Genomic DNA, 230,686 nt, shown 5'->3' with positions numbered 1-230,686 from the left:
GATGTAGCGCGTTCCGTTCTCTTCGGGTTCCGGCAGACGCCCGCCGCGCATATTGATCTGGACCGATGGCATGATGAGATTGGGCAGCGACAATGTCGCATCACGTTTCGTGCGCATCTCGACGAATTCGTCTTCACTCACCCCGTCATGCACATGCAGATTGCTCTCGCGCTGGGCACCGATCGTGGTTTCCCACGCATAGAAATCGCGCCCCGGTGCCTTGTAGTCGTGACAGAGAAAAAGTCGTGTTTCGGCAGGAAGCGACAACAGGCGCCGGATCGACCGATAAAGCTGCCTTGCGTCACCACCGGGAAAGTCGGCGCGCGCCGTGCCAAAATCGGGCATGAACAGCGTATCCCCAATGAACGCGGCATCACCGATAACGAAGGCCATATCGGCGGGCGTGTGCCCCGGCACATGCAGGGCCATGGCCTCGATTTCACCAATCATGAAACGATCACCATCCCTGAAAAGATGGTCGAACTGTGAGCCATCCCGCGCGAAACGCGTACCTGCGTTGAAGATCTTGCCAAAGACCTCCTGCACACGGGTAATCTCGGCACCAATGGCCAGCTTGCCGCCCAGCTGCTCCTGCAACCAGGGCGCCGCTGAGAGGTGATCGGCGTGGGCATGGGTCTCCAGCTGCCAGACGATCGTCAGATTTTCATTTTTAATGAAATCGAGAACAGCCTGTGCGCTCTCGCAGGACGTGCGACCAGAAGCAGGATCGTAATTGAGCACGCTGTCGATAATGGCAGCTTCTCTGGTTTTGGGATCATACACCACGTGTGACGCTGTATAGGTCGGCTCATCAAAGAAGCTTTTGATGACCGGCCGGGGCAGCGCGCCCTCATGCGTCTCTTTTACAAGCTGCGTCGCATGGGCGATGTGCACGTCATTCATGGTGCCACTCCTGGTTATTTCATATTTCATGAATATGATATTTCGTAGTTTGTGTAACTATGATAGGTGATGGCGTCAAGAAACGCTTTCTTAAAGATAGGTGAGGATATTTCGTGCAGGACGCGTCGCCCAGCTTGCCCCCTCAACTCGGATCGAAAGCCCCCAATTTTCGTGCTCGCACCACGCAGGGCATGATGACTCTGGGCGATTATCGCGGACGCTGGATCGTGCTTTTTTCTCATCCGGCCGATTTCACTCCCGTCTGCACGAGTGAGTTCGTGGCTTTCGCTCAGGCACAGGGCGATTTCGACGCGCTCGGCTGCCAGTTGCTTGGGCTTTCGGTCGATAGCCTGCCCTCGCATCTGGCATGGCTCGATGCGATCAGAAGAGAACTGAAGGTCACGATCGGGTTCCCCGTCATTGAAGACCCTTCAATGACCATTGCCCGTGCCTATGGCATGCTCGACCAGACCGCAGAAAACAGCAGCACGGTCCGCTCGACCTTCATTATCGACCCGGAGGGTATCGTTCAGACCATTCTGACATACCCGCTTTCGGTAGGACGCTCGGTGAGTGAGATACTGCGCACGCTCAAGGCCCTGCAGCGCACCGCGAAGGGCGGCGTTCTGACCCCTGAAGGCTGGCAGCCGGGCCAGGCCGTTTTTGACCCGGCATCCCTGACCACCGAAAGCGTGTCCGAGCAGAATTCACCCTTGTGGTTCTATCGCCTGAGGGAGGATGAGGCATGACCCCCGAAGCCAGAGAAAGCCTTGCCCCTCTGCTCGAGCGCCTGCGCCTCTATAATCAGGTTCAGCGCCTGCTGATCCTCTCCTGTCTCTGCGAGGGGCCCCGTTCGGTTTCCGAGATCGAACGGGGAACAGCGATCGGCCAACCGGCCCTGTCACAGCAACTTGGCGAATTGAGACGCGCAGGCATGATCGCTGCCAGACGCGAATCCCGCGAAGTCACCTATGATTTTGCGACACCCACTGAAAAACTGAGGGCGGAGACGATCCTCTCCCTGCTCCTCACTCACCCGGAACCACGACAGCACCCAGCTCCGTCCGCCGGACATGTTGGCGCCCAGTTCGCATCCATTCTGGACGACTGAGCCCACCGAAGGGTGCCTCGTTGATCGCCCTGAAGACTGTTGTGAGAAAGCAGGGCCATTCAGGGATCGGCCAGATACGGTCCTGCCCCTTTGGCGGTTCATATGCCGAAGGGAAATAATACGCCCTCAACAGGCCCTGAAGAAAAATTCGGACAGGTTCCGATACGACGAATTATCGCACCGCAACCCGACAGAAATTAGCGTGTCACCACGCCCTGAACGAAGTTACGGAAAACGAGTACCGTGCCATTGAGTTCGTCTTCGGTCGCCAGGCGAAGTGCTGGCGCATCAGGCGCTTCGTAAGGCGCAGAAACACCCGTGAATTCCGGGATTTTTCCTGCCCGTGCCGCCGCATAAAGCCCCTTGGGGTCACGCTGCTCGCATAGTTCGAGAGCCGCATCCACATGAACTTCATGGAAGCCCTGCCCGATGATCTGCGCTGCCTGAGCGCGATCTTCAGCCAGAGGCGACACCAGCGCCACGATCACCACCTGACCGCTTTCGGCCAGAATGCGCGCGACATGCGCGGCGCGACGGATGTTCTCGCGACGATCTTCCGGCGAGAAGCCGAGATCGCTGCACAGACCCGCCCGTAGCGTATCGCCATCGAGAACCGTTGTGCGCAGCCCCTGAGCCACAAGTTCGGCCTCGGCAGCCCGCGCGATGGTGCTCTTGCCCGAACCGGGCAAGCCGGTTAGCCAGAACACAGCCCCTTCATGACCATGCAACGCACGACGCTCGCCTGCACTCACCTTGCTTGCCGTAGGATGGATGGCGTGCGTGCCATCCGGCAGTTCAGCCGCGCCAAGCAGCGGCGCACCACCGACAATACGCTGGAAGCGATCGACCAGAACACCACGACCATCGCTGTAACCCGGTGAGAACGGGTCGAACAGAATGGCATGGGACGTTGCCAGCGTGATTTCGGCAAAGCCGTCCGGCGGCACCTCGTCTGCCGCTGACAGCGTCAGATCATCAAGGTTCACCACGGCGTCGATCGAGGCCACAGTGACGTCATGCTCAGCGGTTGCCAGTCGCAGGGTAAAGCTCTCACCCACGCGCAAAGGCTCGCCGCGCAGCCAGAACAGACGCGTGCGGATGCGGGCCGCACGGATCAAAGCGTTTCCGGTCTCATGGGCCGGGAAAAGCAGATCGCCGCGATCCGGCACCAGATCGGGCTCCAGACGCAGGGCAATCGATTCACCTGCCCCGGCTACCGGATTTGCCGGGGCATGCCAGCGGCAGATTTCGGCGACAGTTGCCTGCTGCCCCTGCGAGCCGATCATGATGCGATCGCCAGCGCGGATCACACCGCGCTCGATACGCCCGGCAACATAGCGCACATCGTCGAAGCGATAGACGTCCTGCACCGGCATACGGAAATCCAGCGCAAGGCGTGACGCGGGCGCCGGGACGGCTGCCAGAGCCTCAACCAGGGTCGGGCCCGTGTACCAAGGCGCACGCTCGGAGCGGCTGGCAATATTATCGCCATCGCGTGCCGAAGCGGGAACAAAAGCCTCGACCGTGATTTCGAGACGACCGAGCAGATCGCGCACATCGATCTCGGCCTGGGCGATCTTCGCCTGATCGAAATCGAGCAGATCCGACTTGTTCAGCAACACGATGACGTGGCGAATACCGATCAGGCGCAGCAGCATGGCGTGACGACGCGTCTGCTCCTGCGCGCCCTCGAGCGCATCGACCACCAGCACGGCGGCCTCGGCATCGGCAGCACCCGTAATCATGTTACGCAGGAACTGACGGTGGCCCGGCGCATCGACAATCACGAATTCACGCCCGCCCAGATGGAACGGAATACGCGTGGAATCGACAGTCACACCCTGATCGCGTTCGATCTGAAGGGAGTCGAGCAGGAAGCTCCATTCAACAGCGAGACCGCGCTTGCGGCTGCTCTCGACAATCTGCGCGAGCTTGCCATCCTGCAGGCTGTCTGTGTCGTAAAGCAGACGCCCGATCAGCGTGGACTTGCCGTGATCGACATGGCCGACAATGACGATCGGCGTGGCGGCGGCCCGCAGCGAGGCGGGAAGGTCGTTGGTGGTCATGGTATCGCCCATAGCTCAGAGATAGCCCGCAACGCGCAGACGCTCGAAAGCGTCTTCGGATTCATGGTCCATGGCGCGACCGGCGCGCTCGGAGGTCTTGCTGTTTTCCAGCTCGGCAATGACTTCGGCCAGGGTCGAGGCATTGCTGTCGATCGGGCTCGTGATGTCCTGATCGCCAAGCGACCGGTAGCGCTTGCCGTTCTTGGCAAAATACAGATCGACCAGCGGAATGTTCTCGCGCTCGATATAACGCCAGATATCGATCTCACGCCAGGAAAGCAGCGGATGCACACGAATATGCATGCCGTCTTCATAAGGCGTCGCATACTGGTCCCAGAATTCGGGAGGCTGGTTGCGTACGTCCCAGCGATGACCCGCACCGCGAGGACTGAACACACGCTCCTTGGCGCGCGTTGCCTGCTCGTCGCGGCGGATGCCGGCAATCACGCCGCGCAGCTTGTGCTTTTCGATCAGACTCGCCAGACCGGCCGTCTTGCGGGCGGCAGAACGCGCTGCGGGCGGCAGGGAGGGATCAATTTCCTCAACCGGCGGGCAATCGCCCAGCATCAGGTCGAGATTCCATTTCTTCGTGTATTCCTCACGAAAGGCGTACATCTCGGGAAATTTCTTGCCGGTATCGACATGCATGACCGGAAAGGGAACGCGGCCCATAAAGGCCTTGCGTGCCAGCCAGACCATGACATTGCTGTCCTTGCCCAGAGACCAGAGCAGCGAAAGCGGACGAAGCTTGCGATAGGCTTCACGCAGCACGAAAATGCTCTGCGCCTCGAGCTGATCGAGATCGTCCATGACGCGGGGGGACGCCAAACTCATGTTATGCTCCGTTATCGCGCAGGCAGGTGAATGCCGCATTCGGTTTTGGTCTGACCGGCCCAGCGACCGGCTCTCGGGTCTTCGCCTTCCGCCACGGCACGCGTGCATGGAGCACAGCCGATGGAACGAAAGCCGAGGGCGGTCAAAGGATGGCGAGGCAGCGCACGACGGGTCATTTCCGCCTCGATCCGCTCGCCAGTCCAGGCAGCCAGAGGGTTGATCTTGGCACGCCCGTCATCAAGCGGCTCGAATACCGGCATGGCGGCGCGGGTCGCAGCCTGTCCGCGTTTGCGTCCGGTAATCCACGCATCGAAGTCGTTTAAAGCCGCGTCCATCGGCTCGACCTTGCGCAGGGCGCAGCAGGCGTCGGGGTCGAAATCGGCCAGCATGTCCTGAGGGTCACGGTCATGCAGCGCCTTGTCGCTCGGCCCGACCGAACGCAAATTGGTCAGGCCCAGAAACCCCGCAAGCTTATCACGATAGGCCAGCGTTTCGGGAAAATGACGGCGCGTTTCCAAAAAAAAGACCGGAAAATCGGCGTCAATCTCGGCAATCATGGCCAGCAGCAGGGCGGATTCGGCACCGAAAGACGAGACGAGCGCAACGCGCCCGTGAAGCAGTTCCATGGCATGTGCCAGCAGCCTGTCTTCAGGGGTCTTTTCGAGGATCTGCCGTTCTGTCTGGGTCAGGGCCATGACTGAATAAATCCACATCAATTGATCGCTTATTGCGACAATATGCCCGACATAATGGCTCAGACTGCGTCGTGCAATGGGTAATCTACGAACTTCACGTTTCTTGATGGTGAATTATGCGGCGGTGATTGACCACCTCACCCACCAGGGTCAAGGCAGGACTGACAACCTGTCGTTCGATCACCAACGCAGGCAGGGTGGCCAATGTTGCGACATGCACGCGCTGGTCATGCCTTGTGCCATGCTCGATGACCGCCGCAGGCCAGTCGGGCGGCAGGCCATGAGCCATCAACTGAGCGCAGAGATCGGCCATGGGCGCAAGTCCCATATAGATGGCAAGCGTCTGACCTTTTTTCGCAAGGCTCGCCCAGTCGAGATTGAGCGTGCCGTCCGCGCGCGCATGACCTGTCACGAAAACGCAGCTCTGGGCGCAGTCGCGATGAGTCAGAGGAATACCCGCTGCGGCTCCGCAGCCACTGGCCGCCGTGATGCCAGGTATGACGCGAACGGTTACGCCCGCATCGACCAGCGCCTCCATTTCCTCACCACCACGACCGAAAATGAAGGGATCGCCCCCCTTCAGGCGCAGCACACGCTCGCCTGCTTTGGCGCGCCGGATCAGCTCTTCATTGATGCCATCCTGTGGCAGACTGTGCTTGCTGCGTTTCTTGCCGACGAAAACACGCTCGGCATCGCGGCGTACGCGATCCATGATCGCAGGCGGAATAAGCTGATCGTACAGGACGGAATCGGCGTTTGACATCAGACGCAATGCCGCCAGCGTCAGCAGATCCGGGTCGCCGGGACCCGCCCCCACAAGCCACACCTCGCCCTGCCGGGGCACGCCGTTGAGTGCGTCCTCGAGGCTGCGCCGTGCGGCCTCGTCCTCACCACGCAACGCCTGCTCGGCACCGGGACCATCGACAAAGTTCTCCCAGGCGCGACGACGGATGAGCGTGTCGGGCTGGGCCTGTTTGATCCAGTTACGCTGGGCCTGCATGAAACGGGAAAGACGAGACAGCCCCTCGGGCAGAAGCGCCTCGATCTGCATCCGCAGCCGACGCGCCAGAACCGGCGCCGCGCCATTGGTCGATATCGCAATCTGGACCGGCGTCCGGTCGATGATGGCAGGGGTTATGAAGGTCGAGGGATCAGGATCATCAACCACGCAGATCGCCACGCGCCATTCTCTTGCCGCAGCGGCAATGGCCCGATTGAGCGCAAAATCATCGGTCGCGGCAAAAACCAGCCGCATCTCCGGCAGGAGCGCTGGCAAGGCCTCCAGAGTGATGGAATCACCAAGATGGGTCACCCGTCCAGATGCGACAGCCTGTGCGATCTCGGGGTCATCCACCCTTCCCAGAACCGCGATGTCAGAGCATCGGCCCAGCAGAAGGCGCAGCTTGTTGGCGGCCACCTGCCCGCCCCCGATCACGAGTGCGCGTGCATCGTCCAGACGCATGGCAATGGGGAGATAGGTCGCTTCCTTGGTCATCATCCCTGTATGGCGTGCGCTCGGACAATCGCCAAGATGCCGGGGCGGCAACAAAACGACGTGGTGCCCTGTCTTGTAAGAAACCACACGAAAATGTCGGCTGGGCAGGTTCGGCAAGCCTGTTAGCATACCCACAAGATGAGCCCCGACCTGAAGGAATTCGCGATGTCCGACCCTGTTCTGTTTTCCCTCAAGGGTCGACGCGCCCTGATTACCGGCGCCTCACGCGGGATCGGCTTTACCCTGGCGCAGGGGCTGGGCAGTTTTGGCGCCGAGATCATTCTCAACGGGCGCAAGGCTGACGCGCTGGACACCGCCCGCGCCAAGCTCGAGCAGGAAGGAATCGCAACACGGGGCGCCGTGTTCGACGTGACCGATCAGGATCAGGTCATTGCCGGTATCGAAGCGGTCGAAAAGGAAGGGCCAATCGATATCCTGATCAATAACGCAGGTATCCAGTTCCGCGCGCCGCTCGACCAGTTTCCGCGCAATGAATGGGACCGCCTGATCTCGACCAATCTCAGCTCGGTCTTTTTCGTTGCCCAGGCTGTCTCGCGTCACATGATTGCCCGCAATCGTGGCAAAATCATCAATATCTGCTCGGTCCAGAGCGAACTCGCCCGTCCCGGCATCGCCCCCTATACGGCCACAAAAGGCGCGGTGAAGATGCTGACCAAAGGGATGGCAACAGACTGGGCCCGCCACGGCCTTCAGATCAACGGTCTTGCACCGGGGTATTTCGAAACCGAGATGAATGCAGCGCTGGTTGCCGATGAGAAATTCTCGTCCTGGCTCTGTCAGCGCACTCCTGCCGCGCGCTGGGGCAAGGCAGAAGAGCTGGTTGGCGCGGCGGTTTTCCTGTCATCGGATGCTTCCAGCTTCGTCAACGGCCATATACTGACAGTTGACGGTGGATTGACGGCGTCAGTCTGAGCCGTCCTTAATTCCGTGTTTACGTATTGATGCTTCTGACGCTATGACTCGTCTTGGTTGAGCGGGCCCGTCGGCATTCCTTCCGAAGACGCCCTCCCTCCCCCTGAATGCCGGGGTGCCTGAAAGCGGGGGGCGATCATCATGATGCTTATGGAGCACGCAGGGGCAGACCCGTCGAGCAGTGACGGCGGGCTCCACCATCATGCCCTCCAGCCTCTGCGCGAGGCCTTTCCCGATATCTGTTTCTCGCTTCTCCGGATTGGTGAGGGGCAACCTGTCCATGTCGATCCGAACCGGCATGGCTATCCCGATCTTGCGTTCTGGCAGGAGCATGACTGGGCGCGCAATACCCCCTCAGAGGGCGTGCAGTCCTTTTCCGGCTGGTCCTTTTATCCTTTTGGCGTCCCGGTTTCGGGAGCGATCGCCATCAATACCCGACGCTCACAGATGGAGCGCCGTCATGATCGCACGATCCACGCCCATGCGCTGCTGCTCGGCGCCCTTTATGGGGGGGACCATGCCCCCCCTGCCCGGACAGACACCACCGTGCAGACACACCCCGCCTCGCATGTTGAAAAGAGCCCCTTGGCACAGCTGGGCTTCTTTCTGTGGAGTGCCGAGACCGGCAAGCTTACCGGCGATCCGCGCATGGCCTCTCTTTGCGGTCTGTCCCGCGAGGCATTGCGGCTGGGTGTGACCTGGCCTGATTTCATTGCCTGCATTCATGAGGATGATCGCCCACCCCCTCATCTGTCACCGGTCGAATGGCTTTTCAGCGCCCCGCAGGCGGGCGTGCGCCTGCGGGGCGCTGATAATGAGACGATCCGTGTCCATATCAGTGCACAACCCCATGGTCAGGATTGCACCGGCACGCTGATCGATATCGGCCATGATGACAGACTCGCCCTGAGAACAAGCCAGGCTTTCATCAATGCGATGCTGGTCAGTGCGAATGACTGCGTAAAAATTCTCGACCTCGATGGCGTCATTACCTTCGTCAATCATGGCGCCGTTCTCGTGCTCAATCTGTGTGCACCATCAGATATGATCGGCGTTTACTGGCCCGATGTCTGGCAGGAACGCGGTCGTGCTCTGGCGCTTGAGGTCATTGAGGCCGCGCGCGCCGGCCGAACCAGCCATTTTCAGGATTACGTCGAAACCGCCGACGGGCGAAAGCGGCTATGGGACGTCGTCGTAGCGCCCATTCTGGGGCCCGATGGCAAGCCCGAACGCATTCTGGGCATCTCGCGCGACATGACTCTCGCCAATCAGGAGCATGAACGCCTCGAACTCGCTCTCGCTGCAGGCACGATTGTCGGTATGTGGCTGTGGGACGCCAAGAGAAAGCTGGTGAGCGGCGATTTGCGTATGGCCGAAACACTCGGCCTGCCGCCTGACGAGCTGGCCGAAGGCGTCAGTTTCGAGCGCCTGCTTCAGCATGCCGCCCCGGAAAACAGACCTGATATCGAGGCAGCGCTCGACGTCGCCCTTCGCGAAAACAAGCAGTTTCGTTGTGAGTTCAGATTGCTCGATGACGGCACACGCCCTGCACGCTGGCTCGAGGCGAACGGCTCGTGCACCTATGATCCGCAGGGGGAGATCAGCAATTTCCCTGGTATCCTGCTTGATATCGACGGCCCCAAGCGGCAGACGCTCAAGCGCGAAGCCCTTGTCGTTTTTGGCGATGAACTACGCGCGCTTACCAGCGAGGCAGAGATTGTCGAACTGACGTCGCGCACGCTGGGCCTCACAATAGAGGCCGATCGCGCCGGGTTCGCCGATGTCGATCGGGAGCGCGAACTGGCGCATGTGACCGATAGCTGGCGACGGGATACCAGTTTCCCTGATGTTTCAGGGCTCTATGCGTTCCGGGCCTACGGCTCCTACATCGAATTGCTGAAACGCGGCGAATGCGTCGCCATCGACGATGTGCGCACCGACCCGCTGACCGCCGAACAGGCCGAGGCTTTCGCGCCCCTCAGGATCAGTGCGCTTCTCAATGTTCCGATCATGGAAAACGGGACGCTGCGTGCCGTAATCATCGTGCATTTCGCCCACCCCCATTGCTGGGACGAGATCACACTCTCATTCGTCAGAACCGTCGCTGACCGAAGCTGGGCAGCCATCAGACAGGTACGCGCTCAGGAAGCCCTGCGCCGCATGAACGAGACGCTTGAAGAGCAGGTTCTGCGTCGCACCCGTGAACGCGATCGTCTCTGGGCCATCAGCGCCGATCTGCTCGCCCTGACCGATCGTGACGGCAAGCTGCGCTATCTCAATCCCAGCTGGGAGCGTTGCTTCGGCCCCAAGGCGCTGAGCTGGATGGGAAGCAAGATCGAGCAGCTCGTGCATCCGGCCGATATGGCACGCGCTGCCGAAGCTCTCACCATGTTGCGCGCCGGGCAGCTCGAACACGGGATTGATCTGCGCTTTCTGCATCAGGATGGAGAATGGCACACATTCAACTGGTCCGGTTCCACCGAGGGTGACGACATCTATCTGATCGGGCGTGACGTCAATGACCGTATCGCGCTCGAAGACCAGCTGCGCCAGTCGCAGAAAATGGAAGCCGTTGGTCAGCTGACCGGCGGTCTCGCCCATGATTTCAATAATATTCTGGCTGGCATCGGCGGCGCCCTCGACCTGCTCGGCCGAAGACTGGAACAAGGGCGCACCGACGGTCTGGATCGCTATATCGTGGCCGCCAGAGGCGCGACCGATCGGGCCGCTGCCCTGACCCATCGTCTGCTTGCCTTCTCGCGCCGTCAGACGCTTGATCCACAGCCCGCCGATATCAATGCGCTCATTCTGGGCATGCAGGATCTGATCAGCGGCACGATCGGCCCCGGTGCCGTACTCGAACTGAAACTGGATCAGGCCATCGGCCCGGCTCTGGTCGATACGAACCAGCTTGAGAATGCCCTGCTCAATCTGGCGATCAATGCCAGAGACGCCATGCCAGACGGCGGCACACTGCGCATCGCGACCTCCTATGCAAAGCTCGGCATTCTCCAGGCAGAAGAATGGGGACTGCGCCCCGGCCGCTACCTCGTGCTCTCGGTCACGGATACCGGCGTGGGCATGAGCGCCGATGTCATGGCCCGAGCCTTCGACCCGTTTTTCACCACCAAGCCGATCGGCAAGGGAACGGGGCTTGGGCTAAGCATGATCTATGGTTTTGCCCGGCAATCAGGCGGTCGCGTCAGCATTGCCTCGACACCCAATTTCGGCACATCCGTGCATATCTGGCTTCCGAGCCATGCGACCACGCTTCCCGCAGTGGCCAAACAGCTGGAACACGCGCGTGGCGATGAGACTCTCCGTCACTTGCGGGTGCTGCTTGTCGATGATGAGGAAACGCTGCGATTCACCATGCGCGAGACGCTCGAAGACTGGGGGGCCATCGTTCAGGAAGCTGGCGATGGCACGGCGGCCCTTGCCCTGCTCAACGATCAGGAGCGCCTGTTCGATGTGCTGATTACCGATGTCGGGCTTCCAGGGGGACTCAATGGCCGCCAGCTTGCCGATGCCGCGCGTGTCCTGCGCCCCGGTCTGACGGTGCTGTTCATTACCGGCTATGCCGAGCAGGCACTCTTCAACCGACAGGAAACCGACGAAAAAATTAACATCCTGCCCAAGCCCTTTACCTCGGCGGTGCTTGAGGAAAAACTCCGAAGCGCCCTGCGCGACGCCTGAGCCTTCCCTTTCGCTGACGACAATCCAGATGCTTTTCAGCCTTGCTCGCCGTTTAAGGCACCAGCACAAGTCTCAATCTGTCTGGGGCCCCAGGGCTTTTCTCGTCTGACCAGAGGCGGCGCTATCAGGCGCCTGCCTCCTGCGTGTTCTGGCCCGGTGATCGCTCGGCCGTCTCTTCTTTCTGCGGCACGGGACCGAGCCCCTTCACCTCAACAAAGCGGGTCGGATAAGGCAGATGGATGCCATGCGCCTCGAAGGTCTTTTTCATGCGGCGATAGAACTCGCGCTGGACGGGCCACCGCCCCGCCGTCGTGGTCGGCAAGGTACCGCGCACGGTCACAGAGGTCTGGTTGAGCGCATCCACCCCCCACATCTGGAAATCATCAATGATGAGCGTACCGAAGCGCTCATCTGCACGCATCTCTGCTGTGATTTCATTGATGGCCGCCACAACGTCATCCGTGTCGGTCTCATAGCCCGTCTCGGCAATGATGATCGCTCTGGCAAAATCGCGATTGTAGTTGATGATCTGGCCGAGTGAACTGAAGGGAAAGATATTCATCGAGCCATCATTGGCGCGCACATGCACGGTACGCAGCGACAGATGCTCGACCACGCCATAGGTGCCATTGAGAGTAACGGCATCGCCAACCGTCAGGGCGTTTTCCATCAGAAGGAAAATGCCGTTGATGAAATCCTGCACCAGTTTCTGCGATCCGAAACCGAGCGCCACGCCGAAAATCGAGGCCCCTGCCAGAAGCGGTGCCACGTTCACACCGATTTCGCTCAGGATCGTCAGGCCGATGACAGCCACCAGCAGGACCAGCAACACAATACGGATCATCGGTTGCAGTGTCCGCACGCGGGCAAGACGGGCGGCCCCTCCCTCGAGCGCCCCGACCTTGCGGGCATAGCGCTCAAGCGTGAGGTTTGTCGCCTCCCATACGAGCACGCCAAGAAACAGCGCAATCAAAACAGTCATGGAAGACGAGATCAGCCTGTAGCCGAGCCCTCCGACGCCGAACAATGCCTTGACCGGAGCCCCCCAGGCGCTGGCGAGAGCCAGGACCGTCAGCACAACGATCACGACAGAGGTCACGCGCTGAGCCGGTGCATAATAGCGGCTGAAACGGGTCTGGGTATCCTCGCTGAGCGCCACCCAGCCCGGTGCGGTACGGAACACGCGCTCGAGCACGCCATAAAGGATGATGCTGACAAAGCGCATGAGAACCAGCGCTGCAGCACTGCGCAGAAAGAGCTTCCAGATCGCAGCATAGCCATGATGGATCTCGGCTGCCCAGACCAGCCAGAGCCCCATATCGAAGAACAACGCGACAACCCACCAGACGCGACCGAACAAATGGAGCGCATTAGCACCGATGCCGCGTCTGTCGCCCCGGTCACACAGACGCATGACGCGTGGGCGGCTGCGCATGATCATGACGGCAACCATCAGATGCAGCACTAACGTTACGATCTTGAGCAGGGCCTCGACAACACGATCCGGCAGGCCGCAATCATCGAGCGTCTCGAGGGCTGCTGCCGAGATGCCCGTGGTGATCACGAGCAGCCGCGTCCAGTCGAACAGAAAGACGGCAGCTGAGTCAGATAGCAGGGCAAGGCGCAGCCAGGGGCGCCTGGGCGCCAGAACAGTCCTGACGGCCACGATCAGCCCACCGGCGATCAGGGCCGTTATGCTGAGCGCACGCAGCAGCCCCGTGGTTGATTCATCGGCATCGGGGTCGATCACGATGATCAGCAGCGCAATGAACGGCACAACGAGCACAGGCAGGCTGTCGAGAATCAGGCAGAGCAGACTGTAGGGAAGACGTTTGAGCACCAGCATGAGGCGGGCCAGTGCCCCCTGATGACGCAAGCGCGACAGACGCTCCTTGTCCTGCCCTTCTTCCGACTCTCCGGTGGCTTCGGAAGGTGTCGAGGCGGCCTCACGCTCAACCGCTTCCTCAGCCGCCTGACGATCGTCCTCCCCCTTGATCAGGGCCGCGCGCCCCTTGATGCGGGCCATGGCCTCGATCCGTCCGCGAGGACCACGCAGGAGGAAACGCAGCGCATAGAACAGGCCCGTACTGACAAAAGCGAGCCCCAGCGCCCGAAGAAGAAGCTTCAGGGATTCCTTGCGATCGGCTTCGCTGTTGCGCATATGGCGCCACCAGGGGCCAATCGCACGGACATCGACAACCGTCCGCAACAGCGAATGTGCCTGCGCACTGGCAAGGCGGCTCCAGTCGGTCGCGCTGCCAAGTATCTCCGCGCCCAACCCGTCCGGCTTCAGTTTCGAGGGGCCATTCGCTCCCTGGGTTCCGCCCTGCTGCGCCTGGGTCAGATTCTGCAAGGTGGTGAGAAATTCCTTGCGTCTGGTCTCGTCATTGAGAACCGAGGCGAGTTGTCTGGCCTGTTCGGCGGTAATATGAGGCGCCGCCGTGGTCGCGGGCGCCGTCTGCGCCTGGGCAGAAGGCACCATACCGGCGAAGAGACCGGACATCAGAATCATGAGCGCCGCGAACAGGGCGCGGCACGATGGTGCTCGTGAAATGGGCAGCATCGGAGACTTCCTTGCGGGAGACAGATCGAAATGAAGGCCTTTGCCTATAACAGAGCAGGCAGGCCGGGCAATGCGCAGCGGCGCAAGGCCGCCCCCATCGACATGGCACCAGGCGGAACGCGGGCACCGCCGCGACCGTTGCAGCGCCAGCACTGTCGGGGTCTCAGGCGAGAGCAGGAGCGGGGGTGCAGGACACCCCCGATGCCACTCAGGCCGCTGCGGTCAGACGATGTTCACGCCATAGAACCGAAAGCGCCGATACGAGAGAGTCGATATCCTCGCGACTGTGCAGCGGGCCTGGCGTGATGCGCAGGCGCTCTGTTCCACGGGGGACGGTCGGATAATTGATCGGCTGAATGTAATGACCAAAGCGCTGCAGCAACGCGTCGGAAAGCGCCCGGCAGCGCGTGGCATCCCCCACCATGACCGGCACGATATGAGACGGATTAGCCAGATGGGGGATATTCGCGCGATCAAGGCTCTCGCGTAGCCAGGCGACGGCCTGACGGTGCGCCGAACGCTCGGCCTGACTCTGGCGCAGATGGCGGATGCTGGCGAGCGCGCCTGCGGCCACCATCGGCGGCAACGCCGTGGAGAAGATAAACCCTGAGGCAAAAGAGCGCACGAAATCGCAAAGTGCCGCTGTGCCGGTGATATACCCACCGACAACGCCGAAGCCCTTGCCGAGCGTCCCCTCGATGACCGAGAGCCGATGCGCTATGCCGCGCTCTTCGGCTACGCCACCACCCTGATGGCCATACAGGCCTACAGCATGGACCTCGTCGAGATAGGTCAGGGCGTTGTACCGGTCGGCCAGATCGCAGATCTCTTCGATAGGCGCGATATCGCCATCCATCGAATAGACCGACTCAAACGCCACGATCTTGGGTGTCTCCAGAGGAATCGCCTTCAGCTTTTCCTCGAGATCGGCCACGTCGTTATGGCGGAAGATCATTTTTTCCGCACGGGAATGGCGTATGCCTTCGATCATCGACGCATGGTTGGCAGCATCGGAAAGTACGACGCAGCCCTTGAGGCGGGCAGCAATTGTCCCGAGCGTCGCCCAGTTCGACAGATAGCCCGAGTTGAACAACAGCGCGGCTTCCTTGCCATGCAGCGAGGCAAGTTCGGCTTCGAGCGCCACGTGCTCATGATTGGTGCCGGAGATGTTGCGTGTGCCACCAGCCCCGGCGCCGCTGCGCTCGAGGCTCTCATGCATGGCCTTGAGCACGTCAGGATGCTGACCCATGCCGAGATAGTCGTTGGAGCACCAGACCGTGATGTCGCGTTTCAACCCATGATGATAGGCATGAGGAAACTGGCCTGCATGACGCTCGAGCTCGGCGAAATGCCGATAGCTGCCATCTGCCTTGAGCCCATCAAGGGCTGTCTGGAAATACCGGTCATAGACCGCATCTGCCTGCGCCATCTCTTCTCCTTCTCTTCAGCACCTAGCGCAGAACAGGTTAAGTCGTTGCAGGGCAAGTTAAACTCACGTTATGGGCGCTCCCCTAGAGAGAGGACTGCACCCGACGCCAGACATGCCCTGCAATCAAGCCAGTGAGCCCTGCGTCAGGGACAGGGCAGTGCCTCACGAGACGCAATACGGTCAAGCTCGCGGCAATGTCCCCCCATTTCGTCAAACCCGGCGGAAAGCGCAAAGGCGAACTGCGCCGAAGAGGTGATCCGGCCCAGATGGGTCTTGAGACCCAGAGCATGCATTGCCTCGCAGCTTGCAGCGAAAAACCGCGTCGCCACCGGGTCGAGCCTGTCGGGAGGGGGATTGGAATCGAGGGGGCGCCACAACCCGGTGGGTGTCATGACGAGGGCGGCATCCATGCTGATGCCTGAAACAAGACCAGATGCGGCACGCTCTCGAAGCAGACTCAGACTGGAAGGATCCTGCCCGAAGCGGGTCACCCAGATTTCGACCCCCCAGTCAATGAGAATGGCAAGAGCCAGAGCCAGATCACGACTATCGGCAGCGAGACGCTGCTCATGAAGCGTGAGTCGCAACGCTTCGGGAGGGAACGCCGTCTCTGCGAAGATTTTCTGCAATGCCGAGACGAAATCATTGTCAGGTGCCATCGGGTCGGCGAGTGTCATGGTGATTGAGTGTGCCGTTTTTGCGGAGGTCACGAGTGGGGCCGTTTGTCGACAGATCTCATGCAGTCGCGTCAGATCCGTTTCGGCAACGCCTGAACCCTGAGGGCGCGGTCGCATCTCGCCCTGGCGTCTATGCCTGACAATGGCAGAAATATCAGGCTCTGCTTCCCATCCGATCTGATGAACGGCGTCGTCGCGCAGGCCGAAACGACTTATCCAGCGCGTTTCAGGCACCTGCAGGCGTGCCCTGGTTTTTGCCCCGGTGCGGATTCGACGAGAGCCGGAGGCATTTGGGCCTCGTGCGCCTTTTCCTGCCGCTCCCTTTGCAGGGGCAGGAAGGCCGCTGGGCAACGGAGCATGGTTTTCATGCGAGAAAGACACAGGCCCCACCCGATCGGCGTCCCGTTCGCCTGAACCCGGGACAAATCCGGACTGCCCCGTGTCATGCATCTGCTTTTCCCCATTATGGCACAGGGAAAGACGTTAACAGCAGACCTCTAACAAGCTGTTAACCATCACCAAACATGCTGTCCTGATCACCCGCAGCACACGCGCTCGTGAGATCAGGACTCGATTTTTCAGAAACGGCAATGCAGAATAGGGAGTGAAACGGTCCGCTATCTGACGCGCTTACGTCGCTCTCCCTTCGTTTTCCTTTCTGTTCAAGGACGAGACCATGTCGGCCTCCGCCCGCCCTTCGCCCCTGTCACATCTCCTTGCCTACCCGCCACTCGTCGCCCTCAAGCCCTATTGGCGCGTCACGATTGCGGCTTTCCTCGGCTGGTTTCTCGACGCTTTTGACCAGACGGCCCTGCTTCTGACACTGCCTGACATCTCTCATGATTTCGGAGTGACGATCAGCGCCATGGGGTCGGTCCTGCTGGCCCAGAGTCTTGGCCGGGCCATAGGCAATACGGGATGGGGCTGGCTGGCTGATCGCTACGGACGTCGGCTCGCCTTCCTTCTGGGGGTGCTCTGGTTTGGCGTGTTCTCGGCTGCGACCGGCTTTTCCAACGGCCTGATCAGCATGATTGTCATCCAGTTTCTGTTCGGTATCGGCTTTGGCGGCGAATGGACTGCTTCAGCTGCCCTGCTGATGGAGAGCGTGCCGGGCCGAAGCCGCGCCATGGCATCGGCCATCATGATGTCGGGCTATGAATTGGGCTTTCTCGCAGCAACCGCGGCACAGGCGATCATCCTGCCGCATTACTCGTGGCGCCTGCTTTTCTTCATCGGCCTCGCCCCTGCCTTGCTCGCTCTCTTTATCCGTATCGGCGTGCAGGAGAGCCCGGTCTGGAAACTGAAGCAGGAACAGCGTCTCAACGCCACCGAGGCTGCGCCTGCGGCAAAGGTGAAATTCGTCCTGACCATGGCGGCGGTACAGGCCATCGCCCTCATGTCGTTTCTGGAGTTCCAGAAAGCGGCGATCTACAGCCTGTACCCCACCATCCTGCGCAGTGTTCATCATCTGAGCCCGGCCATGGTCTTCTGGCCCATCGGTTGCTTCTGCATCGGTTCGCTTGTCGGCAAGCTCGGCTGCGGGGCGCTTGCCAGCCGTTTTGGCGATCTGCGCGTCATTATCGGCACATTGATCGTGGTCGTGCTGACGATCTATCCATTCCTGAGCGCCAGTGCCTATCCGGTGCTGCTGATATCCGCCGTTATCATGGGGCTTGCGGCTTCAGGCGTTTTCGCTCTTGTGCCGCATTATCTGGCAAAGCGTTTTCCTTCAGATACGCGCAGCTTCGGCATGGGGCTGAGCTATGCCATCGGGTCGCTCGGGCAGGGCCTGGCGGGCAAGCTCGTGCCTGTCTGCGGGCGTTCGCTTGGCCTGCCTCTCTCGGCCCAGCTTTTCGTCATCGGATCGAGCGTCGTGGTTGGCGCAATCGCGTGGATCGAACCCAAGGAATTGCCCGGCGAGACGATGGAAATCGAGCACGACTGACATCAGAAGCCGTCGCCGAAAACAAAAAAAGCCGGGAGGAGTTCCTCCCGGCTTTTTGCGTGCATAACCTGATGAGTTCAGGCAGAGGCCAGAGCGTTCAGACTGATCTGACGCAATACGTTTTTAGCGATTTCCCGGATAGGTTCATTGCGTGAAAGCACCAGCAGGGAGATCTCGACATTGAACTCGGTCTTGATGGCCGTCTGAATCTCGACGCCAGCAAGGGAATCCACCCCCAGCTCATTGGGACGAGCCCCTGGATCGATGCTGTCGGGCGCCATTTTCAGCACGCTGCCCAGAATGGTCTTCACATTCTCCAGAACGAAATCATACCGCTCTTCCGGTGAAAGTGCCTGAAGATGGGCGAGTTTCTGTGCTGAGGAATTGCGATCATTCTTTTCACGGCGGATGAGCGCGAATTTCGGGTTGCGCTCAATGCCCCCGTGCTGGGTAAAGCAGGTTTCCCAATCGATCGCGAGCGCCGCCACAGTATCGCGGTCGCGATTCAGCAGGTCCGGCAGAAGCGACAAGGCCTCTTCGCCCTGAAGGAGCCGGAAGCCCGCAGTTTCGAAAAACTGCACAACGCTGCCTTCCTGCGCCAGCATGCCGATTTCGGCAATCGGTCCCCATTGCACCGAGAGCGCAGGATACCCCGCCTTGCGCCGCGCGCTGGCCAGCGCATCGAGCCAGGTATTGGCGGCAAGATAGCTGCTCTGACCGATATTGCCCGTCACGGTGACGATGGACGAATAAAGCACAAAATAATCGAGCGGGCAGTCGCGCGTCAGTTCGTCGAGATGACGGCCGCCGAGAATTTTGGGGGCGAGCACCCGACGCAGGCTCTCTTCGGTATATTTCGACACCAGCCTGTCATCGAGCACACCGGCTGTATGGAAAACGCCCTTCAGCGGATGACCTGCCTCCAGAATGGCGGCCTTGATGCGCGCCAGATCCTCCAGAGTGGCGACATCGCCATAATGCAGCGTGACGCGGGCACCAGCCTTTTTCAACGCCTTGATCTTTGCCAATGTCTCGGCGTCATCACGCTTGCTGCGCCCCATCAGATGGAGATGGCGCGCACCATGGGCGGCCAGCCAGGCGGCAGTCGTAAGACCCAGCCCGCCCTGTCCACCCGTTATTAGATAAGCCCCTTCAGGATCGATCGGCCTGACAGGCTGACGCTGGGCACGGACATCAGCAAGATCCTCGTAGGAAACGAGGATCTTGCCGATATGCTTTGCCGACGACATGAACTTGAAGGCCTCACGCACCTCGGACGCCGGATAGACCTTGTGAGGCAATATGACCGTGTCGAATTTGCGTGAGAGATAGGGGATACGATCGAAAATCGACACGGCCTTGCGATGGTCATTGGCCATCATCAGATCGAGATCGAAGCTGTGGAACGAGACATTGCCGTTGAAGCTGAACTGGGAGAGATCGCGCTTTTCCCAGATATCCTTCTTTCCAATTTCAACGAAACGCCCGGTATTGCACAGCAGCGCAAGGCTATGAGCCTGCATCTCACCAGGCAGGCTGTTGAGCACGACATCGACACCCTTGCCGCCGGTCACATCCAGAATGCCCTCATAGAAAGCGAGACTGCGTGAATCCCACACAGCCTCGCAGCCACGATCGAGCAGGATCTGACGTTTTTCGTCATTGCTCGCCGTGGCGAAGATGCGGGCACCGATAATCTTGGCGATTTCGATCGCGGCAAGCCCGACCCCGCCTGCTGCGGAATGCACGAGCAGGATCTCACCCTTCTTGAGATGGGCAAGATCGTGCAGGCAGTAGAGTGCGGTTGCGATCGCAATGGGCAGACCCGTCGCTTCGGCAACGGTAAGGGGGCGCCCTGCCGTTTCGAACAAATCGAGTGGCATGACACGAAAGCCCTTGACCGGCAGTGTCATGTGCGAGGCAAAGCAACCCGGATGGCAGGTCAGATAGCGCTTGCCGACTTCAAAGCGCTTGACCCCCTTGCCGACTGCCACAACCTCGAAGCAGCATTCCATGCCCATTTCGACCGTATGATAGGTGTCGAGCAGGAATTTTTCGGGCAGAACCGAAATGCCCTTGAGCATGTCCTTGAAATTGAGAGAGGTCGCCAGGATGCGGATCGTGATCTCGCCACGCCCCGGAGGACGCACGTCGAAAGCCTTGTAATAAAGACCATCCAGCGTGCCCGTCCGGCTCTTTTGCAGCTTGATGCCGGGGGTACCGGGCAACTGGGCCAGATTTCTGTCAGGCTGCCCCTCAACCGGCATGAAACGCGGCACGAAACGCCGCCCTTCGCGCAGGGCCACCTCGGCTTCTGAATCCTCATTCAGGATTTCAGCGGCCAGAGCGGCCAATGCATCGGGCGTGGACAGCGTGTCGACATCGATCACCTTGCCCCGGAAATCGGGACGCTCATCGACCAGCCCCTTGAAGAAACCCACAAGCGCCGCGCCATCGGCATTCACACGGGCCGTTCTGGCAAGCACGTCCTCAGGGTCGAAAAACAGGGAGTTTTCCGACACAAAAATCAGTTTTGGCTGCTTTTCGACATTCTCGAGCGAGAGACGGTTGCTGAATTTCACCAGTGCGTTGATCTGATCGATGATTGCGTCAAACGCGTTATCCTGCGCAGTGTCCGCACTATACAGAACGGCATCGAGCGTCAGACCGGGTTCAAGTCCGATCGTCTCTGCTGTGATGGCGCCTGACCGTGGCACCGACAGAACAGTGACACCATTCTCCTCGAGCAGCGCAGCAAGTTTTTTGACTGCGGCCGTTTTATGCCCGGCAATGAGAAGGGTCTTGGGTTCCGCGAAGAGGATCGAGGCCTCTGTCTCGGTCCATTTGGTGAAATACTGCTGGGTCTCAACCGCTTTGGCGGCTTCCTTGCGTACACGGGGCACCTCGGCCAGGCGTAGCCCCCTGATTTCGGCAGCGGGCATCCCTTCGGTCGTGTAAAGCCGCAGTGTCGCCTCGATCAGGCTCTGGCTGATGGTCGTGATCTCGACCCGGGCCACGATCTCACTCAGCCCCTTGGCAAAACAACTCAGACGCTCGAAACCGACCGGCACATACATGTGGTCAGAGAAGCTTTCAGGCACCAGACCGATCAGGGCATGCATGGCGCCATCGAGCAGGGCCGGATGCAGATGATAAGCCTCAGCATCCCCCAGCTCTGCCTCGTTCAACCCTATTCTTGCATAGGCAACACGCCCCTGCACGGTAAACCGCTGCAGCGTCTGAAAGCTGGGTCCGTAATGGAAACCATGCGCGCGGATCTTCTCATACAGGGCTGCCCCGTCATGACCCTGGGCAAGGCATTCACGCGCCTCCTCCCTGTCGATGACCGGCATGGGCCAGGGCGCAGCAGAGAGGATATCGACCTGTCCATGGTCGAGCCACATCTCGCTGTATTCTTCCTTGGCACTAAAGAAGCGCAGAGTCTTTTTCAGCTCGTCATAGACAAGATGCATGACCGGGTTATCGCCAGTCTGCACAACCAGAGGCGCGAGGATTTCGAAATTCTCGAGCACGATGCCGGTCTGACCCTCGACCTCATGACCAACCGCGAGGGCGGATTCGATGAACCCGGCCGCAGGCAGCAGGATCACATTGTCTATGCAGTGGTCCTTGAGCCAGGGCACGCCAAGCTCTGTCAGATCGACCACCCAGGATTTTCCCGGTGTCATGGCGCCAAATCCGATCAGCGGATGACCGTTGCCGCCCTGTCGAAAACGCTTCTCGCGCTCGTTTTCGATCCAACATTCCTCACGCGACCAGCGATAGGATGGCAGATCGATTAGCGCACCCGCCGTGATGGCCTGCCAGTCGAGACGCGCCGTCTGAAGGATAATGTTGGCGACGGCATTTTCGAGGCATTTGGCTTCGTCTTCCTGACGATTGAGCGTGCTGATGACGCTAAGCTTGGCCTGCTGCTTGTCTGCCACCGACTTGAGAGACCGCCCGATGACCGGATGCGGACCTATTTCGACAAATTGCGTGAAGCCGTCAGCGAGACAGGCCTCGACCGCAGACGCGAAAAGAACCGGCTGTCTGGCATTTTTGAACCAGTAATCGGAATCGACGCGATGCTCGTCTGCCGTAAGTGCACCCTGAACGGTGGAATAGAATGGCGTGGTCGCCGCTCTGGGCGAAAGATCGCTCAGTGCCGTTTTCAGATCGGTTTCGATACGATCCATGACGGCACTATGAAATGGCACGTCGACATTCAGAATGCGGTTGAACAGCCCCTTCTGCGACAGATGGGCAGAAAGCGTCCTGATTGCTTCCTCCGGTCCGGCAAGGGTGCAGGTGTTGGGCGCATTGATTGCCGCCACACAGAGTTCGGGCGCCTGTTCGGCAATAACTTCCTGCGCGGCTTCGGCAGACAGCCCCACAGCAAGCATGCGTCCCGTGCCATCAAGCGTGCCTTGCAACGTGCTGCGATAATAGATGACGGTGACGGCGTCATCTAGGCTCAGCGCACCGGCCACATAAGCAGCGGCTACCTCGCCCATGCTGTGACCCAGAACAGCATCGGGCAGAATACCCTGTTGGGCAAGATATTCGGTCACCAGAACCTGAATCACGAAGATGGCAGGCTGCAGGATGGCCGTATTATCGATACGCGAGAATTCTGCTTCTTTCAGGATTTCATCGACAATCGAAAAGCCTGAAATTGCCTTGAAAATCGTATCGCAGCGTCGTGCTTTGGCAAGAACCGCCTCTGGCGCGTGGTGCAGCAGATAGCGCCCCATACCCCACCATTGCGGCCCCACGCCAGAATAGACAAACACAATGCCACGCCCGGATTGTGCTTCGACACTGGCTTGGAACACATCGTCCTGACGCTGATCCTGCAAATAGGAATCGAGCTTTGCACCCAGATCCTTTTCATCGCGCGCCATGATGAGAAGACGGTTGCGGAACAGCGTACGCGATGTCGCCAGGCTGAAAGCCAGATCGCCCAGGGCAGGTGCCGGGCTGGCGTCCAGACGCTCACGATAGGCTGCCGCCATGAGAGGCAACGACGTTTTGGAAAAGGCCGTCAGCAGAAAAGGGATTTTGCCATTGATCCGCTGCGCTGTGCCTTTACGGCCCGTGGCCTTCTTTTTCGTCTCGGGACGACGCAGCAGGGCAATCGCATTCGTTCCGCCATAGCCGAAAGAATTGACGCCAGCATAGCGCGCGGACTTCGTGGTGGCGAGCGACCGCATGCCTCCACGTGCCACATCGAGATTCCATTCATCGAGGTGGATGGACGGGTTGATATTCTGTAGCCGCGGCTGCGGGGGCGCTTCCTGATGGCGCAGGCACAAGGCCGCCTTGAGCGTGCCCAGCGCGCCTGCTGCTGCTTCGGTATGACCCAGATTGGCCTTGATCGCCCCGATAACCAGCTTCTCATCCTTGAAACGGGCTATGGATTGCGCCAGCGCATAGGTTTCGATCGGATCGCCGGCGGGCGTGCCGGTGCCGTGGGTTTCGACATAGGCAACGTCGGCGGGGTCAACCTGCGCCGCCTCCAGAACCTCGGTCATGAGTCGCGACTGAGCCCCGGCATCGGGTGAGGTCAGAAACTGCGTACGGCCATCCGAATTCACGCCTGTCGAACTGACAATGGCGTGGATAGTATCTCCATCGCGCTCTGCATCCTCAAGGCGCTTGAGAATGAAGACCACACTGCCTTCGCCTCGGCCATAGCCGTCTGCAGCAGCATCGAAGCTCTTCGAGCGTCCATCACGGGCGATGAAGTGTCCCTTGGACATGAAAATCGAGGTCTGGGGGCAGATCATGAGGCTGACGCCACCCGTGATAGCCACATCCGTCTCGCCCTCATTCAGGCTGCGGCAGGCCTGATGCAGTGCCACAAGCGATGAAGAACAGGCCGTGTCGATCGACATGCAAGGGCCTTGCAAATCATAGACATGCGCCAGCCGGGCAGAGAGCATGGTTGACGGTGTTGCCGTCGCCGCAAAATGGTCGCGCACCGTCGGAAGATTATAGGGGCTCGACGTATGGGCATGCGCATCGACAGCGAAGATGCCGATGAAGACACCGGTTTTGTGTCCTGCCAGCCTCGCAGGCACAACGCGGGCATTCTCCATCGCCTCCCACGTGACTTCGAGCAGCAGTTTCTGCTGCGGATCCATGATCTGCGCTTCCCTCGGAGAAATTCCGAAAAAGAGCGGCTCGAATTCGTGGATGTTCCTCTTAAGAAAACTGCCCCTGCGCATATAGGTTTTCGAAGGGGCTTCGATTTCCTCGGCGTAGAAGCGTTTGACGCTCCAGCGCTCCTCGGGGATATCCGAGACCGCTTCACCCTCCGCACAGAGAAACGACCAGAGTTCATCGACATTTCTGATATTGGGTGCCAGGCGGCAACCGATCCCAATGATGGCGATATCAGCAGTTTTCTTGCGCGACATAACGACAACCGAACCTTATTATAATCAGCATCTGGGAAGACTATAGAAATAATACGCGTGACAATTTCTTGCCTACCCTTTTTTGACTTCAGTGAGCGCTGGTTTCCGAGCGTTGGAATGCTCTGGAGAGCCTTTCGCGGTCAACGCGACCATCCAGCGACCAGGGGATATGATCAACCGTCATCACACAGACCGGGGGCAAGGTTGGATAAAAAGCCCGAAGCGCCTGAGCCAGGTGATCGGCATTGAAGCCCTTGTCTGATGCGAGCGCGATATTCAGCCTCTCTCGGCCTGCTTCATCAAGCGAGAGGAAACTGCCGAGCTCGCGTTGTCCGAGCATATTGCGCGCGATATCATCCACGACACCGAGATCGAATTTATCTCCCCCCAGTGAGACGAGATCATCAACGCGCCCCGTGATATGCAGGCGCTGCCCGGCATCGAGCAGGCCGCGATCGCCCGGATAGAACCATCCCTCCGCAAAATGACGGGACTGCTTCTCTTGGATATCGGCGTAGCCGTCGAGCAGACCGGTGCTTCTGATACGCACCACCCCTTCTTCGCCTGTGGCCAGCTTTTTCCCCTGAGCATCTACAATCTGCAGCGTGACCCAAGGCAGAGCCGTTCCAACAGTCTGGTCGTCTTCGAAAGTCGCGGCATCGCCAAGGGCAATGGCGCCCGCCTCGTCCGTACCATAGGCGGCTGTGACGCGGCGGGTCAGCTTCGCGAGTGTCTTGTCTCGAAGTGTGCGGCTCAGCTTGCCACCTGTCACGATCAGCTTCAGCGTCTCGAGCGGCTGCATGCCCGGCGGAAGCACCTCGATGATATGGGCCAGATGACCGGGCGTAACGACAGCCACTGTCGGGATCCTGCGGGCAATTAGAATGCCGATATCGGTGTGACTGACGAAATTCAGCGGTGAGCCGCCGCACAGGGCGCTACACCCGACGATAAATCCGGTGAGCGAAATAACGCCGATCGTCGAGAGAACATGGGGCGTCGCGGTGATAACGCCGCCCATGATCTGCTCCTGAAAAATCATATGCATGATCGCCATTTCAGCCTGACGATAAGTCATTGCCAGAGGGCGACGCTCGGCATCCGTACCTGCCGCGATGGCATAACGGCAGATCGCGTCGCAATCGATGACGACATCAATCGGCTGCGGATCCGTTTCACGCACACGGCTCAACCAGGCCTCGTTGACCTCCAGCACCTGAAGATCCTGAAGCGACAATCCACCCAGGGACAGAACGACATCAGGGCCGAGCAGTTGAGCATCACGCAGGAACGAAGGATTCGAGCTTTCGGGAAGGGATGCGCTCGCCAGACCCAACGATGCAAGCGACAGAATGAAGACCCAGTGCCAGTACAGATTACCGCAGTGGATACCCACAAGTTTCGGCCTTGCCTCACGCAGCTTGCTCAGTGCAGCCGCCACCGCTGCAACGTCGCGGTCGAGTTGAACGAAGGTCCAATCCTGCGAAAGACTGTCAAAGGCGAGGGATTGCGGGTTCTGTCGTGCGTGACGCAACGCCATAACGTGAAACATTCAGATCAATCCCCAAACGAAAATGGGGCGGCCATGACAGCCGCCCTGTTTACCCACAAAATACGGGTCAAGAATGAAGCCTCAACCCTACCCCGCCTGGGCACCCAGCAGCGTCGTCGAAGACTCTGCCAGATACGGCCCGCCAGCGAGAATTTCGATGGCGAGAATGCAAACCGCGTCCGACTGGCGGTCACTCAGGTCGAGAACCGCAGCACCCGTTGTCCAGCGCTGACGCCCATCCTCGATATTGGCCCAACCCTCGAGTGTGTCATCGGTCAGATGAGCCCCGATATGGCGGGTCTTGTCGGACTCCCAGATCTGGATGTCACCCACAAGAACACCAAGATGACGGCGATCGTCATGGAACGGCCCGATAACGTCAGCAGGACGCGAAACACGTGAAACAATACGGACGCGCCTTGCATCTGGCGGCAGCATGAACACGCTGGAGCGATTAACCGTACGCATCTTGCGCATGATACGACCCCGGTCGTCAACGAGATGCAGGTCAGGATCTTCTGTAATCGCAGGTTCGTGTTTCACTTCACCAAGTCCAAGCGCAGCGGCACGGTGCGCAAGAGACGCATGCAGCGGCTCGACGAAACGACGCTCGACGCAGAGAGGCGCTGCACCATCGCTTTCCCAAGTCCGCTCAGCCGCATTCAGAATATGCACAACGGAATTGGCCTGAGCAAAACGCTTGCGATCACCTGTATCGAGGTAGCTTTCGCTCAGCGCGCCATCGGACCAGAGAACCGAATGCTCGTTTGTTTCGACATGGTAGTAATCGAAATGCGTGATTGTCCGGTCATAGAAAATGCTGCGTCCATTCACGAGCATGCGGGCCGGTACGAATGCACCGTTAAGGAACATGGCGTGCTCTGGCGTAACCAAGAGATCCTTGTGCGGAATATTCTCGCCCAGTGCGTTGCGCAGAATGCGAACAGGATAACCGGCCTCATCATCGTCAAGCCAGGTGCGCACGATGGTGGTGCGATGACCGAGCCAGACGATCTCGCGGAAAACCTCATCGCCATTGACATAGGCCGCAACCCGGTCACCAACCTTGAGTGCCTCGACTGCGATCTCGCCTTGATCGGTGCGGATCATGGTGCCTTTCAGAAAGCACTTGTCATAGACGATGACCGTGCTGCCATCGACCGGGTCTCGTTCAAGATGGTAATCGGCAGTTGAGATGGCTTCCGTCCCTCTGACAGGCGCCGTCCAGAGAACCCGATTATACGCATCGACAATGCTGATCTGGGTGCTGCTGTAGACGATACGCTGGCCTTCGGTCCATCCGAGGGTATCGACGTCGATACGCCCTTTCCAGCCAATACGAACGCCATCCAGCACGGCACCGGACTGCACAACAAGCAGGCCTCCGGCGCCCTCGCAGCCCTGCTCGATGCCTGAGATCATGACATCTGTCAGGGTTGCCCCAGAGTTAACCGTCAGAGTGCCACCGCGCTCAACCGTAATGCCGCTGGCATAGGCCATGGCATCGAGCGAGATCTGTCCATTGACTGAGATACTTGCTGCGTTGATCCCGCCCCCCGCCTGCGCATGCGCGCTACCACCAGCACCGACGGTCAAACTGCTAGTGACGGCTCCCTGCGCAATCTCGACAAGCCCACCCGATGAGACAACACAGCTTATCGCCTGTGCACCCGCACCGAGCAGCTGCGTTCCGGCACTGAAAATCGATCGCAGCGCCGTACCACCCGAGCTGACGATCTGCAGGCCGCCGATAAGGCTACCATGGTCCGTTCCGGCACTTGCAAGAATTTCAGTAGAACCGATATCGAACTTGCTGCCGGAGATCACGCCAGCACCAGAAAAACTCTGCCCCTTGAGCGTAAAGCCGCCGCCTGCGACCCCGTAGCCGCCAGCCTGAACATGAGCGTCCATCACAACGCCCGGCCCACCACCATAGCTGGACATCTTGCTCGCCAGGACGCCCCCCTGGGCACCGACCGTCACACCACTGACAACACCATCATTAATGGCCGCGAACCCGCCACTATCAAAGGCAGTGCCGCCAACGGCCGAGCCGTTGCCACCAGCCAAAACAACACCGCCCGAGACCGCTGTTGCCCCAGACGCAAGAGCGGCGCCGGAAGCGATCAGCATGGCTGGGTTATTTGTTCCACCAGCACCCAGACCAGCGACGTAGCTACCGATCGTCGTTGAATCCGCGCCTGTAGTAATCAGCGTGGCGCCACTCAGGATGCTATAGCTTTTCGGGCCCGTCTTCTCGATCGACGCCGCACCGCTCATACCGTCAGAAGTAATACCCATATGCCAGCTCCTGCAAGATATACGAGCACGCACCGAGGCACCGCGGAGCTAGCGACAAAGCAAAGGATGCCCCATCACGCCTTAACACAGCGCTCGAACCTCAGAATGCAGACTACACTCGCTCACAATTTATTAACGTGATTTTTACTGACACATAGAATTTCAACGATCAATCTCCATTTGTATAGATAATTTCTATAGGTGATAGCGTAATATTGTTTTTCTTACAAAAACATATCTCTTCAATTTCATTAACTCGTTATTAATTAAGAACTTTCGCCTTGAAGACCCAATCCCTGCGGGCAGACTCAATCGAGCGCTGCTCCCACAAATTTTTTGTGAATTTCTCGATTTTACGAATCTATATTTGTTTGTTGAAAATAATAACGGGCCTAATACATCTTCTATTGATGACAGTGCGCCCCACCCTATCCTGACGCCAGGATAGGGTGGGGCCCCTGCCCGGATCACCTCAGCCGACTTCGTCGACGTACCCGTTACCCGGAATTTCCACCCTGTAGGGCCCACCAGCCAACACTTCGATCGAAATCATGGCAATGGTGTCGGGCAGCACGTCATGCAGCGGAATTTCCGCACGCCCGGTAGTCCAGCGATAGCGGCCCTCCTCTTGATTGGACCATCCAGCCATCGTGGCAGACGTCAGATGCTTGTCGATCTGTCGCGTATGACCTGCTTCCCAAACCTGAATTTCGCCTACCAGCACGCCAAGGTGACGGCGGTCATCATGAAACGGACCTACGGTGTCAGTGGGGCGCGAGGACCGGGAGACAAGGAAGAGAGCTTTGACTCCGGCAGGAAGCATGAAGATATGCGATTGCCCGACTTTGCGTAGCGGGCGAATTTCCCTGCCGCTGTCATCAACCAGATGAAGATCGGCATCCTCTGTTACCGCATGACGAGGCGCTTCTGCATTGAGCCCCAACGCCGCCGCCCTTTCGGTAAGCGCCTTGAATAAAGGCTCGACAAAACCGCGCTCGACGCGAAGCGGCGCCGCCGCGTGCTCTTCCCACGTCTTGGCAGGAGCATTCAGCAAACGAACAACTGGACCACCTTGGGAAAATGAAGTCCGATCTCCGGTGTCCAGGTAACTCTCGCTCAAAGCACCATCCGACCAGAGAACAGAATGCTCATCTGTTTCGATATGATAGTAATCAAACTGGGTAAGGGCACGGTCATAGAAAATGCTGACGCCGTTGACCAGCATACGTGCAGGCACAAACGCCCCATCGAGAAACAACGCGTGTTCGGGAGTGACGAGGAGGTCCTTGTATGGAACATTATCACCAAGCGCGCCCTGCACGATGCGCACAGGGAAGCCGGCCTCGTCATCGTGATGGGCAGGTCGCACCGTTGCCGTGCGACGACCGACCCAGATAACCTCACGCAGCACTTCCCTGCCACCCACGCAGGCAAGAACATTATCACCGACCTGAATAGCCTCAACCGCGCGCTCACCATGCTCCGTACGGATCATCGTGCCGCGCAGGAAGCATTTGTCGTAAATGATGATCATGCTTCCATCGGTCGGATCACGCTCGACATGGAAGTCACTACTCGTCGCACCACTGGGAATACCAGCGACAGACCCCGACCAAATAACATTACCCGACGCGTCGCTGATCGTCAGCGTTGTGCCATTATAGGTTGTCTTCGTACCGGAGACATACTGGATACTATCGACATCAAGTCGGCTCTTGAAACCCATGGATGTGACACCGCTGAGCACGGCGCCGGAATGAAGGACGAGCAGACCACCAGCCCCACCGCTGGACGTGATCCCGGAAACGACGGCGTTGATGAGCGTCGCCCCTGAGTTGAGTGTCAGCGTGCCACCTCCGGAGATAACCACACTGCTCAATATCGCTGCCGAATCCGCAGAAGCGGCGGCGGCGGCCTGTATCTGCAACCCATTCACGCGCGCTCCGGACAATGCCTGCAGACTGCCGCCAGAAGCAAGCACGACCGCAGAAGCCACCCCACCTCCGCTGACCGTAATCAGCCCTCCGGCCGAAGCCGTGGCGCCGCTCGCGAGCCCCGCAGAGAGAATAATCTGGGTGCCTGCACTGAAAATAGACCCAAGAGACACACCGGCCGAACTTATCACCTGCGTGCCGCCGATGAGACTGCCAATATCCGTGCCCGCCGATGTCACGATTTCGGTTGAGCCAACATCGAACTGACTGGCGGAGATAATACCAGATCCGGCAAATCTCTGGCCCTTGATGGTGAAACCACCCCCTGCGAGCCCGTAGCCGCCTTCCTTGACATGCGCATTGGTAACAGTACCGGCGGCGCCGCCATAACCTGCCATCATCGACGCAAGGACACCACCATTGGCCCCTACGGTGACGCCATCGACATAACCGCTATTCGCGGCAACGAAGGAGCCGCTATCGAAGGCTGTGCCACCGGAGACATGTCCGCCGCCAGCCCCCATGACAACACCACCGAAGCCCACAGTCGCCCCAGAGGCAAGACCACCATTCGAGGCAACAAGAAGCGCAGGATAGTTTGTGCCGCCCGACTGGCCCGGAATGGCGTCCGAATTTCTTGGTCCATTTCCGAAACCTGAAACCAGCGCGCCCGACACTACATAAGGCGAATCCTGCACGACGAGCGTCGCACCACTAAGGATGGTGTATTTCCCACCGCTACTGGTGATTGTCCCGCCGCTTGCGGTGCCGGCTGAATATACTGTCATTTTTACCCCCTCAAGACGCCCGGTTAGACACGATTACTAATCCGACCCGACATCTAGCAGGATCGTTACATGGTTTATCGCGCTGTTGTCCGAATCATTATATGGAATCGCCTGCCCGGCGAATCCTGTTATCTAATAGCTAACATCTCTTCGCACATCAGGCCATGCAATACAATGACCACCCATTAACGGATAGCGATCACGTTTTCGGTATAAAACGTCATACACTCATCATCATAAAGAAATTTCTACGCCCATATTGTAACATATTGAATATATCTTACATTTTTTTGATAAAATTCAATCTCCCCGCTTCGCAATCCTTCTCACAATGGCTGATATGAAGGCCGATTTAATGAACGAGTCTGCGGAGTTCATCTTTTTGACGTTTTCTTTAGGAAAACGTTAACCATTCAAGAGACTACAAATCCCACAATGCGAGATGGTTTAAGCACTAGACTGAGGAGCGTCCACAAATATCCCCACAATAAATTACTATGACATTATCCCTAATTAGCGAGTTTTTTGCGAAAAATCCTTAGTTCGTAAATATGCGAATACAATAAGCAATATGGATGCATTATTGATCTATTGGGCCATCAAGCCCATGATCATATCTCAGGACATTACCCTTCGTGGACCACGCGCATCATGAGCAGAATTATATTTCTCAACCCCTATGACCCCAAAGCCATCTCCGGCGGCATCAAGGTCACGTACCAACATGCAGGCATGCTGGCGAAGTTGGGGCATGACGTGTCGGTCTTCCAGCCAGCCGGCAAACCGGACTGGTTGGATATCTCAAATCTGGTCAAGGTCTGCGATCAGTTTGAGCCGGAGGACGGAAGTCTCATCGTCTTTCCCGAAACGCTCAAGGACTTTCTACTCGACCTTGCGCGCGAACCTCTCCCGGGTACCAAGGTTCTGTTCTGCCAGAACCAGTTCTACCTCTACACCTTCAGGCTGAACGGGAGTGCTCTGAAGGAAATGGGCTTCGAACATTTCATCGTTCCCGGCCGCGAAACTGAACGCGCGCTCTCATCAGTTCTGGGTCTCGACAGCATCCATGTCATTCCCAACTCAGTCGATACAGACTTGTTTTATCCTCGCCCCAAGCAACTTTGTATCGCAACCAATCCTGGCAAGTGGCCCGCCGAAAAAGGAAATGCTGCCCTTGCTGATCTGATCGTGACGATGCTCCATCTAAAATATCCTCACACGAAAGAAGTGCCATGGATCGCGCTTGAAAACAGGCCGCAGCGCGAAGTGGCAGAAGCTATGGGCATCGCGCCTATCTTTCTGGCCCTTTCACGTCAGGAGGCCGCTCCCCTTACACCGCTGGAAGCCATGGCGTCGCGCTGTGCGGTTGTCGGCCTGCATGGAACAGGCGGCAAGGATTACGCTACACCGTTCAATGGCCACTGGTTTTCGCCGGAACAATGCGAGGAAATCGTCGACTGTATTGCGACACTACTTTTCGACATCGTTCACGGTGCACCGCACATTGACAGAATGCTCGACGCGGCAGAGAAGACAGCAAAGCAATATTCTGTTAATGGCACCTATCAGGCCGTTGCCCAGGTCTATGGCGATATACTGGCGCAATCCGCTGCCTAGCCTCGAAGTTTGATCACGAAGAGCACGAACCCATGGACAGCATGCCGAGCCAGATCGGCCCCGAAGGGATCAGGTTTGATTTTCAGGATGGCTGCCGCGTCAGTCTTCCCGAAGGCGCGTGGCACCTGGAAATCAAGGATCTGCTCACCCAGAACGTTCTGTTTTCGGCTGAAAGCAAGGGCGGCTTCATTGCCAGCACCAAGAAATATTTTGTTCCCTTTTCGCTTCGCGTCAAAAGTGGCGACCGGGTCATTCTCGACCATGTCATGACCCTTCGTGACCAGGAGGTGCTCATCGACACGCATCTAGGCGGTGTCGGCGACCATATTGCCTGGATGGGTCATGTTGAGGCCTTTGCCGCACTGCATGGCTGCCGGATCACCTGTATTGTGCGGCCGGGTCTGGCCGAGCTTTTCCAGACCGGGAATGACAAGGTGACGGTCAGCGATGACCAAGCTCTTCTGGAGCGCGCCTATTACGCACGGTACAAGGTGCTGATCTTTTTCAACGACATCAATCGCGACTTCCAGCCGACCGATTACAGGCAGGTCGGCCTTGGGGTGTCGGGTGCCTATATCCTTGGGCTTTCGCCACAGGACCGACGCCCCGCGATCAGAATTGCCGAAGGCGGAAGACCAATCCCGGATAAATATGTCTGCATCGCCACCCAGGCGACGGGGCATAACAAATACTGGAACAACCCGTCAGGCTGGCAAACGATCATCCCTTTTCTCAAGGAACAGGGGTATCGCGTGATCTGCATCGACCGTGATCGCGTTTCGGGCAGCGGCACAATCTGGCATCATATACCTCATGGCGTAGAGGATATGACCGGCCAGATACCGCTTAGCGAGCGCGCCCGATGGCTGCGCCATGCCTCGTTCTTCATTGGCTTGTCGAGCGGCCTGTCATGGCTTGCCTGGGCCGCAGAATGCCCGGTTGTGCTGATAAGCGGATTTACGGAGCCCTATAATGAATTTGCGACCCCCTATCGGGTGATCAATCGCAATGTCTGCAATGGCTGCTCAAACGATGTAACGCTCGAATTCGAGCGAACGAACTACATGTGGTGCCCCCGTCACGCAGAGACAGAGCGAGACTTTGAATGCACCAAGCTGATCTCCCCGAGCCATGTCGAGCAAATCATCCGACAGTTGATCAGCGACGGGCCGGGCGGCGTCTAGAATGAGCGATATCAACTCCATCATCGACTCAATCCTGAATTTTTCGGGTACGGGCAATACCGACACTCGCTCCCCTCCTGCCGGGGCGAGTGCCGCATCGGGCGACGACACCACTCCTCAAACAGCCGTTTCGTCCCCTTCCGCTTCATCCGTTGCCACGACGGCTGATACAGGAGCCTTTCCGGCTCCCTCGCTTTTTGCAACGCAGAGCGGGGATTTCGGCATAGGCTATGATTTCAATTACGGGGCCCGCATTACCCTGCCGGAAGGACGCTGGCACGTCAGCCTGACCGATCTCGACCGCAATGTTTGCCTATATGCTTCGGAGACGGGCGCCTGCACGGTTCTGGGTGCCAAGAAATACTATATCCGCACGCGCCTTGAGGTACGCTCTCTCGATACGGATACCGTGCATTTCATACACGATTATGATTGCCGGGACCGCAATGTCGCCATTCTCCTCCCTGGGGGAACGCTAGGCGATGCGATCGGCTGGTTTTCCTACGCCGTCAAATTCCAGCAGAAGCATCAATGCCACCTGACGGTCGCCATGAATCCTGATGCCTGCAAGCTCTTTGCAGGCCAGTATCCCGGCGTCAGATGCTGCACTTTCGCCGAGTACGAAGAGATCAAGCATCTTTCTTATGCGACCTATCATATCGGCCTGTTTTTCCAAGACGAATCCCATGACTGGCAGCCATCCGATTTCCGCCTTGTCGGGCTGCATCGCACAGCGGCCTGCATTCTCGACGTCGACGCCACAGAAGTCCCGCCACGCATGGTCTCATGGCCGGAAGAGAAGCGTCCGATCGAAGGCCCCTATGTCGTCATCGCCACGCAGGCATCGAGCCAGTGCAAGTACTGGAACAATCCTTACGGCTGGTCGAACGTCATCAGACATTTGAATACGCTCGGTTACGAAGTGGTATGCATCGACAAGAGCCCCGTCGCAGGCCATCGCAACCACTGGAATTTCATTCCGCACGGGACACGCGACGAAACGGGCGATCGGCCGCTTTCAGAACGCGCACACTGGCTACGCCATGCGGCTTTCTTCATTGGTCTGTCGAGCGGTCTTTCCTGGCTTGCCTGGGCTGCGCGCACCCCTGTGGTTCTGATCAGCGGGTTCACTCATCCTTCGAATGAGTTCGAGACACCCTATCGCGTCTTCAATCCCCATGTCTGCAATAGCTGCTGGCACGATGTACGCACGCCATTCGAGCACGGGAACATGCTTTTCTGTCCGCGCCATGCCAACACGTCGCGCCATTTCGAATGCACGCGTCTGATTACGGCCGAGCATGTCATCTCTTATTGCAATGCCCTGCATCAGGAGTTGCAACCCGGCTCTTCTCCTGAAGGCTGAAGTTCCTTCCCAAGCCATCACATCACAGGTCTTGCCAAATGTATGAAGAAGAACAGGCGCTGGTCGGCGTGCAGGCCTGGAAAGAGCGCAGTCTTATCGACCTGCTGCATTTCAGACGCCTGACCAAAGGCGACAATCCGATCTTCCTTTTTCTCGGTGATGGAGAAAGCGTCACAAGCAGCCTGAGTGCCGAAGCCTTGCATCGCCAGGCGTCACGCGCCGCCGCCCATCTCGCACGCACCCTGCCCGCCGGATCGCGCGTCATTCTGCTGTTCGAAAACGGGCTGGAATATATCATCGGCTTTTTTGCCTGCCTCTATGCAGGTCATGTGCCCGTCTCGGGGGTCTATCCGAGCGCAATCGGCGCACGCGAGCGCTTCATCTACATTCTGGAAGACAGCCAGGCGCAAGCGGTGCTCGGCAAAAAGGAAACGCTCCATCTCTTCCATGCAGATGGCGATACGACCCGCCCCGTCAAATGGATTCCGCTGGAGAGTGCGCTCAAATCGTCACGCGAGATCGAACCCGTCGCCTCTACCTCGGAACAGCTTGCCCTGGTGCAATATACATCTGGTTCGACAGAAGAGCCCAAAGGGGTCTGCCTGTCGCATCGGAATATCTGCCACAACATTCATGCGCAGCTGATTTCGTTTCAATATCAGGATGATGATACCGGCCTCAGCTGGTTGCCTTTCACTCATGACATGGGCCTTGTCGGTGCCGTTCTTCCGGCCCTCGCTGCCGGTAATCCCTTCTATTTCATGGCCCCTGACAAATTCATCGAAAAGCCCTCGCGCTGGCTCGAGGCGATCCATCGCTACGGCGCAACCATCTCCGGTGGCCCCGATTTTGCCTATCGCTATGCTTCGCGTCTTTCACCGGGGGATATCGCACCAGGCTGGGATTTTTCCCGCTGGAAAATAGCGTTCAACGGGTCGGAGAGCATCAACCCCGAGACGCTGGACGCTTTTTTCAACACTTTCAAAAGTCATGGCTTCAAAAAAGAGGCTTTCTATTCCTGCTACGGCCTTGCCGAAAATGCCCTTCTTGTGACGTCAGGGGTGAAAGGAGCTGGGGTGAAGCTCTGGACATTCGACCGCCTTGCCCTCACCCAGGGCAAAGCCCTGCCCGCGACAGCGGGCTCATCTCAGGACACGACGACCCTCGCAAGCTGCGGAACCACCCATGAAGACCAGCACGTTCATATCGTCGACCCCGACACACACGCCTTCCTGCCGGAAGGCTGCATCGGCGAAATCTGGATAGACAGCCCCAGTGTCAGCATCGGCTATCTGAACAACCCGCTCCACAACGCGCGCAGCTTTATAACGATTGAGAACAGGCGCTATCTGCGAACACAGGATTTCGGCTTTCTCTACAAGCAGGAACTGTTTCATGTCGGTCGTCTGAGCGAGAAATTCAGCTATGACGGCAATGTCTATTATACAAACGACATCGCCCTTTCGCTCAGTCAGTCTCTGGCAGGCGCTCTTTGCATGGTGGTTCCCCCCTCCTTGCCCGAACGCGCCCTTCCGGTCCTGATCATCGAATGCGAGAATACGCCAGACGCGTCGGCGTTACGCGCGGCCATAGTCGAGACAATGAAGCGCTACAGAATCCAGCTCTTCGAATACTTTGCTATTCGCAAGGGCTTCGTAATTCGCACTCCGAGTGGCAAGCAGCGCGCCGATCTGACACTCGCGAATATTCTGACAGAAAAGACGGCCATTCTTCTGTCCGGAGATACCCATTCTCCCGTCGCGACAAGCGCAAGCCTGATAATCTAGGCAACACGAGGCACTCAGCCTAGCGGACCATAATGGTCCGACATGCTCACATTATGGATACTCCTCCAACTTGGTCTTGTCGAACACCGGACCGGTCACGTATGCACGACTAGCAAGGCTGCGGGAGGAGGTTCCGGGAATCCGTGAACCAATCGCAAAACTTGTGAGCCTCGCCTCGTTGTGACATCTTCGGCTCGATCAGGCTGCACCTTTCAAATATCCAGAGGCATTCTGCAAATGGCAGACAATAATTCAGACAAGATCCTGCACCAGATTGCACAGGGCATAGCATCACTCAACGCCGAATCAGCGCCGATCATTTTCGCCGATAACGTCCCCGTCTATGGTCATGTCGGCGGCATTATCACGGTGACGCTCGCAGCCGAACGACCTCATGGCAATGAGATCGTCATTGCGCCAACGGCGCATCTGCGCCTGACACCCAAGGCCGCTAAACTGCTCGCGGAATCCATTCTGAAGGCTTTCGCCATGGGTGAACGCAAGGAAGCTTCCGTCAACTAGACGAAACCGGTTGCGGCTTTGATCTCGTCAATCAATCGCCCATCAGCGGATGGTTTGCTGCATTCTGGCAAGATTGGCCGTGGCGTCGGCGTCATCGCAAGCGCTTCCGGCTTCAAAGTAATGGCGGGCGTAATCGAGGTTGGCAGCAACCCCGCCATAGCCTTCTTCATGCAGCAGGCCCAGCATGTTGAAGGCCTTGCTGACCCCACGCCTTGCCGCCTCGACATAGAGGGCGTGGGCATAGGCCTTGTCGCATGGCACGCCGTCGCCCGTCAGATAGAAATCGGCGAGATTATAGAAAGCCCATCCTTCGCCGCCGTCTGCGGCCGCCTCGAACAGGGTGCGTGCCAGTTCGACGTCGCGCGCCACGCCCCAGCCCCGCTCATAAACGCGACCCAGCATGTTGAGAGCAGTCGGGTGCCGTGACTGAGCCGCCTGGGTGAACAGGCGACAGGCTTCCTGAACAGCGCCACGGTCGAGATGCCACTGCGCCAGATAGAGCTCTGCCTTAAGACGTTCATCAAGTGCAGGCATTGCGGGGGGCATCGGCATCGGGAGAGAACTCCGCAGATCTCATAAGGCTCGGATGCCCGACTTCAGACATGAGAACAGCCGGGACAACAGAAAAGGCACGGAAGGGGAGCCTTTTTCCCCTTCCGTGCCATGCCCGGGCACGTTTCGAACCGCGCCCGGTGTCTCAGAAGCGCAGTCCGACCGACCCGAGGAAGGTGCGGCCCGAAAGCGGCACTGCGCGGGATGCCGAGAAGGCAGAGGCGTAGTTAAGATGATTGGTCAGATTGTTCGCATTGAACTGCACATGATAACGCTCGTAGTCATAAGACAGCATGGCGTTGAGCGACACATTGTCAGGCATACGACCCGTATTCGCCTCGTTGGACCAGTAGCCCGAGGAATACTGGACGCCACCACCTGCAGAAAGCTTGCCCTGGCTGGGCTTCAGCAGGAAACGCGACAGGTTGTAGGTGCTCCACACTGACAGGCTGTTATTGGGCAGCTGCGGTGCCTTGTTGCCACGATAGGCGGTGCTGTGCGTCACCTTGCCGCCCATATAGGAGTATGAGGCAAAGATTTCCCACTCATTGGTGATCTTGCCCGTCGCACTTACTTCAAGACCACGAATGCGTCGGCCCGAACCGGCATCGGAGAAACCGGTGATGATCTGACCAAAATCGTCATAGGTGAACGAATTGTTCTGCTCGATCTGGAAGATCGCAGCCGTGACACCCAGTTTCTTGTTCAGGAAATCGGCCTTGCCACCTAGCTCGTAAAGATCACTGCGCTGAGGCTTGAGATCGCGGCCGTTGGTCGCAACGTCGCTGATGCTTGTCGAGCTGGCCGTCAGAGACGAGACGTCGGTTCCGACCGGCTTATAGGACTGGGCGAAGGTGAAGTAGAACGTCATGTTGTCCAGCGGATCATACATGAGGCTGGCAGACGGGCTGAACTTGTTCGAGCTCTGCTTCTGCAGACCCTGCGCGGCAGCAGCGGCGCTCCAATAGGTCGAGCGATAGCTGTCCCAACGCACCGTACCATTGACAGAGAGCTGCTTGGTCAGGTTGATCTTGTCAGCCAAAAAGAGGCCGAGATCGCGGAAATCGGACGTCCGTCCACCCGTTGCCGGGAAGGTCACCTGCGTGCCTGGATATTCGAATTGCGGCGTACGGATCAGCTGATTGTTTACACGGTTTATGTAAGTGCCATAGATACGGTCGTCCTTGGTATAGTTGATATCCACACCAGCGCGCACATCATGACGCAGGAAAGCCGTCTTGAACTTTGAGTGGCCCATCAAAACGTTCTGCACGCCCCAACCCGCCTGATCATAGGCCATGCCACCACCGGCGCCATAAGTGAGGGATGGATTTCTACCAGCCAGAAACGCGGTTGCGCACGCGCCAGAGCAGGCAGCCGGTGTCGTCGCTGCGAAATTACGCGTGTAATGCGAATAGCGCGTGTCGTTTGACAAGGTCAGCCATTTTGCAATTTGCGACGAGAATTTGGACGTCACCATATGCACATTGCCACGGTCGCGATCGAAATTGCGCGAATAATTCGTGTCGCGTGCCAGACCGCGCTCGGTGATCGGGCGGAATGTCGTGCCGGTCTGGATCATGGGCACGCCATAGTCAGGGCGACCGCGGCTGCCGAGCCACTGATAATTCAGATGCCAGGTGTTCTTGGTACCCAGCCCCACGCCAAGATCGGCGGCGGCGCCATAACGGTCGGTGCGTACGTTGTTGCGATCGGCGACCATCTGCTGGTTGTACATGCCGTTCACGCGCAGCGCGGTACGGGAATTGATCTCGTAATTCGCATCGGCCGAGCCGCGATATTGCATGCCACTACCGAAAGACTGATCGGCACCGAAAGACTTGCCCAGATGCGCCTTCTTGAGCGTCTGGTTGATCACACCGCCCACATTGCCTGCACCGAAATACTGACCTGACGGGCCTTTGACGACCTCGACGCTCTCGGTGTTGTAGACATCGCGCACATAATTGCCGAAATCGCGCAGACCGTCTTCGTAGATATCGCCACGCGCCTGCTGGCCACGAATACGGAACTGGTCGCCGCTCATCCCGCCATTGCCCTCACCGGCCGACATCGTGATGCCGGGCACGTTGGACAGGGCCTGATCAAGGGTAAAGACGCGCTGCTCTTCAATGAGCTGCTTGGGCACGACGCTGATCGTCTGCGGTGTTTCACGCACGGTCGCGGGCATACGACCGATATCGAGCGTGGTCGTATTGGTGTTCATGGTGTTTACCGGCGTCGCGGCGCGCACCTTGACCGCAGGAAGCTGCATCGCCGAGCTTTCGGTCGTCTTCGCGTCTCCCGAAGACTTTTCCTGGGCATCGGCCTCTTCGACACCACCCAGACCAACCCCAGCTGTCAGCGCCAGAAGAAGAAGACGTTTCTGTTTCTTCGCCACGTCACGAGACGAAAACACCGTTTCTTCATGAGATGGCTGATGTTCAGAATGGCATCCGTAATCTTCTGGCATAGATCTCACCACTTTTCCGGTTTCAAATCGAAAGATCGACATCCGATAACTTTGAAATGTTTTGTCATCATCCTGACTCTTTTTTTCAAGAGAGGAAAATGACGAATCATTACCTGAAAGAGATCGGGCGTGTCTTCGCCGGCGGTGTTACCGTCATGTTACGATAAGATGCAAACGATTCTTAAAATCTTTCTTAACTCGGACCAGAACTGTGCCTTTTGTGTCACGCAGCACGACGCCCCGAGGAGAAGTCGGGGCGACGCTCAGATGAATTCGATCTGGGTCTTGACCCCGAGCATCCACTGATTGCGCAAATCATGCTGCGCGTTGGGGTGAATGTAATATTGCAGGTCAGGCGCCACCGTGATGCCGCGTATGAGATGGATCTGGTAAAGCGCCTCGATAATCAGTGCCTCTCGCTGGACCGGAAACGGCGAGCCATCACCGGGTTTCTGCAGCGCCGCCCGGAGGCGCTGCGCATGGGTGACATGATGGGCGATGCGGGTGTACGCCAGATTGATCGCAATCATGTCCTGAGGGCGCTGCCGTATCAGCCCCCGAACCATGAAACCGACAGAATATTGAGCCGCCCTGAGAGCTGTGCGCGGGTTATTCCAATAGGCGCTCGCAAGAATCGTGAGACCCGCATCAGGGCCACGGCCCGCAAAGTGAAGCAGTTGCTGGTCAGCCAGTACCCAGGCCGACCAGGAGCCATTGACGACACGCGCCGGGGCACCTGTCAGCCCGAGAACTTCACCATCATGATCTTCGAACAGGCTGCTATGCGGCGCCGTGTCGTAAACAGCGCCCAGCTTGTAATGCCCCGGCAGAGTGCCCCCTCTGCCCATGTGCGGTTCCCAAGCGAGTTCGAGAGGAATGGCTTCACCGTCAATTGTCGCACCATTGAACTTGAAGCCGCTACGCATCTGCGACAGCGCATATTGCGATGCGGCCTGCGTGAAATAGACGCCTGACTGAAGTTGCAATGCCTCACTGATCTGCACACGAAACCGCGCGCCCCAGGTCGCAGTAGGAAATGCCGCATGAGCCGTATTATCGCTTGCCGCCCTTGGGTTGCCGCAGAACGCTGCGTTCATAAAATTGCAGTAGAGCGGATTGGCAGAGAAATCAGATAGAAAGGTCATCCGCCCGACGGCCGCATTGAGATGGTCATAAAACATCGACCGCTCGATATAGGCGGAAACGAGATGGATCACGACATTGCCCACTCCGCCATAGGTTGCCTGGCTTGGGGTCAGATGATCGCCGAATTTACGGCTTGTGGGCGTACCATAGCCGCTCGCAAGGACGATATGGGTCGAGACGCCGGAAAGCCCGGCCAGGCGCTCCCAATCGATATCGCTGCCATAAGTCACAATCCCGACATTCCCGACGCCTTTTTCATGCGACGGCGCGGGATCGTTCAGCATGGCCTGCATCTCGTTGGTATTCTGCACGTGAAAGGCCACACCTTTTTCGCGCAGGGCCGGAAGGCCCGTCAGCATCTTGCCCGCAACCGCGGATGGCGTCGTGAGAGCAACAGCCAGCAGGATCAACCAGAACATTTTCAGCTCGATACGGGCATGACATGTCATTGCGTCTGATTTCCTCCCGTTTTCCGGTGTTGCAGGGGCTATCGCGACGGTTTGTGGCATTTTTCAGCACTGGAAAGTCCTGAAACGTTTTGTCTGTTTCGATCCCGGAACTTTCAAGCGACTGGCGGCAGATCGGCGCTGCGACAAGGCACTCTGCTTCCATGCCATTATGGCCACGTAAGGCGTCCTGCGCTCGTGCCTCAGCTATACCCACCAATGCCGATCACATGAGCCACGGCGTCGTGATGCAAAGCGCCTATGGCATAAATCTGGGAAAAGCGACCCTTCCTGCTGCCCGCGATGACGCCGAGCGCCTCCTGTCGCTGCGTCTCTTTTGCCCGCCAGGTGATTCCCTGTTTGTGCGGCGCGTAAGGCATGCAAAGCGCAGTGCTGGCGCCCATGCCGCGATCTGAATTGCTGACATCGTTCCTGTGCCATCGCGAACACGACCCCGCTCTGAACGAAAAAAGGCGGCTCCTTCCGGAGCCGCCTTTCCGAGCAGAAGACTGACAGATCTTACGGAATAAGAACCGTCTTGATGGATTTGTCGCCCTTCTTCATCAGGTCGAAACCTTCCTTCCACTGGTCCAGCGGCAGGGTGTGGGTCACCACGCCTTCGACCGGCAGACGACCATCGGCGATAGCTGCAATGGTGAAGGGATAGCAATACGGTCCGAGATGCGAACCCAGAACGTCCAGTTCCTTGCGGTCGGAAATGATCGACCAGTCGCAAGTCACTTCATCGCCGAACACGCTGAACTCAACAAAGCGGCCGAGCTTGCGGATCATGTGCAGGCCCTGACGGACGCTGGAAGGATGGCCGGTTGCTTCGATGTAAACATCACAGCCATAGCCGCCGGTCAGTTCCTTGATCTTGGCGACAACATCCTCTTCGAGCGGGTTCATGACGATATCCGCGCCGAACTTCTTGGCCAGGTCCAGACGGTCCTGCTTGGTGTCGAGCACGATGAGCTTGCTCGGGTTCTTCAGGCGGGCAGCGCCCACCATGCCCAGACCCAGCGTACCGGCACCGGCCAGAACCACCACGTCATCCAGCTGGATATTGGCGCGGTTGACGGCGTGAACCGAGCAGGCATAGGGCTCGATCAGAGCGGCTGCATCAAGCGGCATGTTCTCAGGAACACGATGGGTGCGCGACGTCTTGGGGAAGCGCATATACTTCGCCATGGCGCCATTGGTGTTGTTCTGGAAGCCGTACAGATCGTGACGTTCGCACATCCAGTACTGACCGCCCTTGCAGTAGCGGCAATCATCACAAGGGACGATCTGCTCGCTGATCAGGCGATCGCCGATCTTGTACTGGCTGCGCAGGTTTTCACCCACCTCAACGGCACGGCCAACGAATTCATGGCCCGGGATCATCGGCGGCTTGACGTAGCGCGGCTGCTCCTTGTCGCCCCAGAAGGACGGTGCGCCCAGGAAGCACTTGATATCACCGGCACAGATGCCGACTGCCTCGACTTCGATGATGATGTCATCGGGGCCAGCGCGGGGCACGTCCACCTCTTCCCAGCGATAATCGCCGGGTTCGTAGGCAACAACGGCATTCATCTTTGCCGGGAGGGCAACGCTGGCTGCTTCTTTCTGCAGGGCGCCCAGATCAGGGGTGACGATCTTGTTCATGGTCTTGATCTTTCAGGATTGAGGCAGTTCAGGCGTTGTGCTTGCGCGCCGGGGCCTCAAGTTCTTTCGCGATGGTCTGCAGGATCAGGCAGCAGGAGGTTGCACCGGCATCGAGCACGCCGCGTGAACGCTCCCCCAGTCGGCTGGCACGGCCGATACGGGCCACCAGATCGATCGTGGAGTCACGACCGCGCTCTGCCGCTTCGGACATCGCAATCAGGGCCTGCTCGAACGACTTGCCGTCATCCAGAGCCTTGTGGAAGGCCTCAACCGAAGGCTGCAGCGTATCGACCAGGGTCTTGTCGCCAACACGGGCATTGCCAAGGCTGTTGATACCAGCCAGCGCACCGTCAAGCATCTGGGCGAAAAGCTTGCCGTCGAGGAATTCGACATTGCGCAGCGGGATCGCCATGCCTTCGAAGAAACGGCCATAAAGCGGGCCCATCGAGCCACCGATACCGGCCATCAGGGAGTCTGACAGCGCATCAAGGCCCTTCTCCATGACCGGCGGGTTGGCGCCCAGAGCCTCACCGCAGCGGGCAAAGCCCTTGGCCATGTTGATACCATGATCGCCATCGCCGATCTTGCCGTCGATTTCGCTCAGCCAGTCGCGTGCCTTGACGATGGCATCGACCAGAGCCGGGATGACCTTCGTGGTTTCGGCAACGGGGATGCCGCTCTTGGGTACGTATTTCTCGCCCGTCGCGGTCTTGACCAGTGCTTCGACCGGGTCGGCCTTGGCCGTCGGCGCTTCAGCGGCCTGAACCTGTGCCGCACCGGCACCGACGCGCACCAGACCGATTGATTCGGCGGGCGCAGCCATCAGGCGATCCAGCTCTTCATCGGTCTTCATGATCGTCAGGGTGGCACCCTTCATCTCGAGCGAGGTGAAGAGATTGCCAACGAAGCGATGCGCCACCTCAATGCCCTTCTCCTTCAGGAGATCGGCAACATCAGCGTACAGCACATAGAGTTCGATGATCGGGGTGGCACCCAGACCCGAGAGCAGCACCGTCACGCGGTCGCCCTTGGTGAAGGGCAGGTCGGGCAGGATATGCTCAAGCATCAGCTTGGCGATATCGCGCGAGCGGCCGAGTTCCTGAACCGACACGCCGGGCTCGCCATGATGGCCGATACCGACTTCCATGTTGCCGAGTTCGATCGAGAAATTCGGATGGCCGTTGGCAACGATGGTGCAGGGCGTGAGGCCGACACCGATGGAGCGGGTATTGGCAATGGCCTTGCGGGCCACGGCAATCACCTCATCCAGCGAGCCGCCTTCTTCGGCGCGCGCACCGGCGGCTTTCCACATCAGGATTTCGCCAGCGACACCACGGCGGCGCTCGGCTTCACTTGCCGGAGCCGAAGCAACGTCATCGGTGGCGACCACGGTCTCGACCTTGATGCCAGCCTGCTGCGCATCACGCGCCGCCATGCGGACATTCATCGTGTCACCGGCGTAGTTGCCGAAGAGGCAGGCAACGCCTGCGCCCATATCGGCTTCCTTCATGGCGTCGAGGAAGCTCACGGCTGTCGGCGAAGAGAAGATCTCACCGATCGCAACAGAATCCAGCAGACCCGTACCGACATAACCGAGGAAAGCAGGCTCGTGACCCGAACCGCCACCCGTGATCACACCGACCTTGCGACGGCCCGTGGTCTTGGCGCGCTTGACGACACGCGGATTGGCGGTCTCGACGATGATATCGGGATGAGCAAGAAGCGCGCCGCGCACGCCGTCTTCAACCACGCCATCGGGGTCGTTGAAGATACGGTCCAGCTTGGGACGTGATGCGGGAGACTGGGACGAAGCGCCATCGCCGTGGCCGGTATGCGCTGCGTAAACGAGAGAACGATCCATAATGGGCCCCATACTGAATGCCGGGAAAACACCCTGTGTGCCCAATCGTCTTAACCGTAACAGGCATTATGCGTAAAATCACACTAACGAGAGTGATATTCGTGACCTAATATGTAGGATTTGAGCGCTCCCGTTTCACGGGACACCCCTACCACGAGGAGACACCCTTGATAAAATCCATTGCAAACAACGATCTAAATCAATACCCCCTCTTGCGTATCGTAAAAAAAGCATTTGAAGCCCTTCTGAGCCCAAACTGAACAAATGTTATATTTTGTGTCTCTCTTTCGCGGGGCTGTGTGGCCAGACATGACGGCCCAGACAGAAGAAAAAGAACAAAAAGAGAAAAAATAATATTTAGAAACAATAATTTTGAACTGTTTACTGAATTAGTAGGTGAATTTATGTTATTAGAAATCGTTTCTTAAGAGAAAAAAGAAGCAAAACAACAAGAAACAATCCGGTATGCCGCACCACGCAACAGGAGCCGCCTCCGGATACAATCTGCAGGAATACCGCGCTGTGATGCTGCCATTGACCACCGCCCAGCGCGGCCTCTGGATGACCCAATTTCTTGCACCCAAGGGCTCGAGCCTGAATATTGCCGAGGCTATCCATCTGCACGGGATTGTAGATGAGTCTCTCTTCAGGAAAGCTCTGACCTCTGTACAGACCGAGGCAGAAACACTGCGCACAGCCATTATCAGAACAGATGACGGACCGGTCTACGCAATCCGACCACCATCATTGCCTGAATGTCCTGTCATCGATTGTCGCGACGAGGCCGACCCATCTCTCTTCGCCCGCAGATGGATGCAGGAACGCATTCAGGCTCCTCTCGATCTGGAGCGGGACCCACTCTGGCAGAATGCCCTTCTCCGTGTCGCCTCAACGCACTGGATCTGGTTTCACTGCTGCCATCACGCCATTCTTGATGGTTTTTCCGGCGGCATGATCGTGAGCCGTGTTGCTGCGCTCTATACGGCCCTGACCGAGGGGCGCGACGCGCCAGCCCCTGGCTTTCTCCCCCTGGCAACCCTTCACGAGCAGGAGGAAGCCTATCGGGCCTCGCCCCGTTTCGAGATCGACAAGGCGTACTGGCGTGAGACCCTTCAGGATGCGCCCGAGCCGGTATCGCTCTCGCTCAGGCCCCACCGGGTAACCACCGGTGATTTTGGCGGCGCGATAACACGTGCGGCCACACTTTGCGACGCGCGCGCTGAGGCACTCAGGGCGCTTGGCCGCACATATGAGTCGAGCCTTCCCCAGACCCTGACCGCCCTTCTTGTCAGCTACCTGCATCGTCTCACCGGACAGTCGGATCTCGTTGTGGGCATGCCGGTCAGTGCAAGAGCCAACCGCCTTCTGCGCCAGACGCCGGGCATGGTCGCCAATGCCGTTGCGCTGCGTTTCATGATGTCGCCCGAAACGAGCTTTGCCGAGCTGATTATCAAATCCCGTCGCGCCATGCGCAGCGCCCTGCGTCACCAGCAATATCGTTATGAAGATATGCGCCGCGATCTGGGTATGTTCAACAATACCACTCAGATCAGCCGGATCGGGATCAATATCGAGCCTTTCGACTATAATCTCTCTTTTGGGCCGGCCCATTCACGCAACGAAAATCTCAGCAACGGCGCCATGGAGGATCTGACCCTCTTCGTGTTCGACCGATGCGACGGAGGCGGTCTCTGTATCCAATGCGATGCCAATCCGGCGCTCTACACCGCCGATGAACTTGACGCCCATCTGGCGCGCATCCTGACTCTGACCGATCAGCTTCTTGCCTCACCGGAAACGCCGCTCCGCTCTATTCCACTCCTTACTCAAGAAGCCCGGCACGCTCAGGGCGTACGCAACGCTGCAACAAGGCGGGTCTGGCCCGATATCACCCTGTCGGCACTCATCGCCTCAGGCATAGGGACCGGCCCGGATAAGGTGGTGCAGGACCATAAAGGCGCTCTGACACGAGACGATTTCCAGAGGCATCAGCATCAACTGACAATGCAACTCCGTGCGGCAGGCGCGCGACCCGGCACGCTTGTCGCCCTTGCCCTGCCCAGAGACAGACGCATGCTTCTCTGCGTAGCTGCGGTGGCCGCAACCGGCGCGGCCTGGCTGCCGATCGATGTCGACGCCCCTCAGCCTCGCGCCCGGCTGATCCTGGAAGATGCCTGTCCGACCCTGGTGATTCTGCCAGACGCGGATCATATCGGCTGGGCCTGCGGCCACGAGGCCTGGCAGATGGACGCGGCGACACTGGTGCTTCGATCGCTCGCTCCTGCCGCGCCGCAGGCCGGATTTGCCCCCCTATCTGCGTCGCGTCTCCCTGAGGATACAGCCTATGTCACCTATACATCGGGCACGACGGGGCGCCCCAAGGGCGTCATCATCCCCCGAAAGGCCCTTCTGAATTTTCTGCACAGCATTCGCGACATTCTGGATTTTTCAGAGCGGGAAACGCTTCTGGCTGTCACCGCCTGGACTTTCGATATCGCTATACTCGAAATGCTCCTGCCGCTCGTCTCAGGCAGTCGCTGCGTTATTGCGACACCAGAAGACGTGCGAGATCCCGGACGCCTTTGCACACTGATCCGCCAGCATGACGTGACGGCCCTGCAGGCCACACCCACCTTATGGCAGACCTTGCTCGGCACGGCAGAAAGCAGCAGCCTGCGTGGTCTGCTTTTTCTGAGCGGTGGCGAGGCCATGCCCGCCCATATGGCGCGACAAATGGGCCATCTCGGACGGGCGGTCTATAATCTCTATGGCCCCACCGAAACCACGATCTGGTCAACGGCCTGCCGCCTGACGGCAGACGAGCCTGACTCTCCGCCAGCCGGATTGCCTCTGGCCAATACCCGCCTCTATGTGGTCGACCCGTTCGGCCAAACATTGCCGGATGGCGTTGTCGGTGAACTGGTCATTGCCGGTGACGGCGTGGCGAGCGGCTATCTCAATCGCCCCGAGCTGACAGAGAGCCGCTTCATACCCGATCCGGAGGGCAACGCCGGAGCTCTGGCTTATCGCACGGGCGATCGTGCTGCCATCGATTCAGAGGGCGTGCTCAGCATTTTTGGTCGTGCCGATTGTCAGATCAAGATACGCGGCATGAGGATCGAACCCGGCGAGATAGAGAGCACTTTGCTCAGCCTGCCGGAGATCCTGCAGGCTGCCGTCATGATCGAGGAAACAGCGTCACGGGATCAGCCTCTTCTGGCGGCCTATCTCGTACCCGCAACAGAAGGTGCCAAGCTCGACGCAGCCCAGATAAGACGCACCCTGCTAGGGCTGCTCCCCCCTCAGATGATCCCGGTCCGTATCGTGTGTGTAGACGCCCTTCTGCGCCTGACAAGTGGCAAGCTCGACCGCGCCGCCCTGCGCGCCATGAAAGAAGACACGATCGCAACCAATGCTGTTTATGCCAGCACACCGGCAGAGAAAATGCTTGCAGCGCTCTGGAGTGACCTGCTCGGACTCGAAAAAATCGACATCCATGCCAGCTTCTTCGATCTGGGCGGCGACAGCATCATGGTCGTGCAAATGATCTCCCTGCTTTCCGAGCAGGGATACACCTTGCCGGTCGGGCAGATCTTCGCGGCCCCGACCATCGCCCTTCTTGCACCGCTTTTCGAAGGCGGTCCGATCACCTGCGATCCGCTCGCCACACGTCTTGCCATCAGGCCCCACGGAAACGGAGCGCCTCTCTTCTGCGTGCATCCGGTCATTGGCATGAGCTGGAGTTTCAACACGCTTGCACCGCTCCTGCCTGACACACGCCCGGTCTATGGCCTTCAGGATGCCGGGCTGCTGCTCGGCGCCAATCCGCCGCGCACGCTCAACGAGCTGACAGCCCACTATGTGCAGGAAATCCGGGCCATCCAGCCGCACGGGCCGTATCATCTGCTTGGATGGTCAATGGGCGGGGTCATTGCTCATGAAATTGCCGCCGCTTTCCGCCGCGAGGGTCAAGACGTCGCCTTGCTGGCGATGCTGGACTCCTATCCAACCCTGACGGAACCCGGCTGCTCCCATCGAGGCGCCTCAGGCGGGCCGCTTGATGACCCTGACAGTCCGCAGGCCATACGGGCGGCTCTGGGTTTTCTGAAAATGCCGCTGGATAATGAGACGCCTCTCCCCCCGACACTGGAGGCGCTGGCCGATCTTTTTCTGGCAACACTTGATACGACGCTGCTCCCTGACCTGCCGACACAGGATCTCGGCGATCTGATGGGGCTCGCCGAAAAGCTGCGCCTCGTCACCAGACGCAATATCGAGATGCTCATGACCCACCGCCCAACCCATGGAGAGACGGATATCCTGTTCCTGCGCGCTGCAGACAAGGGCGACATGACGGACCAGATCAGCGTGACTGACGACCCTCTGTCCTGGGCCAATTATAGTTCTGGCCGCATCACGGTTCATGATCTGCCCTGTCGTCATGGAGATATGCTGCTACCCGGTCATGTTGAAATGGTAGCGCGCCTGATCAGGAGCCACCCGGCCTTTGGCCAGCCTGTTTGTGCCGACCTGTCTGCCGCCTGATATCGTGCCGAGCCAGCCCATGAAAATCGTGATCTTCACCATCGGTACCCAGGGCGATGGCCGCCCTTTCGTCGCTCTGGGTCAGGGGCTCGTCGCCCATGGCCATGACGTGTGCATCGTCACATCGGAACGGCACAAGTCGCTCATTCTGGGCGGCGGGCTCTCCTTCGCCCCGATCGCGTCCGATTTTGCAGATCTCATGGCGCAGGAACACGCTGCCATGGACAAGGGAAACCAGCTACGCATCGGTCGCCAGATGAGCAGAGCGCTCTGCGACTGGACGCCTCTATGGGTGAATCAGGCGCTCGAAGCCACGAAGGACGCCGATCTGATTATCGGCTCCGGTTCGGGAACAGCGCTTGGCGCCTCTATCGCCGAGAAACGCGGACTCCCTTTCGTTCAGGCGCAGTTCATGCCCATGACGCCCTCACGAAACGTACCGCCGCTCTGGCCTAATCCACGTTTTCGTCTGCCAGGGGTGCTCAATCTCGCCCTGACCCATTGCGCAAGGGTGCTGATCTGGCGGTTCATGTCCCGGCCCATCGCAATCATGCGGCGTGAACTGGCTTTGCCCCCGATAGCATGGGCTGGCCCTTGGTCGGAAAAGGACGCCAACGGGTCGAGGCGCTATCTGCTCTACGCTTTCAGCCGCCACCTGCAACCGCAACCCCCGGACTGGCCGAAAGACCGGATCACTGTTACGGGAAACTGGTTCTACGACCAGAAAAACGACTGGGTTCCCCCGCCCGCGCTGGAAGCCTTTCTCGCTGCGGGGCCAAAGCCCCTTTATGTAGGTTTCGGGAGCATGATGTGCGGCAATCCCAAGGCGTTCACCCAGCTCATCCTCAAGGCCCTGCGCCTGACGGGCAGGCGCGCCGTCATAGCAACTGGGTGGGGCGCTCTGAAAAATCAGGCCGGTCACGAGGAAGACGGCCTCTTCTTCATTGACCATGCACCCCATGACTGGCTCTTTCCGCGCATGTCCATGGCCGTTCATCACGGCGGCGCGGGCACGGTGGCCGCAGCGGCACGCGCCGGTCTGCCGCAGATCGTGATTCCGTTTCTGGCAGATCAGTTTTACTGGAGCTGGCGCCTGCATGAGATTGGCGTCAGTCCGACGATTCTTTCCCGCAAACACCTCACACCAGAGACGCTCGCGCTGGCTATCGGGCGAGCAAGTGCGCTCAGGATTACCACAGCCGCCCATACGCTTGGCCCGCTGATCAACGCCGAACATGGCATTGATCGTGCGATAGAGACGCTCTCGGACTGGGGCCTACTCGGTGAGAAAAACCCTTCGGGCAGGTCTGCGGAGGCAGAAGGAGCAGCGTGAACCAGACATCGCCACAAGCGCCCTGCCCCGTCATTGCCGTACAGGATCTGGCCAAGAAATATGCTGGCAAGCGAGTGGTCGATGGTCTCTCGTTCTCGGTCAGCGCAGGCGAGATCTTCGCCTTTCTTGGTCCCAATGGCGCTGGCAAAACCACCACCATCAAGATGCTGACGACCCTGCTCCCGCCCGATGAGGGGCGCATCCTCATGAATGGCATCGATCTGGCCACTGACCCGATGGAGGCCCGTCGCCATTTTGGCGTGGTGTTTCAGGATTGCACGCTCGACCCGGCCATGACGGTTCAGGAAAATCTCTGGATGCACTGTGCGTTCTATCGTATTCCGCGCGCCCGAAGGCCGGAACGCATCGCCCATGTGCTGGCCCTGTTCGCTCTCACGGATCGACGCGACAGCATCGTCAGCACACTGAGCGGCGGGCTGAAAAGACGGGTCGAGATTGCACGCGCCCTGCTTCACCAACCGGCCCTGATCTTTCTGGACGAGCCGACACTGGGGCTCGATCCGCAAAGCCGACGCGTTCTGTGGGACCATCTTCAGCTTCTGCAAGCGCACCATGGCACGACCATTTTTCTGACGAGCCATTATCTGGATGAGGTCGAGCGTTACGCCCAGAGCGTTGCCGTCATCAAGAAAGGACGGATCGTGACGCAAGGCGCTGTCGCTGCGATTATCAGCCACACCGCACATGCCTCTCTGGAAGACAGTTTTCTGTCGCTCACAGCCGAAGACGGGGCAGCCGACGACGAGACAGCCGGATGATCGATGTCCTTTTCTCTCTCTGGCTGAGACAGGTCAGGGGTTTCCTGCGCGCGCGCGGTCGGGTGTTTTCCGCCCTGTCACAGCCTTTCCTGTTCCTGATTGCGCTGGGGCTGGGCTTTGCCCCCGTCTTCCGCAAGGCAGGAGAAGGCGATTATTTCGCCTTTCTCGCGCCTGGTGTCATTGGCGCAGGGATCTTGTTTAATGCGGTCTATTCAGGCGCCGACCTGCTCTGGGACCGACAATTCGGCTTCATCAAGGAGACGCTCGTCGCCCCTGTTTCGAGACACTGGATCCTGCTTGGGCGGGCGCTGGGCGTTGCAAGCGTGGCGATGATTCAGGCGATAATCGTCGGGGCGATCTGCCTTATTTTCAGCGCCTCTCTGCCCGCCCCCGGAGCCCTTGCCCTTTTTCTCCTCTTCGCCTTGCTGATAGCGGTGCTCTGCGCTTTTTTCGGCTCGATACTGGGGTCGGTAATGAGCGATGCCCAGAGCTTCTCGCAGATCGTGAATTTCATTATCACGCCTGTTTTCTACCTCTCAGGCGCTGTCTTTCCTCTCGAAGGGCAATCAGGCGCGATCAGGGTGATGGCCTTCTGCAATCCGCTTACCTACGGCATTGATGGCATGAGAGGCGCGCTCAGCGGGCATTACGTCATTCCCCCGGCATTCTCGTTTCTTGTGCTGTCTCTCTCAACGCTCTTCGCTGCTGGCGTGGCACAAATCGCCTTCTCGCGTATTCGCCCCTGAGACGCTGTCTCTGACAGGTCTTCTACCCTGAAGCAGAACCAGAAGATTGACGGCAAGTCCTGGCAGAGCGGGGCTGACGCCACCCATAGGGACACCTGACAGAAACAATCCCGCCCCGGCCACCAGACCGGCAGCAAGCCCCGCCAGCAGACGGGACGGGGTAACACGATAGCCGCAAACACAAAGCAGCACCGCCGGCAGGAGCTGCACCAGCCCAACATAGAACAGACGGTTCAGTGTGACGATCAGCGTCGTCTGGGCGGCAGCAGTCACCACCGACAGGGCCAGATAGGCGATGATGATCCCAAGCCCCATTCGTTTCTGGGCAGCGGCCGGCACATGCGGCACGATCGAGCGTGTCACGATGGCGGCGAGGCTCAGACAGACAGCCCCAAGCCAGACAAGGGCCGTGAGAGCTACGGCCCCGGCAACCAGACCGGCCATCCAGGGGGGAAGCAGGGCCGTGGCTACAGAGAGAAACACCCTGTCAGGGTGCGTCATGACAGAAGGATGGGTCAGCCCGTAAAAGGCCACGACCGCGAGCAGGGGAAACAGCACCATGTAGAGCGGCATCCAGATCTGGGCACGTCTGATCGTCGCAGGACTGCGTGCCGAAAAGACCGCTGCCGCTGTCTGCGGTGCAATACAGAAACCGACCGCCTGTGTCAGAATGGTCGTGATGATCATGGTGCAGGAGGATACGGGGCGGCCGCCTGCGCCATGAAGCACTGCAGTGAGCGGCATCTTTGCCCCATCCGACCAGTGGAACACAGCCCCCAGCGCAACGCAGAATATGGCAATCAGGATCAGTAAGTCCTTGAGCGCTGCCGTCAGCGCCGCACCGCGCAACCCGGCACTTGCGACAAACAGAAAAGCCAGCAGGGCCGCCAGAGAAGACAGAATGACTGTCGAGACAGGCAGGGCAAGCGCGGAAAAAACGGCACCGAGCCCGATGAACTGCATGGTACCAAGCGGAAGCATCAGAACCACCAGAACGCATCCGCTCACACAGGAGACCAGACGACTATCGAAATATCCCCCCAGGAGATCGGGCAGGGTGATCGCGCCAAAACGCTGCCCGAGCTGCCAGAGCCTTGGATAAAGTATTGTGCCGACAGGAAAGGCAAGCAGGATATAGCCGACAAACCAAAGCGCGACGTCGATCGAACCACTGGCAGCGATCCCCCCCGGAAACCCGAGAACCGAGCCGATGGAATAGGTCTCGCCAACCGATAGCAGAAAGAACAGGACCGCCCCGAACTGTCCGCGTGCCGCAAAAAAATGCTTCGGGTCCTGACCTGCCTCCCCCCGCCCTGAAAGGAGAGAGAGGGCGAGTGCAAGCACCAGAACGGCCAGAAAGGCACTCAGCATCATCGATCGGTCTCTCGCTCACCCGGCCTGACGGCCAGTGCGAGACAGAGTGTCGTCAGGGGCAGGCAGGCGAAAAGCCAGACCAGCGCAAGCGGCACCCCCATGACACGCAGGGACGCGCCGTAGAGAAACGGCAGTGGCAGAAGCACCAGGCAGAATGGCAGGGCCAGAAAACCGTGCCGAAGCCGGATGCCAGAACAGGAAACAGACATGGCAGGCACTCTGAAATCGGAAAGTCAGAGCCCCGGCATAGAGCCAAGCCCTGCCGCGATGCCAGCCTGGAATGGATGAATCTTTGGCCTTACAGCTCGGCCCATTGACGCAGCAGGTTATGATAGGTCGAGGTCAGCCCCAGAACGCCGGGATGATCGTCAGGCAGAGTCTTGCGTGTTTCGATGATCGAGCGATCGAAATCATAAAGCAGCGCGCGCTTCGTGTCGTCACGCACCATGGACTGGCTCCAGAAGAACGACGCCCAGCGGCTGCCTCGTGTCACCTCGCTTACACTGTGCAGGCTGGTCGAGGGATAGACGACCATGTCGCCTGCAGGCAGCTTGACGCGCTGCTCGCCATACGTGTCCTGAATGACCAGTTCACCGCCATCATATTCATCCGGACCGGTGATGAAGAGCGTCGAGGAAACATCGGTGCGAATACGAAAACCGCTATCCGGGATAGGACGGATCGCATTGTCGACATGAGCGCCGAACTTCATGCCGATGTCATAGCGGTTGAAAAGCGGCGGGAAAACGCGCAGCGGCAGGGCCGCACTATTGAAGGTCGGGTTACGACCCAGCGCACGCAGGACAATTTCACCCAGTTCGCGAGACTCCGCCGAATCCTGCGGCACCTGCAGGTTGTTCTTCGCCTTTGCCGATTGCTGGCCCGCTGTCACCTTGCCATCAAGCCATGCCGCCCGTTCGAGCGTCTCACGGCAATAGCGCAGTTCGTCTGCGGTCAGGACGTTGGGAATATGAACCAGCATGGGCGCTCTCCTTCGGAATCGAGTTCTTGTAATTGAGAATGAATCTGATTAACACATCAGGACCGCACGGTTACACCCGGTAACAAGAACTGAAAGCGCCCGCAGGCGGGTTGCGGCACCAGAAAAAACAGGAGAGCCCCATGGCTACGCCCGTCGGCGATCTCGCCTCACTTCCGTTCACGCCGTGGGAGATGTTTCTCGGTGCCGGTCTTGTCGTGCGCTGTGTGATGCTGCTGCTGATTGCGGCCTGCGTGGTCAGCTGGGCGGTTTTTGCGGCCAAGGTTGTCGAGATGATCCGCGTCAGAGCTGCGCTTACCAGAACCGAAATCACGCTCGAAGACGCCTCATCGCTTGAAGCCGCCCATACGCTCTGCCCCGATATCGGCATTGCCAAGGCGCTGCTGAGCGCAGCGTCGAATGAGTGGACGCGCTCTGCCGATGTGCTCGAAGACCGCGAGGGTCTGAAAGAGCGCATCATGCTGCATCTCGAACGTCTGGAATCTGCCGAGGGCCGACGCCTCATGCGCGGCACGGGCATTCTGGCCACGATTGGTGCGACGGCACCGTTCATCGGTCTGTTCGGCACAGTCTGGGGCATCATGACCTCCTTCACCGGCATTGCGGCCACCAAGGCCACGAGCCTTGCCGTGGTGGCTCCGGGCATCGCCGAGGCCCTTCTGGCGACAGCGCTCGGACTCGTCGCAGCCATTCCGGCCGTCGTCATCTATAATTATCTCTCCCGCCAGTGCCTTGGCTGCAAGGCCCAGGTGGGTGACCTTACCGCGCTCATCCTGCGCCTTGTCTCCCGCGATCTGAGCCGGCTTCATGTGCAGAGCCACGGCGCACAGGTGCTGCGCTTTGCCACGCCGCGCGCCGAGCAGGCCGGTCGCTGATCATGGCCCTGCGTATGCGCCATGCGGATGACACCGCACTCGATGCCCATGAGCTGAACGTCACGCCTCTGATTGACGTCATGCTCGTACTGCTGGTCATTTTCATGGTGACGGCGCCCCTCAGCACCGTGAACGTGCCGGTCGATCTGCCTTCTTCCACGCAGAAGCCCGCCCCGCGCCCGGCCAACCCGATCTTCGTCACCGTCAAGGCCGATCACAGCCTTGCCTTGGGTGAAGACGATGTCAGCAATGACGCGCTGCCCGCCAGACTCATGGCTCTCACCAACGGCCATAAGGATGAGCGCATCTTCCTGCGCGCAGACAAGACCGTCGATTACGAGACGCTCATGAAGGCCATGGATCTCCTGCGTAAATCCGGTTTCCTCAAGGTCGCACTGGTCAATCTGCAAGGCCAGGAGGAGGGTGACGAACCGTGACGGCTCGCGATCTGCGTCCCTCCCTGCCTGCAAGCCCTGCCGCTTCCCCTGCCCTGACCGCCTCAGGGCACGCAGCCATCATGCCGTTCCGGCAGGCCTATCAGATGCATCTGCAACGCGAGGCCGCATTGCGCCGTCGCTGCGGAGGCTATTCGGCTGCCACCGTCGCGCTGGTGGCAGGGCTGGCGCTGGGTCTGGTGGCAATGGTCCCGTCAAGTTCTCCACCCCCTTACTCGCCACCACCCGCGGCCATTGCGATCGATCTCGCGCCTGAACCCGCCAGTGTGCCTGCCCCACCGCAGGAACGCCCGCCCGGCCCCCCGCAGATGGCGACCCCCGAGCCCCCGGCACCGGAGAAACCACCTGAGGTGATGGCCCCGCCTTCCCCGGCACCTCTGCCGCCCGTACCGGTTCCACAAAAGATCAAGGTCGTGCCAGTGCATCGCAAGGTGGCTCCCTCACCGCCTATGCCAAAGCATCTGCCGCCGCCAATCCCTACCCAGTCGACTGCCGACACGGCACCCCCGCCTTCGGATGCGCCGCTCTCGACGGTTTCGGCCACCAATGCCAAGGGAGCTCCGTCGTCGCGCGAGGCCTCTCAGGCCAAGGAAAGCTGGCAAGGCAAGCTTCTGGCGCGTCTGGAGCGGTTCAAGCGCTACCCGCCCCAGGCACAGGCCGAGCATCAGGAAGGTACGCCGATGCTGCGCTTTACCATGGACCGCAAGGGCCATGTTTTGGCCGCCTCTATCGTGCGCCCCACGGGCTACACGCTTCTCGATGAGGAGACACTGGCTCTCATCCGCCGCGCCGAGCCCTTGCCCGAGCCACCCGATACGATCGAGGGAGCCACGCTTACCCTGACTGTGCCAGTCGAGTTCTATCTCGAGACACACTAACTCGCGCGCCTCCTGACCTGGAGCGAGGCAAACAGACTGGCATCATTGACTGCAACCGGGCTCGATCTGGACGACATTCCGAGCTGTTGCGATCAAAGCTTGCGTGAATACCCCCTGTCGAGGGGGCTCATTCTTGCCAGACCCTGCGCATGCGATCAGAATACACGAACATGACCGCATCGCACGCAAAGCCTCCTTCATGGTCCTGACAGAGATCCCAGCTTCTCATGGCGCCGCGGCCTCTGACACGCCGCCGGACTGGCGTATGGATGCCAGCAAAGGCGTTTCCTGCCTTGTCCTGTCCGGATCATGGCTGAGCCATGACGCGACACTTCCCCAGTTCTCCGGTGATATCGCCAGCGTCGGCGCCTCGCTCACCTGCGATACGCGGAATGTGTCCAACTGGGACACGGGGCTGATTGCCTTCCTGTGGGATGTCAGACGCGCCTGCGACGAGTCAGGCAAGGTCTTCGATATCGGCTCATTGCCGCATCCGATGCAGCAATTGCTCAACCTCCTGCCAGACAGGGCAGCCCCGGCTCTGCCGACACGCAGCAAAAAACTTCCCTTTCTCGAAAGGGTGGGCATCAGATCCATCGCCATCCTTGCAGAGATCGGCATCGTGGCGGGGCTCGCCGGCCGTACCTGCCTGGCCGCCTATCGCTCGCTTTTCGGCAAGGCCGGCCTCAGACGCAGCGATCTGCTGAGCGATCTCTACAATGCCGGGCCGTCCGCCCTCGTGATTGTCGGGGTCGTGAATTTTCTGGTCGGGGCCATTCTGGCTTTCGTCGGCGCGGTACAATTGCAGAAATTTGCCGCAGGCATCTATGTGGCAAGCCTTGTCGGCATTGCCACGGTGCGTGAGATGGCTGCGGTCATGACCGCCATCATCATGGCGGGCCGCACAGGTGGGGCCTATGCCGCCCGCATCTCGACCATGCAAGGCAATGAGGAAATCGACGCCTTGAAGGTTTTCGGCATATCGGTCTCGTCCTATCTCATTCTGCCTGCCGTTTTGTCGCTCGTGTTCACCATGCCGTTTCTCTATCTCTATGGCTGTCTGATTGGCATGCTGGGCGGCTATATCGTGGCCATCTCGATGCTCGACATCACGAGCCTGGGCTATTTTCATCAGACCATCATTGCCTTCGGTATCGGCCAGTTCATCTTCGGCTTCATCAAGAGCATCGTTTTTGGCGCCTTCATCGGACTGACCAGCTGCCGCATCGGCCTCAAGGCAGGGCGCTCTGCCGCTGATGTCGGCATTGCCGCCACCCACGCCGTCGTGATCGGCATCGTGGGTGTGATTGCACTCGACGCCCTGTTTGCCATTATTGCCAATAGCGTGGGGATCTGAGCCATGGCGCAGGATTCCATCATGACCATGCAGGATGTCACTCTGGCTTTCGGGCCAAAAGTGATCCAGTCCGACATCTCGCTTTCTGTCAAACGTGGCAGTATCTTCGCCGTCATGGGCGGGTCGGGCTGCGGCAAATCGACCCTGCTCAAAAGCATGATCGGCCTGCTGCGCCCCAGAACAGGCAGTTTTCATGTCGGCACCCAGGATTACTGGGCAGGCACCGATGCACAGCGCACCGAACTCAATCATCGTTTTGGCGTGCTGTTCCAGAGCGGCGCGCTGTGGAGTTCAATGACCGTTGGCGAGAATGTCGCCCTGCCACTGCAGATGTTCACCAATCTCGGCCCGCGCGCCATCAGGCGACTGGTCGAACTCAAGCTGGCGCTTGTCGGGCTTCTGGATGCGATCGACCTTACCCCGTCTGAAATCAGCGGTGGCATGCGCAAGCGCGCCGGCCTCGCGCGCGCGCTGGCACTCGACCCGGATATCCTGTTTTTCGATGAGCCTTCCGCAGGACTCGACCCCATTACCTCTGCAAGGCTGGATGACCTCATTCTCAATCTGCGCGATGGGCTCGGTGCGACCATTGTGATTGTCAGCCATGAATTGCCCAGCCTGTTCACCATTGCCGATGATGGTATTTTTCTCGATGCCATCACCAAGCGCCCCATCGCCTCTGGCTCGCCGCGCGAGTTGCGCGATCACTGCACCGACCCTCAGGTTCATGCCTTCATGAACAGACAACGAAACGAAGAAGGAACTGCATCATGAACAGACAGGCGCTTGTCGGTGCGTTCGTTCTGGGGGGGCTGACGCTCATGGTCGGCGCCTTCGTCTTTTTCGGTAATTTTCACCCCTTCACCCATACAGATCGGGCCGTGCTGATTTTCCGCGGCTCTACAAACGGGCTTTCGGTCGGCGCCCCTGTCAATTTCCGCGGGGTTCAGGTCGGGGCCGTGGATCGCATCGCCATCGAATACGACCCCAAGACACGCGAGGCCTATATTCCGGTCTATGTGACCGTACGCCGTGACGATATTCTGGTCGCTGGCGAAAAACATGGCCACCTGCCCGATCTGCGCGATCTGGTCGCGCACGGATTGCGCGGTGAAATGAATCTGAAGAGCTTCGTGACCGGCACATCCCAGATCGATCTCGATGTCTCTCCCGGAACGCCGGCCGTGCTTCATCCCAATCTGACCAACGAAATCGAGATTCCGACGCGTCAGTCGTCAATTCAGGCCATCACCAATACGCTGACCCATCTGCCACTGCGCCAGATCAGCGATGATGCTGCTGCCACGCTTGCGGTCATTCATCACCTTGCCGATACGCTCGACCAGCGCCTGCCGGCACTTGTCGACAGCGTGCAGCAGACATCAGACCACAGCCGCGCCACGGTCGATGCCGCCCACGACATGATCGTGGCCCTTCAACCGCAATTGCTGCACACGCTGCAGAGTGTCGATCGTCTGGCCTCCACCGGCAGCGATCAGCTTTCGGCGCGCGGTCAGGAGCTGCACACCCTGCTCCAGACCAGCCGTGACACCATGGCCAACGCCAACAAGACCATGGCGAATCTTCAGGGCATGACGTCTCCGCGCTCGATCGACCGCACCAATCTGGAGTCGAGCCTGCGCGATATCGCCGCCGCCGCCGCCGCGCTGCGCGGTTTTGCCAATGACGTCGAGCGCAATCCGCAACTTCTGCTGACAGGACGCCGCCAATGAGCCCGCGCCCCCTTCTCTTCGTGCTCGCTCTGGGTCTGCTCTCGGGCTGCGCCTCGGCACCGGTCCAGTTCTACACAATCGCCCCGACTGCGAGCGACATCACGCTCGCCCCCAGAAACGCGCCGGTCACCTACGTGCCGCGTGTGTCGATGCCCGATTATCTCGATACGCAGGATATCCTGGTGCGTGATGGCAGTCGTCTCGTTCGCAGCAGCAATGGACGCTGGGCGAGCCGCCTGTCGCAATCCGCGACCGATCTGATCGTGGCACGACTGTCGCAGGATTGGCCCCAACGCATGGTCACGGCCTATCCGCCGCTCGACACGCCCGAGTCACGCCTTGGGATCACCATCGAGCGTATGGACCTGCTTCAGCAAGGTCAGGCCACACTGATCGCTTCTTGGACCGAATTGCCCCGCGACGAAACCAGCCCGCCGCGTCAGGGCCGCGCTTCCGTCAGCGTGCAGGGGAGCGTGACGGACGATGCCGCCAAGGCGGCACTGCTTCAGAAGCTTTTCGAGCAGCTGGCTGACAAGATCGCAGCAAGTCTCGCCACGCGCTAGAACTGCATCGCGGGATCAATTCCGCGATGCCCCGGCTCAGAAGGCAGCCTGAATACGGCTGCCCAGTGCATCAATCGAACGGCCCTTGGTATTGACGCTGCCTACCGTCTGCGAACGCGTGGCGTTGATATGGCTGTATTGCAGCTGAATGCGGAAATGGCGGTTGATGTACCAGTTCAACCCGCCCGCCCAAACGGTCTGCACGCCCCCGCGTACGCCTCCCGTGGCAGAGGCCGGCATATCCTTGATGATATCGCTGTTGAAATCCATGACGCTCCAGCGTCCGACCAGCTCGAGCGCACCCCACTGGTTGTTCCAGAAATCGACATCTTCCTTTGGCGCTGGCGCGGAAAACGCCGCATCCTTGGGGCTGTAGCGGCGTGGCTGGCCGAACAGCGTATAGCTGCCAGCGACATAGTAACCATCGAACCCGAGATTAGGTGCCGGGCCTTTACTGCGGGCGTCGGCATTCCGGTCTACTCCGATATGATAATATTCGGCCTGAATCACCGCCTTGTCGTAACGCAGGGCTATTTCCGGCCCGACAGCCCAGACCTTGCCGACATCGGCAATCGTGCCACTCGACACAAGACGCTCATTGGTCAGGCGGATTTCAGGACGGTCGCTGATCGACAGCACACGCCCCTGCGCGGTCTGGTTACGCTTGAAGGACATTGTGGAGGAGATGCCCAGATGCAGATCCACATTCTCCGTCGCGACAGGCCGCCCGGCAACGCGCAGAAGCCCGCCCATCTGGCTGTCCGAGACAGTCGGGTCGGCTGTCCGGTCGCCATAGGTCTGGCCGGTCAGATAAGCCCCCAGATACCAGCGTTTCTGATGCGTGCGCCCTCCCACACTCAGCCTCGTATCGCCCGCAGCGATCTGACGCACGACTTCTGAAATCGATGCGCGCTCCATCAGGATGAAGCCGTTGGAGGATTCCGAGTCCTGCATGGTCACGCGCGGCTGATAATAGCCGACAGTGAATTGCGAATTATGGATGCCGCTATAGACGATATTCGCCTCATACAGCCCTGCCGTTCCATCAACCGTACGGCCCCATTCCGGGGTGAGATTGGCCAGAAGATTGCCATAACGCCATGTCAGCGGCAGACGCAGGCGACGGGCATTCTCGTTCATTTTCGGGAAACGACCCGTCTGCCCCTGTGCCGCGCCACCCGAAGACGGAAACCCGCCAAGATCGAGATGCATGACGAGACCGACCGAGAAGGCATAGAGCCCGTCACTTGACGCGATGGTCGGACGTCCGGCCGGAAAGCCGATCCTGATCCCGCCAATATCAACCGTCTCGGCCGTACGTGAGGCGCGACGAAAATCGGCCAGAGACATGTTCAGGCCATGATCAGGCGGCGGGATGAGATGAGTGTCATAGGCAACTTGCGGGTTCGACGGCTTGCCTGCGTCCCTGACCGAGGCCGACACCAACTGCACCGGTCCCGATGTCGAGGGCACCGTATGCGGCTGAACCGTTGTCACGTCAGTCGCAGGCTTTCCTCCGGGTGCCGATCGGGTGCTTGCCACAGCGGTTGCAGGCTCGCTACGCGTTGCATGGACCGGTGTGGGGGCAGCATGACGGGGCGCATGCGTTCTGCCTGCTGCGCCCTCTGTCGCCTCATGGGCGGGCTGCGCCTGTGCCAGCTCCGATTTGCGGCGCAAGGCGCGCTCTTTCGCCAGTTCGTGCCTGAGATCGGTAATCTGCCCCTGCATCTGCGCGCGCATTTCCAGCATTTCACGACGCAGGGCGGCGATGTCGTCCGACTGGCTGGCAGCGAAGGCCGAAGCAGGGATCGCGGTGCCGCAAAGCAGCAGCATGGTCGTGAAATGGCGCACGCGCATAGGTTAGACAAAACTCTGATGTGAATTAACTGCGCGCTGCTATAAACGAGCACATAAGTCAATCATATGACAATTTATGACCGCAGAGCAATTTCCCAGTCTTCAGGGATGAAATGTTTTGTCATGATTGACGGTTACTTTTCTAATTCTTTGCCACGCCCTTCTATGTGGCGGGATGCAGCGGGGCTACCCGGCACAAAATGCCGGAGCAACCCCTGCATCTTTTAAAGACGGTTCTTCTCTGGCAGAAGGCGCATAGGGCAGCCATTCAATCCAGCACGTAACGTCGCGGAAAATGGATAGGCGACACGGCGGGCACGCATGATGTTTCCGAGGGGCCGATGCGCCACCAGACCATGCCAAGGGGAAAAAGACAGGCTGTCATCGACTTGCTGTGACCTCTCCTCACTCCAGCTTTTCTGCGGCGGGAAATCGAGACTGGCCACGCATTGGAACGGGCTTGTCTCCTCACTCCAGGCAAGCTGGGCATTCTCGATGGGCTGGGTCGCAAGATCGCGACACAGCTGCACGCGCAGGCTCATGCTTCCTCCCTCCTGAGCCAGAACACGCCCCACAGCGCGCCGTATCGCGATCGGGTCATGATCAATATCGATGCGACGCCCTGTCAGACGACGGAAACTTTCCGACTCCGGAACAATGTCAAATTTCGCGACGTAATCGCCGTAGCGCGAGGGCGCCTGGGAGTGAAAGCGATCGCCAAGAGGATGCGTCGGCGCAAAACCGCCCAGCGCATCCAGCGCCGCGCTACGTCGGGCAAAGCGCGCAAGGCCGTCCTGCACAAACCGCAGGACACGCGAAAGCAGCGCCTTAGCCCCTTCTGCCCTGTCGGTCGTCAGAGCGAGCAGACGCAGCATTTTCAGAAACACCCCTGCATGGGGGGCCCCGAAGGCCGGACCATTGGCAAACAGGAAATCTTGCACCGCAACACCCTGCGTATCGTCAAGCAGATCGCCGGGCACGTCATGGATCTTGAGCGCAAACCCGCGTGGCCCTGAAACATCGTCGCGCAGCGGGTCGCCTGGAATGGCCGAAAGCCGGGCCGTGATGCGGTATGAGCCTGGTCTGGCAAAAAGCCCCTGGGCGAGTTCGGGCGGCAGACCCGACCTGACATGAAGCGTGCCTTCAAGCAGGGCATGGCTTTTCGCGTGAACCCCTCGGGAGGCATGGCCGAGATCGCGCCTTGTTGCGGTAATGATCTTGCGGAAGCTCTTCCTGAGCCCCGCCTTCACAGCCTCTTCGTCGGAACGCAGCTTTTCGAGTGAGTCATCATAGGCGACAGGGGGACGCATCACGCTGCTCCAGAAAGGGAAAGACGATTTTTCGATCCCCTCCAACCCGCCCCCGCTGCGAGAGTTTCCGCTCAGCCCTTGAGCGTCACGACTTTCGTGAGATGGCGCGGGGCGAGTGTGTCCAGCCCATGAGCGCGTGCCACATACTCGCCAAGCAATTGCAACACAGGCAGACAGATCAGAGGCTCTGCTCCGTGATCGCCCTCGACAGCCAGCGAGATTGTGCCGGGACCGCCGAGCCCCAGCACGACAGCGCCTTTCTCCATCACATCGCGCGCCACAAGGGCCTCTTCCTCACGCGTGTCAGGATGATAGAGCATGACGACGAATGACCGCTCGTCGATCAGGCTGATGGGGCCATGGCGATATTCGAGTGGATGATGGGCCTCGCTCTGACTGAGGCTCATTTCCTGCATTTTCAGTGCGCCCTCACGAGCGACACCGTAGAGCGCGCCACCGCCCAGAAACACGAAATGCGAACGCCCACGCAAAAGGGCAACGAGATGCGTATCCGCCTCTTCAAGCAGGGCCTCGGCCGCAGCAATACTGGCCGGACCGATCTTGCGACCGGCATAGCGAAGCCCCGCCAGCAGCATCAGACTGGCCGATGCCGTCATCACAATGCCTTCCTCGGGGTGGGTCTCCGCCTCGAACACTTCAGAAGACATTTTCGTCAATGCACTGCCGGCAGCGCAGGTAACGCCCAGAACCTCGTGACCGGCCTCAAGCCCCGCTGCGGCAGCGGCAACCGTCTCGGTTGATTCCCCACTGCGGGAAAGCGCCACAAGCTGCGTTTTCGTACCTGAAGGCACGTAGGATGAGGCACGACGTGTCCATTCATTCCCCGGAACAGCGCGCGCCAGAAAACCCGCCTCGTTCAGGGCACAGGCAATGCTGTCGGCAATATGAACGGAGGTGCCACAACCGATAATGGCGTGCATCTGCCCTGTCTGCGGGCTGGATTGCGGTCTGGTCAGCGCCCTCCAGAACGAAAACTGCTCTCGTATTCCCCGTTCGGTCGCATTCATCAGCCTGACTTTCCTCTGCAGATGGGCATTATTCGTTCGATCATGACACAAGCTTTCCGTGCTTCCGAGAGGAGAGCGGTAAAATCGCCTCTCTTCGGTCAGGTTCGCTCCTGTCAGGTGGTCTCGGGGGCTCGCTCTGCAAATGACATCGTCCCCAGATCCCTGAGCAGGGATGCATCGAGCGATGCCAGATCTGTCACGCCAAGCAGGGCGAGGTCACGATTGATTTCGGTGCTGAGAATGGAAACGGCCTTGTCGAGCCCGGCGCTACCCGCCAGCGCACAGGCCTGAAGGAAAGGCCGCCCGAGCATGACGGCATCGGCCCCGAGCGCCATGGCCTTGAGCACGTCGCCACCACAACGAAAGCCGCTATCGATCACGACACTCATATCCCGTGCCGCTTTCCTGATTTCGGGCAGCACCTCGAGCGGAGAGACGGTTGAATCGAGCAGACGGGCCCCATGATCGGAAATGCCAATGCCATCGACACCGATCCTTGCCGCTTCCTCGGCATCCTCGGGGCGCAGGATACCCTTGAGGATCAGCTTGCCTTTCCAGCGTCTGCGGATATGGCGGATATGATCCCAGGTGAAATGGGGCGAGCCACCGACTGCTGCGATCTCGTTCGAGAAAAGACCCGGCCCGCCCTGCGGCCTGATATTCACGATTTTCGGATTGCGGTCGCGCAGAATGGTTCGCCCCAGCGTGCCGAATGTCCAGCCCGGGTTGAGAATGCCACCGATCGTCGCCCTCAGGTTGGGACGTATGGGCATGGAATAGCCTGCACGCGTCTCGGCAATGCGCTGCGCCGGAACCGGCACATCGCAGGTAATCAGCAATACGGGATATCCGGCCTTCTGCACGCGGTCGATCATGCCATCGATCACGCCGAGATCGCTCGGCAGATAGGCCGCAAACCAGGTGCGCGGGTTGATACGGATAATCTCTTCAAGTGGTGTCAGCGAATTGGCCGAGAGTGCATAGAACAGATTATGCCGCCGTGCGGCAGCGGCCTCGATGCGGTCGGCATCGTAGCGCGTCATGGCTGCGCCCCCTGTCGGAGCCAGACCGAAAGGCTGGGCATATTCCTCGCCGAAGAGGGTGATTTTCGTATTCAGGGATGAGACGTCGCGCAGGCGATAGGGACGCCAGAGATAACGCTGGAAGATCGCCCTGTTGCGCCGCAGGCTGAGTTCGGCCCCGGCACCGTTGCGTACATATTCATATACCGCCTTGGGCAAATAGCGCTTCACGGCTTTTTCGAAATCGGTGAGCTGATAGATATCGTGCAAACGCCGCTTTGCCGTCATGGACATCGAGAAACTCCGGGGCTGAAAAATGCAGGCCAGATGCCAACACCAACAGAACGAGCCAGACGGGGCTTTTTTCGGGAATTATGGCATTCACGTTAATGTGAAGAGCTTCTCCTTGTGGGAACCGTCGCATCAGCCACTGAAAAACCTCGACAAACTATGAAATAATCATTCTGATTTATGAACATAAAATAATTTTATCGGGGAATGGACTGAACAGATCCGGTTGACGCGACGTTGCTGAAGCACAAAGCCACCCACCGGAGCATCGACGCCATGTCCATGAATGTCAGTGAATTCATGTGGAAACGCCTTCAGGAATGGGGGCTGAAACGGGCCTATGGCTACCCCGGCGACGGGGCCGGTGGCATTGACGTGGCGCTTCAGCGCGAGATCGATAGTGGGCGCATGGAATATGTGCAGGTGCGCCATGAAGAGATGGCCGCCTTCATGGCATCGGCCCATGCCAAATTCACGGGTCAGGTCGGGCTTTGCTTCGCCACCTCCGGCCCGGGCGCCATTCATCTTCTCAACGGGCTTTATGACGCCAAGCTCGACCATATGGGCGTGGTTGCGATCATGGGTCAGCAGGCGCGCAGCTGTCTCGGCTCGAACTACCAGCAGGAAGTCGATCTGCAATCGCTCTGCAAGGATGTCGGGTCGGAGTATATCGTGACCGTCACCGAGCCTTCCCAGATGCGCCATGCCGTCGACCGTGCCGTGCGTATTGCCAGAGACAAGCGCGCGCCGACGGTTGTCATCGTGCCGAACGATCTGCAGGAACTTCCCTACAAGGATGGCCCGGTCGCCCATGGCTTTACCCATACCGGCATCGGCGAGACCATCATCAGTCCGGTGCCTGAAGCCCATGGGCTTCAGGCTGCGGCGGATATCCTCAATTCCGGCAAGAAGGTTGCCATTCTCGCCGGTGCAGGCGCGCTGGATGCAACGGATGAGCTGATCGCCATTGCCGATCTGCTTGGCGCCGGCATCGCCAAGGCCCTGCTGGGGAAGGCCGCCGTGCCTGACGAGCTGCCCTATGTCACAGGATCGCTCGGTCTGCTCGGCACAAAGCCCTCATGGGATCTGATGAAGGAATGCGATACCTTCCTGATGGTCGGCTCCGCCTACCCCTACAGCGAATTCCTGCCCGACCCCGGTCAGGCGCGTGGCGTCCAGATCGATATCAACACTGCCAATCTGTCGCTGCGTTATCCGATGGAGCTCTGTCTTCAGGGCGATAGTGCCGCGACCCTGCGCGCGCTCATCCCGCTGCTCAAGCGCAAGGAAGACCGCAGCTGGCGTGAGCAGATCGAAAAGGAAGTCGCAACCTGGTGGAAGGTGCTCGAAGCCCGTGCCATGACCGACGCCAACCCGGTCAACCCGCAACGCGTTTTCTGGGAACTGTCACCGCGCCTGCCAGACAATGCGATCATTACCGCTGACTCAGGCTCGGTCGCCAACTGGTTTGCCCGCGATCTGAAAATCCGTCGCGGCATGAAGGCCTCGCTCTCGGGTGGGCTTGCCTCACTCGGTGCAGGGACGCCTTACGCCGTTGCTGCCAAGATGGCCTTTCCCGAGCGTACCGTCATCGCCTGCATGGGTGATGGGGCGATGCAGATGAACGGGCTGAACGTGATGATCACCATCTCCAAATACTGGAAGCAATGGGATAATCCGAAGCTGATTGTGCTGGTTCTGAACAACCGGGATCTGAATCAGGTGACCTGGGAAGAGCGCGTTCAGCTCGGTGAAGGCAAGACGACTGCCACGCAATCCATCCCGGACTTCCCCTATCATAAATATGCCGAACTGCTCGATCTGAAGGGTATTCTGGTCGACCACCCTGACCAGATTGGCGCGGCGTGGGAACAAGCGCTCAGCGCCGATCGCCCGGTGATTCTGGAAGCACGCACCGACCCCGATGTGCCGCCCCTCCCGCCGCACATCACCCTGCAACAGGCAAAGGCTTTTCTCTCATCCTTGCGCAACGAGCCGGAACTGCTCGATGTGATCCGGGGATCGGCGAAGGAAATGCTTGCGACTTTCCTGCCTTCGAAGAAATCCTGATCAAGGCGCTCTCATCGCCCTGTCGATGCGTCTGACCGCCGATCTCGCCGATGAGGGCGTCATCGGCGGTCTCACGACTTGTGCAGGAAAAGAGCGCCCAACAACGGCGCGCGATCTGTCGTCTCAGAGCGCTGTGTAGCCCCCGTCGACAAAGATCTCCTGCCCGTTCACCATTCCGGAGGCAGGAGAGGCGAGATAGAGCACGAGATCGGCAATTTCTTCGGGGGTTGCGACGCGACCCGAAGGAATTTTCTCCAGAAAACGGGTCAGCTTGTCGCCAACACCCCAGACGCGCTCGCCCATGGGGGTCCAGACAATCGTAGGGCAGACGGCATTGGCCTGAATGTTATGGGGCCCCCATTCTGCCGTCATCACCTTGGTGAGCCCGTTCAATCCGGCTTTCGAGGCGACATAGGGACCATGCTCCGTCAGGGCGACAGAACTGGCCATCGAACTGATATTGATGATCTTGCCGCCCCTCGCCTCGATCATGCCCGGTGCCAGGGCGCGCGCCATCAGCCATGGGGCCCGCAGATTGAGGGCAAATATGGAATCCCACTCCTCGACGCTTTGATCGAGCAGGGTTTTGGGGATGCTCATCCCTGCATTATTGACAAGAATAGTGGGCGTGCCGAATGCGGACTCGATGCGCACTTTCACCCTGTGAGCAGCGCTGGCGTCGAGCAGATCGGCAGCGATGGAAAGACAGCGGCGCCCGTTTTCAGTGACGATCGCCTGTGTCTCGGCCAGCAGGGCTTCATCGCGAGCGACAGCCACGATATCCGCCCCGGCTTGGCTCAGGACATCACATAGCGTGACGCCCAGGCCGCGAGAGGCACCGGTAATGACGGCAGTTTTACCGGAAAGGGAAAAGCGTTCGGAAAGACGGGTCATGAGAGAACCAAACCTTCTGATGGGACGACAGCAGCACGCGTTTCAGCCATCGCGATCTGCCGGGCCTGCTGACGAAACTGACGGGGCGTGCAACCGCGCAGGCTGAGAAATGCGCGATTGAAATTGGAGAGATTGCCAAACCCGGAGGCGCGACAGATATCCGTCACGGCCAGAGGGGTGGTTGTCAGCAGATGGCAGGCGTGACCGATGCGCAGCCTCTGAAGAAAGCCCATGAAACTCTCGCCAGTGAGTGCACGGAACTGGCGCGAGAAGGTCGATGCGGTCATGCCGAGCGACGCGGCAATCCTTTCGTGGCGGATCTCCGCCGGATCTGCCGCAAGCAGTTGACGCACCAGACGCGCGATCTGCCCTCCCTTTGTCGTTTCCGGCGTCTCCGGATCATGCCGCGTGGCAAGACGGCGCCACGAACAGCGCGTGAGATCAGCCAGAAGGGCAATCGCTCCAGCAAGACGTGCGCCGCCAGTTCTTTCCCCCAGCTCTTCCAGCCTGGCGCCACAGCGCAATGCCTGCTCGCCCGAAAACTCGAGACCGTGACGGGACTCTGCCAGCATCTGCGATAGCCCGGCCAGCTCCGGACAAAGACCGATCAGACCGTCAATCCAGCTTTGGCTGAATTGCAGCACGACATCACGGCCTGCCATCACCTCTCCCTCACCGAGCGGGCTGAACCAGGCATGGGGCAGATCCGGCCCGACGAGAACAAGCTGTCGCGCCTCAAAAGGGCCGATATGATCACCAATCATGACACGACCCGCACCATGCGTGATCAGGTGCAGTTCGTATTCCGGGTGATAATTCCAGCAGGCAATCGGCGCGGGATAATCATGGCGATGCCAACGAAAACTCTCGACCTTCTGGTCGGGGAACAACTCTAGAATGGCGGGAATGCGCCCGCCACGCCGCCTGTCATTCCTGTCTGCACGGGTCGCCACCATAAATGCTGCCTCTCCCCGCAGAGCGTCAGAGCGTGATCTGGATTTTCACGTCATCAGGACGCCCCTCAGCCGCTCTTTCGAACGCCGCCACGCCTTCCTGAAAAGGAAAACTGGCCGAAACGAGTGGTTTGAGATCGATACTGCCTGACGCGATCAGCGCAATCGCCCGGTCATAGACATGGGCGTAGCGAAAGATCGTCTCTATCGTCAGCTCCTTGGCCTGGGCTGCCACGATATCGAACGCGACCTTCTTTGGCGGCATACCGACCAGAACCAGACGCCCACCGGGGCGGGTGCAGTCAAGCGCATCCTGATAGGCGCCTTCGAAGCCGCTCGCCTCGAATGTGACATCCACACCCCAACCGGCCCCACAATACGCGCCGATCATTGCAGCAGGACTGCCTTCGCCAAGATTGATAGGCACGATATTGGGATATGCTCCGGCTATGGCCAGTTTCGGTGCAGAATAATCGCTGATGAAAACGCGGCTTGCCCCCGAGGCCAGAGCGGCAAGCGCCGTCATGATGCCGATCGGCCCTGCCCCGGTTACAAGACAGACATCCCCCGGCTGCAAACGGGCCTTGACGCAGGCATGAACCCCGACGGCGAGAGGCTCCACCATCGCCCCTTCGGCAAAGCTTACCTGATCGGGCAGTTTGAAAGTGTAGGCCGCCGGATGAACGATCGAGGGGGTCAGACAGCCATGCACAGGGGGTGTTGCCCAGAAGCGCACGGCAGGATCGATATTATAATGACCGATGCGTGTGGCACGTGAATGCGGGTCGGGAATACCCGGCTCCATGCAGACACGATCACCAACTCTGAGATCCGTCACGGCAGAACCGATCTCGGTGATCGTCCCTGCAGCTTCGTGGCCCAGGACCATGGGCTCACGCACGACAAAAGGGCCTATGGCACCATGGGTGTAATAATGCACGTCGCTGCCACAGATACCGACCGTATGGATGGCGATACGCACATCATCCGGGCCCAGCGCCTCGTCGAGCGCGATTTCCCGCAGCGAAAGAACACCACGCTCTTCAAGAACCAGGGCCTGTGCCATTGTGCCGTTTCCCTTTCAGAGACGCCTGAGGAACCCTCTCTTCACGCGCCTTCTGTTAGATATAACGACTTTATCTCACGAAATAGATTGACTCTTAACAAAAACCGATGATTTTTTGCGTCCGCAGAACACTACTATGTGATTGTGGGCGCGGATTATCGGGCGGAGGGCGCATCCCCCACCCGAGCTTGTCAGAACTGCGCGGCTATCGTGCCAAAAAACTCCCGTGGGGCCGCCACAAAGAGATTGGCATTATCGTCTCCGGAAACGGAGGCGGCGCCATAGACGCCGCCGATATAGTCGCTGTTGAACAGGTTGGTGACGCCAACCGACAGTTTCATGCCGCGCGCGAACAGGATTTTGCCGAAATCGTAGCTGGCATTGATATTGGACGTCCAATAGGACGGAATATATTCATCATTCGTATAGGTCATGGCACGACGGCTGGTATAGGTCGTGTTGAAGTTGAAGCTGGCGCGACGCCATGTATAGGTCAAGTTCGCCTTGTACATAAATTTCGGATAATAGACCTGGTGCTTTCCCTTAATGCTGATCGTCGTCCCATTATAAGGCAGGGCTGAATCCTCATATGTTGCGTTATTCCAGCTGAAGCTGTTCGTGATTTCAAGCCCCTTGAAAGGGCGTATCGTGCCCAGAACATCGGCACCGTTCATGGTCTCGTGCCCGACATTGAGAAAGGCGGCATAGACATTATTGGTCGGGCCACTGGTGATCGCCGCGAGACGGTTGATATAATCCGTGTGATAGAAATCGGCGCTGCCGGAGAAAAATTCCGAATTGAAGCGATAGCCGATCACGTAATTCCAGGTGCGCTCGGGCTTGAGTGTTTTCTTGCTGGCATCGAACACCGATTGTGCCGGGTTGGCTGACGAGCCCAGCCCGCCCCATGGATTGCCAGATCCCGATTGCGCCCCAAAATCATAGGCGCGCATGTTTTCAGCGATATCCCAATAAAGCTCATGATGATTCCCGAAATGCCAGTCCCAGTTGAAATGCGGCAGGAACGCATTCGACGCAGTGAGGCTGCCTGAGGCCGGATGGCTGTAATAGGTGCCCCAGCTATCGGCGAGCGCGCTGGTCTGGTCGAAGCTCGTCCCACCATGCGTCGTCTGGGTGAGCGATTTGAATCCGCCCGTAAGAGTCATGCCTTTGGTGAGGTGCCAGACATCCTGGATATAGAACTGGAATGTGTTGGTGTTGAATGAGTCGGCATACCAGGTTGTCGCCTGATAGGCATAATAATCGCTCTTTGAATTATGCGCTGCATCCTGCCCGTCCTCGTACAGACGCATCGGATAATTGAAGCGGTCATTCTCATACCATAGGCCGGTCTGGATGGTGTGGTGGCGCAGCTTGATGTCGAAGCTCTGGGTCATACCAAGCCGACGCACATCAGGGTGCCCCGCCTGATCGGCCATCAACACGCCCGAACCCGGTGAAATCAGAAAGGGATTGGTGCCCTGATAGACGCCGTTGGAAATATGGCCATAGGCCAGTGTGTGCGAGGTGATATTGGAAGCCAGGTCAAAATCACCCCGAACCGCCGAGAGATAATTGCGCTGCTCCTGCGTGCCGTCATAGGCAAAATCCCCCACCTCGTCATTGGTGATCCCGGCGGGTAGTCCGGGCGGGATACCGCCGTTCTGGGCATAATAGGCGTATTGCTTGGCCTTTTCATAATCGGGCTTGAGATAGGTCGTGTTGCGCCCCAGCAGGCGCCACATGTTTTTGGTAAGGCTCATGAAATTATACTGGTCGAAATTGGAATAATCGAAGATCGCCGTGATTTTTCCATGCTCTCCGACGGGCTGTACGAGCTTGAAATTGGCCTGATGCTCCTGCTGGTCACCAAAACCTTTCCACAGATCCTGAGCCGTACGCGCATAGGAGGCGTAGAATTTCGTGCCCGTCGCATTCAGGATGCCGCTATCGGCGCGGGCAAAGGTGCGAAACAAGTCGAAGCTGCCGAAGGTCTGGCTGACTCGCCCGCCCGCCTTGTCCTGCGGGTCATCCGTCGTGAAGGTGATCGCGCCCCCGAGCGTCTGGGCAGAGAGCATTTCCACCGCGCCTGCGCCTTGTGTGAGCGTCATGCCGGCGATGTTTTCCTGAATCGCCATCTGGTCGACGCCCAGACCGTTCCAGTTATGAAAGCCCTGCGTACCCATGGGAATACCGTCCATGGAAACACCAAGCTGCGACTGATTGAAGCCACGGATATAAAGCGTATTGGCGACTGTATCGAGACCGAACGCATCGTCTGAAGCAAAATTGGCGCCCGGTGTCGTAAGTGCCAGGATCTGCATGGGGCTCGTGCCAGCGGTAAAATGATCCATCGTCTGGCGTGTGACCATTTCTGTCGCGCCGTGAGAAGCAATGCGATGGGCAGAGATCACCATGGACTCGCCAGATCGGGCCTCGACATCGTGCCTTGGCACATGACGGGTATGCGTTCGCGGTTCACCCCCTCTGAGGGCGGTGTGGTGACGCGCCTTTTTTGCAGTATCTGCCGAAACTGAGTTCTGTTTGCCGACTGGTTTCGCCTCAGCTGCTGCAGATCGAGACAAGGCAAGCTGAGAAACGCAGTAAAGGGCAGAAGCACAGATCAGGATCTGCCTTGCGTTCGGGGTTCGTCGCCCCTTGCCATCATGACGCATATCGAGCTGACCTCCGCACATTTGTTCCGATACAGGAATGATGCTGTATCGTTATCATGACGCTAAATGTGACAAAGTGTGGATGCAAGAACCGTTACATATCCCGGCTGAGAGGAGCCTGTGATCGGAATGAAGGCATTGAACTGCCCAAAAACGGGCAAAGACCGATTTGGCGCTGCTGCAATCTCGAGCCTATGCTGCCCCTTCCTGAAGAGAGATAAGGACGATCTGCATGGCCAAGCGCCCCACCGCCCCCGGTTTGAGCCGACGCACGGCACTTGCCTCGCTGCTCGCCACTGGTGGAGGCGTCGTGGGTCTGTCGATCGCGCAGGCGTCTGAGCCCGGCCCCCAGGCTCCGCCGCGCGCACCCGAGGGCGAGCGCAAGTCAGAACCGAATGCCTCTCACCCCTCACCCGCCGACCAGCCGGACGTGACCTCGCATCCTGTCATTCGCACACAGGCCGACGCGCTTTATCGCCCTACTATCCATTACTCGCCCGAACGCGGCTTCATGAATGACCCGAACGGGCTGATCCATGACGGCACGGTCTATCATCTCTATTATCAATATGACCCCTTTGCCCCCTATGCCGGGCGCGTTCACTGGGGCCATGCGACGAGCACCGATCTTCTGGGATGGGAAGATCAGCCCATAGCCCTGAGCGAAACGCCAGAGGGCGAGGCTTTCACGGGTTGCGCCGTGCTGGACGCCCAGAACACATCCAACCTCTTTCCTTCAGGCAAAGGCGGACTCGTGGCGCTCTATACGCGGGCAACCCCGAAAAAACAGACGCAGTTTCTCGCGATCAGCGATGACCAGGGCAAGAGCTTCAAGGATATCGCGCATAACCCGGTGCTCGACATCGGCAGCAATTCCTTTCGTGACCCCAAGGTGATCTTTCACAAGCCCACCGGCCAATGGGTCATGGTCGTGGCCAAGGCTCGCCAGCATCAGATCGCGTTCTACGCCTCGACCGACCTGCAGCACTGGACCCACACCAGCGATTTTGGCCCTTCGGGACTGTTCGGTGTCGATTATGAATGCCCCAACCTGATCGAGATCCCCATCGAGGGTGGCGGATCACGCTGGGTTCTGTTCATCTCGGTCAATCCCGGTGGGCCGACGGGTGGCAGCACGACCCAGTATTTTGTGGGCAATTTCGATGGCAGTCGCTTCACGCCAGACGACACGGTGATCGGCCTGACCGATTTCGCCAAGGATGCCTACGCCCTTCAGTGCTATGAGAATATGCCGGGCAATGAGGCTGTCTCCATCGCCTGGCTGGGTAACTGGCAATATTGCCAGGAACTGCCGACCCAGAGCTGGCGCGGCTGCATGACGCTGCCACGGCTCATGACACTACGGCACGACTCAGCAGGGTGGCTGCGTCTGGCGCAAGCACCGAGAGGGCTCGAAGCCCTGCGCGAGGCGCCCATCCCCTTCGCCTGCCCAAAACTGGCTGCAGGGGCGAGCGCCTCTGTGCCGCTACCGCTTGGCACCGCGCTGGAACTGACGCTCAGTGTCACTGTCGATCAGATGACCCCCGATCTGCCACTGGGCGACAAGGGACGTACCGGGCGCTTTGTCATCGTGTTCGGCAATGATCTGAGTGAAAATCTGACCATCGGCTTTGATGCTTTCAGCGGGCAGCTCTGGATCGACAGAGGCGACCTCAACGGCTTCAAGCAGCCTTTCTTTACCGGTCAGTTTTCAACCGCCCTCAACCCCGATGACCGCCATTTCGATGTCAGGATCGTGCTGGATGCCTGCACGCTCGAGGTTTTTGCCAATGGCGGTCTTTCGGTTGGCACCGCCCTGCTCTTTCCCGCCAATCCGCTGAGCTTTCTCAAGCTCGAGGCGACGGGCGCCGGGGCGACGATCGAGACCCTGAGCTTCCATCGCCTCAAGAAAGTCATGCCGCGTGAGACAGCGTTGTGATAAGGCCGCAATCCTGATGGTTCCAAGCGGAGTATCCTGACCCGATGTCTTTTACGACCTGCCTTTTTGTCATGCTCGGTGGTGCGCTGGGCACGCTGGGACGCTATCTCGTGACGCTCGCAACAGCACCCTATAGCCGCGCCATGCCTTGGGGAACGATCCTCGCCATCAATACGGTCGGGTCATTCATCATCGGTTTTTTTGGAACACTGACCTTGGCGCATGGGCGCTTTCCTGTCTCGGAAAATATGCGCCTGTTCGTGATGGTTGGTATCTGCGGCGGTTATACGACTTTTTCGTCGTTCAGCCTGCAGACCCTCGATCTGTTGCGTGCTGATGCCTGGGGGCGGGCGATGCTCAATATCGCGCTCTCTGCCCTGCTTTGCCTCGGTGCCGTTTCGCTCGGCCATCAGGCTGCCTCGAAACTCAATGCAGGCGCCTTCCAGATCGCGCAGAACGAAACCGAAGAAGACGCCTGAGTTCTGTCAGGCCGAGAGCGCCTCGAAACGCGCTGTCTGCTCATCGCAGCGATAGAAATCGGCCATCGGGTAAGGCTGGCGCGCGAGTGTCGTGACGGCATTGATGACGCGATCGACCTTCTCATCGCTCATCAGCACGCTGAAATTCAGTCGGGTCCAGCCCGGCTTTTCGATTTCCTGCCCCGAGAGAATGGCCTGACGCAGCAGGGCTGAAGCAGGGGCATCAATCGAAAGCAGGCGATGGGCATAAGGCCCGGCGCAGGCGCAGCCGCCTCGCGCCTGAATGCCGTAGCAATCAGACAGGAGCCGCGTGAAGAGCTGCTGATGCACATAGCCACCACGCTGGCGATCGCGAATGCGCATTGAGAAGATCGGGAGTGCCGGCGCGTCTTTCGCCGTACCGATCAGCTCGATTTCAGCGACAGAGCGCCACGCATCGAGCGCACGCTGACGCAGGGCGGCGTGACGGGCGTCCATGAAATCCTGCCCGATGGCCTCTTTGACCAGAAACGCCAGAGCGGCGCGGATATCGCCGACGACATTGGGTGTCCCGGCTTCTTCTCGGTCGCTGATGCAGGCAGAATAGTCATGCCCCCATGGCGAGACGAAACGCACCGTTCCGCCCCCCGGCAAGCTGGGACGCGTGATGGCTACTGCCGCATCTCGTACGATCATTACACCCGAAGCGCCCGGCCCGCCGATGAACTTATGAGGCGAAATGACAACCGCGTCTTTCTGGACCTCGGTTCCAGCCTTCATGTCGATGGCCAGATAGGGGGCGCCACCGGCATAATCCCAGACCGAGCGGGCACCATGAGCATTGAGCAGACGCGTCACGGCATCCACATCCGTCAGGATGCCCGTCACATTCGAGGCAGCCGAAAAAGCGCCGACAACGAGACGCCCCGGCTTGACCGCCGCCAGAACCCTTTCAAGGCTCTCAAGATCGGGGCCGCCTTTTGGTCCTTCCTCGATCTCGATGATCTCGGCCCCGCTCTCACGCCAGGGTAGGATATTGGAATGATGCTCATAGGGGCCGATCAGCACGAGCGGGGTTTCACCCGCTGCAATCGCTGCGCCGATGCCCATGAGACTGACCAGACGGTTGATGCCGGATGTGGCGCCCGAGCCTGTAAAGACCACGCTGAATCCTGCAGGCGCCTGACAGAGCCGGGCGATATGGGCGCGAGCAGAGGCACGCAGACGGGTCATCATGCGGCCGCAATAGGACGCCTGGGTGTGACTATTGGCGTAATAGGGCAGTACCTGCGTCAGCATGAAGTTCTCGACCTGCAGAAGGGCCCGCCCCGATGCGACATAATCGGCATAGAGCAAAGGATGATCGCCGAACGGTCCGGGCACCGGTACCCCCTCACCAATCACGCCCTTGCGCAGCGCCTCGAACCCCTCGGGCATGCTCAGGGAACGGGCGAAATCGGCAAGACAGGTCTCGGGAGTGAACATGAACGCAGCTCCAAATGGCAGTGCGGCAAGATTACTGCGACGTCCCCGCAAAAACTCCTCCTATTTCCTCACGATACGCGGTATCTTTCTATCAAATGATCTGTTTTCAGAGGTTTTATGGATCAAATTGATAAGGCAATCCTGCGTACGCTGCAGAACGATGCCTCGCTCTCGCAGCGCGAACTGGCCGACAAGGTGGGGCTGTCGCAAAATGCCTGTTGGCGCCGCCTCCACCAGTTACGGGCCGAAGGGGTCATTCAGGGAGAGACGATACGCCTCTCCCAAGAGGCGATCGGTCTCGGCGTGACGGTATTCGTGATGGTGCGCACGCGCTATCATTCGCGCGAATGGCTTGGCCAGTTTCGCGAGGCCATTCTCTCAATTCCGCATATCGTCGATTTCCACCGGCTGGCGGGGGATTACGACTATATGCTCAAGATCGTTGCAAAGGACATGAATGCCTTTGACACGATCTATCAGACCCTGATCGGCAAGGTCGAACTCGACACGGTGACCTCCTATCTCTCGATGGAGGCCATCGCCAATAACAGGGATATGCCCGTCTGAAACTCAAGGGCGGCGGCATGAGAACCGCCGCGCCTGCCGGATCAGTTGGCCTCGGGCTGGGTGATCAGTTCGAACAGCAGAACCGATCGGCCTGTGACCGTATAGACCTTCTCCTGTGCGAAAAGCTCCTGCTCGAGCGTGTCGCCATCATCCGGCCGGTTGGTATCGAGAAGCAGCTTCCACTCCTCCCCTTCCGCCTTGGGCAGAGTGAACTGCACCACGTCGTGCCAGCTGTTGAGAATGAGCAGCAGGGTTGCATCGGCGCCACGACGCATGATGCCGCTCGGCTGGGCGCGCCCATCGAGCATGAGACCGAAACACTGTGCCTGCGACCATTCATCCTGCTGCATCACGCCACCCGAGGCGCTGATCCAGCTCAGTTCCTTCACATCGAGATCGGGATTGTAAGCCTCGGTCAGGAAACGCGAGCGGCGCAGAATGGGGAAACGCCGACGCAGGGCCAGAAGTCGCGTGGTGAATTTGGAGAGCCGTGCGCCCTCTTCACTGATGCTCCAGTTGACCCATGAGATATCGTTGTTCTGGCAATAGGCATTGTTATTGCCCCCCTGGGTGCGACCGAACTCATCACCCGCCAGAATCATCGGTGTCCCCTGCGAGAAGATCAGGGTGGCGAGCATGTTCCGGCACTGACGCCAGCGTACCGCATTGATCTCTGCGTCGTCTGTCGGCCCTTCTACGCCGTAATTAAAGGAACGGTTGTCAGAAGTACCGTCCTGGTTATCCTCGCCATTCGCCTCGTTATGCTTCTCGTTATAGGAGACGCAATCGAGCAGAGTGAACCCGTCATGAGCCGTGATGAAGTTCACACTTGCCCAGGCCTGCCGACCCGAATGGTTGAACATGTCCGGGCTGCCCAGCAGACGGGGTGCGAGCACATCGGCCTTGGCCTCACCGCGCCAGAAATCGCGCACCGTATCGCGGAATTTGTCATTCCACTCTGCCCAGCCCGGCGGGAAATGCCCCACCTGATATCCGCCAGGGCCGATATCCCATGGCTCGGCGATCATCTTCAGATGCGTCAGGGTCGGGTCCTGACGGCAGATCCTGAGAAAGCCTGACTCACTGTCAAAGCCATCGAGTTCGCGTGCCAGAATCGTGCCGAGATCGAACCGGAACCCGTCAACACCGATCTCGTTCGCCCAGTAACGCAGGCTGTCTGCAACGAATTGTATTGGCGCCAGTTTGGTCAGGTTAAACGTATTACCTGTTCCGGTATCATTAATATAGAATCGTTTGTTGTCCGGCATGAGCCGGTAATAGGAAGCATTGTCAAGTCCCTTGAACGACAGGGTTGGGCCAAGCTCGTTGCCCTCTGCCGTGTGGTTATAGACAACGTCCATGATCACTTCGATGCCCGCCTCGTGATAGGCCGCCACCATGCGGCGCACCTCTGAGAGCGCGTCATCCTGATCAGCCGCATAGCGCGTATCGGGCGAGAAATAGCCGATCGTGTTATAGCCCCAGTAATTGGTCAGGCCCTTATCCACGAGATATTCGTCAGCCACGAAGCTCTGGATCGGCAGCAGTTCGATGGTGGTGACACCAAGCGATTTCAGATGCTCGATGACGTGACGGTTTCCCAGTCCGGCGTAGGTACCCCGCAGCCTGCGGGGCACGCGCGGATGATTGAGCGTATAGCCTCGCACATGGGTTTCATAGACGACAGTGTCGGTCCAGCGCGTCTTGAGCGGGCGGAGATTCTGCGCGGCCGGATCGGTGATGACGCATTTGGGCATGAAAGCCGCGCTGTCACGATCATCGAAGCTCAGATCCTTGTCGGCATGACCGAGCTGATAGCCGAAAAGCGCAGGATTCCAGGTGATTTCGCCGAAATGCTCGCGCGCATACGGGTCAAGCAGCAGCTTGTTGGGGTTGAAGCGATGCCCCTCATTCGGCTCATAGGGACCATGCACGCGGTAACCATAGAGCTGCCCCGGTCGCAGATCGGGAACCCAGCCATGGAAAACCTGATCGGTATATTCTGGCAATCTGATCCGGTCGGTTTCCTTCTCTCCGTTCTGGTCGAACAAACAGATTTCGACCGCCTCGGCATTGGCAGAGAAAACCGCGAAATTGACGCCCTTGCCATCATAGACTGCGCCGCGTTCCGTCGGGCTTCCCTCTTTCAGGCGTTTTTCAAAAGAATCACTCATAGGTTTCTTTCCATCCTGACCCGATATCCCAGCGTTTTCGCAATCCTGGCTGGGATAACGAGACGCCTAACGGCGCAGGCAGGAGAAAGGGCTGATAACATAAACGCGAGGTGATAACGATTTTAGCTTCCCGGCGTTTCACAAGTAATACCATTATCCCGGTGCCGTCATTTCTTGCGGCTTCCTGTAAAAAACGAGGCCCGCCATGCCTACAGACCAGATCGTTGCACTTCCAACGGATCTGCAGCTCCTTTCAGTCACGGCGGAAATGTTTCCGTTCGTGAAAACGGGCGGGCTGGGTGATGTCGCGGCCTCACTCCCGACGGCACTGCGCCATCACGGTGTGCGCACACGCACAATCCTGCCCGGTTATCCATCCGTGCTGTCGGCTCTCACCACCAAGACGCAGGCCTATGTCTTTCACGACATGCTGGGCTATCGCGCCACGGTGTGGGAAGGGACAGCGCACGGACATCATCTCTATGTCATCGACGTGCCCGAGCTTTATGACCGGTCTGGCGGCCCGTATCTGGGGCCGGATGGCCGCGATTGGGCCGATAACGACATGCGTTTCGCCGTACTTTCAAGAGTGGCGGCCTGCATCGCACAGGGTTGCCTTGGTCAATGGTGCCCCGATGTCGTCATGACCCATGACTGGCAAGCTGGGCTGGTTTCTGCCTATCTTCGTTATGACGAACGTCCGGCGCCGCCTGTGGCTCACGTGATTCACAACATGGCGTTCCAGGGTCTGTTTCCGCGTGAAATTCTATCCCGCATCGGGCTGCCCGAGCATGCTTTCGCCGTCGATGGCGTCGAATTCTACGGCAAAATCGGATACCTTAAGGCGGGGCTGCAGATTGCTAACCGCCTGATCACCGTCTCGCCGACCTATGCTGAAGAAATCCAGACAGCAGAAAACGGCATGGGCCTTGAAGGCCTGCTGAGCAGCCGTGCTGCCGACCTACACGGCATTCTCAACGGGATTGATTTGCATGACTGGAACTCACTGACAGACCCGGCGGTTATTTTCCCCTATGCCATAGGCGATATCGCGGGGCGGCGAGCCAATAAGCGGGTCTTTCAGGCGGAGTTCGGTCTACCTCAGGACCCAAATGCCATGCTGCTCGGGATCGTCAGCCGCCTGACCCGACAGAAAGGGGTCGATATCCTTGCCGAAATCGCCCCGCGCCTTTTCAAGACTAATATCCAGCTTGCCGTGGTGGGGGTGGGCGATGCCGACATCATGCAGTCATTCCGTGCGCTGCAGCTTGCCTATCCACGTAATCTGGTCTGCCATCTGCGCTATGACGAGCTTCTCGGTCATCGCCTCCACTCCGCCGTGGATGCCTCACTCATTCCATCGCGTTTCGAACCGTGCGGGCTGACCCAGCTTCACGCGCTGCGCTATGGTTCGGTTCCCATCGCCGCCCGTGTCGGCGGCCTGACCGATACGATTGTCGATGCCAATACCGCCGCTATCGAGGAAGGTGTCGCTAATGGCATCCTCTTCGCCCCGACACAGGGCGACGCTCTCTATCGGGCGATCAAGCACGGCAAGAAACTATTCAAACAGAAGTCGGTCTGGGCTCGTTTGCAGCGCAATGGCTCACTGCATGATGTCTCATGGCATGGCAAGGCCGCGCATTATGCACGCCTCCTGATGGAGATGGCTGGACGCGCGCCAGTTCGGGCGCTCCACGAGAACGACATCGCTCCGAGACTCAGCGATATGGGAATGCCCCTCTCGCCGAACAGTTCGTTCACCCGGACGGCAAGAATGCCTCAAAGCCGCCCGCGCAATCCCGGCCTTGGCAAAACGGATCTGCCCCGTTTCGGCACAACGTCCTGACACGATTTCTTACTCTGAGGCGAAACGCAGCTCTCCATGACCGAAACCGACATGGCTTTGACGCCACAAAAAGCTCTCAAGCCTCAGGAGAGAGTTCTGATCGACGAGATCGTCGAAGGGCGCATTCATGACCCCTTTTCCTATCTCGGCCGACACCGCGAAGGACGCAGCGGCGTCGTGCGTGTCTTTTATCCGGATGCGGTCGAAGTACGTCTCGTCGCCGAGCGCAAAGGCAAGCCTTCGCTTGAAAAGAAAATGGACCGCATCGACGAGCGTGGCATCTATACAGCCTCGATAAGCGCTCAATCGACGCGCTACACCCTGCGCATTCTCTGGGCCGATGGGTGGCAGGAGACCTATGACCCGTACAGCTTCGGCACGCTGATCGGCGATCTCGATCTGTATCTTTTCGCCGAAGGAAATCACCGCGATATCGATCAGATCATGGGTGCGCATATCTGCGAGATCGACGGGGTTTCGGGCGTAAGGTTCACCGTCTGGGCGCCCAATGCCCACCGTGTTTCGGTAGTCGGCGATTTCAATATCTGGGACGGGCGTCGTCATCCGATGCGCCTGCGGCACAGCGCAGGTATCTGGGAATTATTCGTGCCAGGCATCGGCTCTGGTGAACGCTACAAGTTCGAGATCATGGCGCAGGGGGGCGTGATCCTGCCTGCCAAGGCGGACCCCTATGCCCGTTATGCCGAACTGCCACCGGCGACCGCCTCTATCGTTGCACCGCCGCTGGAACATGACTGGCATGATCAGGAATGGATGGCGAAACGCGCCGAGAGACAGGCTCTGGGGGCGCCAATCTCGATCTATGAGTTGCATGTACCTTCATGGCAGCGTCGCAACAGCCCGACCGGCTATATCAGCTGGAACGATCTGGGCGATCAGCTCATCCCCTATATCACCGAGCTGGGTTTCACCCATATCGAGCTGATGCCCATCACCGAATATCCTTTTTCGGGGTCCTGGGGTTACCAGCCGCTCAGCATGTACGCGCCGACCTCGCGTCACGGCACGCCCGCCGAGTTCGCCCGTTTTGTCGATCGCTGTCATCAGGCCAATATCGGTGTGATCATGGACTGGGTGCCTGCCCATTTCCCGTCCGACGCCCATGGGCTGGCTCTTTTTGACGGGACCCATCTCTACGAACATTCAGATCCGAAAGAGGGCTATCATCAGGACTGGCACACCCTGATCTATAATTTCGGCCGTACGGAAGTGCGCAATTTCCTCACTGGCAGCGCCCTCTACTGGCTGCGCAACTTCCATCTCGACGGGCTGCGTGTCGATGCCGTCGCCTCGATGCTGTATCGTGATTACAGCCGCAAGGATGGCGAGTGGTGCCCCAATATCTATGGCGGGCGTGAAAATCTTGAAGCGGTCAGCTTCATGCGCGAACTATCGGGCATCGTCCGGGATTATTGTCGCGATGCCGCGCTTATCGCTGAGGAATCTACAGCCTGGCCGGGCGTCACGTCTCCTCCCGAAGTGGGGGGGCTCGGTTTCCGGTTCAAATGGAACATGGGCTGGATGCATGACACGCTGCGCTACATGCAGCAGGACCCGCTCTGGCGGCGCTATCATGGCTCGGACATCACCTTCGGGATGGTCTATGCCTATTCCGAGCATTTCGTACTTCCCCTCTCTCATGACGAGGTGGTGCACGGCAAAGGCTCCCTTTTGTCACGCATGCCGGGCGATGACTGGCGTCGTCATGCCAATCTGCGCGCCTATTATGCGTTGATGTGGGCCTATCCCGGCAAGAAGCTGCTTTTCATGGGCGGCGAGTTCGCCCAGTGGGAAGAATGGCATAATGACCGCGAGCTGGCCTGGCACAGAATGCACGACACGCTGGGGCGCGGCGTTTACGACACAATGCGCACGCTTAACGCGCTTTATCAGCAGGAACCTGCGCTTTCCGCCCGTGATTTCGATCACGGCGGTTTCCGCTGGATCATTGCTGACGACACCGAGAATGCTGTTTTCGCGTGGCTGCGTGAGGCGCCCGACGCACCCCCTGTTCTCGTCGTGTGCAACATGACGCCAGTGGTGCATCACGAGTATCGCGTTGGTGTGCCTTTTGGCGGCGAGTGGGAAGAGCGCCTCAATACAGACCGCACGGAGTTTGGCGGTTCGGGCATCGGCCACGAAAAACCCATCCCTGCAGAGCGAGAATCTGCTCACGGGATGGAACATTCTCTCGTTCTGACACTTCCTCCCCTCGCAGTGCTCTATCTTACCTCCAAGCGACGCTGAGTTTCCCTCAGCAGGAAGGCACCGATGCAGAAAGATTTCTTCTACCAGACCCGGTTCGGTGCCAATCTTCAGAGCGACGGAACGACACGTTTCTCGCTCTGGGCGCCTTCATGCCAGGCGGTCTCTCTTGAAATCGAAAATGACACGCCGCTTGCTATGGCGCGCGACGAGGAAGGCGTCTTCACTCTTGTGACAGAGTGTCCGTCAGGCGCGCGCTACCGCTATCGCGTACGCGATGATCTGGCCGTCCCGGACCCCGCCAGCAAAAGCCAGCCGGAGGGCGTTCACGGCCCGAGCGTCGTCACCGCACCCGCAGAGTATGCCTGGCAGACGCCACAATGGCAGGGACGCCCCTGGTGTGAAGCTGTCATTTACGAACTTCATGCGGGGCTGCTCGGCGGCTTCGAGGGCGTGCGCGACCGGCTGGACGAGCTCAAGACACTCGGCATTACTGCCATAGAGATCATGCCGATCAACAGCTTCGGCGGCACACGGAACTGGGGGTATGATGGCGTTCTGCCCTACGCCCCCACCAATGCCTATGGCGAGCCCGATGACCTCAAGCGGCTTATCGATACCGCGCATCATAAAGGCCTGATGGTCATTCTCGACGTGGTCTACAACCATTTCGGCCCTGACGGTAATTTCCTGCACGACTACGCGGAAGACTTTTTCGACCACGAGAATAATTCCACCTGGGGCACAGGCATCGCTTTTGCCAAACCGCAGGTAGCCGATTTTTTCATCGATAATGTACTCTACTGGCTGATGGAATTCCGTTTCGACGGGGTTCGCATCGATGCAGCCTCGGCGATAACCGACCATGCCTGGTTTGGCAAACTGCGTGAGCGCGTTGCCGCGCATGTCGAACAGGGGCGCCATGTCCATCTGCTTCTCGAAAACGAGAACAATGATGCGGGCCTGCTGCGCGACGGCTTTACCGCCCAGTGGAATGATGACGGGCATAATGTGCTGCATGTCATGCTCACGGGTGAGACCGAGGGCTATTATGAGATGTTTGCTCAACATCCTACACGCATACTTGCCCGGGTCCTGCATGAGGGTTTTGCCTATCAGGGCGAGATCAACCCCTATTCCGGCAAGAAGCGTGGCATGCCGAGCGGCGATCTGCCCGCCTCAAAATTCATCCTCTTCCTGCAGAACCACGATCAGACGGGCAATCGCGCTCTGGGTGAGCGCCTGATTTCGCTTGCCTCTCCCGACGCGCTGCACGCTGCCTATGCGCTTTTGCTTCTCAGCCCGATGGTGCCCATGCTGTTCATGGGAGAAGAATGGGGATGTCGTTCGCCCTTTCTCTTCTTCTGCGATTTTCATGATGATCTCGCAGATGCCGTTCGCGAAGGCAGACGCAAGGAATTTGCGAAGTTCTCGGCGTTTCAGGACCCGGAAAAGCGCAAGACCATCCCTGACCCCAATGCGCTTTCGACTTTCGACACGTCTCGGCCCGATCGGGAAGAGAGAAATACGCTCGAAGGTCGTATCTGGCTCGATCGTACGCGCAGCCTGCTGGCGTTGCGTCAACGCTGGCTCGCCCCTTATCTGGCCCAGGCACATAGCCTGAATGCAACTGTCATAGGCGACAAATCCGTGCTCGCTCGATGGAAACTCGATAACGGTGCCATCCTGACCATCGCCCTCAATCTCTCCGATCACGAAATATGCAGGATCAGTGAGCCGGGCAAGCTTCTCTATAGCTCTGCAACCAGACGAGCAGTAGAAGAACTTCCTCCTGGCAGTCTCGTCGCCGGTCTGGAGTAATGCACATGAACCCCCTCCCCCTTACCGCTACGCTTCGACTGCAATTCCATCGCGAATTCAATTTCGATCAGGCCATCCCTCTCGTTCCGTATTTCAGGAAACTGGGGATAAGCCATATATATGCTTCTCCGCTTCTCGCTTCCACACCCGGCTCAATGCATGGCTATGACACGATCGACTGCCATCGCATCGACCCCGATCGCGGCGGCATAGAGGGGCTGCGCCGACTGGTGGCAAGGCTGCGTCAGGAAGGCATGGGGCTGATTCTCGATATCGTTCCCAATCATATGGGTGTCGGCCCCGATAATAGCTGGTGGATGGATGTTCTGCGTCTCGGCCAGCGCAGCGCTTATGCCCAGCATTTCGACATAGACTGGCGCCCGGCGGATGTGAGCCTGCATCACAAGGTGCTCCTCCCTTTTCTGGGGGCGCCCCTCGATGACATTATCCATTCAGGCGAGTTGACCCTCGGCTTCGACGCAGCCAGCCATCACGCGGTACTGCATTACGGCGATCAGCGTTTTCCGCTCTCGCCGGAAAGCGAGAAAACACTGCTCGAAGAGGCTGGTCACGACAATGGCCGTCCTGTCGACGCAGGTTTTCTGAACTCCGCTGCAGGCGAAGCCGTTCTTGACCGCCTCAAGACATTGCTGGACCATCACACCAAGGCCGGGCGGGCACGTCTGCGTACACTCCTCGATGCCCAGCATTACCGCCTCGCCTGGTGGCGCGTTGCCGGTGATCTCATCAACTGGCGGCGCTTTTTCGACGTGACCTCCCTCGTCGCGTTGCGTATGGACCAGCGTGTCGTTTTCGATGACGCGCATCGTCTGGTGTTCGACCTGTATCGCGAGGGGCTGATCGACGGATTGCGCGTCGATCATGTCGATGGTCTCGCGCGCCCCGCCGAATATTGCACACGCCTGTGCGCACGGCTCGATACGTTGCGTCGAGAACGCCCAGAATCCTTGCAGGAGCAGGCGCCGTTCTTCGTCGAGAAAATACTGCAGCGAAACGAGATCCTCCCCCTCGAATGGCCCGTCACAGGAACGACCGGCTACGATTTTCTCGAGCAGGTCGATCTCCTGCTGCACCATCCCAAAGGTGAAACACCGATCACCGAACTCTGGTCGGCATTCGGCCCGGCCGATTTCGAGGAAGTCGAGCAGACCGCACGCCACGAAAAGCTCGACACCTCTTTCGTCGGCGAATTCGAAACCCTGGTCGCATTGCTTGCAAAGGAATTTCCGCAGGAGCGCGACCTCACACCCCATGCCCTTGGCGCGGCCTTGCGTGCGGTTCTGACCGCATTTCCGGTCTATCGCAGCTATTTTGCCGATGGGGGCGATTCAGGCGCCGATTTCCGCGCGATCGATCGGGCACGCCTGGCCGCCCAGCACATGCTGCCCGCCTATCAGCACGATATTCTTGACCAGATCTGTCAGTATCTTGCCGATGCGCGCATTGATACGGCAGAGCGTCAGGACATTCTCGAGCGTTTCGAGCATCTGACAGCACCGCTCACCGCGAAGGCGGGCGAAGACACGGCATTTTATCGCTATGCCCGTCTGCTTTCCCGCAATGATGTCGGCTGTAGCCCCGACCGGTTTGCCGCCTCAGTGCTCCAGTTTCATACCTTGAACAAGGAGCGCCTTGCCACTCACCCTCAGGCATTGCTGACGACAGCAACCCATGACCATAAACGGGGTGAGGATGGCCGTGCGAGACTGATGGTGCTGAGTGAGCCTGAGGCCGAATGGCCGCATACGGCACGACACTGGCTGGCCCACACAGAATCCCTTCTCGAAAAGACCTCTCACGGTCCGTCACCGGTTCCGGCAGATGCCTATTTCATTTTCCAGACGCTGATTTCCTCGTGGCCGCTGGAAAAGAGCGAGATGGCTGCCTATCCGGAGCGACTGGAGGCCTATCTCACCAAGGCACTACGAGAAGCAGGCGAACGCACGGGATGGAGTACGCCCGACGAAGCCTATGAAGAGGCCTGTCTGACCTTTGCCAAGGCGTGCGTGGGGGGCGAGTTCAGCGAGGAACTCACCACCTATATCAACCGGCTGGAAAACAGCGCTGCCCTCAACAGCCTCTCCCAGACATTGCTGCGCATGACCAGCCCAGGGGTGCCGGATCTGTATCAGGGTCGAGAGGGATGGGATTTCAGCCTCGTCGACCCCGATAACCGCCGCCCGATCGATTACGCAAAACTGTCGCAGGAACTGGAGAAGGGCGAAAATTTCGCCGAGAGTTGCCATCACTGGAAAACGGGGCGCGCCAAGCAGGCCCTTATCGAGACAGTGCTGACCCTGCGGCTAAGGCAGCCTAATCTGTTCGAAGCCGGGCGGTATCTGCCTGTGGCTGTCACGGGGCCGCTTTCGGAACATATCGTAGCCTTTGAGCGTGAAAGCCCCGAGGGGGCTTATCTGGTCATCGCACCACGCCTGACCATGGCCCTCTCCCCCAATAATGATCTGAGCACCGTCCATTCCGGCTGGGCGGAGACTCATCTTGCGGTTGAGGGCGAGTGGGAAAGTCTGCTCCACCGATACACGAGCACGAGGGGCAAGGCATTCTCTCTCGCCTATCTTGATCGGGCCGTACCCATTGATGTTCTCTTCAGAAAATAAACAGCAAATCACCCGCGAGAAAAAAGGGGAGATGGGGCAACCCTCTCCCCTTTTTTGATGAGTCCGGTCCGGTTCCCGAGGCCGGGTGAAGAATGGCCCCCAATCGGCCATCTGTTCCATTTCAGCATCATTTTGCATCAATGCGATTTTCGATCACCCGCATTAGAAACCGCCTCTCATAAGGTGGCGTTCTATCGCCCCATAGATGAGGTGACGCGTGCATATTCTCCATATTGCGCTTGGCGGCTGCCTCCGCGCTCCTCCTGTCACCTATGGCATCACCCCCGATACCGGCGGCCATATTGCGTATGTGCTCGGGGCAGCACTCGCTCAGGAGCGCCGCCCCGATGTCGATCGAATTACTATCGTAACAAGACGATTCAGCAATGAGCGTCTTGGCGCGGTGCATGATCAGGAAATCGAACCTGTTTCCGACAAGATCACGATTGTCAGATTAGGTGCGCCGGGCGCTCCCTATTGCGAAAAGGAGGCGCTCTCCGCCCAGCTCCCTGCGCTTTCATATGCCCTGCGGCGGCTTCTGACGCGACCCGACTACCGCCCTGACGTCGCCCATGTGCATTTTGCCGATGCCGCGTCTCTTGCGCTCTCCATGTCGGGAAGCGAACGCCTTCCGGTCGTCTATACGCCTCATGCGCTCGGTATCGACAAGCTCCACTCTGGCGGGACGGCATCTTCGGCACTGTATGACAGGATTGCCCTCGAGACATGCGCCATTCGTGACGCTGACGCCCTGATTGTCTCGACACGAGATGAGGCCGATTGCCAGATCCCCCGCTACGGCGTCTCAACGGCGAGGGAAAAAACACATATTATCTCCCCTGGGGTTCCCGCTCTGAATGACGTGGATGCCGAACACGGCGCGCGCTTCCTGAAAGGAAAGCTGACGCATCCGGCGCGGCCCCTCATCCTTGCCATTGCGCGCCCTGTCGAGAAGAAAAATCTTGCCGCCCTTGTGACACTATACGCGCAGGACACAGCCCTTCAGCGCAAAGCCAATCTCGTCATTCTGAGCGGGCAACACACCCTTCTCCATCCGGGAACGGAAGAAGCCGGGGTCGTGTCAAAGCTCAAGCAGATCCGAGCCCGTTATCGTCTCGATGGCTGCTTCACGCTTCCCTCCAGCCATAGCCCCGATGATGTCGCGGGGCTCTATCGGCACGCTGCTGTATCGGGGGGTGTTTTCGTCAATCCCGCACGTCATGAACCCTTCGGTCTGACCCTTCTGGAGGCTGCATCAGCAGGCCTTCCTGTCGTAGCCACAAACCAGGGTGGTCCGGTGGACATTCTCAACCGGCTTGGCCATGGCCTTCTTGTTTCACCTGACTCGCCAGACGCTTTGAGGCTGGCGCTTCATCGTCTGCTGGACAGGCCGGAACTCCGACAGCACCTCGCCAAAGCGGCAAGAAGCGCAGCCCCTCTGCTTGACTGGGAGGCTTATGCCCACGCCTCGATCGCAGTCTACCGCTCGCTTGCCCGGAAAAAACACGATCTGGCGCCTCGCGGCTTTGCGACCAGATCCGCTCTGCCCCTCATTGAACCCGATCACGCTGCCCTTTCAGGAACCGTCATATGACCAGACCTATCGGTTATTTCGTCCATCATCAGGGGCGCGGGCATGCCGAGAGATGCCTGTCGATCATTAACGCATTGCCGTCGTCACGACCAGTTACGATATTCTGCGCGCGCGATGATCTGTTCCCCGCACTGCCAACTCATGCCGAGTTGATACGTATCCCGTCGCTTTTCGAGGCAGACGGACACGAAAATTCGGCGCTGGCAGACATTCCGACCCCGCGCACCGTTCACTGCGCGCCTCTGGGTTGGCCGGGGATACGCAAGGCAATGGGGCAGATCGTCGCTTGGTTTGTCGAGGCCGATCCTGCCCTGATGATCTGCGACGTTTCGGCCGAAATCGCTCAGCTCAGCAGATTATGCAGCGTGCCTCATATCAAGATCCTCCAGCATGGTGATCGCGATGATGAGGGGCATCAGGCAGCGTATGACGGCGCAATTGGCGTGCTGGCCCCGTTTTCCGGCAAGCTCGCCCAGCCTGAATGGCATAGCGCGCTGCGCAACCGGGTCTTTTTTGCAGGCGGTCTGGGCAAGGCTGACAGCCTTCCGGAAAGGGAGGTCGCCCGCCGACGCCTTGGACTCGATGACGCGCGCGAAATCATTCTCGTCATGGCAGGCGGTGGCGGCACCGGCTTCACCGCAGCCCCAATCGCCGTCGGCGCGCGCACAAGGCCCGACGCGCTTTGGATAACGATCGGCCCCATGGCGCGCGACTGGCACGCTACGGAACCGGGTAATCTGGTCCATCATGGCTGGGTCGAGCAGGCCGCAGACTATATCGCGGCAGCTGACTGCATCATTGCCAGCACAGGCAATACAACCTGTCAGCAAATCCTGGCGGCTGGCAAACCCTGGCTCGCCGTACCGGAATGGCGGTATTTCGATGAGCAGCATCGCAAGGCGGAATGCCTCGCCGCCGCCGGGATGGCAACCATTCGCCCCCATCTCCCCAGCTCCGCCCAAGCCTGGTCGCGCGCGCTGACCGAAACCTACAGCCACCACGCCCCTGAAACCCAGCGCGCCGCCATCGACGACCATCCTGCAGAACGCACCGCGCTCTGGATCGAAGGCCTGATCGCCCGTTTCTGGAATGACCACCCCACCCCTGTCCGTGAGACTCTCCTTCCATGAAAACCCTGTCTGTTCTGACCCTCGCAAAAGGGCGGCCTGCGCATCTGGTCAATATGATGCTCGGGCTCGCACGGCAGAGCGTTCTGCCACACGAGTTCATCATCGCGGTCATGCAGGACACGCTCTACGACAATCTGCCCGAGATGCCTTTTCCGGTACGGCAGGTGAAAATCGATCCTCTTGCCCTGCGTCTCTCGGCCGCCCGCAACCGCGCTGCGTCACTCGCCAGCGGCGAGGCACTGGTTTTTCTGGATATCGATTGCATCCCGGCCCCTGATTGCCTGCATGACTATCAGAAAGGCCTCACAGAATGTGACGGGCTTCTGATGGGCGAAGTCATGTACCTCCCGGCAGGCGCATCCCAATCGGGCTGGACATATGCCGGGTTCGAACAGAATTGTGCCCGACACTCCGACAGGCGCGGGCCGCCAGCAGAAGGCGTTGAAATCTGCTCGGATTATCGCTGTTTCTGGTCATTGAATTTCGCCATACGACGCGACAGCTTCATGGCGTCGGGCGGCTTTGACGAAAGCTATGTCGGCTATGGTGGTGAAGATACGGACTACGCGAAAGGCTTTACCCTTTCCGGCGGGATGCTGGGCTGGCTGAAAGGCGCGCTTGTCTATCACCAGCACCATGCCCACCATATGCCACCGGTGCATCATCTGGAGACGGTGGTCAAAAACGCAGAGCGCTTCGAGGGAAAATGGGGCTATCGCACCATGGGCCACTGGCTGCATGCCTTTCGTCTCATGGGTCTGATAGACGATACTGCGGGGCGCCCTATCCGCATTCTGCGGCAACCCGATGAGGCAGATCTCGCCCTGACCGGGCAGCAGAGTCATCAGCCCTATGCCAATACAGCGTCGGTCATTCGCATCCTGGAACAGCGCACCGCCCCCCTCGCCCAGAGCCTTGCTGCAGAATGACCCCTCTGCGCATTGCGCTCGTCGCGCATCCGCGTCATCCGATCGCAGAACCCTTCAAGGGCGGGATGGAAGCCCATAGTTTTCATCTCGCCAAAGGGCTGATTGCACGTGGGCACGATGTCACCCTGTTCGCGGCAGGTGACAGCGATGCGCGCTTTACGATCGATCCTGTTCTGGATGTCCATTACGATCGCGATTTCCCTTGGGAGAATGCCCGGCCTGACCCCAGGCTCTACCCTGTTCTCGACAGGGCCTTCGCCTCGGCGTGTCCGCGTATTTTCAGCAATGCCTTCGACGTCGTGCACAATAACTCTCTCCATCGCTTCGTGATGCAGGGCGCCAAAAAGAGTGGTCTTCCCTGCGTCACATCCCTGCATGTGCCTCCTTTCGAAGCCATTCACGGGGTGGTGCGCGACAGTCTCAGCCCCACCCACCGGGCCACGGTTACATCACAGCGACAGACATTGTGCTGGTGGCCCGAGGGAACGCCTGACACAGCCGAAATCGTTCATAACGGCATCGATCTCGCCCTTTGGCCATGGTCAGGGAAGCGCGGAAATCATGCTCTGTGGTGTGGCCGGATCACGCCAAATAAAGGCCCGCACCACGCGATAAGAGCTGCGCGCCAATGCGGCATTGGGCTGAGGCTTTTCGGCGTCAAGGAAGATGATACCTATTTTGACAGGGAAATCGCCCCGCTGCTGGACGAAAAGATCATCTATGGGGGCGTGCTGGACGGCGCAGGGCTGGCAGAACAGATGCGCGAGGCCGCCCTGCTGCTCTTCACGCCATGCTGGGATGAGCCGTTCGGGCTTGTGGCGGTTGAAGCCATGGCCAGTGGCCTGCCCGTCGCAGCTTTTGACCAGGGGGCTACGCGTGAAATCATCGGCGAGGAAGCCGGACGTTTTGCGCCCCCCGATGACCCTGTTGCCCTGGCTGCGGCCATCCTGGAGGCTCTTAAGATTGACCGGATCATTCCCCGGCGTCGCGTGGAGGAGTATTTCAGCCTCTCGCGCATGGTCGACCGGTATGAAGCACTCTATGAAAAGGTCATCACGTGCCATACACGGACGCACGCTGCTGCCTGAGCTTCAAGCCTGAGATTTCAGAATGCCGGGGGGCCTTCTGTGCTCAGGAAACGCTCATGTTATAGACGGCAAACATGGCCCAGAAGAGCGTACCGCCCAATGCCCAGTAATTGGTGTGGAAATGATCTTCCAGATCGACCGACGTCCCTGCGACGGCCCAGGCGAGGCAGACATGGAACATGAGCACACCCACCACCATGGCGATCATGCGATACCGCAGGCGCCGCTGGGCAGATTCTTCCTGTGCGGCCAGCGAGGGATTAGCGAGTTCTGCGTTCATCCTGACTCTCCTTGAGAGAGGCGTCGGCGGTGGATGGTGCGTCCGCGGCGCCAAGCTTGATAAGCAACGCCGCCTGCCCAGTATGTCTGATGAGAGACATCCAGCTCGGGCAAAAGCGGCTGGTGTCCTATTCTATGGGGAGTTCTGACCGTCGACGCAAGAAATTGTATGGATATGAAAAACCATACAAAATAATCTTTATCATGTTCTGGATAAATTTAGCTCACACAAATGCATACAATATGCCATACGTGAAAAAACAATCTGCATGAAAATCGTTAGATCATTGTTTTTTCTCTATTATTATATCTCTTTTTCGTGATCTTCTCCAATGGATGTTTCAGATGAATTCGCGGTAAGCCAGTCTTTTCACAGGCTGGTTCCTCGCCTCATGCCCCCTCAAACGACGTCCGAAAACCCTTCTGCCGGGCGATATTCCAGCACAGAGCGCAGATTGGTCAGCGAATCCCGCAATTCAGAAAGATCTGACGCGCTACCCAGCGCCATGCGCACCGCAGCCGGCGGATCGCCACTCACGGTAAAGACCGAGCTGGGCACAAGGGCCAGCCCCTGACGGCGGGCGAAAGCCACGAAATCGGCACTGCTCCACCATTCTGGCAAAGAAAGCCAGACATGGGGGCTCGGTGTTTTGTCGGGTGCCCGCGAGCCCAGTATCTGGCGCATGACCACGTGGCGCTGTGTCAGCTCATCGCGAATGCTGCGCAGGCAGTGCTGTGCCAGGCCGGTCTCGATCCAGCGTGAAACGATGGCGTCGAGAATACCGGCCTTGGCCAGACAGATAGCTCTCACTCCCGAGGTGATGCGCCGGGTCATTTCTGCCCCCGGCAGCACGATATAGGCCGTGCGCAGACCTGGGCTAAGAACCTTCGACATGGTGGCGACATAGATCACCCTTGTCGGGTCGAGCATCGCCAGCGTCGGTGGAGGTGCCTTAAGCAGAAGACTATAGGGATCATCCTCGACGACGCTCATCTGAAAGCGTCGCGCAATGGCCAGAATGGCCTCACGGCGAGGCACCGACCATGTTGCCGTCGTGGGGTTCTGCAGTGTTGGCGTACAGTAGAGCACACGCGGGCGATGCCGGGCGCAAAGCTCTTCCAGCGCCTCGGGAATCATCCCTTCCTCATCCTGCTCTACACCCAGCAGCACATAGCCGAACTGGGCGGCGATCGAGCGCATGCCGGGATAGGTAAAGAGATCGGTTACAATGGCTTCGCCCGGTCTCACGAGCGAACTCATGATGGCCGAAAGAGCCACCTGCGCGCCGGGCACGATCAGCATTTCACTGGCACGCCGCCTGCCCAGAACCGGCGCCAGCCACTGCATGCCCAGTTGCCTGTCCTGCAACGTACCGCCCGTCACGCGATATGACATGAGCGACTGCGCATCCTGCTGTTTGAAGATGGCGCTAATTTCACCCTGGATCATGGCCTGAATGCCCGGATCCTGGGGCAGAGGCGGCGAGTTCATGGTCAGGTCGAGAACGCTTCCTCCCGCAATGCGCCAGGAACTACCGCCTGCATTGATCCTGACAAAAGTACCACGACCGACAGTGGCATCGAGCAGGCCGCGCTTCTGCGCCTCGGCAATGGCGCGCGTGACTGTGCTGAGATTGGTGCCAAGACGGGTGGCGATCACACGCTGTGGCGGCAGTTTTTCCCCTTCCTGCAACTCGCCCTTGCGTATGGACTGAGCAATGGCTTCGACAATCGCGAGATAAAGCGCGCCCGTATCGCGGCTGATCGCGATTTTCCATCCTTCGAGACAGGCTTCGGCCGCCATGCTGCTTCTCTCTCCCTTAGCGCCTATCCCGCTCTTCTAGCGCCCCTTGGCCCGGCCTGAAATGGCCCCGTCTCCGGACATTCGGGCAACCCGGATCACTCCGGGGCAGAAATGTTGTCAGGCCTTATTTAACTATCGTTCATAGTTGTATTTTCAAATCAACGCATTTCACGTTGACATGTGCCCATATATTGATTTGTTATAAAAGAATAACAACGCTCGGACGATGTGGAATCGTCTTCACACCACATTTCGCAAGGAAGTCGCCCGATGAGTTTTACCGAAATTTTTAGTGATATAGGCAAGGGCGCTTCAGATCGCGACCGCAAGGGAACACGCCCCTACGATTCCGTTTCCGCCCTTGCTGCGGCAGGATTCGGCCGGTTGCGCCTTGGCAGGAACGAAGGCGGTTACGGGCTCAGCTTGTCGGAAAGCTTCGTGCAACTGCGCGAACTGGCGCGTGCAGATTCGAATCTGCCCCAGATCTTCCGCGCCCATTTTGCCTTTGTCGAAACACTGCGCGCCGGCCTGCCCCAAGCCGAAACCTGGCAGGGCCTTGTCCGTGACAACAGGATCTTCGGCGCAGCCATGGCCGAGCGTGCCAACGAAACCAGCGTGACGACCGAGGTAACCCACGGACTGAACGGTCTCGTGCTCAATGGCCGCAAATATTATTCGACCGGCACACTTTATGCCGACTGGATCATTGTCTGGGCGACATTGGGCGGCGACAGGGTGCGTGTTCTGGTGCCCGCCACGGCAACCGGCGTCACGAGGCTGGATGACTGGGATGGTTTCGGCCAGCGCCTGACTGGCAGCGGCACGACCCTGTTCGATCAGGTCGCCCTCACTCCTGACCAGATCGTCGAGCGGGTCCCTGCCGATACGCCCCCCAGCCAGCCTTTTCTGGGTGCGTATTACCAGCAATTCCACAACACGACCCTGGCAGGCATTGCCCAGGCTGTGTTGCAGGATGCTCTGGCTTTTGTTCGCCCGCGGGAACGCGTTTTTGGCGTGCCGGGCAAGGTCAGTCAGAGACATGACCCTATCGTTCAGAGCGTGGTCGGCCGTCTGTCTTCCCTCGCCTATTCCACCGCTGTTCTGGCCGATCAGGGCGCAAGAGCCCTCGAAGCTATCGAACCGCTCTTTCTGGCTGGCGCGCATGACGACGATGCCATCGAGCAGGCGCAGGAGCAGATCTTCAAGGCGCAGCAGATCATCACCCAGCAGACACTCGAGGCAGCAACGACGCTTTTCGAGGTGGGTGGCGCCTCTGCCACGTCTGAATCGCTCGATCTCGACCGCCACTGGCGCAATGCCCGCACCCTTGCCTCGCACAACCCCGCCGCACAGCGCCAGCGCGAGCTTGGCGATGTGGCGCTGAACGGCACACGACTTTGGACACCCTATCGCGACGGTCTGCGCCGATTGGCCGAAACCCGTCGCGCCGGAGAAGCCGCATGACCTCTTCCTCGCGCCAGCCCTCTCATTCCAAGAGCGGCACTCCCAAGACCCTGCACGTCAATCTCTTCGAAATGGCCTGTGTGAGCCATATCGTGCATGGCATGTGGCGCGAGGAAAGCAATAACCGTCACCGCTTTGGCGAGATGGGCTATTGGCTCGACACAGCCAAACGCGCCGAAGCCGCCGGAATGGATGCGATCTTTCTGGCCGATGTGATCGGAATCTATGACCGCTTTGGCGGGCTCGACGCCTCTCTACGCCTTGGGCTGCAGATCCCGAATCTCGATCCGCTCTCTCTGATTCCGGCCATGGCTGCGGTTACGGAGACACTGGGTTTTGCCGCGACATTCTCGACCACCTATGAGCCGCCTTTCGCCTTTGCCCGCAGGATGAGCACGCTCGATCTGCTGACCAACGGGCGCGTGGGATGGAATGTCGTCACCTCCTACCTCCCCAACGCTGCCCGCAATTTCGGGCTCGATGGCGAGCTCGAGCATGACAGCCGCTATGATCGCGCCGATGAATATCTCGACGTGCTCTACAAGCTCTGGGAAGGAAGCTGGCAGGAAGACGCGGTGATTCAGGACCGCGAGTCAGACCGCTACACCGATCCCTCGCGCGTGCGTCATATCAACCATGAGGGGGCGCATTTTCGTGTCGAAGGACCGCATCTGGTTCAGCCAACGCCCCAGCGTACACCGGTCCTGTTTCAGGCGACGGGCTCATCACGTGGCCTCAAGACAGCCGCGCGCCATGCCGAAGCGATCTTCATAGGCGGCCGCACACAGGAAGAGGTGCGCTCTCATATTGCACGGACAAGAGCAGAAGCCGCAGCCCAGGGGCGCGATCCTGCCGAGCTGAAATTCTATGTGATGGCCGGTCTGATCGCTGGCCGTACGGAAGAAGAGGCACAGGCCAAGCTTGCCCGGTATCGCGCCTATTACAGCGTGGAAGGGGCCCTCGTTCATGCCCAGGCAGAAATCGATCTGCGCCAGTTCGATCCATCCATCACCATCGGGCAGGCTCTGGCCGAAAGCGGGCGCAGCCTTGGCAATATGGGGCGCCGTTTTGGCACCGAGCTGACGGTTGGCGCGGCGCTCGAGCAGATTGCCAGCTTCGATGAGGGGCGGTTCTTCGCTGTCGGCACACCAGAGCAGATCGCCGATGCGCTCGAAATCTGGCTCGATGAAGACGGCATCGATGGCATCAACCTGCGCCAGTATCACAGCTCTGAAACGCTTGATGATTACGCAACGCTCATCGCGCCAGAGCTGCGTCGTCGGGGGCGCCTGCCTGCACCTGCCCAGCCGGGTGAAACGCTGCGGCACCGCCTGACAGGGCGGGACCGCCTGCCGGACAGTCACCCTGCTGCAATTCAGCGCAGGAATTTCGCCCCGCCCCAGCCCCGCACCGAAACAGCCGCCCCCAACGCGAGCCCCTCGCCAGCAAACGCCCAGAATGCGAATGCCCAGAAAGAGAGCGCCCTGTCATGACCACGATCCCGTTCAACGCTGCCCCTGAAAAAATCGCTGCGGGAGACAATGCTCCCGACAAGATCAATGTTCTGTGGTTTCTGCCGACCCATGGCGACAGCCGTTATCTGGGCACCAGTGAGGGTGGTAGGGCGGTCGATCTTCCCTATCTGCAGCAGATCGCCCGCGCTGCAGATTCACTCGGTTATTACGGCGTGCTGCTGCCGACGGGGCGCAGCTGCGAGGATAGCTGGGTCGTGGCCTCGGCGCTCGTCACCTCTACCGAACGTCTGAAATTTCTGGTGGCCGTGCGTCCGGGCCTGCAATCGCCGACGCTTGCCGCGCGGATGACGGCAACGCTTGACCGCCTCTCTGGCGGGCGGCTTCTGATCAATGTCGTGACGGGAGGAGACCCGCGAGAAAATGGCGGAGACGGCCTGTTCCATAATCATGCCACGCGCTACGCCATTACTGACGAGTTTCTCGACATCTATTCGCGTCTGTTGCGTGGCGAGACAGTCGCCCATGACGGGCCGCATTTCCGCATCGAAGACGGGCGGCTGCTCTTTCCGCCGCATCAGGAAAACGGTCCTCCGCTCTATTTCGGCGGTTCCTCCGATGTCGGCATCGATATTGCGGCGCGTCGTGTGCAGAAATATCTTACTTGGGGTGAGCCTCCGGCGCTCGTGCGCGAGAAGATCAGCCGTGTTCGTGAGGAAGCCGCAAAAGCGGGGCGCGAGGTCAGCTTCGGCATCCGTTTTCATGTGATTGCCCGCGAGACCACGGCAGAAGCCTGGCGCGAGGCCGATCGCCTCATTTCCAAGCTCGATGACTCCACCATCGCCGAGGCGCAATCTGTCTTCTCCCGCCTCGATTCCGTGGGGCAGGCACGCATGAGCGCCCTGCATGGCGGCCGTCGTGACAAGCTGGAAATCAGCCCCAATCTCTGGGCTGGTGTCGGCCTTGTACGCGGCGGTGCAGGCACGGCGCTCGTGGGTGACCCGGCAACCATTGCCGAACGGATGGACGAATACAGACGCGCAGGGTGTGACAGTTTCATCCTCTCCGGCTACCCGCATCTCGAAGAAGCCTATCGCTTTGGCGAACTCGTTCTGCCGCTTCTGCCCACCGCTCACCCCGTGCGTGCGGCGCAGACCAGCAGCAATATGGGGCCATTTGGCGAAACCATTGCCGGTAGCCACCGGCCAGGCCGGGTTTCCTCCTCATGACGGCCCAGTCAGACACCCGAATTCCGATCGTCATTATCGGTGGCGGCGCGACTGGCGCCATGGTCGCCTGGCATATTTTGCGCCTGCGCCCTGATCTGGGGCGTCATGGCGTGACCATTATCGAGCCGCGGGAGCAGCTCGGTGCAGGTCAGGCCTATGGCACCCATGACACGCAGCATCGCATCAACGTGCCTGCGTCGCGCATGAGCCTTCAGACGGCAAAGCCGAGCGATTTTCGCGACTGGCTCGACCTTGATGCCCTGGCCGCCATCGACCCTGATGCTTTTCTGCCATCAGGCGACCTCTATCCCTCGCGCGCGCTGTTCGGCCGCTATCTGGCAGCGCGTCTGGCCCCCTATCTGGAAACAGGGCGGCTACGCCATCTGCGCGGCACGGCAGAGGACGTGACACTGGAAGGCAAAGACTGGAAAATCAGCGTCAGCGAGGGGAGATCTCTTCTGGCGCAAAGGCTGGTGCTCGCCACCACGCATCCGGCCCCTTCCCTGCCGGCCCCTCTGGCGCCGCTGGCCCAGGAGCCACGGATCATTGGCAATCCGTGGCGTGACGATGCGCTGTCGCACATAGCCCCGCAGGATCGCGTCGCCATTATCGGCACAGGGCTGACCATGGCCGATATCGTGGCCAGCCTGACAGCACGTGGCCATAGCGGCGAGATAGTGGCTTTTTCCAGACGAGGATTACGCCCTCGCGCTCATGCGCCACAGGCTTCGGCCCTGTCGGACATATTGAGGCTGATCCCTTCCACGACGGCGCTCGGTCTGCTGCAACGCATCCGCTCTGCGCTGCGCGATCACGCCGATCTCTCGTGGCACGAGATCATTGATGCCGTGCGCAGGCAGGGGCGCGGCCTCTGGGGCGCCCTGAACGAGGTCGAGCGTCGCAGGCTGATACGCCATCTCCGCCCGTTCTGGGATGTTCATCGGTTTCGTATCGCCCCTCAGGTCGATCATATCCTGCAGACACGTCTCAATGAAGGACGCCTGACCCTCGGCGCAGCACGCCTGCTGTCGGCACAAGCCACAGCGGACGGGATTGTCCTGACCCTGAAGACACGAGGGGGCGCGGAAGAAACCCGCGTTGTCGATCATGTGGTCAACACGACAGGCCCCGATCATGCCGGGATCGTGCGCCATACGCCCTATCTGCGCGCGCTGGCCGCAGCACGGCTTCTCGAGGCCGATCCTGTCGGGCTCGGCCTTCATACCGGGGCCGATCATCATGCGCGTGTCGGCACGCGGAGCATTCCCGATCTGCTGATCGCAGGGCCGCTGTCACGCGGGCAGTTCGGTGAACTGATGGGCCTGCCAGAGGTAACGGAAAACGCGCAGTCAGTAGCGAGCACCATCGCTTCTCTCGTGCCCCAGACACCCCATGTCTTTTCGGATGAGGTGCGCTCATGAGTGCTCTGCCCCCCCAACCTGCCTCGCGCCCCGTCATTCGCTCGGCCGATGACATTGCCGCCCTGATCAATCAGGGGCCGACAGGCAGGGGTCATGCCAATATCATCGTCATGCTCGCCCTCGGCGGTGTGTTTCTCGACGCCTATGATCTGACGACCCTCTCCTACGGGATTGGCGACGTGCAGAAATATTTCGGCCTTTCGGGCTACGAAACCGGCATGGTCGCAGCAGCCATGAGCGCCGGCACCATCATCGGCAGTCTGTCTGGCGGCTGGTTGACCGACCGCATCGGGCGCTATGCGGTGTTCATGGCCGATATGGCCTGCTTCGTCATTGCAGCCTTGGTTGCTGCTGCTGCGCCAACGGCCAGCATTCTGATTCTGGCGCGCTTTGCGATGGGGTTTGGCGTCGGGATGGATCTGCCTGTTGCGATGGCTTTTCTTTCCGAATTCTCGAAGCTTTCGGGCAAGGGTAGCAAGGCCGGGCGCGCTGCTGCCTGGTGCCCCACCTGGTATGCGGCCTCTTCCGCCTGCTTTCTGATCGTCTTTGCGCTCAACGCGATCGTACCCGCCAGCCAACCCGACTGGCTGTGGCGTGCGTCGTTGGGTTTTGGCGCTGTGCCTGCGCTGATCATCATTCTGGTGCGCAGCCGCTACATGAGTGAATCGCCCATCTGGGCAGCACGTCATGGCGATCTGGAAAAAGCCGCTGCCATCCTGCGCAAGACCCATGGCATCGACCCGGTGCTTCAGGTGGCGGTCAAACCGCAGCCTGTGCCATCGCCGGGCATCATGGCCCTGCTGCGTGCGCCGCTGCTGCGACGGACGATCCTTGTGATTGGTATGAAAATCGTCAGCGCCACGTCTTATGCCGCCATTGCCTTTGGCGCACCGAGCCTGCTCAGTACCATGCTGCATCTGGACCGCACACAGGTACTGGCGGTTTCGATTGCCCTCAATCTGGTGTTTGCCCTCAGCGGCGGGCTGCTGGGCGTACGTCTGACACGCTCTTTCGGATCACGCCCCATCACGGTGGCCGGTTATGCGCTGCAATGCGTCGGCATTCTGCTTCTGGCGCTTGTCGGCACGCCCCATTCCACGCTCGGTATCGTGCTGGTCATGACAGGGTTTGCGGCCTTTCTGTTTGCTCAGGGTTTCGGCCCCGGCTGCCAGCAGATGGTGTATCCGACGCTCAGCTATCCGACCGAACTGCGTGGCACGGGAATTGGCTTTACCAATTTCGTGGCCGGGTTTGCCGGAACATTGAGCATGTGGGCGCTGCCCTCGGCCTTCACCTCGATGGGCACGATCATTTTCTGGGTCATTCTGATTGCCCCGGTTGTCGGCATAGCGCTCCATCTTGTCCTGCGCTGGGAGGTGTTCGGCTATGACGCCGATAGCGACAAGGCGCTGGAACGCGCGCTCGACACCTCTCGTCGTTCCCTGCCGCATGAAACGCTCTGCCCCTCAGGACGCAGCGTGTGACTCATCGCTGTGGCGCGGCCATTTCCACCCGGCCGCGCCCTGCTCATCCAGAACCAGTTCCAGCCGGAAAAGCTGACATGATGAAAAACTGCGTCTCTCCGATTTTTGCCGCCCGGTCACGATGTTCGTCCGCGCCTTCTCCCCTGATCTCTACTCATCGCCCGAACGGACATCGACCCAATGAAACGCCGCCACCGATCTGATTTTCTTTCCTCACGACGCGCTCTTATCGGCGCCAATTCGCTGGTGCTTCTCACCGGCATGAGCCTGCTCCCCCATGAAGGCGCCTATGCCGCCAAATTGGCTTCGAAAGACACCAACAAGACACGTCATGCAGCGCCAACCCGCGCCGCAGCCAGGCCTGCAAACAACAAGCCCACCCTCAAACCCTCGACTGAATCCATTACCGTTTCACAGCAGCGTCTCTCTCCTGCCGCAGCGGCCTCGCGCCAGCTCGACACGGTGCCGGGCGGGGTATCGGTGATCAATTCGAAAGAAGTGCTGCGCAGCCGCAATCTGACCAATGCCGATATTCTGGCATTTCAGCCGGGCGTTTTTGCCCAGAGCTCCGGTGGTGGTGACGGATTGCGCCTTTCCATTCGCGGCTCGGGTATCCAGACCGGCACGAATTATTTCCGCTCGGGCATTCTGATGATGTTCGACGGTCTGCCGGTCACGACCCCGGCAGGAACGCCCTACGAATTGTTCGAGACACTCGGCATCCAGTACACCGAGGTACTGCGCGGCGCGAATGCCTTCGATTACGGTGGCGTGCAGCTGGGTGGCGCCATCAATTACGTGACCCCGACAGGCTATACAGCCGACCATTATCAGGCCCGTGTCGAGGCAGGCAGCTTCAACTACAACAAGCAGCAGATCAGTTCTGGCGCGGTCATTGGCAAATCCGATTATTATATCAGCATCACCAAATCCTATCGTGGCGGCTATCAGGCCCAGACAGCGGCGAGCAGCTTTGGCGTGAACGCCAATTATGGCTATCGCTTCAACGACAATGTCTCGACACGACTGTTCTTTCGTTATCGCCAGACGCAGAACGGCTATCCCGGCTATCTGACGCGTGACCAGATCGAAACCAATCCCAAACAGGCACAGGCGCTCTACGCCACGCTGCATGGCCATCGCATTCAGCCAGGCAGCAAATTCTATGGTGATATGACCACCATACGCATCGATGACAAATCGAAGCTCGAACTCGGTTTCGACTATCAGGATGCGCCAATCGATATCCAGAACACGGCAACCGCCCAGCGCTGGGGCTACAAGACCGTTGCAGGCGTGGTGCGCTACAGCCGTAACGACAAGCTTTGGGGTCATAAGAGCGAGACGCTTTTCGGCGTCGACACCTATACCGATCTCGAAGCCTGGCAGACCAACCGCTCACGCACCACAACCGGCATTTATGCCAAGATCCCCTTCGGCACTGTTCTGCGCCATTCGGATTACGGCGGCACCGATAATTACTTCCACATCCGGAACAATTTCGAGCTCTTCCATAATTTTTGGCTTGCCGCTGCGGGTGCGCTCGATTTCGTTCAGCGCTCGATGGATGTTGCCTATCCGACGACGAGTTCGGTCAGCACATCCGGGCTTGGCTTTACTCCGCGTGGTGGCTTTCGCTATGTCATTTCGCCGCATGTATCGATCTACGGCAATGTAAGCCGCAGCTTTCAGCCACCCAATGACTGGCAGCTTCTCTCTGGCGCGCTTTACACCTCCGGCCCGGCGCAGGGGCTCAATGCCTCAGGCGTCAAGCTGGACAACCAGACAGCCACGACCTATGAGGCAGGCACGCGCGGCGAGTGGAAGAACAACCGCTGGAGCGTCTCCTATTACTACTCCGACGTGCGCAATGAGCTGCTGACGGTCATGACACCGCTCTCGCAGCTTTACGGCGCGACTACCTACTCCAACGCCAGCCCGACGACGCATCAGGGCGTCGAGGCCTCGCTCGAGACCGATCTCATCAAGTGGTCAGGCGGCAAGCTGGGCCTGCGTCAGTCCTATACGTGGCAGGACTTCCATTTCAAACACGACGCCGTCTTTGGCCGCAACGCGCTGCCGGGCATTCCGGCCCATTTCTATCAGGGCGAGATACGCCTCGATCTGAAGAACGGGCTCTATGCCAATTTCAATACGCAGGTATCGTCGAAGGTCTCAGGCTCATATGACGACACGTATTTTGCGCCGTCCTATCATATCTTCAACACGACCATAGGCTATGACTGGCCGCATAAGCACCGTCAGGTTTTCCTGTCGTTCAACAATCTCGCCAACACCCATTACGCCTCCATCGTCGTGCCGGGCTATATCGCAGCGGGCAAGCAGCTAGCCGCCTTCCAGCCGGGCGACGGCTTTGGCGTGTTCGCCGGGGTCTCGGCAGGGTTTAACTGAACCCCAACAACGTGGCGCGTTTCACATGGAGGCGCGCCCGTCAGGATTGCCTGCATCGCAGACCTGTCCCTCCAAACGCCCGGTTTTCGTCTGTGCCAATGCAACGCATTGTTCGCTCAAACGCTTTGGCCGGGCAAATTCATGGAATGGTCACACACCATCGCCAGCGAATCCTCTATCGAGGCGCCGTAACCCGACGGCCTTCTGGAAAAGGAGCAGGTCAATGGACTATCAGCTTCAGCATCAAACCCCTACGGCTCCCTCGGATCGCTGGCGTCAGACGCTCGTCGCTGCGTGGCGCGAGCATCGTCTGACTGCCATTTCGCTGCAATCGCGTCGTGGCGCGCTGATGGCTCTGGACGAAGAGACGCTGCGCGACGATGATCGCACCTGAGCCACAAGCGGCTGGTCTCTCACCTATCCGGTGCCCCTTTCGGTGCCTTGAGAGACCGGTGCTTTCTCTTTTCTGAACAGGTGTTGTCGTATTTTCCCATGAGTTTTCCGATCCGTTCTTTCGCCTCCGCCCTTCTCGCCCTCACCAGCCTCAGCGCCCCCCTTCAGGCCCGGGCCGAGATACAGACGAAAACGCCGATCAAGCATGTGGTGGTGATCTTTGACGAGAACGTCTCGTTCGATCACTACTTTGCCACCTATCCGCAGGCCGCCAATCCCGAAGGCGAGCCGGTGTTTCTGCCCAGACTTGGCACGCCGCCAGCCAATACGCTGCTGCGATCAAACCTTCTGGTCACCAACCCCAATACCAATCCGGCCAATGGGGCCGATGCGGCGCTTCCTTTCCGCCTCGACCGGACACAGGCCAGCACGGCAGACCAGAATCACGGCTACACAGCCGAGCAGATGGCCTATCACAACGGCAAGGCCGACCTCTTTCCGTTGCATACAGGCCGGGGCTCGCCCGGTGGCGTCGGGGCTTTTGCCACGCGCGGGCAGGTGATGGGATATTTCGACGGCAACACTGTGACTGCGCTCTGGCGCTACGCGCAGCGTTTTGCCATGAGCGACAACGCCTATACCGACACTTATGGCCCCTCGACGCCCGGTGCGCTCGAAATCGTTTCAGGCCAGACCAACGGGCTGCATATCACGGCCTCTTCGCAAAAGCCCTCGACGCGTAATGCGGTCTCGCCTTTCATCAATGACGGGCAAGGCGGCATGACCATGATCAACGATATCGACCCGACGGGCGATGTCTGTTCGGTGCCGGGTGAGCAGGTCTGGATGGAAGGCCGCAATATCGGCGATCTGCTGACGGCGAAAAACGTGAGCTGGGGCGGGTTCATGGCGGGGTTCGATCTCTCGCAGCATAACCGCAATGGCACGAGCGGCTGCCAGCGCGCCACCTACTCAACAGTCGTGGCGCAGACGGTGGTTGACTACATCCCGCATCACAACTGGTTTCAATACTACCCTAGCACCTCCAACCCGAAGCATCTGCGCCCCTCGGGTGTAGCGGCCATCGGTCAGACCATCGGTGTGGATGGCAAGACAAAAGACCCTGCCAACCATGAATATGATCTGGATGATTTCATCACCGCCACCAATGCGGGCCATATGCCTGCGGTGTCATTCCTGAAGCTCCCGGCGTTTCAGGATGCCCATGCTGGTTATTCCGACCCGCTGGACGAACAGGAAGGCATGGTGCGTCTGGTCAATTTCATCCAGTCGCGACCGGAATGGAAGGATACGGCCATCATCATCGCCTATGATGATTCCGATGGCTGGTATGACCACGCCTTTACCCCTGTGCAGCACAGCTCGCATGACATGCAGGCCGACCAGCTCAACGGCCCCGGCCAGTGCGGCAAGGGAGCCCCGGCCCCTGGGGTGAAGGGCGCCCCCGTGAACGGACGCTGCGGCCCCGGTACGCGCACACCGCTTCTGGTTCTTTCGCCCTGGGCGCGCCGGAATGCGATCGATCATACCCTGCTGACGCAAAGCTCGGTTCTGCGCTTTATCGAAAACAACTTCCTTGAGGGCGCTCGTCTTGGCGGCGGGTCTTTCGATAAGGACGCGCAGGATATGGACGGGCTGTTCGACTTCAAGAGCCAGCCCGACACCACACCGCTCTATCTCGCGCCGAAAGACGGATCGGTGCTGCGTGATGCGCCAAAGGTTTTCTGATTCCGTCGAAAGGGGAGAACGTTCGGGAAATGCTGGCAGGCAGAGCGCCAGCTTCCGCAGCTTTCTGACGAAGGCGTTTCTGCTTGGAACGCTGACAGCGAACGCTCCAGCCGCACTGGCCAAGGATTGTTCCCCTGCCAGCGATGGCAGCAACCCCTGCCCTGTCACGCTGGTGCGCCCCCCTGTTGCCCCGCTTTCTGCCATGGCGAAACTGGGCAAGGCGCTATTTTTTGACAAGGCGCTCTCCGGGTCTGGTCAGCTTTCCTGCGCCTCGTGCCATGTGCCGAGCGCACATTACGCGCCAGACAATGCGCTGGCTTTCGCCAAGGGCGGTGTGGCGATGGACAAGTTCGGCGTGCGCGCCGTGCCTTCGCTCACCTATCGCGAGCGCCAACCGCCTTTCAGCGTTGGCCCCGATAATGCCACCAGCGAAACGGCGCCGCCTCCCCCACCACCACCCGGCATTAAAGGCGTCAAATCGGCCAGTAATACCGGCGCTTCGGCGCAGGCCATGGTGCCGCAGGGCGGTTTGTTCTGGGACGGTCGGGCCGACACGCTGCAAAGCCAGGCCGCCGGGCCGCTTTTCGACGCGCGCGAGATGGCGGCGACCCACGCCGGTGTCGCGGCCCGCCTGCGCCATGCGCCGTATAGCGCCGATCTGTTTCGCCTGATCGGCGCCCATGCTTCTGACGATATGCTGATTGCCGAGGCGCTTTTTGCGCTGGCGCGCTACCAGATCGAGGCGCCGTCATTTCACCCTTACTCGAGCCGCTATGATGCCTGGCTGGAGGGGAAAACCCGCCTGACACGAGACGAAGCCGAAGGGCTGCGACTTTTCAACGACCCGGCGAAAGGCAATTGCGCCGCCTGCCATCTGAGCGCGGTGGATGAGGAAGGCCGACCGCCGCTCTTCACCGACCATCAATACGAAGCCCTCGCCGCCCCGCGTAACCCCCTTGCCCCCAAAGGCACCTACGATCTCGGCCTCTGCGCCGCGGGACGTGCGGATATCGGCCACAATGATGCCTATTGCGGCTTCTTCCGCACCCCATCGCTGCGCAACAGCGCCACAAGGAAGGTGTTCTTTCATAACGGCGTCTTCACCACGCTGCGTCAGGTGATGGATTTTTATGTACTGCGAGATATCGAGCCGGAGCGATTCTATTCGCGTCGACGAGATGGGTCAGTAAGGCCGCATGATGACCTGCCGGTTCGGTATGAAAACAACATAGACAACACTGATGCCCCGTTCGAGAAACATGCGAGCCCGGCACTCACGCCTGTCGAGCGCGAGAAAGTCATAATTTTCCTTCATGCTTTGACGGATCCATAAAATATCCCTGCCGAAACGGATCCGCATAAGCATAACACCAACGCTCGCCTCTAAACGTGTGCGCTTTCACCCCTTCTCTAATATTAAATTGCGCTGCTATCTTCCCTTGAGCGTACATAATGCTTAGAATGCGATGATGGACCTTAGTCATTTACTGTACGGTTTATTTTGTAGCGCGAAAGCTGACATTTGTACGGCGAACGTACTTTGCATCCGGAGCACTGTAATGCATCCAATATAGGCTTTGTTTTTAAATAACGAAAAATACCCCCTCACAATCCTGCTTTATCTTAAAGGGTAAGTATATATGTTTACAGATTATAGCTTAGACAAACTTGAGGAAAAAATCAGGAATGTGGAAAGACACTTTGCGAAAAGGATTTCAGAAGGAACTATAGTCGGAGAAGAAGCGATCACCGAACGTCTTATTCAGATGCTGGAAACTGCTATTAACGGATTTGTGCTCTCTTGCAACTCTATCTCACAGCCCTTTGGTGTGAGAGGATCGAATGACACACAAAAAAAAGTTACTCTGCAAACTGAGATAATTAAAGCACCTCGTTTTATGGGTAGATCCACTGTCGCAAAAGGGATGAATTCTGAAGAGTCCATCAGCGGAGCGGACGCTATGATTGTGCTTGAATCTGGACTTCCAGGAATCGAGGCCCACAAGGGCTTCCTCTTTCAAGCAAAAAGGCACACAGGAAATGGCCGATTTAGGAGTCTTGGAACTGCAGAAATTAAAGAACAATGTCAAAAAATGCAGCGTTTTACAAGTAGCGCCTATGCTGTGGTTTATCATGCTGATGGATTCTATTTTTTTGATTCTTCAAAGACAACTGATCAAAATTGGCATAGTTTCAAATCGAACGATGCTATACCTTTGTCAAAAATTATCCGACTTTTTATGGTATGCAAAATCGGAGATCATAAGCTGAATGCGATCAACAAAACAGCATTTGCAAATTTTCTATCCTCAGCGCAAATAGATCAGAGCCTTGTGATTTCGACTACATAGACATTGATTGACTAACTATTCTACTCCGAAGTTGGCATTTTCATAAGGCAGATAGCCCCCTCCAGCTGGCTCACCCAACTCGTCCCGTTGAGCAATGAGCCAGCCGATACCCCACCCCGGTCTCCGTCAGAATATGCCGCGGCCTCTCCGGGTCTGGCTCGATCTTCTGTCTGATCTGGCGGATATAGACCCTTAGCTGCTGCACATCGCCAGTCGGGCCCCAGAGTTGTTTCATGATGGTCTGATGGGTCAGTACGCGGCCTGCATATCGAACCAACATGCGAAGGATATCCCATTCGCGGGGGGAGAGGCGAAGTTCTTCGCCACTGCGAAAAATCTGGCGGCGGACGAGGTCTATGGTCAGATCGCCCGAGGTAAAAAGCGGCACCGTGCCTTCCTGTTGCAGGCCGTGGCGCAGGGCGTTGCGCAGGCGGGCGATGAGTTCGGCCATGCTGAAGGGTTTGGTCACGTAGTCATCCGCCCCGGCCTCAAGGGCCGCGACCTTGCCGCGCTCGTCGTCACGCACCGACAGAATGACCACAGGCAGATTGGGCCGCTCTCGGCGGAGCTGGCGCAGCACCTCTACCCCGTCCATATCCGGCAGGCCCAGATCGAGCAGAACGAGATCGGGCGGGGTTTCACTGGCGCGTTGCAGGGCCTGCTCGCCCGATCCGGCTTCGAGAATGCGCCATGACTGGCTCGCAAGCGTGGTGCGCAGCAAGCGCCTGATGGCGGGTTCGTCATCGACAACCAGAAGGGTCGGGTCGCTCATCAGGCTGCCTTTTCTGCCAGAGGAAAGCGCAGGGTGAATATCGCCCCCTGCCGGTCGGGGCGGTTTGCCGCCGTTATCTCTCCCCCCATCGCTTCAACGAAACCGCGCGCGATGGCAAGCCCCAGCCCGGTGCCCGCCCGCGCCGTGTCGGCAGCGGCGAAGCGAGTGAATTTGGCAAAAAGCACCGCCGGGTCGCGCGCGCCAAAGCCCGGCCCCTCATCCAGAATGGTAATGACGAGATGCGCGGCCTCTGCCGACAGCCTGATCTTAATGGGTGTGCCGGGCGCGGTGTATTTGGCGGCATTATCGAGAATATTGAACAGAGCCTGCTCAAGCAGCACGTCATCAAGCGGTACGATCGGCAGATCGGGCGCGACTTCTAGGGCTACAGGATGTGCATCCAGCAGGTTCGCGGCGCGTGAGAGAGCAGAGGCCGCCACCTCGGCGCAATCGACCGGCTCAAAACGCAGCGGTAGGGCGCCAGCCTCAAGCCGCGTCATGTCGAGCAGATTGCCGACAAAGCGGTTCAGGCGCTCGGCCTCGTCGGTCAGTGTAGTGAGCAGCTCGTGACGCCCCTCCTCCCCCAAAGCCTCACCGTAGTCGCGCAGGCTGGAAGCTGCGCCCAAGATCGAGGCGAGCGGCGTGCGAAGATCATGGGAGATGGATGTTAGGAGCGCCCCGCGCAGTCGGTCGGTTTCGGCATCAAGGCGCACACGGTCGAGATCGCGCGCCAGCAGAATGCTTTCGATAGCGGTCGCTGTCTGCTCGCCTAGCGCGTCAAGCAGGCCCTGCTGCTCGGCATCCAGCAAGGCGCCACTGCGGTCGCGGTCGATCCCGAGCAGGGCCACTGGCCCGCGCCCCGTGCGCAGCGGCATGAAGAGCCAGCGCACGCCAGGCAGATTATCGGAGCCGCGCCCGGCCACACGGTTGTTTTTCCAGGCCCAGCTTGCTGCGGCAAAACCGTCTTCGCCAATCGGATGGCCGGAATCATAGGAGGTCTGCACGCGCAGCACCCCGTTTTCGGGCATCAGCAGTACGACGCGACAATTGAGCAGGGTCGCCATCTGATGGCTGACCGACCAGAGCAGATCATCCAGCTTGATCATGCCGGTGATGGTGCGGCTGAAATGATAGAGCGATTGCGTGACTTCGGCCCTATGCCGCGCCACCACGGCCTGACTGCGCACACGCGCGCCCAGATTGCTCGCAATCAGGGCCGTGGCGAAAAAGAAGAACAGCGCCACCACATTATCGGGCGCCGCGATGGTCAGGGTATAAAGCGGTGGCAGAAAGAAGAAATTGAAGCAGAGCATCCCGAGCAGAGAGGCCCAGAGAGACGGCCAGAGTCCATAGGCCACCGCCACGCCCAGAATGGCGGTCAGAAAGGCGAGCGAGACATTGCTCACTTCAAAGCCCTGACGCAGCAGCAGCGCCAGACCCAGCGCTGCCAGAACGATGGCCGTGCTGCCGAGATAAGGGCTCAGGCTTGGTCTGATTTTCTCGCGCAGACGCCCCGTTACCGCCTCGCCGGAGCGCGGCACGACATGCACCGGAAAGCCGTCGGAGCGCTGGATCAGCCGCTCGGTCGTGCTGCGCCCCAGAATCTGCCGCAACCGCCCGATCCAGCCCGACCCGGCAGGATGCGCCGCCACGATCTGCGTCACGTTCTGGGCGCGGGCAAAAGAGAGCGCATCGAGCACAACATCATGACCGGGAATGGTCACGGTCTCGGCCCCGAGCGATTGTGCCAGATGCATCTGCGACGCCATGCGGGCGCGCGCATCATCTGTCAGATCGCGGCTGGTCTCGACATGCAGTACGATCCATGGCGCGTGCAGCCTGTCAGCCAGGCGCTTGCCATAGCGCAGTAGGCTGGCATCGCCATCCTGCAGGGTCAGGCATACCATCACGCGTTCGCCCGCCGCCCAGGGGCCAGCTATGGCATTGGCCTTCATGTGGTCGACAAGCTGCGCATCGACCTGCTGCGCCGTCTGGCGCAGGGCCAGTTCGCGCAGGGCCGTCAGATTACCCGGCGAGAAATAATGCAGCATGGCGCGACCCGCCGTGTGCGGGCCGTAGATCTTGCCATCGCGCATACGCTGCAACAGATCGTTCGGGGTCAGGTCGATCAGCTCCACCTCATCGGCCTGCTCCACCACCCGGTCCGGCACGGTCTCACGCACGCGCACGCGGGTAATGGAGGCGATGACGTCGTTCAGGCTTTCGAGATGCTGGATATTGACCGTGGTATAGACGTCTATACCGGCGGCGAGCAGGTCTTCGACATCCATCCAGCGCTTGGGGTGGCGCGAGCCGGGCGCGTTGCTATGGGCCAGTTCGTCAACAAGGGCGAGCGCGGGGCGACTTTCCAGCAGGGCATCGAGATCCATCTCCTGCAGTATTTGCCCGCGATAGGCGACAGGGCGCGTCGCCTGCGCAGCCAGCCCTTCAACGAGGGAAGCGGTCTCGCTCCTGCCATGGGTCTCGACCACGCCGATCAGCACGGCCACGCCTTCGCGCTGCAGCTGATGGGCCGCAGTGAGCATCTCAAATGTCTTGCCGACACCGGGTGCTGCACCGAGAAAGATCTTCAGCCTTCCCCGGCGCGACGAGCCGCCATTCTGGCGAAGCAGCGCGTCAGGGTCCGGGCGGTCGTAATCGCGTGGTGTCATTGGCCCAGTCTATCGAGCGCCTGATTGAGCGCCAGCACATTGACATGCGGCTCCCCCAGAAAACCGAGGATCGGCGCTTCTGTCTGGCTCTGCACGAGATGACGCACCCGGTCAGGCGACAATCCCCGTGCCTTCGCGACACGCGCAATTTGAAAGAGCGCGGCATCGGGCGAGATATCGGGGTCGAGCCCGCTGGCAGAGCTGGTCACAAGCTCGACCGGAATACGCCAGCCCTGCGCCATCGCATCGGGGTTTTCAGCACGGAGCTGAGCCGTGCGCGCCGTTACCTGATCGAGCAGCGCCTTCGAGGTCGGCCCGGCATTCGAGGCGAGAGAAGCAGCCGCGTTGTAGGGCATGGCGATCGTTTTGGAGGCATCCCTGGGGTCAGGCCCCATCGTGGCAGAAGGGCGCCCGCGGAAATAGCGTGGCGCCGTAAAATCCTGCCCAATCAGGCTCGAACCGATCACCCGGCCTTTGGCGTTGATAAGGCTGCCAGTCGCCTTTTCCGGCAGGAGCAGGTTTGCAAGCGCCGTCATGCCCAAGGGGTAGGCCAGACCGGTCAGGGCAGAGAGCAGGAGGAAGAGAACAAGCGCCGGGCGCAGTTGAGAGAGGACCATGAGTATTTCCTCAGACCAGACCGATATGGGTGACGACAAGGTCAATCAGCTTGATGCCGACAAACGGCACGATCAGACCGCCCACGCCATAGATGAGCAGATTGCGGCGCAGCAGGGCGGCAGCACCGACCGGGCGATAGCGCACGCCGCGCAGGGCGAGCGGAATAAGGGCGATGATGATCAGCGCATTGAAAATGATAGCAGACAGAACCGCACTTTCCGGCGTGGCCAAATGCATGATGTTCAGCCCTGACAGCGCGGGATAGAATCCGACGAACATTGCCGGGATGATGGCGAAATACTTGGCCACGTCATTGGCAATCGAGAATGTGGTGAGCGCGCCGCGTGTCATCAGCAATTGCTTGCCGATGCCCACGATCTCGATCAGTTTTGTCGGATCGCTGTCGAGATCGACCATGTTCCCGGCCTCTCTCGCTGCTACGGTGCCGGTATTCATGGCCACACCCACATCGGCCTGGGCAAGCGCGGGGGCGTCATTTGTGCCGTCGCCGCACATGGCGACCAGCTTGCCTGATTCCTGCTCCCTGCGGATCAGCGCCAGCTTGGCCTCCGGTGTTGCCTGAGCCAGAAAATCATCTACACCACTTTCGGCAGCAATGGCCGCAGCGGTCAGCGGGTTGTCACCCGTGATCATGACCGTGCGGATCCCCATGCGGCGCAATTCGGCAAAGCGCTCGCGTATGCCGCCTTTCACCACGTCTTTGAGATGCACCACGCCCAGAAGACGCCCGTCATCCAGTACGGCAAGCGGCGTACCGCCCTGACGGGCAATACCATCGGCAATGCTGCGTATCTGCGCCACCGAGGCCGCATTCTCGCCAATGGCGGCAATCACGCTCTCGACCGCGCCCTTGCGTATCTGACGTGCCCCAATATCGACGCCGCTCATGCGTGTCTGGGCCGTAAAGGGCACGAAATGCGCCCCGGTGGCGTTGAGTTCGCGCCCGCGCAGGCCGAAACGCGTCTTGGCCAGCACCACGATAGAGCGCCCCTCCGGCGTTTCATCGGCAAGAGAGGCGAGCTGGGCGGCATCGCCAAGCTGCTGCTCGGTCACGCCGGGCACAGGCATAAAGGCGCTGGCCTGGCGATCACCGATCGTGATGGTGCCTGTCTTGTCGAGCAGGAGCGTATCGACATCGCCAGCCGCCTCCACCGCACGCCCCGACATGGCCAGCACATTGAAGCGTATGAGTCGATCCATGCCCGCAATGCCAATAGCCGAAAGCAGAGCGCCAATCGTTGTCGGGATGAGCGTGACAAAAAGCGCCACGAGCACCAGCACCGAGATGCTGCCGCCTGCGTAATGGGCGAAGGAGGGGATGGTCGCCACCGCGATGATGAAAATGAGCGTCATGCCGGCAAGCAGAATGGTCAGCGCAATTTCATTGGGTGTTTTCTGGCGCTGCGCCCCTTCGACCAGCGAGATCATGCGATCGAGAAAGGTCGAGCCTTGCGCTGCCGTGATCCGCACGATCACCCAGTCTGACAGCACACGCGTGCCGCCCGTCACGGCAGAGCGGTCACCACCGCTCTCGCGTATGACGGGGGCGGATTCACCCGTGATGGCCGATTCATCGACAGAGGCAATGCCCTCGATCACCTCGCCATCGCTCGGGATGAAATCACCCGTCTCGACCAGAACCACATCGCCCACAGCCAATTCAGGCGCCGCGACTTCCTCATAAAGCCCGGCGGGAGAATACAGCCCGATATCGGTCGGGATCAGACGCTTGCCTCGCGTCTCGGTGCGGGTGCGACGCAGGGAGTCGGCCTGCGCCTTACCACGCCCTTCGGCAATGGCTTCGGCGAAATTGGCAAAAAGCAGCGTGAACCACAGCCAGAGCGTGATCTGAAGCGCGAAGCCCGTATGGGGCATCCCTTTGATGATATCGCGAAACAGGAGAATGGTGGTCAGCATCGTGACCACCTCGACCACGAACATGACCGGGTTGCGTATCATCACGCGCGGGTCGAGCTTGCGCAGGCTTTCTGCCATGGCGGGCAGAACCAGCGCGCTGCTCAACACGGTTGAACGCGCGCGCGGGGCTTTGCGCGCCCCGTCAGATCGGGGCGCGGGAGAAGGAAAGGAGATCATGAGACAGGCGCCTCTTAATAGGTGGTGCCGTGAAGCATCGCGAGATGCTCGACAATCGGACCGAGAGCGAGAGCGGGAAGAAAGGTCAGACCGCCGACAATCACGATCACACCGGCCACAAGCGCGATGAACAGCCCGTTATCGGTCGGAAACGTGCCAGGCGTCGGGGCGGCAACCTTCTTGGCGGCCATGGACCCCGCAATGGCAAGCGCCGGTATGATCACAAAGAACCGGCCGATCATCATGCCGATGCCCAGGGTCACATTCCAGAAGCTGTTGGCGGTCAGCCCCGCAAAGGCGCTGCCATTATTGGCGGCGGCAGAGGTATAGGCATAAAGCGCCTCGGTGAAGCCATGCGGCCCGGTAGCCGACAAGGCGGAGGTTCCAGCAGGAATGACAACGGCGAGTGCCGTGAAGCCAAGCATGACAAGCGGCAGACAGAGCACGGCCAGCATGGTCATCTTGATCTCGCGGGCTTCGATCTTCTTGCCCAGATATTCCGGCGTACGCCCGACCATGAGACCGGCCATGAAAACCGCAATCAGGGCAAAAAGAAGAAACCCGTAAAGCCCGGAGCCGACGCCACCGAAAATCACCTCACCAAGCATCATGTTAATCAGCGGCACCATGCCACCCAGCGGCAGGAAGCTCTCATGCATCGCATTTACCGCGCCGCATGACGCATCGGTAGTGACGGTGGCAAAAAGCGCCGACGCAGCCACACCGAAGCGCGTCTCCTTGCCTTCCATATTGCCGAGCGTGCCATCGAGGCCGAGCGAGGCGAAAAGCGGGTTGGCATGGGCTTCGGACCAGTAGAGCACCCCTGCCCCGATCAGGAACAGCGCGGCCATGGCCGAGAAGATGGCCCAACCCTGCTTTTCCTGCCCGATCATGCGACCGAACATGTTCGTCAGCCCTGCGCCCAGCGCAAAGATGCACAGCATCTGCACGAAATTTGTCAGCGCATTGGGGTTTTCGAACGGATGGGCCGAGTTGGTGTTAAAAAACCCGCCGCCATTCGTCCCCAGCATCTTGATTGCTTCCTGAGAGGCAACTGGGCCGAGAGCGATAGTCTGGTGACGGCCTTCCAGCGTAAATGCTGACACGCTGCTCCAAAGGGTCTGAGGCACGCCTTCGAGCACGAAAAACAGGGTCAGCAGCACACAGGCTGGCAGCAGCACATAAAGGGTCACGCGCACCAGATCGGCCCAGAAATTGCCAATGGTCGTGGCGCTACGACGCACGAAACCACGCATGATGGCCGCGGCAATGGCGATGCCCGCAGCGGCAGAAACGAAATTCTGCACAGTCAGGGCCAGCATCTGGCTAAGCGGGCTGAGCGTGGTCTCACCACTATAGCTCTGCCAGTTTGTATTGGTCAGAAAGCTGATGGCCGTATTATAGGCAAGATCCGGCGCTACCGCCCCCAGGCCGCCGGGGTTGAACGGCAGCACACCCTGCAGACGCAGCAGCGCATAAACGGCGATGAAGCAGAACACCTTGAAAAGGATCACGGCCAGCGCATATTGCGACCATGATTGCTCGCGCGTCGGCTCGACGCCCGCAAGGCGATAGATCCCGCGCTCCAGTGGGCCGAGCATACGCCCCGGAAGATGGCGCTCGCCTTCGAGCACGCGTTTGAGAAAACCTCCGAGCGGTCGTGTCAGCGCGACCACGCAGAGAAAGAACACCGCAATGGTGATCCATCCTGAAAGGCTCATGATCAGAACCTCTCGGGACGAAGAAGCACGGCGGTGACATAGGCCAGCAGGCCAAGCGTCACGATACCGCCAAGAACAAGATCAGGCGTCATTTTAGATCCTCTGGCAGATCGAAATGAAGCCGAGACAGAGCACGAAGCCGAAAAGGCCGAGTGCGCCGTAAAGAGCATCAAACATGAAAAAAGGCTCCCTGAAGAGAGCCCGATTATCGATCCGCACGCCATAGGAATGACAGAAGGCGCAGCCCGAAGCTTTATAGGAAAGTCATAGGAATTTTGGTGCCTTTGCGTCGCCTAACAGGCGACACGAAGACAGGGTCAGGCAAAAGTCACACGGCGGTCGGTATGAACTGGCCAGAAGCCGCGGCGGCAATCTGGCCGCTATTCATGTCGATCGGTACGAAAATCACCGTCGCCTTGCCTGAGCGGCTGGCGGTCACGACCATATCGGCCTGATTTACATTCTGCATCAAGGTGAGAATAGCGTCTTCGCTGACATCGGGAATGCTCTTGCGAAACAGCTCCGCCGCCTCGGCAAAACCGGCAGCGATAGCCTTGCGCTCATTGGCGATCCCCTCACCCTGCAGCTTCTTGCTCTCCGCCTCGGCTTTGGCAATGCCCACACGCCGCACCATCTCGGCCTCGGCTTCTGCCTGAGCGGCATCCTTGCGGGCAATCGCTGCCAGCTTGTTGTTCATCGCTTCCTGTATCTCGCGCGGCGGCATAGGCTGCTCGATGGTAACACCATGGATATCGAGGCCTGATTCAAGCGCGTCCGCCACCTGATCATCGATCACCCGTCGGGCGATCTCGTTGCGCTGCGAATAGAGTTCCGCCAGCGTCATGGTCGAGGCGATCTGCCTGATCTCGTTTTCGACGCGAAAAACGAGCCGTTTGACAGGCTGCGATACCTTGTAGGCGTAATTGAATACAGCCTCGCTATCATCTCGGACGCTGTAGAGCAGCACCCAGCGGATCTCGATGAAGACGTCATCCAGCGTCTTAACCTCTGATGACGTCTCGACCTGCATCTGCTGCAGCGACACCTTGTATGAAACACGCGTGAGGATCGGAATACGGAAGTGCAGGCCGCTCTCGAGCAATTTGCGCTGCGGCTTGCCCAGAAATTCGGTGACGTAGACCATCCGCCCCGGGACGATCATCACGCCCCCAAGAAGGAAAAACACGACAAGAAAGGCGGCAACAGCGATAACAAGTATCGCAAGTACGGGCTCGGGAATGGTCAGGGCCTCCTTTTTTCTTTTCGATATCGTGTCAGGATTTACCAGACGCCCGACTAAACTTCACAATGAAAATGCCTCAAATGCCCGCATTGTGAGTTTTCGCCGCAGGAGCCGCAGAACCACGCACTCCAAGCAGGCTCTGGTGATATCCGGCGCGAGATGCGATGTAGAGCGTCCAGGCAAAGTGATGCGGCCCCGAGCCGCCCGGATATCAGGGAGGCAGAGCCGAGATGACGCAAGCCACGGCCCTGCGTCGGGGATGGACGACAGGCAGCTGCGCAACAGCCGCCGCCAAAGCGGCCTGGGCCCTGCTCGTGATCGGTGACTGCCCGGACCCTGTCACCATTACCCTTCCCGGCGGCGGAGAGGCGGCGTTTTCGCTGGATGGATCAGGACGCAACGGCGACACAGTTTGGGCTCGTGTCGTCAAGGATGCCGGAGATGACCCTGATGTTACCCATGGGGCGCTGATTACCGTCACCGTGGCGCGCGCATCGACAGGCAGCGGTATCGTTTTTCGTGCCGGCAGCGGTGTCGGGACCATCACCCAGCCAGGCCTTCCCCTCCCCCCCGGCGAGCCCGCGATCAACCCTGTGCCACGCAAGATGATCCGCACCGCTCTGGAGCAGATCACCCCCGGTGCCGCAGACGCTATCGTCACGATATCCATTGCCGATGGCGAAGAACTGGCCAAACGCACATTGAATGCACGGCTCGGCATTCTCGGAGGCTTGTCAGTGCTTGGGACCACCGGAATTGTGATTCCTTATTCCTGCTCGGCATGGATTCATTCGATTCATCGTGGTGTGGATGTAGCAAGGGCGCTCAACCTGCCCCATATCGCAGGCAGTACGGGATCGACCTCTGAAAAATCCGTCCGCTCTCTCTACACTCTGCCAGACCCGGCCCTGATCGAGATGGGAGATTTCGCGGGCGGGTTTCTGAAATATCTGCATCGCCACCCCGTGCCGCGCCTCACCATTGCAGGCGGTCTCGCCAAAATGACAAAACTGGCCCAGGGCCATCTCGACCTGCATTCAAGCCGGACACTGGCCGACCCGCAGGCCCTGGCCCTTATTGCCGCGCCGCTTGGCCTGACGGACGCTCAGCTCTACAGGCTGGAAAAGGCCCAGACGATCGCGCAGGGCTATACTGCTCTGGGTGATGACAGGCTTGGCTCCCTGATCGCTCAGCGTGCGGCCGAGAGGGCAAGAGACACCCTCGCCGATCCTGAATGCCAGCTCGATGTGGTCATATTCGACAGGCAGGGTGCGTTGCTCGGGCGCAGCACGCTTCTCTAGTCTCACGGAACTCCCTTGCATGGGCTGTCCGCAAAGGGTGGAAACTGCCCGCGTCTTGCCCTTAGCTTCCTGAGAACCGAAAAACCGGAAACAATACGATTACAAAATAATATTGCCATGAATATATCGTTATTGTAACGCAATGTTATAGGTAATAAAAACAGGAAATCTCAATGACGCGTCGTTACCGGAGATGGTCCCTTTCTCTGCTGACCCTTGGCGTGGTCATGCCGATCTGTCCCCAGAGTTCATTGGCGGCAACACCCCCGCTTGCTGCTACGTCTCCCTCGGCAGTTTCCGAAAAGGAGCGGGGGCGCCCAAAGAAGAAGGCCCCCCGCCCGGCGCACCCACTGCCTGCAATCGAAGGCAAGGAGTCGATCTCCGTCAGCGGCAAACGCCTGCGTAATCATGGGGCAGAGGTTGCTGTCACGCGTGCCGTCATGGAACGTTTCATCCCTGGCACGAATCCGATGCAGATTCTGGCGCAAAGCCTGCCGGGAGCCAATTTTACCTCATCTGACGCTTTCGGCCTTGATACGGCAGCCAATACCTTTTACGTGCGCGGCTTTACCCAGACGCAGATCGGTGCCTCACTCGACGGTATGCCGCTTGGTACGCAGGGCTTTACCAACCAGAACGGCGTTTCGATCACCCAGGCGATGATCCAGGACGATTTGCAGGGAATGACGCTCTCGCAGGGCGCGGGCTCTCTGGACACGTTTTCAGCACAGCTTCTGGGCGCGGCGATGAGCTATGTCTCGTCAGACCCGTCAGACAAGGCCGGTGGGCGCGTCTCGCAAAGCTTTGGCAGTTATAATGCGTTTCGCACCTATGTGCGGGCTGATAGCGGCACGCTCAATCCAAGCGGCACGAAGTTCTACACGTCCTTCGCCAGAACCGAGAGCAAGCTCTGGAAAGGCGAAGGCTATCAGCGCGAATTGCAGGCTGACGCCAAGCTGATTCAGCCTGTTGGCCGACATGGCAAGCTGACAGGCTTTTTCGGCTTCGGTAATTTCACACAGGCCAATTACCTCTCCCTCACCAAAAACATGTGGGAGCGCATGGGCCGCGACACGACCTATCTCAAACCGGATTACGAAAAGGCCAAGCTCTGGGCCTATTACGCGCAATACACCTCTGATGTACCGCCAGGCTATGAAGGCATCCTGTCGAATGACGAAATCGGCAATTATGCCTGGGATGGCTCACAGATACAGCGCAGCTATCTCTCATCCGTCACCGGGCATTTCGATCTGTCGGAACATCTGCATTCCGACACCATCGCCTATGGCAACATCTCAAGCGGTGTCTACGGCGGGACCAATAATTTCGTCACCTCCCCAAGCTATGGCGTGCCTCAATTGCTGGCGGACGGCACCGTAAGTGGCGTTCCCATGGCGCTGCAGCGTGCCCATGCCGATATGCGCCGTCTCGGCTTCACACAGAAGCTGTCCTATGAGGCCCCTCATCACAATCTGATCGAGGGCGGTTTGTGGTACGAGAATAACCGCTGGGTCTATGATGCCCGCCTGTATGAGGACACGCCCGAAGCCGCCCATAACATGATGTCGGACCTCAGAAAGGGCACGGGACATACCTGGTTCGAAAACACCTATAACACGAATACCTTCCAGTTTTTCCTTCAGGATCGCTGGACGATCATCAAGGGGATGACCCTCCTCGCCGGGTTCAAATCCCTCACCCAGACCACCCATGGCGGCACGAAGAACGACTATACGCAGCAACTCAAGGATGAAGGCTGGAATGCCTATTACAGGCGACCGGCCCGTGGCTCACTGACAGCTTCAGGGGCCTTCCTGCCACATTTCAGTTTTGATTATCATTTCCTCGATCATCACGAGGTCTATTGGGATATCGCCGAAAATCTGCGGGCCTATGATTACTACTCACAGACAACGTCAGGTACGGCATGGGGCGGCCTGGGCAATGCCGCGCAACCGGCCCAACAGGTCTTCGACGCCAGCAAGAAAACGCTTCGGCCTGAGCGCACCTGGAATTATGTCGTCGGCTATCGCTACGACGCGAAATTCTTTACTGGCACAATCGATTATTACCATACGGATTACTATAACCGCCTCGCCTCCATCACCGAAGGCACGGCCAATAATACGCGCAACGCCTATATGAATGTCGGGCGCGAGACAATGGATGGCGTCGATATTCTTGGCGCCATTCGCCCGGTCAAGGGGCTTGAGATCACCAACAGCTTCAGCTGGAACGACGCCCGCTATCAGGGCACGGGCATCAATTACGGCGGCAAACTCTATAGCCTGAAAGGGAAAAGTCAGGTCTATTACCCGGCCTATATGTACAAAGCCAATCTGGCCTATCTCTGGCGCGGCACGCGGTTCAATTTCAACGTCAATTACATCGCCTCGCGCCCGATGACCTTCCTGAACGATATCAGATTGCCCCCCTACTGGCTGGCCAACGCAACAATCGCTCATGATTTCGGCCGCATCGGCTTTGCTGAGCATTTCAAGGCCAGTTTCGGCATTACCAATCTGTTCGACACGAACTATATCGGTGGCGTCTATGGTGCAGCCTCGCTGTCTGGCGACAATAACAGCAATCTGTTCGTCGGTTCACCGCGTCAGTTCATCGGCACGATCAATGCCCAGTTCTGAAATGAGACGTCTCAGAAGCAGCGCGCCAGTGTCAGCATTAAGCCAGTGCCTCTCCCGAGAGGCTTGGGGGGCGACTCACCTTTTATAATTACATCCGGATTGGGCCTTTACAGTGTAACGTTACCGGGTCGATACAGGGGCTTTCATGCATACTGACGGCGATTAACGTAAGGGACCGGATCTTTCATGACTGAAACCACGCTGACAGATTTCAATCGCAGACGGGATTTCATGGGCATGGAGGAGACGGATCTCCGCGCTCTTCGCTCAATGACGGATCTGATCGACCGGGAAATACCGGCAGCTCTCGACGGGCTTTACCGCAAGATCAGCGCGGTGCCAGAGGCAGGTGGCTTTTTCTCCAACCCTGCGCATATGGAACACGCCAGACGGGCTCAGATCGCCCATTGGCACAGCATTGCCGAAGCCAGATTCGATCAGAGCTATGTGACTAATGTCGAGCGGATTGGTGCTGCTCATGCCCGTATCGGCCTTGAGCCCACCCTCTATATCGGCGCTTATGGCCGTGTGATGGAGCATCTCTTCAAGGCGATCATCCACGACACCTCGACCGGCAACATGCTCACCCGTCTCTCGCCCCATAGCAAGGATGCCCTGACGGAGCGGCTCGTCAGTCTCAGCAAGGCTGTTCTTCTCGAGATAGATCTGACGATCTCGACCTATATGAACGATATAGACAAGGCGCGCGTCGCCATGCAGGCCGAGCAGACCCGCCGTGCGGAAGAAGACAAGGCCGCCGTGCAGGTTCTTGGCGATGCCTTGAGCGCCCTGGCTAATGGCGATCTCACGCGCAGGATTGGCGAAAACGACATTCCTGAAAGACTTGAGGCGCTCAGGCAGCATTTCAACCAGACAGCTGCCACCCTCTCCCGAACGATGAACGACATATCGTCCGAGGCGGACCATATCCTTACGAATGCTCATGACATCCGCCAGGGGGCCGAGCAGCTTTCAAGCCGCACCGAGCAGCAGGCAGCTGCGGGCGAAGAGATGTCCGCTGCCCTGGGGCAGATCACCGAGCGGATACGCCAGACCGCCCAGCAGACGCTCAGGACAGACAAGATGGTGTCTGTCGCATGGCACGAAGCCAAACATGCCGAAAAGGTCAAAAACGACACGATAGCGGCCATGTCAGCCATAGAGGGCTCATCTCGCGAGATTGGCGGCATCATCACGATCATCAATGAAATCGCGTTTCAGACAAATCTTCTTGCCCTGAATGCCAGTGTCGAGGCGGCGCGTGCGGGAGATGTCGGCAAAGGCTTCGCAGTTGTCGCCAATGAGGTCAGGAGCCTTTCCCAGCGCTCGCGCGAGGCTGCCGAAGCGATTGGCGCCCTCATCAGCCAGTCGGATCAGCAGGTACAAACCGGGGCGGCCAAAGTGCGTGAGACGGGAGACGCCCTGCAAAAAGTCATGGAGCAGGTCGAGGCAATCAATAATGCGGTCTCGACAATTGCCACAGCCACACAGGAACAGTCGCAGAGCATCACAGAGTTGAATAGTGCCATGTCAGGACTGGAGCGCACGACAATGCAGAATGCCGGAGCCGCAGAAGAAAGTGCTGAAGCGGTAGGCAATCTGGTTTCAACCGCAGATACGCTGACCCGCGCCGTCTCCCGCTTCAGGACGACAACGCGTGACACCCAGAGCGACCGCTCTCACGCATCTGTGGACATGGTGGCTTTCCCCTGAGCGACTGCGCATGTCGCCGGGCTGCTGGGGGGTATTTGCCGGGGTTGCGTGCCCTGTGGTGATACAGGATGTCGAAGGCAGATTTCGGCTATGACCGCCCGGCAGGAACGCGGGGCGGGCCCCTCTCGTTCAGATCACGGGAGAGAGGGCCTCAGAATTCGAGCAGGACTTTCATCGCTTCCCGACGGTTTGAAGCGAGGTCAAATGCCTTGCCTGCGTCGCTCAATGCGAAGCGCTGCGTGACGAGCGCGCCTAGATCGGCCTTTCCAGAGTCAATGAGATCGACGGCCAGGGCGAACTCCTCGCGGAAGCGGAACGAACCGACCCAGCTCAGTTCCCCGGTGACAATCCGGCTTTGCGGCAGGGTCACATCATCGCCCAGCCCCAGTTGCACGATGGTGCCACAAGGCGCCATCAGATCGAGCGCGCCACGCAGGGCCTGCTCATTCCCCGAGCATTCGATCAGGACATCGATACTGCGCCCCAGCCCCACCAATGCCTCGGGAAATTCGCGCGAATTGATCACGCGGTCGGCGCCTGCCTTGAGAGCGATCGCGAGCGGCTCGGCAAGGATATCCGTGACAATCACCTCTCTGGCGCCATTAAGTCTCGCTGCAACTGCCGCCAACGTTCCAATGGGCCCGGCGCCAGTCACCAGAATGCGTTTGCCCATCAGGGCACCCGCACGACTGACAGCGTGCAGCGCCACAGCAAATGGTTCTGAAAGCGCCAGTTCAGCCGGCGTCTTATGCACAGCCTTCACGCATTGAAGCGCCTTGCAGACCAGATCCTGCCTGAAAGCCCCGTCAATATGAGGGTCGCGCATGGCACTGCCGTAGAAACGCATATCGGTGCAGTGATTGGCCCGACCGGCGAGACACTGGCTGCAATGACCACAGGCGAGGCCCGGATTGACGGCCACCACATCCCCGATGGCGAGATCGCTCACATCGGGCGCCTTCTCGGCAATGCGCCCCGCGATTTCATGACCGAGAATCATAGGATGCTTGATGCGGACGGCGCCGAAACCACCGTGATGATAATAATGCAGATCCGAGCCGCAGATCCCGCCCGCATCCACACGCACCCTTACTTCTCCTGCTTGCAGGGCCGGCACGTCACGCTGCTCGACCTGAAGGTTGTGCGGCGCGTGGATGACAAGAGCCTGGGTCATGACGAAATTCCTGCTGGCTGAAGAGACGGGCATAAAAGCCTGAAAACACGATCGACGTTGCGCAAAGAGCGTCTCACTTCCGCGTGTCTTGCGGCAGGGCAAGACGCTCGACGGGGCCCATGATCACGAGATAGGCGAAAGCTCCGACGAGACAGAGCACGCCTGCCACGGCCAGAGGCAGCACGAAAGAGCCTCCCGTCAGCATCAGCAGAAGGCCTGTGAAGGTCGAGATACCGATACCGGCGAGATTGGCCGCACCATTCTGCAAGGCCCCGATAAGCGCGACATTGGCCGCACTCGGGGCCACCTCACCGGGCAAGGTCCAGATATTGGCTGCGGTAAAGGCCAAAGCCGCATAGGAGATCCCCATGAGAACCAGCGCCATCGCCGAGCTTTCAACGATCGGGGCAAAAGCGATCACGCAGGAAACGAGCATTCCCCCCACGAGGCAGGTCTTTCGGGCCCGTGTCGCGCTCCAGCCATGACGCAGCAGCGCATCTGAAACGCCGCCGCCAATCCAGCCGAAAGGGATGGCGAACAGGGCCGGAAAGAGCCCGTAATAACGCACATCGGCAAGCGAGAAATGCCGCGCATTGATCAGGAAGGTCGGAAACCAGGTAATAAAGAAATAAATAGCGAAGTTGAGACAGAAAAACCCGATCATCATCCCCCAGATCGTGCGCTGTTTCAGCAGGTAGAGAAGAGAAACAGGCACGGCTCCGTCAGAATCAGCGCCATCGCTCTGACCCTGGCTCAGAAGCGCACGCTCTTCATCCGTAACCCGTGGATGATCTTTAGGATCGCGGTAGAGATACAACCAGACCGCCACCCAGATGAAGCCCAAGGCCCCTGTCCAGATGAAGGAATGGCGCCATCCGACACAGGCGACGAGCCACGCCACGAGTGGCAGCGCCAGAGCGGAACCCACGCGGGAGCCGCTATCGAAAATGCTGCTTGCAAACCCTCTTTCGGTGCGTGGAAACCAGTTGAATGCCACCTTGGCAAAACCCGGAAGCGCCCCCGCTTCTCCCATGCCAAGCAGAAGCCGGGCCCCGATCAGGCTCGACAGGCTTGAGACAAATGCCGTTGCCGCAGTGAAGAAGGACCACCACAGCACCGATCCCGCCAGACAACGCCGGACACCAAACCGGTCAATCAACCAGCCGACCGGAAGCTGCATGAGGGCGTAGGTCCAGAAAAAGGCACTCAGGGCAAGGCCAGTCTGGAAAGATGACAGGTGAAGTTCAGCCTCGATGCGCGGCACCGCAATGGCGAGATTGGATCGGTCGAGGAAATTGATGATATTGGCGACGAAGCACAAGGCGATCATCTGCCAGCGCAGAGGGCTCATCGACGGTGTTCTCCCGATCGATGAAGGGCTTTTCCGAACACCCCTCCGACGCTGCTATGGCGCGCCAGAAGGAGCATGGGGAAAGGACCCGTTGCACCAACCTGTTTAACCTGTCAAAAACCTTACGCAAACATGACCCATCCGTCATCTGCGAATAAGTCACGGATGTGTTACCGCCTTAATTGCAGGTATGCAGCACGGCCTTGGGGCTGTTGACCGGGTAGGAACTCGCCGTCGGATCATTGCTGCAGGCCGCATGCTCGATGCCGTTACAGGCGGATAAGGTCAGTGCGCCCACCAGAATTGCCAGAATTTTACCCATGATATCGTCCATTCCTTGTTTCGCTTCATCAACGCATCAGCACATGGAAACTGTCAATCGAGCGCGCAAAAAGGACAGATCAATCAATGAGGATCACACGACAGAGCTGCATCGCGTAATGGCAATGGCCAGAATCCCAGGGCCGGACGAATAGCCGCCACACTCAACCGCCCGCCGGTAAACAGACCGGGTGCGCCGGTAATACCCGGTGCGGAAAGAGGCAGTCCGCGTAACGACCTCATGGCGAGATAGGCAAAACACTCTGCCTCGACCATGTCACCATTCCATCCCAGCGTTTCTACCGGGGCCACACGACCCGCAAGCGTCTCTGCGAGGGCCTGCATCAGCGCCGGATTATGGCGCCCGCCACCACAGACAAACCACGCGCGCGGCGCCTCCGGCAGAATGGTGGTCGCGACAGCCTGCACCGTAAAGGCCACAAGCGTTGCCGCCCCGTCTTCAGCCGAAAGCGGTACCAGTAGATCAAGGGCCGCGATGAAGGCCTGACGGTCCAGCGATTTGGGCGGGAGACGATGAAAGAACGGTGCCGCGAGCAAAGCTGTAAGCCGTGCCTGATCGACCTGCCCCGCACGGGCAAGGACGCCATCGCGATCGCAGGCGACCCCTGTATGACGCAAGGCCCAATCATCCAGCAGGGCATTCCCGGGCCCTGTATCGCAGGCGAGAATAGTCCCGTCACGACCGACATAGGTGACGTTCGCCACCCCGCCGATATTGAGAATGGCCACCGGCCCTACCTGCCCCGCCAGACAGGCGGCGTGATACCAGGGGGCCAGAGGAGCCCCTTCCCCTCCGGCCCGCACATCGTCACTCCGGAAGTCATGAATGACCGGAAGGCCCGTTGCACCCGAAAGGCGCAGCGCGTCGCCAATCTGCCAGGTACGACCCGATTGTGGCGCGTGAAACAGGGTCTGGCCATGAAAACCGATAAGATCGGCCTCGCCCTCTATCGCCAGAACCTGACGAACAGCCTCTGCATGGATATCGGTCAGGGCGCGCTCGGCCGAAAGCAACTCAGGCTCATCACCCCTGAGCTCCGAAGCGCGATCGAACAGGGCATAGAGCGCCTGACGCAAGGCAGCGTCATAACCCAGACTGAGCGACGCCCCCCGGCGCCCGACCGTTACACCATCGGTCTCGATAAGCGCCGCATCGACCCCATCAAGCGACGTCCCGCTCATAAGACCGATAACACGCAGAAATCCCGGTTCCGCAGGGCGTATCATCATGAAGGCCTCACGCTTTGAGAATGGCGTGAAGGTTATTGCCATTGGCGGCCAGGGCGGCGTTGGCTTCGTCAAGTGTCATGCCGTGACGCAGGAGAACGGCGCGTTTGACATTGCCTTTGCTGAGCCTGAGCGCCTCGTTGATTTCAGCATCACTCCCCCCGGCGAGGCTACGCACCATCGTGACGGCCCTGCGACCGAGCTTGGCATTGGTGACACGCATATCGACCATCAACCCGCGATAGACATGGCCAAGACGGATCATGAGCGTTGTCGAAAGCAGGTTCAGCGCTGCTTTCTGGGCTGTCCCTGCCTTAAGCCGGGTCGATCCGGCCACGGCTTCCGGCCCGGTCGGCAGCAGAATGCTTAGCTCTGCCTCACGCAGAAGGCGCGTCTCCGCCACGCAGCTGATACCAATGGTCAGGGCGCCAGCCTTGCGCGCCGCGTTCAGGGCTGCGCAGCTATAGGGCGTGTTCCCGCTCGCAGCGATGCCAAACACCACGTCATGCGGGCCGACATGATGCGCCGCCATTTCAGCCATGGCCGCGTCTTCGTCGTCTTCAGCCCCCTCGACCGCCTGGGATTGCGCATTGCTGCCACCGGCAAGCATCAGCACCAGACGCTCTGAGGGCCAGCCATAGGTTGGCGTCAGCTCCACACCATCCTGCATGCCGACGCGCCCGGCAGTGCCAGCCCCCACATAAAACAGACGCCCCCCCTCGCGCAGCCGTGGCAGAGCAGCCTCGATCACCGCCTCCAGCGCGGGTACGGCGGCGCGCACCAATGCGGTTGCCGCCATCTGGGCTTCGGCCAGCGCGTCGAGAATGGTGGCGGTGGGCCAGAGTTCGATCGTCGCGTAGCGCGGATCATGCACCTCGGTCTGGGGAAAAGACGAGTTGTTGGTCATGATGCTCCTTTACGGCCTCGCCCGGCTTTTTGGCCCAAAGGCCTTCACGAGCCCGGCAGCGCCAAGGTGAAACAGGATACCCAGCGGGACAAGCCACGGAAAGGCGATCGAAACGCCCGCCATCTGCCCGCCGATCAGGACGAGTGCCATGGCAGCAAGTGACACCACAAACCCTGTCCTGACGGCCCGCCCGCCAAGACCCGGCAGAAAAAGCGCGCAGAGGAAGGCGCCGAGCGTCGGCCCGTAAGACCAGCCTGCTATGGTCAGGCCAAGTATCACCGCCGATTTGGTCCCCATGGTGAACAGGGCAGCCCCTGTCAGAAGAACCACGCCCCAGAAAAGCGTCATGAGTCGCGGGGCAGACAGGGCACGCGGCTGATAGCCCAGCGCCCGCATGGCGCGCTCGATCAGACGCTGTGGCGCAGGGCCGAAATCGGTCAGGCTCGCGCCCGCCATCGCATTGAGGGTGGAAGACAAAGACCCCATCGTCGCACTCAGCACACCTGCAATCAGCAGCCCCGATATCCCCGCCGGAAGTGCGTTGACGATGAAATGCGGAAAGAGCGCATCAGGGGAGTTGAGCCCCAGCCCTGCAAGGTTCTTTCCTGCCTCCCGGATCCAGAGCTGCACCCCCAGCACCGAAAGCAGACCGAAAAGCAGAGCCACCACGATTGCGCTGCCTATCAGAGCCAGGCGCGCCTCAAGCAGAGAGCGCGCGGCCAGCAGGCGCTGCACCATAAGCTGATCGGTGCCATGAGACGCGACGGAAAGCACTGCCCCGCCAATAACGGCAGAAGCAAGGGTGAACGGATCATGCCACCAGTTTGTGGCCGTCATCGGATGAAAGACCTGCAGGCGCCCGGCCTGCCAGGCTTCATGCCAGCCCGCCATGGTGACGGTGTGCCCGACAAAGACGACACAGAACACCGCGCCAAAACCATAAAGCCCCAGCTGGATCGCATCAGACCAGACGACTGCACGCAATCCGCCGAGCATGGTGTAGAGGAGTGTGAAAGCCAGTATGGCGCCCAGAACCGTCCACCGACCGACGGGCAGCCCTGCATGTGTAAAAAGCCAGACGACAGGCAGCGCGCCCGCCAGAAGGCGGATGCTCTCGGCCAGAAAGCGCGTGAGCAGAAACGCCCCCGAGGCCAGACGCTGCATGGAGGCACCGTAGCGCTGCCCAAGCAGGGTATAGGCACTCGTGAGCGCGCCCTCGCGATAGCGTGGCAGAAACCACAGCGCGACTGCGCCTCGTCCGACACAATATCCGGCGGCAATACCGAGAAAGACGAGCCCCTGTGTATATCCGACCCCGGGAATACTAATGAAAGTCAGCGTCGATGTTTCCGTCGCGACCAGAGACAGGCAGAGCGCCCACCAGGGCAGATCATGATGACCTGACAGAAAATCGTCGAACGATCTCCCTGCCCTGCGACTGACACGCCAGATCAGAAACGAGAGCGCAATGAAATAGATCAGGATAACAGTCAGATCGAGCGGCTTCATGTCACCTTGTCAGGCACGATGTCGGGAGAGGTCGTCATCATGTCACGACGTGACGACGAGGCAAGGGCTCATCGTCAGAAATCCCGGCGCGCCGACCTGAAGAAGGCCCCTTTCAGTGAAGCACTGCCTCTGCATCGACGAGATCAACATCACGCATCTGATCGAGATAGGCCTCACAATAGGCCTTGTGCGACGCCCCGACGATCACGAGCAAACGGCTGCCCGGTGCGCGGGTAAGCAACTCGCGGATATTGGCGACCATGCGCAGATTTCTTGTTTCCCAATATCCGACATATTGACGCCCATATCCCTGCCTTGAGGGCTCCCTCAGAGCCGCCCCCCAGTCAGATCGATAAGCCTCCATTGCGTAGCCAGGCGCGTTATAGGCTCTGTAGAGCGTGAGCCAGCCGTCAACTGTGCCAAGCTGGGCATCAAGTCTTTTGTCCTGCGTCAGACGCGCTTTGGTGGCCGGGTTGTTCCATGCCTGCTGCAGGGCGGCACCATAGGCTTTCTCGTCCTGCGCCATCCCGGCAGAATTCTGATCATCCATGCCCCAGACGCGCTCCAGACCAAGCCGTGCCGCCAGTTGCGCCCCGATCAGAATACTCTCATTCCTGCGTGTTGTCTGGAGAGTGAGCCAGTCGACCAATTCAATCGTCAATCCATCGGCATTCCGGCGTTCTGCCGATGGAAGACGCAGCCACTGAACGACGGCAGAATTCGGCTCGCCCGCCGCCAGAAAGATCAGCGCCAGTCGACGGCGCTGGGCCGGGCTCGGCTTTTGCGGCCAATCGGCCAGAAGACGATCGGCCTCTTCATTGGCCTGAACGACGGTCAGACCCGCCGCCTTTCCGGCGGGGCTCGGGTCAGCGCAATAGCGCTCTACCGACGCGGCCAGCCCATCTCCCCGATGACGCATCCACTCGCATAGCAAGCCGGAGCTGCTCTCGGTCACGATCACATCGGGGTGCCATGCCGCCAGTTTTCCCATTACGGGGTCGAGATCTTTGGCCGAAAATGGCGCGGTCAGGCCGGAAAGATGAGGGCTGCCAAGCACCAGAACGTCATTATGACGCCCAGCCGGAGAGTCATTGAGAGCTTCTGGATGAAATGAGGGATGATAGGGCTGCGCTCGAACCGGGTGAAGTCCCATGATCGCAACGAGGATGAAGGCTTTGACTATCCGCTTCATTTTCTTAACGCGCCCTATATCTGCAAACCGAAAGTCGCATATGCATATCGTTGCGGCAACAGACAGAGTGTCCTGACACGAGGATCTTCCTAGTGGGCGGATTGGCTGGATAGAAAGGCCAAGGCACCTGTTGCAAAGGGAAAAACCCGGAGCCGTCGCCGCAAAACAACCTTATCACTCCGCCCGTCGAATTGCGGCTGATTATCTAAAAACCAGCGTAGAATACGAAAACACACAAAACTGCCCTCGGTATTTTTGATACGATCATTGTTATTTACAATTTTATAAAATGATTGCGGTAATTGCAAAAATTTCTAGTGATATATATTAATTATATTATAATTACTTTTCTATCCGATAAATCATCTCATCAAGCGCATCGACGTCGATATCGAGCGCCTTGAAAGACATGCTGGATGGGTTCACGATCTCGATCGTGGTTTTCTCTTCGAAACTCAGAACGGCATTCTGCGCCGAAAACTCGAGCACGTGGCCGCTGATCGTCGATTTGACGTCGAGAAAATGAAAGTGGAAACCCGGCACGGAGATGCGTCCGAACAGTTCCGGCGTCCAGAAGCCTATCAGACGCCCTTCGATTGCCTCGTGCCTATCGACCTGCTGCGCTGATGCAACCTGATCGACGCTGCGACTGCCGTCATCGGCACGATGCGGGCGACGCAACACGAGATGTTCGAACTTGCCGCTTATCGAGACAGCCAGAAAGATATTGTCGGGGCGAATGAAGCGGCTGAGTTGCTCCTGTGCATTCTCATGAGTGACAGACGAAACTGCCCGCTCCTGCTGAGGGGTGAACTCCGTCACCTGCACAAAGGGAATTTCCGTTTCTGCCGAGAGGCAGTGCAGCGCTTCACCTGCCGTCGCCTCATGCACCTTACCGTCCTGGATGGTCAGTTCGCCGCTGATCTCGGCCGAGCAGCCTAGGCCAAAAGCCCGATGCGAGCAGAAAGCCGAGAGAGGCGCCTCGCCTCGAAAATGCCCGGCCATCAGCGCACCAATGGTCGAGAACTGGGTGATCTTGCTCATGCGATCTCTCTTTCTGGCTGATCAGGTAATTTTCTGAACCGAGAGCGGAAACGGGTTGAAGACAGACCAGCCCGTTTTCTGCACCAGTTTCTCAAGGGCCAATGTGCCAAGCAGCGAGTTGCCCTGAGCATTCAGCCCGGGCGACCAGACAGCAACGGAGGCCAGACCAGGCGCAATGGCCAGAATACCGCCACCTACCCCCGATTTGCCGGGAAGCCCCACCCGGATAGCGAAAGCGCCAGAGCCATCATAATGGCCACACATCATCATCAGGGCCATGATGGTACGCGTATTGGGCACCGAGGTCACCATGCGACCGGTATGAAGGTCCACCCCGCCCGTCATGAGATATCCTCCGATACCCGCAAGCTGGCGGCATGACATGGTCAGCGCGCATTGATGAAAATAGAGGTCGAGTGTGTCGTCGATGGGGTTTCGGATATTGCCGAAAGTGCGCATGTAATTGGCAAGAGCCGCGTTGCGAAACCCCGTCTCACGCTCCTGCTGCGCCATGTTCTCGTCGATATACAGCCCCTCAGGCGCGCCCGACTGCGCCCTGGCAAAATCGAGCAGTGCCTGACGGGCGCCCATCCGACCCAGATGCGAAACCAGGATATCTGAAATGACGATGGCCCCCGCATTGATGAACGGATTGCGGGGAATGCCGTGCTCGCTCTCGAGTTGCACGATCGAGTTGAAGGCACTGCCAGAGGGCTCCTGCCGGACGCGGCTCCAGAGCGCGCTGCCCTCAAGTGTCAGGGCCAGGGTCAGGCCAAATACTTTCGACAGGCTCTGGATCGAAAAAGCCTCATCGGCATCGCCCGCCACATGGGCGCCGCCCCCGGCATCGATCACGGCAATGCCGAACTTCCCCGGGTCAACGCAGGCAAGAGGAGGAATATAGTCGGCCACGTGGCCACGCTCGGTGATCCCTCGCATGTCATGCGCGATTTCGGCAACGATGCTGTCGAGATCGGCCATATCCTGTCCTTCCTGCTGGGTGCCTGATCGGGTGGCACAGACATGACATGGCGACGCAGACCGCACAACGCCCCCGCTTCATGAGCGCAGTTGAGATCGGCGGGCTAATCTGCGATGAGGGCTTCATGACTGGTGGCATCATGAAACCCGGCGAGCAGCACGACGACCCGACTGGCATGCCAGAGGTCACGCTTCCTGACGTCGATACGCAATCTGAAGGGTTTCGCCTCAATCGCGCGGCACGACGCAATGCGCTGATCGAGGATTATGTCGAGCTCATTGCCGATCTCCTGGCCGAAGGGCGTGAAGCGAGGCAGGTCGATATCGCGACCCGGCTTGGCGTCTCGCAACCCACCGTCGCCAAGATGCTGACCCGCCTCTCCAATGAGGGCTATGTGCATCGCCGACCCTATCGCGGTGTCTTTCTGACCGGCAAAGGCCAGAGCGTGGCCGATGAGGCGAAAAACCGCCATCGCATCGTCGAGAGCTTTCTGCGCGCCCTTGGCATCAGTGAAGAGACACTGCGCGTCGATGCGGAAGGGATCGAACATTATGTGAGTGACGAGACACTCGCTGCCTTCGACCGCGCCCTTGCCAATGGGCTCGGCTCCCTGATTGGTCCATCCGACACGAACTGATCAGACGGTATCAGCGCCAGCCTCGAACAAGGCCGCCCCACAGAGCAGCGACCCGTGCGTGAGCAGCGCATGAAGACGGGCGACGCAGCTTGCGCCCCAACTGATATCACGTGCCAGATCGTAGTCCTCACGCAGAACCAGACCGGGAACACGAGATGATACCTCATGCAGCTGGCGCAGGCTCCAGTCGAAACGGGCCCCAGTCTGACGCACACTGGGATTGCTATGGGCATGCCGTGAAACGAAGGGCGAGACATAGTCGAACACGATACCAAGCGGGGCTTTTCTTGCAGCCGCAAAATCCCTGAGCCGGGCAAACAGGCGCCATACGATTTCGGGCGGCAAATACATCAGCACACCCTCGGCAAAAAACAGTATGGGCTGACCCTGGCTATGCGGCAGGGCATCAAGCCATGACCCCGCCCCCAGTTCATCGCTTACCAACCCGGTGCCGATCATTCCCGGCGGACGAACATGCTCAGGCAGGGTCAGGATCTCGGGCAGCTCAATGTCATACCACAGCGCCGCATCGATGTTGTTCAGCCGGTTCTGGCGCATATCGAGCCCTGAACCAAAGCTCAGGCAGAGTGTGGCCGGGTAACGCATGAGCCAGGCCTCGATGACCCGGTCGAACCATCTGGCCCGCAGAATGGTCCCACGCATCGATTTACGGTCAGCAGCGAAACGCGCCGGATCAAAACCCAGCCGCGCCGCGATCGCCTCTGCCGTACGGTCGCGAAACCCGAGATCGGTCGCCTGCTCTGGGGCAAGCACGCGCGCCGCCAGCGTGATCAGCATGGTTTCCGTCACTCCGCGCAGCCTTGCCAGTGACATTTCAGGAAGAGGGGCGTTGCATAACATGGCAGAACACTCCTTGCTGCGGCGCCGCATGAAGCCATTATGCGAATCGTTCGCATCTGACGCTATCGTCTTCGCAGTGGAAAGGCCAGACCTGCCGAGCCGATGGCGGCACCGTCCCTGCCATTGACAGCGCACCAAAACCAACCACCTGATCAACAGGACGTTATCAGTCCAGAATGTATGCTTCTGCTAAATATAGCATATTGCATATTGATAAGCCTTAGGTTTGAGTAACGCCCCATGTCCTGCCCTCCGCCCGCACAGGGAACCTGCTCCAGCCAGACCGGAACCGATCCCATCGGCGCCCACCAGCCCGATGTGAAACGCACGCCGTGGCGGTTTACACGTGCGCTCGGGGCCGACGGGCATAGTCTGCCCGAGGTCTTCTCTTCCGTGCGTGTGGCGCCCGAAGGCGCAGGCTGGCTCAGGCGTTTCCTGTCATTCGTGGGGCCGGGCTATATGGTGGCCGTGGGATATATGGACCCCGGCAACTGGGCGACCGACCTGCAGGGCGGAGCACAATTCGGCTACACCCTGCTTTCGGTCATCATGATCTCGAATCTGATGGCTATTCTGCTTCAGGCGCTGGCAGCCCGTCTGGGTATCGTGACCGGGCGCGATCTGGCACAGGCCTGTCGCGACCATTTTCCACCCGCCATCTCCTTCGTGCTCTGGTTCACCTGTGAACTGGCGATCATCGCGTGCGATCTGGCTGAAGTCATCGGCACGGCTGTTGCGCTGCAATTGCTGTTTCATATCCCACTGCTTTTTGGCGCGCTTATCTCGGCCTTCGACGCGCTGATCGTCCTGTTTCTGATGAATCGCGGCTTCCGCTATCTCGAGGCATTCATCATCGCGCTTCTGAGCATCATCGCCGTATGTTTTGGCGTGCAGATTGTCGCAGCCGCCCCGCCGGTAGCCGCTGTGATGGCCGGGTTCCTGCCACGCGCAAGCGTGGTGACCAACCCTGCCATGCTCTACATTGCCATTGGCATCATCGGCGCAACGGTCATGCCCCATAACCTTTATCTGCACTCGTCTATCGTACAGACGCGCGACTACAGGCGTGACGATGAGGGGCGCAAGGATGCGCTACGCTGGGCGACTCTCGACAGTACGGTCGCGCTCATGCTGGCGCTGTTTATCAATGCTGCCATTCTGATCGTGTCTGCAGCAGCCTTTCATGGGACAGGCCATCAGGATGTGGCCGAGATCGAGGATGCGTATCGCCTGCTCTCGCCCGTGCTTGGCATGGGCCTGGCCTCGACCCTTTTTGCTGTCGCCCTTCTTGCCGCAGGCACCAATTCCACCGTCACCGGCACGCTGGCCGGGCAGATCGTGATGGAAGGGTTTCTGCACCTGACCATCCCGCACTGGGCGCGCCGTCTTGTCACACGAGGTCTGGCCATTCTGCCGGTCGTGGTCGTGACAGCGCTCTATGGAGACCATGGTGTGGGCAAACTGCTGATCTTCAGCCAGGTCGTGCTCTCGCTGCAGCTGCCCTTCGCGGTCATCCCGCTGGTGATGTTCGTCTCTGACAGACGTAAGATGGGGCGTTTCACGATCTCGCCCGGCATGAAAACCCTCTCCTGGGCCGTGGCGGCGATCATTCTGCTCCTCAATTTCAAACTTCTCTACGACACCCTCGCCGCCTGAGGCGAGGCCCTCTCTCCTTTTCCACCGAAATGCTGTGAAAGACCGATCCATGCCCCCTTCCGCTTCACAATATAGCATTTGCTATCTAAGAAAGCTCAAGGGATTCCTTGAAACATATACTTATTTGCGCACCATCCCCAAGCGTGCTCCGGCTTTTCTGGAGCCGGTTCTGAAGCGCTCAGTTCTGACAGGGCCATGCCTTCTATGCCTTGCCGCAACACAAGCCCTGGCAGCCGAGGGGAAGACGCAGGATGGCAGCGTGCTGACATCAGCCGCATTGCAGGACACGCAGCGGGTCAAGACCGGACCCAGGCGAGGAATACCGCATCCTGCAACAGCTACGCCGCATTCATCCGTTCCCGTAGAGACAGCAGTCAGCACGCCCTCGGGATCACCAAAGAAAAGCACGGCACCCCGTCTATCTGCGGCCGGCGAGAAAACCGTCGCACAAACACCGCCCGGTCGCGAAGACATCACCGTGACAGCGCATCTTGATCAGGCACGCGGACGTATCGCCCCGGGTCTGGGGGCCGTCTCATACGGGATTGACCAGAGACAGATCCAGGTGACGCCGGGCGGCGAAAACGCAGCCTTCAGCCAGATCCTGCTTCGTCTGCCCGGGGTGGTGATGGATTCCTATGGCGAAATCCATGTGCGTGGCGAGCATGGCGGGCTTACCTATCGCGTCAATGGTGTGCTGCTGCCCGAGGGGCTCAATGGCTTTGGTCAGGAACTGGATAGCCGCATCATCCAGTCAGTCGATCTGCTGACAGGGACACTGCCCGCCCAGTTCGGTTTTCGCACATCAGGGGTTGTGGATGTCAAAACCAAGACAGGTGACAGCCTGAAAAACAATCAGGTCTCGCTTTACGGAGGCAGCTACAACACCTTCATTCCGTCCCTTCAGCTTGGTGGCTCGAAAGACCGCTGGGATTATTTCGTCACGGCTTCCTATAACCGCAACGATATCGGCATCGAGAACCCGACGAATTCCTTCCGTGCGACCCATGACTTCACGCAGCAGGAGAAAGGCTTCGGCTATGTGGCTTATCAGCTCGATGACGAAAGCCGTATCAGCCTCCTGACCAGTGCCTCCTATTCGGATTTCGAGCTTCCGAACACGACCGGGCTGCCGGTGCTCTATCAGTCCTCCACCATCGCGCCCGATGATCAGAGCATCCAGTCGCGTCTGCTGGATAACGGACAGACCGAACAGAACTATTATGCCGTGTTGTCCTATCAGCGCAGCACCGACAGGATGAACCTGCAGATCTCTCCCTATTTTCGCTATGGCCGCATCGATTACCGCAATGACCCGAACCGCGATCTCGCTTTTTCAGGTATCTCGCAGCATGAGGTAAACGACTTCACCACGGGCGGGCTGCAGGTCGATACCTCTTACGACATTGCGCCCCATCATGTTCTGCGTTTCGGTCTGCTGGGGCAATATACGGCCGAACGTCTCGATACCAACACGCTGGCTTTCCCGGTCGATGACGCTGGCGAGCAGACCTCGACCACCCCGAGAAGGATCGTCGACAATAGTGGCAACTGGGCCGTCGAGGGCGGGGCCTATGTTCAGGACGAGTTTCATATCACGCCTCGCCTGACCTTCAATTACGGCTTGCGTTATGACCGTTTTGCCTCCTCCTTCCATAGTGAGGGGCAGCTCAGCCCACGGGCCAACATGGTCTGGAAGGCGACGAACGCAACAACAATCCATTTTGGCTATTCGCGCTATTTCGCGCCGCCTTCGCCGCAATATATTTCAGATGCGACCCTCGCCAAGTTTGCCGGCACGACAAACGCCCCCCAGACCATGCTGAACACGCCAACGAGGGTGGAAAAATCCCATTATGTCGATGTTGGCATCCTGCACCATGTGACGCGCGATTATCAGATCACGCTTGACGCCTATGGCAAATGGGCGCGCGATCAGGGTGATTTGGGTCAGTTCGGCCGTGCCGTCATTCTGGCGCCCTTCAGCTATAGACGTGGCCGCGTTTATGGCGCCGAAATCGGCAATTCATGGCGCCATGGTGGCTGGTCGATCTATGGCAATTTCTCCTTCGTCAAGACCTGGGCGAAGGACATCAACTCGGCTCAATACCAGTTCGAGGTTGCCGAGCTGGACTATATCAGGCGTCACGGCATCCAGCTCGATCACCAGGGCGAATTCACCTCATCGGCGGGCGTGTCCTACAGCAACAAGCATGACATGGCCTATCTCGACTTTCTCTATGGCTACGGGCTGCGAAGCGGCTTCGCCAATCTGGAGAAGCAGCCCTCCTATGCTGTTTTCAATATCGGCTACGCTCATACCTTCACCCACGTCCCGATGGGGCACAGCCTCAAGCTACGCGCTGATGTCGTCAATCTTTTCGACCATCGCTACCAGATTCGCGACGGGAGCGGCGTAGGAGTGACGCAGGCACAGTATGGGCAGAGGCGCGGCACATTCTTCTCGGTGGTGAGCAGCTTCTGATCGGCTTCACGCAGATATGAGGGAGCGATTCCGACGCTGGAAAGGTTCATACGTATATGGTGGCAGGCGCCGCCCCCTGAACGGAGAACCGCCCGATGCCCGATCGCAAGACCATCTACAAGCCGTATCATCATCCGGCAGGTGGGTGGGGTGCTGTCAGGGCAACAGCAAAAGCCCTTCTGGAACAGAGCGTTGTCGGCAAGGGTTCGCGCGCTTTGCTCTCCATGAACCAGCCGGGGGGCTTCAAATGCCCCAGCTGCGCCTTCCCCGATCCGACACATCACAAGAAGATCGAGTTCTGCGAAAACGGTGTGAAGGCACTTGCGGTCGAGGCGACCAAGAGGCGTGTCACACGGGCGTTTTTCGCCGAACACAGCGTATCGGCGCTCGCTGACCAAAGCGATTACTGGCTGGAGGAGCAGGGCCGCCTCACCGAGCCCATGCGTTACGATCCGACGACGGATCATTACGTTCCCTGCAGCTGGCAGGAGGCTTTCGACCTGATCGGCTGCCATCTGCGTCAGCTCAATTCCCCCGATGAGGCAGAGTTCTATACGTCGGGCCGCACATCGAATGAGGCGGCTTTTCTCTACTCCGTTTTCGTGCGCAGCTTCGGCACCAACAACTTTCCCGATTGCTCGAACATGTGCCACGAGCCCACCAGCCGCGGGCTACCCGGTGCCATAGGCATCGGCAAGGGCACCGTGGTGATGGATGATTTCGAGCATACCGAGGCCATCTTCATTGTCGGTCAGAATACGGGCACGAACTCGCCGCGCATGATGGGTCTGCTTGCCCATGCCCGCAAACGCAATGTGCCGATCGTCGTGGTCAACCCGATGCCGGAACGCGCGCTCATCCGCTTTACCGAACCGCAGGATCCTGTGCCCATGGCGACTGGCGGCTCGACCGCCATCGCGACGGAATTCGTGCATATCCGCATCGGGGGCGATCTCGCCTTCTTCAAGGGCATGACAAAAGCGCTTTTCGAGAGCGACGCAGCGGGTAAAGCCGTTCTCGATCATGCTTTCATCGAGACGCATACAGAAGGCTTTGCCCCCTGGCGCGAAGAAATCATGCAGCTGGACTGGGCTGAAATCGAACGGGTTTCAGGCATAGAAAAAACCCAGATCAGGCGCGCTGCAGCAATCTATGCGCGCTCCAACGCGACGATCATCTGCTTTGGCATGGGCATTACCCAGCATCAGCAGGGCGCGCGCATGATCCAGCAGATTGCTGCCTTCCTGATGCTGCGCGGGAATTTCGGCAAGAAAGGCGCCGGGATCGCCCCTATTCGCGGCCATTCGAATGTGCAGGGCGACCGTACGGTAGGGATCGACGAAAAACCGACCCAGGCCTATCTCGACCGTCTGCGTGACGTCTTCGGTTTTGAGCCCCCACGGGCGCATGGCCACCACGCGGTTGAGTCGGTAGAGGCCATGCTGGCAGGCACGGCGAAAGTCTTTATCGGAATGGGCGGTAATTTCATTCATGCCATTCCCGACACCCCGCGCGCCTATGAGGCGATGCGTCGCCTCAACCTGACCGTGGGGATCGCGACCAAACTCAATCGTGGCCATATCGTGCATGGGCGCGATGCGCTCATCCTGCCTGTGATCGCCCGCTCGGAAATCGATCGTCAGGCAACGGGCGAGCAATTCATCACCATCGAAGATGCCATGTCGACTGTGACGGCATCGCGCGGCGTGCTGGAACCGGCGAGCCCTGACCTGCTTTCGGAGGTGGCTATCGTCTGTGGCATGGCACAGGCGACCCTGCCGGAAAGCCCCATCCCCTGGGCCCTTTTCGCGGATGATTACAGTCTGATCCGAGACCGGATTGCTGCCGTCTATCCGGAGATCTACGCCGATTTCAATGCACGCATCCGCAACAAGCAGGGCTTTCACCTCGATATACCGCCCCGTCGTCGGGTCTGGAAAACCCCGAGTGGCAAGGCCCGCTTCCTGCTCTTTCCGGGGTTGGCCGTTGATGATGCGATCGAGGATGACGCCATGCTGCGCCTGTCGACCATACGTTCGCATGACCAGTTCAACACCACGATCTACAGCATGAATGATCGCTATCGCGGCATCTACAACACCCGCATGGTCGTATTCATGAATGATGAAGACATGGCAGAGCGCGGTCTCGAGCAGGAGATGGTGGTAAGCCTCGAAACGCTTTCGACGGACGGTATTTCCCGGCGCGTGGATGATCTGGTGGCTATCGCCTACCCGATGCCACGTGGGGCAATCGCCGGTTATTATCCCGAACTCAACCCCCTTCTGCCACTCAATCACTATGATGAAATCAGCGGCACACCGGCTGCCAAATCGATTCCTGTGCGCGTGATCCCGTCGGCGAGGACGCCATGACGATACGACCTGACAGCCTTGCCGCCGCGCATCTGCTGCGCCATGCCGTCGCGATCGGGTCTGACGGCGTTCAGGAACGCATCGAGCTCGGCATCGCGGAAGAAACGCCGCTGACGCTGATTTTCAACGAATTCCATGTCTATGCGGTGATGATGGTCACACCGCTCGATCTTCATGATTTCGTGCTTGGTTTTGTTCTGACCGAAAAGATCATCGCCACACCGGCGGATCTGATCTCCTGTCATATCGAACGGCACGAAGACCAGCTCTCGGCACATATCCGCATTCCTGGCGTCGATTTCAGCCGACTGATCCGCAGAGGGCAACGACTTCTGACGGGCAGCAGCAGTTGCGGCCTGTGTGGCGTGACCGATCTCAACGAGATCGCAACCCCCGGAGCGAGCCTTTCCGCCCATAGCATTCTGGTGCCCGCCATTCGAAAGGCGCTCGCCGCCCTGCCTGAGTTGCAGGTGCTGAACCAGAAGGTTCATATGGTCCACGCCGCAGCCTGGGCAGCGCCTGACGGGGTGATCCATTATGTGCGTGAGGATGTCGGGCGCCATAATGCCCTAGACAAGCTCATCGGAATCCTCAGCCAGTCACCACGCGATCCTGGTCGCGGCTTCTGCCTTGTGACGAGCCGTTGCTCCTATGACATGGTCGAAAAGGCGCTGACGCTCGGTATTTCCACGCTGGTCGCGATTTCCTCGCCCACGGATCGCGCCATTCAGGTCGCGCGCAAGGCTGACATGACCCTTATTGGCAATGCCCGCCCCGATCGCCTCGCCATTTTCTGCGGGGCGCATCGTCTGATCAAACCGGAAGCTGTCGAGATGAGCGCCTGATGAGTTTTGACCCAAACGCTGATTTTTTTGCCTTCGAACAGGATTTTGCCGGAACATTACGCTGCATCCCGATGCGCGTACGCCTCAAGCTCGATTGCTGCGGTATCAAGCTGAGCCTGAGACAATGGAGTCAGCTGCCAGCGGAAATCCGTCGCGACCTCATGCATCTTGCCTGCGAGACTCCCTCGGAACAGATTGTTTATCGTGACAAGCTGATCGCCTTTATCGAAGCGCATTGCGATGAGCCCCCCAAGGCGCTTGGCGCGAATGATGAGTCTCTGTGGCGCGAAACCACTTCTGTTCCTGGCTGCGTTCTGGCACAGGCGGAACAAGACGATGTTGCCCCCCCCGATCTTGCCATCTGGAAGACCCTGCACCCTCTGCAGCGTTTTGCGCTGGTCAAGCTGGCCCGCTCTCGCCACGAAAACGAGAATTTCGTGCCAGCGCTCAGGGAGTTTGACCTCCTCCCAGCGGCCTAGCTGCCCCGCGTTGCGAGGGCTTCGACATCGGCGGGATAGTTGACGTTGAAAAACGGATCTCCCCCCTCATCGCTGAACGAGACAGGACGCATGCCGAGCCGGGCTGCAAAACAACGTACGGCCAGCTGGCGCCGATCTCCTGAGGCGAGGGCAGCCTGAACATGGCCGCGCAAGAGAGGCAGGCAATTGGTAGGCCATAGCGCCACGAGGGGATGGGTTCGGCCCAGACTCATCGCGAAGGATGGCCCCGGCGAAAGCCTGTGCAGCAGATCCTCCGGTATGAAAGGCGTGTCCCCAGGGAGGGTCAGCACGCTGGAGGCACCCTCACTTTGCCCCCAAGCAAGCGCCGAAATGATGCCCGCGAGAGGACCGCAATCAGCAAACTCGTCACGCAGAAGCGGCAAGGCGTAGGAATCATAGACAGTCTGGTCGCCCCTTATAGCGAGCGCCGTTTTCGATATCTGCGGCCGAAGACGCTTCAACAGTGCCTCGAGCACTGTGCCTTGCCCCAGAGGAAGGAGCGGCTTGTCGCATCCGCCAAGCCGACTCCCCCTTCCCCCAGCCAGAATGACCGCATGGGTCACGACGTGACGTACTCAGCGCGGCGGAGGGACAGGCTGGGCATAGCCGGGATGAACCGGGTGAGGATGATGCCGATGACGGGGAAGAGGGCGCGGCGGCGGCGGTGGCGGCGGCTCCGGCGGGAGTTGCACCGGCCTGAAGGCTGGCGGTGCCTCCCCTCGATGGTAGTATGGCCCCTTGTAGTTATCGTTGAGCTGCGACGAATTCAGGCGGTCAATCACGCTATTTCCGGTGCCATCGGCGTAACGGCCGGGAGCCTGCTGTGCGAGGGCGAGTGAGGGAGAGGCAAGAAGTACTGCCCCCAGTAAAGCCCCGAGATGACGGTTCATGGTGTCTTTCCTTTAGGAACGAGTCCGTCAGAGACAGGCGTACCGCGCTGCCAGACCTGAGAAATCAGGTCGATATCAGATATGGTTCGATCCGGAGCGCCGTCAATAACCAGCAGATCTGCCCGTTTTCCAACGGCCAACACGCCACGATCCTGCAGCCCCAGAAGCGCTGCTGCCTGCTGGGTTGCGAGATTGATGGCCTGAAGAGGCGTGAGGCCTGCCTGCACGAGCAGGACCAGTTCGCGGTGCTCGGCAAAGCCCGGCAGACGCAGGGGGGTCGCCCCTGAATCCGTGCCGAAACCGATATGCACGCCCCTGCGATAAAGGGCGAGAAGGTTGCGCTCGTTCATCGCCAGAGCCCCGTGGGCAGCGGCCGAGGCGGGTTTGGCAAGCGTGGATTTGCGCCAGTTCTCATCTGCCACCGTATTGCGGAGAGCGGGCGACATGGCGTCGTAAACAACGCTCTGACTCAGAACTTCAGGATGCTCGGCGAAGTAATAGGTCGACTCGTCCAGCGACAGGGTTGGAATGTACCAGGCCCCGCTTGTTCTGAGCTGGGTGATCAGAGCCGTATCGACTGGTTTGTCCCGAACGCCATGGGCGAGGATATCTGCCCCATGCGCCAGAGCCTGATGCGCGAGATCGAGGTCATGAATATGCACGGCGACCCGCAGATGGCGCTTATGGGCCTCTGCCATCGCGGCCTGCCACACTGGCGCACCCAGCAACGGCAGAGGTGGTTTGGCAGGATTGGTGAGATGCAGATCGTCGAGCCAGATCTTGACGAAATCCGTGCCTTCATCGGCCATGCGGTCAACGGCCTGACGCGCTTCCTGAGGCGTATGAGGCCGGAAGATCTGGTCATGACCCATCTTGTCCACCATTGCTTCTGGCGGCATGCCCCCCGGGGCGCCAATGCCCTGATCGACACCGAAGAGATCTGCACCGGGATTGACGCCCTGATGCTGTTCACGACGCAACTGATCGAAGAGCGGCGATTTGTTCAGCCCCAGGGCTGTGACTGTCAGCACGCCATAGCGTCTGTACTGCTCAAGTGCCGCAAGAATGGTCGCCCTTGTATAGTTTCGCGAGGCCGTGGTCATCCCGTCGACAAGGCCAACATGGCTGTGGTCGCTGATAAGCGCAGGCATGACCGTCTTGCCATGAAGATCGAGTGTCCTGACCCCATGTTCAGGCGCCTGGCCGATGGATACGATCTGCCCGTGGTCGATGATGATCGTCATATCCGGTTTTGCGGCGGCTCCGGTTCCATCGACAAGTCGGGCATGGAGCAGCGCAACCGGCTCGGCCATCACGGAGGGGGAGAAAAGGCAGGTACCAGCCGCAAGGCAGGTGAGCAGGCCGAAATGTCGCATCATCTTTCCTTTCTCCCTCCCCTCCTGAGAGGCTGGTAGTGGCGCGGCAGGGCGCGGACGGAGGTGCCGCGTGAACGCGACAGCCCCCCGTGGGATGCATTGGTTCAAAAACCGATGTCGAATCTGTGAAGGCTAGTTCGGGTGTCGCAAGAAACGGATCGGGGTGGCGACAGTTAGAAGCGTTATAGTCCTTCGGTCACCTTTCCCACGGGCTGGCCAATAATAAAACAGGAGCGCTGCATGTCGCTGACACCCCAGGTCAAAGCCATTCTTGCCAATTACGAAGCCGATAACCCCGGCACAAAGGCCAATCTCGTTCGTCTGATGAATACGGGCGTGCTGGCAGGCACCGGCAAGCTGGTCATCCTGCCGGTCGATCAGGGTTTCGAACACGGGCCTGCGCGGTCTTTTGCCGCCAACCCCCCGGCCTATGACCCGCATTATCATTTCTCCCTAGCGATCGAAGCAGGGCTCAATGCCTTTGCGGCGCCGCTCGGCATGCTTGAAGCCGGGGCATCGACCTTTGCCGGACAGATCCCGCTGATCCTGAAATGCAACAGCTCGAACTCGCTGGCGACCGAGAAGAACCAGGCCGTCACCGGCACCGTCGCCGACGCGCTGCGTCTCGGCTGCTCGGCCATCGGCTTCACCATCTATCCGGGCAGTGAATACTGCTTCGACCAGATGAACGAGCTGCGTGAACTGGCCCAGGAAGCCAAGGCTGCTGGCCTGGCCGTGATCGTATGGAGCTATCCGCGCGGGCCGATGCTCGACAAGGCGGGCGAGACGGCCATCGATATCTGCGCTTATGCCGCCCATATGGCTGCCGAGTGCGGCGCGCACATCATCAAGGTCAAGCCCCCGACCGACGCCCTTTCTCTGCCCGCCGCCAAGGCCGTCTATCTCGAGCAGAAGATCGACATCTCGACCATGGAAGCGCGTGTCCGCCACGTGGTGCAATCGACCTTTGCCGGGCGTCGCATCGTCATCTTCTCAGGTGGCGAACATGCGACAACCGACGCGCTGCTCGACACCATTCGCGGCATTCATGATGGTGGCGGTTTTGGATCGATCATCGGCCGCAACACCTTCCAGCGCCCTCGCGAGGAAGCCCTTGCGCTGCTCGCTTCGATCACTGGTATCTTCAAGGGGTGAGATTACCCGTGATTGACAGCCTTGTAGGCGTCAATCACCAGATCCGGCGGGCCGTCCATACGGATGCGCCCGCCTTCCATCCAGATGATGCGTGTGCACCATTGACGCAGGATGGGGAGCGAGTGCGAGGTGATGACCAGAATACGCACATGCTCGATAAGGCGGGTCAAACGCTCGCGTGCCTTCTCCTGAAAATGGGAGTCGCCCGCCATGAACCACTCATCCATCAGCAGGACCTCAGGCCGGGGTGCTGTCGCAAGGCCAAAGCCCAGACGGATTGCCATCCCTGAGGAATAGAGCCGCACCGGCAGATCAAGAAACGCGCCAAGCTCTGCAAAGGCCTCGACGTCGGCTTCAAGTTCCACGGTCGCCGAATCGCTAAGACCGATATAGCGCGCATAAAGCCGGATATTCTCACGCCCTGTGAGATCGGTGTTCATACCGGCCTGCGGGCTCAGAAGCGCATGAAGATCGCCCTCGACATGCAAGACGCCCAACGATGATTCATAGATCCCGGCAAGCGCACGCAGAAGCGTCGATTTGCCTGCGCCATTGTGCCCGATCAGCCCGACACGTTCGCCAGACTCGATCGAAAGGGTCAACTGGCTCAGCGCCAGAACCACTGTCGTGTCCGAGTTGCTGACGATACTGCCACCAGCGCTCTTCCGGTCTGCAACCTTGTTCCTGACCCCCTTGAAGAGACTTTTCTTCAGCGAGCGAGCGCTGCCGTGGAACATCGGATAGGTCAGCGAGTAATCGATCAGGCGGATCAGGGGCATGGAACTCAGACCCAGAAAGCCAGACGCGCACGCGTCCTGGCGAAAAACAGGAAGGCAATGAAGCACCAGAACGCACTCAGGCCGACCGAGATCATGACGACCGGAAGCGACGGCAGGGTACCGAAAATCGGTGCGCGCACGAGTTCCAGCAGATCGTAGAACGGATTGAGCATCAAAAGAGCGCTTTGACGCGGCGAAAGCTGGGATGGCTTCCATATGATCGGCGTCACGTAAAAGGCGATCTGGAGAAACGCCCCCATAATGGGCGGAATGTCGCGAAAGCGTGCGCAAAGCGCACCCAACAGCAGACAGGACGCAAAGCCGTCAATCATCCAGAGTGCCAGACCCGGCAGCGATACAAGACTGATCAGACCTGGAGAAACGCCATAGATCACGAAAACACCGATCGGCACGACAATGCTATGGGCGAACACGATGGCATTACGCACCAGAAGACGCAGCGCCTGAAGTGAAAAGGGCAGCTTCATCGCATGAATACTGGCTTCGGCATCAATGAAGCAGGTGCAGGACTCTAGCAGCAGGCTCGACAAGCCGACCTGCCAGAGCGCCATGGAAAGAGACAGGAAAGGCAGATATTCGCGCAGATTCATGTGGAAAAGACGGGCATAGATCACGCCCATCGAGACCACCATGACCAGTGCAGAGAGCGTCAGCCAGAACGGGCCAAGCACGGAGCCGCGATAGCGCAGCCTGACATCGGTCCAGCCGAGGGTGGCGGCGAGCCGCCAGGAGCGCAGACCTGATGCTAGATCATCCCATGCTCGGGCATATCGACTCTGGCTCATGTCCCTCCAGGGGATTTTGCGGGTTCATATTCTGCGACGTTTCGAGGGTTTCGCCCTACCGGATAAGCCCCGTTTCCGCAACCATCGAGGCCTGCCGCGCAGCACTGACAGAAATCGAAAGAGTTCCCGTCAATTTATTGCTATCTTTCTCGAACAGGGCTCCGTAGTTTTGCCGCATTCCTGCCGCAGAATGCGGTTCACGCTCGGTTCGCATCAGGTGAAGCCCATCATGACCCGTTTTCGCCGTTTGAATGCCAAGGTCGGACAAGAAGAAGCCGGCCGGTTCCTGTTTTCGGGGCTGAAATCTTCACGCCTGCTGATGATTACGGGCGCTGCGGCCCTGCTGTCGGCCTGCGCCAACGGCCCTCAGAGACCGCAGATTCCTGTTGCCCAGGAGGCAGCCGATTACCGCGAACACGCAAAATCGTATTACGCGCCGCCGGGCCCGCCGGAAGACCCATGGGGCCCGTATATCGAGGAAGCCTCAGCGCGATTCGATGTACCCGGCACGTGGATCCGCTCGGTGATGATGCAGGAATCCGGCGGGCGGCTGTATGACCGCAACGGACAGTTCACCACGTCAGCGCCCGGCGCCATGGGGCTGATGCAGCTCATGCCGCCCACCTATGACGACATGCGCTCGCAGTATAATCTGGGCGATGATGCCTATGACCCGCATGACAACATCATGGCGGGCACGGCCTATATCCGGCAGATGTACAACATCTATGGCTCGCCGGGCTTTCTTGCCGCCTATAATGACGGCCCTGGAAGCCTCGATTCCTATCTGCGTCGCGGTCGTTCCCTGCCGCGCGAGACACGGCGTTACGTCGCCCATGTCGGGCCACAGATCGCTGGCATCTGGCCCCGCAACCGATCCGCTGCCGATCTTCTCGTGTCCCAACACGACCCCTCTGCTGCGACGATGGTGGCGCAGAGTGACAGCGAGACGGCGTCTGTCCGTGCGGCGTGGCGCCAGCAGGCCCAGACAGCGACCTATCGTGCCGACCAGCAGGAAATGCAGGTGGCCGAAGCGCCCGCAGCCAGCAGTTCGTCAGTCAGTGCTGCCTGGGCTGCCCGTGGTGTCGTAGCAACCACGCCGTCACGTAGCGCTCCGGTGCAGATGGCAAGCGCGAACACGCAGGATGATGACGGCGCCTCGTCCGACAACGTTGCCCAGGCATGGGCGGGTCGTGCGCCCGTGCAGCCGATTCCGGTCGGACGCCGCCTTTCGGCTGAGCCCGTGCTTGCTGTCATGACACCACGACCTGCGCAGCGCGAAACCCGGACGCAATCAGCACCGCGCAGCGTGCAGCCCGGGAACTGGGCCATTCAGGTCGGTGCCTATAATTCTGCCGTCCAGGCAACGCGCGCCGTCGCGCAGGCGCAGACTCATGCCGGAACTTCGCTCTCTGGCGCACGTAGTCAGGTTTCCACGGTGCAGTCCGGGCGGGCCCATCTCTACAGAGCGCGTCTGCTCAATCTCTCCCATGACGATGCCGTGGCAGCCTGCCGGAAGATGGGCCGCGACACGCCCTGCGTGGTCGTCTCTCCGGGATCATCGTTCTGACCCTGATCTTGTGCGGAGATCGCATGTCCCGTCGTCTAGCCTTTGTCCCCCTGAAGACCCTTCTTGGCCTTTCCCTGATACTTGCAGCACCTGCTGCAAGGGCGGAACTCAAGCAGGGCGCTGAAGCCCCCAATTTTACCCTGCCAGCCACCCAGAATGGCAAGGAGATGCAGTACACCCTGCGTGACGCCCTCGCCAAAGGACCGGTGGTTCTCTATTTCTATCCGGCGGCCTTCACCAAGGGCTGCACCATGGAAGCCCATGGTTTTGCCGACGCCATGCCGCAATTCACCGCACTCGGTGCCAGCGTCATCGGCGTGTCGATGGACAAGATCAGCAAGCTCGATAATTTTTCGGTCAGTCAGATCAAGGGCCAGTTTCCTGTCGCCTCTGACAGCGAGGGCAAAGTCACACGGCTTTACGACGCCAAGATGCCGATGCTCGATATCGCCCAGCGCGTGACCTATGTGATCGCGCCGGAAGGCCAGATCATCGCGACGATCAGTTCGGAATCCCCCGGCAATCACGTCGAGAAAGCTCTCGCAGCGCTGAAGACGTTCAAGGCCGACACGATGAAGAACAGAAAGAAATAAGGATTCCGGCGCTTTCTCATGGCATGGGAAAGCGCTTCTGCCGCCTATGGATCAGAAAACCCCGACTCATCACGTAGGGTCTTCCAAGGCCCTGCGCCTTCAGGACGATGTTGTCAGCACGGCTGTCTATGACGGTCCGCGTGATTGTTATCGTTACAGACTTCACCGCATCTGGGACGAACGCAAGCCCAGCATTATGTGGCTGATGATGAATCCATCTGTCGCGACCGAATACGGCGATGATCGTACCGTTGCCAAATGCCAGCGCTATGCGCGCAGCTGGGGCTATGGCGCGATGTTTGTGGGTAATAGTTTCGCTTATCGCTGTACCGATCAAAAGCGTCTGCTCGACGTGGACGATCCGGTAGGGCCCGGAAATAATGAGGCGCTACTCGCCATGGCAAGGGAAGCCGACAAGGTCATTCTCGCCTATGGCTCTCCGACCCACCCTACCCTGCGCAAGCAGGGCAGCAAGGTGGCTCTCTCCCTGCACGAGGCCGGGATCCATCTGTACGTGATGCGCCTGAGCAAGGGTGGACGCCCGGAACATCCGCTCTATCTGCCAGGAACGCTGGAACCAACCCTGCTGGAAGATGCGTTTTTTTCTATGCTGGCATCGGATTAGACGATCCGATTGATCCTAAATGCCACGCTCTTTGCAGAGCGTGGCGATACCGCTCATACGCGGTCGACGCGAACAGTCTGAAGACAATGCGTCGTAAGGCGAGATGAGCCCCCTGAGGGGCCCGCCTTTTTACTTCTCGGTGATCTGATAGGTCAGCACGACGTGATTGTCGTGATTGGGCTGCGTGGCTACAGGCTGGATCTGCACGCCAAGATTATGCTTCTGATAGACTTTCTGGATAGCAACCGTGTCAGCCGTCGCCGCTTCTGCCGTGACGGTCGCGCCCGGATGCAGCTTCGTTGCTGCTTCGAGTTCAGCCGTGGGCACCTGCTTGTTCCCAACGAACTCGACCTTGTCGAGAACGAACGGGGCTGGGGCCGGAGCCGCACTCGGAGCCTGCTCTTCGATCACGAGATAGAACTGCACCGTGTTCTTTACGAAGCGCTCTTTCTCGCTGAATTTCGCCCCGAGATTTTTGGCCTTGTAGAGGTCGGCCACTTTCTGCACCCCGGCATCAAGCTGCTCACGCGTAACGGTGTCGCCCACATGGTAGGGAAGAGCCGCCATGATATCGGCGGTGGTGATGGCATTATTGCCTTCGACCTTGAGAATCTTGAGCGTAAGCGGTGCGTCTGCAGCCGGTGCGCTGGCAGCCATGGCAGGCGTCGCGGCGCCGATCACAGGCAGGCAGGGCGATGCGACCGTTCCGGCAATAAGGGCCAGACCGGCGAGGGCGTAACGTGAGCTCGGCTTCATGATGTCGTCCTTTTGAACAGGCTCGTTCTGAGCGCAGGGATGATAGGCATCTTCCCGACCGATTGGCAAAACCCTGCCCCTACGGGCAGGGCCGTGCAACAGATCAGTCTTCAACCTCGAGCGGCATGGCTGGACGGGCTCCCGGTATCGCCGAACCACCCGTCGCCGCCATATGTTCGCGATCCCAGCGTTTGGCCAAAGGCAGGAGGCAGACCAGCAGCCCGGTCAGTATCAGACCGGCGATAAAGAGATCGCGGAAAAGCGGCACATAGAGGGCTGCGGCAGCAGCGCCAGAGGCGGGCTCGCCCGTCGATGCCGCGAAATTGGCCACGAGGCTGCCCACATACATGGCAATGCCCCAGACCAGATAGAGCGACCCCATCATGAAACCGCTGCTCTCGGCTGCGGTATAACGCGCGATAATGGCGAGGCCGAGCGCCATGGTCAGCAATTCGGCAATGGAAATGAGACCATAGCCAAGCACCATGACCCAGGCCGATACCAGATCTTGCGTATGGGAGGCGGCAATCCACCAGATGAAAAACCCTAGCGTGACCAGTCCGAAACCCAGCACCATCTTGTGCGCCAGAGACAGATCGCGTCCCTGGGCGGCCAGACGGTTGTAGAGCGCTGCCAGAACCGGGCTGGCCAGCATGATCCAGATCGGGTTGAGCGCCTGAAACTGTCCGGCACGCAGATGCACCAGGGTCACACCGCCGATACGCAGATCACCATCGACCGCACGCAGGGCAAAGAGCGTGAGCGAGGTCATCATCTGCTGATAGAAAATCAGATAGGCCATGCTTTCGAGGCAGAGCAGAAACGTCAGACGCAGGCCCGGACGGGCCTGCGCCCCGGAACGAAAATAGAGCCGCCCCCAGAGAATGACGATGGCGATACTGGCTGCCCAGACACAGAGCCGCGCGATGCCAGGGCTTGCAATGATACCGGTCAGAACCAGAACGGTCAGCACGAAGCCGCCAAGAACGATCAGGAAAGGCCGCATCTGGAACGGCCCCTGGTCCAGAGCAGACCCTGCATGGTGGATCCACTGGCGACGCCAGAAATAATAGAGCAGCCCTACAACCAGACCGCCGGAGCAGGTCAGAAACGCACTGGCCGGGCCATAGCGATCCTGAAGCAGCGGCGTAATGAGCATCGAAACCGTCGAGCCCACATTGACCGACATGTAATAGATGGTGAAGGCGGCATCGAGCGCCGCATCGTCGCCCTCATAGATCCGTCGCACCAGATTGGCGGCGTTAGGCTTGAACAACCCGTTGCCAGCCGAAATCAGGGCCATCGCGAAGAAGAGCAAGGGGCGATGCTGGTCAGCCAGAGCGAGCGCAGCATAGCCGAAGATCAGCGCAAAGGCCCCCATGAGCATGGTGCGGCGCGGCCCGAGAATACGATCCCCCGCATAGCCACCGAGTACTGGCGTGATGTAGGTCAGTCCGACAAAGGCTGCGATCATGACGTTCGCAGCCACATCGCTCAGCCCAAGACGCTGCACCAGATAGAGCGTGAGAACGGCCTGCATGCCGTAATAGCCGAAGCGTTCCCACAGCTCGATGGCAAACACGACCGAAAAGGATTGTCGTCGTGTCGGCAGCGCGGATGAGGGGAGTGAACTCATGAGGAATGTCCGGACAAATGAAAATCAGTTGCCCGGAGATATCACACTCATGAGGGAGCGAAAGTCTAAAGTCCCGCCCAGACACCCGAGATACGCATCCCGCCATAGCAGAGCAGGACCAGAAGCGCCGTGGCGAGAAGCGCCACAACCGCTCCCATCACTTCGCGGGTAAAGACCAGTTTCCAGTCGAAAAAGCTGCTCTTCACGGGCATGGATCAGGCCTGTTCGCCCTGAAGCGCCTGCTGCTTGGCCAGAAACTCCTCAAGTGCCGGATCGACCTTGCCGATCCGGACCTGCAACGTAACATAGAGGTTACCCGCCTTGTGTCCGCCATGCTCGGCGACACCGCGCCCACCGAGGCGCAGTACCGTGCCTGTATCGGAATGGGGCGGCACTTTCATGGTCACCTGACCTTTGGGCGTCGGTACCACGATCTTTCCACCCAGAATGGCCGTGCTGAGATCGACTGGCACACTTGCCCGCAGATCGCGCCCCTCTCGCGTATAGACGGTGCTTGGCGTCACCGAGATGGTGATGAGCGCATCACCGGCCGGAGCGCCCTCACCCATTCCCGCAGCGCCCTTGCCACTCAGGCGCAGGGTCTGACCATCTTCGATACCGGCAGGGATCTTGACCTCGACCGTTCCGGCTTCCGGCAAGGTCACACGGCTGGTCGTACCCAGCACGGAATCCTCGAACGAGACAGTCAGCGTATAGGAGCGATCGGCACCGCGACGGCTGCGACGACGGCCACCACCGCCGAAAGGTCCGCCTCCGAAATCGGCCCCGGTGCCGCCACCGCTGAACATGTCGGAAAAGAATGCACCCAGATCTTCCTGGTTGAACTGACCGCCACCGCCGCCAGGGAAACCCTGACCACCGCGGAAACCGCCGCCACCGCCCGGGCCGAACGGACCACGCTCATTGCCCTCGGCATCGATCTCACCGCGGTCGAAACGCGCCCGCTTTTCCTTGTCGCCCAGAATGCCATAGGCAGCACCGACGGCCTTGAAGGCCTCTTCGGCCTTTTTGTTGTTCGGGTTGTGGTCTGGATGATGCTCCTTGGCGAGCTTGCGATAGGCGCTGCGGATCTCCTTATCCGTGGCGCCGCGCGTCAGGCCAAGCGCTGCATAAGGATCTTTCACGCCTGTTTCTCCTCATTATTCGTGAATACTACAGATTTCATACGTTTTATATCGGTCCGGCGCGAAACAATTCAAGAGCGTCCCTCATCCCGGCACCACAAGCTATCGAGACCGGCCCTAGCGGGAAAACGCCTTGGCCAGAATACTCTGCTTGGCGGCATCGATTGGCAAGGCCGTGTCACGCAGGGCCAGACCCTGCCACCCCGCCCCCATGGCGGTATAAAGAGCCACCGTATCGTGCAGACGGGCAGTGCGGGCAACGGCTTCGCGGTCCTGTGCGCCCAGAAGTGTACGCTGGGTGGTCAGCACATTGATGTAATCTGTCAGACCTGCCGCATAGAGACGCCGCGCACGGTCTGCAGCAAGCCCACTATCGATGGATGCCTGATGCAATTGGGCAACGTAATGATCATTATGCAGCCATGACGTCATGGCGTCCTCTACCTCGCGGAAGGCATTGAGTACTGTCTTGCGGTAGGTAAGCCTGCTCGCCTCCGCCCGGGCACGCGCCTCGACAACCTGCGAGGTGAAACGCCCGCCATGCATGACCGGCAGGGTCGCCAGCATCATGAAGGACCAGCTCATCGCGTTGACCTGAAACGCCTGATACATGGCCGAGGCATTCGGGTTGAATGTCAGCGGGATCGAGAATTTCGGATAGAGCTGGGCAACAGCCACGCCGATACGTGCCGTCGCCTCGGCGTAGCCACGCTCGGCCGCGCGGATATCGGGACGGTTGGCCACGACGATAGATGGCAGCGTAGCCGGGAATTGCGGCATGACCGGCAGCGAGGCCGTGCCGTTTGGCAAGGCCTCAAGCTCTGCCTTGAGGTCGCCCGGCATGTCACCAAGCAGCACGCTCACCCCGTGGCTCAACGTATCGACCTGGGATTTCAGCGGCTCGAGCGACGCCAGTTCGCTGTCGAGTTCGCTCTGCGCCTGCGCCGTCTGCAGCGTATTGCCGATACCCTCGAGATAGAGTCGCTTGGTGAGATCGACCTCGCTCTGGGCATTCTTCACATTGGCCTGCGCGATCGCCAGACGCAGCTGCGCCCCTCTGAGCGAGATATAAGCCCGCACCAGATCGGAAAGCAGCGTCATGAGCGTGGCGCGTCGATCTTCGATACTGACATCGATGGCGCGCTCGCTGGCCTCAACCTCACGACGGATGCGACCGAATGCGTCGATCTCCCAGCTGGCCTGAGCGCCATAGGTGAGCACTGACGCCTCGGGGCGGTTCTGGGGATTGCCCGGGCGGATCGGCCAGTTATCGATGTTGATCGAGTAACGGCTCGAACCACCACCTGCATTGGCATCAAGCTGCGGATACCAGGCTGAAGCCGCCTCTTCACGCATTGCGCGCCCGGCGATGATGCGCTGATCGGCAATGAGCAGATCGTAATTGCCCTTAATGGCCTGCGCGACCAGCCTGTTGAGCAGAGAGTCGTTATATTGCCCCCACCACTCCTTCATCTCCGCTTCCGTGCGCGCGATTTCCTCAGGGGTGGCGGCGTGATCGGCCTCGACAAACCCGTCCGGCAGCTTCATGCGGTCAGGGGTGTAGTTCGGACCAACCGTGCAGCCGGCAAGGAGAGAGGCTGCGAGGGCGACGGCGGCGAGCCTGCGTGGGAGAGGAACCATGATCAGAGATGATTCTGGAGCCAGGTGGTCAGTCGCCCGCGCTGACCCTGGGGAGGCGTGCCGACCGTGACGGTGCAGGTCATGCCTGCCGCAAGAATGACCTCAGGCGGGACACGATCGAGGTGGATACGCACCGGAATGCGCTGCGCCAGGCGCACCCAGGTGAAGATCGGGTTGACATCCTGCAGGCCGAGCTTGTCAGGCGAGCCGTTCTGGTCATTGATGCCGCGGGCAATGGAGACCACATGCGCAGGCACGATCTCGCGATACCCCATGAGCTTGACGCGGGCGACGTCACCTACATGCACGCCCCACATCTTCGTCTCTTCGAAATAGGCGTTGATCCAGAAGCTATCGGCATCGATCACCGCCATGCGCGACTGGCCCTCATGCGCGTAATCGCCCACACGCAGGTTGAGGTTGGTCACATAGCCTTCGACAGGTGAATAGACGATCGAACGCTGGAGGTTCAGACGCGCCACATCGAGCGTCGCCCGAGCCGCATTGACCGCGTCCTCCTGCGTCTCGACATTCGAATTGTAGATTTCCTGCTCTTCGGCAGAGACGATACCGTTCAGCCCCATGCGACGCTTGGCGTCATTACGCCGCAGTTTCAGGTCTTCTTCCGCACTGGCGAGATGGGCTTCAGCCTCTCTGATGGCGAGGCGGAACCTAACCGGATCGATGACGAAAAGCGGATCGCCACGATGGACGAAATCATTGTCATGCACCGGCACGCTGACAACCGTACCCGAGACTTCAGGTGCTGCGTCCACAACATAGACACGCACGCGCCCGTCACGCGTCCAGGGGGCAATCATGTAGGTTTCCCACAGCGTGTAGCCCAGAAGGAGCGTCACCCCGAGCACTGCTAATGTCAGGAAAACACGGATCAGCGTACGGGCGAGCAGCACGAAGGAGGTTCCTTGCCATGATGTGAGGGGGTGGATCGGTTTACATGGGAACCCGTAAGAGGCTCTGGCTGTTCAGACATACAGCACCATCAGGCACAACACGCACACATAAAGCGCCACCTCGAAAAGGGCGACATGCCAGAACCACTCGATGGCGCCGGTGCGCCAGAGCAGGAAACGGATGAACAGGGTCACGGGGATCGCGGCAAGCGAATAGACGGCGATGGGAGAGATCAATACGCCGAAAAGATTGAATTCTGCGAGCATCTGCCTCCCTCTTCCCTTTCAGCATCGACCTTTCGGGATCAGAAAGAGGAGAGCATGGCCCGGCTTGATGGAAAAGCGCAGTTCTTCATCATCTCGCCAGGATGCGGACACCAGATGATACGACCTGACCGAACCCGGGGCGCTTCGGACAACCGATCTGAAGCACCTGCCGACAGGTCATAGAAGAAACAGAACGCTCCTGCCAGAAGGCAAACCTGAATTTTGCATTAGATTTCCGGCAAGAATAGTCACAAGCGCTTTATGGCACCTACCGTCGAGCGAAGATATTTCGCAAAGCAACGAAGATCTGCTTGCCGGTAAAACGCCCCACCGGACCAACGAGCAGACCCATCAGGGTCGAAAGCGCAAGTGTCTGCTTGAACTCAATCATCTTGCGGTCGCGGCGCAGACGGGCTTCGAACTCAACCGGGTCGGCGATGTTGCGCGTACCCAGAAGCGCGAAGATGATCACGAAAAGCAGATCGATCCCGAGCACCGAACAGGCAGCGGCGAAGGCTGAGAAATGCAGTACGCTATAGGCGAAGGCCCAGAGTACCGCATGGAACGAGACCAGGGCGAACAGGCCGAAGATGGCGGCAATGATGAAATAGGCAGCACGGCGACCGATGCGCATGGCCACGCGCTGCATCACCTCACCCTGTGCCTTGAGGGCTTCCTGCCCGACATCGATGACCTTCATGGAGATTCGCTAGCCTTTATCGTGTGATCGTATCAGGGGCGAAGCCACAAGATCGGGTCTGAAACAGGACAGACCCCCTTGCCCGCCCCGTATACGGGTTGGAACGAGAGGCCGCCCTGTCTCCGAGAGGACAGCCTATTTGGAGACACGTCCTGCAATAAAGCCAATGACGGCAGAAATCAAAACAGCAGCGATCGGGCGGGCCCGAACGCGTGCTTCAGCATTGTGCAGCTGAACATCGGTGATCTCGCGTGCATTGGCAACTGCCTGATCGGCACGGTCGGCAACATCGAGCAGGGCCGGGTTGATACGGTCCTTCAGAAGCTGTTCAAGCTGGCTCTTGAGGCTGTCGATCTGCTCCTGCGCCGACTTGGCAGCGGCATCGGCGGTGTGCTTGACGTCTGTCTTGCTCATGTCACAACTCCTTGCGCGGCGAGAACCGCGTCTACTGGTTGAGGCTCAAACGCTCTGAAGAGAGGCGAGGTTTCATGTCTGCGTCATCACGTGATCGCAAATTTCCTCTCGTGATCGAGGCGCTTGCCCTTGCAAAGGCTGCGGAGCCGTTCTCCCTGCGCCTCGGTCAGGGAGAAGCGCTCAGCCTTCTGAGCAATGACCCTCAGGGTCTCAGCCTGTTCTGCGATGTGCTTGCGGGTTTTGCGATACCAGAAGGCGGAAGCATTTTCCTCGACGGGCAGGACATTACCAGTATTCCTCCGGAGCAGCGGGGCATTGTGCTGGTCTCACCGAGAGACCCGGTTTTTGGCCATCTCGACGTTGCCGACAATATCGCCCTGGCTCTGCGCGCCAAAGGCGCTGTGGCACAGCTTGTCGATACGACCGTCAAGAAAATGCTGGCCCTTGTCGGCCTTGATGCCCAGAGCAACCAGCGTGCGGATCTGCTGACGCCGGAGCAAGCCGTCAGACTCAAGCTCGCCCGGGCTCTGGCCGGGGCGCCTTCAGTGCTTGTTCTCGACGGATTGTTGAGCGAGCTCGACCTGCGCGCGGCCGGCAAGACGCGCGATCTGGTCGCCAGACTGCAACGAGCGCTTGGGCTGACTCTTGTTCATGCTGCCCGCAGTCGCGAGGATGCGCTCTGGCTTGGCGGACGCATCGCCCTGTTTGACCGGCACGCGCTGGTTCAATGTGCCGACGCAACCACATTGATGGAACGCCCCAGTGACGCCCGCAGTGCCAGCCTGTTCGGCGAGGCCAATCTCCTTACCGGGCGAGTTCTTGAGATCGAGGATGATATCGCCCGCATTCACCTCGCCTGTGGCGGTGTGGTCGAGGCCATGGCCGATGCCGAACTTGCCGAGGATGCGCTGTGTATTCTCTGCATACGTCCTGACCGCATGACCCCTCTTTTCGGCGCCCCCATGGCAGGCGACGACGAGCCCGCCCCGTTGCTGGCAAGCATCCAGTCGGTTCTGCATACGGGTGAACATATCCGCTTCAGATTGCGTCTGGCCGATGGCGGTGAAATCGAGATGCGCCGCCCGCTTCTTCAGTCGATGCGCGGCGTCACCCAGGGTGCCTCGCTGCAACTTGCATGGCAGGCCAGTCAGGCTGTGGCCTTTCCCATGAAAGACGATCTATAAGGGCAGTCCTGCTTTCACCTTCAGCCCGGAAAGGGTGTTTCCTGCACGCGTCTTCACCCTCTTCCAGACATGGCCGCCTGCGCCCTGCTTTGCTGCGACGCGTAGGCTGGGTGATGGCGCTGACATTGTGCCTGCCCCTCTCTGCCCTGGCGACGCCGCATCACGCCGCGCATCATGTCGTGCGTCATGCCAAGGCAAAGAAAGCCAGCCGCACAGCCGCCACAGCCCGGCCCGTTCTAGCCGTCATATCGGGCAGTATCGACGCGCATTCGCTTCTGATGCCCGACCAGCCCTATCCGCTGCGCGAGTGGGATGGCAGTCTCGCCACATTGCGTGCGACCGCTCAGGCGCGTACGGCCCCCTGGCTGGCCGCCATGATCGACAACACCACGCTTTATGCTGCCTGCCGTGATGGCGTGGTGCAGACCCTGCCTGCGCCGAGCCCATCGCCTGCCTCACATATGGCCGCCACGTCTCCCTGCGGTATTCAGGCTGGGGAAGAAAGCATCGTTCTGGCCTGGGATCGCGGGCGTCTGGGGGATACGGCACCGGACTGGAGCGATTTCTGGGATATTGCCCGCCATCCGGGCAAGCGCGCCCTGCGCCTTGACCCGCGTGGCACGCTGGAGATCGCGCTCATGGCGGACGGGGTCGCACCGCGCGACGTCTATAGCGTTCTTTCCTCCCCTTCAGGGGTTGAACGTGCCTTTCGCAAGCTCGACCAGCTCAAACCCTATCTCGTGTGGTGGCGCACCGCCGAAGAAGCAAGCCGCATCATGAACAGCGGTGCAGCCCTCATGCTCTCGACCCCGTTCGACCGACTGGCCGATCTGGGTCCGAAAGTCTCGTTTGCGGCCCAGTGGCGTCAGTCACTTCGCCAGAAGCTGTCTTGGGCGATCCCTCGCAATGTGCCCTCCGATCAGACAGACGCAATCATCAAGATGCTGCGCGATCAGACGCCGCTGCATGACGACACGCAGGATGCCCCTCAGGATGGACGCGATCTGGGCAGTCTAGCGATGAGCGACAGTTTCTGGGCCATCAACTTCGACGCCCTGCAAAAACGTTTTCAGACCTGGCTGACCGCGACGCCATGATGGTCGCGCTTGCGCTCCTTGTTGCAGGAGCGGCCTTCTGTCTTGTTGTTCTTGCCCTGTTACGGGTGATCGCACCAGGGGCCTTGCCACGCCTTCTCGTTGCAAGTGCCTCCGGCGGGTTGGTCGGCGCATGCTGGCTGAGCGTCATCCGGACAGGGGCTGTGCATAAGGGCGCGCTGTTTGGCGCGGGCTTTCTGATTGTTCCCTTCTGTCTGTTACCCGTCACCCTGCGTCTTTCAGGCAAAATCGAGGGGCTTTCCCGCGCCGCAGCGGGGTTGGGGATGGGGCGTTCAGCCAGGATACGCCATTTATGGCTGCCGCTGTTGCGTCTGCCAGTAGCCCTGTCCGGCCTTTGCTTTGCCTTCTGTCTGACGCTTTGCCTGTTTCTTGCGAGCTTCACCCATGGCTGACTCTGCGCTCCCCTTCTGGCAGACCACCTCTCTTTCAGACATGAGCAAAGAGCAGTGGGAATCACTCTGCGATGGCTGCGGCAAATGCTGCCTGCACAAGCTGCGCGATGAGGAAACCGATGCGATCTATTTTACAAATGTCGCATGCCGCCTGCTCGACCTCGAATCCTGCCGCTGCTCCAGCTATGAGACCCGTTTTCGCAAGGTGCCGGACTGCGTCTCGCTTACCCCGGACATTCTGGCCGATATCGACTGGTTGCCGCCAAGCTGCGCCTATATTCTGATACGCGATGGTCAGGATCTGCCTGAATGGCATCCGTTGCGATCCGGCTCTGCAGAATCCATCCATGAAGCGGGTATTTCCGGACGCGGCAAGATGATCAGCGAACGTGAAGCTGGTTTGCTCGAAGATCATCTTGTCGACTGGCCCGCGGAGATCCCCGCAGGCGTTGCGCGCAAAAAACGCAGGCGCAAGCCGCGCAAGACCCCGTGGTAAATACGGGAGACCGTCCCATCCTCTGGCGTCGCTCTGCGCGAGCGCGCCGCCTCTCGCTGCGCATAGACCCTGTGCTGCGACAAGCCGTGGTTACCTGCCCCCTCTCGCTCTCGCTCAAACGCGCCGAGGAGTTTGTTTCTGCACATTCGGTCTGGATAGACGAGAAACTCGCTGCACTGCCTGCAGCGCCGAGGCTTGTCCCTTTGCAGACGGTCACACTTAATGACCATGAAATCACCCTGCATCACGACCCGGATCAGCGCCGGCCGGCGTTACTGGAAGCGTCACGCCTGACGATAGGCGGTGCGATCGACCGCTTCGAGACGCGCGTCCTGTTTTTCATGAAACATCAGTCAGCCATTAGCCTGCCCCCGCAACTCAGCCAGCATGCCGTTACAATGGGATGTCACCCCACCAGTGTCGTGTGCAGCAATGCCCGGACACGCTGGGGAAGCTGCGCCCGCACGGGCCGGATCATGCTCAATTGGCGCCTCGCCCTGATGCCCCGAAACGTGCGCGACTACGTCATGATTCATGAACTCGCCCATCTTACGCATTTCGACCACAGCCTTGCATTCTGGCGACATGTAGAGCGTTTTTATCCCGAGAGGCGCGACGCACAGAACTGGCTCAAGAAGCACGGTGCAGGACTGCTCGCCCTCGGCTGACCATTGGGGATTTGCACACCCCCTCCCCCGTGCTAGAGGCAAGCCCGTGCTGTGCGAACTTGGCGGAATGGTAGACGCACGAGACTTAAAATCTCGAGTCCTTCGGGGCGTATGGGTTCGAGTCCCATAGTTCGCACCACTATCTCATTGCATATGATTGTGTTTTTTGATTTTTTGAAACGTCGGACTGAGCCTCCTCAAAGACCGCCGTGCGGTTACAGGCCTGAGGGTAGAGGGATACTGCCCCCCAAAGAGACAGCCTGTGTTCCGTAACAGGCTGGACCCGACGACAACTCAGCTTCCTGTGACGGCGGAACAGATCGTTGTGCACATAGCTGCTGTAGTCATTCCGGATCGAAGGTGGAACGCGCAAAGACCGGTCAAGAATCACGATACGCCTCAGCAGATGCTCGAATGTTGTTTTTTTAGACCACCCAATCGCTGCAAGAGTCATTTGAAATCACGAGATCCAGGCGCAGCCTTAAACTTTCCCAATCTTGGCACTTATCCGTGTTTTTGCGAATGATTTGCATGTAGTGACGCCGCGAATTGACGCTGCGGCCTTGCCTTCACCCTTCGCACAAGAGGCGTAAAGGCCGCACGGCGTCTCGTGCGGAGTGTCATGAAAAAATACTATTTTCCTTTACTCTCTCTGGGCACCATGCCTTTTGCCGTCGTGGCAGCGCCTCTGGCATATGAGCCTCCCAAGGCCGAAAAAGCCTCGGCCGCGCCGGTCCGCCAGCAGAGCGCCCCAGCCCCGGCACACGCCTCCCCGGTCCCGACACAGCAAAAACCGGATGAGCTGATTACCGTCACAGGGCGTGCGACACCCCCGCCGGAAATTACCGACACACGCTATCTCCCGACGCCCGACGCATCGACCCTGCGCACGACCACATCGGTGCTGAATATTCCTCAGGTGGTCAATATCGTGTCGCAGCAGGTGATCCGCGATCAGGAACCGCGCAATCTCGACGATGCCCTCATCAATGTCAGCGGCATCACCCAGGGCAATACGCTGGCCGGCACGCAGGACACCATCATGAAGCGTGGCTTTGGCGGCAATCGTGACGGCTCGATCATGCATAACGGCATGCCGCTGGTACAGGGTCGTGGTTTCAACGCGGCGGCGAATAGTGTGGAAGTGCTTAAAGGCCCGTCTTCCCTGCTCTACGGCATCATGGATCCGGGCGGGGTGATCAACATCGTCAGCAAGAAGCCGCGTCTTCAGGCCAGGACCATCGCTTCGGTCATGGGCTCGACCTATGGACGGGGCAAAGACGGCTTTGAAGGTATGCTCGACTCAACCGGACCAATCGGCAAGGGCAAGCTGGCCTATCGTCTGGTGCTCGACCGTATTGCCGAAGATTACTGGCGCAGTTTCGGCATGCATCAGGAAACACTCATCGCACCATCGCTGGCATGGCTCGGTAAAAAGACCCAGATTACCGCCTGGTACGAGTTTCGCGATTTTCTTTATCCCTTCGATCGCGGCACTGCGCTCGATCCGCGAACCGGAAGCCCGCTTGCCATTCCGGCCACCCGCCGTCTGGACGAAAACTTCAATCGCATGACCGGTCAGAGCCATCTCGGCCAGATATCGCTCGATCATCGCTTCGGCGCCGGTTGGTCAGCCCATGTCAATTTCAGCTATAATCAGGAAACCTATGACGCCAATCAGTTGCGGGTTACAGGCGTCAACGTGACCAAGGGCACGTTGAGCCGCAGCAATGACGCTACCCATGGTGCTTTCAGTTCGGACACCTATGGCACGGCCTATCTCGATGGCCCGATCAGGATCGGCAATTTCAAGCAGACAATCCAGATCGGTATGGATGGCGAATACCGGCTGATTTACCGCAAGGATCTGCTGCGTCAGTCGAGCAAATATACATTCAGCTATCTCAAACCGGTTTACGGGCTGGAGAACCCGTCATCCACCGTGTCGGCAAGCGACAGCGATCAGACCGATAATCTGCATGATTATTCCGGTTTTCTGCGCGATACATTCAAGCTCGGCGAGCGCTGGGTCGTGGTCGGTGGTGTGCGTTATCTCAGCTATCGTCAGATTGCCGGTCGCGGACGCCCCTTCAAAGCGAATACCGATATCGGCGACGGCGCCTTTCTTCCCCAGGCCGGGCTGGTTTATCGCGCTGCGCCTGCGTGGTCGCTCTATGCCAGCTATACGCAGTCGCTCAAACCAGCCTCGACCATCGCCCCTCTCTCCAGCGGCCTTGTGTTGGGCTCAGGCTTCCAGCCGGAAAAAGGCCGCTCCTACGAGTTCGGTGCAAAAATGGCGCTGCATGATCGTCTGACTGGCACGCTTGCCTTTTACGACATCCACAAGCGCAATGTGCTCGTTTCGCAATATAACGACGCCACCAAGCAGACCGATTATCGTACGGCCGGCGCCGCACGTTCGCGCGGCATCGAATTCGATCTGGCCGGTCGGGTCACGAAGCGCCTGAGCATGATCGGCAGCTACGCCTATCTCGACGGGGCCACCACCAAGGACCCGCTCTACGCCGGCAAGCAGCTCTGGAATGCAGCGCGCCATACCGCTTCTATGGGGCTGGCCTATGATCTCGGCCCGGTCTTTGGCGAAGACAAGCTGCGCTTTGGCGGCGACGCACATTATGTTGGACGCAGGGCGGGCGACTCAGCCAACAGCTTTTTCCTGCCCGGATATGTTACCGGTGATCTGTTTGCCACCTATGACAGGGTGATCGCGCGTCACGATGTCAACTTCCAGTTCAACATCAAGAACCTCTCGAATGCAGTCTATTATCCGTCTGGCGTGAACAGCTATTTCGTCTCACTTGGCGAAGCACGACGCTTCTCCTTGCGCACCATGGTGGCCTTCTGATGAAGATTTCAGTCGTTTTCCCTCTGGCTCTGGGCCTCCTGACAATCGCGACGCCACGGCCTGCCCAGGCAGCGGCATTGAAAAGCATTGCCTATCTCTGCAAGCTGGAAGGGCCCAATCGCGCGGTCGATGATGCCGCCATCGCCCATATCACCAGCCTTGATTATAGCGTCCATACGCTCGGAGAGGCGACCCGACCGGAAGAGGTAAAAGAGGATATGGTCGTTCTTTCCTCAACTGTTTCGGGCAAGAACGTCAGTCCTGCCTGGCGCTTTGCCCCCAAACCACTTCTGACCTGGGAGAACGACAGTCTCGATGACCTTGCCATGACTGGCAAACGTCATGATGTCGATTTCGGCGAAACGGAAAAAGAACGCTATCTCTGGCTCGTCAACGCCCCTCACCCCATGAGCGGCGGCCTTCCGCCCGGCATTGCGAATGTCTATGCAAAGCAGAACCCGATGAGCTGGGGCAAGCCGGGGCTCGGCGCAACCATTATCGCTACGGTCTATGGACAGCCTGAAAAAGCCGCGATTTTCGGCTATGAAAAAGGGGCAACCATGAATTATGAATCCCTCGCGCCAGCGCGACGAACCATGGTCTTTCTCGATAACGCGACTTTCACCGCGCTCTCACCCCAAGGCCTCTGCCTTTTCGACTCTGCCCTTCTCTGGACAGGATACCGGACCGAGCAGGCTGCCTCATGCGTCATCAGTCAGAACAGCGGCGCCAGACATCCCTGATCTCATCCTCACGAAACTGTAGCGTCGCACCACGGCAGAAAGTCGGCACGCTTATCGAACCGTCGCAATCCCGGGGGCCATGCCTATAGCATACAGGCGTGGTATCGGACGATTCCCAAATAAGAAGCTTTCCGGAAACAGGATTCTACTACCGGAAAAATGCTCTTCTCTTTCGCCTGCGCAAGATTTTTTACCGCGCAGAGTGCGCAAAAACACTCCTCCTCCTTCAGTTCAAATTAAGCTTTCCCAATCTTGGTCCTAATCATTTACCCGGAAACAGAAAGACACATAGCAATTGCGTCGCGTTCTCATCATGTAGGTTGCCATGCTATCCGTTTCCCGTCCGATATTTTCCGCCACCCGATCCTTCGTCGCGCTTTGTCTGATCACGACGGCGCTTTCGCCGTCAGTCCATGCCGCGGCCGCATTGGCAGACACGACCTCTCAGCCTGCGAGCGAGACGAAAGACGGGGGCGTACCGAAAGCCTCGCAAGGCGCGAAGGCTGCCAATTACGAGGCCGGGAAAGAAAAAGCCGGTCAGGAACATCTTACCGTCATCGGGAAATCGCATCCCCTCCTCACAGGGCCTTCCCCAAACCGAAAATTCACGGCCTCGCTGCTCGACACACCCAGCTCGGTTTCGGTTGTGACCAAAGAGCAGATGAAGCTGGTCAATGCGACCTCATTCGAAGACGCCATGCGCACCGTGCCAGGGGTCAGTTTTCGTGGCGGCGATGCCTATGCCATTCCGGGCGGCAATTACCCTGTCATTCGCGGCTTTGGCTCATACAGCAACATGTTTATCGACGGGCTGCGCGATAGTGGCGTGAGCCAGCGTGAAGTCTTCGACGTTGAAGAGATGGAGGTGCTCAAGGGACCGGGCTCAGTCTATGGCGGTCGCGGCGGTCTGGGTGGGCAGATCAATATCACCAGCAAGAAAGCCCAGCTTGGCAATCTGACCTCTGGCCAGATCGGCTTCGGCACAGCCGCCTACAAGCGTGGCACGATCGATATCAACCGCCAGATCGGTTCATCGACCGCGTTTCGTCTCAATGCGATGGGGGCCGATGGTGACACGGCAGGACGTGCGCCGATCGGCGGGCATAGATGGGGCGTTTCCCCCTCACTCGCTTTCGGCCTTGGCACGAAGACGCGCCTGACACTTGGCTATTACCATCTCTATTCTTTCGACATGCCGGACTATTCCGCGCCCTATAGCAAGATCACCCATGAGCCGCTGAAAATCCCTCGCAGCACTGTTCTCGGGCTGGAAGATCGCGATTTTGAGCGCAGCACCACCGATCTCGGCCAGATCATCCTCGAGCGCGACCTGTTCAAGGACTTCATGTTCAGGAACACGCTGCAATGGACCAGCACGCAATACGATTATATCGCCACCAACCCGCAATGGCAGAGCACGGCCGTCAACAACCAGACCATCCTTCTCGAAGCCAAATCCGGCAAGTTCCATACGGATAATTTTCAGGAACAGGCCATGGTCTCAGGGACATTCGACACGGGGCCGATCCATCATGCCATCAATACCGGCATTGAACTCTCGCGCGAACGTCTCACACGCAATGAATATTATGTGGTCGATTCAGGCGGTCATAATCTGCGTAATGGCGGCCCCTGCACCATCGCCTATAATTGTATCTCAGCCACCAATCTCGGCAGCTGGAGCGCCCATAACCCCTGGCTCGGCTCCTATACGCTCGGTGAGCCGGGCATCGCGCCGCTGAACACGAACGTCACCACCGGCTCGGCCTATGCCTTTGACACGATGAGCATGTTGCGCGACCACCTGCTCATCAATGGCGGCGTGCGCTTCGACCGTTTCATGACCTCTGCGGTTCAGGGTAATGTCGGGCTCAGCAATAACCAGAGCTTCATCAATTATCAGGCGGGCGCGGTCTATAAGCCGATCAAGCCGGTCAGCCTGTATTTTTCCTATGCCACAGCCTCCAATCCCGTCGGGGTGGATGCCGGGGCCGATGGCCAGATCGCGCTCTCGACCGCAAACAACAAACTCGCCCCGCAGAACGGCAAGAATATCGAGGTGGGCGCCAAGGCCGATCTGTTCAACGGGCGCTTTTCCATCACTAGTTCTCTGTTCGACGGCAAGATGACCAATGCGCAGGTGTCGGATGGCTATGGCAACCAGATCGATGCTGGAACGCAGCGTGTTCGTGGTGCTGAAATCAACGTTGCGGGCAGTATTACCCCGAAATGGGAGATGTTCGGTGGCTGGACCTATCTCGACAGCACCGTCATCCATGGCGGCCCGACCAAGGCCAATGTCGGCAAGCGCTTTCCCTATACACCGGGCAATTCAATTGCGTTGTGGAGCACTTACAAGATCCTGCCACGTCTCAAGGCAGGCGGCGGCCTGACCTATATGAGCAAGCGCTACACCAATGTGAACAACCAGACCTGGGTGCCTGGCTATGTCCGGCTCGACATGGTGGCCGATTACCAGATCACGCGAGCACTCGATCTGCAGGCAAATCTGCAGAACCTGACCAATAAACGCTATTACGACCGTGTATATGTAAATTACTCACGTATTGCGGCCGGTCGCGCCGTGACCTGCCAGTTGACCCTCAGGATGTAGGCTGCAGCGGCAGACGCACCACGCATCGCAGACCGGGGCCATTATCCTCCAGCGTGATTGCCCCGCCATGAAGTTGCGCCACCGCACGCACGAGACTAAGACCGATCCCGTTACCGGGCACATGCCGACTGGCATCGAGACGCAGCATTTTTTCGAAAACACGCTCTCGATCTTCTGGTGCAATGCCCGGCCCCGTATCGCTGACCAGAATAACGGCCTCACCGCCCTCCGGAGCCGCTGAGAGCGTGATGCAGCTTCCAACCGGCACATGCAGCATGGCATTTTCGAGCAGATTGGAGACCATCTGCGTCAGCAACACCCTATTGCCATGAACCACCATCGGCCGGTCGGCCGAGGAATAACGCCAGATCTGGCCGTTTTGCTCGATTGTCGGGCCATAAAGCGCGGCAAGCATGTGAAGGACCTGCGCCAGGTCAACCAACTGTCCATCAGGGATCTGTCTGTAAGCCTCGAGCTGCGCCAGTTTGAGCAGTGACGCGAAAATCTCCAGCGCCTCATTGAGGCTGGCACGGGCCAGATCGAGCGCTGCCCCTGCTTCCGGCACCGTCACCGCCGCTTCCGCCACGTCGAGATGACGTCCCAGATGCGCCAGAGGACGGCGCATGTCATGCGCGATGTCATCCGTCACCTGTCTCACACGCGTTACGAGGGCCTCGTTGCGGTCGAGCATCGCATTGAGACTGGCTGACAGATGATTGAATTCGTCATCCATCTCGGTCAGGGGAAGACGCCGGGAAAGATCGCCCTGCATGATCTCGCGCGCCGTGTGGCTGATCAGGTCGATCCGTCGCAGCAGCAAGCGGCTCATCGCAAAGCCGCCTGCCACGCCGATGACCAGAAACCCGGTGCCGCACCAGAGCAGCGTCATGAAAAACCCATGGCGAAGGGTCTGAAGCGGTGTGCCCTCCATCCCGACAAAAAGATAGCCGCCATCGTCGAGCAAGGTGCCGTAGCCAAGCACAGGGCGGCGATCGGGGGGCGAGGTACGGTGCGTCCATGAGAGCATGCGCCACCCCGGATGCGGCCGCAGATGGAACATGTTCCCTACAGCCACGACCTGCTTCGCATCCTGAAGAAGGTAATAGAACCCCGGCTCGCTTTGCACGAAATCACGCATGACCGGCACGAGATGCGGCACATCCTGATGCTTGGCATCGGCCAGCGCCTCGTTACGCTCGTTTATCACGGTCTCTCGCATCTGCCGGTCTAGTTGGCTGATGCCACGCGTGCCCGACCAGATCACCCCGGCGAGACCGCAGACAACCAGGCACCCGGCAAAGGAGGCGATGATACGAAAGGACGAGCTTTTCAGAACCGAAAGCGGCCTGTGCCCCGGCTCGGGCTTGCCGGGTTCAGCCATGCCCGCGCAGGACATAACCCTGCCCTTTCACCGTATGAAGCAATGCGGGCGCCTCACGCCCCAGTCGTTCACGCAGCCGGCTGACATGAGTCTCGACGAGATTGGTATGCACTGGGAAATCAATGCCCCAGACATGCTGCAACAGCATGGCACGGGAGATGACGATCAGGGGATGCCGCATGAAATATTCCAGAAGCCTCAGCTCCTGTGACTGGATGTAGAGCTTCACACCACGACGGAAGACCTCGCGCCTGACCAGATCCAGCTCCAGATCGGCAAAAACGAGCCGCGCCGTATTGAGCGGCTGCTCGGCACGACGCAGCAGGGTCTCTATGCGAGCTTTGAGTTCGGGAAGGGCGAAAGGCTTGACCAGATAGTCATCGGCCCCGCTGCGCAGGCCTTCGACCCTGTCTCTCACCCCATCCATGGTGGTGAGAAACAGGACCGGACACTCGAGCCCTGACAGCCTGATCTCTTTCAGAATGGACAGACCGTCGACCCCGGGAAGGCGCCGATCGAGCACGATGCAATCCCACCCGCCTTCGAGCGCCAGCGCCTTGCCTCTAAGCCCCTCTTCAGCGCAGGTCACCTGCAGCCCCCAGCCTGCCATGGCCTCACTGGCATAGATGGCCAGAGCCCTGTCATCCTCGGCAAACAGGACACGTCTTACAGGAGAGGCACCTTGGAGAGACGATGCGCAGGGGGGCTGAGACAAGGCTTCACTCACTCGATAACAACAAGCTGCCAGTACAGGACAAAACCAGACAGGGCAGCGCCGTGATCTTACCTCTTCTTCCGGGGTCATACCTAGAAGTCATGGCAAGTTCGGACAAAGAGTTACCTCGCCGTTACGTGCCCCTGTCGTCTGGCGATTGTCAGCCGGGTGATGGCAGCTTGCCGGCACGCACCGCAGCGATAACCCCGCCATCGATCAGCAGATCGCTACCGGTGATGAATCCGGCATCGGGCCCAAGAAGAAAGCTCGCCGCAATGGCGATTTCATCTGGTGGGGCCATGCGCCCTGAAGGCGAGGCAGCCACCATGGCGCGATAGATATCGCCGGTAGGCGAGGCAAGCTCGTGCGCGGCCAGAGGGGTAACGATGATGCCTGGGCTGATCGCGTTCACACGCGCACCGCGTGCCCCCCAGTGAACCGCTTCGGTCTGTACGCGCAGGATATTGGCGCGCTTGGAAACCATATAGGCCACCATCGGGTCACCCACCGCCTCTCTTTGCAGACAGGGCAACGCCAGAAGCGCGTCTGCTGGCAACAGGGCCAACTGGCGCTCATCTTCCTCCGGCAGGGGACGCATCATGTGACCGGCCATGCTGGACACGAGCAGACCAGAGCCGCCCCGCGCCATGACATGACGAAACACCTCGAATACTACTGCGGAACCGTAGAGATCGATCTCGAGAACTTTCTCGACCGGGGCCATGTTGGGTGACACGCCAGCCGTATTGACCAGTTGCATGACCGGCCCCAAAGCGAGCGCCGCCTCGGCCAGCGCCTGAACCGAGGCACGCGAGGCAACGTCGACATGCCGTGTCTCGACCGTATAGCTGGCCGCACGCAGCGTCGCCGCCGCTTCGTTCATTGTTTTATCGTTATAATCCGCCAGCAGAATGGTTTTCCCGATCCCCTGACGGCGGGCGATGGCCTGACCTATCCCTCCGGCCCCTATAACAACAATGACTTCAGAAACCATTGAAATGCCCCTTATTGAATCAGGTGTTAACGGGCAAAGCAAACCCGAACATCCATCATACCGGGGCAGCGCATCAGGATTAGCCGCTCAGTTGCATATGAACCTATGCCGGAAATTCATGAGTAGGAGTGACAACTTCTGGTCTGACGGTCGCTAAGGAGTGACGGACGCCGAACATCCCCAAAATCGGGAAAGACGAAACGGATTATCCTTCCCGGTCGTACACCTTCACAAATTCGTCGAGGGACAGGATCTTGGTATCGAGGTCATAACAGGTCGCGTTTACGTCCTCCGTCATGGCCATATTGTCGCCCGCTACTTTGTTGATTGATGAGATCGTCCGGTTGATATCATCAATATGGTCGACCTGCTTTCTGGTCGTGGAATGAATCCGGGTGATCAGACTGTCTACAGCGCTGACCTGACTGGCAATTTTCTCCAGACCGCCCTCGACGTCCTCAACCAGCTGGACTCCTCGTTTCATCGACACACTGGACTCAGTGACCAGATTGCCGATGATTTTCGCAGCCTCTGACGAACGCACCGCCAGAGACCGTATCTCGTCAGCCACCACCCCGAAGCCTTTCCCCTCCTGCCCCGCATGGGCGGCTTCAACAGCCGCGTTGAAGGAGAGAAGCCGCGTCTGAAGGCTGATATCCTGAATCACGCCAAGGCTCTCGACCATTTCCTGATAGCTCGAAACAATACCCGAAATGGCTTCGACTGTGCTCGTGACGACGAGTTTGAAGCTGTTGGCGTCTTCATTGACTTCCGCAACGAGATCTCTGGCCCGTTCTACATTCTTTGCCGTGTCAGAGACGGCAGTGTTGATCTCCTCCACGCTTGCCGCGGCCTCGACGATATCGCGCGCCTGCGCCTGGGTTCTGCCAGAGAGGGCAATGCTTCCGTCCCGGATCGTTGCTGAAACCTGGCAGACAGCATCAACATTCGACGAGATTTCCGAAATGACCTTTTTGAGATTTTCGGTCGTCTTGTGAGCCTGCTGCGCCGCGGCCTCGCTCTGCTGCCGCGCTGCCCGCACGAGAGACAATGTCGACCCGGCGCCGATATAGCGACCGTCACGGGTAATCAGAAAACCGCGATAGAGATCATTCGTGTCCCTGCTGAGAATGTTCTGCGTGAAATCAGCAATCAGCATATCATGGGGAACAATGATCGGAGCCTGCTGGATCAGCAGCCGGACGGGGCGTCTGGTATAGAGCGCACGCCCGAACCGCCCGGCCATCAGGCCGAAAAAGAACTGCCTGTCTACGAGGCCCTGGGGCCGCTGCTGCTCATCGACGATCGCAATCATCATGATGTTCGCATCACGCGAGAAGAGCTCGTGGACACTTGCCCCTACATCATGGGGCAAAAGGCTTGGGATCGTGTCTGCAATATCTTCCATGATCACAGGAATATTCTCATGAATATCCTGCAAACAGTCCTCACGGATTTCTGCGATCTCGACTGCTGCCATCAGTGAATAGCCTCTGATAATATGACATTTTTATTACACAAAGCGTAAAAAATAGGATCATCTATCTAAAAGAGACTATGCCGTTGTTGTAACCGCCTCAAGCGCTTCGGGATAAAGCGTTCATTAAATCTTCGGTCACGTACGATCGCAGGTGCTTCCAGGCAGTCGACATGCGGCGATGTGTTCTCCCCTGACCGACTATCGTGCGGTCAGGGGAAAGATGTCAGTGCTCTAGTTTGAACAAAGCGACACGTTCCCTGAGAACGGAGGCCGCCTTGTCGAGAGAGGCAATCGCTGCGGTATTTTCTTCAACCATTGCCGCGTTCTGTTGCGTCGATTTGGTCATTTCACCAACCGCGAGATTGATTTCCTGAATTGCCGAGAACTGCCCTGTGGCCGACTGAGCAATTTCAGCGACGAGCTTATCGATTTCGGAGACTTGCCCAAGGATGATACCAAGAGCACCGCCAGCCTCACGCACCAGACGCACACCATCCGTCACATAATCGCTCGAACTCGACACCATTTCCTTGACGCGGCGCGCCCCTTCGGTAGAGCGCTGGGCCAGGGTGCGCACCTCTGTTGCCACCACGGCGAACCCCCTGCCGGCATCTCCAGCACGCGCCGCCTCAATCCCTGCATTCAGTGCCAGCAGATTGGTCTGGAAAGCGATTTCATCAATGAGGCCAATAACCTGACTGATCTGGGAGAAGCTGCTCTCGATCTGGCTCATCGCGCTGACCGCCTTATGCACCATAGACCCCGATTTTTCCGCACCGGTGCGTGTTTCATCGGTCACCGTTGCCGCCTTGCGCGCACTATCTGCCGAATCACGCAACATGCTCACTACGCGCTCAATAGCCGCCGAGGATTGCTCGATACTCGCCGCCTGCTGTTCGGTGCGGCGTGACATATCGTTGGAAGCGACCGAGATTTCGCCGGTTCCTGACCCAATCGCCATGACACTCTGCTGAATCACGGCAAAAGTCTGATTGAGGCGTTCGAAAGAATCATTGAAATCCGTCTTCATGACCTGAAGACGCTGCGGTAGCTGCGCCTCGATACGATAGACAAGATTGCCATCCGACGCTGCAGCGAGCCCTTTGCGAATGGCTTCGACGGCGCGCGATTCCTCCTCCAACTCCCGGGCAACACGCTCGGCATTGGCGGCACGTTCCTTGGCAACCACTTCGCGCTCAGCAGCCTGCTCCGCCTCCAGAAGACGTGCTTTCTGCAAACCGCTCTGAATCGTGCTGAGGGCCTTGGCCATATCACCCACCTCATCGCCGCGCTCGACGCAGGGAATGGTGCCATCCAGTACCCCCTCTGCGATACCCAGCATACGATCGCGCACCAAAAGCAGGGGTGCCACAATCGTTCTCTGGCTCATGATCAGCGTCGCAATGAGAATAAGGATCTGAACGATGATCAAACCGATGACACAGTTGCGTATCGAGGCATTGGCGGCATCGGCCTGCTTTTTTGCGGCGTTCGCGACATGGGTGATTCTCTGACCGGTGATCGCGCCAATATCGATCGCCAAATGAACACCATCCTGATCAGATGCCTGCATGATCGTACGCATGTGCGGCACGTCACCCTTGTTCAGGGCGGTCAGTATTTCGTTGAGCTGACCCTCAAACCTGTCGTATCGTGTCAGGAGCGACGCCAGTATCGCCTCCAGACGAGGATCTGTCCGATTTGCCTCCGAGAACAGATCGCGGGTGCCGCGCATGTCCTTCTGGAAGCGTGTGACGACCTCTCCCACAAACGGGCTCTGAGCCTGATCGGTAAGAAGATGAGAGGCATAAAGAAGCGCATTCAACTTGTCGGAGATACGCGCAAGTATAATCGTGCCATGATCATCCTGGTTGATGAAAGCACGATAGCGGGCATCTGTCGCGATCTGGTTCTGAACCAGAAACGCAGTGCCAATGAACGTCACCAGTGTCAAAGTGATTGCAACAAGCGCAATCTTGGTCTTGAAGCGGAGAACACTGAACATGGAGGGGAGAGCCTTATCTCAAGGTGTCCTCAAATAGTCAGAGATAAAAATTAAAAAATCATCTCTGCGTCCTCGCGGCCAACGAGACCGGAAAAGGTAAATACGCTCTCCAACCCAGATACAGTGTCGTTACATTTTAGCTTATAAAAATTCGTTATTCCTCCTGCTTCGGAACATACAGAAGATCCACGTGCGGGGTTAAACCCTCAAGAAGACTTATCCTGATGGCTGGCAATCTGCTGTTTTATCCGCAAAATCAGATAGATCATCAGGCCACACATGAGCAAGAAGACCGAAATCATCGCTGCGAAGTCGCATATGGCTGCACCGAATGAAAAGTCACTCGATATAAAACCCTGATCTGACAACCACTCGCCTGTCATAGACAGGACATGAGAGAATGTCGTCTCAATCAGGCCGAGAAGTGCAAGCACGAGCATTATTTTCGCTATCATTATACCCATTCGGTCTAGTGCTTCGAAATCAGCCCGGAGCCTAGGCACCAAACGTTAAGAAAAAATTCGCCATTGCGTCCGGCATTGACCGAAATATCGGAAAAATGGCCTGTTCCTTGTCCTTGAAAATTCAGGATGAGTCATTCGACGGGAATTAATACCCCGCGAGCGAAGTGCCTCCCTCCCCATTCCTTGAAGGAAGCCGCGTGTTCTCTAACGTATCTAAAAAACTATAGGGGGATACGCGAATTTTTCGGCATGAAACATGTCTTGAAATAACGGCTTAGTCTTATCCCAAGCAGAAACCAGACCTCGATCCAAATGTTACATAACGCCTTGGTCAAGAAAACAAACCACGCCTCAAAAAGGAAGGACACTATCCATGATTTGTTGTCCGTATCGTGCAGATTGGACTTTGGTGAGTTGACCACGACCGCCATACGAGATTCGCGCTTCGGCAATGCGATCATGTGTGACGATATTGCCCTCGGTGATATCCTGCGGGCGTACGACACCACTGACCATCAACTGACGCAATTCACCATTCACGCGCACCTCCTGCCTGGCGACGATCACGAAATTACCGTTAGGAAGTACCTGGGTAATCGTTCCTGCAAGGGCAAGCGTGACGATCTCGTTGCGGCGTATAACACCGCTTCCGGTATTCGCGCTCGCACTGCTTGTATCGAGCGCGCTCGAACTTGATAGTATTTTTCCTTGGGCACCGAAGAAGCTCGGTATTCCAAATGTCTGCGAGCCACTCCCAGCAACCGTCGTATTGTCGTTGACTGCGGCGTTATCCGAAATATTGACATTGATCGTGATGAGATCGCCGACCTGCGAGGCGCGCTGGTCCTTGAAGAAGGCTCTGCTTCCCGGACGCCACAAGCTGCCGACTTCCGTCGGCGGCGGCTGAAGAGGAGGCATAGGCATAGTGATGGGTCGGTAATCGGGAGCCTGAGTCGGGTCAGACGTCTGTGTCATCCGTGGTGGATGACCCATTTCCGTCAGATCCGCAAGCGAGGTACAGGCACTCAATGACGTCAGCAAGGCCAGAGAACCGATCAGAAAAGGACGCTTCATCATCGTGGCCTTTAAAGTAGATCGAGAGCAGATCATGGCATGGTACTACGCGTCGACATAGCCAGACGTCTTGCCGTATTGGGGTCGGAAGGAACCGGATGGCTGCTGAGTTCTACCGCGATATTGGATCCATCCGTCACCCGACCGCTCACGATCATGCCGCTGGCCTCGTTCAGCGCCCTGACCTGTTGCCTGATACCAGCATCTTCCATCGCGCGCCCTGCAATAGTGAGCCTCAGCCCCGGAGCCTCATAGGTTATCATCACCGGATCGCCTTTATGCATGACGACCGTGCGCTGAAGATCCTGCGCTAGGACAGCAGCCCCCGCCACAACGCCACGGCTGACACTCAACCCATCGATTTCGCTCTCATTGACGACAGCCTTGGCAGGAAGATGGCCCGAATAGGAATCGTCTATCCGCACATCTGCGGCACTGATCACGCTGCCAGCCGGAAGCGCACGCGTGTAAACTAGAACACGCTGAGTCGCATGAATAATGCCCGTCAGCATGAAGGAATCGGAAGCCAGATCGCCGGTTGGATGAGCGCGATAGACAGTCGACGAAAACCAGCCGCTGCGCTGATCCCATTTGACATCGGAAAGAACAACCGGCTCAGGCTCATCGGTCGAAACGGTCAGCGGATGAAAATCGCGAAGGGCAATGGAAATAGGCCCTTCACCAAGTTCGGGCAGATTTTTCCGGATCAAGGCATCGAAATAGGCTTCATCCAGAATACGACCAGCCCGCATTATCGTTATGGAGGCGGAAGCTGATTGATCTTCCCATTCGACGCCGTATTGATCGGCAATGGCAATCAATTGCTGTCCGCTGACTTCGATCGTCCCTCCAGGCGCAGGCCCCGGCCCAAGAATACGATCCTGCCCCTGCTCCAGCCCCGAGAAGATATCGGAAAGACGCACGCTGTCAGAAGAGACCGTCGTGGCGTGGCGCAAGGTCGCTGCACCTGCTGGTAGCAAACTGACTACCAGTGCAAGCGCGGTCGAAAGAGCCGGAAGGAGCCAGCGCATAAGGACATTACCGTAGATTGGTGAGCGTCTGAAGCATCTCGTTGGAAGCTGTAATGACCTTGCTGTTCATCTCATAAGCACGCTGGGCCGTAATCAGCGACGTGATTTCAGTCACGACGTTTACAGAAGATTCCTCAACAAATCCTTGACGCACGGAGCCATATCCCTCGCTTTGCGGCGTGCTGAGATTGGCCGTGCCTGAAGAGGTCGTCTCGGTAAAGAGATTCTGCCCCATGGCAGCGAGACCATTTTCGTTCTGGAATGTTGCCAGCTGCAGCTGCCCAGCCACCTGGGCCGTGGTCTGGCCGGAGAGCGTATACTGAACCTGGCCGGACTGATCGATCGTTATGTTTTCCGCATTATTCGGCACCGAGATGTTCGGTGAAAGCGGGTAGCCATCGGCCGAGACGATGGTGCCGTCCTGCGAAAGGGAGAAAGTGCCGTCGCGGGTGTAAGCATACTCGCCGGAAGGGAGGGTTACGCGAAAATAACCACGTCCCTCGATTGCCAGATCGAGCGAATTGCCCGTCTGCTCCAGCGTACCCTGCTCATTGATACGGTAAATGCCTGCCGTGCGAACGCCAAGACCGACCTGCGCCCCTGCAGGCACAAGGTCACCGGTATCCGAACTCATTGTCCCGGCGCGACGAAGATCCTGATAGATAAGATCCTGAAATTCTGCACGACGGCGCTTGTACCCGGTGGTCGTCATATTGGCGATATTATTGGAGATCGTCTCGACATTCGTCGTCTGGGCCTGCATGCCCGTATTCGCAATATCAAGCGATCGCATCATTTTAAGACGTGCTCCTGATGCTCAAAATCAAAGCATCTCTTTTTGAATGGTGTAATAGCGCGGAAATCACTGCAGATCGCGAGCGCGTTCTGCATCGTGTAAAATAGCAGTAGCGATAATTCCTTTTGGAAGCGTAAATCGGCTGGAGGCTTTGTCATCGCCTCGTATGATCACGGACCGGTTACAGCCTACAACGTTCCGTTGCGCAATGCGAGCATCGTATCGGGAACTTTTCCAGATTTTTTCAAACAGCTTCTGTTTGGCGCTCTGTGTGCTGCTGGCAGAACATAGCCAGGGCTTCCTTCATTGCAAGAACCGGTCCGCTCCAGTCGAGCGGAACGTTCTGCTGGAAGATCCTCACCGAATCATACCAAGGTGACCCTATACGCCCCGAGAGCCATCGCCAGCACTGATCATAGCGAGAAAGAAGCCAAGTCGGCTTGCCGAGCGCAGCAGCGACGTGGCAGGTCGACGTATCGACGGCAATCACCAGATCCAGCTCTCCGACCAGCGCCGCAGTATCGCTGAAATCATGCAGGAAGCTTGTATGATCGATCAGGCGCATGCCAGCAGGCGGAACACTCGCCTGGAATGCCTTTTCGCCGATCTGAAGGCTATAGAAAGCGACGCCCGGTATCGCTGCCAAAGGCCCGAAGGTCGACAGATCGGTCGAACGTCTTCCGTCAGCCAGAAAGGCCGCCTGTATCTCCGGATGAGGCGCTCCAGCCCAGACGAGCCCCACGCGCAAAAACTTGCCGTCACCCTGCTTCATATCGTCAGCGAGCTTCTGCTTCCAGAATACCCGCTTGACTGGGTCGAGAACGAGATAGCCCTGGGCAAGGGGGATTGTCTCGAGTGTCGTCCCCAGAGCCATGGGAAGACTGAGCACAGGACACTCAAGATCATGGGCCGGCATCGCGTCGTCTTCGCTCGAAACCACGTGATCCGGAAAGGAATCCTGGAGAAGCGATACCAATGCCGGCCGTACCCGCAGGATTACACGCCCCACGCGCTGGGCCGCCTGGTCGGCAAATCGCGAAAACTGGATTACGTCACCAAATCCACCCTCGGTGGAGATCAGCAAGGTTTGCCCGGGCGCCACTGACCCGGTCCAGCGAGGTCTCTTCAGATCAAAGCTCAGGTAATCCTGTGCGGTCCATCGATGCTCATATTCCCTGAAACCTTCCAGATACTGACCGCTCTGCAACAGAGATACGGCAAGATTGGTGCGGCTATAGGCATTTTCGGGCGCAGCGGCGATTGCAAGACGATGAAACTGCAACGCCAGCGCGTGATCTCCCCGGTGATCAAGGGCAACACCCATATTGCTCAGCGCCAGAGCATGGGTTGAGTGAAGCTGGATGCTGTTACGGTAGCAAGCAATCGCGTTCTCATACTGGCTGAGATGCAGAAAGCTGTTACCCAGATTCGACCAGCCATCTGCAAGAGCCGGATCGTTTTGAACCGCTCGTATCAGAAAGACCATCGCCTCGTTGAAACGGTTCAGGAGATTCAGAAGACCACCATAATTGCACAGGGTTTTCGAATCGCTGGGATCGACCTTTAACCGTGCTTCATAAGCGTGCCGTGCTTCGTCCAGACGACCGGCTAGTTGCAGGGACTCAGCGCTTCCTTCCGGATGCACGATCAAAGGTAATCCGCCAGCGTCATGCCCTTCATGTTCGAAATGAGTATATAAGAGGCGTTGAGGCTCGTTTTGATATTCGATGCGTTCGTCGCAACGGTCGCCATATCGGCATTGCGCGCGTTACCAAGCTGTGTCTCAAGCATGGTATTGACCCCATTCAGCAACGTCGTCTGGGCTGTCAGGCTGTTTTGCGTACCGCCAACGGCGCCTTCCTGCTCGGTCAATTGGCTGATGGTCGTGCCAAGTGACGTATAAATCTGTTTGGCAAGATCCGAAAACCCAGGCGTCTCGGACGACATTCCATTCATGGCAGACACCGCCATAAGGTCACGCATGAGATCGCGTATGGGCGAGCCGGTCGAGGTGGAAGACGCAGCCGAAGTTGTCGACGCTTGCGTGGCGACAATCCCGATAGACGTCGAGCTGTTTGTGCCAGTCATGATGGAACGCTGTCCGCTCACAGCCTGAGAAGCCGAAACAGAAAGTGCAGAAGAGAAAACCGAGACTGAGGGATCGTTTGAAGCCGCCAGGCCAGTAATCTGCGTGAGGACGCTGCTCGCCCCTGTGCTGGACACCGATTTGACGCTGGCAGCAATCTGCTGAGCCAGGGACGTATCAGAAAGCGCCGTCTGCCCTTTCACGGGCGAAGTCGTCGAATCGGTGCCAGCAAACACGTAATTGGTGCCATCGCTCGTGTTCAAAAGCGTCTTCATGCTCGCCAGCGCAGCTTGCGCTGCAGCCGACGCCGCAGCAACCTGACTCGTGGTCGCTGTACCCGAAACCCCGAGCAGGTTCGTCGACAGGGTCTGAGCTTGGGAGACCAGCTGGTTCAGCGACGTGGCGGTCACAGAGAGCGTTGTCTGCGCATTCGAGATGTTCGACTGCCAGGACTGCACCTGGGTGATCTTGGGCGTGAGGTCCAGAACTGTGGCCCGGGACGAGCCAAGATCGGCATAGGTCGCCGCGACGATCCCGGTGCTGCTCTGCCAGGTCGCCGTTTCCTGCTGCGCGGTCAACTCCTTCACACCCGCTTCGAGAATGAGCGAGAGAGCGGACCCACCATATTGATTAATCGCGTTGCTCATCGCTCGCTCCGGGAGAAATTACTGAATCGCGCTCAGAAGCGCATTGAACATGGTCTGCACAGTCGAGATGACCTTTGCATTGGCCGTGTAAGCGTTCTGAAGCGCTACGGTCTTGGCCATCTCGTCATTGACATTCACCCCGGACACGTCGGCAACCTTTGTCTGGAGCAGGGTCAGCACAGCGGAACTCGAGGTCACTCCCGAACTTGCGGCAGCGATCGTCGCGCCCTGATTAGACGTCAGCGCCGTGGAAAGTGCCAGCAATCCCTGCCCACCGGTATACCCCGTAGAGAGCATGCCATTCGCACCCAAACCCGACGATGGCGCCGAAAGTGCTCCGCTCACATCGTCGGGGTCTGAGCCGAACCCGACTGAAAGCACATTGCTGATGACACTCGTATCGCCCGAATTGGTCGTGCCGTCACTATTGGTCGTGGTTGTCAGAAGCGACGGAGTGGCCTTGTATGTGGCGCTTACGCTCAGGCTCGATGACAGACCGACGATCCCGTCAGGGACGGGCTTCGTGAAATCGGACGACTGCAGATTGCTCGACCCGCCCGCACTGGTCGTGAAAAGAGAGAGCCCGGCACTGCTGAAACGATTCATGACTGTGTACGATAACGAGTCGAGCTGCGCTTGCATCTGCGGATAAACGGTATCGCGCAGTGCAATATTGGCGCCGAGATTACCTCCCGTCAGACTTCCCGTAATATCCTGCCCCGCAAGAGTGATCGCCGGAATAGATGTATTGCTGTCCTGAGGGCTATAGTAGGAGCTGCTGGAGAGCGTGACACTGGATGTCGTCAGAGGCCAAGTTTCACTTGGCAGGGTCTGTGTGCTGTTATCAAGCCCCATCTGATCGGGCCGCGTCGGCAACTGGGTGCCATTCGCTGTGCGCACAACCATGTCGCCATTGCTGCTGGTGGTGAAAGAGACATCCAGACTGCTGGACAGATCTGCCATCACGCCCAGACGCTGATTCTCAAGGTCAGCCGTATTCTGCCCCAACCCCTTGAATTTCATGATCTGCTGGGAAAGTGCGCCGATCTGCGTCAGATCCGAATTGACAGACGAGACGGTTGAAACAACGCTATCCGCAGCGCCCTGCCGCTGTGTGGCATAGGTCGATGCGAGAGTGTGAATCGTGTCCGTCAAAGCGGATGCCTTGTTCACCACCGCAGTCTGCGACGCACTTTGCGACGGCGTAGACGTGAGCGAGATCAGGGCGCTCTGCAAATTGCCGAGTTGATCAGTGAGCGTCGCGGTGCTGCCCGAATCAGCCGACGTCGATCCCTGCACCGCAGAGAGCGCCGCCAGTGAGTTGCTCATCGTCGTATAGGAAGACGACGCTGCATTCTGTCGATAGAGCGACGATTGAAGAGCCTGGTTGATTGAGAGCTGAGTGCCGCCCAGCCGCACTCCGGCTCCGATCCCACCCGCAACGGAGGAGAGGGTCGCAACCGTCTCTTTCACATAACCGGTCGTGCTGGCGTTGGCGACATTATTGGCCGTGACGGCGTATTGCGCCTCGATAACGTTCAGGCTGCCAGACGCTATGGAGAGAGAAGCCAGCAGGTTCATCTTTATCCGTTCCGCATGAAAATACGACCGCGCACGGCCAGATCGACTGGTAGGCCTGCCTTACCGAACAGGATGAAGCAGGCTTACCGATCGGCTCTAATGTGAAATGGTTTCGGAAAGGTTTCGCTGGCGGCCCCCTTCGGGAGAGTCGTACCCTCCTTTTTCAGGCCACCATGCGGCAGGGCGTCACGCCTTTAATGCAATGACAGCTCGGCGGACATCAGTTCATTGGAGAGAGTGAATTCCCCTACGAGCCCCCTGAGACGCCCGGCTTCGCCTTCAAGGCTGTTCGCAGCCGCCGTTGCCTCTTCCACCATCGCCGCATTCTGCTGTGTCACACGGTCCAACTGGCCGACTGCCTCATTGACCCGGCCCAGACCCTCGGCCTGCTCGACCGAGCCATGAGCAATCTCGGAGAGAACCGTATCGATATCGGAAATCTGCCCGACGATGCCGGATAATGCGCTTCCGGCATCGACAATCAACTGAGCGCCCCGATCTGAATGCGCCGTCCCTTCAGCAATCAGTACACGGATCTCCTTCGAGGCCTTTGCGGAGCGCTCAGCCAACGCACGCACTTCAGTTGCAACGACGGAAAACCCGCGACCAGCCTCACCGGCACGGGCTGCCTCGACAGCCGCATTGAGAGCGAGAAGATTGGTTTGAAAAGCGATCTGCTCGATCATGCCCGTAATCTGCGAGATCGCCTTGGAACCCTCTTTCATCTTCTCCATTGCCGCTACGGCTTCATTAACGACATCATGGGCCTTGAGCGCATCGACCCGGGCCATTGATGCAGAGTGAGCGGCATTTTTGGCACTTCCTGCGCTGCGAGCGACACGCGCCGTAATGTCATCTAGAGTCGCCGCTGTACGCTCGAGGTTGCCCGCCTGCAATTCCGTGCGCTGAGCCAGGTCATTGGAAGCGACAACAATCTCGTTGGCGCCATTCGCCACGGTCCCGACTGCCGCCCAGACCCCGCCGAGCGTCACATCCAGCCTGGCGATAGCCCGATTGAAATCCTCACGCAGCTTCTCATAGGTCGGGTCGATACCGCCATTCATCCTGAAGCTCAGGATATTGTCGGCCAGCTTCGCCAACCCTCTCCCTATACTGTCGATTGCCTGAACACGCCCTGTAATAACGGTGGCATATTTAACCACTTTGACGACGTGACCATACATGTCGAAAATCGGATTATAAGAGGCCTGCAGCCAGACATGATTACCGTTCTTATCCAGCCGTTTGCATTCGAGGGGAACGTAGCCCCCTTCACGGAGTTTGTCCCAGAACGCCGCGTAGTCAGCGCTTAGCGCAATGGGCGGATCTATGAAGATTCTATGATTCTTTCCGACGATTTCTTCGAGCGTATAAGACATCGCCTCAAGAAAATTTTCGTTCGCCGTCAAAATTGTGCCATCCGGCAGAAATTCTATTACCGCCTGTGCGCGCGAAATGGCGTCGAGCTTGCCCTTTGTGTCGGCACGCAACATAGCGGCCTCTGTCACCACAGCCGCAACCTTGACGATTTTATACACTCTTCCAGTTATGTCGCGCACCGGGTTATAACTCGCCTGTAGCAACACTTCGTTACCATTTTTGGTAAGCCTAATGCATTCCTGGGAGTAAGCCTCTCCAGACGAGAGCTTGACCCAGAAATCGGCGTATTCGCGTGTGATCCTGAATTTTTCATCGACAAAAAGCGAATGGTGCCGCCCAACGATCTCGTCCAGCCTATAACCCATAGCCGCACAAAAATTCTCGTTGGCGTCAAGAATCTGGCCCTTGAGATCGAATTCGATAAAGGCGAGCGCACGCTCCAGCGCTCCAAGTTTTGCCTTGGAATCCGCCCAGCCACCAGGCCACGACTTCAGCATCTGCTTTATTCTCCAAATTCCAGTGTTCAGATCCGCGATCTGCCTGGCACTTTAAGTTTTGCATAAGCGGGACAAGCCGAAAAAAGATCCCACTCTTGAACATTTTCATTTTGTAAGGAAAACAAAAAAAACCAAGGAAAATCGCGCCTTCAGGCGGTGCCAGCAAGCGAAATACCCCCGGCTGGATGAAGACCAAACGTTCCATCCTCGCCATTCACCACGCGATGACGATACCGACAATCGAACGCCCACTCGCCTTAACGAAGGCTCAGAGCGTCAATCCCCTCAAGTCAATCGCAATCTCATGTGAAGCCAATACTAATTAACAGAAAGTTTTCATAAGTCTATTTTTTAAAAGTTAGAAAAAAAAGATTGTAGTAATTTAACGTTATATTAGCGCCTCTCTACGGACCCGGTTGACCAGAGGCGCGCGCGCCACAACGTAACAACGCTTGCTTTTCCCTCCATGCGTGCTACCCATAGGTCTCGCCAGGCTTCATGTCGCATAGGGAACGTTAATCAGCTCTTTGGTGAAGAGACTGACTACCATCCTGACCCACGTGCGGGCGGGCATTTTATAAGTGATAACCCTTCATTTCATCTTCGGATGTTTCGCGATTTTTATCCCCTTCGGGTAGGCGGAGCACCCTGCGGCGCACCAGTCGAGGATACCAGATGTCAGTTTTCAACGCCCTTACGACCGCTGTCAGTGGCATTAACGCGCAATCGACAGCCTTCACCAATTTGAGCAACAACATCGCGAACAGCCAGACCGTCGGTTACAAGGCTGATACAACCTCATTCCAGAATTTTGTCGCCGGTTCCCTGATTGGCAGCACAGCGTCGGCAGATATTTCAGATTCCGTCTCGGCAGTGACGGTGCAGCACGTCGACAATCAGGGCACCCCGACGAGCACAAGCAACAGTCTTGCTTCAGCCATATCCGGCAATGGCCTGTTTGTTGTATCGAAGCCGACTGGCATCAGCAATACCAGCACAACACAGTTCCAGAACCGCAGCTATTTTACACGAAATGGGGAATTTTCCCAAAATAACCAGGGTTATCTGGTCAATACAAGCGGGTACTACCTCAACGGCTACATGGTCGACCCCACAACAGGGCAGCTGGGTACGACACTCAGTCCTATCAACGTCGATAATATCAGCTATCGCCCCCCCCAGACAAACACGATCAGCCTGACGGCCACGGTTGGCACCATGCCAGCAGATGCCTCGAAATATACCGCGTCAGATGCGCAAACATACACGACGGCGCCCGTGACGGTGTATGATACCAACGCGACAGAGCATCATGTTGCCCTAACCTGGCAACAGAGCACGACCAATCCCTTGGTCTGGACCGCGAGCGCCTATGATGCCGATGGCACAGGCGATATCGACCAAGCCAGCAACACCTATAATGTCACGTTCAACAGCAACGGCACGCTGGCCAGCGTTACGAACTCGAGCGGAGCCACTGTCGGCTCGACCACGAGCGGCGCTGCCGTTACCCTGCCAATCACAGCATCCTATGGGACCAACACTACCCAGACGATGAATCTCTCTCTTGGGACCATCGGCGGGACCAGTGGCACCATTATGGCGGCCTCGACTGGCACAGCGAGCAAAAGCGCCATAACGAGCCTGACCCTCAACACGACCAATCAGACCGCAACCGAGAACAGCGCCCAGATCGGCACGACGACAGGCTCGAACCAGAGCTACATGACGTCGCCGGTGGCTATACCTACGACAGCTGGATCAGCCTCATCCACCATCCCTGTTTCGGTGCTGTGGTCGCAAACTTCTGCCTCTCCGCCTACTTGGAATGTCTCGGCTGTAAATGCCTCAACCGGTGAAGTCCTGAGCGGCGTCAGCTCTGTCACTTTCAACGCCCAAGGCGTAGCGACATCGACTCCCGTCCCCACCTCTTTGTCGATCACGGGCTCGGACTACACCATCACGCTCCCTTCTCTGACAAATGGCAGTAATCCCCTGCTTTCCACTTCCAGCACGCTTGGATTGGATACGACCGCCCTCACCTCCGATAGCGTCAATTCGGGTAGCTACGAAGGTGTTCAGATCCAGAGCGATGGATCGGTCATGGCACAATTCGGCAATGGCGCATCGCAGCTCGTCGGTAAGATCGCCCTCGCCAATTTCGCCAACGTCAATGGCCTGAATGCCGTTGACGGCCAAGCCTACACGGCAACCACGGCCTCCGGGAATCCAACAATCGGTGTCGTTGGCGAAAACGGTACGGGCACTTTGTCGGTCGGCTATACGGAATCTTCAACGACAAACCTGACGAGCGATCTGTCAGCGCTTATCGTTGCGCAGGAAGCCTATTCCGCCAATACGAAGGTCGTTACCACAGCTGACACGCTGTTGCAGACCACAATCGCCATGAAGCAATAATCCGACCAGCAAAACAACTTACGCAAGCCGGCTCTCTAGGAGAGTCGGCTGCATTGACAAGATGTTAATCCGGGCGGTCTAGTTTGCCTTGTGGCAGATATCAACCTGATATTCCCAATGCAAAAATGTCTCCATCTCACTGGAAAAACTCCCAGATTTTCCTGCTGCCAGAGTTTATTCTTCCTTCGGCAAACTTTTTTCGAGCTTCTATCCCATGAGTGAATCCCAATTCGATGACGCCCTCGACATCAATCCTGTCGACGACGACCGACTGGGTAAGGTTGCCCACCCGAAAAAAAGACGGTTTGCAATTATTGCAGGAATTCTAGCCATCGGCCTTCTGGGGGGCAGCACCTATCTGGGTATCCAGAAAGGGTGGATCTTTGGACAGAACAAATCTGCGAGCTCAACGACGGCTTCCACTGCCCCGCAGCATACGACTTTTCTGACAATACCTGCGGTTATTTCGAGCCTCGACAACGGTGACAGCCGCCCTGTTTATGTAAAAATGGCGACGAAACTGGAAATCGAAGGCAAAGAGAGTGAAGCGTCGTTAAAGCGCTTCATCCCGGAAATCCAGGATATCTTCCAAACCTATCTGCACGAAACCCGCCCTCAGGAAATTCGGGGAAATGGCATATACCGTCTACGTGAAACTCTGCTGCGTCGCCTGAGAGTTCAGGTCGCCCCCCTCAAGGTCACCAATTTCTATATCACCGAGTTTTTGATCCAGTAGGCGTATCTAGGCCGAGGTATTTTGGACTTCTATTTGGGCAGAGTCACATAATGAATAAAGAAAACGCGCCTTTTTCCAGAGAGAACGGGGATTTTGATCGGGAATTTCTTAGTTCCGAACATGACGATGCCCAGAATGACGAGGCGTTTGCAACGGGCGATACCCTTCACGAAATGCTCGATCAGTCCGAGATCGACAATCTTCTGGGTGGCGCCTTCAGTGATCTGCCGGAACGTCATGAATCGGGTATGGAGCGCATCATCAGGGCGGGATTTGTCGCCTATGAGCGCATGCCCATGCTCGAAATCGTTCTGGATCGGCTTGTACGCCTTCTGACAACGGGCCTGCGCAATTTCACGAATGACAACGTCGAAATAACCATGGAGTACACGCGCTCCATGTGCTTCGGCGACTACGTGAACAGTGTTCCGTCTTCTTCCCTATTTGCCGTATTCAAGGCGGTGCAATGGGAGAATTTCGGCCTTGTCGTCATCGATTCGGCCTTGGCTTACTCGATCATCGATATCCTCATGGGCGGGCAGCGTGGCAGGGGCCATTCGGGGATCGAGGGGCGCCCGCATACCGCCATAGAGCGTGCGCTGATTGAAAAGCTGGTTTCTCTCGCCCTGAAAGAGCTTTCCGTTGCTTTCAGCCCTGTATGCGAGGTCGAGCTGATCTTCGAGCGACTGGAGGTCAGTTCCCGCTTCGCTGCCATCGCTCGCGCATCAAATGCGGTGGTCACATCGAAGATGCATATCGATATGGAAGACAGAACCGGGAACATGGATCTCGTCATTCCCTATGCAACGCTTGAACCGGTACGCGATCTCCTCTCCCAACAATTCATGGGCGAGCGTTTCGGTCGTGACTCCGTATGGGAAGATCATCTGATTTCCGAGATCATGGAAACAGATGCGGAAGTCCTCGCTGTTCTGGAAGAGCAGTCGATTTCCCTTGCTCAGCTTCTCGACATGAAGCCCGGCATGCAGATCCTTTTCCCGCAAAAGGCCAAGGGCTCGTTTCCTGTAACCCTGCAATGCAACCAGACCTCCCTGTTCGAGGGGCATCTCGGCCAGATAAGCGGAAGAGCCGCAGTGAAGATCGATCAAAGACTGGTTCCGGATGACAGCCCGCATACCCACAGCCCAAGCGAGCCAACTCCCTATGATTGAAGGGCAGAAAAGTGCATCATGCCGCCCGTTTCAGGGCCGATCGTAAGAAGGATGACCCACCATGCTGGCGCAGGCACAAATATTCATAGAGATCGCTCTCTCTGCCCTTCTCTTGCTGGGCATCGCTTTCAATTTCCATATCAGCAAAAGTCTCTCATCGCTGAAGAATGACCGGGCCAGCCTGCTCAAGCTTATCGAAAAACTTGAGACGAGCATCAAAAATGCTCATGACGGGGTAGAAAAACTACGTGTTGCGGGACAAGTGAGCGGACGCCCTCTGACGCGCACCATCGAACAGGCAAAAATCGTCAGCTCCGAGCTCGACACGCTGGTTGATCGCGCCGACTCAAAGGCTGAGAAACTGACCGAACTGACGGGAAAAGCCTCGACACGCGAGCAGGCGCTCGGAAAACTTCTCGACGATGCGGCAGATCTGAAGCTCGACATTCTTCGCAAGATCGAATCGCCGCTTATCGACGAACCGACCGACGATGCAGAGTCCGCTTCATTTTCCGCCGAGATAGAGGAGCCCTCACCCGGGATTTCTGCAGCTGCGGAGCCTTCTGCGCCATCCAAGTCAAATCCGACCGATGAAACTAAGCGCAAGCCTTCAGCTCAAGAGATCAGGCCTCTAAACAAGCCGAAACAACGGTTCGAGAATACCTTCCTTGGAGGACCGACCCGCTAGGAGATCCTTACCAATAGGCTCCGCTGACATAACGGGGCTGAGTCGCACCAGGATCGGCCCTGTGCGACCAGGCGCTCCAATCCCATAAGGCTGTGTCGCGTCTGTTTTCCGCCGACATTTCCGGGATAGGCGGAACATTCCTGATCGGTTTGTGGCGTCCCTTCACTACTTTCGTCGAGTTTATCAAATAGGCATAGGCGACGTCGGTTCCCATATATACGCAGCCGCACCCAATAGGGTCTGCATAAAGATAGACCAGCCCCGAAGGTGACTCACGATACGTCATCACGCCCGGCGGCAACGTATTCATCATCGCGTAACGCGCCGTCGTGTCCGCAGGATGCGCAATGAACCCGGCCTCGGCAATACGCCGCCCCATATCGAGATAGGGCTTTGCCGGCGACTGGCAGGCGGTAAGGATCATCAGGGACACCCCTGCAACCAGGGAGCGCGTCAGCCGACTCATATATCGCTCTGGAGGGTGAGCCCCCCTCCCTGCGAAGAAGTCGTCGCATAACGCCCGGTGGCGCCGTAACCCTTTGCCTCTTCGTCATCGGCATTACTGAAGATCAACTGAATGAACTGCGTCTGGGCCTCTACGGAAGACTCAAGCAAAGTCTGGTTCTCGTTGATCAGTTGACCGAACTCGGCAATGGACGCGTCAAGCTGTTTCCTGTCTCCCCCTGCCTCTGCAAAGCGCAGCAGGGCCGCGTCCAAGGCGTCGATATTCCGGGCTTTCTCTGCCAGAAGCGCCGCAACTGCCTCAGGCCTGCCCGCCTTCAATGCAGCATTCTCAGCTTCAAGCGTCCCCTTCAGTTTCGCGACGGCACGCAACGACCGAATGGCTTCCTTCTCTGGATCGGCACTCATGAGGATGCCTTCTCCTGCATCGCAAGTATCTGACGATAGACGCTGTCAGCAATGCCGACACCGCCCCCTTTGGCGATCTCCTTGCCCATCTCAAGCACCTGCAGCGAGCGATACTGCTTTTCTGCAGCGCCACCGCCAAATACGCTGTCAGACGTATCGGCCGTGTCGAACATCGGCTGGAGCAATTCCCCCAGGGTGACACCTTCGAAGGAGACGGCGGTTTCACGTGCCTTGTCCAGGCGCGCCTGATCGGCGGCCTGTCGCGCGGCATTCTGGGCAATATCGCGACTGGATGAGGCAGCGCCGAGTGCCGAAACTGAAACGCTCATAATTCTATCGAACCTCCAGATCCGCCTGCAACGCGCCATCGGCCTTGATTGCCTGCAGAATGCTGATCATATCACGTGGCCCCATACCCAGCGCATTAAGCCCGGAAACGAGACTTGCGAGGGTTGGTCCCTCGCGCAGAATACCCAGGCGGTGAGAACTGTCTGTGCTCGCGTCGATCTGGGTTCGCGGCACGATGGCTGTCGTCCCGTTCGAGAAAGGAGCAGGCTGTGCGATGAGCGGCGTCTCAGTGACCTGAATCGTCAGATTGCCCTGGGCAATCGCTACCGTACTGATCCGCACATTGTCTCCCATCACGATCGTTCCGCTTGCTTCGTCCACAATGACTTTCGCCATGGTGTCCGGTTCGACCATCAGATCGCCTATGCGATAGAGCAGAGAGGGCGCATCACGCCCTGCCATATTGACGGCGATCGTACGCGGATCATCCATGCGTGCCATGCCGCGTCCGATCGAGCGGTTGATGGCGTTGACGATCCGGTTCGCTGTGGTGAAGTTCGGATTACGCAATGACAGGTGGATGATGCCACCATTGCCCAGCACAACCGGCACTTCGCGTTCCACCACGGCGCCATTGGCGATATGTCCGGTCGTCGGAATATTGCGGGTCGCGGAAGCTGCAGCCCCACCAACCGCAAAGGCGTTGGTCACCAGCGATCCCTGTGCAACGGCATAGACCTCACCATCGGCGGCCTGAAGGGGCGTCACCAGCAACGTGCCGCCTGCAAGATCGCGGGAATCACCCACGGCCGATACGGTCACGTCGATACGCCCGCCTCCATGCGAAAAAGGAGGGAGCGTTGCTGTGACCATGACCGCGGCCACGTCATGCGTCTGAAGCTGCACCTCACGATCACGGATATTCACGCCCAGACGGTTGAGCATGCTGATCAGTGTTTCACGGGTGAAAATGGTATTTGTCAGACGGTCGCCTGTTCCTCTGAGGCCAACCACAAGGCCATAACCGACCAGTTGGTTGTCCCGGACGCCTTCGTAATCGACAATATCTTTTACACGCACCGATGTTGCGCATGAGGCCGGTGCGTAACCCAATACGGGCACTGCCACTGCAAGAAACAGCGCAAATCCGAGCCAGCGCTTAGCCAAAATGACCCCCATCCATATTATCTCTTGAAATTGGCACCGTCTGGACGGGCACCCGGACGATAATGCTGCTTATGACAATTAATTCTATACAATTGGATAATGTGCAGCGCCTCGGTGCAATGCGCTTCCTTGCCGCGTGTTGGCGGAACCTACGATACGTGTTTGCAACTTTCAACAGTTTCGAGACGGGAGCCCTGCTGCGGGTTCCATAATTTCATACGTTTTTTACACACGACATGCGATACAGATTGTCAGGTCGCGTCATGATCCTGTAACGGTGCATTGCATCTTCACCGGGTCGGCACGAGACGCCGTCTGGAAACCGATTTTGCGCTCTCCGAGTTCAGCCGTAGCAACACGGAATCCCATTTCTGATTATCGCCGGAATTATGCGATCTTTTTTTAAATACCGCTTTCTGAGCCTGATTTTGGTTGCACAGCCATCTCTTTCCCACGCCCACGCTCAAGGTGTGGAAAGCGAGCGTTGCCGCGACGCTGCCAGTCAGGCCGAACGCGCCTATCATATTCCGGATGGCTTTCTCTACGCCATCAGCCGGGTCGAAAGCGGCAAGACAGAGCCTGACGGTCGTCTTTCCGCCTGGCCGTGGACGATCATGGCCAATGGTACCGGGCATTATTACGCAAGCAAGGCCGAAGCCATCATTGCCGCAACGGAATTCAGAAATCAGGGAATTACCTCGATCGATGTCGGCTGCATGCAGGTCAATCTGCAGCAGCATCCCGATGCTTTCGGATCGCTCGATCAGGCGTTTGACCCTGTCAGCAACGCCCTCTATGCCGGGCGCTTCCTCATCCAGATGCACGACAAGATGGGGAGCTGGCCCCGTGCGGCAGCAGCCTATCACTCACAGACACCGGGTATCGGAACTCCCTATCAGTGGAAAGTGCTCGAAACCTGGGCCATCCCCGACGATGAAAAGGTGAAAACGCCTTCTCCCGTCAGGAGTCCCCCCAAAACGATCTCAACCCCGGTCGAAAAACCGGATGACAACACCCTTATTGCTGCTTATAGCCCGGCGGCACCTGCTGTCAGGAATTTTCATCCCTTCATGGGTCTCTCTCACTTCACGCAGCCCGCGCCGCATCATTCAGGCATGACAGGCATGCGTGGACGCAGCCTCGCTTCCTATCGAAGCGCGCCCACGCCCCTCGCCCGCCCGACGGGCTAGGTTTTACGGGGCCGCCACGTAGCCACCCAAAGGCGCAGCGCCTTTCCAACCTCCTGCAGAACGGGCCCAAAGCTTCGCTCCTGAGAGCGGAAGATACGCATCGTCGGATACCAGGGGCTTCCCTGCCCCTCATCTCCCCAGCGCCAGCATGCGTCCCAGCGACTGATGAGCCATACAGGGCGCCCAAGCGCGCCTGCGAGATGGACCGGCGACGTATCGACCGATATTACGAGGTCGAGATTCTGCATGATGGCTGCCGTATCGGCCATATCGGACACGTCACCCATTGGGTCCGATATGGACTGGCCCCTCCAGTCTTTCAGAGCGTCGCGCGCCGCACCGAATTGAAGGTTCACAATATCGGCCTCGATTGGAAGCAGGGCGGCCACCATATCATCGAAACTGATCGAACGCCGCATATCTGCCAGAGCAAATTCGGAGCGCCCCCGGCGCTCGCCAGCCCAGACCAGACCGATGCGCGGCCTGCCCGGCGGCAGAAACGCCTCAAAACGGGCAATGTCCTCCCCGCTGGCGCGAAGATAGGGAACATTGACAGGGATATCCTGAACTGCACACATGCCGGTCAGATAAGGGAGATCCGGGATCGGCGCGACATAATCGAATCTTTCGAGATCGGGCATTACCTTTGGCTCGAGAACGGTCAGGTTGTCGCAGGACAGGCTTATCAGCCGGGAAATGCTGCCGGGCACATGCACACTGACCTCAGCCCCACGCTCGACCAGAACCGATGCGTGACGTATGAACTGCAACGTGTCGCCAAGCCCCTGCTCCTGAAACAACAGGACTCGCTTCCCAGCCAGATCGCTTTCCGGCCTCAGCCGTTGCCGCCCACGCAGGCTTTCCTGCCAGGCGCTCACCTGTAGTGCACGATTGAAATACACAGGCCAGCCGCGTGCGAACTGCCCTGCCTTAATCAGCGAACAGGCATAGCCGAAAGCGACCTCCTGCGAATGAGGATTGATCTTGAGCGCCTGCTCATAAAGCGCCAGCGCCTCGGTCGACCGGTTGAGCCGCTCCAGCGCGCACCCGGCATTGTTCAATAGCGAGACACTGACGTCTCCTGCCCGGAGGAGCGACATTGTGACATTCAGCGCTTCGGCAGGATAACCCACCTCCAACAGCGACATCGAGACAAATTCGCCAATCTCGATTCTCTGTCCGGGATATCGGCTCATAAGCGTGGCGAAATGCGCGCAACCTTCAGCCAGACCGCCCCTTACGATACAAAGATGCGCCGTAAAGCAATGGGCAACGACATTATCCGGCAGGAGACGCAGCACATTCTTCAGCAGAAGATCGACGATATCGTAACGAACAGAATGCCGCAGAACGAGGATCGCCCCCGAAAGCGACAAAAGCGCCTCATCCTGATGAACGGCAAGTGTTTCAAGAATACGCTGAAGCCCGAGAACACCGTTCCTGGAAAGGAACAGCTCTTCGCATGACTGCGAAAACCTTGCGGCGTCAGGCGGTGAGCCGGGAATTTTCCACCACCCCACCTCTTCGGGCGGGGGGGCAGCAGCCGAAAGCGACGATGGAATTTCATGCCCATTCACGCTGTTCATGTCCTGTCTCATTGGATCAACCATCGCTCTAAAAACCCGAATTCCTATAAGCAGATGATTAGGCGTTGCACGCTTAATATCTTGCTTCGCTCAGGAACTCGGGATACCTCTCTTTTTGAATTTGCGTCCCGGCCAAGGCGCACACTGCCCTACCAGACATAAAATAATCCAGCTGCGCGCGTTCATCGCCCCCTGAGATTCGCCCTCAACCCAGGAAAGGGAAACGGATATCTTGGACACCGCGAAAGGCTCTTCCGGCCCCGGACCCGGCGCCCTCAAGCCATATCCCGGCAAAGCTGTCACGACCAAGCTTTTTTCAGCTCTTTCCAGTCAGGCCACGCGCGCTTCGGAATCTTGGCGCAGCGGCAGTTACAAGTCCTCATGGCGTGCGGCCATTCCTGGCACCGATGTGGGCCTGGCCATTGGCGTGTTGCTGCTGCTGTCTATTCTGATCATTCCACTTCCAACATTCATTCTCGATCTCGGGCTGTCCCTGTCGATCACCTCATCCGTACTCGTCCTGATGGTGTCGCTGTTTCTGGAACGCCCGATCGAATTCACCTCTTTTCCGACACTTCTGCTTCTGACGACCCTGCTGCGCCTGTCGCTGGAGATTGCCACCACGCGCCTTATTCTGAGCCATGGCAGCGAGGGCACCTACGCTGCAGGCCATGTGGTGGCCGCATTCGGCGGCTTCCTCATGGGCGGAGATGTCGTCATCGGCGGCATTGTTTTCAGCATTCTCCTCGTCGTAAATTTCATGGTCATCACCAAAGGGTCCGGCCGTATTGCAGAAGTCGCAGCACGCTTCTTTCTCGACTCGATGCCTGGCAAGCAGATGGCAATCGACGCCGAGCTTTCTTCCGGCGCCATCAATGATCGCACGGCCCGCCTGCGCCGGAAGGAGCTTGAAGATGAAAGCTCATTTTACGGCGCGATGGATGGCGCGGCCAAATTCGTAAGAGGCGATGCCATTGCCGCCCTCATCATCACGGCCATCAATATCGTAGGCGGGCTTGCCATCGGCGTACTTCGTCACGGCATGCCGATTGGCGATGCGGCCAGCACCTTCACCACCCTGACTGTCGGTGACGGGCTTGTCTCCCAAATTCCGGCACTTCTCGTCTCGACTGCCTCAGGCATCGTCGTCACCAAGGGTGGAACGGCAGGCTCGGCCGACGTCACTCTTGTGCGTCAGCTTGGTGGCAATCCCAAGCCAATGGCGATGGCCGCCGTACTTTCAGGGTGCTTCGCTCTGATGCCGGGTTTGCCTGCGCTGCCATTCCTGGCGATTTCAGGCTTGGCGGGCGCAGCGGCGTGGTGGCGCTGGAAGGTACCCGTGCAGGACCCTTCTGAAGACAATGTCACGGAAAATGCGCCGCCGCCGAGCGCAACCCCGATTTCGGAAGTGCTCAAGCTCGATCTTTTGCGCCTCGAGCTCGGCTTCGGTCTCTTGCCCATGACCAATGGCGACAATGCACAGCTCACCGAACAGATCAAAGCCCTCAGACGCACCATAGCTTCCGAAATGGGCTTCATTACGCCCCCGATCCGCATTCAGGACAATATCCTTCTGCCCTCTGAGCGCTATGTCATCAAACTTAAGGAGATCACGATCGGTTCCGGTGAGGTTCGTCCGGGCCGCCTGATGGCCATGACGCCCTCGGGCGGCATTCCGGATCTGGAGGGTGACCGCACAACCGAACCGGCCTTCGGTCTGCCCGCTGTTTGGATCGCCCCCGCTCTCAAGCCACGCGCCGTGGCGATGAAATGCACGGTAGTCGATCCGGCGAGCGTGCTCGTCACCCACCTCAGTGAACTGGTCAGGCAAAATCTGCCCGATTTGCTGACCTATGTGGCAACACAGGCTCTGCTCGATGAATTGCCCCGGGACCAGCAGAAGCTGGTAAGCGATCTGATCCCCTCGCAAGTGACGCTCAGCACGTTGCAGCGTGTGCTGCAGTCGCTTCTGGCCGAACGGGTATCGATACGCGATCTGCCGACCATTCTGGAAAGCATCCAGGAAGGTAGCGGGCTGGGCCTGCGCGGCATACAGGCACTGACCGGTCATGTCCGTATACGCCTCTCACGACAGATCTGCAGCGGACTTGAAGGACCTGGTGGTTACATTCCGATGATCACCCTCTCACCGGAATGGGAGAACGATTTCGCGACCCATATCGCAGGCCAGGGAGATGAAAGACGTCTGGCCATGCCGCCATCGATGCTGAACCGTTTCGTCGGCAAATTGCGCGACGCCTTCAATGCCGTGTCGGCAAGTGGCGAGGTACCGGTCATCGTTGTTTCCTCCACGGTAAGAGACTCCATGCGGTCCATTGTCGAGCGCGTACGTCCGACCGTGCCGGTGCTTTCACAGGCAGAAATCTATCCGCGCGCGCGCATCAAGACGATCGAGACCATCACCTGATCCGCAGCTTTCTCGTGATCGCAAGGGGCGCATTCTCTGGGGAGTTTTTCCTATCCGGAAACCTCTTGGTAACCTTCTTGCCTTAATCCTGTTTGGGATCAGCATGCGTCAATGGGTTGCACAACAGGCGGCACCGCACCCCTCACCACACAGAAACGCGTTGTCCTTTTCCAGAGATGGAAGCATGAGGCATCCCCCAACGCTCGGCCACACCTGAACGGGCAGAAATTCGAGGATTAGTCGAATGGCCATCACGAACGTCTCTCCTGTCGCGAGCTATCTTTCCGCGATAAAGGATGAGAGCCTGGCCGCATCGAACTACGCGAAAACCGATATCGTAACGAAGCAGGCTGTGGCGGCCTTCGAGAAAAAAGCCTCCGGCATTACCTCTGCCGATGCGCTTCTGAAAGATTACTCGTCCCTTCAGATCGTTCTCGGCGCATTCGGAATGAGTCAGTACAGCAACGCCACAGCACTCATAAAGGACCTTCTGACCCAGGACCCGACCTCAAGCACCTCTCTGGCGCGCACGTCGCAGAATGCGACATGGCTTGCCTTCGCCGATGCGTTCGCGGTCTGGGGAAAGAACAAGGGCAGTTCGTCGCAGACGACTTTCATCAATGGAAGTGGCTCTACCGCGCTGAGCACGACCTACACACCGACAAACACACTGACGATGGCGGCGACCCTCCCATCGGCCAACGCAAAAGGGCAGAGCTACACGTCGCCCAGTGTCACGGCCTATGACGATCTCTCTGCGCCGCATCAGGTTGCCCTCAAATGGCTGCAAAGCAGCTCGGATCCTCTGAGTTGGAGTGTGTCCGCCTACGATGCCGACGGTAATGCTCTCGTCGCTGCCAATGCATTTCAGGTCACGTTCAACAGTGACGGCACGTTAGCCTCAGCTACCAATACGCTGACCGGCAAGACAATCGCCGCCAGCGCCTCGGGTGGGCTCTCACTTCCCATCACACTGAATGACGCCGAGGGAAGCGGCCAATCGGTCTCGGTTGCCATCGGGACAGTTGGCACTGCGAGCGGCGTCGCTATGGCAGGCAACAGCTATCAGACGAGCAGCACCAGTGAGGCCGTCAGCTTGCAGAACGTCAATTCGTCCATCACGACACTGACCATGCCATCCGCCACGCTTGGCACGCTCGGCGGGACCGGACAAACCTATGTCACTGCGCCATTCGATCCTGCCCAGTCGACCAACGACGCCAATAATATCTCGCTCGGTCGCACCTATCTCTCTGTGAAATGGGCTCAGGATCCTTCCTCACCGGATAGCTGGAACGCCTATATCATTGACCCCTACGGTTCGAATGTCAGCAGCACACTGATTTCTGTGGGATTTGACGATTCGGGCAATCTTCTTCAGGTCAATGGCCAATACTCGCACGACATCCCGACGCTCAAAGCGACGGTCAACGGCGTACAATATGCCGTCTCAATCCAGCCTCCCCAGCTCTCCACGAGCAGTCAACCGGCACAAACCGTTCTGACGACAGACAGTACGGTCAAGAGCACGGTCAATGGCGTTTCGGTCGACCAGATCGTCTCGGATTATGAGAAACAGCAATTCGAGACGAATGACGACAACACAGATAATGGCGTCGGCAATGCGCTCTACTTCACGCGAAAAATGGCGAGTGTCACCTCAATCAACCAGTTGATGTCAGACAGCACATTATTGAAAGTGGTCGAGACGGTATCTGGATACGATCCATCCACCTTTGGGGCATTGGATTACAATCAGCAGCTTCGCATGCTCACGAGCAAGGTAGATTTCACCAAACTGAAAACACCTGCCCAGATCCAGAAATATGCTGAGCAATATCTCACAATGCTGCAAATCAATCCACAACCAGTCGATACGCCGTCGAACATGCTCGATCTCTTTGGCGGCGACACGTCGAAACAGGGCATTCTGGCGCTCTTCGATGACAATTCCTCCTCATCGTCAGCAACTGTCTATTCGGCCCTGTTTTGATATCCCCCCAGAACGGCACAGCCTCTCTCGATATGATGTCACCCCTTGACCCCCATGCGCCCGAGGGGGGCTTTTTCGCCGACATGATGGCGGAACTCCGCGCCATTACCGACGGCACGCATGTCTCGCTCGAAGATCTCCCCATCGCGACTCTCGAAGGGCGCATTGCAGGCGTCATCGGGCTTTCTGTTACGCTTGAGGGAATGAGTCATTTCACCGGTATCGGTGATCGGGTCGCTCTCCTCGGTCTGGATGGCAGAAGTACCGATGCGGAAATCATCGGCTTTCGTGGTGAGCGCGCAATAGCAATGCCTTTCGGTCCGCTCGACGGGCTTGGTGCTGGATGCCGTGCGTTGTTTCATATCCATGCAACCAATCACAGGCAGCTGAAAACCGGCGCTACACTCACCCTCAATGATGGGCTGATAGGCCGCGTCATCGACCCTATGGGCCGTCCGATCGATGGAAAGGCGCCAGTTTCGCCCAAGGGCGTCGACTGCAATCTGAGAGCCAAACCGCCAGAGGCCGCTCTACGCGCCCGGCTTGGACCGCGCCTGACGCTGGGCGTGAGCGCACTCGATCTTTTTGCCACATGCCGCGAAGGCCAGAGACTTGGTCTTTTTGCCGGATCGGGCGTCGGAAAATCGACCCTGATGGGTATGCTTGCCCGCAACAGTGACTGCGACGTCGCCGTCATTGCCCTGGTTGGCGAACGTGGGCGCGAAGTGCGCGAATTTCTTGAGGATGATCTCGGCCCGGAGGGGCTCGCAAAAGCCATTGTGGTCGTCGCCACCTCCGACTCTCCGCCGCTCATGCGGCGAGAAGCAGCCTACACCGCAACAACGATTGCCGAATATTTTCGCGATCAGGGCAAGTCTGTCCTGATCCTGATGGATAGCGTAACGCGCTTTTGTCACGCGCTGCGGGAGATCGGCCTGTCTTCTGGCGAGCCCCCGGCAACGCGCGGTTATCCCCCGAGTGTGTTCGCAGAACTCCCGCGCCTTCTTGAAAGAGCGGGGCCCGGCCTTCCGCTCAAAGACAAGCCTGCAGGACAGATTACAGCCATTTACTCGGTGCTGGTTGAGGGCGACGACCACAACGAACCTGTGGCCGATGCCGTGCGCGGCATACTCGACGGTCATGTCGTGATGGACAGGCGGATCGCCGAGGCTGGCCGATATCCGGCCATCAACGTCTTGCGCTCTCTCTCGAGAACCGCTTCCGGCTGCAATTCGGTGGAGGAAAACCATCTGATCCAGGAAGCACGTGCCATTCTGGCGGTCTGGGAGGATATTCAGGATGTCGTGCAGTTGGGAGCCTACCGTGAGGGTAACGATGCCCGATCCGACATGGCACTGCGTATAGCGCCACAACTGGACATATTGCTGCGTCAGGCACGGTCTGAAGACCGAACGCTGGAAGACAGTTTTCTGGCGCTGCGTAATATTCTTGCATCACAGGGGGCTCTCTGATGACCCGGCGAACACGTGCCCTTCTCACTCTGATCAAGATACAGGAGACCGAAAAGACGAACGCCGCAAGAACCCTCCTGACCATACGTGAAGCCGAACAGCGTGCGCTTGTCGAGCTTCAGCAAACGGAACAGACGATGGCGGAGGAGCGGCAGATCGCCGAGATCGGACGCAGCGAACTTGACGATTTCCGTGCCTGGTTTCCAACCGGCCTCAATGCGATCGGTCAGGCACGTGAAACGCACGAGCAGGCGCGTCTTGGCGCCGAAAATGCGCGTGTCGCCGCTCTGCATGCGGCGGTCACCCACAAAGCCACGCAAGATGTCTTTCAGCGTCGAGCAAAAGAGCGTAATGATTTGCTGCTACGTCGAGAATGCGCCGAGCTTGACGAACTTGCTCGCCGCGAGTGGCGCAACGATTCATTTACGTCTTGAACCTATTAAATTCGTAAGCCTTGCAAATCAGCCCACTCTACCGGGTCTTTTCGATTTTCCGCAGTTTTTGCGGATATTCCGTATCTTATAAGCGATCAGGAAGATCATGCAGCCGACAGAAAACCAGCCTGCGAAAATATTCATCGCCACTCCCTGCTTTGGCGGCATGGTCACGCAGGAATATATGGAATCCATTATTGCCTGCACGAGCATCATTCGCATCCCGATGACGCTCTCGCTGCTGGGCGATGACGCGATGATCAGCCGGGCACGCAACACGCTCGTACATCAGTTCTACACTCGCTCTGACGCGACGCATCTGCTTTTCGTCGACGCCGATATCGGCTTCCCTGCCGAAGCGCCTGCCAGGCTTCTGGCTGCAGACAAGGACGTGATCGCTGGCCTTTACCCGATCAAGGACCGCTTCTGGGACAAGGGCACGCAAGAGAACCTGAACCGCGGGGAAGCGATGGAAACCGCCTCGCTTCGCTACGTAGGTGAAACGGATGCAATGCATTCCAGCTGGGAAAAAGGGCCGCTTTTCAGGACGCATTACGCTGGAACTGGCTTCATGATGATCAGCCGCCAGGCTGTTACTGCCATGATCAAGCATTATCCCGAAACTGCGTATCGTCGCATTGACGCCGCCAATGGTGATCAGGGTGGCGAGTGTCATGCTCTCTTCGATGGGAGCATCGATCAGGAGACGGGTACCTATCTGAGCGAGGACTTCACCTTCTGCAAGCGTTGGCGCGATCTGGGTGGCGAGGTCTGGCTCGACACCTCGATAGCCCTCACCCATGCCGGCCGTGCTTCTTTCAGCGGCACACCCGCCTCGCGTCTTGGTATGATGCATCTCAAAGGCGCCTGACAGGCGCGGTAAGAGTACATGGCGAAGAAAAACCGACCATCAGTCATTATCCGTCGCCAGACTGGCGGCGATCACGCGGCCCATCATGGTGGCGCCTGGAAGATCGCCTATGCGGATTTCATGACGGCTATGATGGCGTTTTTTCTTGTCATGTGGCTCCTCAATGCGACAACCGATGAGCAACGATTGGGAATCGCCTCATACTTCAATCCGCTAGCCGAAGAAAAATCTTCCGTCCCACCGACCAAGCCAATCGATAATCCACCGGCTCCATCGACATCGGGCACCCGCTTTGACCGTATCGATGACGATGATCTCTCCGACACGACCGGTCCGGTGCCGATACCCGATTCGCATCGCGGTTCGTCTTCTCCTATCGACAGCGTACCGATAACCCATCAATATAAACGGGTGACGCAACATAGTGCGATCGCCACGATAGTCCCTATCGGCGCGGCAAACGGCGCTACACCCGCAGAAAACGGCATCATCGGTACAGACGCCACAGCGACAGAACAAAGCGCCGTGCGAAACATGGCTGGCAATATTACCAATGCCGTCAAATCCGATCCTTTGCTTGCGGCGCAGAGCGCCAACCTGAATGTCTCTTTTGGCCGCAACGAGATCCGCATCGAGTTGCGCGATACAGACAACATACCAATGTTCGATCTGGGCTCCTCGACGCCGAACAAGGCTGGCCTCGCCATGCTTAGTGAAATTGCCAAATGGCTTTCACCGATGCCCGAGCGTATCTCGATTATCGGCTATACCGACGCGGCTCCCTACAAGGGAAAGACTACGAATGTGATGTCCAACTGGACGCTTTCGGCTCTGCGAGCAGATCGCGCACGTGAAGCGCTGGTCAAAAGCGGGTATCCTGACACGCAAATTCTTGAGGTTTCAGGTGGCGCCGACCGATCTCTGGCAGACGAGGCCAATCCCGCCTCTGCTGCCAACCGACGGGTCGTTATCGTGATGCACAGACTTTATCCGTTTACAGACCATCCAGCATCGGTAATGCAGGGGTCCGCCCCCACCCCAAAAACCGCCACGACGGTCAAACCTGTTACAGTCCATTAAAACAGCCAGATTACCGTGATAACGACCGAGGCGTCTCTCCGGGCACCTATTCTCACACGAACTGCCGCTGCTCGTACAGCAGCCCCACCGACCACGACACGTCATTTGAAATAGAAACGGATACTGTCAGATGCTTTTCCTCGGAGGGCTCCTCTTTTCCCTGCTTTGCGTCTTCGGATCTTTCGCTGCATCTGGCGGGGTCCTTGGGCCGCTTCTTGCCTCGATGCCTTTCGAATTACTGACCATTCTGGGCTCTGCACTTGGCATCTTCGTCATGTCGAACTCTCTCTCAGCCCTTAAGGAACTACCCCACAATTTCAGGTTGGTTCTGAAAGGGCCGCAGCATGACAAGGCCTCATACATTGGCCTTCTCGTGATTCTGTTTCGACTGACCCGGCTTGCCAGCTCCAAGGGTCCGATGGCCTTGGAAGAGCATGTGGAAAATCCGCAAGAGAGTTCAATCTTCGCCCTGTCTCCCCAGGTTCGGGACGATGAAGAAACACGCAACCTGATCTGCGACTACCTCCGTCTAGTCAGCCTCAATCTCGAAGATGCCTACCAGTTGGACGAGGTCATGGGTCGCGAACTCAGCAAGAATGAGACGGACAAGCTGCATATTTCGGAAAGCCTGACGAGTATCGCCGATGCCCTTCCGGCCTTGGGAATCGTCGCGGCCGTTCTGGGCGTCATCAAAACCATGGCTTCCATCAGCAAGCCCCCGGCAATCCTCGGAGAAATGATTTCAGGCGCACTGGTCGGCACCTTTCTGGGCGTATTGCTCGCATACGGCGTTGTCTCACCTCTTGCATCACGGCTGAAAGCAGTGATCGTGCAGGACGGATGTTACCAGGGGATCATCAAAACCGTTCTGGTCGCTCATCTGCAGGGAAATCCGCCACAGGTCAGCGCGGAAATCGGCCGGAAGGATATTCCGCCTCATTTTATGCCGACATTTTTCGAACTGGATGTGGCACTATCCGAAGCGCAGGCTGCCACCTGATCATGAACCGGAAATACAACATTAAAGGTCGTCGATGAGAGTTCCTGTCAATCTTTCGCTCTCCGACGATATCGTCAAAGGCATCAAGAATCGCAGTACGAGCGGAGACAGGGTCTCAGCCACACCAAGTGGCGCCGTCAAAACAAATCAGGCACGCGTTGACCCAAAGCATGTAAAATCATTTGGCGCTCAGCTCACTGCCGCGCAAATGCCGCAGGAGAAAAGCGAGAATAAGAGCCGCGAGAATGATGCGACCGTATCCGCCGCAAATGCCGCCCATCCGGATAACTCGGATAATGGCGGAGACAGCATCATCTCTGACAACTCGGCGCAAATTGCGGCGCCTTCTTCCAGCGATGCCGTCCCAGCCTTGAAAACCCCGATCTCGTCCGGTGGCCACGACGACACCGATAGCATCAGCGCGTCGGTCAACCTTTCTACCGTCACGCCTTTTGCCGAGACACTCGCCATGACGAACCTATTTTTCGGCGCCTCTCTTCAGACGCAATCCTCGTTAATTTCGGCAACGGCTTCAGGCTCGACCAGCACTGTTGCTTCCGGCGCTTCCCTGAGTAACACGATCACTCTGCAGCCTGTCTTGGCAGTTGTTTCCGGATCGGTAGCAGCCCAGGCACAGAGCACGACGGTCTCTGGGTTTTTCTCGACGTCTCTCCCCTCTCCCCCCCTTTCCGCCAGATCCGGCTCGGCAGCATCAGCATCAGCACAATTGCTATCGACGCAGCAGCCTGCTTCGGCTCAAGTCAGCGCGATCTCGAAGCCCCCTATTACAGGGCTTATGGCTCCCCATGGCGCGACCATCACCGACGTCTCTCTCACCAGGGGCGCCCAGGTATCGACCGATCCTGTCTACCAGACTGACTGGAGTTCCCTCCATGAGGCGGGCGTTCAGGTTGCTCCGGTGTCCACGTTTTATGACACAGCTAACGTACCCATGGCGACGCCCGTACCACCGACCCCGATGTCAACCGCTATGCAAAGCGCCCTCATCCAGAACGTCCCAGGAAACACCGGAGCGAGCCCGTCACGCGAGGCTGATCAGCCCGCAAACTCTGCTCCGCTCACCCCAACGTCCCAAGCCACCTCGCCGGCAAACGGGGCTGTTGTCCTAAATTCGACCGGAGATGCTGCGGCTGAGGATGGCTCCTCTTCGCCCGACGAAAAGCAGCCCGAAACCACAAGCCAGGAAAAGACGACCGTCACCGAACTGGCAAGCGCGATCCATGGTCTTTCTGAATTTCAGTCTCTCGTGGCAGCGAAACCATCATCGATTGGCGTAGAAGCTCATCATGTCCTTGCACAGGGAAATACCGCCAACCTGCAGGCCCCGAGCCAGATGGCGGACCTGTCTGCGGTCGGCACCCCAAGCACCGACATACCGAGCACACTCTCAATGACTGTGCAGACAGAGGATAATACTCCTGTGCATCTCATTTTCGAAGGAGAGGGCGGCTTGGCAACGCGCGTCATTCTTCAAAGCGACGACGATCTGACAACCCAGCATCTAGCAGGAAACAGAAAAGAGCTCCTCGCGGCCTTAAACTCCGCCGGGGTCGATACCAGCGCCATGAGGCTCGACATCGTGACGCCTGCGACAAATACCGGCGATTCCCATCAGGGAAGCCCGCAGCAAGACAATACCGGAAGAGCCGACCTCTCCGGAGGCTTTATGGGCAGCAACCCGCAGCAAAATCAGCAAGGCAATAGCGCCAACTCTCGCTTATCGCCCCAGGCGCCGGCCTCGCAAATTAATGAGCCGAGCCCTGCCATTTCACACCCGCCGAAAGAGGCGCAGTCGCCGGCGGGTCGCATCAACATCACGGCCTGATCACCGTCAACGCTCAGCAAAGGTACAGACCCCATGGATACGTCGACCATCAGCAATGACACGAAGCTTCTCCAGGCGGCCGAGGCGACTGCAAAAGCCTCGGCCAACTCGTCAAGTTCAGGCAGCACGTCGGATTCGACCTCAACTGCAAGCCTTGGCCTCTCGTCTCTGGCGAATAATTACACAACATTTCTCACCCTGCTCACGACCCAACTTCAGCACCAGGACCCGAGCAGCCCGATGAGTTCGGATTCCTTTACGTCAGAGCTGGTGCAGTTCGCCGGGACAGAGCAGCAGGTTCAGACAAATGCCAAACTCTCATCGCTGATCTCATTGAATGAGAGCAGCCAGCTGAGTTCCGGCAGCCAGTGGATTGGCCAGACCGCCACAGCAACATCGACGACTTTGCCCTTGCAGAACAGCAAGGCCTCTCTGACCTTCTCTGCCACACAGGGTCAGGACGTCGCGATCGCCATCAGCGATTCGAGCGGCAAGATCGTCAAGACCCAGAGCGGTGCTGCTGCGTCGAGTACCAACACCTGGACGTGGGATGGCACCGATAATTCTGGTAACCAGCTGGCGGACGGCGCGTACAGCGTATCAGTGAAGACGATCGATTCGACTGGCGCGACATCCGATTTGCCTTTCACGATCAAGGGCACCGTGACCGGTGTGCACAAGGGAAGCTCCGAGCTCGAGGTGGAAATGGGACGCGCATCCATTCCGCTGTCCAGCATCACCAATTTCAGCGCAGCCACGACTTCAGGATCAAGCAACGGCGGATCAGCCACCGCGGAGAGCTGAACAACAAAAGAAAACCCGCGACAGAAATTGTCGCGGGTTTTTATTGCACTTTCGAACGCAGAAATCATTTTCTGGCATATCGCAGGGCCAAGAATATTCCAGAGCCTCAAAGATACGACTGTCTGCCCCGATCAGAGACGCTCTGCCGAAGTAGATATTTCGAGCATGTTTATGCCTGAGAGAACAGGGATACAGTTTTCCCGCGCAGATGGTCTAAGGCGATAGTCTTCTTTGGATAGCGAAACAGTTACCGGATTGAACGCAGCCTCGTTCAGACGATAACCGATGCCCCATTGCGTGGTAAACGGCTCCTGGATACCGAACGCCCGTATCTTTTTTCTGATTTTGCAGATCATCACATCAATGACCTTGCCGAAAGGCTCGTCCTCACCGCTGTAAAGACTGTCGAGCAGCACTTCCTTGCTCAGCACCTGCGTCTTTCGCATCGCCAGAAGAACGAGCAGATCATATTCTTTTCTGGTCAACGGCACGACGGCATTGTCGATATGCACTTCCCGCCGATCGATGCCGACACTCATACGCCCAATATGCAAAGTAGGACTGTCATGCCCCCCCGCGCGGCGAATAACCGCGCGCAGCCGCGCGAGCAGCACATTGTGATCGACATCCTCGGCAATGCAGTCATCGGCCCCTGCCGAGAAGAGATTCACCTCCCCCTCGGGTGTGCCCACCTTGCGTATGACCACTATGGGAGAGGATATTTTCCCTTTGCGGATCTGTCGGATAATCCGCACATCTGAAGCCGCCTGCTGCACGACGATAATATCATAATGCGACCGCCGCAGCGTTTCCACCACGCCTGAAGCCTCGCCGGTGGCTAGAGAAAGAGAGCCCGCTACTGCGGCTCTGGACAGCCCTTCACTGGGTCGTCCATAAATCGAATTTTCACCAACACACAATACGCGCATTGTACTTACCGCCCGACATCATACGAATGAATTATTTTTATCTTCGATTATTGAACAAATATATAATATCGTTATTTTCTCACAACCCTCTGCAACTTGTGTTACATTGAATCGATGCTTCAGCCGCTCAGGATGCCCGAAACATATTTGAGGCTTACATCACTCACATTATGAGCACCACCTCTTTGTTGCGAAATGCTGCAAATTTTTCGCAAAGTGCTCGAAACTGCCGCCCGCACCGTCAATCCGGGTCAATGCATGACAGAAGTGTGACAAAAGCCAGCCATGACATATTCTGAAAAAAAATATATCTCGTTGGCCTTTTCCATGCTAATCACGGCGATATCAAAGCGCACTCATGAGCGTTATCGTTGCAAAATTTAGCCGTTTTGCTGATGCCAGCCGGCGTGGAGACGCTTTAATAGGGTCTGAAGGTTTTCAATCTAATTAATCCTTGGTCCATCTCTATGGATTTAAAGTCTGTTTCCGATCGATTTTAGCGAATTGCGATTTTCAAAGGGCCTAACCAAATGACGGATATTACGGCAGCATCGGCGGTCTCGGCAGCGTTTCGTCAAGCTTCTGTCAACACTTCGCACGAGTCTTACAGCGCAGCCAGAACCGGGCATACACGCCCTGACACCCATACGGAAAATACGTCCGCAAGCGCCTTTTCTTCTGACGGCAGTTTTCTTGGTTCGGATACGAGCGCAAGGAACACCTCCCCGCTCAAGCAGGTCGTCAATTTTCTTGCCTGACGACCTTCCTTGCACGACCTCATGCATCGGCACGAAAAAATATTATCCTGCCAATAAATCGCATTAGTTTCGATCTCGACTGGTAACAAAAAATAGTGTTCCTGCGGGCAAAAAAAACGACGCCGTTCTCGCGCGGCCTTGGCTACGGCATGGCTGGGGTCGGCTTTATGTTAGCCGGTCATCCAAACGCCATCGCGCGACCTCAAAGTAACACCCACAGACATGCTCCGTCCCACGATGCGCGGGCCGTCACACCCCAGCCTGTTATTCCGCCAAGTGTAACAGGCCAGGATGAATCGCATCTTAGCCAAGCGGATCTGGCCAAGGGGTTACCCGCCTCCTGGCGCGCGGAACTGCTGGATGCCCCCGCGCGCCAGGCGAGTTCAACTGTGCCGCTCACGTCAAAGGCAACAAAGCCTCTTATCACCCCAGGGCCACGCCCTCCCACAGAGAGCGCTCCGCCGTCCTCATCCGACGCGTCGAATGCCGTGTCGGGTCAAGTGGACCATATCCTGCTTCCCATCCCGCCGCAGATCGGCATCGCCGCCTTCGAGAGCGGCGACCACTTTATTATCGTTGTTGATAACGCCTTTCCCATGGAAACGCAGGCCATCCATGGAACCGGCTTTTTCTCCTCTCTGACTGTCAGCCTACTGCCTGATGCAACGCTGATTCAGCTGCGCCGCCCCGATACGCGACGCCTATACCTATCTCAGCGATCAGAAGGCTGGGTGCTCAGCGATAAGCCGCCCTCGAGCGCCTCTACACAAGACAACCATGTCATCAATCCCCTACCGGTGACTGACGGCATTCTCTATCCGATGCGCCGCAGCGGACGTGTTCTGACCATCGCTGACCCGGCATCGGGTGACCGCCTTCTTGTCGGCACCTCCCTCCTTGATGAAGGCGGTATCCTGGCCATGCGTCGAGCAGAGGGATACGATGTCTGGCCGACACTCGAAGGCGTCGTGATCGCCGCGCGCGATCCTGATATTTCTTTGATCGCCGTTCCCTCAGGCCTGCTCCTCAACAGGGACGGCCAGAAATTTGAGGATGACGGTCAGGCCGTGTACGCCAATGATGTCGATCTTAAATGGCTCGATCTGCAGGATTTCCCCGACCAGCTTCTTCTAAAACGGTACCATGAACGCCTACTGAAGGCAGCCGATTCTCAGCCTGCCGATCGCTTCGCGGCACGTCTGGATCTGGCACGCGCTGCCATCAGCATGGGCGCATTCAAGGAAGCGCGCGGTATTCTCGCTGTCGCCCTTCGTGACGATCCGGAAGAAATCGGCCGTCCGGAAGTCAGGTTCCTGGCGGCTGCAACAGAGTTGCTTACCGGCTCTCCTGCCAATGCGAGCGCGCTGAACGGCCCATGGCCAGAACAGCAACGGCGCGCACTGCAACTATGGCGTGCACTTTATCTCGAGGTCACCGACCAAAGCGACACGCGTAGCCTTCATCGTCTGGCACTCGACATGAACAGATTGCGCGCCTACCCGCAAAATCTTCGCGACGTCTTGCTTCCCATCGCGGCGGAAGCAATTGCACGTCGCGGCGCACCTGGCGACTTCGCCGTGCTCGACACGTTGCCTGACCAGCCGGCATTCCGGCTGGCAAAGGCAATAGCGGCAGAGCGCCAGGGACAGAAAGACCGTGCCTACACCGCATTCGCGGCGCTCGCGGCCGATCGAAATATCTCGGTTGCGGAAAAGGCCACGGAAGAGAAAATAGCACTGGATCATGAACGCGGCGCCCTGACGACTGAGCAGCAAGTCAAGGCGCTTGACGAACTCATCCTCGACGCGCGTCTGGCAGGCAGAGAAAAACAGCTTCGCCTCAGACAAGCTGAGGCCTACGCCCGAGACAAGCAATGGCAAAAGGTCGCTGAGATTATCGATCTGGGTGTGCCACAAAGCGATCCTTCTCATTACAGTACGCTGAGGCACGCCTTACTGCTTCAGGCTCTGACTGGCATTGCCGGTGAGGACAGCCTCGCGCAGAGCAAGACTCAACAGCTGCGTAATGCGGCCCTGCTCAAGGCCCATATTCCCGCTCTGCCCCCGGGGGAGGAGCGCGCGGCTCTCCTCGCAGCTTATGGTGAAACCATGCTCGCGCTCGGCCTGTCGGATGAGGCAACCAGCGCGCTTTCGCAAGCCATCCCCTCCCTTGTTACACCAGAGGCACGAGCGGCCGCAGGCGCCTCTCTCGCGCAAGCCACTCTTGCCAATCAGAAGCCTTCCGATGCGCTCGCTGCACTGAACGAGACAGAAAGTCCCAACCTGCCTGAACCGCTGCAGACCCGACGAAATATCCTCAAGGCACGGATTGTGATTGCGACAGGCGACCGCGCCAAGGGCCTCGACATGCTCAGGACCATTCCCGGTAAAGATGCCCGCCTTCTGAGCGCGCAATCGCACGAAAGCCAAGGAGAATGGCAGTCCGCGACGACGGAGCTGCGCTCCCTCGCCAAGGAAGAAATCCCGTCCGAAGGGAGCCTGACAAAAGACCAACAGGACCTTGCGTTGCGGCTCGCCTCGGATGCCTCTCGAGCGGGAGATAACGCTTCTTCACGCTGGATATCGGAGCGGATCGGCGCCCGCACTCTCGATGAATCTCATGCACGCCTGTTTGCCGTGCTACGAGAGAGTCCTGCGAACGACAAAAGCCTTCATGAAGATGAAACCTCTCCGTGATATGAGTTCGGAAATTTTTTGTTACAGCCCCGCGACATGCTTCCCAAAAAAGGGGTTCCCCACTAAACTCTTCACATATTCAGAAAAATCTTGCGGTCATCATGATGCCGCTAACGGAATGGCGAGATAACCATGCTGCAAGCTGCCTCTGCGCAACTGACCGCTTCGACTTCGGGCACAGATGTGCTCGATCTCGCAACACAACGGATGCACTGGCTCCAGTCCCGTGAGTCTGTCCTGGCCGGCAACGTTGCCAATGCCAATACGCCCGGTTACGTGGCGCGTGACTTGCCGCAATTCGCGGGCGTTCTGAAAGACCATCTTTCCGTTTCCCTTGCGCGCACTGATGCTGGTCACCTTGCAGGCTCAACGTCTCAGAGCAGTATAAAAAAGGATATCGGCAGCAGTTCGATCGATGGCAATCAGGTCGATCTGGAAACGGAGCTCGAGAAAATTACGGCCACCGATGATCAGCAGCGCCTAGCTACAAACGCCTATAGTACTTATATGTCAATGTTCTCTATTGCGCTTGGCTCGTCATAATACTGACCGAACAGAGGTAGGTTATGAATTTTTCAGATACGATCGGCATTTCAGCCGCTGGTATGCAGGTACAGTCCAAACGACTTCAAGTGGCAGCTGAGAATATCGCTAACGCTGAAACGACAGGAACGTCGCCGGGTTCCGATGCCTATCGTCGCAAAACGATTACCTTCAAGGAAATGCTTGATCGCAGTACGGGCGTTTCTACGGTAGCTGTTCGCGACATTGGCGAAGATCAATCCGATTTCGAGATGCGTTATGATCCGTCTCACCCGGCTGCCGATACGAAGGGCATGGTCAAGATGCCCAATGTCGACACGATGACCGAGATCCTCGACACGCATGAGGCACAACACTCATACGAAGCCAACCTCAATACGATGCAGATAACGCGCTCGATGCTGACCCGCACAATCAATCTGATGAAATGACGACGGCAGCCCTCCCTTTGTCAGAGATCAATATCTGTTTTTCCGACATCACGATCAAAGTCGAGTTGGATCACCATGGATAGCACCGCCTATATCGCGCTCTCGCGCATTGACGTCCTGAAGCGCGGCCTTGAAATCACTGCGAATAATCTTGCAAACGAAAACACAGATGGCTTCAAAACGTCCCGCCAGATGTTTTCGCAGTATCTCGTGCATCAAAAAGGCCCGGGGCACATCAATGGCGAAACAGATCAGGTCTATGCTCAGGACAAAGCGACGTTTCGCGACTTTATTCAGGGGCCTTTGCGCAGTACCGGCAACGCGACTGATGTCGCGATCAACGGCGAAGGCTATTTTGCCGTACGCACCACGCAGGGTGTCCGCCTGACACGTAACGGTCAGTTTACGCGCAGACTCGACGGTACGATAACAGACGGATCCGGCAATCCGGTCCTTGATCGCAACGGCCGCAATCTCGTACTGCGTCAGGAAAATGAAGATTTCACGATTGCAAAGGATGGCACCATCTCCACAAACGATGGGGCATTGGGCATGCTCGGCGTTGTCACGGTGAAAAACCCGCAGACACTAGTTGCCGAGGGACAATATCTCCTTAAGCCGACAACCCCCACTCAGCCCGTAGCGATGCCGGAGCTGCATCAGGCCATGCTTGAGGGGAGCAATGTCAACGCGGTTTCAGAGACAACGCATCTCGTTGAGATACAGCGGGATTACGACCTTACCTTCCAGTTGATCCAGACAGAATCGACCCGGAATCAGAACGCCATCGACAAGATCACTGCGGAGCCAACGACTTGAGCGTTTCGACCGGCATCCGTTCGCTTATGCTTCATCTATCAAAACCGCGTTTGGCGGGCCTTGTGCCTCTTGTCACGATACTCAACGGTTGTGCGGCGGATGACGTGGCACGGCATTTGACCGGACGTGAGTGCAATGCTGGCTATATACAGCAAGGTGAAGATTGGTGCGCTCCGGCTGAACGCCCCCCGGCCCCTCAACCCTATTGCACGCAAAGCTGGAACGGGGTCGATTGCTGGAGCAGGCCTGACCTCATGCCCAATGTTGCAAGGCAGGTAGCACAGGGTCCTACTGGACTGACTCAGGATCAGAATGCAAACCGCCTCAATCTTCCTCTGAAGCAAACCCCTCCCACAAACGCGTATCTACCCTGACCCTGCGAAGACATCTCGCATCCAACAAATATTAATCAGAAAATAGCTAATATTATTTCCTGATTTAAAAATGTCGTATCAGATTTATTTTATTTTTCAACCAGGAGCCCCCTGATGCAGTCCTATTACCTCATGGCTCAGGCCTGACGATCCGCCATAAATGAACAATCTGCTGTCATCACTCAGAGGGCTGGGTCGTACGAGGCTGATCGCCCTGGGCGCTGCGGGCGTGACTCTTCTGGCTTTCCTTGGCTTCGTGATCCTTGGCAAAGCCCAGAAGCCCACGGCCTTGCTCTATGGCAATCTCGATCTGAGCGAAGCTGCCAGAATGGTGGAAGATCTCGACAAGAATCATATCACCGCATCGACCTCGCCAGATGGGGGAAGCCTCTACGTCGCGCCAGACGAGGTCGCCAAGGCGCGCCTGCTGCTTGCCAAGGACGGCCTGCCGAACGGGGGAAGCGTCGGCTATGAGCTTTTCGACAAGAGCGCAACGCTCACCAGCACTCAGTTTGAGCAGAATATCAACGAGACGCGTGCGCTGGAGGGAGAGCTCGAGCGTTCAATTCGTCTGCTCCAGGGCGTTCGCAATGTCCGCGTTCATCTCGTCTTGCCTCACAGAGATCTATTCTCTGTCCAGACTAACCCGTCCCAAGCGAGCGTGGTCATCGATATCGGGCGCGCGGGCCGCATAGCTCCCGACGGTATCCAAGCGATCCAGAATCTTGTTGCTGCGGCTGTCCCGGGGCTTCGGCCCCAGTCGATTTCCATTGTCGACACGAGAGGCGACGTGCTGGCCAAGCCCGGCGAGCCCAACAGCGAGGACGGTCAGGAAGCGATTTTCGAGAAATTCCGCCATTCCGAGGAGACGCGCCTTTCCCAGGCTGTTGAGGAAATGCTCATCCCGACACTCGGGACAGCCCATATCCGCGCACGGGCCGCTGTCGTCATCAACAATGACGAGGTGCATGAGACCGAAGAGAGTTTCGACCCGAACCAGCAGGTCCTGCGCTCGCAGCAGACCAGCTCCGACAAAAGCGTCAACACCGAAGCCTCGCCCAATACCTCCGTTGCAAACAACCTGCCCAACGCCAATGCCGGGCAGGCCAACAGAACCGGATCAAGCGACACACGCGACGAAGAGACCAATAACTACGAGATCGGCAAACGCGTGCGCGTGGTCTCGCAAATTCATCCCCGCGTCGCGAGGATCAGCATGGCCGTGATGGTCGATGGGTCCTATGTGCAGGACAAGAAGGGGAATGCGACCTGGAAGCCTCTGGATCAGGCCGAGATCGACCGCATCACCACCCTAGTCAAAACTGCAGTCGGTTATGACAAGGCGCGAGGCGATCAGGTCGAAGTCGTCTCGATGCGCTTCATGCCCGATGGCGGCATCGAGCCCCTGCCTGCGGCTCCGGGGTTCTTCTCGAAAGACAATCTCCTCTATCTCGCAGAATGGGTCGTACCTATTCTGCTCGCCCTCGGGGCCGGCTTCTTTGCCCTGCGTCCCTTGCTTCGTCGTGGCCGCGGCGGTCTGCCGGCTCTCGCAGGCGGCTCTGGCCCCATGGCACTCGAAGCCCTCAATCGTGACGGTCTGGGCACCACCGGGACAGGCATGAACAGCCTCGAAGGCGGAAGCGCCAACAGCCTTGCCCTGCATGAAGGGCACGAAACGGTGGCGATCGATGGCGTGGAAGGTCAGGCGAGAGCGGGCATTATCGCCAAGGTTGCCGATCGTATCGATCAGAGCCCCGAAGGCAGCTTGAGCGTCATCCGCAACTGGCTCGAAAGCCCTGATCCAAAGCAGGGAGGCGCCTCGTGAGCGAGACTGAAAGCGCGCAAAATCCGGCTGAGGGAAAGAAAACCATGAGTGCAACCCATCTGACCGGAAAGCAGAAAGCCGCCGTTCTGTTCATGACCATCGGTCGCGAACGCAGCGCCAGCCTGATGCAGGCACTGCATGAAGACGAGATTCGTGAAATCTCCAGTGCCATGGCCGGCCTCGGTGTCATCAGAGCCGAGATGGTTGAAAGCGTGTGTCGCGAATTCGTCGAAAACTTCGAGAGTGCCGACGGACTCGTTGGCACTTTCGAGACGACCGAGGCCTTCCTGCGCAAGACGCTCAATGCCGATCAGGTCGAGAAGATCATGGACGAGATCCGTGGTCCGGCCGGACGGAACATGTGGGATAAACTCGGCAACGTCCAGGAATCGATTCTGGCGAATTATCTGCGAAGCGAATACCCGCAGACTGCCGCCGTCATCGTGAGCCGCCTGCAACCCGCCCACGCTGCGCGCGTCCTGGCACTCCTGCCGGAAGACTACGCTACGGATGTCATGATGCGCATACTGCATATGGAAACCGTACAACGCGAGGTCATCGAAAGTGTGGAGGCAACCCTGCGCTCCGAATTCATTTCTTCGCTCGGCCGCGCTTCGAAGCGCGACAGCTACGAATTGCTCGCCGAAGTCTTCAATAATTTCGATCGCAAGACGGAAACGCGTTTTGCCGAGCTTATGGACCAGGAGAGCCACGAGGATATGGAAAAGGTGAAGGCGTTGATGTTCACCTTCGAGGATATCAACCGCCTCTCGCAGGAGGCCCTTATGCGCGTCGTCAACGAAATCGACCGCGACCGTCTTCCAGTCGCCCTCAAGGGTGCCTCTGACAGCGAAAGAAAGCTGTTCCTGCAATGCATGTCCAAACGCGCCGGCAATATTCTTCTCGAGGAAATCGCCTCGCTCGGTGCGGTACGCGTCCGAGATGTCGAGGCCGCGCAGGCAGAGATCGTTTTGACCATCAAAAATCTGGTCAATTCCGGTGAAATCGACATGAATACTGCTTCGGACGGCGAGGAATTCATTTCGTGACCTCTGGCTTCGTCCCCTTCCAGCACCGCTTGCACGATCCCAGGACGGCCAACACGACGAGGCCATTGCAGGATGGCCAGGGCATTGCGCGCGATACGTCCGACAAGAGCGGTCTCGCACGTCGCCTGACGGATTTCAGCGTCGCGCCCCCTCAGACGATCAAGCCCTCCATCGCAGAAGAGATCGCGCCAGAAGAACCCCAACCTGACACCGCCCCTCCCCTCATCTCCCTTTCCCAGGATGAGCTTGATGACCTTCGCCGTGCAGCCTTCGATGCCGGGCGTGAAGAGGGGCGTACTGCGGCCACGGCTGCTCTGGAGGCGGAGTTTACCGAAAAGCTCTCGGCAATTGCCGAGGCTTTCCAGTCGGAGAGGCGATATCGGGCACAATCAGCCCGCGAGGCGGGGCAGGTTTATGTCCAGACCGTCATCGATTTGCTCGTGACGCTCACCCATCTCCCGGCAGAGGCCCTGAAGGGCGTCGAACGTGACCTTCTTCAGGATGCTGCTGATCTGGTTGAGCTCTGCGAAGAAGACGTCGTTATTTACTGCGACCCAAAGGATGAGGCCCGCCTGAAGCCTCTTCTGGGAACAGACAGCAAAGCCCGCTTTGAGCCTTGTGCGAAGCCTATGGCATCCACTATCAGAATCGACTCTGGAACACGCTCGATTCTCATCGATCCCACCAAATGGCGCCAGAGCGCCATCGACAGAATCATGACTTCTGTCAGTGCGTCGATTGACCGGGAAATTCTCGCCTCCACAACGATGGACAGGCACTGAACCATGGATGATAAAAACGAAATGGTCTCACTCGAAGATTTCACATCCGAACCTTTCGCTCCCCAGGATGCCTCATCTGAGGCAGCTGCTTCACAGGAAGCCAGCACTGGCCGGTCCGACGCGGTTTATGACATTCCGGTCAAGATCACTGCCGTGATCGGCACAGCCACGATGCCTGTCAGCCAGTTGCTGCGCCTTGGACGCGGCGCTGTCGTTGAACTGAACAAGAAGCTTGGAGAAGCGGTTGATATCTACGCCAATAACCGCCTGATCGCACGTGGCGAACTGGTGGTCGTGGATGACAACAATATCGGCGTGACAATGACCGAAATCCTCTCATCGTCCTCGGGCGCAGCCAGCAAATAATACCCTTCTCCCTGGTCGAACAGGATTCCGGCCCATGCCTCACTTACTGCCGCCCAGATGACGCTGCATTCCTGGATCGATTACGCGGCGTCCTTCATCACGGTCATCGCGCTTATCTTTCTCTTGCGCTTTGCCATTGTCTATCTGCAGCCACGCCTTGGCCGCCGCCATCAATCCGCTCAACTCGGCCTTATCGAGTCTCTCTCTCTCGATTCCAAACGCAGACTGTCGCTCTTCAGATGTCAGGATCGGACCGGCCTCATTCTCACCGGCGGTGAGACGGATCTTTTTCTGGGCTGGGTCGCGCCTGAGACCGATACGACCCAACCTGAAACATCGTTTCCGGTTACCGCAACGCTGCCGGAGACCCGATAGTGATCGCTGCCCCCTCCTATTGGCCTCTGTCGGCACGAATGCTTGTACCGTCTCTTTTTTCTGCTGACAGACTGCCGGAACTGAGCCCCGTGAAAAAACAGGGCTGCCTGCTGCCTCTGGCTTTTGTGCTGGCGATCGTACTTCTGGGCTTCTCCTCATCAGCCCACGCGCAGTCCCTGACGCTCGATCTCGGTCATGATGGTAGCAACAGCGGCACAACAAGCAGGCTGATACAGCTCACTGCGCTGATCACACTGCTTTCTCTGGCGCCCAGTCTGCTGGTCATGGTGACCGCGTTCACACGCATCATCATTGTTCTGTCGCTTCTGAGGGGGGCTATCGGCGCTCAAGGTACCCCGCCCAACCCGGTGATTATCGGGCTTTCACTTTTTCTGACCTTTTTCGTCATGCAGCCAACCTTTGAGCAATCGTGGAGTCAGGGCATAGCCCCCATGATCAACGGTACAATGTCAGAGGTCGATGGACTGACCGCTGCAGCAGAGCCCTTTCGTCACTTCATGCAGGCCCATGCGAGGCCGTCAGACCTCGCGACGTTTTATCATCTCGCCAATCTGACCCCTTCACCACAGGCAACTGTCGCGCCTTGGCGCGTGCTCATGCCAGCCTTCATGGTTGGAGAGTTGAGCCGCGGCTTCGAGATGGGTTTCCTTCTTTATCTACCCTTTCTGATCATCGATATCGTCACGTCCAGTGTCCTGATGAGTCTTGGCATGATGATGCTTCCGCCAGCGACCATCTCCCTTCCTTTCAAACTCATTTTTTTTGTGATGATCGACGGCTGGCAGATGGTTGCAGGCGGGCTGGTGCGCAGCTTCGGGTCCTGAATTCGTCTCCCTGCCTCACCCCATAGGGCGATCGGGACAAAGCGTGATTTCGCCCCGATTTCATAAAAATATCATCCTCTTGGGCTTCCGCAAGCGGCTCACCGACGAGCATGGAGACCGCGCCCTCTCATTGCAGACCACATATGAAACCCATCAAAAGCGCCCGAGGGGCGCCCATAAGGAACGCCGTACGACCGACCTGAAGCCCGGAAATACAAGTCGAGTGCTTAACTTGTTCTTAATGCCTTCATGTAACGGTTTAAAGCATCGCCCATGTATCTCCAGTGGGCATACCGACTTACATTCTTAACTTTTTTATAACACTAATTGGCAATACGGTTTCTGGACTTACCAGCACTTACTCATGATTGCGAAGTAGAGCACGATGAAGACCTGGCTGTATCAAGAAGCATCGTACCGGTCCAAGATCAGTACGACGATGTTATGTATTCAATTACTCCTAGTCGTTCAGCTCATATGCGCATTCGGCTTCTTCTATGATAACGCCTTCTCATCAGGCGCTTTCTACACGCTGCTGGCGCTCACTCTCATCCTGCTTGCCTCGAGCCTGTTCTTCCGCCTCGCCCTGATTCAGGCTGTTGCCGAGCCGGTCGAGACAATTCTGACTTACGGCGAAGGTCTGATTCGTGGCGATGCACGCGGACGCACGCGCTTTTCCGACACACGAGATGAGAGCGGTCGTCTGATCGCTCTTCTGTCTCGCCTGCATGAAGCCCGCTCGGACAAGAGTGAAGACAAGGCGCAGATCGAGGCTCTGAGCAAGGAGGTGGACGGGCTGAAATCCGGCGCAGCTGCAAAGGTCGCGGAAATCAAGGCCGCAGTGGCTACGATCGAGACAGCCATGTCCGCTGTCGCCAAGGGCAATCTGGATCAGACCATTACGGGCGACATTCTCAACGGTGATCTTGCAAAAATAGCCATCAGCTTCAACGAGGCCTGCCAGAACTGGAGAACCGTTCTCATCAACATGGCGCGCAGCTCGGAATTTATCACGACGGGCGCAGCGGAAATTTCCATGGCGTCTGACGATCTGGCGCGTCGCACCGAAATTCAGGCAGAAAATCTAGGCAAGGCTGCCAGCTCTGTCAGAACAATCAGCGAAGGCATCAAGGCAACGGCCGATGTCTGCTCGGAGTCCAGCGTCGACACAAAAAAGACGCTCGATCAGGTCAAGCTCGCCACAGAGGTCATGGATGAGGCCAATACCGCCATGAGCGGTATCCAGAAATCATCCAGCGCCATCGGGGAAATCATCTCCGTAATCGATGGGATCACATTCCAGACCAATGTTCTTGCCCTGAATGCCGGCGTCGAGGCGGCTCGCGCAGGCGATGCAGGCAGAGGCTTTGCTGTCGTTGCGCAGGAAGTTCGGTCGCTGGCCGAAAAATCGGCAAAATCAGCGAATGAGATCAAACGCCTGATCTCTGTCTCTGCCGAGCAGGTCGATAAGGGCGTGGGCCTCGTACACCGCACCAGCCAGTATCTCGGCGATTTCTCCGAAAGCATTTCGAGCATTGCGCATCGCATCGAAGATCTGACCAAGACGACACGCGAGCAGGCCCTGCGTCTGGCAGAGGTCACCAGTTCGATCAATGACATGGATCAGGTGACCCAACAGAACGCTGCGATGGTCGAAGAAGCGACAGCGGCAAGCCATAACCTCACGACCGAGACGCGCTCCCTCACCCAGACACTCAATGGTTTCGGACTGGGCAAAAAGGCTGAGGCAGCTCCAATGGCCCGCAAGCCAGCCGCCCCCCCGGCTAAGCCGGTCGTCCGGCAACCACAGCCGACCAGAGCTGCGACGGCATCCACTCAGGCGCTCGAGACAAAAAGTCCGACGCCTGTCCGCCCTGCGCCCAAGGCTCCGGCCAAACCGGCCCTGCAGGTAACGTCCTCCGACCAGGGTTGGGAGGATTTCTGATGGATCAGATTCCCATCAACGCAGGCGTGGACCTTCCCGCAATCATGATGCCGTCCCGCCTTGATTCAGGTGCAGCTCCCGGCCTCAAGGATATGCTCACTCTTTCGCCGGAGAGTGCGCTTGACGGGTCGGAGGTCACCTATCTCGGGGGGCTTTGCCTCCAGGTCATCCTGGCCAGCGAGCGTCCGGTCATCAACGCTTCAGACAAATTGTCCGAGGCCCTTATCCTATTCGGTGCAACCTCAGTCCTGCAGAAAACTGCCTCAATGTCAGAGAGCCCTTGATATGACAGAAACCCCCACTTTGCGCGTCCTCACGATCGATGATTCCAGAACCATGCAGAGCATGCTGCGGAACGCGCTCGAAGGCGCAGGCTACGAGGTTATCCAAGGGAATGATGGCGTCGAGGGTATCGACGTTCTGGAGGCTGCCACCCCGCCCCCAGCTGTCATCATCACGGACATCAACATGCCTCGGCTCGACGGCTTTGGCGTGATCGAGGCTGTCCGCAAGATGGACCGCTTCCGGCATCTCCCCGTTATCGTCCTGACCACAGAGAGCGATCAGGAAAAGAAGGCGCGCGCGCGGGCTGCGGGAGCTACCGGCTGGATCATCAAGCCTTTCAATTCCGACAGTCTGGTCTCAGCCATCCGGCGCGTCACTCAGTAAGAGAAAGCAGGGACAGTATGAGCTCAGACATGGACGAAATCCTGGAGATTTTTTTCCAGGAATGCGACGAGCAGCTGCAGGAGCTCGAAACGGGTCTGGCGGCTCTTGCTGCCGATCGTGCCGAGGATGATACGGTCAATGCGGTATTCAGGGCCGTACATTCCATCAAGGGGGGCGCGGCTTCCTTCGGACTGCAGAATCTCGTCCGCTTCTCCCATGTTTACGAGAATTCTCTCGACGGAGTGCGCTCCGATCGTATCCAGCCGACAAAAGAGATCATCGCCGTCTTCCTCAAAAGCATGGATGTTCTCAGCGATCTCGTGGTCGAGGCACGCGGCGGCGCCTCCGTCGACGCACAGCGTGTAGATGAGAGCTTGACCGAACTGAAGGTCGTGAGTGGTGAGGCGCCTGCCGCCACTTCCAGCCCGGCCGCCAGTTTCGACCCTGCAGAGAGCGAGGCTGAAGCGTTCAGCCCGGTTCCTTTCGAGTTCGAGCCCGTCGCCTTCGATTTCGGTGACGATTTTGCGGAACCTGCATCGGCGCGAAAGATCGTCACCTTTCATCCGCATGACGCCATGTATGGCTGCGGCGACGACGCGCGTAACATCCTCGTTGCCCTGACTGCCCTCGCTCACGACAAGGGCGATACCGCCCAGGTAGAATGCCTGACAGAAGCGCTCCCTGCGTTTCACGATCTCCTGCCGGCGTCTTCCTATCTCACCTGGCGCGTCGCCCTGCCAGACAGCGTTGCCGAGAGCGAAATCCGGGATGCCTTCGACTGGGTAGTCGATAGCTGCGATTTTACGCTCGAATCGGACAGGGCCGTTACCGAAACGACAAACTCCGATGCGAGCGACGAAGCGGATGCGTTTTTCGATGCGCCTGCGAGCATATCCGAAGATACCATCCAGGCAATGGTGGCGCAGAGTGCGGGGCAGGCCCTCTCTCGTGGGGCCAGTCTGCCCACAACGGACAGACGCCTCACGGCGGAGGCATTTCTGGACGACCTCGCCCCGCCAGCCACGATACAGCGCGATGAAGAACCCATCGCCCTGACCGGCGCAACCGTCGCGCGCAAGGCCGAGGCTGCCTCGATTCGTGTCGATCTCTCTCGCGTCGACGACCTCATGGATCTGGTCGGCGAACTCGTGATCGCCCAGGCTGCCGTGCAGTCGCTGTGCCAGAAGGCAGGCACCTCCGGCCATCACGAGCTGATGCAGGGCATTGAGGGCATGCAGACCCTCACCCGCGACATTCAGGACGCCGTCATGTCCGTGCGGGCACAGCCTGTGCGGAGCGTGTTCCAGCGTATGCAGCGTGTCGTGCGTGAAGCAAGCTCAATGACGCAGAAAGCAGTCAAGCTTGTACTCGAAGGCGAAGACACGGAAGTTGATCGCACCCTGATCGAAAAGCTCGCCGCCCCGCTCACGCACATGCTGAGAAATGCGGTCGATCACGGTATCGAAAAGACGGAGGACCGGATTGCAGCGGGCAAGTCGCCCGAAGGATGCATCACGCTTTCTGCCGAGCACCGTTCAGGGCGCATTCTGATCACCATCAAGGATGATGGCGCCGGCGTGAATCACAAACGCGTCTTCGAAACAGCCGTGAAACGCGGGATCATCGCTCCCGATGCGACGCTAAGCGAAGACGAGATCAACAACCTCATTTTCACCCCCGGCTTCTCGACCGCATCCGAAGTATCCGATCTTTCCGGGCGTGGTGTCGGTATGGATGTGGTCAAGCAGGCGATCATGAGCCTGGGTGGACGCATCGTGATCAGCAGCGTTGCAGGCAAGGGCAGCACGTTCAGCCTCAGCCTGCCTCTCACTCTGGCCATTCTCGATGGCATGCTGATCTCGGCCGATGAAACAACGATGGTCATTCCGATCTCTGCGGTTTCCGAGGCCATTATCGTCAGCCAGAGTGACGTCTATTCCCTTCCCGATGGCACAAGGATCATCTCGAAGCGCGGTGAGTGCATACCGCTGCTACCGCTCGGGGTAACCCTCGGGCTGGCTGGCGCGCGCGTGAGGGATACTCTCGAGGGCGCTGTGGTTCTCGTCGTGGAGAACGAGTCCGGCAGCCGCGCCGCCCTGATCGTCGATGAAATCTGCGGCCAGATGCAGGTGGTCATCAAAAGCATGGAGCGCAATTACCGCCATATCTTCGGGGTCTCGGCCGCGACGATTCTGGGCGATGGCAGTGTCGCTCTCATTCTGGATGTGTCTGCGCTGATCGCCGCCGCTCTCAGCCAGACGGAAAACAAAGCAGCGCTCGGCGTCTCCGAGCTCGTAAACTAGGCCAACATGACCATGCTCAGCATCAATCAGGAAACGAAGATGTCCGAACAGTTGACCACCCGTGAAGGGGCCGACACGGCCTCGGTCAAGATGATCGTGTTTGCCGTCGGCGCTCAGGAATATTGCATTCCGATCCTCAGCGTGCGTGAAATACGCGGGTTCGAAAAAACGACGACCCTCCCCTTCGCGCCAGCCTATGTCTGCGGTGCCATCAATCTTCGTGGGATCATCCTGACCGTCATCGACCTGGCGGCCTATCTCAACATTCCTCCCGAGCTGGAAAACTCCAGACGTGTCGTCATCATCGTCGAATCACGCGCGGGTGTTGTCTATGGTCTGCTGGTCGATCGCGTGATCGACCTGGCCGATATCAGCACCGGCGATATCCAGCCGACCTCTGATGAGGGCGCCTGCCTCCACGGTCTCGTCCTGATCGAAAACCGCATGATCGGCATTCTCAAACTCGATACGGTCGTCAAACATCTCGTCGGTGAATCCAGCAAAGAATGACCAACAGCATCACGCTCTCCGCCCCTGACTATACCGACGCCGACTTCCAGTTGTTGCAGTCGATCGCGCGCACCCAGGCCGGTATCTGCCTGCCAGCGACGAAAAAGGCGCTCGTCTATTCGCGCGTTTCCCGCCGGGTAAGGGAGATGCAGCTCAGCTCCTTCAGGGAGTATCTCGCCTTTACGACCAGCCCCGCCGGGACGGTTGAAATGGAGAAGCTGATCTGCGCCCTGACGACCAATGTTACCGGGTTTTTCCGTGAGGTGAACCACTTCGACCATCTCAGGACTGTTGTCATGCCCGAGCTGGCACCTGCGCTGCGCAAGGGCAAACGCGGGCGCATCTGGTCGGCGGCCTGCTCGACAGGGCAGGAGCCCTGGAGCATTGCCATGACTGTTGCCGGCAGCTTTCCGGAAATCGGCAATTATGATTTCCGCATTCTGGCAACGGATATCAACAGTGATGTCGTAGCGCGGGCAGCCAGTGCCACCTATGCGCCGGACGAATTGGAAGGGATCCCGGAGAAGGACAGAACCTCCTTTCTCAAGCTTTATGACGGTGCCTATCGCTTTTCGGAAACGCTTCAGCGCCTCCCCGTCTTCAAGGTATTGAATCTCAACGCAGCCTGGCCGTTTCACGGCTCTTTTTCAGTGATTTTCTGCCGGAATGTCGTCATCTATTTTGATGACGAGACCCGCGAGGCCCTCTGGAAGCGCCTCGCCGAAAGAATCGAACCGGGAGGCTTTCTCTATGTCGGCCATTCAGAACGTGTGGCCAATGCGAAACTGTGCGGACTGGTGAGCATCGCGCCGACAATTTATCAGAAGGAAGCCTGAGCGATGACATCACCCGTCAAGGTGCTCGTAGTTGATGATTCCCGCACGGCGCGCGCCATGATCCGCCACGCCTTTCAGAGCCATCCGGATCTTGTCATCACCGGAGAGGCTGCCAATCCGCTCGAAGCCAGAGACATGATCATCAAGGACCAGCCTGATGTGATCACGCTCGACATCGAGATGCCCAACATCAACGGCCTTCAGTTTCTTGAGAAAATCATGCGCCTCCGACCGATACCGGTTGTCATGGTCTCGAGTCTGACAGAACGGAACGCAGAAATAGCGCTGACTGCCCTTCAAATGGGCGCCTTTGACTGCTTCCCTAAAACGACCGCGACAGTGCCCGGTATGAATGCCTATGCAGGCCTGCCGCGCATCGTGCGTCAGGCTGCCCGGTCCAAGCCTGTCGTCAAAACGCCTTCGACACCTTCGCCCGTCTTGGCCACCGATAGGAAATCATGGAAGCAGCCTCATGATCTGATCGCCATCGGCTCATCGACGGGGGGCGTTGAGGCCATTGAGGAAGTCCTCAGCGGTTTTCCATCCGTAAGCCCTCCTATCGTGATCTGCCAGCACATGCCGGCCTTTTTCACCGCGAGCTTCGCTGCCAGACTGGATAAGAAGCTCGCGCATCTGTCGATCACCGAGGCCCGTGACAGGGAAGTGCTGTCGCCGGGACAGGTGCGTATTGCTCCGGGCGGTACGCAGCACATGACTGTGGTCCATACTGCGCAAGGCGTTATGACGCGTCTGGTCCAAGGCCCCCCGGTTAATAATCACGTCCCTTCCGTCGATGTCCTGTTTGACAGCGTTGCCGAGCAGTGTGGCGCCCGCTCCATGGGCATCATCCTGACAGGTATGGGGCAGGACGGGGCCGAGGGTCTTCTGGCGATCAAACGAAGTGGTGCCTGGACGATCGCGCAGGACAAGGCCTCGTCAGTCGTTTATGGAATGCCCAGAGTCGCGGCCGAAATCGGGGCGGCTTGTCAGATCGTTTCTCTCAATCAGATCAGTGCAGCAGCCATGAGCGCGTGCACGCGCCAGACTCAAGCGTGAAACAGGTTCCAACCGTGACACACCGCCTCAAATTCTCGACCATTGTGAAGTCTTAAGGACCGGAAATGCCTGCAGCCTCTCAAATCAGAGCTTTGATCGTCGATGATCAGGCCTCCATACGTCAGGTACTCGCCAACAATCTGGCACAGCTTGGCTTTACCCAGGTCGCTCAGCGCAAGGATGGTAAGGAAGCACTCGATTATCTCGGGCAAAATCCGACCCATCTGGTTATTTCCGACTTCAACATGCCCGTAATGGATGGCCTGGCGCTGCTGCGCGCCGTGCGGGAAAACCCGAAAACACAAAAGACCGCCTTTGTCATCCTGACCAGTGAGACCAGCCGCGATCTGGTGCAGGAGGCCATCAAGGCCGGCGTTAATAATTTTCTGGCAAAACCCTACACGGTCGCCAAACTCCGGGAAGTTCTGGAGAAGGTTTTCGGGCCTATAACCTGATGCAGATGCCAACGAAGACTCACACCGTTATTCAGGGAGACGTCGTTATCTCCGATAACGCCGACGTGCTCCTGACAACTCTTCTTGGCTCGTGCATATCGGTATGCATGTATGATCCTCTCGCCGGCATCGGGGGGATCAACCATTTCCTGCTTCCAAACGGTGAGGGCTGCGACAATAACACCGCCCTGCGCTTTGGCGTAAACGCTATGGAAAAACTCGTAAACGGCATTCTCAGCGGTGGCGGACGACGTGACCGCTTGCTTTGCAAGGCCTTCGGGGGAGCTGCGATCATTCCCTCGCTTGGGCATATCGGACAGGAAAACAGCACGTTCGTGAGGCGCTATCTCGAGGAAGAACGGATCACCTGTATCGCGCAAAGCCTTGGAGGCACGCAGGCGCGACGGATCAGATTTTGGCCAACGACGGGCAGAGCGCAGCAGAATCTTGTCGATGATAGCCAGGCCATCGGGATACAGGAACAGATCTTCAATAAGAAAGAAGCTGACTTCGAAACAAAATGGAAGAAAACGAACGCTTCTAGCGTCGAGCTATTTTAAAATTCGCCACAAGTGCTTGCCGCCCTTCCCCTACAGGAGCCAAATTGTTGAACACGAATCCCCATGAAGTTCTATCGAATATTGTTCAACAGTTGATCATCACTCATGGTGACCTGCTATCTGTTCAGGCTGCGGTCGAACGGTCTGCTCTTGGCAATGCATTCCATGAAAGTGAGATTGCCAATTTACAGAAGCTCGATCACGCCACACAATTTGTTGACGCGATTACGACGATCCTGCGCAATCTGATGACACTTTCTCTTTGGGACGAAAATGTCGCAATTACTCTGGATGAGGTGCTGAACGATGTATGCTTGGGGAGCATACACGGGCTCTTCTTAGGAAAAGAAAAAGAGCCGCATAGTCCTGCCGGAGAGATGGATTTTTTCTGACAAAAATCAGCAGCTGGACGCCCAGATCAGGAGCGCAACACCGCAACCTTTCAGGCATCAGACGTAGCTAACACTCACATCTGCCAACACCGCGGCACATGCGCGCGATGCCCCCTGCCAGCTCTACCGCGCGCTATTGCGCGAGCAGCCCGTCTAGAACATCCTGAGCGATATCTATCAAAGGCTGGAGCGAAAGAGCCGAATCAAGAATAGCCTGTATGCCGTAGCGCTGAGCTTTGTCGGCCAGGTTTACGATCAGGACACGATCATCCGATGGGTTCTGTCCGCTATCGACGATATTGGCTTTCATGATGAGCGACCAGAGTTTCTGGTGCCGATCCAGCGCCTTGAACCGCAATGCGTGGTCCTGCTCGGCGGCAGTCAGCTCGTTGATCATCATTGTGAAACAAGCTGCCTCCGCTTCGCGGCCTGAAAGCGACGTTTCTGCAACGGCCTGATAGGCCCTTAAAGCAGGATGCATTCTGACTTCACCGTTTCAAATCGATTGATGCGTCACAGTCAGGTGACGCGACGGAGACACTAACTTAATTGGCCGGAGTTGAAAATCGGGGCAGTATCAGCGCTAAAAGCATCACTCCCGCAAGGACGGCCCTTTGTCAGAATCCGTGTGCGGCAGCCAGGAGAGAACGCCGGCTGACGTTGAACGGCGTGAAGACCCATCGGGAGTGCCACCTTGACTATGGAAGTTGCGCACGCCAGCCAGATATTGCGAAACAGTATTGACCCTCTCAGGGAACATATACCCCATGATCGCTGAAATCTTTCTGGGATTCATGTTGTTCGCGATAGAGACCAGCACGTGGATATCCATGATATTGAAAACTGCTGCGGCCTCACGCGGAGGCATTTCCTCGTAGATCTTGACGAGTCTCGAAGTCTCGGCCGCCATCGTCTCACGGTGACGAGCCTGCTTTTCCGCAAGTTCGGCCATCGAGTTATCGATGGCCCGCATACGTTCCTCCAGAACGATGCGAGCCGCATCCAGGACGCGCTTCTGTTCCTCGAGTTTTTTCTGTTCCTCGTCAACGCTCCCCTGCTTGGCAAGCAGATGATCTACGATTTCCTTCTGCGCCTGATCGGTGGATGTCAGATCTCCCGGTGTCGCCCCTTTATCGCTCAGGCAGGGCCCGATCCCACATGGGGCCGCATGACCGTCGCTTTTGAGAAAGGCCGCCTCGACGGGTGCCACTGAAGAACCCGATTCCACTGCCTCACTCAGGCCGGGCACAGACCGCCAGCCCCCGCGGCTCGTTGTCTCCTGTTCGCGACGGGGTACGGTACCTTGCTCGGCAGAGGCTTCGGATTTGGGACTATTTGCAGGCAAAGCCGTATCGCCACGCCCATCAGCAGGAGTGCTACGATCATCCTGCCCCATATGCTTCGCAAGTGCATGAACATTCATCGCAAGCGAAAGCGTCATGAGGATAGTCGAGATGTGGAGCAGTCGCCCCAGGGGAAGTCTTGGCATTGCCATTCAACCCAATCACTGAAAAACAAACGCAATAATTAATGGAAAAGATAACAAAAAATCAGCAAATTACTGAAAATTTGCACAAGAAAAATTCATACGCATATTAAGCGACGACTATGCTGCAAAGGCATGAATATACCGATAAGATATTGCTCACGTAATAGTTATCCAGCTGGAATTTGGCAAGCACCTTTTCAGAGGCGACATGGAAACGGCGCTGCGGCTTGTCACTTTGCCTCGGCCTGTGCCCAGTTCGCCACGCCTTGTTACGTAGCACAAAGCATTTTTCGGGAAGGCGTTTTTGGTAATCTTCTCTTATCCATTTCGGGATTTATGGTGTTTGCGTGGCCCGATATCTGGGCAAGCACCAGGAGAAATTCGATGAGCCTTTCGATCAACACCAATGCCTCGGCGATGGTTGCCGTTCAGACGCTGAACGCCACGCAGTCCGCCCTGAGCAGTGCAGAAAACACCATCTCGACCGGCCTGAAGGTCTCGAGCGCCGCTGACAACGCCGCTGCCTACGGCATTGCCCAGCAGATGCAGGGCAATGTTTCC

General features: G+C 58.4%; 184 protein-coding genes and 1 tRNA gene (1 of these 185 cut by a window edge). 100 read left to right on the top strand and 85 right to left on the bottom strand.

The window, feature by feature from the left end; genetic code table 11:
* On the bottom strand, nucleotides 1-903 hold the 5' portion of the coding sequence (locus IEV53_RS00925) for an MBL fold metallo-hydrolase (RefSeq protein ID WP_188424704.1). It extends 24 nt beyond the left edge of the window; 903 of the gene's 927 nt are visible here — the first part of the coding sequence; the start codon lies at nucleotides 901-903; its stop codon lies beyond the left edge, outside the window.
* 113 nt (nucleotides 904-1,016) lie between these two features.
* Between IEV53_RS00925 and IEV53_RS00920 the strand changes: the two genes are divergently transcribed.
* Nucleotides 1,017-1,652 (top strand): peroxiredoxin, encoded by a 636-nt coding sequence (locus IEV53_RS00920; protein WP_188424702.1) that lies wholly within the window; start codon nucleotides 1,017-1,019, stop codon nucleotides 1,650-1,652.
* Entirely contained in the window at nucleotides 1,649-2,014 is a 366-nt protein-coding gene (locus IEV53_RS00915; protein WP_188424700.1) for an ArsR/SmtB family transcription factor, read from the top strand. Before IEV53_RS00920 ends, IEV53_RS00915 begins: the two co-directional genes overlap by 4 nt.
* Nucleotides 2,015-2,211: 197 nt before the next feature.
* Here IEV53_RS00915 and cysC read toward each other — a convergent pair whose 3' ends face one another.
* The 4 genes from cysC to cysG all read right to left on the bottom strand — a co-directional run bounded on the left by cysC (nucleotide 2,212) and on the right by cysG (nucleotide 7,107).
* Complete coding sequence (cysC, locus tag IEV53_RS00910) at nucleotides 2,212-4,092, bottom strand: adenylyl-sulfate kinase (protein ID WP_188424698.1); 1,881 nt, start codon at nucleotides 4,090-4,092, stop codon at nucleotides 2,212-2,214.
* Nucleotides 4,093-4,095: 3 nt separating this feature from the next.
* Complete coding sequence (gene cysD / locus IEV53_RS00905; protein WP_188425364.1) at nucleotides 4,096-4,890, bottom strand: sulfate adenylyltransferase subunit CysD; 795 nt, start codon at nucleotides 4,888-4,890, stop codon at nucleotides 4,096-4,098.
* 35 nt (nucleotides 4,891-4,925) lie between these two features.
* Nucleotides 4,926-5,609, bottom strand: a complete 684-nt coding sequence (locus IEV53_RS00900; protein ID WP_188425363.1) for a phosphoadenylyl-sulfate reductase — start codon at nucleotides 5,607-5,609, stop codon at nucleotides 4,926-4,928.
* 94 nt (nucleotides 5,610-5,703) lie between these two features.
* Nucleotides 5,704-7,107 (bottom strand): siroheme synthase CysG, encoded by a 1,404-nt coding sequence (cysG, locus tag IEV53_RS00895; protein ID WP_371869803.1) that lies wholly within the window; start codon nucleotides 7,105-7,107, stop codon nucleotides 5,704-5,706.
* Between the two features lie 162 nt (nucleotides 7,108-7,269).
* Between cysG and IEV53_RS00890 the strand changes: the two genes are divergently transcribed.
* Together IEV53_RS00890 and IEV53_RS00885 are read left to right on the top strand one after the other, a co-directional pair.
* Nucleotides 7,270-8,037 (top strand): SDR family oxidoreductase, encoded by a 768-nt coding sequence (locus tag IEV53_RS00890; RefSeq protein WP_188424696.1) that lies wholly within the window; start codon nucleotides 7,270-7,272, stop codon nucleotides 8,035-8,037.
* Between the two features lie 141 nt (nucleotides 8,038-8,178).
* Nucleotides 8,179-11,733, top strand: coding sequence for a PAS domain-containing protein (locus IEV53_RS00885; protein ID WP_188424694.1), 3,555 nt, complete (start codon nucleotides 8,179-8,181; stop codon nucleotides 11,731-11,733).
* Nucleotides 11,734-11,857: 124 nt separating this feature from the next.
* Here the strand turns inward: IEV53_RS00885 and IEV53_RS00880 are convergent, their stop codons facing one another.
* From IEV53_RS00880 to IEV53_RS00870, 3 genes are all read right to left on the bottom strand, one after another.
* The gene (locus IEV53_RS00880; RefSeq protein ID WP_188424685.1) at nucleotides 11,858-14,296 is read right to left on the bottom strand and encodes a mechanosensitive ion channel family protein; all 2,439 of its coding nucleotides are present in this window, start codon (nucleotides 14,294-14,296) and stop codon (nucleotides 11,858-11,860) included.
* Nucleotides 14,297-14,504: 208 nt separating this feature from the next.
* Nucleotides 14,505-15,725, bottom strand: coding sequence for a 5-aminolevulinate synthase (gene hemA / locus IEV53_RS00875; protein ID WP_188424683.1), 1,221 nt, complete (start codon nucleotides 15,723-15,725; stop codon nucleotides 14,505-14,507).
* Nucleotides 15,726-15,868: 143 nt separating this feature from the next.
* Nucleotides 15,869-16,636: an EAL domain-containing protein gene (locus IEV53_RS00870; protein ID WP_188424682.1), complete on the bottom strand. Its 768-nt coding sequence runs from the start codon at nucleotides 16,634-16,636 to the stop codon at nucleotides 15,869-15,871.
* A 442-nt stretch (nucleotides 16,637-17,078) separates the two neighbouring features.
* Here IEV53_RS00870 and IEV53_RS00865 point away from each other — a divergent pair, with 442 nt between their 5' ends.
* Nucleotides 17,079-18,347, top strand: coding sequence for an MFS transporter (locus IEV53_RS00865; RefSeq protein ID WP_188424680.1), 1,269 nt, complete (start codon nucleotides 17,079-17,081; stop codon nucleotides 18,345-18,347).
* 77 nt (nucleotides 18,348-18,424) lie between these two features.
* Here the strand turns inward: IEV53_RS00865 and IEV53_RS00860 are convergent, their stop codons facing one another.
* The 4 genes from IEV53_RS00860 to IEV53_RS00845 form a co-directional block, all read right to left on the bottom strand.
* On the bottom strand, nucleotides 18,425-24,772 hold the full coding sequence (locus IEV53_RS00860; protein ID WP_188424678.1) for a type I polyketide synthase: 6,348 nt from the start codon (nucleotides 24,770-24,772) through the stop codon (nucleotides 18,425-18,427).
* Nucleotides 24,773-24,860: 88 nt separating this feature from the next.
* Nucleotides 24,861-26,324: an AMP-binding protein gene (locus tag IEV53_RS00855; protein ID WP_188424676.1), complete on the bottom strand. Its 1,464-nt coding sequence runs from the start codon at nucleotides 26,322-26,324 to the stop codon at nucleotides 24,861-24,863.
* 87 nt (nucleotides 26,325-26,411) lie between these two features.
* On the bottom strand, nucleotides 26,412-28,625 hold the full coding sequence (locus IEV53_RS00850; RefSeq protein WP_188424674.1) for a Hint domain-containing protein: 2,214 nt from the start codon (nucleotides 28,623-28,625) through the stop codon (nucleotides 26,412-26,414).
* Between the two features lie 472 nt (nucleotides 28,626-29,097).
* Entirely contained in the window at nucleotides 29,098-31,347 is a 2,250-nt protein-coding gene (locus IEV53_RS00845) for a Hint domain-containing protein (RefSeq protein ID WP_188424672.1), read from the bottom strand.
* A 591-nt stretch (nucleotides 31,348-31,938) separates the two neighbouring features.
* On the opposite strand from IEV53_RS00845, the gene IEV53_RS00840 reads away from it, so the two are divergent.
* The 5 genes from IEV53_RS00840 to IEV53_RS00820 all read left to right on the top strand — a co-directional run bounded on the left by IEV53_RS00840 (nucleotide 31,939) and on the right by IEV53_RS00820 (nucleotide 37,823).
* On the top strand, nucleotides 31,939-32,964 hold the full coding sequence (locus IEV53_RS00840; protein WP_188424670.1) for a glycosyltransferase family 4 protein: 1,026 nt from the start codon (nucleotides 31,939-31,941) through the stop codon (nucleotides 32,962-32,964).
* Between the two features lie 32 nt (nucleotides 32,965-32,996).
* Nucleotides 32,997-34,148: an autotransporter strand-loop-strand O-heptosyltransferase gene (locus tag IEV53_RS00835; RefSeq protein WP_188424668.1), complete on the top strand. Its 1,152-nt coding sequence runs from the start codon at nucleotides 32,997-32,999 to the stop codon at nucleotides 34,146-34,148.
* A 1-nt stretch (nucleotide 34,149) separates the two neighbouring features.
* Complete coding sequence (locus IEV53_RS00830; protein WP_188424666.1) at nucleotides 34,150-35,514, top strand: autotransporter strand-loop-strand O-heptosyltransferase; 1,365 nt, start codon at nucleotides 34,150-34,152, stop codon at nucleotides 35,512-35,514.
* Nucleotides 35,515-35,552: 38 nt separating this feature from the next.
* Entirely contained in the window at nucleotides 35,553-37,301 is a 1,749-nt protein-coding gene (locus IEV53_RS00825; protein ID WP_188424664.1) for an AMP-binding protein, read from the top strand.
* A gap of 237 nt (nucleotides 37,302-37,538) precedes the next feature.
* Nucleotides 37,539-37,823 (top strand): hypothetical protein, encoded by a 285-nt coding sequence (locus IEV53_RS00820; protein ID WP_025823789.1) that lies wholly within the window; start codon nucleotides 37,539-37,541, stop codon nucleotides 37,821-37,823.
* Between the two features lie 42 nt (nucleotides 37,824-37,865).
* On the opposite strand, the gene IEV53_RS00815 is transcribed toward IEV53_RS00820, so the two are convergent.
* The 6 genes from IEV53_RS00815 to dhaL form a co-directional block, all read right to left on the bottom strand.
* Nucleotides 37,866-38,375: a tetratricopeptide repeat protein gene (locus IEV53_RS00815; protein ID WP_188424662.1), complete on the bottom strand. Its 510-nt coding sequence runs from the start codon at nucleotides 38,373-38,375 to the stop codon at nucleotides 37,866-37,868.
* 145 nt (nucleotides 38,376-38,520) lie between these two features.
* Entirely contained in the window at nucleotides 38,521-40,794 is a 2,274-nt protein-coding gene (locus IEV53_RS00810; protein WP_229719462.1) for a TonB-dependent receptor, read from the bottom strand.
* A 317-nt stretch (nucleotides 40,795-41,111) separates the two neighbouring features.
* A complete protein-coding gene (locus IEV53_RS00805) occupies nucleotides 41,112-42,443 on the bottom strand; it encodes a carbohydrate porin (protein ID WP_188424658.1) in 1,332 nt (443 codons plus the stop codon).
* A 200-nt stretch (nucleotides 42,444-42,643) separates the two neighbouring features.
* Nucleotides 42,644-42,844, bottom strand: coding sequence for a hypothetical protein (locus tag IEV53_RS00800; RefSeq protein ID WP_188424656.1), 201 nt, complete (start codon nucleotides 42,842-42,844; stop codon nucleotides 42,644-42,646).
* Nucleotides 42,845-42,959: 115 nt separating this feature from the next.
* Nucleotides 42,960-44,087, bottom strand: coding sequence for an MDR/zinc-dependent alcohol dehydrogenase-like family protein (locus IEV53_RS00795; protein WP_188424654.1), 1,128 nt, complete (start codon nucleotides 44,085-44,087; stop codon nucleotides 42,960-42,962).
* Nucleotides 44,088-44,115: 28 nt separating this feature from the next.
* The gene (gene dhaL, locus IEV53_RS00790) at nucleotides 44,116-45,948 is read right to left on the bottom strand and encodes a dihydroxyacetone kinase subunit DhaL (protein WP_188424652.1); all 1,833 of its coding nucleotides are present in this window, start codon (nucleotides 45,946-45,948) and stop codon (nucleotides 44,116-44,118) included.
* A 465-nt stretch (nucleotides 45,949-46,413) separates the two neighbouring features.
* Here dhaL and IEV53_RS00785 point away from each other — a divergent pair, with 465 nt between their 5' ends.
* The 4 genes from IEV53_RS00785 to IEV53_RS00770 are packed head-to-tail and all read left to right on the top strand — an operon-like array spanning nucleotide 46,414 to nucleotide 53,351.
* Complete coding sequence (locus tag IEV53_RS00785; protein WP_188424650.1) at nucleotides 46,414-50,493, top strand: non-ribosomal peptide synthetase; 4,080 nt, start codon at nucleotides 46,414-46,416, stop codon at nucleotides 50,491-50,493.
* Nucleotides 50,456-51,826 (top strand): glycosyltransferase, encoded by a 1,371-nt coding sequence (locus tag IEV53_RS00780; RefSeq protein ID WP_188424648.1) that lies wholly within the window; start codon nucleotides 50,456-50,458, stop codon nucleotides 51,824-51,826. The genes IEV53_RS00785 and IEV53_RS00780 overlap by 38 nt, the downstream gene beginning before the upstream one ends.
* The gene (locus IEV53_RS00775; protein ID WP_188424646.1) at nucleotides 51,823-52,605 is read left to right on the top strand and encodes an ABC transporter ATP-binding protein; all 783 of its coding nucleotides are present in this window, start codon (nucleotides 51,823-51,825) and stop codon (nucleotides 52,603-52,605) included. The genes IEV53_RS00780 and IEV53_RS00775 overlap by 4 nt, the downstream gene beginning before the upstream one ends.
* Nucleotides 52,602-53,351: an ABC transporter permease gene (locus tag IEV53_RS00770; protein ID WP_188424638.1), complete on the top strand. Its 750-nt coding sequence runs from the start codon at nucleotides 52,602-52,604 to the stop codon at nucleotides 53,349-53,351. The genes IEV53_RS00775 and IEV53_RS00770 overlap by 4 nt, the downstream gene beginning before the upstream one ends.
* On the opposite strand, the gene IEV53_RS00765 is transcribed toward IEV53_RS00770, so the two are convergent.
* The 3 genes from IEV53_RS00765 to IEV53_RS00755 all read right to left on the bottom strand — a co-directional run bounded on the left by IEV53_RS00765 (nucleotide 53,295) and on the right by IEV53_RS00755 (nucleotide 55,707).
* Nucleotides 53,295-54,725 (bottom strand): sodium:solute symporter family protein, encoded by a 1,431-nt coding sequence (locus tag IEV53_RS00765; protein ID WP_188424636.1) that lies wholly within the window; start codon nucleotides 54,723-54,725, stop codon nucleotides 53,295-53,297. The genes IEV53_RS00770 and IEV53_RS00765 overlap by 57 nt on opposite strands.
* Nucleotides 54,722-54,934, bottom strand: coding sequence for a DUF3311 domain-containing protein (locus IEV53_RS00760; protein ID WP_188424634.1), 213 nt, complete (start codon nucleotides 54,932-54,934; stop codon nucleotides 54,722-54,724). The genes IEV53_RS00765 and IEV53_RS00760 overlap by 4 nt, the downstream gene beginning before the upstream one ends.
* Before the next feature lie 89 nt (nucleotides 54,935-55,023).
* On the bottom strand, nucleotides 55,024-55,707 hold the full coding sequence (locus IEV53_RS00755; protein ID WP_188424632.1) for a Fe2+-dependent dioxygenase: 684 nt from the start codon (nucleotides 55,705-55,707) through the stop codon (nucleotides 55,024-55,026).
* A gap of 140 nt (nucleotides 55,708-55,847) precedes the next feature.
* Between IEV53_RS00755 and exbB the strand changes: the two genes are divergently transcribed.
* The 7 genes from exbB (at nucleotide 55,848) to IEV53_RS00720 (ending at nucleotide 61,586) form a co-directional block, all read left to right on the top strand.
* The gene (gene exbB / locus IEV53_RS00750) at nucleotides 55,848-56,600 is read left to right on the top strand and encodes a tonB-system energizer ExbB (protein ID WP_229719461.1); all 753 of its coding nucleotides are present in this window, start codon (nucleotides 55,848-55,850) and stop codon (nucleotides 56,598-56,600) included.
* A 2-nt stretch (nucleotides 56,601-56,602) separates the two neighbouring features.
* On the top strand, nucleotides 56,603-57,037 hold the full coding sequence (exbD, locus tag IEV53_RS00745; RefSeq protein ID WP_188424630.1) for a TonB system transport protein ExbD: 435 nt from the start codon (nucleotides 56,603-56,605) through the stop codon (nucleotides 57,035-57,037).
* On the top strand, nucleotides 57,034-57,933 hold the full coding sequence (locus IEV53_RS00740; protein ID WP_229719460.1) for an energy transducer TonB family protein: 900 nt from the start codon (nucleotides 57,034-57,036) through the stop codon (nucleotides 57,931-57,933). The genes exbD and IEV53_RS00740 overlap by 4 nt, the downstream gene beginning before the upstream one ends.
* Nucleotides 57,934-58,132: 199 nt before the next feature.
* Entirely contained in the window at nucleotides 58,133-59,290 is a 1,158-nt protein-coding gene (locus tag IEV53_RS00735) for an MlaE family ABC transporter permease (RefSeq protein ID WP_229719459.1), read from the top strand.
* Nucleotides 59,291-59,293: 3 nt separating this feature from the next.
* Nucleotides 59,294-60,064 carry an ABC transporter ATP-binding protein gene (locus IEV53_RS00730; RefSeq protein ID WP_188424628.1) on the top strand — a complete coding sequence of 257 codons (771 nt, stop codon included), beginning with the start codon at nucleotides 59,294-59,296 and terminating at the stop codon, nucleotides 60,062-60,064.
* Nucleotides 60,061-61,023 (top strand): MlaD family protein, encoded by a 963-nt coding sequence (locus IEV53_RS00725; protein WP_188424619.1) that lies wholly within the window; start codon nucleotides 60,061-60,063, stop codon nucleotides 61,021-61,023. Before IEV53_RS00730 ends, IEV53_RS00725 begins: the two co-directional genes overlap by 4 nt.
* Nucleotides 61,020-61,586, top strand: a complete 567-nt coding sequence (locus IEV53_RS00720; protein ID WP_188424617.1) for a PqiC family protein — start codon at nucleotides 61,020-61,022, stop codon at nucleotides 61,584-61,586. The genes IEV53_RS00725 and IEV53_RS00720 overlap by 4 nt, the downstream gene beginning before the upstream one ends.
* Nucleotides 61,587-61,622: 36 nt before the next feature.
* Here the strand turns inward: IEV53_RS00720 and IEV53_RS00715 are convergent, their stop codons facing one another.
* The 4 genes from IEV53_RS00715 to IEV53_RS00700 form a co-directional block, all read right to left on the bottom strand.
* Complete coding sequence (locus IEV53_RS00715) at nucleotides 61,623-63,443, bottom strand: porin (RefSeq protein ID WP_188424615.1); 1,821 nt, start codon at nucleotides 63,441-63,443, stop codon at nucleotides 61,623-61,625.
* Between the two features lie 224 nt (nucleotides 63,444-63,667).
* A complete protein-coding gene (locus IEV53_RS00710; RefSeq protein WP_188424613.1) occupies nucleotides 63,668-64,753 on the bottom strand; it encodes a catalase family protein in 1,086 nt (361 codons plus the stop codon).
* A gap of 71 nt (nucleotides 64,754-64,824) precedes the next feature.
* Nucleotides 64,825-65,781, bottom strand: a complete 957-nt coding sequence (locus tag IEV53_RS00705) for an SIS domain-containing protein (RefSeq protein ID WP_188424611.1) — start codon at nucleotides 65,779-65,781, stop codon at nucleotides 64,825-64,827.
* Nucleotides 65,782-65,894: 113 nt separating this feature from the next.
* Nucleotides 65,895-67,097 (bottom strand): alpha-hydroxy acid oxidase, encoded by a 1,203-nt coding sequence (locus tag IEV53_RS00700; protein WP_188424609.1) that lies wholly within the window; start codon nucleotides 67,095-67,097, stop codon nucleotides 65,895-65,897.
* Between the two features lie 279 nt (nucleotides 67,098-67,376).
* Between IEV53_RS00700 and IEV53_RS00695 the strand changes: the two genes are divergently transcribed.
* A complete protein-coding gene (locus IEV53_RS00695) occupies nucleotides 67,377-69,164 on the top strand; it encodes a thiamine pyrophosphate-requiring protein (protein WP_188425358.1) in 1,788 nt (595 codons plus the stop codon).
* 123 nt (nucleotides 69,165-69,287) lie between these two features.
* Here IEV53_RS00695 and IEV53_RS00690 read toward each other — a convergent pair whose 3' ends face one another.
* The 4 genes from IEV53_RS00690 to IEV53_RS00675 form a co-directional block, all read right to left on the bottom strand.
* Complete coding sequence (locus IEV53_RS00690) at nucleotides 69,288-70,058, bottom strand: SDR family NAD(P)-dependent oxidoreductase (protein ID WP_188424607.1); 771 nt, start codon at nucleotides 70,056-70,058, stop codon at nucleotides 69,288-69,290.
* Nucleotides 70,055-71,014 carry an AraC family transcriptional regulator gene (locus tag IEV53_RS00685; protein ID WP_188424605.1) on the bottom strand — a complete coding sequence of 320 codons (960 nt, stop codon included), beginning with the start codon at nucleotides 71,012-71,014 and terminating at the stop codon, nucleotides 70,055-70,057. The genes IEV53_RS00690 and IEV53_RS00685 overlap by 4 nt, the downstream gene beginning before the upstream one ends.
* A 25-nt stretch (nucleotides 71,015-71,039) precedes the next feature.
* The gene (locus tag IEV53_RS00680; protein ID WP_188424603.1) at nucleotides 71,040-72,077 is read right to left on the bottom strand and encodes an NAD(P)-dependent alcohol dehydrogenase; all 1,038 of its coding nucleotides are present in this window, start codon (nucleotides 72,075-72,077) and stop codon (nucleotides 71,040-71,042) included.
* Nucleotides 72,078-72,268: 191 nt separating this feature from the next.
* Entirely contained in the window at nucleotides 72,269-74,494 is a 2,226-nt protein-coding gene (locus tag IEV53_RS00675; RefSeq protein WP_229719458.1) for a TonB-dependent receptor domain-containing protein, read from the bottom strand.
* 490 nt (nucleotides 74,495-74,984) lie between these two features.
* Between IEV53_RS00675 and IEV53_RS00670 the strand changes: the two genes are divergently transcribed.
* Both IEV53_RS00670 and crcB read left to right on the top strand, forming a co-directional pair.
* Nucleotides 74,985-76,691 (top strand): glycoside hydrolase family 32 protein, encoded by a 1,707-nt coding sequence (locus tag IEV53_RS00670; protein ID WP_188424598.1) that lies wholly within the window; start codon nucleotides 74,985-74,987, stop codon nucleotides 76,689-76,691.
* Between the two features lie 44 nt (nucleotides 76,692-76,735).
* Entirely contained in the window at nucleotides 76,736-77,170 is a 435-nt protein-coding gene (crcB, locus tag IEV53_RS00665; RefSeq protein WP_188424596.1) for a fluoride efflux transporter CrcB, read from the top strand.
* Between the two features lie 6 nt (nucleotides 77,171-77,176).
* On the opposite strand, the gene IEV53_RS00660 is transcribed toward crcB, so the two are convergent.
* On the bottom strand, nucleotides 77,177-78,634 hold the full coding sequence (locus tag IEV53_RS00660; RefSeq protein ID WP_188424595.1) for an aminotransferase class V-fold PLP-dependent enzyme: 1,458 nt from the start codon (nucleotides 78,632-78,634) through the stop codon (nucleotides 77,177-77,179).
* A gap of 117 nt (nucleotides 78,635-78,751) precedes the next feature.
* Between IEV53_RS00660 and IEV53_RS00655 the strand changes: the two genes are divergently transcribed.
* Complete coding sequence (locus tag IEV53_RS00655; protein WP_188424593.1) at nucleotides 78,752-79,201, top strand: Lrp/AsnC family transcriptional regulator; 450 nt, start codon at nucleotides 78,752-78,754, stop codon at nucleotides 79,199-79,201.
* A 41-nt stretch (nucleotides 79,202-79,242) separates the two neighbouring features.
* Here the strand turns inward: IEV53_RS00655 and glgX are convergent, their stop codons facing one another.
* Nucleotides 79,243-81,375 (bottom strand): glycogen debranching protein GlgX, encoded by a 2,133-nt coding sequence (glgX, locus tag IEV53_RS00650; protein ID WP_188424591.1) that lies wholly within the window; start codon nucleotides 81,373-81,375, stop codon nucleotides 79,243-79,245.
* A 205-nt stretch (nucleotides 81,376-81,580) separates the two neighbouring features.
* Between glgX and glgA the strand changes: the two genes are divergently transcribed.
* From glgA to IEV53_RS00610, 8 genes are all read left to right on the top strand, one after another.
* Nucleotides 81,581-83,224 (top strand): glycogen synthase GlgA, encoded by a 1,644-nt coding sequence (glgA, locus tag IEV53_RS00645; RefSeq protein ID WP_188424589.1) that lies wholly within the window; start codon nucleotides 81,581-81,583, stop codon nucleotides 83,222-83,224.
* Between the two features lie 51 nt (nucleotides 83,225-83,275).
* A complete protein-coding gene (glgB, locus tag IEV53_RS00640; RefSeq protein WP_188425357.1) occupies nucleotides 83,276-85,492 on the top strand; it encodes a 1,4-alpha-glucan branching protein GlgB in 2,217 nt (738 codons plus the stop codon).
* 24 nt (nucleotides 85,493-85,516) lie between these two features.
* On the top strand, nucleotides 85,517-87,271 hold the full coding sequence (gene treZ / locus IEV53_RS00635) for a malto-oligosyltrehalose trehalohydrolase (protein ID WP_188424587.1): 1,755 nt from the start codon (nucleotides 85,517-85,519) through the stop codon (nucleotides 87,269-87,271).
* A 5-nt stretch (nucleotides 87,272-87,276) separates the two neighbouring features.
* Nucleotides 87,277-89,910 (top strand): malto-oligosyltrehalose synthase, encoded by a 2,634-nt coding sequence (treY, locus tag IEV53_RS00630; protein ID WP_188424585.1) that lies wholly within the window; start codon nucleotides 87,277-87,279, stop codon nucleotides 89,908-89,910.
* Nucleotides 89,911-90,127: 217 nt separating this feature from the next.
* Nucleotides 90,128-91,504: a glycosyltransferase gene (locus IEV53_RS00625; RefSeq protein WP_188424583.1), complete on the top strand. Its 1,377-nt coding sequence runs from the start codon at nucleotides 90,128-90,130 to the stop codon at nucleotides 91,502-91,504.
* Nucleotides 91,501-92,634, top strand: a complete 1,134-nt coding sequence (locus tag IEV53_RS00620; RefSeq protein ID WP_188424581.1) for a hypothetical protein — start codon at nucleotides 91,501-91,503, stop codon at nucleotides 92,632-92,634. The genes IEV53_RS00625 and IEV53_RS00620 overlap by 4 nt, the downstream gene beginning before the upstream one ends.
* Nucleotides 92,631-93,563: a galactosyltransferase-related protein gene (locus IEV53_RS00615; protein WP_188424579.1), complete on the top strand. Its 933-nt coding sequence runs from the start codon at nucleotides 92,631-92,633 to the stop codon at nucleotides 93,561-93,563. The genes IEV53_RS00620 and IEV53_RS00615 overlap by 4 nt, the downstream gene beginning before the upstream one ends.
* Nucleotides 93,560-94,651, top strand: a complete 1,092-nt coding sequence (locus tag IEV53_RS00610) for a glycosyltransferase (RefSeq protein WP_229719457.1) — start codon at nucleotides 93,560-93,562, stop codon at nucleotides 94,649-94,651. Before IEV53_RS00615 ends, IEV53_RS00610 begins: the two co-directional genes overlap by 4 nt.
* Before the next feature lie 43 nt (nucleotides 94,652-94,694).
* Here IEV53_RS00610 and IEV53_RS00605 read toward each other — a convergent pair whose 3' ends face one another.
* Entirely contained in the window at nucleotides 94,695-94,931 is a 237-nt protein-coding gene (locus tag IEV53_RS00605; RefSeq protein ID WP_188424577.1) for a hypothetical protein, read from the bottom strand.
* A 399-nt stretch (nucleotides 94,932-95,330) separates the two neighbouring features.
* Nucleotides 95,331-96,734: an aminotransferase-like domain-containing protein gene (locus IEV53_RS00600; RefSeq protein ID WP_188424574.1), complete on the bottom strand. Its 1,404-nt coding sequence runs from the start codon at nucleotides 96,732-96,734 to the stop codon at nucleotides 95,331-95,333.
* A 270-nt stretch (nucleotides 96,735-97,004) separates the two neighbouring features.
* Between IEV53_RS00600 and IEV53_RS00595 the strand changes: the two genes are divergently transcribed.
* From IEV53_RS00595 to IEV53_RS00550, 10 genes are all read left to right on the top strand, one after another.
* Nucleotides 97,005-98,198, top strand: coding sequence for an acyl-CoA dehydrogenase family protein (locus IEV53_RS00595; RefSeq protein ID WP_188424572.1), 1,194 nt, complete (start codon nucleotides 97,005-97,007; stop codon nucleotides 98,196-98,198).
* Between the two features lie 71 nt (nucleotides 98,199-98,269).
* Nucleotides 98,270-99,691, top strand: a complete 1,422-nt coding sequence (locus IEV53_RS00590; RefSeq protein WP_188425355.1) for an NtaA/DmoA family FMN-dependent monooxygenase — start codon at nucleotides 98,270-98,272, stop codon at nucleotides 99,689-99,691.
* Nucleotides 99,688-100,899 carry an FMNH2-dependent alkanesulfonate monooxygenase gene (gene ssuD / locus IEV53_RS00585; protein ID WP_188424570.1) on the top strand — a complete coding sequence of 404 codons (1,212 nt, stop codon included), beginning with the start codon at nucleotides 99,688-99,690 and terminating at the stop codon, nucleotides 100,897-100,899. The genes IEV53_RS00590 and ssuD overlap by 4 nt, the downstream gene beginning before the upstream one ends.
* Nucleotides 100,896-102,320 carry an FAD/NAD(P)-binding protein gene (locus IEV53_RS00580; RefSeq protein WP_188424568.1) on the top strand — a complete coding sequence of 475 codons (1,425 nt, stop codon included), beginning with the start codon at nucleotides 100,896-100,898 and terminating at the stop codon, nucleotides 102,318-102,320. Before ssuD ends, IEV53_RS00580 begins: the two co-directional genes overlap by 4 nt.
* Nucleotides 102,317-103,804 (top strand): MFS transporter, encoded by a 1,488-nt coding sequence (locus IEV53_RS00575; RefSeq protein WP_188424566.1) that lies wholly within the window; start codon nucleotides 102,317-102,319, stop codon nucleotides 103,802-103,804. The genes IEV53_RS00580 and IEV53_RS00575 overlap by 4 nt, the downstream gene beginning before the upstream one ends.
* 180 nt (nucleotides 103,805-103,984) lie before the next feature.
* Nucleotides 103,985-106,216, top strand: coding sequence for a TonB-dependent receptor family protein (locus IEV53_RS00570; protein ID WP_188424564.1), 2,232 nt, complete (start codon nucleotides 103,985-103,987; stop codon nucleotides 106,214-106,216).
* 223 nt (nucleotides 106,217-106,439) lie between these two features.
* On the top strand, nucleotides 106,440-106,610 hold the full coding sequence (locus IEV53_RS00565) for a hypothetical protein (protein ID WP_159101685.1): 171 nt from the start codon (nucleotides 106,440-106,442) through the stop codon (nucleotides 106,608-106,610).
* A gap of 98 nt (nucleotides 106,611-106,708) precedes the next feature.
* A complete protein-coding gene (locus IEV53_RS00560; protein ID WP_188424562.1) occupies nucleotides 106,709-108,358 on the top strand; it encodes a phospholipase C in 1,650 nt (549 codons plus the stop codon).
* Complete coding sequence (locus tag IEV53_RS00555) at nucleotides 108,339-109,691, top strand: cytochrome-c peroxidase (protein ID WP_229719456.1); 1,353 nt, start codon at nucleotides 108,339-108,341, stop codon at nucleotides 109,689-109,691. Before IEV53_RS00560 ends, IEV53_RS00555 begins: the two co-directional genes overlap by 20 nt.
* A gap of 307 nt (nucleotides 109,692-109,998) precedes the next feature.
* Complete coding sequence (locus tag IEV53_RS00550) at nucleotides 109,999-110,709, top strand: hypothetical protein (RefSeq protein WP_188424560.1); 711 nt, start codon at nucleotides 109,999-110,001, stop codon at nucleotides 110,707-110,709.
* Between the two features lie 70 nt (nucleotides 110,710-110,779).
* Here the strand turns inward: IEV53_RS00550 and IEV53_RS00545 are convergent, their stop codons facing one another.
* From IEV53_RS00545 to IEV53_RS00515, 7 genes are all read right to left on the bottom strand, one after another.
* Nucleotides 110,780-111,481, bottom strand: a complete 702-nt coding sequence (locus tag IEV53_RS00545) for a response regulator (protein WP_188424558.1) — start codon at nucleotides 111,479-111,481, stop codon at nucleotides 110,780-110,782.
* Entirely contained in the window at nucleotides 111,481-114,153 is a 2,673-nt protein-coding gene (locus IEV53_RS00540; RefSeq protein WP_188424556.1) for a sensor histidine kinase, read from the bottom strand. The genes IEV53_RS00545 and IEV53_RS00540 overlap by 1 nt, the downstream gene beginning before the upstream one ends.
* Complete coding sequence (gene kdpC, locus IEV53_RS00535) at nucleotides 114,150-114,770, bottom strand: potassium-transporting ATPase subunit KdpC (RefSeq protein WP_188424554.1); 621 nt, start codon at nucleotides 114,768-114,770, stop codon at nucleotides 114,150-114,152. The genes IEV53_RS00540 and kdpC overlap by 4 nt, the downstream gene beginning before the upstream one ends.
* Before the next feature lie 10 nt (nucleotides 114,771-114,780).
* Complete coding sequence (gene kdpB / locus IEV53_RS00530) at nucleotides 114,781-116,886, bottom strand: potassium-transporting ATPase subunit KdpB (protein WP_188424553.1); 2,106 nt, start codon at nucleotides 116,884-116,886, stop codon at nucleotides 114,781-114,783.
* Between the two features lie 14 nt (nucleotides 116,887-116,900).
* Nucleotides 116,901-118,607 (bottom strand): potassium-transporting ATPase subunit KdpA, encoded by a 1,707-nt coding sequence (gene kdpA / locus IEV53_RS00525; RefSeq protein WP_188424551.1) that lies wholly within the window; start codon nucleotides 118,605-118,607, stop codon nucleotides 116,901-116,903.
* Between the two features lie 2 nt (nucleotides 118,608-118,609).
* The gene (kdpF, locus tag IEV53_RS00520; RefSeq protein WP_148301563.1) at nucleotides 118,610-118,699 is read right to left on the bottom strand and encodes a K(+)-transporting ATPase subunit F; all 90 of its coding nucleotides are present in this window, start codon (nucleotides 118,697-118,699) and stop codon (nucleotides 118,610-118,612) included.
* 236 nt (nucleotides 118,700-118,935) lie between these two features.
* The gene (locus IEV53_RS00515; protein WP_229719521.1) at nucleotides 118,936-119,769 is read right to left on the bottom strand and encodes an SPFH domain-containing protein; all 834 of its coding nucleotides are present in this window, start codon (nucleotides 119,767-119,769) and stop codon (nucleotides 118,936-118,938) included.
* Between the two features lie 311 nt (nucleotides 119,770-120,080).
* On the opposite strand from IEV53_RS00515, the gene IEV53_RS00510 reads away from it, so the two are divergent.
* The 3 genes from IEV53_RS00510 (at nucleotide 120,081) to IEV53_RS00500 (ending at nucleotide 125,512) form a co-directional block, all read left to right on the top strand.
* Complete coding sequence (locus tag IEV53_RS00510) at nucleotides 120,081-121,151, top strand: cobalt-precorrin-5B (C(1))-methyltransferase (protein WP_188424548.1); 1,071 nt, start codon at nucleotides 120,081-120,083, stop codon at nucleotides 121,149-121,151.
* 173 nt (nucleotides 121,152-121,324) lie between these two features.
* Nucleotides 121,325-123,799: a TonB-dependent receptor domain-containing protein gene (locus IEV53_RS00505; protein ID WP_188424545.1), complete on the top strand. Its 2,475-nt coding sequence runs from the start codon at nucleotides 121,325-121,327 to the stop codon at nucleotides 123,797-123,799.
* Between the two features lie 186 nt (nucleotides 123,800-123,985).
* The gene (locus IEV53_RS00500) at nucleotides 123,986-125,512 is read left to right on the top strand and encodes a globin-coupled sensor protein (protein WP_188424544.1); all 1,527 of its coding nucleotides are present in this window, start codon (nucleotides 123,986-123,988) and stop codon (nucleotides 125,510-125,512) included.
* 151 nt (nucleotides 125,513-125,663) lie between these two features.
* Here IEV53_RS00500 and IEV53_RS00495 read toward each other — a convergent pair whose 3' ends face one another.
* The 9 genes from IEV53_RS00495 to IEV53_RS00455 all read right to left on the bottom strand — a co-directional run bounded on the left by IEV53_RS00495 (nucleotide 125,664) and on the right by IEV53_RS00455 (nucleotide 135,239).
* Nucleotides 125,664-126,686 (bottom strand): L-idonate 5-dehydrogenase, encoded by a 1,023-nt coding sequence (locus tag IEV53_RS00495; protein WP_188424541.1) that lies wholly within the window; start codon nucleotides 126,684-126,686, stop codon nucleotides 125,664-125,666.
* 73 nt (nucleotides 126,687-126,759) lie between these two features.
* Complete coding sequence (locus IEV53_RS00490) at nucleotides 126,760-128,037, bottom strand: MFS transporter (protein WP_188424540.1); 1,278 nt, start codon at nucleotides 128,035-128,037, stop codon at nucleotides 126,760-126,762.
* Between the two features lie 178 nt (nucleotides 128,038-128,215).
* The gene (locus IEV53_RS00485; RefSeq protein ID WP_188424538.1) at nucleotides 128,216-128,359 is read right to left on the bottom strand and encodes a hypothetical protein; all 144 of its coding nucleotides are present in this window, start codon (nucleotides 128,357-128,359) and stop codon (nucleotides 128,216-128,218) included.
* Nucleotides 128,360-128,442: 83 nt separating this feature from the next.
* Nucleotides 128,443-129,609 (bottom strand): anhydro-N-acetylmuramic acid kinase, encoded by a 1,167-nt coding sequence (locus IEV53_RS00480; RefSeq protein ID WP_229719455.1) that lies wholly within the window; start codon nucleotides 129,607-129,609, stop codon nucleotides 128,443-128,445.
* Between the two features lie 7 nt (nucleotides 129,610-129,616).
* Nucleotides 129,617-130,513, bottom strand: coding sequence for an N-acetylmuramic acid 6-phosphate etherase (locus IEV53_RS00475; RefSeq protein ID WP_188424536.1), 897 nt, complete (start codon nucleotides 130,511-130,513; stop codon nucleotides 129,617-129,619).
* 9 nt (nucleotides 130,514-130,522) lie between these two features.
* Nucleotides 130,523-132,022 carry a sodium:solute symporter gene (locus IEV53_RS00470; RefSeq protein ID WP_188424534.1) on the bottom strand — a complete coding sequence of 500 codons (1,500 nt, stop codon included), beginning with the start codon at nucleotides 132,020-132,022 and terminating at the stop codon, nucleotides 130,523-130,525.
* Between the two features lie 112 nt (nucleotides 132,023-132,134).
* The gene (locus IEV53_RS00465; RefSeq protein ID WP_188424532.1) at nucleotides 132,135-133,214 is read right to left on the bottom strand and encodes a DUF5694 domain-containing protein; all 1,080 of its coding nucleotides are present in this window, start codon (nucleotides 133,212-133,214) and stop codon (nucleotides 132,135-132,137) included.
* A gap of 342 nt (nucleotides 133,215-133,556) precedes the next feature.
* Complete coding sequence (locus IEV53_RS00460; RefSeq protein ID WP_188424530.1) at nucleotides 133,557-134,258, bottom strand: acetolactate decarboxylase; 702 nt, start codon at nucleotides 134,256-134,258, stop codon at nucleotides 133,557-133,559.
* A gap of 21 nt (nucleotides 134,259-134,279) precedes the next feature.
* Nucleotides 134,280-135,239, bottom strand: a complete 960-nt coding sequence (locus tag IEV53_RS00455; protein WP_188424528.1) for a glutaminase — start codon at nucleotides 135,237-135,239, stop codon at nucleotides 134,280-134,282.
* Nucleotides 135,240-135,415: 176 nt separating this feature from the next.
* Between IEV53_RS00455 and mntR the strand changes: the two genes are divergently transcribed.
* Nucleotides 135,416-135,877, top strand: a complete 462-nt coding sequence (gene mntR, locus IEV53_RS00450; RefSeq protein WP_188425352.1) for a manganese-binding transcriptional regulator MntR — start codon at nucleotides 135,416-135,418, stop codon at nucleotides 135,875-135,877.
* On the opposite strand, the gene IEV53_RS00445 is transcribed toward mntR, so the two are convergent.
* Nucleotides 135,878-136,738, bottom strand: coding sequence for a class I SAM-dependent methyltransferase (locus IEV53_RS00445; RefSeq protein ID WP_188424526.1), 861 nt, complete (start codon nucleotides 136,736-136,738; stop codon nucleotides 135,878-135,880). It lies immediately after the preceding gene.
* Between the two features lie 240 nt (nucleotides 136,739-136,978).
* On the opposite strand from IEV53_RS00445, the gene IEV53_RS00440 reads away from it, so the two are divergent.
* The 5 genes from IEV53_RS00440 (at nucleotide 136,979) to IEV53_RS00420 (ending at nucleotide 144,578) form a co-directional block, all read left to right on the top strand.
* Nucleotides 136,979-138,394, top strand: a complete 1,416-nt coding sequence (locus IEV53_RS00440; protein WP_188424524.1) for an Nramp family divalent metal transporter — start codon at nucleotides 136,979-136,981, stop codon at nucleotides 138,392-138,394.
* A gap of 124 nt (nucleotides 138,395-138,518) precedes the next feature.
* The gene (locus tag IEV53_RS00435; protein ID WP_229719454.1) at nucleotides 138,519-140,879 is read left to right on the top strand and encodes a TonB-dependent receptor; all 2,361 of its coding nucleotides are present in this window, start codon (nucleotides 138,519-138,521) and stop codon (nucleotides 140,877-140,879) included.
* 95 nt (nucleotides 140,880-140,974) lie between these two features.
* On the top strand, nucleotides 140,975-143,254 hold the full coding sequence (locus IEV53_RS00430) for an FdhF/YdeP family oxidoreductase (protein ID WP_188424519.1): 2,280 nt from the start codon (nucleotides 140,975-140,977) through the stop codon (nucleotides 143,252-143,254).
* A complete protein-coding gene (gene fdhD, locus IEV53_RS00425) occupies nucleotides 143,251-144,099 on the top strand; it encodes a formate dehydrogenase accessory sulfurtransferase FdhD (RefSeq protein WP_188424517.1) in 849 nt (282 codons plus the stop codon). The genes IEV53_RS00430 and fdhD overlap by 4 nt, the downstream gene beginning before the upstream one ends.
* Nucleotides 144,099-144,578, top strand: a complete 480-nt coding sequence (locus IEV53_RS00420; protein ID WP_188424515.1) for a nitrate reductase associated protein — start codon at nucleotides 144,099-144,101, stop codon at nucleotides 144,576-144,578. The genes fdhD and IEV53_RS00420 overlap by 1 nt, the downstream gene beginning before the upstream one ends.
* On the opposite strand, the gene IEV53_RS00415 is transcribed toward IEV53_RS00420, so the two are convergent.
* Genes IEV53_RS00415 through IEV53_RS00405 form a run of 3 tightly spaced genes read right to left on the bottom strand, consistent with a single transcriptional unit; the run spans nucleotide 144,575 to nucleotide 146,868 of the window.
* Nucleotides 144,575-145,162 (bottom strand): molybdenum cofactor guanylyltransferase, encoded by a 588-nt coding sequence (locus tag IEV53_RS00415; RefSeq protein ID WP_188424513.1) that lies wholly within the window; start codon nucleotides 145,160-145,162, stop codon nucleotides 144,575-144,577. The genes IEV53_RS00420 and IEV53_RS00415 overlap by 4 nt on opposite strands.
* A 12-nt stretch (nucleotides 145,163-145,174) precedes the next feature.
* Nucleotides 145,175-145,489, bottom strand: a complete 315-nt coding sequence (locus tag IEV53_RS00410; RefSeq protein WP_188424511.1) for a hypothetical protein — start codon at nucleotides 145,487-145,489, stop codon at nucleotides 145,175-145,177.
* The gene (locus IEV53_RS00405; protein ID WP_188424509.1) at nucleotides 145,486-146,868 is read right to left on the bottom strand and encodes an amidohydrolase family protein; all 1,383 of its coding nucleotides are present in this window, start codon (nucleotides 146,866-146,868) and stop codon (nucleotides 145,486-145,488) included. The genes IEV53_RS00410 and IEV53_RS00405 overlap by 4 nt, the downstream gene beginning before the upstream one ends.
* A 237-nt stretch (nucleotides 146,869-147,105) precedes the next feature.
* On the opposite strand from IEV53_RS00405, the gene IEV53_RS00400 reads away from it, so the two are divergent.
* Nucleotides 147,106-148,020 carry a class I fructose-bisphosphate aldolase gene (locus IEV53_RS00400; protein ID WP_188424502.1) on the top strand — a complete coding sequence of 305 codons (915 nt, stop codon included), beginning with the start codon at nucleotides 147,106-147,108 and terminating at the stop codon, nucleotides 148,018-148,020.
* A gap of 2 nt (nucleotides 148,021-148,022) precedes the next feature.
* On the opposite strand, the gene IEV53_RS00395 is transcribed toward IEV53_RS00400, so the two are convergent.
* Together IEV53_RS00395 and IEV53_RS00390 are read right to left on the bottom strand one after the other, a co-directional pair.
* Nucleotides 148,023-148,799: an ABC transporter ATP-binding protein gene (locus IEV53_RS00395; RefSeq protein ID WP_188424500.1), complete on the bottom strand. Its 777-nt coding sequence runs from the start codon at nucleotides 148,797-148,799 to the stop codon at nucleotides 148,023-148,025.
* 5 nt (nucleotides 148,800-148,804) lie between these two features.
* Nucleotides 148,805-149,605 (bottom strand): ABC transporter permease, encoded by an 801-nt coding sequence (locus IEV53_RS00390; RefSeq protein WP_188424498.1) that lies wholly within the window; start codon nucleotides 149,603-149,605, stop codon nucleotides 148,805-148,807.
* Between the two features lie 229 nt (nucleotides 149,606-149,834).
* On the opposite strand from IEV53_RS00390, the gene IEV53_RS00385 reads away from it, so the two are divergent.
* From IEV53_RS00385 to IEV53_RS00375, 3 genes are read left to right on the top strand one after another with little or no spacing between them, the layout of a single operon-like run.
* Nucleotides 149,835-151,175: a lytic transglycosylase domain-containing protein gene (locus IEV53_RS00385; protein ID WP_229719453.1), complete on the top strand. Its 1,341-nt coding sequence runs from the start codon at nucleotides 149,835-149,837 to the stop codon at nucleotides 151,173-151,175.
* 23 nt (nucleotides 151,176-151,198) lie between these two features.
* Complete coding sequence (locus IEV53_RS00380; RefSeq protein ID WP_188424496.1) at nucleotides 151,199-151,768, top strand: peroxiredoxin; 570 nt, start codon at nucleotides 151,199-151,201, stop codon at nucleotides 151,766-151,768.
* 46 nt (nucleotides 151,769-151,814) lie between these two features.
* Complete coding sequence (locus IEV53_RS00375; RefSeq protein WP_188424494.1) at nucleotides 151,815-152,393, top strand: DUF1643 domain-containing protein; 579 nt, start codon at nucleotides 151,815-151,817, stop codon at nucleotides 152,391-152,393.
* Nucleotides 152,394-152,522: 129 nt separating this feature from the next.
* Here the strand turns inward: IEV53_RS00375 and IEV53_RS00370 are convergent, their stop codons facing one another.
* The 9 genes from IEV53_RS00370 to IEV53_RS00330 form a co-directional block, all read right to left on the bottom strand.
* Entirely contained in the window at nucleotides 152,523-153,149 is a 627-nt protein-coding gene (locus tag IEV53_RS00370; RefSeq protein ID WP_188424492.1) for a POTRA domain-containing protein, read from the bottom strand.
* A 103-nt stretch (nucleotides 153,150-153,252) separates the two neighbouring features.
* Nucleotides 153,253-154,785 (bottom strand): peptide MFS transporter, encoded by a 1,533-nt coding sequence (locus IEV53_RS00365; RefSeq protein ID WP_188424490.1) that lies wholly within the window; start codon nucleotides 154,783-154,785, stop codon nucleotides 153,253-153,255.
* A 65-nt stretch (nucleotides 154,786-154,850) separates the two neighbouring features.
* Nucleotides 154,851-154,997: a hypothetical protein gene (locus IEV53_RS00360; protein WP_188424488.1), complete on the bottom strand. Its 147-nt coding sequence runs from the start codon at nucleotides 154,995-154,997 to the stop codon at nucleotides 154,851-154,853.
* Between the two features lie 3 nt (nucleotides 154,998-155,000).
* Nucleotides 155,001-155,930: a DnaJ C-terminal domain-containing protein gene (locus IEV53_RS00355; protein ID WP_188424486.1), complete on the bottom strand. Its 930-nt coding sequence runs from the start codon at nucleotides 155,928-155,930 to the stop codon at nucleotides 155,001-155,003.
* 117 nt (nucleotides 155,931-156,047) lie between these two features.
* On the bottom strand, nucleotides 156,048-157,571 hold the full coding sequence (locus tag IEV53_RS00350) for an efflux transporter outer membrane subunit (protein WP_188424484.1): 1,524 nt from the start codon (nucleotides 157,569-157,571) through the stop codon (nucleotides 156,048-156,050).
* 2 nt (nucleotides 157,572-157,573) lie between these two features.
* Nucleotides 157,574-158,485: an efflux RND transporter periplasmic adaptor subunit gene (locus IEV53_RS00345; RefSeq protein WP_188424482.1), complete on the bottom strand. Its 912-nt coding sequence runs from the start codon at nucleotides 158,483-158,485 to the stop codon at nucleotides 157,574-157,576.
* A gap of 72 nt (nucleotides 158,486-158,557) precedes the next feature.
* A complete protein-coding gene (locus IEV53_RS00340) occupies nucleotides 158,558-158,752 on the bottom strand; it encodes a DUF1656 domain-containing protein (protein ID WP_025840443.1) in 195 nt (64 codons plus the stop codon).
* 268 nt (nucleotides 158,753-159,020) lie between these two features.
* A complete protein-coding gene (locus IEV53_RS00335; RefSeq protein WP_188424480.1) occupies nucleotides 159,021-159,452 on the bottom strand; it encodes a phage holin family protein in 432 nt (143 codons plus the stop codon).
* A 135-nt stretch (nucleotides 159,453-159,587) separates the two neighbouring features.
* Nucleotides 159,588-159,866, bottom strand: coding sequence for a hypothetical protein (locus IEV53_RS00330; RefSeq protein WP_188424478.1), 279 nt, complete (start codon nucleotides 159,864-159,866; stop codon nucleotides 159,588-159,590).
* Nucleotides 159,867-159,940: 74 nt separating this feature from the next.
* On the opposite strand from IEV53_RS00330, the gene IEV53_RS00325 reads away from it, so the two are divergent.
* The 9 genes from IEV53_RS00325 to IEV53_RS00285 all read left to right on the top strand — a co-directional run bounded on the left by IEV53_RS00325 (nucleotide 159,941) and on the right by IEV53_RS00285 (nucleotide 169,944).
* Nucleotides 159,941-161,050, top strand: coding sequence for an ABC transporter ATP-binding protein (locus tag IEV53_RS00325; RefSeq protein WP_188424476.1), 1,110 nt, complete (start codon nucleotides 159,941-159,943; stop codon nucleotides 161,048-161,050).
* A 113-nt stretch (nucleotides 161,051-161,163) separates the two neighbouring features.
* Nucleotides 161,164-162,147, top strand: coding sequence for an extracellular solute-binding protein (locus IEV53_RS00320; protein WP_188424474.1), 984 nt, complete (start codon nucleotides 161,164-161,166; stop codon nucleotides 162,145-162,147).
* Nucleotides 162,144-162,557 carry a hypothetical protein gene (locus IEV53_RS00315; RefSeq protein ID WP_188424472.1) on the top strand — a complete coding sequence of 138 codons (414 nt, stop codon included), beginning with the start codon at nucleotides 162,144-162,146 and terminating at the stop codon, nucleotides 162,555-162,557. Before IEV53_RS00320 ends, IEV53_RS00315 begins: the two co-directional genes overlap by 4 nt.
* Nucleotides 162,550-163,053: a YcgN family cysteine cluster protein gene (locus IEV53_RS00310; protein ID WP_188424471.1), complete on the top strand. Its 504-nt coding sequence runs from the start codon at nucleotides 162,550-162,552 to the stop codon at nucleotides 163,051-163,053. The genes IEV53_RS00315 and IEV53_RS00310 overlap by 8 nt, the downstream gene beginning before the upstream one ends.
* Nucleotides 163,047-163,721 carry a M48 family metallopeptidase gene (locus IEV53_RS00305; protein ID WP_188424470.1) on the top strand — a complete coding sequence of 225 codons (675 nt, stop codon included), beginning with the start codon at nucleotides 163,047-163,049 and terminating at the stop codon, nucleotides 163,719-163,721. The genes IEV53_RS00310 and IEV53_RS00305 overlap by 7 nt, the downstream gene beginning before the upstream one ends.
* A 53-nt stretch (nucleotides 163,722-163,774) precedes the next feature.
* A tRNA-Leu gene (locus tag IEV53_RS00300) sits at nucleotides 163,775-163,860 on the top strand.
* Between the two features lie 483 nt (nucleotides 163,861-164,343).
* Nucleotides 164,344-166,587 carry a TonB-dependent siderophore receptor gene (locus IEV53_RS00295; RefSeq protein WP_188424469.1) on the top strand — a complete coding sequence of 748 codons (2,244 nt, stop codon included), beginning with the start codon at nucleotides 164,344-164,346 and terminating at the stop codon, nucleotides 166,585-166,587.
* Nucleotides 166,587-167,330, top strand: a complete 744-nt coding sequence (locus IEV53_RS00290) for a hypothetical protein (RefSeq protein WP_188424468.1) — start codon at nucleotides 166,587-166,589, stop codon at nucleotides 167,328-167,330. Before IEV53_RS00295 ends, IEV53_RS00290 begins: the two co-directional genes overlap by 1 nt.
* Before the next feature lie 325 nt (nucleotides 167,331-167,655).
* Nucleotides 167,656-169,944 carry a TonB-dependent receptor gene (locus IEV53_RS00285; protein WP_188424467.1) on the top strand — a complete coding sequence of 763 codons (2,289 nt, stop codon included), beginning with the start codon at nucleotides 167,656-167,658 and terminating at the stop codon, nucleotides 169,942-169,944.
* On the opposite strand, the gene IEV53_RS00280 is transcribed toward IEV53_RS00285, so the two are convergent.
* The 13 genes from IEV53_RS00280 to IEV53_RS00220 all read right to left on the bottom strand — a co-directional run bounded on the left by IEV53_RS00280 (nucleotide 169,934) and on the right by IEV53_RS00220 (nucleotide 186,075).
* Nucleotides 169,934-171,340, bottom strand: coding sequence for a sensor histidine kinase (locus tag IEV53_RS00280; RefSeq protein ID WP_188424465.1), 1,407 nt, complete (start codon nucleotides 171,338-171,340; stop codon nucleotides 169,934-169,936). The two genes, IEV53_RS00285 and IEV53_RS00280, sit on opposite strands and share 11 nt — an antisense overlap.
* Complete coding sequence (locus IEV53_RS00275; RefSeq protein WP_229719452.1) at nucleotides 171,318-172,040, bottom strand: response regulator transcription factor; 723 nt, start codon at nucleotides 172,038-172,040, stop codon at nucleotides 171,318-171,320. Before IEV53_RS00275 ends, IEV53_RS00280 begins: the two co-directional genes overlap by 23 nt.
* A gap of 160 nt (nucleotides 172,041-172,200) precedes the next feature.
* The gene (locus IEV53_RS00270) at nucleotides 172,201-173,034 is read right to left on the bottom strand and encodes an SDR family oxidoreductase (protein ID WP_188424463.1); all 834 of its coding nucleotides are present in this window, start codon (nucleotides 173,032-173,034) and stop codon (nucleotides 172,201-172,203) included.
* A gap of 205 nt (nucleotides 173,035-173,239) precedes the next feature.
* Nucleotides 173,240-174,514: a methyl-accepting chemotaxis protein gene (locus IEV53_RS00265; protein WP_188424462.1), complete on the bottom strand. Its 1,275-nt coding sequence runs from the start codon at nucleotides 174,512-174,514 to the stop codon at nucleotides 173,240-173,242.
* A 223-nt stretch (nucleotides 174,515-174,737) separates the two neighbouring features.
* Nucleotides 174,738-176,519, bottom strand: a complete 1,782-nt coding sequence (locus IEV53_RS00260; protein WP_188424461.1) for a methyl-accepting chemotaxis protein — start codon at nucleotides 176,517-176,519, stop codon at nucleotides 174,738-174,740.
* Nucleotides 176,520-176,725: 206 nt separating this feature from the next.
* On the bottom strand, nucleotides 176,726-176,959 hold the full coding sequence (locus IEV53_RS00255) for a hypothetical protein (RefSeq protein WP_188424460.1): 234 nt from the start codon (nucleotides 176,957-176,959) through the stop codon (nucleotides 176,726-176,728).
* Nucleotides 176,960-177,334: 375 nt separating this feature from the next.
* Nucleotides 177,335-178,057, bottom strand: a complete 723-nt coding sequence (gene flgH, locus IEV53_RS00250; protein WP_371869819.1) for a flagellar basal body L-ring protein FlgH — start codon at nucleotides 178,055-178,057, stop codon at nucleotides 177,335-177,337.
* A 32-nt stretch (nucleotides 178,058-178,089) separates the two neighbouring features.
* A complete protein-coding gene (gene flgA, locus IEV53_RS00245) occupies nucleotides 178,090-179,088 on the bottom strand; it encodes a flagellar basal body P-ring formation chaperone FlgA (RefSeq protein WP_188424458.1) in 999 nt (332 codons plus the stop codon).
* Nucleotides 179,089-179,095: 7 nt separating this feature from the next.
* A complete protein-coding gene (gene flgG / locus IEV53_RS00240; RefSeq protein WP_188425350.1) occupies nucleotides 179,096-179,881 on the bottom strand; it encodes a flagellar basal-body rod protein FlgG in 786 nt (261 codons plus the stop codon).
* Nucleotides 179,882-180,128: 247 nt separating this feature from the next.
* Complete coding sequence (locus IEV53_RS00235) at nucleotides 180,129-181,529, bottom strand: tetratricopeptide repeat-containing glycosyltransferase family protein (protein ID WP_229719520.1); 1,401 nt, start codon at nucleotides 181,527-181,529, stop codon at nucleotides 180,129-180,131.
* Between the two features lie 2 nt (nucleotides 181,530-181,531).
* Entirely contained in the window at nucleotides 181,532-182,617 is a 1,086-nt protein-coding gene (locus IEV53_RS00230; RefSeq protein ID WP_188424457.1) for a flagellin, read from the bottom strand.
* Nucleotides 182,618-182,635: 18 nt separating this feature from the next.
* A complete protein-coding gene (gene flgK / locus IEV53_RS00225) occupies nucleotides 182,636-184,198 on the bottom strand; it encodes a flagellar hook-associated protein FlgK (protein ID WP_188424456.1) in 1,563 nt (520 codons plus the stop codon).
* A 194-nt stretch (nucleotides 184,199-184,392) separates the two neighbouring features.
* A complete protein-coding gene (locus IEV53_RS00220; protein ID WP_229719451.1) occupies nucleotides 184,393-186,075 on the bottom strand; it encodes a methyl-accepting chemotaxis protein in 1,683 nt (560 codons plus the stop codon).
* Between the two features lie 675 nt (nucleotides 186,076-186,750).
* Here IEV53_RS00220 and IEV53_RS00215 point away from each other — a divergent pair.
* The 4 genes from IEV53_RS00215 (at nucleotide 186,751) to IEV53_RS00200 (ending at nucleotide 191,089) form a co-directional block, all read left to right on the top strand.
* Nucleotides 186,751-188,493 carry a flagellar hook-basal body complex protein gene (locus IEV53_RS00215; protein ID WP_188424455.1) on the top strand — a complete coding sequence of 581 codons (1,743 nt, stop codon included), beginning with the start codon at nucleotides 186,751-186,753 and terminating at the stop codon, nucleotides 188,491-188,493.
* Between the two features lie 214 nt (nucleotides 188,494-188,707).
* A complete protein-coding gene (locus IEV53_RS00210; RefSeq protein ID WP_188424454.1) occupies nucleotides 188,708-189,229 on the top strand; it encodes a flagellar basal body-associated FliL family protein in 522 nt (173 codons plus the stop codon).
* 50 nt (nucleotides 189,230-189,279) lie between these two features.
* Nucleotides 189,280-190,401 (top strand): flagellar motor switch protein FliM, encoded by a 1,122-nt coding sequence (gene fliM, locus IEV53_RS00205; RefSeq protein ID WP_188424453.1) that lies wholly within the window; start codon nucleotides 189,280-189,282, stop codon nucleotides 190,399-190,401.
* Between the two features lie 61 nt (nucleotides 190,402-190,462).
* Nucleotides 190,463-191,089, top strand: coding sequence for a DUF6468 domain-containing protein (locus IEV53_RS00200; protein WP_188424452.1), 627 nt, complete (start codon nucleotides 190,463-190,465; stop codon nucleotides 191,087-191,089).
* Between the two features lie 7 nt (nucleotides 191,090-191,096).
* Here the strand turns inward: IEV53_RS00200 and IEV53_RS00195 are convergent, their stop codons facing one another.
* The 4 genes from IEV53_RS00195 to IEV53_RS00180 are packed head-to-tail and all read right to left on the bottom strand — an operon-like array spanning nucleotide 191,097 to nucleotide 193,426.
* The gene (locus IEV53_RS00195) at nucleotides 191,097-191,513 is read right to left on the bottom strand and encodes a hypothetical protein (protein ID WP_229719450.1); all 417 of its coding nucleotides are present in this window, start codon (nucleotides 191,511-191,513) and stop codon (nucleotides 191,097-191,099) included.
* Nucleotides 191,514-191,551: 38 nt separating this feature from the next.
* Nucleotides 191,552-191,959 carry a hypothetical protein gene (locus tag IEV53_RS00190; protein ID WP_188424450.1) on the bottom strand — a complete coding sequence of 136 codons (408 nt, stop codon included), beginning with the start codon at nucleotides 191,957-191,959 and terminating at the stop codon, nucleotides 191,552-191,554.
* Nucleotides 191,956-192,288, bottom strand: coding sequence for a rod-binding protein (locus IEV53_RS00185; RefSeq protein ID WP_188424448.1), 333 nt, complete (start codon nucleotides 192,286-192,288; stop codon nucleotides 191,956-191,958). The genes IEV53_RS00190 and IEV53_RS00185 overlap by 4 nt, the downstream gene beginning before the upstream one ends.
* A 4-nt stretch (nucleotides 192,289-192,292) precedes the next feature.
* On the bottom strand, nucleotides 192,293-193,426 hold the full coding sequence (locus IEV53_RS00180; RefSeq protein WP_188424446.1) for a flagellar basal body P-ring protein FlgI: 1,134 nt from the start codon (nucleotides 193,424-193,426) through the stop codon (nucleotides 192,293-192,295).
* 377 nt (nucleotides 193,427-193,803) lie between these two features.
* Here IEV53_RS00180 and IEV53_RS00175 point away from each other — a divergent pair, with 377 nt between their 5' ends.
* A complete protein-coding gene (locus IEV53_RS00175; RefSeq protein WP_188424444.1) occupies nucleotides 193,804-194,604 on the top strand; it encodes a transglycosylase SLT domain-containing protein in 801 nt (266 codons plus the stop codon).
* Here IEV53_RS00175 and IEV53_RS00170 read toward each other — a convergent pair.
* The gene (locus IEV53_RS00170; RefSeq protein ID WP_188424436.1) at nucleotides 194,601-196,190 is read right to left on the bottom strand and encodes a tetratricopeptide repeat protein; all 1,590 of its coding nucleotides are present in this window, start codon (nucleotides 196,188-196,190) and stop codon (nucleotides 194,601-194,603) included. The two genes, IEV53_RS00175 and IEV53_RS00170, sit on opposite strands and share 4 nt — an antisense overlap.
* 394 nt (nucleotides 196,191-196,584) lie before the next feature.
* Here IEV53_RS00170 and flhA point away from each other — a divergent pair, with 394 nt between their 5' ends.
* The 9 genes from flhA (at nucleotide 196,585) to IEV53_RS00125 (ending at nucleotide 208,118) form a co-directional block, all read left to right on the top strand.
* Nucleotides 196,585-198,618, top strand: a complete 2,034-nt coding sequence (flhA, locus tag IEV53_RS00165; protein ID WP_229719519.1) for a flagellar biosynthesis protein FlhA — start codon at nucleotides 196,585-196,587, stop codon at nucleotides 198,616-198,618.
* A 244-nt stretch (nucleotides 198,619-198,862) separates the two neighbouring features.
* Complete coding sequence (locus IEV53_RS00160; protein WP_188424432.1) at nucleotides 198,863-200,611, top strand: DUF1217 domain-containing protein; 1,749 nt, start codon at nucleotides 198,863-198,865, stop codon at nucleotides 200,609-200,611.
* 86 nt (nucleotides 200,612-200,697) lie between these two features.
* Nucleotides 200,698-202,083, top strand: coding sequence for a FliI/YscN family ATPase (locus IEV53_RS00155; protein ID WP_188425347.1), 1,386 nt, complete (start codon nucleotides 200,698-200,700; stop codon nucleotides 202,081-202,083).
* Nucleotides 202,083-202,517 carry a flagellar FliJ family protein gene (locus IEV53_RS00150; protein WP_188424430.1) on the top strand — a complete coding sequence of 145 codons (435 nt, stop codon included), beginning with the start codon at nucleotides 202,083-202,085 and terminating at the stop codon, nucleotides 202,515-202,517. Before IEV53_RS00155 ends, IEV53_RS00150 begins: the two co-directional genes overlap by 1 nt.
* Before the next feature lie 106 nt (nucleotides 202,518-202,623).
* The gene (locus IEV53_RS00145; protein ID WP_188424428.1) at nucleotides 202,624-203,388 is read left to right on the top strand and encodes a hypothetical protein; all 765 of its coding nucleotides are present in this window, start codon (nucleotides 202,624-202,626) and stop codon (nucleotides 203,386-203,388) included.
* 18 nt (nucleotides 203,389-203,406) lie between these two features.
* Nucleotides 203,407-204,468 (top strand): flagellar motor protein MotB, encoded by a 1,062-nt coding sequence (locus tag IEV53_RS00140; protein ID WP_188424426.1) that lies wholly within the window; start codon nucleotides 203,407-203,409, stop codon nucleotides 204,466-204,468.
* 130 nt (nucleotides 204,469-204,598) lie between these two features.
* Nucleotides 204,599-205,468, top strand: coding sequence for a flagellar motor stator protein MotA (gene motA, locus IEV53_RS00135; RefSeq protein ID WP_188424424.1), 870 nt, complete (start codon nucleotides 204,599-204,601; stop codon nucleotides 205,466-205,468).
* A gap of 34 nt (nucleotides 205,469-205,502) precedes the next feature.
* On the top strand, nucleotides 205,503-207,314 hold the full coding sequence (locus tag IEV53_RS00130; RefSeq protein ID WP_188424422.1) for a hypothetical protein: 1,812 nt from the start codon (nucleotides 205,503-205,505) through the stop codon (nucleotides 207,312-207,314).
* Nucleotides 207,315-207,347: 33 nt separating this feature from the next.
* On the top strand, nucleotides 207,348-208,118 hold the full coding sequence (locus IEV53_RS00125; protein WP_188424419.1) for a flagellar hook assembly protein FlgD: 771 nt from the start codon (nucleotides 207,348-207,350) through the stop codon (nucleotides 208,116-208,118).
* A gap of 131 nt (nucleotides 208,119-208,249) precedes the next feature.
* Here the strand turns inward: IEV53_RS00125 and IEV53_RS00120 are convergent, their stop codons facing one another.
* Entirely contained in the window at nucleotides 208,250-208,936 is a 687-nt protein-coding gene (locus IEV53_RS00120) for a response regulator transcription factor (protein WP_229719449.1), read from the bottom strand.
* Between the two features lie 1,357 nt (nucleotides 208,937-210,293).
* Here IEV53_RS00120 and IEV53_RS00115 point away from each other — a divergent pair.
* The 20 genes from IEV53_RS00115 to IEV53_RS00020 all read left to right on the top strand — a co-directional run bounded on the left by IEV53_RS00115 (nucleotide 210,294) and on the right by IEV53_RS00020 (nucleotide 228,636).
* The gene (locus IEV53_RS00115; protein ID WP_188424415.1) at nucleotides 210,294-212,501 is read left to right on the top strand and encodes a hypothetical protein; all 2,208 of its coding nucleotides are present in this window, start codon (nucleotides 210,294-210,296) and stop codon (nucleotides 212,499-212,501) included.
* Between the two features lie 132 nt (nucleotides 212,502-212,633).
* Nucleotides 212,634-213,044: a flagellar basal body rod protein FlgB gene (locus tag IEV53_RS00110; RefSeq protein ID WP_188424413.1), complete on the top strand. Its 411-nt coding sequence runs from the start codon at nucleotides 212,634-212,636 to the stop codon at nucleotides 213,042-213,044.
* Between the two features lie 23 nt (nucleotides 213,045-213,067).
* Nucleotides 213,068-213,475 carry a flagellar basal body rod protein FlgC gene (flgC, locus tag IEV53_RS00105; RefSeq protein ID WP_188424411.1) on the top strand — a complete coding sequence of 136 codons (408 nt, stop codon included), beginning with the start codon at nucleotides 213,068-213,070 and terminating at the stop codon, nucleotides 213,473-213,475.
* 75 nt (nucleotides 213,476-213,550) lie between these two features.
* On the top strand, nucleotides 213,551-214,294 hold the full coding sequence (gene flgF / locus IEV53_RS00100) for a flagellar basal-body rod protein FlgF (protein ID WP_188424409.1): 744 nt from the start codon (nucleotides 213,551-213,553) through the stop codon (nucleotides 214,292-214,294).
* Nucleotides 214,295-214,828: 534 nt separating this feature from the next.
* A complete protein-coding gene (gene fliF, locus IEV53_RS00095; protein WP_188424407.1) occupies nucleotides 214,829-216,493 on the top strand; it encodes a flagellar basal-body MS-ring/collar protein FliF in 1,665 nt (554 codons plus the stop codon).
* A 44-nt stretch (nucleotides 216,494-216,537) separates the two neighbouring features.
* Nucleotides 216,538-217,542, top strand: a complete 1,005-nt coding sequence (locus tag IEV53_RS00090; RefSeq protein ID WP_188425346.1) for a flagellar motor switch protein FliG — start codon at nucleotides 216,538-216,540, stop codon at nucleotides 217,540-217,542.
* Entirely contained in the window at nucleotides 217,539-218,324 is a 786-nt protein-coding gene (locus IEV53_RS00085; RefSeq protein WP_188424405.1) for a FliH/SctL family protein, read from the top strand. The genes IEV53_RS00090 and IEV53_RS00085 overlap by 4 nt, the downstream gene beginning before the upstream one ends.
* Nucleotides 218,325-218,327: 3 nt before the next feature.
* The gene (fliN, locus tag IEV53_RS00080) at nucleotides 218,328-218,690 is read left to right on the top strand and encodes a flagellar motor switch protein FliN (protein ID WP_188424403.1); all 363 of its coding nucleotides are present in this window, start codon (nucleotides 218,328-218,330) and stop codon (nucleotides 218,688-218,690) included.
* A gap of 57 nt (nucleotides 218,691-218,747) precedes the next feature.
* Complete coding sequence (locus tag IEV53_RS00075) at nucleotides 218,748-219,065, top strand: hypothetical protein (protein WP_188424400.1); 318 nt, start codon at nucleotides 218,748-218,750, stop codon at nucleotides 219,063-219,065.
* An 89-nt stretch (nucleotides 219,066-219,154) separates the two neighbouring features.
* The gene (gene fliP / locus IEV53_RS00070; RefSeq protein ID WP_229719448.1) at nucleotides 219,155-219,910 is read left to right on the top strand and encodes a flagellar type III secretion system pore protein FliP; all 756 of its coding nucleotides are present in this window, start codon (nucleotides 219,155-219,157) and stop codon (nucleotides 219,908-219,910) included.
* Nucleotides 219,911-220,349: 439 nt separating this feature from the next.
* Complete coding sequence (locus IEV53_RS00065; RefSeq protein ID WP_188424398.1) at nucleotides 220,350-221,855, top strand: methyl-accepting chemotaxis protein; 1,506 nt, start codon at nucleotides 220,350-220,352, stop codon at nucleotides 221,853-221,855.
* On the top strand, nucleotides 221,855-222,139 hold the full coding sequence (locus tag IEV53_RS00060) for a hypothetical protein (protein WP_188424396.1): 285 nt from the start codon (nucleotides 221,855-221,857) through the stop codon (nucleotides 222,137-222,139). Before IEV53_RS00065 ends, IEV53_RS00060 begins: the two co-directional genes overlap by 1 nt.
* A gap of 1 nt (nucleotide 222,140) precedes the next feature.
* Nucleotides 222,141-222,524, top strand: coding sequence for a response regulator (locus tag IEV53_RS00055; RefSeq protein WP_188424394.1), 384 nt, complete (start codon nucleotides 222,141-222,143; stop codon nucleotides 222,522-222,524).
* Between the two features lie 29 nt (nucleotides 222,525-222,553).
* The gene (locus IEV53_RS00050; RefSeq protein ID WP_229719447.1) at nucleotides 222,554-224,827 is read left to right on the top strand and encodes a chemotaxis protein CheA; all 2,274 of its coding nucleotides are present in this window, start codon (nucleotides 222,554-222,556) and stop codon (nucleotides 224,825-224,827) included.
* 39 nt (nucleotides 224,828-224,866) lie between these two features.
* Entirely contained in the window at nucleotides 224,867-225,337 is a 471-nt protein-coding gene (locus tag IEV53_RS00045) for a chemotaxis protein CheW (RefSeq protein ID WP_188424390.1), read from the top strand.
* Nucleotides 225,334-226,173 (top strand): CheR family methyltransferase, encoded by an 840-nt coding sequence (locus IEV53_RS00040; RefSeq protein ID WP_188424388.1) that lies wholly within the window; start codon nucleotides 225,334-225,336, stop codon nucleotides 226,171-226,173. The genes IEV53_RS00045 and IEV53_RS00040 overlap by 4 nt, the downstream gene beginning before the upstream one ends.
* A gap of 3 nt (nucleotides 226,174-226,176) precedes the next feature.
* Entirely contained in the window at nucleotides 226,177-227,229 is a 1,053-nt protein-coding gene (locus IEV53_RS00035; RefSeq protein ID WP_188424386.1) for a protein-glutamate methylesterase/protein-glutamine glutaminase, read from the top strand.
* 65 nt (nucleotides 227,230-227,294) lie between these two features.
* Complete coding sequence (locus IEV53_RS00030) at nucleotides 227,295-227,684, top strand: response regulator (RefSeq protein ID WP_188424384.1); 390 nt, start codon at nucleotides 227,295-227,297, stop codon at nucleotides 227,682-227,684.
* On the top strand, nucleotides 227,684-228,244 hold the full coding sequence (locus IEV53_RS00025; RefSeq protein WP_188424381.1) for a chemotaxis protein CheD: 561 nt from the start codon (nucleotides 227,684-227,686) through the stop codon (nucleotides 228,242-228,244). Before IEV53_RS00030 ends, IEV53_RS00025 begins: the two co-directional genes overlap by 1 nt.
* A 47-nt stretch (nucleotides 228,245-228,291) precedes the next feature.
* Complete coding sequence (locus IEV53_RS00020) at nucleotides 228,292-228,636, top strand: hypothetical protein (protein ID WP_188424380.1); 345 nt, start codon at nucleotides 228,292-228,294, stop codon at nucleotides 228,634-228,636.
* A 133-nt stretch (nucleotides 228,637-228,769) separates the two neighbouring features.
* Here IEV53_RS00020 and IEV53_RS00015 read toward each other — a convergent pair whose 3' ends face one another.
* Entirely contained in the window at nucleotides 228,770-229,117 is a 348-nt protein-coding gene (locus IEV53_RS00015; RefSeq protein WP_188424378.1) for a flagellar biosynthesis regulator FlaF, read from the bottom strand.
* A gap of 111 nt (nucleotides 229,118-229,228) precedes the next feature.
* Nucleotides 229,229-230,125 carry a MotE family protein gene (locus IEV53_RS00010; RefSeq protein ID WP_188424376.1) on the bottom strand — a complete coding sequence of 299 codons (897 nt, stop codon included), beginning with the start codon at nucleotides 230,123-230,125 and terminating at the stop codon, nucleotides 229,229-229,231.
* Between the two features lie 132 nt (nucleotides 230,126-230,257).
* Here IEV53_RS00010 and IEV53_RS14920 point away from each other — a divergent pair.
* On the top strand, nucleotides 230,258-230,686 hold a 429-nt coding region (locus IEV53_RS14920; protein WP_371869802.1), incomplete at its 3' end, for a flagellin.

This window comes from Asaia siamensis, assembly GCF_014635085.1.
In the GTDB taxonomy this organism is placed as follows: domain Bacteria; phylum Pseudomonadota; class Alphaproteobacteria; order Acetobacterales; family Acetobacteraceae; genus Asaia; species Asaia siamensis.
The sequence above is the reverse complement of the archived record's forward strand: the minus strand, read 5'-3'. Positions and strand labels throughout refer to the sequence as shown.

Coding starts and splice junctions, on each gene's coding strand:
- IEV53_RS00395 (WP_188424500.1), bottom strand. CDS start 148,799: ATGCCCCTGATCCGCCTGATCGATTACTCGCTGACCTATCCGATGTTC.
- IEV53_RS00540 (WP_188424556.1), bottom strand. CDS start 114,153: ATGACACCACGCGATTACGACCGCCCGGACCCTGACGCGCTGCTTCGC.
- IEV53_RS00390 (WP_188424498.1), bottom strand. CDS start 149,605: ATGAGCCAGAGTCGATATGCCCGAGCATGGGATGATCTAGCATCAGGT.
- IEV53_RS00865 (WP_188424680.1), top strand. CDS start 17,079: ATGTCGGCCTCCGCCCGCCCTTCGCCCCTGTCACATCTCCTTGCCTAC.
- IEV53_RS00010 (WP_188424376.1), bottom strand. CDS start 230,125: ATGCCAAGACTTCCCCTGGGGCGACTGCTCCACATCTCGACTATCCTC.
- IEV53_RS00830 (WP_188424666.1), top strand. CDS start 34,150: ATGAGCGATATCAACTCCATCATCGACTCAATCCTGAATTTTTCGGGT.
- IEV53_RS00170 (WP_188424436.1), bottom strand. CDS start 196,190: ATGAACAGCGTGAATGGGCATGAAATTCCATCGTCGCTTTCGGCTGCT.
- flgC (WP_188424411.1), top strand. CDS start 213,068: ATGAATTTTTCAGATACGATCGGCATTTCAGCCGCTGGTATGCAGGTA.
- IEV53_RS00500 (WP_188424544.1), top strand. CDS start 123,986: ATGACTGAAACCACGCTGACAGATTTCAATCGCAGACGGGATTTCATG.
- IEV53_RS00610 (WP_229719457.1), top strand. CDS start 93,560: ATGACCCCTCTGCGCATTGCGCTCGTCGCGCATCCGCGTCATCCGATC.
- IEV53_RS00705 (WP_188424611.1), bottom strand. CDS start 65,781: ATGAATGCGACCGAACGGGGAATACGAGAGCAGTTTTCGTTCTGGAGG.
- IEV53_RS00405 (WP_188424509.1), bottom strand. CDS start 146,868: ATGATGCGACATTTCGGCCTGCTCACCTGCCTTGCGGCTGGTACCTGC.
- IEV53_RS00265 (WP_188424462.1), bottom strand. CDS start 174,514: ATGGCAGCAGTCGAGATCGCAGAAATCCGTGAGGACTGTTTGCAGGAT.
- IEV53_RS00795 (WP_188424654.1), bottom strand. CDS start 44,087: ATGAACAAGATCGTCACCCCTGATCTGGGCGCCCTGCAGAAAGAAGCA.
- IEV53_RS00025 (WP_188424381.1), top strand. CDS start 227,684: ATGCAGATGCCAACGAAGACTCACACCGTTATTCAGGGAGACGTCGTT.
- IEV53_RS00900 (WP_188425363.1), bottom strand. CDS start 5,609: ATGGCCCTGACCCAGACAGAACGGCAGATCCTCGAAAAGACCCCTGAA.
- IEV53_RS00420 (WP_188424515.1), top strand. CDS start 144,099: ATGAGTTTTGACCCAAACGCTGATTTTTTTGCCTTCGAACAGGATTTT.
- IEV53_RS00455 (WP_188424528.1), bottom strand. CDS start 135,239: ATGGCCGATCTCGACAGCATCGTTGCCGAAATCGCGCATGACATGCGA.
- IEV53_RS00835 (WP_188424668.1), top strand. CDS start 32,997: ATGGACAGCATGCCGAGCCAGATCGGCCCCGAAGGGATCAGGTTTGAT.
- IEV53_RS00725 (WP_188424619.1), top strand. CDS start 60,061: ATGAACAGACAGGCGCTTGTCGGTGCGTTCGTTCTGGGGGGGCTGACG.
- IEV53_RS00055 (WP_188424394.1), top strand. CDS start 222,141: ATGACAGAAACCCCCACTTTGCGCGTCCTCACGATCGATGATTCCAGA.
- IEV53_RS00655 (WP_188424593.1), top strand. CDS start 78,752: ATGGATCAAATTGATAAGGCAATCCTGCGTACGCTGCAGAACGATGCC.
- IEV53_RS00350 (WP_188424484.1), bottom strand. CDS start 157,571: ATGGTTCCTCTCCCACGCAGGCTCGCCGCCGTCGCCCTCGCAGCCTCT.
- IEV53_RS00720 (WP_188424617.1), top strand. CDS start 61,020: ATGAGCCCGCGCCCCCTTCTCTTCGTGCTCGCTCTGGGTCTGCTCTCG.
- IEV53_RS00045 (WP_188424390.1), top strand. CDS start 224,867: ATGTCCGAACAGTTGACCACCCGTGAAGGGGCCGACACGGCCTCGGTC.
- IEV53_RS00470 (WP_188424534.1), bottom strand. CDS start 132,022: ATGAAGCCGCTCGATCTGACTGTTATCCTGATCTATTTCATTGCGCTC.
- IEV53_RS00680 (WP_188424603.1), bottom strand. CDS start 72,077: ATGGCACAGGCCCTGGTTCTTGAAGAGCGTGGTGTTCTTTCGCTGCGG.
- IEV53_RS00065 (WP_188424398.1), top strand. CDS start 220,350: ATGTTATGTATTCAATTACTCCTAGTCGTTCAGCTCATATGCGCATTC.
- IEV53_RS00145 (WP_188424428.1), top strand. CDS start 202,624: ATGCAGCCGACAGAAAACCAGCCTGCGAAAATATTCATCGCCACTCCC.
- IEV53_RS00600 (WP_188424574.1), bottom strand. CDS start 96,734: ATGGCGGCCGAAGCCTGTCTCGAAGGATGGAAAATCGCGATCAGCCGC.
- IEV53_RS00485 (WP_188424538.1), bottom strand. CDS start 128,359: ATGGGTAAAATTCTGGCAATTCTGGTGGGCGCACTGACCTTATCCGCC.
- IEV53_RS00700 (WP_188424609.1), bottom strand. CDS start 67,097: ATGTCCATGACGGCAAAGCGGCGTTTGCACGATATCTATCAGCTCACC.
- glgB (WP_188425357.1), top strand. CDS start 83,276: ATGGCTTTGACGCCACAAAAAGCTCTCAAGCCTCAGGAGAGAGTTCTG.
- IEV53_RS00360 (WP_188424488.1), bottom strand. CDS start 154,997: ATGCCCGTGAAGAGCAGCTTTTTCGACTGGAAACTGGTCTTTACCCGC.
- IEV53_RS00550 (WP_188424560.1), top strand. CDS start 109,999: ATGTTTACAGATTATAGCTTAGACAAACTTGAGGAAAAAATCAGGAAT.
- IEV53_RS00075 (WP_188424400.1), top strand. CDS start 218,748: ATGACGCTGCATTCCTGGATCGATTACGCGGCGTCCTTCATCACGGTC.
- glgA (WP_188424589.1), top strand. CDS start 81,581: ATGCCTACAGACCAGATCGTTGCACTTCCAACGGATCTGCAGCTCCTT.
- IEV53_RS00785 (WP_188424650.1), top strand. CDS start 46,414: ATGCCGCACCACGCAACAGGAGCCGCCTCCGGATACAATCTGCAGGAA.
- dhaL (WP_188424652.1), bottom strand. CDS start 45,948: ATGGATCGTTCTCTCGTTTACGCAGCGCATACCGGCCACGGCGATGGC.
- exbB (WP_229719461.1), top strand. CDS start 55,848: ATGGCTACGCCCGTCGGCGATCTCGCCTCACTTCCGTTCACGCCGTGG.
- flgK (WP_188424456.1), bottom strand. CDS start 184,198: ATGAACCTGCTGGCTTCTCTCTCCATAGCGTCTGGCAGCCTGAACGTT.
- IEV53_RS00695 (WP_188425358.1), top strand. CDS start 67,377: ATGAATGTCAGTGAATTCATGTGGAAACGCCTTCAGGAATGGGGGCTG.
- IEV53_RS00295 (WP_188424469.1), top strand. CDS start 164,344: ATGAAAAAATACTATTTTCCTTTACTCTCTCTGGGCACCATGCCTTTT.
- IEV53_RS00670 (WP_188424598.1), top strand. CDS start 74,985: ATGGCCAAGCGCCCCACCGCCCCCGGTTTGAGCCGACGCACGGCACTT.
- treY (WP_188424585.1), top strand. CDS start 87,277: ATGAACCCCCTCCCCCTTACCGCTACGCTTCGACTGCAATTCCATCGC.
- glgX (WP_188424591.1), bottom strand. CDS start 81,375: ATGAGTGATTCTTTTGAAAAACGCCTGAAAGAGGGAAGCCCGACGGAA.
- IEV53_RS00185 (WP_188424448.1), bottom strand. CDS start 192,288: ATGAGCGTTTCAGTTTCGGCACTCGGCGCTGCCTCATCCAGTCGCGAT.
- IEV53_RS00335 (WP_188424480.1), bottom strand. CDS start 159,452: ATGAAGGTCATCGATGTCGGGCAGGAAGCCCTCAAGGCACAGGGTGAG.
- IEV53_RS00160 (WP_188424432.1), top strand. CDS start 198,863: ATGGCCATCACGAACGTCTCTCCTGTCGCGAGCTATCTTTCCGCGATA.
- IEV53_RS00315 (WP_188424472.1), top strand. CDS start 162,144: ATGATGGTCGCGCTTGCGCTCCTTGTTGCAGGAGCGGCCTTCTGTCTT.
- IEV53_RS00150 (WP_188424430.1), top strand. CDS start 202,083: ATGACCCGGCGAACACGTGCCCTTCTCACTCTGATCAAGATACAGGAG.
- fliN (WP_188424403.1), top strand. CDS start 218,328: ATGGATGATAAAAACGAAATGGTCTCACTCGAAGATTTCACATCCGAA.
- IEV53_RS00605 (WP_188424577.1), bottom strand. CDS start 94,931: ATGAACGCAGAACTCGCTAATCCCTCGCTGGCCGCACAGGAAGAATCT.
- IEV53_RS00820 (WP_025823789.1), top strand. CDS start 37,539: ATGGCAGACAATAATTCAGACAAGATCCTGCACCAGATTGCACAGGGC.
- IEV53_RS00285 (WP_188424467.1), top strand. CDS start 167,656: ATGCTATCCGTTTCCCGTCCGATATTTTCCGCCACCCGATCCTTCGTC.
- kdpA (WP_188424551.1), bottom strand. CDS start 118,607: ATGAGCCTTTCAGGATGGATCACCATTGCGGTGTTCTTTCTCTGCGTG.
- IEV53_RS00280 (WP_188424465.1), bottom strand. CDS start 171,340: ATGTCCTGCGCGGGCATGGCTGAACCCGGCAAGCCCGAGCCGGGGCAC.
- kdpB (WP_188424553.1), bottom strand. CDS start 116,886: ATGATCTCCTTTCCTTCTCCCGCGCCCCGATCTGACGGGGCGCGCAAA.
- treZ (WP_188424587.1), top strand. CDS start 85,517: ATGCAGAAAGATTTCTTCTACCAGACCCGGTTCGGTGCCAATCTTCAG.
- IEV53_RS00180 (WP_188424446.1), bottom strand. CDS start 193,426: ATGGGGGTCATTTTGGCTAAGCGCTGGCTCGGATTTGCGCTGTTTCTT.
- kdpC (WP_188424554.1), bottom strand. CDS start 114,770: ATGGTCCTCTCTCAACTGCGCCCGGCGCTTGTTCTCTTCCTCCTGCTC.
- IEV53_RS00845 (WP_188424672.1), bottom strand. CDS start 31,347: ATGACAGTATATTCAGCCGGCACCGCAAGCGGCGGGACAATCACCAGT.
- flgA (WP_188424458.1), bottom strand. CDS start 179,088: ATGCGCTGGCTCCTTCCGGCTCTTTCGACCGCGCTTGCACTGGTAGTC.
- IEV53_RS00090 (WP_188425346.1), top strand. CDS start 216,538: ATGAGTGCAACCCATCTGACCGGAAAGCAGAAAGCCGCCGTTCTGTTC.
- IEV53_RS00365 (WP_188424490.1), bottom strand. CDS start 154,785: ATGAGTTCACTCCCCTCATCCGCGCTGCCGACACGACGACAATCCTTT.
- IEV53_RS00615 (WP_188424579.1), top strand. CDS start 92,631: ATGAAAACCCTGTCTGTTCTGACCCTCGCAAAAGGGCGGCCTGCGCAT.
- IEV53_RS00880 (WP_188424685.1), bottom strand. CDS start 14,296: ATGCTGCCCATTTCACGAGCACCATCGTGCCGCGCCCTGTTCGCGGCG.
- IEV53_RS00800 (WP_188424656.1), bottom strand. CDS start 42,844: ATGGGCGCCAGCACTGCGCTTTGCATGCCTTACGCGCCGCACAAACAG.
- IEV53_RS00495 (WP_188424541.1), bottom strand. CDS start 126,686: ATGACCCAGGCTCTTGTCATCCACGCGCCGCACAACCTTCAGGTCGAG.
- IEV53_RS00035 (WP_188424386.1), top strand. CDS start 226,177: ATGACATCACCCGTCAAGGTGCTCGTAGTTGATGATTCCCGCACGGCG.
- IEV53_RS00765 (WP_188424636.1), bottom strand. CDS start 54,725: ATGATGCTGAGTGCCTTTCTGGCCGTTCTGGTGCTTGCACTCGCCCTC.
- IEV53_RS00230 (WP_188424457.1), bottom strand. CDS start 182,617: ATGAGCAACGCGATTAATCAATATGGTGGGTCCGCTCTCTCGCTCATT.
- IEV53_RS00685 (WP_188424605.1), bottom strand. CDS start 71,014: ATGGTGGCGACCCGTGCAGACAGGAATGACAGGCGGCGTGGCGGGCGC.
- IEV53_RS00755 (WP_188424632.1), bottom strand. CDS start 55,707: ATGCTGGTTCATATTCCCAACGTCCTGACCGCAGACGAACTGCGCTAT.
- IEV53_RS00825 (WP_188424664.1), top strand. CDS start 35,553: ATGTATGAAGAAGAACAGGCGCTGGTCGGCGTGCAGGCCTGGAAAGAG.
- IEV53_RS00330 (WP_188424478.1), bottom strand. CDS start 159,866: ATGAGCAAGACAGACGTCAAGCACACCGCCGATGCCGCTGCCAAGTCG.
- exbD (WP_188424630.1), top strand. CDS start 56,603: ATGGCCCTGCGTATGCGCCATGCGGATGACACCGCACTCGATGCCCAT.
- IEV53_RS00175 (WP_188424444.1), top strand. CDS start 193,804: ATGCGATCTTTTTTTAAATACCGCTTTCTGAGCCTGATTTTGGTTGCA.
- IEV53_RS00490 (WP_188424540.1), bottom strand. CDS start 128,037: ATGAGCCCTCTGCGCTGGCAGATGATCGCCTTGTGCTTCGTCGCCAAT.
- IEV53_RS00445 (WP_188424526.1), bottom strand. CDS start 136,738: ATGTTATGCAACGCCCCTCTTCCTGAAATGTCACTGGCAAGGCTGCGC.
- IEV53_RS00560 (WP_188424562.1), top strand. CDS start 106,709: ATGAGTTTTCCGATCCGTTCTTTCGCCTCCGCCCTTCTCGCCCTCACC.
- IEV53_RS00380 (WP_188424496.1), top strand. CDS start 151,199: ATGTCCCGTCGTCTAGCCTTTGTCCCCCTGAAGACCCTTCTTGGCCTT.
- crcB (WP_188424596.1), top strand. CDS start 76,736: ATGTCTTTTACGACCTGCCTTTTTGTCATGCTCGGTGGTGCGCTGGGC.
- IEV53_RS00480 (WP_229719455.1), bottom strand. CDS start 129,609: ATGATGATACGCCCTGCGGAACCGGGATTTCTGCGTGTTATCGGTCTT.
- fliM (WP_188424453.1), top strand. CDS start 189,280: ATGAATAAAGAAAACGCGCCTTTTTCCAGAGAGAACGGGGATTTTGAT.
- IEV53_RS00770 (WP_188424638.1), top strand. CDS start 52,602: ATGATCGATGTCCTTTTCTCTCTCTGGCTGAGACAGGTCAGGGGTTTC.
- IEV53_RS00325 (WP_188424476.1), top strand. CDS start 159,941: ATGTCTGCGTCATCACGTGATCGCAAATTTCCTCTCGTGATCGAGGCG.
- IEV53_RS00580 (WP_188424568.1), top strand. CDS start 100,896: ATGACGGCCCAGTCAGACACCCGAATTCCGATCGTCATTATCGGTGGC.
- flgG (WP_188425350.1), bottom strand. CDS start 179,881: ATGCGATCGCTTGATATTGCGAATACGGGCATGCAGGCCCAGACGACG.
- IEV53_RS00505 (WP_188424545.1), top strand. CDS start 121,325: ATGACGCGTCGTTACCGGAGATGGTCCCTTTCTCTGCTGACCCTTGGC.
- hemA (WP_188424683.1), bottom strand. CDS start 15,725: ATGGCGCAGGCAGATGCGGTCTATGACCGGTATTTCCAGACAGCCCTT.
- IEV53_RS00310 (WP_188424471.1), top strand. CDS start 162,550: ATGGCTGACTCTGCGCTCCCCTTCTGGCAGACCACCTCTCTTTCAGAC.
- IEV53_RS00140 (WP_188424426.1), top strand. CDS start 203,407: ATGGCGAAGAAAAACCGACCATCAGTCATTATCCGTCGCCAGACTGGC.
- IEV53_RS00030 (WP_188424384.1), top strand. CDS start 227,295: ATGCCTGCAGCCTCTCAAATCAGAGCTTTGATCGTCGATGATCAGGCC.
- IEV53_RS00220 (WP_229719451.1), bottom strand. CDS start 186,075: ATGCTGAAGTCGTGGCCTGGTGGCTGGGCGGATTCCAAGGCAAAACTT.
- IEV53_RS00190 (WP_188424450.1), bottom strand. CDS start 191,959: ATGAGTGCCGATCCAGAGAAGGAAGCCATTCGGTCGTTGCGTGCCGTC.
- IEV53_RS00715 (WP_188424615.1), bottom strand. CDS start 63,443: ATGCGCGTGCGCCATTTCACGACCATGCTGCTGCTTTGCGGCACCGCG.
- IEV53_RS00690 (WP_188424607.1), bottom strand. CDS start 70,058: ATGACCCGTCTTTCCGAACGCTTTTCCCTTTCCGGTAAAACTGCCGTC.
- cysC (WP_188424698.1), bottom strand. CDS start 4,092: ATGGGCGATACCATGACCACCAACGACCTTCCCGCCTCGCTGCGGGCC.
- flgH (WP_371869819.1), bottom strand. CDS start 178,057: ATGAAGCGTCCTTTTCTGATCGGTTCTCTGGCCTTGCTGACGTCATTG.
- IEV53_RS00815 (WP_188424662.1), bottom strand. CDS start 38,375: ATGCCGATGCCCCCCGCAATGCCTGCACTTGATGAACGTCTTAAGGCA.
- IEV53_RS00400 (WP_188424502.1), top strand. CDS start 147,106: ATGTCGCTGACACCCCAGGTCAAAGCCATTCTTGCCAATTACGAAGCC.
- IEV53_RS00060 (WP_188424396.1), top strand. CDS start 221,855: ATGGATCAGATTCCCATCAACGCAGGCGTGGACCTTCCCGCAATCATG.
- motA (WP_188424424.1), top strand. CDS start 204,599: ATGCTTTTCCTCGGAGGGCTCCTCTTTTCCCTGCTTTGCGTCTTCGGA.
- IEV53_RS00430 (WP_188424519.1), top strand. CDS start 140,975: ATGCCCGATCGCAAGACCATCTACAAGCCGTATCATCATCCGGCAGGT.
- IEV53_RS00440 (WP_188424524.1), top strand. CDS start 136,979: ATGTCCTGCCCTCCGCCCGCACAGGGAACCTGCTCCAGCCAGACCGGA.
- IEV53_RS00260 (WP_188424461.1), bottom strand. CDS start 176,519: ATGTTCAGTGTTCTCCGCTTCAAGACCAAGATTGCGCTTGTTGCAATC.
- IEV53_RS00340 (WP_025840443.1), bottom strand. CDS start 158,752: ATGCTCGCAGAATTCAATCTTTTCGGCGTATTGATCTCTCCCATCGCC.
- IEV53_RS00460 (WP_188424530.1), bottom strand. CDS start 134,258: ATGAGCAAGATCACCCAGTTCTCGACCATTGGTGCGCTGATGGCCGGG.
- flgF (WP_188424409.1), top strand. CDS start 213,551: ATGGATAGCACCGCCTATATCGCGCTCTCGCGCATTGACGTCCTGAAG.
- IEV53_RS00595 (WP_188424572.1), top strand. CDS start 97,005: ATGAGTTTTACCGAAATTTTTAGTGATATAGGCAAGGGCGCTTCAGAT.
- IEV53_RS00890 (WP_188424696.1), top strand. CDS start 7,270: ATGTCCGACCCTGTTCTGTTTTCCCTCAAGGGTCGACGCGCCCTGATT.
- IEV53_RS00575 (WP_188424566.1), top strand. CDS start 102,317: ATGAGTGCTCTGCCCCCCCAACCTGCCTCGCGCCCCGTCATTCGCTCG.
- IEV53_RS00270 (WP_188424463.1), bottom strand. CDS start 173,034: ATGGTTTCTGAAGTCATTGTTGTTATAGGGGCCGGAGGGATAGGTCAG.
- IEV53_RS00710 (WP_188424613.1), bottom strand. CDS start 64,753: ATGCGTCCCCCTGTCGCCTATGATGACTCACTCGAAAAGCTGCGTTCC.
- IEV53_RS00885 (WP_188424694.1), top strand. CDS start 8,179: ATGATGCTTATGGAGCACGCAGGGGCAGACCCGTCGAGCAGTGACGGC.
- IEV53_RS00255 (WP_188424460.1), bottom strand. CDS start 176,959: ATGCTCGTGCTTGCACTTCTCGGCCTGATTGAGACGACATTCTCTCAT.
- IEV53_RS00385 (WP_229719453.1), top strand. CDS start 149,835: ATGACCCGTTTTCGCCGTTTGAATGCCAAGGTCGGACAAGAAGAAGCC.
- IEV53_RS00515 (WP_229719521.1), bottom strand. CDS start 119,769: ATGATCGTCCCGGGGCGGATGGTCTACGTCACCGAATTTCTGGGCAAG.
- IEV53_RS00675 (WP_229719458.1), bottom strand. CDS start 74,494: ATGGTGATCTCTGCCCATCGCATTGCTTCTCACGGCGCGACAGAAATG.
- kdpF (WP_148301563.1), bottom strand. CDS start 118,699: ATGACGCCTGATCTTGTTCTTGGCGGTATCGTGACGCTTGGCCTGCTG.
- IEV53_RS00620 (WP_188424581.1), top strand. CDS start 91,501: ATGACCAGACCTATCGGTTATTTCGTCCATCATCAGGGGCGCGGGCAT.
- IEV53_RS00050 (WP_229719447.1), top strand. CDS start 222,554: ATGGACGAAATCCTGGAGATTTTTTTCCAGGAATGCGACGAGCAGCTG.
- IEV53_RS00040 (WP_188424388.1), top strand. CDS start 225,334: ATGACCAACAGCATCACGCTCTCCGCCCCTGACTATACCGACGCCGAC.
- IEV53_RS00730 (WP_188424628.1), top strand. CDS start 59,294: ATGGCGCAGGATTCCATCATGACCATGCAGGATGTCACTCTGGCTTTC.
- IEV53_RS00565 (WP_159101685.1), top strand. CDS start 106,440: ATGGACTATCAGCTTCAGCATCAAACCCCTACGGCTCCCTCGGATCGC.
- cysG (WP_371869803.1), bottom strand. CDS start 7,107: ATGATGACCAAGGAAGCGACCTATCTCCCCATTGCCATGCGTCTGGAC.
- IEV53_RS00590 (WP_188425355.1), top strand. CDS start 98,270: ATGGCCTGTGTGAGCCATATCGTGCATGGCATGTGGCGCGAGGAAAGC.
- fdhD (WP_188424517.1), top strand. CDS start 143,251: ATGACGATACGACCTGACAGCCTTGCCGCCGCGCATCTGCTGCGCCAT.
- IEV53_RS00850 (WP_188424674.1), bottom strand. CDS start 28,625: ATGGGTATTACTTCTGACGGTATGAGCGGTGCGGCGTCGATCGAGAAG.
- ssuD (WP_188424570.1), top strand. CDS start 99,688: ATGACCACGATCCCGTTCAACGCTGCCCCTGAAAAAATCGCTGCGGGA.
- IEV53_RS00760 (WP_188424634.1), bottom strand. CDS start 54,934: ATGTCTGTTTCCTGTTCTGGCATCCGGCTTCGGCACGGTTTTCTGGCC.
- IEV53_RS00320 (WP_188424474.1), top strand. CDS start 161,164: ATGGCGCTGACATTGTGCCTGCCCCTCTCTGCCCTGGCGACGCCGCAT.
- cysD (WP_188425364.1), bottom strand. CDS start 4,890: ATGGACGATCTCGATCAGCTCGAGGCGCAGAGCATTTTCGTGCTGCGT.
- IEV53_RS00015 (WP_188424378.1), bottom strand. CDS start 229,117: ATGCATCCTGCTTTAAGGGCCTATCAGGCCGTTGCAGAAACGTCGCTT.
- IEV53_RS00290 (WP_188424468.1), top strand. CDS start 166,587: ATGAAGATTTCAGTCGTTTTCCCTCTGGCTCTGGGCCTCCTGACAATC.
- IEV53_RS00375 (WP_188424494.1), top strand. CDS start 151,815: ATGGATCAGAAAACCCCGACTCATCACGTAGGGTCTTCCAAGGCCCTG.
- IEV53_RS00860 (WP_188424678.1), bottom strand. CDS start 24,772: ATGTCGCGCAAGAAAACTGCTGATATCGCCATCATTGGGATCGGTTGC.
- IEV53_RS00155 (WP_188425347.1), top strand. CDS start 200,698: ATGGCGGAACTCCGCGCCATTACCGACGGCACGCATGTCTCGCTCGAA.
- IEV53_RS00805 (WP_188424658.1), bottom strand. CDS start 42,443: ATGACATGTCATGCCCGTATCGAGCTGAAAATGTTCTGGTTGATCCTG.
- IEV53_RS00195 (WP_229719450.1), bottom strand. CDS start 191,513: ATGATCCTTACCGCCTGCCAGTCGCCGGCAAAGCCCTATCTCGATATG.
- IEV53_RS00570 (WP_188424564.1), top strand. CDS start 103,985: ATGAAACGCCGCCACCGATCTGATTTTCTTTCCTCACGACGCGCTCTT.
- IEV53_RS00125 (WP_188424419.1), top strand. CDS start 207,348: ATGGATACGTCGACCATCAGCAATGACACGAAGCTTCTCCAGGCGGCC.
- mntR (WP_188425352.1), top strand. CDS start 135,416: ATGCCAGAGGTCACGCTTCCTGACGTCGATACGCAATCTGAAGGGTTT.
- IEV53_RS00200 (WP_188424452.1), top strand. CDS start 190,463: ATGCTGGCGCAGGCACAAATATTCATAGAGATCGCTCTCTCTGCCCTT.
- IEV53_RS00555 (WP_229719456.1), top strand. CDS start 108,339: ATGCGCCAAAGGTTTTCTGATTCCGTCGAAAGGGGAGAACGTTCGGGA.
- IEV53_RS00215 (WP_188424455.1), top strand. CDS start 186,751: ATGTCAGTTTTCAACGCCCTTACGACCGCTGTCAGTGGCATTAACGCG.
- IEV53_RS00915 (WP_188424700.1), top strand. CDS start 1,649: ATGACCCCCGAAGCCAGAGAAAGCCTTGCCCCTCTGCTCGAGCGCCTG.
- IEV53_RS00475 (WP_188424536.1), bottom strand. CDS start 130,513: ATGACCAACAACTCGTCTTTTCCCCAGACCGAGGTGCATGATCCGCGC.
- IEV53_RS00510 (WP_188424548.1), top strand. CDS start 120,081: ATGACGCAAGCCACGGCCCTGCGTCGGGGATGGACGACAGGCAGCTGC.
- IEV53_RS00410 (WP_188424511.1), bottom strand. CDS start 145,489: ATGAACCGTCATCTCGGGGCTTTACTGGGGGCAGTACTTCTTGCCTCT.
- IEV53_RS00545 (WP_188424558.1), bottom strand. CDS start 111,481: ATGAGCGACCCGACCCTTCTGGTTGTCGATGACGAACCCGCCATCAGG.
- IEV53_RS00370 (WP_188424492.1), bottom strand. CDS start 153,149: ATGAAGCCGAGCTCACGTTACGCCCTCGCCGGTCTGGCCCTTATTGCC.
- IEV53_RS00855 (WP_188424676.1), bottom strand. CDS start 26,324: ATGTTTCACGTTATGGCGTTGCGTCACGCACGACAGAACCCGCAATCC.
- IEV53_RS00660 (WP_188424595.1), bottom strand. CDS start 78,634: ATGTTCACTCCCGAGACCTGTCTTGCCGATTTCGCCCGTTCCCTGAGC.
- IEV53_RS00465 (WP_188424532.1), bottom strand. CDS start 133,214: ATGAAGCGGATAGTCAAAGCCTTCATCCTCGTTGCGATCATGGGACTT.
- IEV53_RS00110 (WP_188424413.1), top strand. CDS start 212,634: ATGCTGCAAGCTGCCTCTGCGCAACTGACCGCTTCGACTTCGGGCACA.
- fliF (WP_188424407.1), top strand. CDS start 214,829: ATGAACAATCTGCTGTCATCACTCAGAGGGCTGGGTCGTACGAGGCTG.
- IEV53_RS00130 (WP_188424422.1), top strand. CDS start 205,503: ATGAGAGTTCCTGTCAATCTTTCGCTCTCCGACGATATCGTCAAAGGC.
- IEV53_RS00210 (WP_188424454.1), top strand. CDS start 188,708: ATGAGTGAATCCCAATTCGATGACGCCCTCGACATCAATCCTGTCGAC.
- IEV53_RS00735 (WP_229719459.1), top strand. CDS start 58,133: ATGGTCCTGACAGAGATCCCAGCTTCTCATGGCGCCGCGGCCTCTGAC.